The sequence below is a fragment of the Legionella cincinnatiensis genome (assembly GCF_900452415.1).
In the GTDB taxonomy this organism is placed as follows: domain Bacteria; phylum Pseudomonadota; class Gammaproteobacteria; order Legionellales; family Legionellaceae; genus Legionella; species Legionella cincinnatiensis.
On the sequence record NZ_UGNX01000001.1, the window covers coordinates 1036917 to 1267602 of the forward strand.

Genomic DNA, 230686 nt, shown 5'->3' on the forward strand with positions numbered 1-230686 from the left:
CTTTAATCCGTTTGACACAATAATCATAAGCAAAATTAGGACTACCACTAATTGTTGCCTTGTATTTGCTGATATTTTGCAACCATGATAGAGGATTTTGTAAAAAAGAGAATGGAGACATCATTAAAACTGGGAAGCCTCCATAAATAGGCGTCAGAATACAGCCAATTAGTCCCATATCATGATGAGGCGGAAGCCAACTAAAAAATATTGTTTCATCACTCATAGCATAAGCGCGGTATATCTTATGTGAATTATCAAGTAAATTATTATGGCTGACTATCACTCCTTTAGGATGCATGGTAGAGCCTGAAGTATATTGCAGGAAAGCTATGGTATCTCTGCTAACCTTAGGAGCGCGCCATTCAGTACTTAGTGCTAATTTTATTTCATCGATAGTGATGCAGGGTATTTGATCAATATGAGGTACTTCCTCTGGGCCTGAATCACTAAATTTATGCACATGATCTGAGGTCATAATTGCAAATGTTGGTTTTGCATTACTAATAATTCGATGCGCTTTTTCAAGTAGTTTTTTTTGAGCAGGAGGATGAATAGGGACAGCAATACATCCTGCGTAAAGACAGCCAAAAAAAGCTTGAATGAATGGAAGTCCAGGAGAAAATAATAAGAGGATTCTATCCCCTGGTTGAGCACCGCGCGTTTGTAACACGGCAGCAACTGCTCGCGCGTGCTGATCCAAATCAGAATAAGTCATTTTTTCTTCTAAATTTTTATTAATAAAAGTACAACTTACTTGGTTTGGAGTATTTTGGGCTCTGAGTCGGACAACATCTACTAGAGATGGACAATCGATTATTTCTTTATTCATCTCTATCCTTAATTTTTGTGATATTGCAAAATTTGTCCTGCATAAGAGAGTCCTCCACCTACACTCATCAGGAGTATCTTTCCAGATCGGTCAAAAATTTTTTCTTCTACTGCTCTTGCTAAAGAATAGAGGATAGATGCGCCACCGATATTACCAATGGAGTCTGCGTCCCATATAATTGTTTTGTTCATCATGTGGTGTTCTTGAAGAATTTGAGTAATTAATTTGCGATTTACTTGATGAGGAATAACCCAGGTGATGGATTTTCTATCTTCCTCAGTGGGTAACAAATGAGTTAACATGTGCGTGTATTTACTATAGGCGAGTTCTTTCATGAGCGTTTCATCACCGACCAGATGGTAACCAACTGTATCTAACTGTTCTTTTGTAGGTGGAAAAACACCTTGGGTTGTAAACGCTTCAACATATTTTCCATCAGTAGAAAAAAAGGTTTTTTCAACGGAAAATGCACCCATTTCACTTTTTTCCAGAAGCAAGGCTGCAGCACCATCAGCCAATCCAATCCATGTTTTTTCATTTTCAGGATCGATGACCTTGGATAATGTTTCAGCGCAGCTGACCAGAACATTCTCATAACCAAGAGCCATTAAAGCATAAGCAAGATGCAACGTAGATAATGAAGTGGAGCATCCGGTTTTTAAATCGTAAGCTGGGGCATCAATTCCTAGATGTCCTAAAACAGCAGCAGCTTGGGATCCTGTGAAACGCTTATTTGTTGTAGAGCCTAGTAAGAAGGCATGAATTTTGGAAGGAATATCATTCATAAGTAACTTTTGTACGGCTGAAGTAGCTAGAGACTCAGCGGTCAATTTCCTTGACTTATCCATAGCTTCCCATGGTTTATGGCACCAATAACGAGAATAAAAGCCAAATTCCTCGCCGATTTTTTCGGCAAATTTTTCTAAAAAAGACAAAGACTTATCCGAGGTTCTGGGAAAGTTTTGTAAAATTTCTAGATTAGAAATCGGCGCAGAATCAGGTAGAACTCGAGATGTAGCGGTAATATCAAAACGAATATTTGGTCGCAAAATAAGCATAAATTACCCTTATTATTTCATTTTTTAAAACGACTGATGTATATGCGTTTCAATTATAGCCTTTTTTTTTTAAATTGACCTAGATAATTACGAGGTGTATATTTTATATAGTTTTATTTAAAAACAATTAAATATGTCTTCATTGTCTGCTGATAGAACTGCAATGAAATGGATAGAAAGTTTAATCGACGAGCATAGTTTTATTCCATTAATTGCAGAGTATACGCCCGATAATCAAATGCATGTACAATATGGTGCTGAGGTAATTACAGGGTTAGCTAAAGTAAATCAAAGGCCTGTTGCAGTATATGCTCATAATAATTCAGTCAATCGCGGTTATATTACCAGTCAAGGTGCTCGAAAAATTACCCGTTTAATGGATAGGGCTAAAGATTTACGTATCCCTATCGTCGCATTTCTTGCTTCACCAGGGATTTCTTTAGAAGGAAATTTATTAAGTGGTGATGGTTATACTCAAATTATTGCCCGAAATATTAATTTATCAGGGCTTATTCCGCAATTTGCTATTCTTGTTGCGCCAACGCTTGGTGCACCTGCTTATTCTGCAGTATTAATGGATTTGCTTTTTTTTAACAAACACCGCAGTTATTTAATGGTAACTAGCCCTATGGTCGTACAGCAAGCAATTGGTGAAAAAGTAAGTATGAGTGATTTAGGTGGTACGGCCATGCATGCGAGTACCACTGGTTTGGCTGATTTTGTGGATGACAGCTTAGTAGCACAAATTAATCATGTGAAAACGATGCTTCATTTTTTTCCTTCCCATAATTGTGAACATCCACCCATCCATGCGGTTCTTGAACCATTACATTCGATGCCTACTATTCCTGCCGATCCTAGAGTTCCCTTTAATATGCTTGAATTAATTCAAGCCATTGTAGATAACTCTGATGTTTGGCAATATAAAAGTACCTATGGTCAAGCAATGATTTGTGCTTTTGTCCATATTCACGGATATGCAGTGGGGATTGTTGCGAATCAAAGTATTCGTTTTAGTGGTGCAATTGATTCTGATGCAGCACAAAAAGCCTCTAAATTCATTCGTATCTGTGATGCTTATCGTATACCGATTCTTACGTTAATTGATGTGCCAGGATTTATGCCCGGAAAACGGGAGGAGCAAAAAGGGTTACTGCAGCATGGGGCTCGCTTATGTACCGCAATGCAAACTCGAGTACCAAGGATGAGTGTTGTTGTGCGTAAATGTTATGGAGCCGCAGCGTTTTTAATGATGCAAACCGTTTCCCAAAATGGAGATTTAGTTTTAGCTCTGGAAACTGCAAACTTGGGAGTCATGGGTAAGGAAACGACTAAAAAAGTTCAGCATACAGATGGTCAAGTAGCGACTGAGGAGCACACGCCAGAAACTTTAGCTCTTAATCCTTCCTTAATAGATGCTTTTGCTTCCGGTTTAATCGATGAAATTATTACTCCCAATCAAGTGCGTGGACGTTTGGCCCAACATTTAGAATATTTATACCGTAAGATGGATAGTTTGGGAGAGGCAAAACATTCGATTGTGTAGGCTAGGGAAACCAGAAACTGGGATGTTTGTTGGACACTATATGGATAAGAGATCGAGTTATTACTTAGACCCGTTCGGGCTGAGGAGGCGTACCAGCGCCGTCTCGAAGCCTTGGTAGGTGCTTTCGAACCCGATGCCAAGGCTTCGAGACGGCGTAAACGCCTCCTCAGCCTGAACGAGCAGGGGGTAATGATTTGCTTTTCTTATCCCAAACTCACGTTATTTAACGTTACTTATGGATAAGAGATCGAGTTATTACTTAGACCCGTTCGGGCTGAGGAGGCGTACCAGCGCCGTCTCGAAGCCTTGGTAGGTACTTTCGAACCCGATGCCAAGGCTTCAAGACGGCGTAAACGCCTCTCAGCTCGAACGAGCAGGGGGGTAATGATTTGCCTTTCTTATCCCGAACTCACGTTATTTAACGTTACTTATGGATAAGAGATCGAGTTATTACTTAGACCCGTTCGGGCTGAGGAGGCGCACCAGCGCCGTCTCGAAGCCTTGGTAGGTACTTTCGAACCCGATGCCAAGGCTTCAAGACGGCGTAAACGCCTCTCAGCTCGAACGAGCAGGGGGGTAATGATTTGCTTTTCTTATCCCGAACTCACGTTATTTAACGTTACTTATGGATAAGAGATCGAGTTATTACTTAGACCCGTTCGGGCTGAGGAGGCGCACCAGCGCCGTCTCGAAGCCTTGGTAGGTACTTTCGAACCTGATGCCAAGGCTTCGAGACGGCATAAACGCCTCTCAGCTCGAATGAGCAGGGGGGTAATGATTTGCTTTTCTTATCCCGAACTCACGTTATTTAACGTTACTTATGGATAAGAGATCGAGTTATTACTTAGACCCGTTCGGGCTGAGGAGGCGCACCAGCGCCGTCTCGAAGCCTTGGTAGGTACTTTCGAACCCGATGCCAAGGCTTCAAGACGGCGTAAACGCCTCCTCAGCCTGAACGAGCAGAGAGTAATGATTTGCTTTTCTTATCCCAAACTCACGTTATTTAACGTTACTTATGGATAAGAGATCGAGTTATTACTTAGACCCGTTCGGGCTGAGGAGGCGCACCAGCGCCGTCTCGAAGCCTTGGTAGGTACTTTCGAACCCGATGCCAAGGCTTCAAGACGGCGTAAACGCCTCCTCAGCCTGAACGAGCAGGGGGTAATGATTTGCTTTTCTTATCCCAAACTCACGTTATTTAACGTTACTTATGGATAAGAGATCGAGTTATTACTTAGACCCGTTCGGGCTGAGGAGGCGCACCAGCGCCGTCTCGAAGCCTTGGTAGGTACTTTCGAACCCGATGCCAAGGCTTCAAGACGGCGTAAACGCCTCTCAGCTCCAACGGGTCGTGATAGAGACTCGTTATAATTATATCTTTATCCATATTCACGTTATTTAAGGATTAGAATGCCTTCGTACACTAGTTTGATGCAATTAATTCACTCTTTTGAAGCTTATTTAGGTAATCCTGAAACTCAAAATACCCCAGTTAATTTTAAACAAAGCTTAGCTTATGATGAGCAAGAGCTACTTGCTTGGCCGCAAATCAAATTCATTCAGCAATGGAATTTTATGGAGTATTTAATTCCTTCTGAACTGGGAGGAAAGCTGGATTCGCTTGATTCTATTTATGTTTTGATTAAGTCAATTAGTAGGCGAGATTTAACTACCGCGATTGCTGTAGGTTTGTCTTTTTTAGGCGCTTTGCCTCTTTGGTTGTCTGGAACTCTAAAACAACAACAAAAAATAGTTGCGCTTTTGCGACGTGGTGACATTGTGGCCTTTGCTTTGACTGAAGAGGAGCATGGTTCAGATATTATGGCTAATGAGGTAGTGGCCAAAGCTTTTCAGGATGGTTGGCAATTATCTGGAAAAAAATGGTGTGTTAATTTTGCCACACTAGGCCATGCTGTCAGTATTCTTTGCCGTACTCATGATAAAGGCGGCCCATTAGGTTTTTCAGTATTTCTTTTAGATAAATCTGTTGTGGAGTCTGGATTTACTCCTACCTCAAAGTTACCTACTTTCGGCGTCAGAGGGTTAGACATTAGTGGTTTTTCTTTGGATAAAGTGTTTTTACCCCAAGAGGCGCTGGTAGGCAAAGAAAAGCAGGGTTTAGAAATCACCTATAAAATATTACAAGTTTCAAGGACATTATGTGCTTCTTTTTCTACAGGAGCTGCAGACGCAGCATTACGTCTCGCCCTTTCTTTTAGTTTGCAAAGATCTTTATACAATAAAATTGCTTATGAAATTCCTGTAGTGAAACAACGATTAGGAGAACAATTTACTCAATTACTTATTGCGGATTGTATGGGGCTGGTCATCGCACGTGCGGGTTCAGTGATGCCTCAAAAGCTCTCTTTTTGGTCGGCAATCATAAAATTTCTCATTCCTAAAATGGGCGAAGATATTGTCGACGAATGTGGATTAGTTTTAGGTGCTCGTGCTTATTTACGTACCACTGAATGGGCCATGTTTCAGAAAATAAGGCGTGACATTAAAGTAGTGGGACTATTTGATGGCAGTAGTCAGGTTAATTTGTCTTTAATTGCCTCCAGTTTGTTATCTCAGGCACGAATGAGAGGATGTTGTCCGATAAATCAACTCACGCAACTGGAGCAGATTTTTGATCTTAAAAAAAATTGTCCCGTCTTTAACATCACTGATTTGGGGCTTTTTATGCATGAGGAAGATAATATTTTTGCGGGATTAAGTATCTTGAAATCAGAACAACTTGCCCCGCTTATCGTTGCTATTCGTCATGAAATTGATAGACTTGATCAACAGATAATGCATTTGCAAGAACAAAAAGAATTAGAGCCACGTAGTTTGATTGCTTTTCGTTTGGCAGAAGAATATTGTTGGATTTTTGCCGCCAGTTGTTGTTTGCACTTTTGGTATTTTAATCAAGAATTACTTTGTAAAGAATCTCTCGATTTTGATTGGATTCAATTGGCTATTCAGTTAATTCTTAATAAACTCCATGCAAATTCAAAAATAGACACGAGACTGCAAGAATCGATGGCAAAAAAATTATGTGTTTTTTATCAACAGAATAAATTATTCTCAGTGCTTCCTGCACAAATACCCGATTAAATAGATAAATTGGTGGAGTCTTGAGTATGAACTGGAAAAGAATGTTAATCGCGGCAATGACCCAAAAAAAGTATCAAGCTTTTATTGAGGATACCATGCAGCCTGAACATGCTCGGAAACGATTATGGACTCAAGAAACGGTGCCTTTATTGCAACAATCAACTTATTGGCAACCTTTATTACGTCACAAACAGAATGTTCATTTAGATGATTTTCCGATTACAGTTTATGAAGATTATCAAGAAGAGCTGTTAGCAGCACAACAAAGTCTTATTCAGCCTTTTAATGGGGAAAGATTAATATTTTGGTCAGAAACATCAGGTACTTCTGGAGTAAGGAAGTTTTTTCCAATCACGGCTTCTTTTCAAAAACAATTTCAGCGCACGATGGCTCCTTATATCTATTCATTAACACAACGATTTCCTGGTTTTTTTAAAGAAAAAATTCTCTATCTTGTTGCGGTAGATGCTCATAAGAACTCTGCTGCAGGTATTCCTTCAGGTTGGATTAGTAATTTTAATTACCGTCATTTACCTGTCTTCATTAAACGTTTTTATGCAATGCCTGATGAGATATTCGATAACGCTGAAGTTTATGAGCAATGGTCGGCATTATATGCATTAGCTTATGATTTGAGTGCCTTTTTTGCGGTTACACCTATGGTGATTGATGCTCTTTTTGAGCGTTGTGTTAATAATTTTAAGCAATTTTTACCTTACCTATTTGGTGAAAAAGTGGTTCCTGATTTTTTACCACCTATTCGTATCAGTAATAAGCGAAAGCAGTACTTGCGTCAGCTCGCACAAGGCACTCCAAGTACCTTTAAAGAATTTTGGCCTTCAATGAATTTTGCGGGATGTTGGGCTTCAGGACTTTGTGAGTATCCTGCCCAGCAATTACAACAACGGTTAGGGGCTGGAGTGCGCTTGGTTGATGGAACTTTTTCAGCTACTGAAGGATGGCTTACTGTTCCTATAGATAATCAACTTGGCGGAATCTTACATCCCGGCGCGCATGTTGCTGAGTTCATTGAAGAAGGTAAAGAGATTAATCCCAGCAATCTCTTACAATCCTGGGAATTAGAGCAGGGAAAGAATTACGAGGTTTTTTTAACTACGGCGATGGGTTTTGTTCGCTATCAATTAAAAGATGTATTGAAATGCACTGGTTTCTTAAATAGAGCGCCTAGACTTGAATTTTGCTATAAAACGCAGATGCTCAAATTGGAAAGTTGTTCCATTACTGGACAAGAATTACTTAAAGTGCTTGATGATGTTTCTTTTGAAATGGCTCCTCATTGGTATTTTGCGCGTAATCTTTTAGGAAATAGGATCGTTTTAGTGACTGATGATACGGTTGAAATATCCGATTCCCTATTAATTAAATTGCATGAAGGACTAATGCAAGTGAATGAGCCTTATGCACATAGTGTTGTTGTAAAAGAAGTCGTTCCCATGGTTTGGTTGAAATTACCACTTAAGCAATTATTAGCAGATAACCATGCACAAACAAAACCTAGATTAATATCACAACAAGTTATTCGAGAGGTTTGATTTAAGAAGTAATCGATTTAGTGTTGAGATAAAAAGAAGTTTAACCAATCCTATTTTAAAGGTAGATATTATGGTTGAGAAAAAAACTAAAAAAGTTCCTCGCAAAACAGAATTAACGTTATCTCTTTTAATAGTGAGCGATGTCATCTCTATTTTGTTGAGTTTGATGCCTGGTGTTGCTGCATTTAGCATAACTGGGTTATTTATTTATCATGGTTATGCTCATACTTGGATGGTGTTGCCCGTGGCGCCATTTGTTTTTTTTGCTTCATTTATTATTATTGTCGCAGCGATTAGGTTATGTTTACCTACTCTAAAACCAGGACGCTATAAGCGTGAGCTTAGTAAAATGATGCTTGCCTGGTTTTGCCATTTTGCCCTGTCTCGCTCTGCTAAAATTTGGGGGCTCAATCCTTTATTCCAGTCATTACATTGCATTAAGTTTTTTTATTGGCGCGCTTTGGGGGCAAAAGTTTCTTTTCAAATTATGAATTCATTTGATATCGATTTTGTTGATTGTCCATTGATTCGTATTGGGAAAAATGTCACTTTGGCAAGTCAGGTGTCAATCAGTTGTCATTCCGATATTGGTGGTTTACTTCTTTTATCTCCTGTAGTTATTGAGGATAATGCTTTTATTGGTGTGTCTACTGTTGTTGGACCTGGAACCACCATTAAAAAAAATTCATGGGTAGGGTATGGAAATGTATTAATAAATCAACTTATTGAAGAAAATACTCGCATTGAAAGTGTGAACCGTAAAGCAAGTGATCTTGATAATTGATATCATTGGATATTGTATAAAATCCATCTTAATGACATAATTTTTCCCTGTAAGGGATATATCTAATCAACTGGAGCGTTGAGTTAATATGCTAAGTAAAAGGGAACGTTTTCGGCAATGGCGTGACACTAAATCGGATGATGAGCTCCACATTCTGGAGGTAGCGCTACTTATCAGTGAGTATGTGAATTCTGTAGATAAGCTAGAAGTAATCAAGACTGAAGCTGAATCTAAATTTAAAGATTTTGATCAAGATAACTCTCGTTCTTGGGCCACGGCGGTCTTTACCAAATTATTTATAGATGAAGCAATCGCACAATTACCAGAGACCGCTGCTCAAGAAAAAGCATTACTTATTTGTTTAAGTACTACATTGACTCAATTGTATGATAATTGGAAAAAAGATACTGCGCAAAATATTACCGTATTAATTGAAACAATTGAAAAATTAATCGCCATAGACAATGTACCTTTTACGGATAAAAAGCAGTATAAGACTTTTATTTTTTCTTCTTATATGTTGTTTCATATTATAAGACTGTCACTGAATGAACTTGATTGGTCGATGCAAATGGTGGCATCTCTTATTATTAATATTGAACAAATGAAGCTCAAGATTGCTTATTTTTTAGAAAAAATTGAAGAAAAGGAGCATCAATTAGAACAAATAGAGCAAATAGAAATAGGATCAGATAAGACGGAAGATGATCCATTAACAGCGATTAAAACTCTTTTAAATAAGCGCTATTTTAAAGTATTGAGTCAGACGCCTTTGCTTCGTGAACCTCCACCAACAGCTATTCTTTATCCATTAGAAACAAAGCCGAAAAAAAAAGATATTTTGGTAAGTCTTGCTGAATTTGAAGCGGATATAGACAGGGTTTCTTCAGGTATTGAAAATTTAATTGAACTGAGAAATAAAAAGGCTGAAATTGAAGCAAAAATAGAAAACATCAACAAGTTAATTTCAGCAGCACAAGATAATGAGCGGAAAATTACGGGAAGAGAATATTTTCTTGATTTTATAGCGAGCCATGCGCAATTGTATCAAACTCTTTTAGAGAATACTGAAGGAGTCGCAAAATTACAGTTCCTTGAAAAGAAAGAGCAATTAGAGAAAGCGATTGAATCCCCTGATTTGTCTTCTGGAGTCGTTAATGGACTTTCTTGGGTAACTTCACCACTTACTATTGTGTATCGAACGGCTACTCCACTAATGATTCAAGATGTATTCTCATCTACTTTACCTGCTACTTTAGATAGTGATTGTAAAGCCAAATTAAAAGAGCTTGCCCAAATTTGTATGTCTGATTTGAAAAAGCAGTTAGAGAAAAAAGAAAATCAAATTATTGCGATAAATAATCGATTTTTTAATCAGGATGAAAAGATTAAGCGGTTAATTATTCATGAAAGTTCAGAGCAGCTCGCTGTGTTACAAAAAGCAAATGATGCATTAAAAGAAGCTGTACAAGCAAGTAGTAAATTAGTGGCTCATATAAAAGAGAATTTGCATCTTCTTAGTGATCTTAAAAGTAAGCGAGAAACATTAAAGGAGTTTATTCGCTTACATGATACTATTTTGGTCAAGATTTGTAATTTTCTATCGCAATTTTTTTCTTTTTTTAAAACAGAAAAGGTACAAATGATTGATGAGGCATCTACTTTGAAAAAGCAAGTCAATAAACTGGCAGCAGAGTATCAAAACTCAATTGATCAGGAAATCCTCCAAATGGAGCAAAATCCTTTTTTTGATGACAAGATTAAAAATCATATAAAAAGACGTCTTAAGGCTGAAGATCGAGACATTAACCTGGAAAAGAAAAATTGTATTGTGCCTGATAAACAACATGTGCGTTTGCTGATGGACAGTTTGTCAGATTTATTTGCTAAAAAAACCTATCCTGTTAAGGAGCATTTAGAAGAAGCACAAAACACAAAAGAAGTGGTTTTGGTAGTTTAAGAGGCCCAAATATTTCCTATCCAAATCTGACTTTTTCCCATGAGTTTCTAACTTGTGACAGATGCAGGCCGAAGAGATAGGTCTGCATCTTATGTGACTTTTTTACAGAAATGTACAAAAATTATTCGATCAAGAGGCATGAATGATGTATATTTAAGTATTATGAATAAATTTTTAACGCAAAATGTTATCCTCTTCAGACGCTAAGGCTCATATAGAAGATACCCATTCGTCATTTCGGGCGTTATTAAGTTCGTTGATAAATGATGACTCGGTTTCAAGTATTTTAATTGGAGAAACTCATAATATTAGTCCTACTTTAGATGCTATTTTATCCAATTTAGATCTTCTCGCCAACTCACCACGCCGTATCATCATTATTAGCGAGGGATTAAATCAAGCAGAAAACACTGCCTTAAAAAGCGCATTAAAAAGTGCGATTAAAGGGAATGTTAATCCGCTTAAAAAGGCATCCTTTTTAAAGGAAAAATCAATAGATACCTATGAACTGATTTATGCTTCTTTCTCTGAGGGATTAACTGTATTAGGTGCAGAAAATAAAAAATCAAATCCTTTTAGTTCCTATAAAAGCAAAGAGATAACGCAAAAAATTATGCGAAAAATGGAAGCATATCAAAGAAGCCCCGACCGTATTATTGTTACTAACAGTGAGTTTTCTAAACTAATCAATAGGCTTTGCAGTACAGATACTCTGCCTATCTTTATAGGAGGAGGCGCTCATATTGTGTCCTTGAGCTCAAAAAATAAGCTTTATGACCTAGGGTTACAAGGTAGGATAAAAAATAGTGTATCAATCTATTTAAACGAAGATAGCTCTCCCTCTATTACAACTTCTTTTCCTTATTCTGCTCCCGATAGAGAATTAACAGGACAATACGATTATATGGTTGTAACCAATAAAAAAGAACTTTATAAAAATAAATTTGATAGTATCCAAGATTTGAACGCTAAAATTGATTATTTAATTGAAATCCTGGACAAGCTGATTAGCAGTCATATTTTTTTCCCAAAAAATTTAGTATTTACTTTACAAGAGGAATTAGATCCCATTCTTAAAGCTTTTCAGGAAAGTGCTCACTGTGAATGCTCTTTTAAATCTTTGCCAACTATTTTGGAAGATGTTTTGAAAGATAAAAACAGGCCTAAAGAGAAATCTTCATTTTTTAATAAATACCATACCTCAGCATCTTATTATTCTCAAAAAAAATTATCTTATGCCATTCGTGATGATTTGTCTGAATTTTTAAATTCTATTTCAAAAAAGATCTAGGCCGCTAATTTCGGTTTTATAGGATTAATTAAATTGCATTGTAACGTATTAAGAATGATTTATTCTATTTTTAATCCCTTGAATAAAAAGTAATTCTCTTTAATTGTAAAATCACTTGATTTTTATGATCGATATGTTTAAAGTTCGATCAACTTAACGTCATTAAGGAGGATCTAAATGTTAGGTTTTTTTAATCAAAAAAATAGATGGCGCGCTATGATGCAAGTTGCTAATGGTTTTGTTCTTGTACTAGCCGCTTATGAAATGATCAACAACCCAGAGACAATGTGGGAAAATGGTTTTGAAATAGCAATGCATGCATTGAATGTCATTACCTTTCAAGGCAATGATAATGGATTAACAAGTATCGGAAATGCGGCGCTTAATTTTTCAAGTCTAGGCGCAATTTATGGGTGGGTTGCTTCGGGCGGTTCTTCACGGACAGTGATGGTTAATGTAGCAGATGCGCTTTTACATGTAACCAATGCCGCCACCAGTGTTTGCTATAGAACAGAAAATACAACCAAGCAGGAAAATACAACTCCAGCTCATTCTATGTAAATAGAGGAGTACTTCTTTGTTTCCGTTCGAGCAGAGGAAGATGCGCCAGCATCGTCGCTAAGTCTTATCATGAACATTTAGCGACAGCGCTTTGCGCTTCCTCAGCCCGAACGTTCCGAGGGAACGATTTGCTTTCTTACCCATAAATCACGTTAACCTCATTTTATGACATTCAGTTTTTATCTTGAAGTCTGAACGGTTTGATATATCGCTCTTCAATTTTTAGATATTTAATTTTAACGTCAGTTATGGATAAAGATATAATTATAACGAGCCTCTCTCACGACCCGAACGGGTCGAAATAATAACCCGATCTCTTATCCATAATTGACGTTAATTTTAAGGTATTCACTAATCAGTCGTAATTATATTTTTGAGCTATATTAAACGTATGGGATTTGAATAACTATAAGAAGGACAAATCATGGGCTCTATTCTGCTATTCGTTTTAGCAGTAACAACAAATTATTTGCCACAACTGCCTTTGAGGTTTCCTCAAGCACAGTCAATGATCTATGATGTATTTGTCAACGAGGCCGCTCCGTTTCCAGGCCCAATACAAATTAATGAACAGTCCTTAAACGACATCAAATTGATGTTGAAGCATGAGGCACCTAATTTAAATCCATTAGTGATTAATAAAGTACTTACAACTTTAAGGTGTGTGGATCAATATAATGTAGATCATAATAATATTTTGACGATTATTGATTATTCGCTTCCTTCAAATGAAAAGCGTTTATGGGTGTTTGACTTAAAAGCAAAAAAACTGCTGTTTTACACTTATGTATCACATGGTATTAAATCTGGGGCGTTAATGACCAATTATTTTTCCAATAAATATAATAGCAAAGCAAGTAGTATAGGTATTTATCAAACACAGCAGGCCTATTATGGTCGAGATGGGCTTTCATTGCGTTTAGATGGTTTGGATAGGAGCTTTAATGATAATGCCTCTAATCGTGCTGTAGTGATGCATTCCGGATGGTATGTTGAGGAAAGCTTTATTAAAAAATATGGAAGACCAGGACGTAGTTGGGGATGTCCAGCACTTCCTTTGGAAAACTCCCAAGCAATTATCAATACTATAAAAGATAAGTCTTTATTAGTTATTTATTATCCTAGCGACATGTGGTTTGCAAAATCAAAGTTCTTAAATTGCGATAAGTCTTCCTTGCCTCAATATGACAATAATCAAACGGTACAAATTCCTGCTTCTGCTCCTGATGATCATCGAGATGCTATTTTATTTGTGGGTAGGGGGTATAAAGGAAGCAAACATGCAGAAAGCAAACCAGTAGCAGTCATTTCAGCGGATGATTATGCACAAATATTTCATAAAACAGCACCGCTAACACGTATGTTACGTCGCCAAATCGATCATCGGGAATACATTGCATTGAGTACTGCCGAACTCAGTTATTTAGCGAAAAACAGTATGGACGCTTCGGGACAAGATAATGAGCTCAGCCACATTTATTTTGTTATCCCTGTTCTTAAAGTGGTTCGTGGTGGATATTACGAAACGCAAATGCAGATTGTCAATTTAGGCAAAATAAAAGAAGTTAAAGTCAATGGGGATTCTGCGCGCGAGAATGGTTCTGCTAGGAGTTACACCGTTTATTTTGAAGGAAAACCTGCAGTTAGTTTAAATGCAAGTAATGAATTCATCCGCTGGGTGGGATTATAGTCCTACACTATCTTTGCGAGAGGGTATTGGTGTGTGGCTAAAGAGAGGATCAACTGCCTTAAATTTTTAATTCAAGGCAGTTGTTTCGATTTTTTCTACTTTTCAAGCCCCCAAGTGATTCAATTTTAATGTCCATAAAAAATAAATTGTGTTTATGAAATAAACTGATAACATCGAAGATTTTTTAATCTAAAGAAATGATGCTTACGGTTTCTCAACTTAATGAATGGCTCAATATTTGTGAACAACAACCCATTGTTTATTCTCAGGCGCTTTCAAAAGAACAAAAGGCAATCTTACAAATTGAATCTGATATTTTTTTGAGGTGTTTAAAAAATATTGTTGCTCAAAATCTCCTCACACCGGAACAAGAAATTCCTGAATTACGATTGCGTGTTTTATTGCAACAACGCGCTCTAATTATTCACATGCATAGCAACGATTATACCCATCATCCTCATCATCCGGTTAATCGTCTTTACCTTCAGATTGCTCAGGCACTTGCTAAGCCCGAAGAAGCTGTTTGCGCGGTATTAATGCCCTACATAGAATCACTTTGTCGTGAAAGCTATTCACTCAAAGCAGAAACTGAAGATGATAATGGTTTTTTTTATCCTGAACATTATCTTTTGAAAGAAAAAAAGCTCATCCCTGTTGCTGAGATTTATGCACAAGCCTTGCTCAATCCTTCTTATTTGTTTGATGATTTTTTTTCCTATCATTTGAATGATTATGATCGAAAAAACTTGAAATTAATCGCAGAGGAAGCATGCCAGAACTATTTGGTTGCGTTGCATGAAGAGCATTTATTACACCAGCAAAACAATCTGGGGCATCATTTACAAATTCTGGCAAATGCTTTGTATGATGCTTCTGTTGAGGCAAAAGGAACAGAAGAGGATGCCCACGAGGATATTGCAAAAGCAGTGAAGGTATTTTATGAGTTTTGGCGGCGATTACCAAATAATGAAGAAATCAATCAATTAACAGTTCCGGAATGGGGACGAAAAAATGTAACCCTAAAAGATTACTTATTGACCCTTTTTGTTCGCTACCTTGATGTAGATTTACTGAGTGATGATGAGCGTCAACGATTCACCGATACCGCAATCTTTCCCTGTGCTTATCAATTATCCAATGCGCTCAATGAGTTTTTACGTCGTTATTCTCAATTATACAGAATTTCTATTAATGCTATTGAGCCAAATAGTACCTCTAATTATCAAGAATTATCTGAGCTGAAAGTAAAAGCCTTAGAGGCATTAAATTTCCGTGGTCAGATCGTAACTACTACACCCACTTCTTCCGATTTTTTTCGTTTTATACTCGATACGAAAGAATTATCATTTGCAGAGCGAATTCAATTTATCAGTCAATTGATAAACACCGAAAACGATCTCTGGCATTTTTTAGTAAGTGTCAATGACAAAAAACAGCAAGGATTACTCCAGGTTACAGATTATGAAGAGCTGGTAAAAAAAGTGTTGTATGCATTGACCTCTAAATTGACTACAATCACATATCAAACAGTAGAAAAAGTCATTGAACCATTATCGCCGGAAAATCAAATGGTATTGATTGAGCTCATGCCTGACTATTGGTTAAACGTTGCTCATGAAAATTCGTCGAAGCTAAAAAAAATCACTGAAAGCTTTAAATCTCCAGCTCGAGAGCAATATATACTGGCAGTTACAAAGGAAGCTGCTGCGAGAACGTTACTAAGTACTGATATTTCAACTTATTATTCTCTACTGAAAAGCTGTCCAGAAGTATTAAAGGCTTATTTACAGCTAATAAGACAGAAGTTTCCGTATGATGTAGATCTGATTATTAAAACAACCGACGTTTCCTCTCTTCATATGCTTCTTAGAGATTGGTATGAGGAGCTTCGCCACTGGCATAGCGAGCGAGAGGAAAGGAATATGGAGGTTAGAGGATTACCATTTTTTGGACTTTTTAGTAATAATGTTCGTATTTTGCCTCCTCCTTCTAAAGTTAATATTGAACCAATCTTATCCCAAATTGAAACATGGCTTAAAGATCAAACTCTGTCTCAAGAAGAGGTTATTGATTTTTTTGAAAATCAGACTTTGGTGAAGAATTCAGCAACTTTATCTAAATGGATTAATTTTACGGTCCTTGCTCAATTAACACCTGAAAAAAAATTGCTGGAAGAGTTAAACGCAAATTTTTATGAACTTAATGATAAACTTAATGCACAAAGAGCACCTTCAGGATTTCTTTTTTTTAGGGATCAATCTCGCTATGTAGCACAAATGGAGCGTTTACAAGAGATTAGAACTAATTTGTTGCATTTCATAGCTGATACTGATACCTCATTAAATTTACATCAGTTAAAAGATTATTTTTATCAGCAAATAGAGGAAGAAAGAAATGATTTGCAAAGAAGATATCAAGCAGAAGAATCGGTGTTTCTTCGAACGCTTGATTCTGCGATACAGATAGTACAACGATACATAGATAAACAATACCCATCATTAAAGCAACTGATGGAGAAACACTCCCATTCTGGCTTGATCTCGAGCTCCAATTTTTCATTAAAATTGTAAGCACGTGTTCACATAATGGCATCATTATTCAAAAATGAATCCTGACTGGAAGGATTGCCGTGCCTACTTCCCGTGGCTTGTCCACGGGAGCCAAAGATCGAATAAAGAATCTATTTAGATCCATCCTCCCTCGCGAACCGTTCGGGCTGAGGAGGCATTTATGCCGTCTCGAAGCCTTGGTTGAGAACTTGAACATTCGTACTAAGGCTTCGAGACAGCGCTACGCGCTTCCTCAGCCCGAACGGATCGAAGAAAACCCCATTCTCTTATACGAAAGCCCGAACAGCTCAAAGTAAAATCACGTTCTCTTATACGAAACTCGCGTTCAGTTAAGGCCTATGCCTACTTCCTGTAGCTTGTCCACAGGAGCCAAAGAGGCTAATAAAGAATCTATTGAGATCCAGCCTTCATCGCGAACTGTTCGGGCTGAGGAGGCATTCATGCCGTCTCGAAGCCTTGCTCCAGAACTTGAACATTCGTACTAAGGCTTCGAGACAGCGCTACGCGCTTCCTCAGCCCGAACGGATCGAGGAAAACCACATTCTCTTATACGAAAGCCCGAACAGCTCAAAGTAAAATCACGTTCTCTTATACGAAACTCGCGTTCAGTTAAGGCCTATGCCTACTTCCCGTGACTTGTCCCCGGGAGCCAAAGATCGAATAAAGAACCTATTGGAATCAAGCCTTCATCTTAGATCCATCCTTCATCGCGAACCGTTCCTGAGAGATCCTCACAAAATTTAACCATAGTGATGGCTCTCTTGTTGAGCATGAATGGTGCACTGGCAAAGCATGATTAAGAGTTTATCGAATATTTCTTGAGAGATAATAAGAGTTTTTTTCAAAGCTTGCTTTCCGAGGAAAACGAGAGATAAAGCAGAGGTATGTTTAGCAGATTGGGCTTGAAAATCAGAGGCTTTACCGATTGATTTAATATGAAGTCCGGCAAGCCAAGCAGTAAAGAGAGTAATAGCTGCAATGAGAAGAAGGATATTCATTCTTTGAGGACACTTGGTTAGACTGTCTTTAAGTCCTAGGCCATAATAGGTACATTTAGTATCTCTAAAATTTTCTTCAATTCGCATTCGTTGACGGTAAATATTAATGATAAGCTCAGGTTTACTTGATGCCTCGCTTATAGAAGTGACCAGAAACCAAGGCTCTTTATGGGTTTTTGAATAGCGAACCACCATTCCACCCTTTTTTTTCCTTTTTTTATCGAGAGTGAGAGAGGTTCTATTTTTAGCTTTTTGCTTATATAAAATAAAATGAGCAGGTACTTTACCTTGCTCAGTCAATCGTCCGAATCCCAAATAAGAGGGTTTTGCAGTCGCATGTTCCAAGTAGGTTGAACTTAAACACCAGTCAGATGTAGTGTCCATGCAAATTGCATTTTTATTTCGTAAACGTCTTACAAAATCCCAACCTAATTGAAGAATATGAGCAAACCATATCGCGCGAAATCCAGCATCAGTAACAATGACCGGCTTGGCCCTTTGAGGTAATAGAGCTTTTAATTCATTTAAAAATGTTTTATGAGTTGCGTGATTGTTTTCTTGTTTTTTAGGATAACACCTCTCATAAACTACTATAGCGCGTCCAGGCATAGAAACACTGGCGCGTAACACATAAAGATTGGTTACAGGGTTAATACAACTCCAGTCGATGTGGATCCAAGGCCGCATATTATCTTGGATGATTGATGAAATCATCACCTTATAAAAAGAGTTTCGCTCCCCTTGAAGGTGTCCATTTCCTAACAGACGGTCTACTTTTTGAATGTTGCTACACTCTTTATTATTATTCGAAATGGATCTTCCTAGACCTGTTAAATACAACTTATTATGGCCAATGGTACTTTTACAAATAAGCATTAAGCTTTGTAATCGAGTTTTATGAACTTCGGGTAGTTTATTCGCAAAAGTTTTATGTAATAATTCAGTCAAGTGCATGATGGTGAACCTTATAATGTCGAAAATATATTGGATCACATATCTTCATGCACTTCAAAAAAAATTATTCTATTTTTCAAAAAATAATGGTCACTTTTTGTGACCATCTCTCAGGAACCGTTCGGGCTGAGGAGGCATTTATGCCGTCTCGAAGCCTTGCTCCAGAACTTGAAAATTCGTACTAAGGCTTCGAGACAGCGCTACGCGCTTCCTCAGCCCGAACGGATCGAAGAAAACCCCATTCTCTTATACGAAAGCCCGAACAGCTCAAAGTAAAATCACGTTCTCTTATACGAAACTCGCGTTCAGTTAAGGCCTATGCCTACTTCCTGTAGCTTGTCCACAGGAGCCAAAGAGGCTAATAAAGAATCTATTGAGATCCAGCCTTCATCGCGAACTGTTCGGGCTGAGGAGGCATTCATGCCGTCTCGAAGCCTTGCTCCAGAACTTGAACATTCGTACTAAGGCTTCGAGACAGCGCTACGCGCTTCCTCAGCCCGAACGGATCGAAGAAAACCACATTCTCTTATACGAAAGCCCGAACGGCTCAAAGTAAAACCACGTGCTCTTATGCGAAACTCACGTGCGGTTAAATTTCAGTAAATGGGCCCTGCGGTCTGCGCCGCGAGGATTCGGTATCAACCAGATGACGAGGCTTATAGCAAGACATTTGTTGCTCCATGCACCAACGCGCCCCGACTACCTTAGGTTAACATCCGTTATGGATAAGGATGTAATAACTCGATCGGTTATCCATAGCGGATGTTAAGTTACGACTATTGTGTGCACACATCCAAATGATTGGATGCGTGGCCGCAAAATAGGGTAGTCTTGGTTCAATGCAAGTTCATTCTATATTGATTCCTTATTAGAGAATTCTATATTGGAATCATCTAATTCAAGCCACATTGCATTCAAGATGGCGAAGCAGCAGGCTAAACCTGTGCCTAAAATCCAGGAGAAATACCACATAATAAGCCTCCTAATAAGTAGTATCTTTGTTTTTAATAATGGTTTTTTCTGTTATTTTTCCACGCAATACCCGATAAACCCAAGCCGTATAAAGCAATACCAGAGGTAATAAAATAACAGTAGCAACTAACATAATAAATAAAGTTAATTGGCTCGATGAGCTATCCCATACCAGCAAACTTTGTTCTGGGTGAGTCGAAGAGGGAAGTATGAAAGGAAACATACTTATGCCTACTGTAGTAATGATGCCAGCTACAGAAAGGGTGCTGCAAAGAAAAGCGGTTTTAGTATATCGCGAAACAATGAACGCTAACAATGTTGCAATAATTCCTATTCCAGGAGCCAATAAAGTGATAGGAAAAGTACGGTAGTTAGAAAACCAAGCATCTGCTTGTTGAATTACTGCTTTATAATGGGGATTTGATGGGCCATCATGAGCTAAGGCGCCATTTAAGATATAACCGTCAATACCATAATGAATCCAAAAGCCACCACCAATAAAGAGCAAAAGAGTGAATAAAGCACTTATTTTTCCTGCATTAATAGCGCGTTGTTGTAAATGCCCCTCTGTTTTTAAATTCAGAAAAAAAGCGCCGTGCATGGCTAACATCACTACAGACAACAGGCCGCATAATAAGGCAAAAGGATTAAGCAAACTAAAAAAAGTACCTGTATAAAATGGCCGCAAATAATCATCAAAATAAAATGGGACACCTTGTAGAACATTTCCTATTGCAACACCAAAAATAAGTGCCGGTACAATTCCTCCAACAAACAACGAATAATCCCAGAACAAGCGCCAGTGGGGGTTTGTTAATTTTGAACGATATTTAAATCCAACTGGGCGTAAGATTAATGCAAGTAACACAAGAAGCATCGCGAAATAAAAACCAGAGAAGGATAATGCGTATAAAGCTGGCCATGCCGCAAAAATTGCCCCTCCGCCTAGAATAAACCAAACTTGGTTTCCTTCCCAGGTGGGCGCAATACTATTAATCAACACCCGTCTTTCAGTGTCGGTTTTTGCAAGCCAAGGCAACCACATGGCTACACCTAGATCAAAACCATCCATTATTGCAAAACCAATCAATAATATACCAAGTAGTACCCACCATATAATTCGTAATGTTTCATAATCCAAAGGCATCATGAGTCTCTCCTAGTGAGCCATATTATCAGGGCCAAGACGGATGTACTTAACCATTAAGTAGATTTCAACCACGGCAAGTATTGTATAAAAGAGAATAAATCCAGTAATTGAAGTAAGTACTTGAGCGGAGCTTAGACTAGAGGTACCCATTGCAGTGGGTAAAATATCTTGTACTACCCAAGGTTGACGTCCATATTCTGCAACGACCCAACCTAGCTCTGCTGCTACCCAGGGTAGGGGTAGTGCGAAGAATGCAGCACGCAAGTACCAACGAGAGGTATGTAATTTGCGTTTCATCGATAAGTAAAAGCCAGTTGCAAATAGTAAAATGAAGAAAAACCCACAGGCGACCATAATACGAAATGAGAAAAACAGAGGAGTAATACGCGGTTTTAGATCATGTGCGGCTTGATTAATTTGATCGTCAGTTGCATCAACTACTTTTTCTGTATATTTCTTTAATAACAAACCATAGCCTAAATATTTATTATGTGCTGTAAAATCGGCTTTTGCTTGTTCATCGTTTGGATTTTTTTGTAATCTCGTTAATGCTTCATAGGCTTGTATTCCCTCTTTGATGCGCTCCTTTCCTTGCTCAATTAATTCTGAAATGCCTTGCAGGGGTTGGGTGAATGTACGTGTTGCAATTAAGCCTAATACATAAGGAATTTCAATAGCATAATCAGTTTGCATTGTTTCTTCATTGGGAATACCAAAAACTGTAAGTCCTGCAGGGGCCTTTTCCGTATGCCACATAGCTTCAATAGCGGCGAATTTCATTTTTTGGTTTTCATTATCGAGGTGGCCACTTTCATCACCAAGAACTACCACCGCCAAAGCAGAAGCGAGTCCGAAGCTTACAGCTACAGTCATTGATCGTTTCGCAAAATTAATGTTTCTACCACGTAATAAAAAATAAGCACTTACAGATAATACAAAGATAGATCCGGTAACATAGCCTGCACTAATGGTATGGACAAATTTTGCTTGCGCTACTGGGTTAAACATAACAGCCACGAAATCAGTCACTTCCATACGCATGGTGTGGAAATTAAACTCAGCGCCAACAGGATTTTGCATCCAGCCATTGGCAATTAAAATCCATAATGCGGAAAGATTAGTACCTAAAGCTAAGAGCCATGTACAAAACATATGTTGTAACCGACTTAATCTATCCCAGCCGAAGAAAAAAAGACCAACAAAAGTAGCCTCTAAAAAAAAGGCCATAAGCCCTTCAATAGCCAAGGGAGCTCCAAACACATCTCCTACATAATGAGAGTAATAAGCCCAATTGGTACCAAATTGAAACTCCATGGTCAGACCGGTTGCGACACCTAAAACGAAATTAATTCCAAAAAGAACACCCCAGTATTTGACCATCTGTCGCCAGATATCACGGCCAGTCATGACATAAATGGTTTCCATAATTGCTAAAAGCAATGACAGGCCTAAAGTGAGCGGGACAAAAAGAAAATGATAAAGCGCTGTCAGGGCAAATTGTAAACGCGAAAGATCGACTAGTTCACTACCAGGAATCATGGAGCACCTCTTATGTCATGTACTTTGTTGATAAAGCCCTTACTATAATCCCCTATTTAGGGGATGGACTTCCCTAATTCACTTTTCATTAGAATGAAGATATTCTTTTTCTTGCGCTACTCCTAGCAACCATTGTTCATTGCTTAAATGTGATTTTTCCACATTCTTGAAGCATACTATCCATAGAGAAATCAATAAGATAAGTTTAATAATTAAGGTAACTATAATATCACGAGCCAGTGGTTTTAGCATGTTTCTACCTCTTTTTTTTGACTCAGTATTCCAAATTTTAATGATTCGGCAATTAATGAGGCTCGGTGTATGATTTTTTGAGCAGATTCAGTAGGTAAATGATGTAAGGCTTCGTCTCGAAATAAATTAAGCCAACGTATAAAATGTTGTTCTTCAATGGGAGTAAACTGTTTTAGTAAGAGATGTTTTTGATAAGCATTGCCATGATATTCGTTGGTCTTCAACATCACACTATTCCAAAACTGGCAAAGCAGCGGAATATGCTCATTCCAGTCGACCTGAGCTTTATCGAAAATAGGTCCAAGGACTTCATCTTTGCGCACTTTTTGGTAAAAATGAGTCACTAAGTTTTCGATATGTGTTTTATTTAGCTCAGCCATCATGATTTACTGATGTAAATAAATAAGCAAATGATACTTAAGTTTCATTTTAAATACAACTTTAAATGTGCTCTATTTTTCTGATGTTTTTATAATATTTAGTAAGACTACTGCATTGGTATGAATTTTAGATAAGGGTTTATTTGATAACAAAAATTTGACATAGGAGCTATTTTTAAAGCTTATTTAAGCTATAATTTGTGTATCGATATTTGGAAAGGGAAATAATTATGAGCAAAAATATTATGAAGAGAATCATATGTACTGCAGTTTTTGCTCTAGGCTTGTTTTCTGCTGGCACCTGTCTTGCTTGGTATGGTGGCTATCATGGTGGCTATTATCACGGTGGTGGTTGGCATGGTGGGTATCATGGTGGCTATTATGGCTATCATGGTGGTTATTACCATGGTGGTGGTTGGGGTTGGGGCGGTACAGGTGTGGTCATTGGCGTGCCTGGTTATTATTATGCTCCTCCCGCTTGTCAAACCATCCGCGTTTGCAATGCTTATGGCCACTGTTGGTACCAAGATTCCTGTTATTGATCAAGATACCATTGCGTCAAGTAACTCCCAAAAGGTTTTGGGGGTTTCTTTTTACACAGCACTACATCACTAAATGATGGTTTAGATGTTGTTATTCAATCTGTCTATAAGCGAGGTACGTGAAAAGCTTATGGCATCTTTTGGTAAAAATTGATACAATTTCTGTTTGTTTTTTCAATATATTAAATAACCTTATTATGGATAGCATTTTAGAATATTTGAAATATGTTGACTGGGAGCACATTATATTTGCTGTATTGTTGCTCTTTTTGGGCTATTTTTTTGCCAAAAAAATCAGCCATTGGGTTGAAAAATTCATTGAGGGTCGATTTTCAAAGCATCAGGCTATGTTATCAAGTCGTGTGGTTTTTTATGGCTTATTTTTGTTATTTTTAGTTTCTGCATTACATGAAATGGGTTTCAAATTAACTATATTGTTAGGGACTGCAGGTTTGTTTACCGTAGCATTAAGCTTTGCGTCGCAAACGGCAGCATCGAACTTGATTAGCGGCGTATTTTTACTTTTTGAACGACCTTTTAAAGTAGGGGATGTTATTTCAATTAAAGATATTAAAGGAACTGTAGAGACTATTGATTGGTTATCTACAAAAATTAAAACAAATGATAATCGTTTGATTCGCATACCTAATGAGGGTTTAATCAAGTCAGAAATTACTAACTTAAGCACATATCCGCAAAAACGTGATGAAATAGTACTAAGAATCGATGCTGCGCATGATGTTTCTAATATTAAGTTTTTACTCCAAAAAATTTGTGATGAATGCAGCCATATTTTACCTATCCCTGGTGCAAAAATTTTATTTTCGCAAATGATTGACAGAGGAGGGATCGAGCTTAAAGTGTTATACTGGTCAAGTGTTGATTTAGCCACAGTAAGAGATGAGATGCTTACTGCCATTAAAATTACATTTGAACAAGAAGCAATTACTTTTGTTCCCGAACGAGGTTTTGTTTCTCCGCTTGTTTCTTCAGCATCCTCCTTTACTTCATAAAGATAACAAAAAAGTAAAGCCACTTGCGGCTTACGCATACTAGGTGTATGTTGAATAATGAAGGGATTGTAAGTAGGGAGTTGAAATGGAAGCAACGATCGAAATTATTGGTTATTTGGCTTGTTGTTTGGTTTTTGCAACTTTTTATGTCAAAAGAATTTTGACATTACGTTTAATAGCAATCTGTTCCAATGTCGCGTTTATTTTGTATGCAATTGGAAGCACACTCTATCCGATTTTTATTCTACATTCATTTTTATTACCTTTAAACTTATATCGGATTTTTGAAATAAGAAGAAGTAGTGTTCGTACTTAGTTGTGATTTCTGTGCTTTTCATTTTTATAATGACTTGAAACTAAATAGTTAAAAAAATGTAAATAATAACAGCTTGTATCTTAAGCTGGCCTTTATCTTGTTATTATTTACAGCATGTTTGGAAATTGATCGAATAGTAAGCTCATTTTAGAACAGCTCATGCTAGAAAATATGAAAGAAAAAAGCAAAGGGCTGATTAATGATTTTTGGGGGAGAGGGTGCTCGCGATTGTTAGTTCGTAGCGTAGATGCCACGAAATAAGGTACAGGATTGGCGATGGTTTATCCTGTTTCTTCTTCGTTACATTTAGGCTACGTATCTATCAATTTATATCCCATTATTCGCTACGCATGTTATTTATATTTTTTCTCATGTTCAAGTAACCATTGCTTACGTGCAATACCTCCCCCATATCCTCCTAAATTTCCACTAGAGTTAATAATACGATGACAAGGAACTATAATCGCCAGCTGATTTACCCCATTTGCATTTGCAACGGCTCTGTATGCAGTTGGTTTTCCTATGGCTTGAGCTTGTTCGGCGTAACTTCTTGTTTCTCCATATGGAATCAATGTTAACGCATGCCAGGCCATTTTTTGAAAAGGGCTGCCTATCATATTGATTGGGGTATTAAATTTTTTTAAATGCCCGGCAAAATACTCTTGAAGCTCTTTTTCAATAGAGTTGATGGGAGGCGTATTACCAGGGATGATCGCAGCATTCATTTTGTGTCTCAACCGCTCAATTTCACGTTCTAATCCACGTCTATCGACAAACTCCAAAAGATACAATGCGTCTTCATTTGCGACCACAAGAATTGGTCCTAATGGAGAATCAAACCAAGAAGCTTTCAAAACAATAGGATGCTTTGCTAAGTGAGAGGGAGCTGCTCCCATTATTTTAGAAAAAGCATCGCGAAAACCACTGCTGGAGTCGTATCCGACATTAAGTTGTGTTTCAATCACTATTTTACCCTCCCGAATTTGTTTCATAGCAATACCCATTCTGCGTGCACGCGCGTAGGCAACAAAGGTCATTCCAAATCGCTTTTTAAATTGCCTGCGCGCAGTTGATGAATCTATGCCTAAAGCTGCAAAATCGCTATTTTTCCATCTTTTTTCAGGATTTGCTTCTACTGCAGCAATCAAAGTTTGAATTAAATGCGAAACTTGATTGGGATGAGATAATGGCTGACAGCGCATGCAAGGTCTATATGATGCTAGGAGTGCCTCTTGAGCGGTTTGGAAGAATTCGCAGTTTTCACGCTTTGGTTTTTTTGCAGGACAGGTTGGTCGACAAAATATTCCAGTTGATTTCACACCCACATAAAAAACACCTTCGTATCCAGAGTCTTTGCTGAGTAGTGCTTGGTAGTATTCATTTTTTACTGTTTCAGTTAACATAAAATTGCTCATTCATTCAATATTCAATGTGGGTCGTAGAACTGCATTAGGGACTCCTGAGATTTCACGGCCGGTATAAAGCCCCTAAATCTGAATAATAATGCAGCTTCTCTTAAACTCACCTTAATTACTATAGCTTTTTTTTAAAAAAGTGCGACCGAAATTTAGGCATTGAATTTTGAGTTGAACCATGATCCTAGAATTACCTAGTCACACAAGCTGTAACTTCTTTCCACTAAAGCAAGTTGGATAATTGATTTTTCCTTGAGCCGGCAAAGCAATTTGTACCATGCCACAAGTATCTGTTCTGTAAAAGGGAATACTCAATTTTTTCATGTTTGCTAAAGTCTTAGCATGAGGGAAGCGAAAGCGATTATCAAAACCCAACGAGGCTATAGCATAAAGAGGGGCAACCTCTAATAAGAATCGATAGGATGATGAAGTTTTGCTGCCATGATGAGGGACAAGTAACACATCCGATTGAAGCTTATTGCCATAAGTTTGTACTAGATAATCTTCCGCTATTTTTTCAATATCGCCGGTTAAGAGCATACGTCCTGCAGGTGCCTTTATTTGTAGGATACAAGAACGGTTATTCTTTTCTTTAAAAGCGATTTTAATTGGCAAGAAACGAAAAGAGATACCGTCCCATTTCCATGGCGGATAATCATGACATTTTAAACCACGATGATAGAAATGAGGTTCATTGACTAAGAGCTGTTCCACTTGTATTTCTTTCTCTAGAGAATTAAGTCCTCCAAGATGATCTTTATCAGGATGACTCACAACGATAATATCAATTTTTTTGATGCCCAATGTTTTAAGATAAGGCAAAATAACCATTTTTCCTAAATCATTTCCTTGAAAGAAGCGATCTCCTGTATCATAAAGCAAAACATGGTGTTGTGTGCGAATAGCAACAGCCAAGCCTTGTCCTACGTCTAGGACATCAATTTGTGCCTCACCTGATTGAATCATTGCTCGTGGTGGAAAAAATGGGAGCAATAGCCAAAGCAAGGCGATCCAGTGAAAAGGTTTAATGGGTAATAAAACCCACATCAATAAAGCGCCTATTAGAACAAAAGCCAATTCCATCGAGTAAATAGAATAATTAATATTTAGAGCAGCTAAATGTTCTGTCAACGCTAGCCCTTTAAACAATAGGGCAATGAGAAAAGAAAGAGGTTTTATCAATATTTTTGCAATACTTAAGGAGCTCAGGGTCATTGTCACTAATGACAAGGGAACGATGAGTAAACCCACCAAGGGTATTGCGAATAGGTTCGCAACAAATCCATTAATTGAACCATAAGCATACCAATATAAGGTTAAGGGCATTAATCCAATTAAACAGCTTAACTGTAGGGCTAAAGAGGCTTTATATCCTTTTAAACGCCAACGTTGTTGTGTTAAGAGCAAACACGCTACCGCAAGAAAAGAAAAATAGAATCCTTGCATAAACACGGCATGGGGTTCAATCCATAAAACACCCAATAAAGCATATCGCCATACTTGCCAAGCAGTAAAACGCTGTTGCCCCAAACTATAAAGTGTATAAAAAAAACATCCAATAAGGGCTCTTTGAACAGGAGGAGCAAATCCCGCTAAAAGGGCATATCCTAAAGCAGCTAAAAGGCCACCGATACTGGCAAAATAAGGGGCTGGGATGTACAAACAAAGACGAGAATTCCGAGTCCATAACCAGCGAAGTAACCCATAAACGATACCAGAGATTAAAGCGATATGTTCACCTGAAATACCAAATAAATGGGTTGTGCCAGTACGTCTAAATAAATCCCAACTCTCTTGGTCAATATGGGTTGTTATATTTAACGTTAATGCTTCTATAATTCCAACGGTTTTTTGAGTAGGTGCTAATCGGTTAAGCTTACTGCCTAATCGCTCTCTCAATTCTAGCCAACTGAAAGATGAAGATGATTTGGGGAGCAATTGATTGCCTCTAGAATGAATATACCCTCTCCACATGATATGGCGTGCTGCAAGTGAGCGCACATAATCCATACTCCCTGGGTTAAGGTAATTTCTCGGCTTTTTTAATTTCACATTAAATGTCCATCGTTGTCCCGCATGAAGTTTTGGGGCTTTGTTGTACCAGGCTAATTGTATTATCCCTTGTGCTGGATGATGATCGTATTGTTCTAATGCCAATAAAAAAAGGGTTTTAGATGAACCTTGGGTAGGTATTGATGCAATTGTTCCTTGTATCCTCACTTGAGGTATTACAGCCACATCAGGTATTCCTTTAGGTGAGTTTTGTGATTGATGCAGCGATGCGATGAGGATGCCTAAAATAAAAAACAGAATATTTGAATATTTGGGAATAATGAAAAAAATAAAGAAGATAGTGATCGGCAAAAATCCATGCAAGGTATACCGATACAATATGCCTATAAAAAAGCAAAAAATTTCCATTTTATTTTAAGTTGGACTTTCCATTGACGATAGATAGTAGGGAGTTATATTCTCTTTGTAAAGCAAAATGAATGCTATTTTTTCGTAATAGTCACCATTATTCCGAGGTGAAGTTAGCTATCTTCTCTTGGCCAGATTCCTCTTCTTTACTAGACAAGAAAAGAAACAGTAGGGATAATTATGGTTTTTTGTATTTAACGAAGCACATGACCACTCCCCTCATTGAAATCCGACATGTTTATAAATCATATGGTACTACTGCAATTTTGAATGATATTTCTTTAAGCGTTAATCACGGAGAATTTTTGACGTTACTTGGCCCTTCAGGGTGTGGGAAAACGACCTTACTACGCCTTATTTCTGGATTTGAAAGTCCTACTCAGGGTGAGATTTATATTAATGGCCAATGTGTGAATCAACTGCCACCCCAAAAACGAGATGTACATACAGTTTTTCAAAGTTACGCACTTTTTCCACACTTATCAGTCTTTGAAAATGTTGCTTTTGCTTTGCGATGCAAGAAAGTTCCTCATCACGAAATTGAAGAACGAGTTTCTGATGCTTTAAGATTAGTCCAACTTCAGGATTTTTCAGAACGTAACATCAAACAATTAAGCGGTGGTCAACAGCAGCGTGTTGCTATTGCACGAGCAATTATTAATAGACCACAAGTACTTTTATTAGATGAACCATTAAGTTCTCTTGATTATAGACTTAGAAAAGCCATGCAATCGGAATTAAAACAGTTACAGAAAACTTTGAATATGACATTTATTTTTGTGACTCATGATCAAGAAGAGGCTTTATCCATGTCGGATCGGATTGTTGTTTTTAATCATGGTCATATAGAACAAATAGGAACCCCCAAATGTGTCTACGAAACGCCTGCAAATTTATATGTAGCCAAATTTATTGGTGAAGCTAATATATTTGATGTGCAGGTTCATTCTCTAGAAGATGCGAATCTTATTACCTTTATCGAAGGAGTATCCCTACTTTGTAAAAATAGTGGAAATTATAAGCTTGGTGATCGAATTCATTTAATGGTGCGTCCAGAAGATATTCGTGTTTGGAGTTTATCGGAAGTGGATAAAACTGAAGGCATGTTACCTGGACGTATCGCAGATATTATTTATAAAGGTTCCACCGTCGATTTGAAGGTTATACTTCCATCAGGAAAAATGATTTATGCTTCAGAGTTTTTTGATGAGGATGATGATAAATTAGAATATACACTCAATGAAAATGTTTGGGTGCAATGGTTATCGGGTTGGGAGGTTTTATTGCCTTATGAAGACTAGATCTATTGCGCTTTACCTCTTGTATTTTTGGTTAATTCTTTTTGGTGTTATTCCTTTATTGATGATGCTTGTGTCGAGTTTTCTCTCCAAGGACAGCCTTCATCTTGTTGCCTTTCCTTTTACATTTGAAAATTATGCGGATTTATTTACCCCAGTTTTTGCTAAAATTTTTTTTCGTTCTTTAATTATTGCCTTTATTACTACCTTATTATGTCTGCTTATTGCTTATCCTTTTAGTTATTTAATGATTAAATCAAAACATCAATCAATTTTGTTGTTGTTGATTTTTATTCCTTTTTGGACCAGCTCTTTGATAAGGACTTATTCATTAATCGCTATCCTTAAATATAAAGGTGTTTTAAATGCACTCTTATTGAAATTACATTTAATTCATGAACCTTTGTCCTTATTGTATACGAATTTTTCTGTAATTATTGGTTTGGTCTATAATCTGTTTCCTTTTATGGTGCTTCCTATTTTTACCAATATGGAACGCTTTGATTTCAGATTATTTGAAGCAGCTCGAGATTTGGGAGCAAACAAATGGTTCATTTTTACGCGAGTATTTTTGCCTAATACGGCACCTGGAATTTTATCAGGATGTTTATTAGTTCTATTACCTGCGATGACTTTATTTTATATTCCTAATGTATTGGGAGGAGCACGATCTATTTTATTAGGTAATTTAATTCAAAATCAGTTTCTTGTTTTAAGTAATTGGCCTCAAGGTTCTGCCACCAGTGTGGTATTGACATTTTTATTGCTTGTGTTGCTGTTTTTTTTCCGGCGCCAGAAAAATGAGGTGATTCGATGAAAACATTCATGCAGCGCTTTTTTCTTTTTTTTGTATATGCTTCACTTTATATTCCAATTGTAATATTGGTTTTATATTCCATTAATGATGCTAAGTTTTCATTGCAGTGGCATGGTTTTTCTTTAAGATGGTATTACGAACTATTTCATGATCGAGATTTATGGTCGGCTTTTTTAAATTCAGTCATACTTGGCTTGAGCTCGGCCTTAATCGCAACCACCATGGGTCTTTTGGCATCCATTTATTTATTTTTATTTCGTGCAAAACGTCGCCAAATTTTATATACCCTATTATTATTACTCATTATTATTCCTGATTTGGTTCTTGGGGTTGCCTTATTAATTTTCTTTAATCTGACTAAGGTTCCTATAGGTTTTTTAAGTTTATTAATTGCTCATGTTACATTTTCCATCCCCTTTGTGATATTAACTATTAATGCTCGTATCCATACCTTAAATCCCAATATTTATTTTAGCGCCTTAGATTTAGGTGCTAGCCGTTATATTGCACTTACCAGAATTTTATTGCCTTTACTTTGGCCTGCTGTTTTAAGTGTATTTCTTTTAAGTTTTACTTTATCGTTTGATGATGTCATTATCAGTTATTTCGTGGCAGGCCCTGATTTTACGATTTTGCCTTTAACCATTTATTCATTAGTACGTACGGGAGTTACCCCTGAGCTGAATGCTTTGTGTTCGATCATTTTTGTTCTCTCCATGATTTTAGTCATTATTTCTCATCGATTATCAGGAAAATTGGTATGAATTACCTTTTACTCGTGTTGTTCTTTTTTTTTACTTTCAAGGTTTTTTCCAATCCAGTCGTTAATGTATATGTTTGGGGCGGGGAAATTCCTAAAAGTTTAATTCAACAATTTGAACAAGAGTCTGGAGTCAAGGTTAATTTTTCAACCTATGACAGCAATGAAACAATGTATGCTAAGTTAAAAGCAAGCCAACAAACAATGTATGATGTTATTCTTCCCTCAGCCTATTTCGTAGAGCGGATGAAAAGGCAGGACATGCTGGAACCTCTAGATCACCACCAACTGCCAAATCTTGATAACTTGGATAAACGTTTTGTTAATAATGATTATGATAAGGATAATCATTATAGTGCGCCTATCATCTGGGGGGCAACGGGCATTTTTTATAACAGCAATGTGGTACATCAACCACCGAAAGCTTGGAATGGACTGTGGGATAAAAAATGGCGCAATCAGCTTATGCTCTTAGATGATTCGCGGGAGATATTTGCAATTGCCTTAATGAGTTTGAGATTTGATCCAAATGATAATAATCCTGAGCATATTAAAAAAGCTTATGAATATTTATTGCAACTTGTACCTAATATTAAATTGTTTGCAAGTGACAGTATTCAGGCAATTATTATTGATGAGGATGCCCTTATTGGATCGGCATGGAATGGCGATGCGTTTAAAGCTCAGGCTGAAAACAAAGCTATTGAGTTTCTTTATCCTGAGGATGGTTTTGTGATTTGGGTGGATTGTCTCGCAATTCCTAAAAATCCCCCCCATCTCAAAGAGGCGCTCCAATTTATTAATTTTATGCTTAAAGCTGAAGCAAGTGCACAAATGGCCTTAAAGGAAGGGCATGCTATTACTAATGCAAAAGGCCGTACTTTATTGCCTTTATCTATTAGAAATAATCCCATGATTTATCCCCCAGAAGAAATTATGAAAAAAGGTCACTTCCAGCGCGATGTTGGAGAAGATACATTGATGCTTTATAACCGCTATTGGGAACAACTAAAGCTTGCTTTTTAGTGTTGTAGTATTGCTGTATTTTTTGCGTTTATCCTCGATCCTAACTCCAAGCAGTTATCTAATTCTAACCGTGGCCTTGAGAAAATACTCGAGTAAATATTGTTTACTTTATATTAGCGCTTAATAAAACCTTAATGTTTCTATATTAAACTTTGGGCTCAAACTTTAATCAAGTTGTATTTTATAAAATTTAGGAGTTTTATATGCCTAAGGCGTTCACCCATTTATGCAAAAATGTTAATTTAAGCTTGTATGACAATACCCTCACTGTTTATACAAAATCAAAAATGTCTTTTCCACCAATACGCACTGAGTTGGATTTACTTATGGTTTTATTGTTTTCTCAAATGGATTGTGTGAGTGCGCAAATAGATAAAATGTTTGATATGAGAAAAAATGAACTGGGTGTTTATCGTTTTGTACACCGTGATGACAACGATCATAATTTATATCATCAAGATAATTTTAATATGGAAGATAATCATTATCATGCGCAATTTTCGAAAACCATTGATGAAATTAAATTAGAAGATATTTTAGGAATATTAGAGAAGCATACTTTGATTACAGCTGAAGAACATGAAAGTTTCCTCAAGGCTTATCATGAAGCGAATACTCTTCCTCTTGATGTTCCAAGTTCGAAAAAAGAAGTAGTTAAAGAAGAGAGTGAAGTAGTTAAGGGTATTACTCCTTCGGAAAAACTTCCTGTGAAAAAGAAAGATGATGAAGTTACTTTCGGTGGGTTTAAAAGAGGATTTTTCCTTAATCTATCAACAACGAAAACGAATGAAGATCCTAAAAAATCTGTTGGAATGAACCTCAGCAATTAACTTCCGTAGTATTACTCATAACGATTTAACGTGCCTTATTGATGGCGCGTTAAATTTATAAAATAAAGTCTTATTCTTCTCACTTAGAACATTAACTAACGCCAGTTATGGATAAGGATATAATTATAACGAGTCTCTATTACGATCGCTGCTTCCGAAGCCTTGGCAGGTGATTTCGAACTCGATGCCAAGGCTTCGAGACGGCGCTGGTGCGCCTCCTCAGCCCGAACGGGTCGAAGTAATAACCCGATCTCTTATCCATAACTGACGTTAGTTATGGATAAGGATATAATTATAACGAGTCTCTATTACGATCGCTGCTTCCGAAGCCTTGGCAGGTGATTTCGAACTCGATGCCAAGGCTTCGAGACGGCGCTGGTGCGCCTCCTCAGCCCGAACGGGTCGAAGTAATAACCCGATCTCTTATCCATAACTGACGTTAGTTATGGATAAAGATATAATTATAACGAGTTTCTATTACGATCGCTGCTTCCGAAGCCTTGGCAGGTGATTTCGGACTCGATGCCAAGGCTTCGAGAGGGCGCTGGTGCGCCTCCTCAGCCTGAACGGGTCGAAGTAATAACCCGATCTCTTATCCATAACTGACGTTAACTAACGTTAGTTATGGATAAGGATATAATTATAACGAGTCTCTATTACGATCGCTGCTTCCGAAGCCTTGGCAGGTGATTTCGAACTCGATGTCAAGGCTTCGAGACGGCGCTGGTGCGCCTCCTCAGCCCGAACGGGTCGAAGTAATAACTCGCTCTTCTATATAACTGACGTTAATTATTGCTATGTTAGATTCCAACAAATAGTTTGCGCGGTTCCTGAGGAATCTACTGCAGTTTTTACATTGGCTTGATCCACAGTCATACTCGCACACGTAGTATCTTTGGTTTGACTTCCTCGCGGTGTTGCAGTAAGGGTATATGTTGTTGCGCCCAGATTACTTAAGGTGATGCTATAAAATCCTTGTGCCGATGTTTGCGGAAATGGAGGTAAGGATGTACATGTGGTGTAAGAAAAATTCTGAGCATAGCAGCGTTCAAGGAAGATTTGATCTTGGGCCAGTGTGACCAATGCATCAGAGCGTCTTGCTTTTAACAAAAAACGCAGATAAGAGGGATAGGCAATAGTAATCAGTATCGCCATAATCACTAAAGCTATCATTAAATCGATTAAAGTAAATCCCTTTCTTCGAGGTTGCTTCATGGTACAATTCCTTTATTGCAGTTGCCTCCCTTCTGTTTTTCTTTGTGTACTATTTGAATTAAGCACAAGTAAGCAGAACGATATTATTGTCTTGATTAGGGCCAACCAAAGTTGCTGTGTAATCTGAAGAAAAGTGCTAATGTAATACTTCCATAAAACTGTTACTTAATCCCACTCAATAAATGTTTTGATATCTTTATCACCGGCTATTTGCTGCTGGTGTTTTGTTTTGATTCGAGCAAGTACCTGTTGTCTGGCACATTGAGTCGGATATTTAAAGGTTTTTAAAGCATTTTCTAAACTGACAAACTCATAACCCTTTTGTTGATACAGATGAATAATATCGGGCAAAACATAGGCATTCAGTAAATTCGCATGGATCAGTAGAATTTGTGCTTGAGCATTGTTGTGATGAAATTGATTATGTTCTTCAGCACGCAGTGTTTGCTGCCAAATAAAATCAAGATAAAAAGGCTTTAATTCCTCCAGATATGTCCGTCTGTTTATTTCAGAAACTGCGAGTAAGCGTTGATTAAAGACAAAATCTTTGGAATCAATGGTAATTGGAGCAACTTGATAATTTTTTTGTGCAAGGTAGCAAAGAATGTCTTCTCTTTTTTTTCCAGAACTCATTGCTAAATAAGGATAACGAAAATATTTAGGCTCAGTTAAAACAGGTAATAAAATATTGTCTGCTTTTTGAATTTCATGAATGTATTCTTTTGTATCCATTTTATTTAAATTAGCGTGATTGAGGGTATGATTACCCAATCCGAAACCTGCATCACGAAACTTGTGTAGTATTTCCCAATTGTTTTTACGTACTTCGCTGGCAATGATAAATCCTGTGGCAGGAACTTCCTCTTTGGTCATTGTTTCGATCATCATATTCAAATGAAAATTTCTATATTCACCAACAAAAGGTAAATCATCTATAGTAATAGATATCATTTTTTTATGGGCAGGCAACAACTTTTCAGATTCTTCTTTTCTTTCATTTACCGGATCATCCTGCATGACTTGGACATTATTACCCTTGTGCAAAGAATCGTGGTTTTCGTCTAAGGCGATACAAATACTTGGTAGAGCAACTAAAAAAATGATGATGAATAATAATTTTTTAATAATTAATGTAATTTTCATTCGCACAAACTACAAATAGATTAGAGAAAACAGCATTGTAGCAAAAATTAACCGAAATGGCTTATCCGAAGTGATATTGTTTATAAATATAAAGTGATACACATAAAGTAGCTCTTATTTGTACTCTATCGCTACTTTATCTTTAGGTCAAATTTATACTTAAAGCAATGCGAGTTCGGGATAAGCGGACGGGAATTTACTCCGATCCGTTCCGGCTGAGAAAACGCGCAGCGTTGTTTCTAAGCCTTAGTACGAGCTTTCAAGTCTTGTGCAGTACAAGGCCTCGAGACGGCGTAAACGTCTCCTCAGCCGGAACGGATCGTGCTAAAGACGGATTTTAATTACATCCTTATACCAAACTCACGTTAAAGTATAAAAATTAATGGCTTAGTACATCACTACTTTTATGTTCCAGTTCATCATCCTCTTCTTCACTAGATTCATCTTTCTTGCCAGTTAAGAAAGAGAATTTGCTTAGTGCGGAAGCAATGTAACTTTTGGGTGCTTTTTCTGGAATTTTACCTTCTTTGTTAAACTCTTCAACAACATGATGTAATGCTACATTACGACAGTCATGAATCATATCAATGCACAGCGTAAACGTATTTTTTAAATCAAAACCCGCGATTTCAGAAAACACGTGCTTGTTACGGATTAATTTTTTGCCATCGGTTTTGGGCTCTACTGTAAGAAAACGCATGAATTGAGTTGTTGAAAAAATTAGTGCTTCGATATCTTGCGCATCTACCTCGCCTTTTTTACCTAGAATTTTATCTAATCCTTTATGGATAATAGAGTTTTCTGTGCTTGTTAATATGGCAGAAGCATATTCATCATCAATTTGTTTACGTACAAGATGCATTGCCCCAGCAAGGACTGCTAGTTTTTCCGACTCACTAATTCCTGTGGCTTGAACAGCTGCTTTTATTGCATTCAAAAAATGAAGTTGAGCGGCACGATGTACTCCCAGCTTGTTAATTTTTGAAACATTTTTATCTGCAAGTTCATCTTTGATTAAATCAGCAAGTGCAAGAGTTAGTTCATCCCAGGATCCAAAGCGTCCTGTTGCTGATATAGGGGATTTTTTGCTCGCAGCATAGTCGCCTATAAATACTGTTTTTTTCTCTTCTGCAACGGAGGCTTCTTTTTTTTCTTCACCATTTGGGGAGGTTGGTTTTTCAAAAACTACCAGTGTTTGCCCAGTAGCAGCTAAGGAATCAACGATTGCTTTTTCAGCATTTTTTGATAACAGATAACCGGTTTCAACAAGTTCATTTAAATGATTCGTAGGAATTGCACGAAGGATATGGTCTTTTTTAAATCCTTTACGTGAATCATTATTGATGAAGATTTGTTTTAAAAATTCATTAAGAGCGGTATAAAATTTAGAGGTTTGATAGAGGTCAGGTTTATTTTCTGCGCGGACTTCAGAATTGATTCCTATGATATTTGCTAAGCTGTCGCTAAGTAAGCCAGAAGAGTCCAACATTCCACGCTTATTTTCAATGTCTCTCATCACTGTTTGCATTGCACCGTAAAATGCGAGTGCTGCAACTTGGGGTTTGATTGTTTTATCACTGACTTGCTCTTCCAATCTGTTCAGTATGGCAGAGAGATACTGAAGTTCATACTTTCTTGGATTAGAGAGGTCTTCAATTTTTCCTTTCTTATCACGCTTTAATAATACATCCACAGCGTCATTAAATTCTCTTTTTAATGTACTTAATTCCTTTAACTCAAACGTCATGTTTAGTCTCCAAATGTCCAATAGATAAATGTAAGTTCATCTTACAAGGCCTCAGTGTAAACTAAAGTAATCTTCACGTCATGTATTTTCATTATACAATTTTAGTATTTTTAAAAACTTAATAAAATTCATTATGTTATTCCTGTTTATTTGTGTTCAATACAGCTTTTTTTTGAAAAAAAGCATGAAAAAATGTAAAATTATGAGTAATATTTCCCTGTTTTTATTATTTTTATGATGCTGTTTGGGCAAAGAATTATCTTTTAGACCCACGCTATGTAGTGCCACACGCTCATGACCATGACTTTTTCTGTAGAGCAAGGAGCGTTTTTAATGAGGTTTTGTATTGGATATCAAAAACGAGAAGCAGTTGTCACGACTATTTCTTCATAATGCTGTATGCGCATTATTCTTTCTCCTTGTGTGTCGAATTATTTCCATGTGCTTTATTCCACTTAATGATGTTTCTGAAGCACGTTATGCTGAGATTGCTCGAAAGATGTTGGAAACGGGTAATTGGGTGACGCCACAGCATGATTATGGAGTTCCTTTTTGGGCTAAACCCCCTTTGTCGACTTGGCTCTCTGCTTTCTCCATGAAGCTTTTTGGTGTTAATGAATTTGCGGTTCGTCTTCCAGGATTGCTTTTGTCATTAGCAGTTTTATGGCTTGTTTGGAGCTTAGCAAAAAAGCATAGCGGTTCTTTGATTGCTATGATTACTACTTTGGTTTTGGCAGGAACTTTGTATTTTTTCCTTGATGCCGGAACCGTAATGACCGATCCGTCCTTAGTTTTTTGTGTGACCTTGGTGATGGTGTCATTTTGGTATGCCTTGGTTGATGGCAACAAGCTATGGTCTTATGTTTTTTTTATTGCTTTAGGATTAGGTTTGTTAGCAAAGGGGCCAGTTGCTGTTGTTTTACCCGGAATGCCTTTATTTTTTTGGGTTTTGCTACGTAATCAATGGTGCAATTTATGGAAAAGATTGCCTTGGATAAAAGGCATAGTCATTATGTTTGCCATCGCACTTCCCTGGTATATTTGGGCTGAAGTGCGAACCCCTGGATTTTTAAATTATTTTATTATTGGTGAAAACTTCAATCGGTTTTTAAAACCTGGATGGGTGGGCGATAAATATGGGTATGCTCACAGGGAATATTGGGGGATGATTTGGATTTATGCTGCATCAGGAATTTTTCCCTGGTGTCTTCTTGGACTTGCTTGGTTTATCAAATGCAGGCATAACGTTCGTAAAGTATTTCACGATAATGATGGATGGTTAATTTATTTTTTTCTTTGTACCGTAGTTCCGCTCTTCTTTTTTACATTCTCTAGCAATATTATTTATACTTATGTTTTTTGTAGCTTACCTGCTTTCTCCTTGTTTTTTGTTGAATATTGGGATCGGGTAGGTGTAATGATCAGAGCGAAGAACTTAGTTTTAAGATTATCTTTAGTTGTAGGAGTAATTTTTTTAGTAGCTACGCTTGCTTTTAACATCATACCAGAAGTAGTTTCAAAAACTCAAAAGCCTGTGGTTGCTGCATGGTTAAAACAACATCCAGCTGCTGGGGATTCCCTGATCTATTGGGATTATAAAACAGAGTTTTCAGCGCAATTTTATGCAAGAGGAAAAGTAAAATTTGCTTTTAGTGAAAAAGAGCTTTGTCATTTGCTAACCAATCATCGTGAAGATTACTTGGCTATTAATCCATCTGATACAAAAGAAATGTCTCCAATTTTATTGAATAAAATGGAGCTAATTCAACATGTTTATGCAGGCGATAAGCCATTCTTATTGATGCGTATTTCAGTTGCTGCAAGTAAATTATGTGCTCATGCATAAAACTTGGTTCAGGTGATGCCAAGCAGTTTTGTTTTTATATTAATGATTTTTTTCACGGCGAGTGTTTGTTCAATTAAGATACCAATTCATTTAGAGTTTTGATATACTCTGGCGCAATTTTATACCATAAGGAGTAACTGTGTCGCAATCTGTTGCAGTGGATTCGAGAGCTTTTGTCCCTCGTGGTGACTTAATGGCTTGGGTTGTATGTCTTTCGGCTGGATTGTTTTTCTTTTATGAATTTTTTCAACTCAATATTTTTGATGTCATTAATCAACCTTTACGTGATGATTTTCATATTGATGCAACTCAATTAAGCTGGATGTCTAGTGCTTATTTATGGGCCGACATCTTATTTCTTCTTCCGGCTGGAGTCATTTTAGATCGCTTTTCGACGCGTACCGTTATTCTGAGTGCTATGTTTGTTTGTATTTTAGGCACCGTTGGTTTTGCATTAACTGATTCATTTATTTTAGCTTCATTTTGTCATTTTCTCTCTGGAATTGGTAACGCATTTTGTTTTCTATCCTGCGTCGTTTTGGTATCGCATTGGTTTCCGCCGAGAAGACAAGCACTTGTAATCGGCACATTGGTTACTATGGCTTTTGTCGGTGGTATGATGGCCCACACTCCTTTTGCTTATCTTTATGAATTATTTGGATGGCGTAATGCTTTGTTAATTGATGGTGCTGTCGGTGCTGTATTGTTACTTTGGATTTATTGGATTGTAAATGACAAACCTAAAAACTCACCAACAAGAGCTCGTCCTAATCAAGGGCAAGTAATGTCTGGATTTTTCAAGGCGTTGTCCAATCCACAAAATTGGTTGGCAGGTTTTTATACTTCTTTCCTTAATTTACCCATTATGGTTTTATGCGCCCTATGGGGGGCCAGCTACTTACAAGTAGCTCATCATTTGCCTGAAATGGCGTCCAGTAATGTGGTGAGCCTTATTTTTATGGGAAGCGTTATTGGTTGTCCGTTAGCTGGATGGTTGTCTGATTCTCAAGGACGTCGTAAACCGCTAATGATCATTGGCGCGATAGCGACTCTCATCACATTAATTCCTTTATTCTTAGCTACGACATTATCGCAATTGACGCTTAGTGTTATCTTTTTTGCTTTAGGACTTTTTACAAGTACGCAAGTAATTACTTATCCTTTAGTGGCTGAAAGTAATTCTATCGAAAACACTGGGGCAGCTACAGGCGTCGCTTCGGTTATTATTATGGGTGGGGGCGGAGTAGGGCAAGTATTATTTGGTTGGTTAATTGCACATCATGCCGGTCAATCAGTCACAACTTATACAGTCGCTGATTTTCAATTTGCTATGTGGATATTCCCAATAACAACTGTTGCAGCTTTAATTGCTGTATTAATAACCCGAGAAACATATTGCAAACGTTAAAGCTGAGGAGTAAAAATGCACATGGTGGATGAGTTTCAAGAATATAATGAGGTTAATAAATCATCCTTATTACCCTGGATGGTGTGTTTTGCAGCAACCTTATTTTTCTTCTATGAATTTATTCAAGGAAATATGTTTGCATCTATTGCTGCAAATATCATGCAAGATTATCGTATTCAAGCAGATAAAATGGCATGGCTATCCAGTATTTATTACCTTTCTAATGTATTGTTTCTTTTTGTTGCAGGAATGGTTCTTGATCGTTTCTCGATTAAAAATACTTTATTAATTGCGATGTTTTTGTGTGTGGCAAGTACATTTCTGCTCGCTTATTCCCATTCTTTTTATACTGCGTTATTTTGTCGTTTTATTACAGGCATCGGTAGTGCATTCTGTTTTTTAGGTCCTGTTCGTTTAGCATCTCATTGGTTTCCACCACGACGTATGGCTTTAGTAACCGGAGCTATAGTGACTATGGCAATGGCCGGCGGCATGTTGGCACAATATCCTTTGACTAAGTTAGTTCTTGTGGTGGGATGGCGCCAAGCAGTACAAGATGTTGGCATACTTGGTTTTGCTATGCTTATTGTGATGTTTTTTTGGATAAAAGAAAGACCTCAAGTTGCGATAAAACAAAAAGCAAAACCCATTGATGTCAGGTCTGCGGCCAAAAAGGCATATCTTAATACCCAGTATTTACGGGCTGCATTTTATGCCAGTTTAATGAATATGGCGATTGCTGTTTTTGGGGCGATGATGGGAACTTTATATTTAGAACAGCGTTTAGATATTAGTCCTGCACAAGCTTCTATAATAAATGGTATGTTATTTTTAGGAGCAATTATTGGCTCTCCGCTTGTAGGATGGATTTCTGATAAAATTGGTTTACGAATTATTCCTATGAAAGTAGGGGTCATTACGTCACTGCTAACTTTACTTGCAGCACTTTATCTCCCTGTTTCTTATAGTACCATGGCCTTTTTGTTTTTCTTGCTGGGTTTTTTTACTTCAGCTCAAGTCATAAGCTATGCCTTGGTTGCTGAAAGCAGTTCACCTGCAATGACTGCAACAGCGGTAAGCGTTATTTCCATATTGACTCAAGGTGGTTATATTATTTATCAAAACTTATTTAGTTATTTATTAACCAATCATAGCGGTATGCAAATAATAAATGGAACCCCAATTTATTCACTGAGTGCCTATCAATATGCAGCGATTATTTTACCTGTAGGATTATTCATTGCTTTTCTCATGCTTTTGGGTTTAAAAGAAACACGTTGCCAACAATTCGAGGATTAAGATGACAGGGAGAGTGTGTATATTACTGATGGATTCTTTTGGCATAGGCGCCAGCCTTGATGCTTCTCACTATGGTGATACGGGTGCTAATACATTTGTTCATATTCATGAAGTGTGTGAGCGTGGTGAAGGGGATAAAGAAGGGCTTCGTCAAGGTGCACTTACTTTACCAAATTTGGCAAAGTTGGGTCTTTATCATGCGGCTTTAGCGAGTTCTGGATTGCGTTTTGTTGAGTTGTCTTCTTTTGCTGAGCCTATTGGTTATTACGGTTATGCAGTGGAGCAGAGTTTAGGCAAGGATACTCCGAGCGGGCACTGGGAGTTAGCTGGTGTGCCAGTGACTTTTGAATGGGGTTACTTTCCTGTACAACCCTTTTGTTTTCCAAAAAAATTGATTGATACTTTTATCGAGCGTGCTCAGTTACCCGGCGTGTTGGGAGAGAAACATGCATCTGGTACTACAATACTTGATGAACTTGGTGAAGAACATATACGTACTGGCAAGCCTATTGTTTACACTTCTGCAGATAGTGTGTTTCAAATTGCTGCCCATGAAGAAAGTTTTGGTTTACAGCGTTTGTATGATATTTGTGAAATCGCGCGTGACTTAGTTGATGAATATCAGATAGGTCGGGTCATTGCACGTCCATTTGTGGGGCATGCAGGAGCATTTAAACGAACCGCAAATCGTAAAGATTATGCGACTTTACCACCGGCAAAAACACTACTTGATTACTTAAAAGACGCGGGTCGTGAAGTGATTAGTATTGGAAAAATTGCTGATATTTATGCACACCAAGGTATTACTCAAACCATAAAAGCGGATGGAAATATGGCCTTATTTGATGCAACTTTGTTGGCAATGAAGACAGCACCTAAGGGCAGTTTGATATTCACAAATTTTGTAGATTTTGATTCTTCCTACGGTCATAGACGTGATGTTATTGGTTATGCTCATGCGCTTGAGGCGTTTGATGCCCGTCTTCCAGAGCTCGATGCTTTATTGCAACCTGAAGACCTTGTTTTTATTGCAGCGGATCATGGTTGTGACCCTACATTTCCGGGTTCCGATCATACACGTGAACATATTCCAGTGCTTGTATATGGCCCAAGTCTTAAAAGTAAATTTATAGGTCGTCGAGATACTTTCGCAGATGTAGGACAAAGCATCGCCGAATATCTTGGATTGGAGCATTTATCTTATGGGATCTCCTTTTTAAATTGATGATTTAATGCGAACATGGAATAAGAGGCGAATTATTACTGCGCAACATTGGGGCTGAAGAGCTGTTTACGCTGTCTTGAAGCTTCGTATGGGCCTGTTGTTAAAGCTTTGTCTTCTCCAATAAAATGGATTAATTTTTCACTTTACTCTTGTTTTTTTATCAATCATCCCCATGTTGAATATTCCGATTTGATTTGAGGATTTAATTTTGGAACAATTTCGTGGAACAACCATACTTTCAGTACGGCGTGGTAACCAGGTAGTTATTGGAGGTGATGGCCAGGTGACTTTGGGTAATACGGTAATGAAGGGAAATGCCCGTAAAGTACGACGACTCTATAAAGATCAGGTCATTGCTGGTTTTGCTGGAGGAACTGCAGATGCGTTTACTCTTTTTGAACGTTTTGAGAGCAAGTTGGAAATGCATCAGGGCCATTTAGTACGTGCTGCAGTTGAGCTTGCTAAAGATTGGCGAACAGATAGAATGCTACGTCGGCTTGAGGCGGTTCTTGCTGTAGCAGATGTCAAATCTTCCTTAATTATTACAGGTAATGGTGATGTAATAGAGCCTGAGCATAGTTTGATTGCTATTGGTTCAGGAGGTCCTTTTGCACAAGCTGCTGCACGAGCATTGCTGGAAAATACAGATTTATCCGCTATAGAAATAGTGCGTAAGTCGTTAATGATCGCAGGCGATATCTGTATCTATACCAATAACCATTTAACTTTAGAAGAATTAAATAATGTCAACAAATAACAGTATGGTGACTAATCCTCGCGAAGTTCGAGAAGTGATGACGCCTCGAGAGATTGTCCAAGAATTAGATAAATATATTATTGGCCAAGATAATGCGAAAAGAGCTGTGGCTATCGCTTTACGTAATCGTTGGCGTCGGATGAAAATTCAAGATGCTGCTTTACGAAATGAAATTATGCCTAAAAACATCCTTATGATAGGACCAACGGGTGTAGGTAAAACAGAGATTGCGCGCCGTTTAGCGAAACTAGCACGTGCTCCATTTATAAAAGTAGAGGCTACGAAATTTACCGAAGTAGGTTATGTTGGACGGGATGTAGATTCTATTCTTCGTGATCTAGCAGATATTGCGGTGAAGCAGGAACGTGAATTTGCTATGAAAAAAGTCGAACATTTGGCTGAAGATGCGGCTGAAGAGCGAATTCTTGACGTATTACTTCCCCCTCCTCGTGGCAGCTTAACTCCTGGAGAAAAGGACAGTACAGCAAGACAAGTATTTCGTAAGCAATTACGTGAAGGAGCACTTAATGATAATGAAATTGAAATAGAAGTTTCAGCAACGCCAATAGGCATTGAAATTATGGCTCCTCCTGGTATGGAAGAGATGACGAACCAATTACAATCAATGTTCCAACAAGTGGGAAGTCATCGTACAAAAACGCGAAAAATGACTATTGCTAAGGCAATGCAAATATTGCGTGAAGAAGAAGCTGCTAAGCTGATTAATGAAGATGATATTAAGACTCGTGCCATAGAAAATGTAGAACAAAATGGTATTGTGTTTATTGATGAATTGGATAAAGTAGCTAGACGTGCTGAAAATGGAAGCGGTGGAGATGTTTCTCGTGAAGGAGTGCAAAGAGATTTATTACCTTTAGTTGAAGGAACTACAGTTACGACTAAATATGGAATGATTCGCTCAGATCATATTTTATTCATAGCATCTGGAGCGTTTCATGTAGCGAAACCATCTGATTTGATCGCTGAATTACAGGGTCGTCTTCCCATACGCGTGGAGTTGTCCGCTCTTTCCGTTGAGGATTTTGTACGTATTCTTACAGAACCTACGGCATCGTTAACATTGCAATATAGTGCCTTGATGGCAACAGAAGGTTTAACATTAACTTTTGATGAATCAGGCATCAGACGTATTGCTGAAGTAGCATGGCAAGTGAATGAGCGCACAGAAAATATTGGTGCGCGCAGGCTCTATACAGTTATGGAACGACTGTTGGAAGTAGTTTCGTTTGAAGCTACAGACAAATCAGGTGAATCTGTGTATGTTGATAAGGCCTATGTAGATAAAAATCTGGGTCAGCTTGTGGCAGATGAGGATTTGGCTCGTTACATTCTTTAAAATTTAATAGCTCAACAAGGTACTTGTATCCTAGGTCATTACCATTAGCTTAAGAAACTCTTCTCAATCGACGTCCCGCGGTTTGTCTGCGGGATCCAATGCTGGTGAGTGGTTTTTGGAGCCTGCGAAAGTCGTGGGAGGTAGGAATAAAGATAGGTTCCTTAAGTTAACGTCAGTTATGGTTATGGATAAAGATATAACTATAACGAGTCTCTATCGCGCTCCGTTCGAGCTGAGGAGGCGTTTACGCCGTCTCGAAGCCTTGATCGGGTTCGAAAGTACCTGCCAAGACTTCGAGACGGCGCTGGTGCGCCTCCTCAGCCCGAACAGGTCGAAGTAATAGCTCGATCTCTTATCCATAATTGACGTTAAGTTAACGTCAGTTATGGTTATGGATAAAGATATAACTATAACGAGTCTCTATCGCGCTCCGTTCGAGCTGAGGAGGCGTTTACGCCGTCTCGAAGCCTTGGCATCGGGTTCGAAAGTACCTGCCAAGGCTTCGAGACGGCGCTGGTGCGCCTCCTCAGCCCGAACGGGTCGAAGTAATAGCTCGATCTCTTATCCATAATTGACGTTAAGTTAACGTCAGTTATGGTTATGGATAAAGATATAACTATAACGAGTCTCTATCGCGCTCCGTTCGAGCTGAGGAGGCGTTTACGCCGTCTCGAAGCCTGGCATCGGGTTCGAAAGTACCTGCCAAAGCTTCGAGACGGCGCTGGTGCGCCTCCTCAGCCCGAACGGGTCGAAGTAATAACTCGATCTCTTATCCATAATTGACGTTAAGTTGATGGCAATAGGGCTGGGGAGATGCGTGAGCATGGTTGCTAAGCCTTGTATTCTGGATAGTGCATTCTGATGTAATCAGAAATAACCTATCTTTCGGAGCTATTGATAATTCTACTAGGCACGATTGTATGTGCTCTGATACTCTAATTCTAGGTTGCAATTTTCACTCAATTGTGTCAAATAAAAACTATATGTCTTCAAGGAGAGAAAAATGTCACATGGATCGGATTCTATTGCTACAATCAAAAGTGGGGATCTTGAGTTTTTACAAGAGGCTGATGATTCTTCAATAAGTTCTGAACTGTCTTCTCCTTTTTCGTGCATTGGGTTAGCCACAAACTCATTTTTTAAACGTTCAAAATCTAACTTGGCTTTTCCTGACTCTTATTCCAAACTCTGGAGTAAAATTGAAGAAAATTCAAACATACGAAGAATCAAAGCATTGCTCATTGATTACACCAAAGAGAGTTTTTTATTGGGTTCCTCTATCGGCCTTATTATTTCAGGACATTGGAATAGACATCATGTTAGTGCAGTCAGTAAAATCATCGCAAATATTTCTGTGAAAAATTATTATGAATCAGCGGATGATGTTATTGCGGAGTTAAAAGCGCTAAAACCTGAAAAAGGAGGATCTTTGTATCAACGAATTAAATTTATTGAAATGAAATTAGAAGAGCAGCTAAGGTATTATTTTAATTATTAGCATTATGGAGTTGTTTGATGTCTGATCCTTATATTTTGGTTTTGTATTACTCGCGTAGTGGTTCTGTGGCACAATTAGCACAATATATCGCACGTGGTGTGGCACATGTTACGGGTATTGAAGCACGCTTAAGAACAGTTCCTCCTGTTTCTGCTACTTGTGAAGCAGTAGATAAGGCGATTCCAGATACTGGCGCGCCTTACGCTACATTGGATGATTTGCGTTATTGTCATGGGTTGGCTTTGGGAAGTCCAACCCGCTTTGGGAATATGGCTGCTCCTTTAAAATATTTTCTAGATAATACATCTTCCTTGTGGTTGGCAGGTGATTTAGTGGGCAAACCTGCCTGTGTCTTTTCTTCGTCTGCGAGTATGCATGGAGGCCAAGAAACAACTCTCTTAAGTATGATGTTACCTTTATTGCATCAAGGTATGATTTTACTCGGAGTGCCTTATTCTGAACCCTCATTAAATGATACAATGAGTGGCGGTACACCTTATGGTGTGACTCATGTTTCTGGTGTAGCAAATGACCGTCCTTTAAGCCAAGATGAAATTAATTTAGCAAAGCATTTGGGTGAACGGTTAGCTAAAACTGCTTTAAAATTGAGTGAAGAAAAATGAAAGTTATTAGTTTTAATGCCAATGGGATACGCTCGGCGGCACGAAATGGTTTTTATGAATGGCTTGTAACCCAAGATGCTGATTTTGTTTGTATTCAAGAAACTAAAGTACAACCCGATCAATTAATTCCAGAAGAACTTTATTATCCTCGTGATTATTATTGTGATTATTATTCAGCGCAAAAGAAAGGATATAGCGGAGTGGCGATTTATGCGCGTCATAAGCCTATTCGTGTTATTAAAGGGATAGGATTTGATTATTGCGATAATGAAGGACGATATATTCAATTTGATTATCCGAAATTCAGTATTATTTCACTTTACTTACCGTCTGGTACAAGTGGTGAGCAACGTCAGGAAGTGAAGTATCAATTTTTAGAGCAATTTGCTAAGCATTTAATGCAATTAAAAAATGAGGGACGCGAATTAATTATATGTGGGGATTATAACATCGCGCATAAAGAAATTGATTTAAAAAATTGGAAAGGCAACCGAAAGAACTCAGGTTTTTTACCCGAAGAACGAGCTTGGATGGATAAGTTATTTGGGGCCATGGGATTTGTAGATGCATTTCGAGTTCATAATCAAGAAGAAGAACAATACACTTGGTGGTCTTTTAGAGGACGGGCTTGGGAGAAAAATGTAGGATGGAGAATCGATTATCAAGTAGTGACCCCAGGATTTATTGAGGATGTGGTTCATAGCCGTATTTTTCGTGACGTACGTTTGTCGGATCACGCTCCTTTATTAATTGAATATAAAGGAGATTGGTATGCTTAAATTGGCAAGTTGGAATGTTAATTCACTCAAGGTCAGATTAGAACAAGTAGTATCCTGGATGGATTCTTCTCATATCGATATCCTTGCGATACAAGAAACAAAATTAATCGATGAGAATTTTCCTAAGGCTGTATTTGTAGAAAAAGGCTATCATGTTGTCTTTTCTGGACAAAAAACATACAATGGTGTTGCTATCATTAGTCGATATCCTTTTTCAGATATTCTCACTGATATTCCTGATTTGGAGGATCCCCAACGACGAATTTTGATAGTAACTGTTGCAGGAATTCGTTTGATCAATTTATATGTTCCCAATGGTTCTGAACTTACTTCTGATAAATATCAATATAAATTGAATTGGTTACAAAAAGTTACTTATTTTATTCAACAACAAATGAGTATTTATCCTAAAATCGCTGTGGTTGGTGATTTTAATATTGCTCCTGAAGATCAAGATGTGCATGATCCGCTTGAATGGGAAGGGTCTGTATTGGTAAGCCCCGCTGAGCGAAAGGCTTTTGCTCAGCTACTACAACTGGGATTTCATGACAGCTTTAGAAATTTTATTCAGGAGGAGCTCTCGTTTAGCTGGTGGGATTATCGTGCTGCGTCTTTTAGACGTAATCGCGGTTTGCGTATTGATCATATCTTATTAAGTAAAGAACTGAATCATTTATGCAGACAATCAGTGATTGATAAGGAACCTAGAAAAGTAGAAAGACCTTCGGATCATGCACCTGTTTGGGTGGCATTGGAGTTAAATGAGATTTAACTGTATTTAGTATTGACTTAAGGGTTTTCACGAAAGTGGCAATTTATTTCCCTTTTAGCATTGTCACTCCATTAAAATAAGTCCCCGCTTTCGCGAGGACGACAACACTATACGTTCAAAGGGGATGTCATTTTTTGAGCGTGGGCTTCGCTAAGTAAATATTAGCTCTAATAAACTACTTATTCCGAACTTACGTTAACTGAATATCATTGCACCCGCGCATAATTCAATATGCGATGCTTCTGAAGTTAAGAGACGAGCACGGCGTTTCAGGGTATGAGCTGTGAACGTAACTACAGAACAATACTTTCTGTTTTACTTCATTTATTTTGTAGTGTTTCAAATAAAAACCAAATTCTTCTTTCTGTTTCGTCTATATATTCTTCGAGAATACTCGTTGTGGCGCAATCATTTCCTTTATTGCATATTTCATGAGCTTTTCTCATATTTTTTAAAAAAGCTTTATTGTCTTTTAGGAGTTGATGAAGCATTTCTTCAGCAGACAATATTTCATGAGCATCTTTAATTGTCTGTAATTCTTTGATTTGTCCAATCGATTGGATTGTTTTTTCTCCTAATTTTCGGACTCGCTCTGCTAATACATCAACCATTAAAAAAATTTGGTCACTGTGTTCGTCGAGCAAAAGGTGATAATCGCGATAGTGCGGTCCAGTCATGTGCCAATGAAAATTTTTTGTTTTAACAAATAAAGCAAAAGTATCTGCAACAAGCGGATTAATTGCTTCGGCGATTTTCCTCCTATCTTTAATATCAAGATCATTTGGAGTATCCAGTTTATAAACTTCCATTTTTTTCATTTTAAGCTCCTTTCGTTTTAATGAGGTTATCTTAAGAAGTGTAGGACATTATTACGAATAATGAATGAAATAGCGTACGTCTTATGCTGAAGATGCAAAAATTAAAAGGTTGCACCTGTTAGAACAAAGATCATTATCAGAAAAATTGCTTTAAAGAAGATTTTCTGCTATTGTTTTGCGTCATTTGTGTCGAGTATGGTGCCTGGCAGTGGATCAGGTGGCGATACTCATAACTATAGAGAGTAGTATTATGAAGGCATCAATTCATCCTGAATATAAAAAAGTTAAGGTAATGTGTAGTTGTGGTGAGGAATTTGAAACTCGATCAACATTAGGTAAGGACTTGAACATTGAAGTATGTTCAAAATGTCATCCTTTCTATACGGGTAAGCAAAAATTAGTAGATACTGGTGGACGTGTTCAGAAGTTTCGTGATCGTTATAGCCAACGCGCCACATCTAATAAAGAAGAAAATAAATAAGGCGCATTATTTTGCGCCTTATTTATTTATACTTCACTCGAAGTATAACTTATTGACAGATTGCCGCCTTCGATGTAAATTTTTGTTGGTTGTTCAGTCTTGATAATTCAATTCTTGTTTAAGTCCATATTATTCTTTAGCTATATCTCTTTAGAATTAGGAGTGACTCAGATGTTTGTGTCTGAGAGCTTGGGATAAGCGATGAATTGATAATGGTTGTAAGATTCCGAATCTTACTTAAAATTTCATTTTATTTAAGAGAGCAAGTACTTTGGATAACGAAGTTTTGAAACAATGTGCATTGGATTATCACGAATTTCCTACTCCTGGGAAACTCGGTGTTCATGTGACCAAATCAACTGACTCTCAGAGTGATTTATCTTTGGCTTATACACCCGGTGTCGCAGCCCCTGTAATCGCTATAGCAGAAAATCCTGAGCAAGCTTATCGTTATACCAATAAAGGAAATTTAGTAGCGGTAATGACTAATGGCACTGCGGTTCTTGGTTTAGGTGATCTCGGTCCTCTTGCTAGTAAACCCGTTATGGAAGGAAAAGCTGTCTTATTTAAGCGTTTTGCCGGTATTGATGTATTTGATATAGAAATTGATGCCCACGATCCACAAGCTTTTATTGCTACAGCAAAACGTATTTCACCTACATTTGGCGGGATTAATTTAGAAGATCTGAAAGCCCCAGAATGCTTCGAAATTGAACAGGCTTTAATGGAGCAATTAAATATCCCAGTTTTCCATGATGATCAACATGGAACTGCTATCGTAGTTGCTGCAGGTTTGCTCAATGCCCTTGAATTACAACAAAAAAAATTATCTGAAGCACGAATTGTTTGTATAGGAGCCGGTGCTGCGGGAATCGCTTCAATGCGCTTACTTACTGCCTTGGGCGCTCATAAAGAAAACATGTTGCTTTTGGACACTAAAGGGGTTATTCATTCGGGCCGTGCTGATTTAAATGCTTATAAATTTGCTTTTTCACGTACTACTGAATGCAGGACCTTAGCTGATGCATTAGTAGATGCAGATGTATTTATCGGTGTGGCAAAGCCAGATTTGTTAGATGCTAGTTTATTAAAACGAATGGCACCTAGACCCATTATTTTTGCGTTATCAAACCCAGATCCTGAAATTAGACCTGAAATAGCTCATCGAGTGCGCGATGATATAGTCATAGCTACTGGGCGTAGTGACTACCCTAATCAGGTAAACAATGTATTATGTTTTCCATATATTTTTCGTGGTGCATTGGATGTACGCGCTAAATGTATTAATCAATCCATGCAAATTGCGGCAGTTGAATCAATCCGCCAATTAGTGCATGAGCCAGTTTCCCAGGTAGTGAAGGATAATTACCCAGGTGTTACGTATTGGGAGTATGGTCCTAACTATATTCTTCCAAAGCCTATAGATCCTCGTTTGCGAGAGCGAGTTCCAGCTGCTGTAGCCCAAGCTGCAAGAGCAAGTGGCGTAAGTCAATGAGTTGTATGTAATTTAAAATAAAAAGTAGCATCCCATATGCAATAAGGGATCTCTGGGTGTAGAAGTATGCCGTATGAGATGTGCCTGGTTGTGTCTAGGATAAATAGGTGAATTAAATAAAAGAGTATTTACCGTCTCAGAATTAAGACTGTAGATGCTTTTGCTTAACCAATGTTAAGGAGATAACCTTGCTTTCTGAAAACCGTAGAAATTACGCATTAATTGGATGGCTTATTTGTGGTCTTGGAGCCCTATTTTATAGTTACGAGTATTTGCTGCGGATCGCGCCTAGTGTGATGGAAACAGCACTGCGTGAGCATTTTAATTTATCTGCTACAGGATTTGGGAATATTTCATCTGTTTATTATTATGCTTATGTGCCTATGCAATTACCTGTGGGAATCATGATGGACCGCTACGGTCCTAGGCGATTATTAACTTTTGCATGTTTAATTTGTGTTATTGGAACTTTTTTATTCACAGGAACAACAGATTTTTGGGTTGCGGCTTCGGGACGATTTTTGGTGGGGTTGGGTTCTGCATTTGCATTTGTTGGTGTATTGAAGCTTGCAACAATCTGGTTGCCCGAAAATAAGCTCGCTATGGTTTCAGGACTCACTTCGGCATTAGGAACGGTTGGTGCGATGCTAGGTGATAATTTTTTAGAAATATTTGTTCATAGATTAGGATGGATCAAGACTCTAAATATGACCGCTTTTTTTGGTATTGTATTAACCTTTATTTTATGGTTAGGTATCCATGATAAAAAAGGTCGTTACAGACAGAGTGGTACTGTTTCTTCTTTTAAAAAAGGTATGATTGACTTAGGCATTATTGCGCGTAATAAACAAATATGGGTTAATGGATTATTTGGGTGTTTGGTTTATTTACCTACAACAGTTTTTGCTGAGTTGTGGGGAATCCCTTATTTAAGGCATGCTCATGGATTATCTGCGCATGGCGCCGGTTTAGCGAATTCGTTGCTTTTCTTAGGTTTTACTTTAGGAGCCCCATTGATGGGGTACTTTTCTGATCGCATAGCACGCAGAAAATTACCTATGCTTTTAGGTGCTAGTGTTGCGACTGTATTGATGCTGGTTATTCTGTATTTTCCTGGTTTGAACGAGAGTAGCGTACAGATCCTCATGTTTTTATTAGGGTTGTTTTATAGTGCGCAGGCGATTGTATTCGCAGTTGGACGGGAGTTGAGTCCCGGTGAAGCCGCAGGTACGGCGATGGCCTTGACTAACATGATCGTCATGTTAGGCGGTATGTTATTGCAGCCTTTAGTAGGATACTTGTTGGATTTTAGTTACTCCTTACGTAGTGGTGCCTCTCTTTCAACGGCATTAGTAGTTGAAAATGTACATAAACTCTATAACATGACTGACTATCGTATTGCTTTAGCATTTATACCTATTGGTATGTGTATTGCTGCTTTATTAACGTTCTTTTTAAAGGAAACACACGCTCATGCACCTAAATGAAATTGTTTCAAGAAAACAGCTGTTGTTAGGCCTGTTTATCTGCTTTGTTGGGGCAGTGTTTTATTGTTATGAGTTTATCTTACGCATCATTCCAGGTGTGTTACAGACCGAGCTCAGTACCGCTTTAGGGCATATTTCAGCAACTACTTTTGGTCAGATATCTGCCCTTTATTATTTTGCATATTCTCCCATGCAGATGCCTGTTGGAATGTTAATGGATAGATTTGGCCCAAGACGACTGTTAACGTTTGCTTGTCTTTGTTGTACTGTAGGTTCGTGGATGTTTACCCTTACTTCATCTATGTTTTTAGTAGGTTCAGGACGTTTTTTAGTGGGCTTTGGCTCTTCTTTTGCTTTTGTTGGTGTGCTTTCCCTTGCGTTACATTGGTTACCTAGACGTTATTTTTCTTTAGTTGCGGGTTTAATGACCACTCTGGGAATGCTAGGCCTTGTTTATGGTGAAGTAAAAATTACTGAATGGTCTCAAAGTATAGGTTGGGAACAAGTATTAATCTTGATCGCCATTGTTGGTGCTGGACTGAGCGTACTGATGTTGCTGATTGTTCGTGATGGGCCAGAAGGACATCAGTCGAATAAGCATCCTTTACCGGAGTTTTTTCGAAATGTGCTTAAAGTACTCGTGGCTCCTGAAGTTTGGATTATCGGCTTTGTTGGTGCTTGCTTGTATACTTCTTTATCGGTGTTTGGTGAATTATGGGGGAAAACGTATTTGGAACAAGCCCATCATTTAACTAAGGTTGAGGCCGCTAAGACGGTTTCTGCAGTATTTTTGGGTTGGGCAGTAGGGGCTCCGGTAGCGGGGTATTTATCAGATCGTTCAGGAAAGCGTTTATTGCCATTGGTTTTAGGTGCTATTTTTGCTTTAATTTGTATTAGCCTTGTTTTGTATTGTCCAGGATTATCTTATTTTAGTCTCAATGTCTTATTATTTTTATATGGCGTGTTTAGTGCTACAGAAATTATCGTCTTTATTATGGCTAAAGAATGCAGCGGTGCTCAATTATCAGGTACCGTTTTTGCAGCGACTAACATGATAATTTCTCTTGCTGGGGCTGTGTTCCAACCTTTAGTGGGTAAGTTATTGGATACGTTTGGGGATAGTGGTATCGTCAAGGGAGAACATATTTATACTGTCGTGGATTATCAAGTTGCTTTATCCATATTACCTCTCTCCCTGTTATTGGTTACTATTCTTGCTTTTTTTATTAAAGATCATCAGGTCATTTAATTAAAAAGTTATATAACGTGCTGATTCTTGGTAAAACGGCCCCATAGGACCGTTTTTTGCTAGGAGTTGAATGATCAATAGTGTCATAACGAATTAGAAACCCACAACGTCTTTGTATCCATAAGTCCTATTTTTGAGGGACCATATGCCCAAGAAAGCCGTATTAGAAACATTCTTAGCTTTGGCTTGGTGTTATTGATGGAGCAGGGGGCTCTGCGTTTTCCATTGCTGTTGTTTCTTGTTGGGGAGCGTTTGGCATATTTTCCATGGTAGCTGATTTTGTGCTCGAAAGAGTGCCCAAGGGTATGTCCTTAACCGGTGATTTAGATAATGATTCCCCAGAAGAATTAGATAATGAATTCTCAGGAGAATTAGATAATGGTTTCTCAGTGGAATTAGATAATGATCTCTCTGCAGGGGTAGGTTTTTGCAGATCTTTATAATCTTTTCCGGCACGAAGTTGCTCAACAAGGTCTTTATACCCTCCTTCTGGGAATGCCTTGTTAGTTCGGGGATCAATGAGCTCACCATTTTTAGTAAGTGCAATTACATCATTTCCCATGGTAACCTTACCCTCTAACCCTTGTTTTGCTACATCTCTGAGAAAGTCCTCTTCAGCTTGGGCATCCTTAAATGCCAGTGTTATCCGACCTTTCTCTTGGTCTACTTTAAGCTTATTTTCATCTTCATTAAAATCGGGTTTTTGTTTTTTGTATCTTTTAAGCCAGTCATCACAAATTTGGTTAAGATCGTGATTTTTGTTAGGATCTTTTTTAACGTCCATATTTTTTGTATTTTGTTCCATCTTCTGGTTTGGGTTTAACATTCCTTGGTTGTTAGCTGCCATATTTGCTTGATCTTGTTCCATCTTTTTTTGGTTATCTTGTTGTAGTTTCTGTGCCGCTTTTTGGTTTAGTTCTTTTTGTATCTCTTGTTCTGTAGTAGCCATTTATTTCTCCAAATATTTTGCGTTGGTCAATAGAGTGCAATTTGTTGATAGCACTCAATTAATAATCATATTTAATCATTTTGTCTAAAATGAGTCCAATTCATTGAATTTATATATGATATAAAATTATTAAATAGCTATTTAATTTCAATAGATTAGTTATAAAAATGGCTTTATTTAATGGCTCAAAAATATGGTTTTATTCTAAAAAGTTTAAAGTAAGGTGAAAATTGAGGAACGCTTTGCTGGACTAAAGTTGCTTAATTAAATATTGCAATTAATTCCTTAACAGGATGCCGCATAGAGCCCTGACAGTTAATAAAACGAGAGACTGGGAAGCTTTTGATTTCTGCCTTTCTATAGTGATGTCGGGTAAATGCAGTATCATGGTTAGAAAGAATAACGGGAATGCCTTTTGCTGCTGTTTCTTTAGCGAGCTCAGTCAGCTCAATTTGATCTTCATTAGTGAATAATTTTTGATTGTAGGGTAAATGGGGTGTTTTTTCTGAAAGTGGCACATAAGGAGGATCACAATAGATTACATCACCACGCTCTGCATACTCAAAAGTCTTTCTAAAATCGTTATGAATAAATTCAGCACATTGACTTTTCTGATGGAACAGACGCATTTCTTTGTGTGGAAAATAAGGTTTTGTATAAAGGCCAAAAGGAACGTTATAGATTCCTTTAGAGTTATAGCGACACAAGCCATTATAACCATGTCGGTTGAGGTAAAGAAAATAAGCTGATTTTTGTGGGGAATAAGGTGAGGCATTAAAATCAGATCTTATCTGATAGTATTTTTCTTTACGATTGAATTCAGGATTAAAAAAAGATTCACAGTATCGAATAAAGGGATCACCTTGTTGCTGTAATAGGGTAAATAAATGGATTAAATCAAGATTACTTTCAGCAAGGAGATAAGAAGAGTAATGGGTATTCATAAAAACAACACCAGAACCGGTGAAAGGCTCAATTAAGCGTTTACCCGGCGGAAGAAGAGGAACAATCTTTTCCAAACAGTTGTATTTACTACCTGCCCATTTTAGGAAAGGTCTTATTTTAATCATTGATATTACCACGATTGATTCAGAAAGAAGTATTGCTTATTTTTAAGAAAAAAAACAGAATTTTTTTGTATCGGACTGTTTGTATTGGAACGGGCTTCCTTGCACGTTCGGTTAGCGATATAAAAGACATAAAAGATATTTTATGTCTTATCATTAGATGGAGTTTCGTATGTTGTTATTATTTTCCTGAAGAGGCTCGGTCTCTGGATTATGCGGCATATTATTTCTATGGTGGAAGAAGAAACTGGGTGAGGGTCCGACTTTATTTACAATAGAGGGGGCTGATACAGTCGTAATAGACATTGTTTGAATGTCGACGTTCTTTTGAGGTTTGTCTGCTTTTGTATCTCGCTGCTTCAATTTATTTGTAGTCAACAAATAGTTTGAAGATTCACTTACATCTGTATTTTTGGCTCTTGGCGTTTCTATTGTCGAAGACGCATTTGATTTAGTGATCCTTAATCCTAAAGACCCACTAATTAATGCTAGGCCTCCTCCTATTGTCCCAGCAACCGCAACTAGTCCTAAGACGCCAACTCCCAAAGGGGCAAATACTCCTGTGGCAACTAGCGTTATACCGATACCTGCTCCAATCGTTAAACCTGCTGTTGCCAATAAAGCTACAATCAGTAATTCTTGTTGGGAGGCGGATTTGGAGTTTGCTCTCGTTTTCTCCTGGATAATTTCTACAGAGTTCTCTGCGCGAGATTTATTTTTAAGTTCCATCGCTGTAGTGTGTACCATTTGGGGAGTAGGGGGAGCTTGAAAACTTTTTAAAAAGGAAAATTCGAATGTTTGCTCCTTTCTACCTGCTTTTAAGATACTCAGTACCGTACTAGCGCCAGTATGTGTATGCGAATCAGCATCAGAGTTGACTATTTTTCGCATTTGCTCAAACATACAAGCTGCATTAAGTTCCTTTTTCTCTGATCCTATAGAAAGTTCTATTTGATCATCATAGGGTCTACCATAGAATAAATATTCATCCTCATTAAAGGTTTCAGGATTTGGAAGTGGATTGTTTTGATTACGTAACTTTAGTAATTGGTCAGTTAGCTTATGGCGAATATGCTCTACCTTCTCACTTAATTCATTGAATGGCTCTACTGATATTTTTTGTTCTTGAGGTAATTGTAGATTTAATCGTTCAACAAGGTCCAAAATAATTTTATAGTTAGGATGTTTGGGATCAAGATTAGTTTGTTGTTTTAGTAATTTTGTTTTCTTTATTATTATTGTGGTTGCATTTAATAAATCTTCACAATCAGCTAGAGCTTTTTGATTCTGAATGTAGCGGCCTTCAATCGTATTAGGATCCAGAGCACGTCCTTTTTCTGTTAAGGTACAGGTAGTAAATAAGGGATCAGGATGAATGTTGCCTGCATACAGAGCATCTGCTTTATAAGTAGGGTTAAGATGGAAAGGCTCTATAACATTAAGTTCATCAGGTATGAAACTAAAGCGAACTACATATATTTTTTGTTTTGTACCACTCTTATTTTTTTCAGTCTCTATGTGATAGGGAATTTGGGGCATTTGATCACAATATTGTGCTATAAGAATATCATCTTCCGGGGTAACTGGTAATCTTAACTCAATAGATGCGTGTCCCACATCTTCATTAAGATATTTCGTTTGGCTATTTGTTCCCCATGTTTGGATTATGGCAATACCTTTATTCATGATTATTTACTCTAACAGTTATTTTCCTCCATATATTAATCATCTTGATTAAATAATATCCAATCAAATATTTTGAATTCTCATATAAGATTATTAAATAATTGATTGCATTTAATGGGTTATTTGGTTATGGAGAACTTATTAGGTTTGAATAAGAGCCAAATTTCTATGGCTACAGTATGTTCATATAATTCAGATTGTACTAAATCAGCATTCCCAAATAACAGGAAATAAAGCGTGATTCATAGGGGCACCTTTGGGGAGTTGGTTGATTAATCCTGGAAAATGAGGTGAAGTGATCCATTTACGGGGGGCATGAGTGATGTCATCGCCTAAAAAACGCACGGAAAAAACTCTACGTCGTTGTGTTCCGGGAACGCCTTGTGCTGCATGAAGTGTTAACATATGGAAGCATATCACATCGCCCGGAGTTATTTCCCAACCAATAATAGGGTAGGCCTCTCGATTTGCTTCGATATCAGGAAGTTCTGTTAAACTTCCTTCCGGGAACCATTTTGCTTGGTTATCCATAAAAGAACGTGGCATAAGCCATGGTCCTAAATGAGAGCCAGCAACAAATTCTAAGCTGGAAATACGAGATACGGGATCCACTGGTATCCATAAGCTGCAATTTTGAAACCCTGCAATATTATAGTAGGGTTGATCTTGGTGCCATGGTGTATGCTGTTGTGTTCCTGGTTCTTTAACAAGAAGATGGTCATGGTAAAGCCGTGTTTTTTTACTCTCCATAAGTGTTCCTGCAATAACACTGGCAGGTGATCCAAAAATAAATTGTTGATAATGCGGATTGGTTTGCCATGTGCAAAAGTCTTCTATAAACCGCCCCGGATCCTCACTTTTACTTGCAATTTTGGAGCGATGACTAGGTGATTTCAGATTGAGCTCAATGCCTTCCCGAAGTAATGTAATTTCTTCAGGGCTTAGAATTTGACGAAGGCAAACTGCTCCATCCTTTTTATATGCATCAATATGTGTTTGCGTCACTGATTCTTTAACACGTTGCAGGACCTCTTGAGCAATAAAATGAGAGTTCATGGTCTAGGACAAAAAGGTAAAGGGTTATGATGATGTTACTAAAATTTAATAAAAGGAGCTACGCATCTTGGAGCTATTAACTTATATTTTTAGTTAAGTTTTTCACTGATATCTTAAACATGTCTCCACAATCGCAGAGATTCAATACCACGCTTATTGTAAAGTTACTAAAAAATTCATGAGTGTCATTAAAAGTTATGCTATTTTAGCTCTTTCTCATAAAACAAGGACTTAGAGTGTTAAAGTTAAAACCTAGTGAGCGAAAAATTATTTTTCTTGCCTCTTTAGGTGGTGCATTGGAGTTTTATGATTTTGTCATTTACGTTATTTTTGCGCCTATAATGAGTCAAATTTTTTTTCCAGAAACAGATAAGCTCGCTTCATTAATGAGTGTCTATGCTGTTTTTGCGATTGGGTACTTGATTCGTCCTTTAGGTGGGGTTGTTTTTAGTCATTTTGGCGATAAATATGGACGTAAAAAAACATTTATTGTTTCAGTTATTTTAATGGCTGTTCCCACCTTACTTATTGGATTTTTACCGACATATCAACATGTCGGTATTTTTTCCAGCATCATGCTGATTTTTTTACGCTTATTACAAGGATTATCCATCGGGGGAGAAATTCCAGGAGCCTTAACATTTACCTGTGAGCATGTGGATCCGCGTTCAAGAGCATTGGCTTGCGGTGTTATCTTTTCTTTCCTCAATTTTGGTATCTTTCTTGGGGCTGTGATCAGTTTAATTTTAACCAAACAACTTTCAAATGAGCAATTATTGAGCTTTGGTTGGCGTATTCCCTTTATTTTTGGTGGATGTCTTGGGGTGTTTAGTTTTTATATACGTAAGCAATTAGCAGAAAGTCCATTATTTATCGCATTTCAACATACTGCGGAACATAAACGAATTCCTTTTACGGAGGCAATCAGTGGGTATTGGCGAAAAATTTTGCAAGGTATTGGCTTAACATGTTTGGGTTCTGTCATGATTAATCTTGTATTTTTATATATGCCTACCTACCTTTCTTCGATTCTTGCTTATCCTATCCAAGAAGCAACTTTATTAAACACACTTAATTTAGCTTTTTATTCCTTGTTGTTGATTTTTCTTTGTTGGTGTGGTGATCGATATGGACGCAAACTTATTCTTTTGATCGGTACTATTGGTTTTATCTTATTGAGTTATTTTTTATTTGCAACTTTGTCTCTGCAAACGACATCATCACTGATTATTGCTTTATCTATTTTAGGATTTTTAAGCAGTTTTATTATGGTGTATCCCAGTTTATTAGTGGAGTTATTTCCTGTTTCCATTCGCTATACTGGGATAGCTATTTCTTATAATCTCGCTTTTGCTTTTTTCGGCGGCTTAACTCCTTTTATTGTTACTCACCTTATTGAAACATATAACAATAATCTTGCCCCAAGCTTTTATCTTATTTTAAGTGCATTATTTTGTTTGATAGCCGTATTAACCATTAAAAAGCTCTATACAGAATCGGAGGTTCAATCATGAGGTTTGTTGTGAAATCATTTCTAATTATTTGTTTTTCATTGTTATTTTCTATGGTACATGCAACCCGCTCTTTTATTATTGATACTGATGTAGGAACTGATGATGAGTTAGCAATGCTTTATTTATTGGCACAAAAGGATATTGACATTAAAGCCATTACTGTAGTTGGTACAGGAGAATCTCACTGCCCCGCTGGATTAAAAAATGTCGCTGGATTATTAGCGTTAATGCATCAAGAAAAGATTCCTTTGGCCTGTGGACGAGTTACCCCATTAGCTGGGCAGCATCATTTTCCCGATTGGTTACGTAAACAAGCAGATAATTTAGCAGGTGCTGCTGATTTATTGCCTAAAGTTGACGTAAAAACATCGCAAACTGCAGTGCAATTATTGGAATCCACTTTACGCAATGCCAATGAACCTGTTGAGATTTTAGCAATTGGTCCATTAACGAATCTTGGTGCTCTTGTAGATAAAGCCCCAGAGTTAAAAAATAAAATTAAAATGATTTATATTATGGGTGGGGCGGTTGAAAGTACCGGAAATTTGATTGAGGTTGATAACACTATTAAAAATACTACTGCAGAGTGGAATATTTACGTGGATCCCAAAGCTGCAGATAATGTATTTCGTTCTGGAATACCTATTACCATGGTAGGATTAGATGTGACCAATCAAGTTCCTGTAACCCAAGCTTTTTACCAAAAGTTAAAGCAAAATCAAAATAGTTTGGCTAATCAATTTTTTTATGAGCTTTTTCATCGCAATGAAGCGGAAATAATCGATCATAAATGGTATTTTTGGGATGTTCTCTCTGCGGTTGTTGCTTATGATGATTCAATCGTCCAAGCAAGCAATAAAAAATTACGTGTATTATTAAGCCCGGAAGAGCAATCGGGTACTACAGTCGTGGATAAAAAAGGCAATAATATTCGTGTGTGTACTACTGTAGATAAAGAACGATTAGAAAATATTTTAATGAATACATTAAAGGCCACTTCTTGATTAATGAATAGAGCTTGGTTTTTTTAGTAACCTAAAAATAATCTTTTTGAGACCTTGAATTTTAATAAATTGTCTCTATTTTCTTATATATCGCAACCACTAAAAGGAGAATGTGAATATGAGTACCATCAGACGTGAGTATTTTCCTGTATATAATGAAATTGGCTCTTTATTAGACAATTTTTTTAAAGGGCAACAATTAGATGCTTCTTTTGTCGACACGAGTTCATGGGCCCCTCCAGTAGATATAAAAGAGGAAAAAGATCGCTTTTTAGTCCTTGCTGATATTCCTGGAGTAAATAAAGAAGACATACAGATATCTTTAGAACATAATGTATTAACGCTTCGTGGTGAACGCCACTTCGAAAAAACAGAAAAGAAAGAGGGATATACTCGTGTGGAGCGTGCGCAAGGCCAGTTTTATCGTCGTTTTAGTTTGCCTCAAACAGCGGACGATGCAAAAATAAGCGCTAAATACAAACAGGGAGTACTTGAAATATCGATTCCTAAAAAACAAACGGCAGTTCAGAAGAAAATAGATATCACCGTAGAAGAGTAATAAAAATTTATTGGGATAACAGGAGTTTGGTTATCCTCAATGAATTACTTGGTAGCCGTTTTGGAGCCTGTGTTTGTATTTATGAAGGAGCGCAATGGTTATCAATATTGATAGGATTATTGCTATTTAGTGCGACGGCTCTCGCCATCTCCACTTTATCCCAGATTATTATTCCCTTATTTTTATTGAAATAAGGGATTTAATTTTTGCTATTATGCTATTAATAGTATTCCTGCATAAAAGGCATAGAAATGCATTTTAGGTCGTTAAACAAACGTTATCGCCTAAAACACGCAGAATTTATATGGGATCCAGTTCTAAATAAAAAAAGTTCGATATAAAAAATCATTTTATTTTATATATTGAGCTCACGTTCATTAATGTCCCTTTTTATTAGGTGTCTATAATTAAATAAGGACATGCAATATTTAACGTCAGTTATGGATAAAGATATAATTATAACGAGTTTCTCTCACGACCCGATCTCTTATCCATAATTGACGTTATTTAAGAATAGATGAGGAGAGAGCCATGTTTAAACGAATAGCTTTATTTATTGTTACTAATTTGGCCATTATCGTAGTTATTTCTTTTATCCTCAGTTTATTTAATGTTCAGCCATATCTGACCCAATATGGTTTAAATTATCAATCTTTATTTATTTATGCTTTAATTATTGGTTTTACAGGTTCATTTATTTCTCTGTTTATTTCTAAATGGATGGCAATACACGCTTTTAATATTCAATTAATTGAAAAGCCAACTACTGACATAGAATCTTGGTTGTTTAGTGAGATAGGACATTTAGCACGACAAAGAAATATTGGGATGCCAAATGTTGGAATTTATGAAAGTCCAGAACCCAATGCGTTTGCCACAGGGTGGAATAAGAACAATGCTCTTGTTGCCGTTTCAACGGGATTACTCCAATCTATGAATAAAGAAGAAATACAAGGTGTTTTAGGCCATGAAATTTCTCATGTTGCTAATGGTGACATGGTAACCCTCACTTTAATTCAGGGGATTGTGAATACCTTTGTCATCTTTTTTGCCCGTATTGCAGCTTTTTTTGTAACTCAATTTTTTAGAAGAGATAATGAAGAAAGTGTTGGCGGCGGTTTTGTTTATTATGGAGTTGCTCTTATATTTGAATTAATTTTTGGAATTCTTGCCTCAATGATCGTAATGTGGTTCTCTAGGTATCGCGAATATAGAGCAGATAGAGGCTCAGCACAATTTGGTGGTAAAGAAAAAATGATAAAAGCTTTAGAGCGATTGCAACAATTTGTCGATAAAACACCCCGTGATGATCGCGCGCCAGCATTCAATGCAATGAAAATATCAAGTCAAAATGGCTGGTTAACTCTTTTTTCTAGCCATCCTCCCTTAGAAAAACGAATCGCAGCATTACAAAAATTATAGATAATTTGTTATTAGTTATAACTATAAAGAGAAAAAATGATAAAAAACTTAGGGTTATGATCACTTGGGAAGGGGTATGAGAATAAATGATTTTATCAAACTCTAAGGGGGTTTTTGAAAAAACCGGGATTTCAGTTTCTGTTATCCCGGTTTATAATACCAATGATTAAGCAACTACAGGAACAGTTTGATTTACTACTTTTTCCATATCATTCAGCTTCTTACCAGAATCAGTATTAAAGAATAGGAAGTGTTTTGTAAATGCTAAATTAATCAGGCCTGCAGCTACATAACCAATACCAAGTCCAATAATTGCGAGAGCTAGGTTGCCCAATATTTGTTTCCATCCTCGATGGGTTTCCAGTTCGGGACGTGCTTTTTCGATAGCTTGATGGCAAAGGATACTAAATTGTTTATCATTGATTCGGTTGTTGAAATATTGCACAGAACCTTTATAAAGCTGTTCGTGAAGCTTTTCAGCTGTTTCAGCTGCTTTGATATGATTCGCAGCTCGAAGTTCAGCAGCTTTCTTTTCGATCACTTCCAACTGCTCATAAAAGCGTACCATTCGGGGCGTGAATTCAATATCAAAAAGTGATAGCTCTTCTTCTGTTGCTTGGTGAAGAGGTTCAATGGGATTTTGTTGGTTGATGACTGGAGTTTCGATTCTTGGTTCAGGAAGTGGATTACTAATCACTGAAGGTTCTGATTGAGTGAATGCTTTTCGGTGAAGTAACTCGTCTGCTTTTACATGGTGTGCAACAAATATAGGAGCCGTGATACCATCATTATATGTATCTTTTTGTTTGGTGACTTCCGCCATATCTTTAACGGTTTGTTGGTAATTAGCGTCTATGATGTTGCTTGGTTTTCCTTTAATGGGGTCCATTTTGGAAACATCGCCACCAGCATAATGATTGAGACGAAGTGTTACATTGGGAGGTATTAATGCAGGGTTTTTAGTGAAAAACTCATGCAAATCCTCAAGAATGTCTTTGGGAGAGCGTGCTCCGAAACCTCGGTCATCATAAAAATCAAAAATAATTTCTTCAGTTGGGTGGTCCAAAGCAACTTTATGCATCTGTGCATAAATAAGTGATGCTTTTGTATCATCAAATATCCAGTCACTATGGTCGCCACTATAGGTATGATCAAAATGATGCATTGCACGATCATAAGAGGTGCCATTGGGTAGATTGCCGTAAATATCGGCCAAGAGAAATGGATCAAAGGTGCAGCCTAGATGATCAGTTACTTTTTTGATTGCAGGAAAGCAAGAGCCTTTGCCGGGACTATTCGCTATATCTATATTTAAAGACTGTCTGTTAGAGCCAATAAGGGCAATTGCTTTAGTAAAGTTTTGATTTTCTTCCTTAATGGTATCTAAAAAGATTTTATTTGAGGCAATTACATCTTTATTATCAGAGTAAACATAATTGCGATGAAACAGACATCCATCAAAATCAAATGAGGTAACGCGAATTGCCATATTTAAGCCTTAGGTGAGTCAAAAATGGTATTTTAATGTACTAAAATTATAGAAACATTAAGAAGGCAGTCCATTTTGGAATGGGCTATGACTAAATGTCATGAGTTTAAAAATTATTTCTGCTATTCATTATAAAAACTGTTATAAATAAAAGAAACAATTTAGGAAACAATAATGTGGGATCACAATAAAAAAGAGTATTTAAATCGTCTCATTAAGATTAAAGAGTACCTGAAAAGCGATAAGTTTATAGAGGCAAATAATTTAGTAGCTGTGCTTTCAAAACTGATTTGTTCGGGCGATCGGGTATGCATTGAAGGAGATAATCAAAAACAAGCCAGTTTTTTGGCTGCAGCATTGACGCAATTAGATCCCAAACAGGTGAATCATTTGCACATGATTCAATCTGCCATTGCATTACCTGAACACCTTGATATTTTTGAAAAAGGAATCGCAAAACGAATTGATTTTTCCTATTCAGGCCCACAATCAGTGCGTCTGGCCAATATGGTAAAAAATAAAAAAATAGAAATAGGTAATATTCATACTTATAATGAACTTTTCGGTCGATTAGTCGCTGATTTGACGCCCAATGTTTGTTTGCTTATGGCAGAGCAAGCGGACCGACAAGGTAATTTATATACCGGAGCGAATACCGAAGAAACCCCAGCAATTATTGAAGCAACGAATTTTAGAAATGGTATTGTTGTAGTACAGGTCAATGAACTGGTGGATCGTTTACCAAGAGTGGATATTCCTGGTGATTGGGTTGATGTAATTGTTAAAGGTCCAGAACTTTCCTATATAGAGCCTCTTTTTACCCGCGATCCGGCGCAAATTGATGAAATTAAAATATTAATGGCCATGATGGTCATTAAAGGAATATATGCACCTTATCAAGTGAATATCCTCAATCATGGTGTTGGTTTTAATACATGTGCCATTGAGCTGATTTTACCTACCTATGCAGAATCATTAGGATTAAAAGGAAAAATAGCTCAGCACTGGATTGTGAATCCTTTACCTACTTTGATTCCTGCAATAGAGGCTGGATTTGTAAAATCCATTTACCCCTTTGGCGGTGAAGTAGGTATGAATCGCTATGCTGCTGCTCGTCCCGATGTATTTTTTACCGGTAAAGAAGGATGTTTGCGCTCTAATCGCATGTTAGGCCAGCTTGCAGGTCATTATGCTTGCGATGTATTCATTGGTGCCACATTGCAGATGGATCTTGAAGGAAATAGTTCAACTGCTGTTGAAGGTCGAATTGCAGGTTTTGGGGGTGCTCCAAATATGGGTTGTGATGCTCCTGGACGACGCCATTCTTCTTATGCTTGGCTTAAAGCAGGTCAGGAACGTAGTGAAGCATTAAGCACTAAAATGCCTCGAGGAAGAAAACTAGTGATTCAAATGGTTGAAACATTTCAAAGTTCAGCACAACCGACTTTTGTAGAAAAACTGGATGCGTGGGAATTACAAAAATCAATGAATGCTGATTTGCCTGCGGTGATGATTTACGGAGATGATGTAAGTCATATTGTAACTGAAGAAGGCATTGCAAACCTTTTAATGTGTCGAACTATAGTAGAGCGTGAACAGGCAATTCGCGGGATTGCGGGTTATACCGACGTTGGAATGAAAAGAAATAAGGCAAAAGTTGAAGAATTGCGTCAGCGAGGCATCATAAAACGTCCTGAAGATTTAGGCATTAAGGTTTCTGATGCCACAAGGGATCTTTTAGCTGCCAAGTCCATTCGAGATCTGGTTGATTGTTCTCATGGTTTATATGAGCCGCCTGCAAAATTTAGAAATTGGTAGAGGTAATAACTATGGAAAATATGGAGTTTCGTTTTACTCTTTCTGGCAATAGGTTACGGGGTAAAAGAACAGTTTGTGGCGTTGTGGGTTCAGGTAATTTGGAGGTGATTATTGAAGAAAATAATACCGCTGAAACCTTATTTATGATTCAAACAGCAGTGGATCATTATAAGCCAGTTTGGAAAATGGTGATTGCAGATTTTATGAGGCAACATAAACCAATAGGTTTGCAATTTACGCTCAATGATAATGGGGCAATGCCTGCTGTAGTGTTATTACGTTTAACCCAAGCTCTAGAAGAATTCCAGGGTTATTACAAAATAGGTAATAACTACCAAGAATTAAGTGCGCGTGAACGAATTCATGCTCTTTTTGATACGAATTCATTTATCGAGTGGCTTGCGGAAGAAAAACATTATAGTCCTTATTTAGCTGCGTTAAATTTGCCAGGAGAGGCTGATGATGGAGTTGTCATTGGTTCTGCCTTTTTAGGAAAAAATAAAGTGCTCGTCGCTTCTCAGCAAAAAGATTTTATGGGTGGAGCAGTTGGTGAAATTCATGGCGCAAAACTCACAGGTTTATTCAAAGCAGCCATAGCAAGCAAAGTTAAAGCGGTGATTTTACTCATTGATAGTGGTGGGGTACGCTTACATGAAGCAAATGCTGGGGAAATAGCTATTTCAGAAACGATTCGTGCTATTTTCGATGCAAGAAATAACGGAATAATGACTGTGGGGGTAGTTTGCGGTAAAAACGGTGCTTTTGGTGGCATGGGTATTATTTCCTCTTGCTTGGATTATCTGATTATAAATGAAGTGGGGCGTATTGGAGTTTCTGGTCCGGAAGTGATTCAAGCAGTGGCAGGCATAGAAGTTTTTAATGCGTTGGATAGAGCTTTGGTCTGGCGCGTCTATGGAGGAAAAACACGTTATTTGCAAGATGTTGCACAAAGCTACGTAAGTTCAGACATTGCAGCAATTCGTGATAAGCTTATTACCGCCCTTGATAAAAAGATTCCCTTGGATATTAATTCGATCAAACAAAAACATAATCTCTTGAAAAAAAGATTTCAGGATACGATAGGATATCAGGAAGAAGGGACGTATTTAAGCGACGTTGCTCCAAAGTATGCTGCAACTCTTTTTAATATGAAGGATGAAGAGTTTTTAAAGGCAGCAAAAGAGATAAAAACAAACTTATAATGCTTAGAACAGAACGGATTCTGCCGTAGGCTCTATGAATTGCAAGAAGGAAATAGACATGGTTGCATTAAAAGATATTCTACAATTAATTTTTTCTCAGGAAATCGAGTGTAGTGAGAATCAATCTGTGATTTATGGCCAAGCTCGGTTAAATAGCCAGTTGATTCATATTCTCGGGGTTAAAGAATCAACTTTTTTAGGTGCCGAACAAGCACTGATTATGGCGGAACATATAATCGAAATTCTTGAAAGTCAATCTAAAGATCCCATATTGCTTTTAGTGGATGTTGCAGGACAACAATTAACGATGCGTGATGAATGGTTGGGTATGCAACAATATTTTGGGCATTTGCTTGAATGTCTTGAGTGCTTACGTCAACAGGGAAACCCATTGATATCACTTGTTTATAACCAAGCATTGGGTGGAGCTTTTATTGCCTATGGATTGATGGCAGATACAATCTTAGCATTACCGGATGCAGCTTTAGCAGTGATGTGGTTGGAAGGTATTTCTAAAGTGACAAAAATAGAATTGGAGCAGCTTAAAGAGCTTAGCAAAACATTTCCTGTGTTTGCTCCAGGAGTACAAAATTTTTATCAACTTGGAGGGTTACATGAGATTGTAGCTCCATCTGAGCTTGCCGAAAAGATTGGTTTGGCGATTCAAAAGAAAAGTATTGAAGATGATAGGGCGTTTTTAGGAAGTGAACGTGGGGGGCGAAAGTTAGCTTTTTCAATTATTAAGCAAGTCGCTAATCATCCATGATGCTCCAAAGACATCATTTAATCTATCTTGATCCTTGCGCTGATTTTTTTCTGGTGTCCTGTCATGAAGACAAACAGTTAATTAAGGAACAGGTTTCTGTTTGGCTTGCAAAAGGGTTGCCATGTATTTACGCAAAACAAGTACCCGATGACGAGTTCCTCAATTTAGGATTGCCTCTTTGGTATGCCAATAAAAAACATCGTGTTGCTCTTCGCGTTGCATCTTCTGCGGTACAAAAGCAAAATCCTCCGCCGCAACTCCTGGAGATGCAGGATTTCTTTTTACGTTATTACGGAATTGATGATTTAAATAGAGCTATTGGATTACATGGAATATCTGATGTTGCAGTATATGGATCTTTTTTGTCCCAATATTTATCAGGATATGATTTTGTTACGAAAAGTTCCGATCTTGATTTGCTTATCAATTATCACGAATATTCATTAAATCACTTGCAGGATCTTGTTGATACTTTAACGCAACAATTTAAGCGAATTATAGATGGAGAAATACGCTTTCCAGGATTAGGAGATATTCCAATTAAAGAATTACTTAATACATCCACAAAAAAAGTATTGTGTAAGAGTAAAGATAACGTGAGCTTATTATCAAGAACAGAACTTTATGAACACTATCCCTTGCTGTGAACGAACTCTAGCTAGAATGGCGGTTCGATCGCTTTATTTTGAGGTCAAGGCTTATCCAAAACCTGGGTTAGTAAGTTTTATTGATTCAGGAGCACACCATGATATGAACGGTGAAACCTTTTATCGTAGTTTGTTTGCTTTACGTCATTATTTTTATCAAATTTCACAGCACGGTCTAAAAAATGATTCTTTTGAGGTGTTAAAGCAAATAGCCATTAAAGCTGAGCAGCGAATGCTTGAAAGAACCTTCGGTGTCAATACTCATCGTGGGGCTATTTTTGCTTTAGGTCTTATCTGTGTTTCAGTGATTCGATTAGCTCACAAAAAAAAGTCTTTTACGCCTACGGATGTGCATTTGCAGTTATTGGATGATTGGCCAATATACTTAAAAAATCATACTGGAGATCTTGGAAGTCATGGAGCTGAAGTACGCCGAAAATATAAGGTGGTCGATGCAATGCAAATGGCTATTCAAGGTTATGATTTGCTTTTTCAATTACTTCCTGAATTTATCGCGCTTTTTATTGAAACAAAATCATTAGACTCCGTCTGTTTATTTGCTTATGGAGAGCTTTTAGTGTGTATGGATGATACCAATATTCTCTACAAAAAAGGGAAAACTGGACTTGATTATGCGCAGTGCAAAGTAAAAGAATTATTGGCTATCCAATGTTTGCAAACACGCAGGCAAAGGGCTTTGGAAATACACCGACTTTTTTCAGAAATAGGAATTAGTCCTGGTGGCGTGGCCGATTTGATTAGTGTTTTATTATTTCTTGGACAATTGTTTTGTGAGTCTCTTAGGAATTATTAATTCGAAGCTTACCTCCCATTTAATCCAAGTCTAACTCTGGTTTATTTAAAAGATTCATATGAGAAATCAAAATACTCAATTGGATTTAATTTGATCACATTGTTAGTATATTAACTATAACTAGTTGTTACCTGAGATAAATTTTTTATCGAAGGATAAACTTAATCTGCGTGTAGGTTAGAGCTATGCGTTATTGCTGGCTAATAACTCAGTTTTTATATTATGAGGTGTGGAAATGACAGATGCAAAGCAAGAATCGAATGACAGCCCAGAGATGTCTAAAGGACTCATCATGAAGGTGATAGAGCTCTTACTTAAGTTGTTTGGTGTAAACCTTGGAAAAGGAGGTGGGATGCCGCTCGATCAGGCAATAAAGCAACCACAGGCTGAACAAAAAGCGGTAGAGATTTTGGAAGATAAAACGACACAGTGGCTGTGTAAACAAGCGCTTAAAATACCAGGAGTTGAAGATATGGCCAAAGATTATTTAAACGATAATCCTGAGGTTAAAGCGTTTGCTCAAAAAGTTCTTGATAATCCAAAACTTCAAGATTTTAAAAACGACTTACAACAAAGTGGCATGCTTGATAAAATGGAATTAAATGCTAAGAATACAAACTCCCCACAAGCAGAAAAACAAGCTGATCTCTCTCCCCTGGAAATGGGTTCACCGAAAAGTAGTCAAGCAATCTCTAAGGGTCTGGGCGACAGTGATGATTACCCGATGTCTGAACCAAGCTTCGAGAAAAACTCAGCGCCTCAAGAAGAGAGTGCGAATCAAATGCGACCCAGTTAGTAGTTTGGAAATGGTGAGCGTAGATTTTGTGAGGCAACATAAACTATAGGGTTGCAATTTACGCTCAATACTAATGGGGTAATGCCTGCCCTATTATTACGTTTACCCCACAATTATTTTGTGAATCCTTGAGAAGTGATAAGATTGACAATTCACTCTAGATTTTTGATAAAGAAGCCTAGGTAACGCCCCTCAAGTTATCTCAGCAATCGAAGCAAGCTGAAAATTATGCGCATTGATTAAAGCTAAGATACAATTATTCTTGTTTTTGAATAAGGCACCTTCCTAAAATTTAAAAAATACAATCTATACTATAAGTTAAGTACGTCATATTACATTATTTATTTTCATAGGGAGAAGGGTATGGATACGATTAATAGTTTGTCGCAAATAGATAAGATACCCATTCTTTCTCGAGCTCCCATTTTTACAGGTGTTGGCTTTATTGAGCAAAAAATGCTTGCCGATAAATGTACTGTTGTTGCTTATAAACCTGAAGAGACTGTTATAGAGCAAGGAGAAATAGGGGATAGGCTTTATATTATTATTAAAGGTACCGTACAAGTTTCTGTGAAAACAAACTCTATGGGATGGAAGCGTATCAATACCTTGGGCCCAGGAGATGTATTTGGGGAAATTGCTATCTTACGCAATACACGCAGAACAGCGCGGATTGTTACAATTACTGCGTGTCAATTTCTTACGATTAATGCCACAGATTTTTTAAATGTTTATCAATATTTTCCTGCAAGAGCACGTGACAATATTCAGTTAGTTGTTGCCAAACGTCTACAAGAAAGTGGTGTTTATGTGCGTATGTAAAAAAGTGTAGCGGAATTGCATTTGCCTGGAAATAAAAAATGGAAACTCAGTTCATCAATATCATATTAGGATTTATCGAGGGCTTTGGTCTTATTATTTCTCCTTGTATCTTGCCTATTTTACCTATTTTTCTGGCGGGATCTTTGACAGGATCTAAAAAGAGGCCTGTAGGTATCATTATTGGTTTTACTTTATTTTTCTCTCTACTTGTGTTTTTTTCGCATCAATTAGTGCGTTATTTTGATATAGATTTTAATTGGGTTCGCGATTTTGGCTATGCTATTTTGTTAATTTTGGGTGTCATTATGCTCTCGAATTATTTAACAGAACAATTTGGCAAAATGACCCAAGGATTTACCCGCATAGGAAATTTTTTTTCTGCAGCAAATGATTCTGAAGGGGGCTTTTGGAATGGGCTTTTATTTGGATGCATCATTGCAATTATTTGGACCCCTTGTGCAGGACCTATTTTGGCGGCAATAATTGTTCAAACTGCCTTGCAAAAAGCAACATTAGTGAGTTTTTTAACTCTTATAGCTTTTGCTTTAGGCGCTGCAATTCCTATGTTTATTATTTCTCTGTATGGAAAAAAATTAATCGGTACTTTTACTTTTTTTAAAACTCGAGCGATTCTTTTTCGTAAATTTTTAGGTGGATTGATTATTGCAAGTGTGGTGTACATGCTTTATTTTGAAGGACTCGTGGTTTCTACTTCTGTAACTCCTCAAACAGGCATTAAAACATCAACTTCATTGATTGATGGATTGTGGCTTACTTATCCTGCACCACCTATACAAGGTATCGATGCGTGGATAAATTCTCCCCCCTTGCATATCAAAGATTTGAAGGGAAAAGTAGTGTTAGTAGATTTTTGGACTTATTCTTGTATCAATTGCTTACGTACTTTACCCTATGTTAAAGATTGGTATAAACGCTATCACAAGCAAGGATTGGTGATCATTGGTGTACACACGCCCGAGTTTGATTTTGAAAAAAAATTATCTAATGTAGAAGCTGCAGTAAAACTCTATGGAATTTTATATCCTGTAGCGCTTGATAATCAGTATGTTACCTGGAATAACTATGAGAATCATTATTGGCCTGCACATTATTTAATTAATAAAAAGGGCGATGTAGTCTACAAGCATTTTGGTGAAGGCGATTATGATATTACTGAAAATAATATTCGCTTTTTATTAGGTGTGAAGGATTTAACTGCTTTTGAAGCTTCTCAAGATAATGCGGTTTCTTTCACTCAAACTCCTGAAACTTATTTAGGTTATGGGCGGGCTGATACCTCTTACAGCCCAAAACTCATAAAAGATAAAACGGCTCAATATCATTTTTCTCCTCAGTTATCTGCTAATGCTTGGGGTTTAGAGGGCTTATGGCAGGTTCATGAAGAGTATATTAGTGCAGAAGAAGCGAATGCAGCATTAAAAATACATTTCAAAGCACGTAAAGTGTATGCTGTGATGGGAAATAGTACTGCAAAACCGATTAACATTAAGGTGATTTTAAGTGATTCGAATGGCAAAAAGATAAAAGAAAGTAATGTATTAGTTGATAAATACTCTATTTATCAACTCGTTGCACAAAATAAATTTACCAGTGGATATTTACACGTCATTGTTAATGCTCCTGGAGTTCAATTCTATACCTTTACTTTTGGAAATTAGGTTAACTTTATCTAAAATAACGTGAGTTTGGGATAAGAATGTAATTAAAATCTGCCTTAGCATGATCCGTTCAAGCTGAGGAGGCGTTAATGCCGTCTCGAAGCCTTAGCACAGGACTTGAAAGTTCGTACAAAGGCTTCGAGACAACGCTGCGCGTTTCCTCAGCCCGAACGGATCGGAATAACTTCACGTCCGCTTATCCCGAACTCAGGTTAAAATAGTTATTTTGCAGCAATTGATAAAATTTTTTTTACCTCGGCCACTGTATTTCCCTCTTCATTAGTAATAGGTATATGAAATTCTGCTTCAATTTTTTTAGCTTCATCTACTTGAAGTCGAATTTTTTCAACGTGCTCCTGGGATAATTCGAATCGTGCATAAAGAGTACCTTTAGCAGGTATTTTATAACGAATAGAGGCAGATTTATCCCAAACGATGTATCCTTTACCCAATAAATTCAATAACATTAGCATGTAAAATGGGTCAGTCATGGAATATATGGAACCTCCAAAATGAGTACCTACATAATTTTTATTCCAAAAGCGCATTTTCATTTGGACAACAATAGATGTTCCATCACGATTAAAATTTTTTACACTAATTCCTGCACCCAAAAAAGGTGGCCAAAATCTCATCATTTTTAATAGTGTTGAAAATTTCATGCAATGATTCCAGAGGCTTCGTGGACAAATTTAAGTGATTATAATACTTAACTTTTATTTAAGTCTATTTGAGCCTATAGATAAAGAAATTAAGTCATGAACTATACTTTATCATAATGAATTAAAAAGAGTTATTCATAAAAATCCTACAGATAAAACACGAGATGTAGGAGAGCAGAATTACTGTGGTTGGCTTAAGGGTTACGCCATTTTCGCGAAAGCAGGAATCCATTTTGATTTAGAAACATCTAATAAATAGTGCATTGAGAAAATGGCAGTTAATTCATCTTAAAAATTCAATGATTTTTGAATTTTTTGAAATTACGCACTACTCTTAATAAGAGTTAATTTTATTAATATAAACTTAATATAAGGAGATATAAAAATGAATAAGGATATTTTTCAAGGTAAATGGGAAGAAGTTAAAGGCCACATGAAAAAAACCTGGGGTAAACTTACTGACGATGATTTAAAACAAATCGAAGGGAACCAACAAGAGATCTTCGGAAAACTTCAAAAACATTATGGGTATAGTAAAGAACAAGCTGAAAAAGCAATTAAGGATTTTCAAAGTAAAACCCATCATTGATGATTAATCATTAGTTGGAAAGGAGTTCGAATATGGAAAATAGAGGAATTGTAAAATCAGGTGAACTTACCGGTACCAAAGTAATGAATCCCACCCATGAAAATTTAGGTGAAATTGCTGAAGTTGTTATCGATAAATTATCTGGAAAAGTAAATTATCTGGTGCTCGATTTTGGCGGTTTTTTAGGTTTCGGAAATAAATTTTTTGCGGTACCTTGGAATTTATTTTTGTACGACAATAAGGATGATTGTTTTATTCTTAATGTGGATAAAAATAGATTGAAAGATGCCCCTGGATTTGACAAAGATCATTGGCCAAATTTTTCTGCCCCTGAATTTACAACCAGCATTACTGGATTCTATACAGGAGGTAAGTTATAAGTCTTTTAGGGTCAGTTTTATCATCGTTTATTGCGATGTAGAGCAATTGTATTAGCATCTAATTGCCTGCATTTCTTTTGAAATGTGGGCAATTTTATCTAATTTTCAAATAATTAAGATCTTCCCTAATTCACATTAAATAATTTATCAGTTATTTTGTAATTAAATTTGAAGAATTGAATAATTCTTCCTATTCTAAAAAGAGTTTTTAGTTATTCATTTTATGCCAAGGAATGCAAATGAACATTTTAAAAACCCAAGTCTTAAAAGGGCCCAATTATTGGTCAAACTCCAGAAAGGAACTTATTGTTATCAAACTTGATATAGGGAAATACGAGGAGTTACCTACCAATCTTTTAGTGGGGTTTCAGGAGCGGTTAACTCATTATTTACCAAGCCTATTAAGTCATCGCTGCTCCCTAGGAGTTGAAGGTGGATTTTTAAAAAGAATTGAGGAAGGAACTTGGTTAGGCCATGTTATAGAGCATGTTGCATTGGAATTACAATGTCTGGCAGGTATGGATTGTGGATTTGGCAGGACTTATGGAACCCAAGAATATGGAGTTTATGATGTGCTGTTTTCTTATCAAATAGAAGAGGCAGGTTTATCTGCTGGGGTTGCTGCTGTGGAGTTCATTAGCGCAATAGCTGAGGGTAAAGAATATTCTTTAGATAGAGTGATTGCTCATTTAAAAGAAATTTTTAAGGAACAAGGTCTAGGTCCTAGTACTCGAGCAATTATTGCAGAAGCTCAAAACAGAAAAATACCTTATAGGCGTTATGGGCATAATTCTTTAGTTACTTTAGGTTATGGTCGGAATCAAAAAAAGATTTGGGCATCTGTATCTTCTAAAACAAGCTCTATTGGTGTTGATATTGCTGCAGATAAAGAACTGACGAAGCAAATTCTTAAGGCAAACTTTATTCCAATTCCCGATGGTTTGATGATTCAATCTGCAGAGGAACTTGATGAAGCAATTAAACAATTAGGATTTCCTTTAGTGATTAAACCATTTAATGGTAATCATGGAAAAGGAGTTATGACTCATATTACTGATAAGCAAAAAGCGCATATTGGTTTTAGGTTAGCAAAAAAAATTTCAAATCAAATCATAACAGAACGATTTATCTCGGGTGAAGATTATCGGTTTTTGGTAATTAATTATAAAGTAGTTGCGGTTGCAAAACGTACTCCAGCTCACGTAGTGGGGGATGGAAAACTTTCAATAAATCAACTTATTCAGCAGGTCAATCAAGATCCTAATCGAGGCGAATCTCATGAAAATAGTTTAACTTCAATTAAAGTAGATGAAGCAACTCTTTCCATTTTAAAGGAAAATAATTTGAGTTTAGAAAGTATCCTACCCCAAAAGCAAGTTCTCTTTTTAAAAGAGGCTGCAAATTTAAGCACTGGTGGAACAGCTAGAGATGTTACTGATGAAGTGCATCCTTTTAATATATATCTTGCTGAACGTGTAGCACGTCTTATGAATTTAGATATTTGTGGAATAGATATTATTTCAAAGGACATTCGCATTCCTTTGAATGAAAATCAGGGCGCAATTATTGAGGTTAATGCAGGACCAGGGTTACGTATGCACTTATCACCTAATGAAGGTAAACCACGAAATGTTGCTAAGCCTATTCTTGATATGCTCTATCCCCCTCATTTAAGCGCAAGAATTCCAATCGTGGCAGTTACTGGTACCAATGGAAAAACAACGGTTGTTCGCTTGATCGCTCATTTGGCACGTTATACAAATCACCATGTAGGATTTACTACAACCGATGGAGTTTATTTAAATAATAAACTGGTTCATAGTGGGGATTGCAGTGGTCCTAGTAGCGCCCAAGTAGTTTTATATGATCCTGAGGTTGATTTTGCTGTTTTAGAATGCGCTCGAGGCGGAATTTTGCGTTCAGGTTTGGGGTTTGATGAATGTGATATTAGTGTCATTACAAATATTAGTGGCGATCATTTAGGATTAAATGATATTCATACTCTTGAAGATCTCGCTCAAGTCAAAGCAGTTGTTGCTCGTAGTACTAAAAAGTCTGGATATGCCATTTTAAATGCCGATGATAATTTAGCCTATGATTTAAGAAACGATTTAGATTGTAATATTGCTTTGTTTAGTATGTATGAAAGCCCACATATTAGAAAGCATTGTAGGGCGGGAGGATTAGCAGCATATATTGATCAAGGAGGTCTTGTAGTGCAAAGAGGTTCTGACCGAACTTTTTTATCGAATATAAAATCAATACCGCTGAGTTTTCATGGAGCGGCTACTAGTATGATAGCCAATATATTGGCTGCTACTTTGGCTGGAGTGATTAGTCAGTTTTCTTTTGAGAAAATAAAAGAAGCACTGCATGTTTTTTATCCTACATTTGATAATTTACCTGGACGTATGAATCTTTTTAAATTTCCTCATTGTCAAGTCATGGTCGATTATGCACACAATGAAGGTGCTTTCTGTGAGTTAAAGAACTATCTTGAGTCGGTGCATTGTGCTAAAAAAATAGGGATTATCGGTGTTGCTGGTGATCGGCGTGATGAGGATATCGAAAAATTAGGTTTCCATGCTGCCTCTATGTTTGATGAGATTGTGATCCGACATGATAAGGATGGAAGAGGGCGAACGCATAATGAAATTAATCGCCTACTTGTTTCTGGCATTCTTCGCTCTGAATTTAAACCTTCATTAAATATTATTTCAGATGAGCTGATGGCTATTGAGCATGTATTAGCAGTTGCAGATGTTAATTCTTTTATCTTTTGTGCGGTTGAAGATGTTTTTGAAACAGTTCATTTTTTGAAGCAAAAGGAAAAACAATTTAAGGCTGTCAGCGAGGTTTATAATGGTACCCAAGGCTAAGTTATTGATTATTGGGGGTGCTGAGGATAAAGGTAATGGCCCGTCAACGGACAGGGAACAAAAAAAAGAGTTTACTCGCTACGAAATTCTAAGTGAATTATTACCTCCGTCAAATAAGAAAATAGAAATTGTTACGACGGGCTCAGAAATTCAGGATGAAGTGAAAAAAGTGTATCAAAATGTTTTTCAAAATATGGGTTATAACAATATAGGGTTTATTCCCATTAAGAAAAGGGGCGAGGCACGTAATAGTGAGTATTTAAAACGAGCCGAAAATGCAGGAGCCTTTTTTTTTACGGGAGGTGATCAATTTCGTTTATCCACCATATTAGGTGGTACACCCATTGTTGATATTATTAAAGAACGGTACCTACACGATAGTGACTTCATTATCGCAGGAACAAGTGCTGGAGCAATGGTGATGGCTTCGGTAATGATTACAGGAGGGGGATTATCTGAAGCATTAAGGTATCGAAATTTATTAACATCGTCAGGTTTAGGGATTTTACAGTCGTGTATTATTGATACCCATTTTATTAAACGAGGTCGCTTCAGCCGTCTTGCCCATGCAATTATTATGAACCCAGAACAATTAGGAATTGGTTTAGGAGAAGATACTGCCCTAGTGATACGCAATGGAGCAGATGCAGAATGTTATGGTTCAGGTATGGTGGTGATTATCGATGGGAGAAATATAGATCAAACTAATATCACTGATGTTGAAGAAGGAGAGGCGGTGTTTGTTGAAAATTTAATCGTACATCTCTTAGTTAAGGGATGTCAATTTTCAATTGCGGATCGAGCTCTTGCCAATCCAGCAATCCCCTTGCAAAAGTCAAATTTGGAATAACAGTATGAATAAAATTGCAATTGCGGTACATGGTGGGGCGAGTGAAAATTATCCTTTTTTACAAAAATACCAAAAGGATGTTGAAAAAGGTTTGATTGATGCACTTGAAAAAGGTTATGGGATGCTTGCTCAAGGGGGAGTGGCTTTGGATGCGGTTGAAGAGGCCGTGAAAACTCTTGAGGATAATTCATTATTTAATGCTGGCAAAGGTTCTGCCTTAAATTGCCGTGGTGAAGTTGAAATGGATGCATCAATCATGAACGGTAATAATTTGCAGGCCGGTGCGGTTTCTATGGTACGTACTGTGAAAAATCCAATTCATCTTGCTCGTTTAGTGATGGAACATACGAATCACATTTTTCTCTCAGGGTATGGTGCTTTAGAAATTGCAAAAAAATACAATCTTGAACTGGAAAATGAGCCTTATTTTATAACTCCTCATCAATATGAAATGTTTCAAAAGCTCAATAAAATAGAGACTATGGAAGCGATCCAAAATAAGAAAATGACAGGAACTGTGGGGGCCGTAGCTTTGGATTTGCATGGAAACCTTGCTGCCGCGACCTCTACAGGAGGAACCAGTAATTGCCTCCCTGGAAGAATAGGAGATAGTTGTGTTATTGGGGCTGGGTGTTATGCCAATAATAATACATGTGCGGTATCTGGGACAGGTGAAGGAGAATATTTAATTAGAAATGTGGTAGGTCATACTATATCCATGATGGTTGAATTTAATATGCCCTTGCAACAAGCTTGTGATTATGTGATTCATGAACGAAACAAAAAATTAAATGGAGAGATGGGCGTTATTGCTCTTAACCGAAATGGTGATTTTGGTATTTCCTTTAATACAGAAATTATGAAAAGAGCTTGGAAAAGTTCTCTGCAAAAAACTCAGGTTAAAATTTTTGATTAATTGTAATAATTAATCTGTAGATTCATTCATAGCAGTTTGAACGATGCAGGTGAATTCAAATTCTGAATCGTTTAAAGATAATTTTTTGCACTATAAAAATAAGAGAGAATAAGAGGAAAGTTTCTAGAGTTGAGGGTTATTACGTCTGATTGAGCCTAATTTCAGATTAAATGTATCACACTTTACCTCTTAACCCTTTTTTATATCGAATTGTTTTTATTTGGAACTTGATCTTGTATAAATGCTTCACATTTTACGAGATAACGTTCGTTTAGCGACCTAAAGGCATAGAAAATGCCCTTAGGTCAAATTCACGTTATTTAGAAAAAAGAACTTAAAAAGGGCCTCTCAATATATTTAAATCAAAATTTGGATAAAAACTTCTCCTAGACTTAAAACTTTAGTATCTACCAGGACTTGGAGGTTTTGCACCACCGGACTCTTTACCTACAGCAGGCGTTAAACTAATGGTCAATTTACCAGACTCCAGGTCTTTTAATGTATTATCTGGAGCATGTTTGATCTTCTCTGCGAATTGTTGCACCAAAGACTCAATAAGTTTTTCACGATTTATTGCGCGCCTCATTTCTATTTGCATCAAAAATAATTCTTGATGCTGTGTAAATTATCGGTGAGGATACTAAAAATTACCAATCTACTTTATTTATCCAGGCGATACCTCTGAATTTTTGTACCATAAAAAAGAGCTTCAATAAGCTCTTTTCAATAGTAGATAAGAATCGTGATGAGGAAGTTTTTTATAGCGGAGGGGGGGGACGTCGTCCAAGCAAACCCATAACGAGAAATACTACAAAGATAACGAGAAATAGGAAGAATAAAATTTTTGCAATTCCTGCAGCGGCTACGGCTATGCCTCCAAACCCAAATGCAGCTGCAATAATTGCGATGATAAAAAATGTAAGAGCCCAACCTAACATGATAACCTCCTTGTGCATATTGCTGTAAGTTATCCTACTACCTCTTAGTATAGCTTATTAATTAACCATTTTTTAAATTTTTTTTGAAGGATCAAATGGTTGCAGGAGGCCTGCTGCGAGATGCTATTCCTCATCCAGTTTTTCTTAACGCAGTGCCATCCCGCAAAGAGTAGCATGAGCATTGATTAGAAATATTTTTTAGCAATAGGTCCAATGCGGATACCCCTGACAGCCGTTGATTACTTACAACGACTAATACATCATGGCAATAATGAGTAAGCCTATAGCGACAAAACTAATGGCAACGAGGCTGGAATTACCTCCTGGAACCAAATGGCTTTCGGTAGTTATTAGGTATTTTCGTCCTTTCCAAGCCATAATCGCAGGTAGTAGCAGTAATAAAATAACACAACAAACACCAGCATAGCTTAAAGCATGGAGATAAATTCCTGGATTAAATAAAACAATTGCCAGAGGAGGGAGAAACGTTAAAGCCAGAGTATATTTGCCTTGATGGCCTGATTTTTTAAGCTTTAATCCATCTGCTAGAAAATCAAATAAACCTATAGAAACACCTAGAAACGCAGTAAGCATGCAGATAGAAGTAAAAAAGCCAAAAAATCCACTTATCCATTGATTTTGAACGGATTGGCTTAATGCTTCAGTTAAACCACTAGTGGCATGGTCTGAACTCATAAGCGCAATTAATCCATTGTCTCCTTCTCGTGCTACAACACCCATTATGACTGCATCCCAGATAATGTAGCAGAAAAGAGGAATAAGGGAACCGAGGAGAATAACTTTTCTTAAACTACGAATATCATCGCCGAAATAGTCTCTTAAACTGGGTATAATGGTTGCATAACCAAAAGAAGTGATGAGAATCATTAAGGTACCAGCAAAAGCACGTACAGATCCTCCCGTTAATCCCAGAGTTGATGTATGTGGACTGATAATCGCAACTAACAAAATATAAATACCTAACTTACCAAACATTAAACCTCGGTTCACATAATCTACTGAACGGATACCGTTATAAACTATCAAGCTGAATAAAAAGGTAAAGAGTATCGCAGTGACACTATTAGGCAAGTTAATATTTATTTTATGCAATAAACTATTGAAGACATCACTTCCGCCTGAAATATAAGCAGAGAGTAAGGTATACAGCAAGAATAGATAAGTAATCCAAGCTATAATTTGGCCGGGTAAACCTAATGTAGATTTAGCCATGGAAATCATATTACTTCCTGCTGGCAGACGCAGATTAACTTCCAGTATTAATAAGGCCCCTGCAGTCATAACAAACCAGCATAAGAATAGGAAAAAAATTGAATTACTAAAGCCGACTTCTGCTGTGGATACAGGTAATGCCAGCATACCTCCACCTATTGAGGTACCTATTATAAGTAATATTCCACCTATTAGCTTTGAATGGTTCATAAGAAGTAATCCAAAAATAGCTTAAAAATAATTCAATATGATACATTATTATTCATTTTGGATCAATTGTATCATAACCGAGTACCGTGGAGTCTTGTAGGCCGAAAATCCATTGGATAGGGAAGATTGAGATATTTATCTCGATCTTCTAAGTTTTGTTACGTTTAGCCTATTAACTTCCAAAGTTCATGCACCAATAGCCCAATTGAAAGAGCAATTACAACAATTTGAGTCAATTTACCGCCCGGAACAATAAAAGCAGGACTATGGTATTTTCTGCCAAAATAGCACATTAGTGCGGGTAAAAATAGTAGTAGGATGATGCAAAAAATTCCCGCATAACCTAAAGCATGAATGTATGCGCCGGGATAATAAATGACAATAAGTAGGGGTGGTGTAAAAGTGAGTAAAAATAATCCTAAACCATGGCTTCCTTGTTCCCGTAATTTCAAACCATCTGCAAGAAAACTATATAAGCATAGAGATACCCCTAGAAAGGCAGTTAACATGCAAATGGAGGTGAAAAAATTAAATAAAGCACTAATCGTTGTGTTTTGTACTTTATTCGAGAGCATGCTGGCTAAGGCACTCGTAGTATGGGGATTGCTCATTAGGCTTTCTAGGTTTTGGCTGCCTTCAGAGGGAAGAGCGCCCATAATAACGGCATCCCAAGCTAAATAACAGAATAATGGAATTAATGAACCAATAAAAATTACTTTTTTTAGTCGCTTAATATCATCATCGAAATAGTCTCTTAAATTGGGAACAATAATGGCAAATCCAAAAGAGGTAATCAAAATCATGATGGATCCTCCAATGTAACGCATATCACCATGATGAAGATGTTTTATTTCTATATGAGGCGCAATCAACACTATTAATAAAAAATAAACCGCTAACTTGCCAAACATCAGGCCACGGTTCACATAATCTACATAGTAAATACCACCATAGACTACAAGGCCAAAAATGAGTGTAAATAAAAAACTTGCTTGCCAATCTTTTAAGTGTAAGCCTATTTTAAAAAGAAGACTGTTTAATACATCTGCCCCACCAGAAATATAAGCAGACAACAAGGTATAAAGTAAAAACAAATAGCTTATCCAGGCAATGAGCAAACCAAAGTTGCCCAAAGTGGCTTGTGCCATAGAAACCATATGTTTTCCTCGAGGCAAATAAAGATTGGCCTCAAGAATAAAAAAAGCGCCTAAGGTCATAAAAACCCAGCAAAGAAACAAAAAAATGGAGGATTGCCAAAAACCAGTCGCTGCATTGGCAACAGGCAACGCAAGCATTCCTCCACCTATGGAAGTCCCAACAATTAAAAGAATTCCTCCAATAAATCTTGATGTACGCATTAAATCGCCTTACTTGGTTGCATAAATCATAGGTGGGGGTACTGGAGCAGGACAATTTGCGCATCTTTTAGTTCCTAAACTACTGAACCATTGAATTTCAATGCGTCTATTAAATGCACTACCATGAATCAGTTTGTTATCACCTACATCGTTTTTATCAGCATAACCTTCTGCTTTCAGAAGTTGTGCGGGGATATTATTTGCCCATAAAAAGGTAAGCATTGTTTCTGCTTGTGCTTGCGATAATGACCTTTTATGGTATCGAGTACCTACATTGTCTGTAAATCCTGCTACATAGACAGGACTTAGTGGATAAAATTTCAATAGTCTTATGATGTTAATCAAACCCGGATAACAAATTTCATTAAGGCGTGGACTTTCAAACATAAAATATTTATCAACGGGTACAATAAGGGTCATAGTATCGCCGTATTGCACGAACTCAATATTTTCATTATTTAATTCTTTAATGATACTGCGGCTACTGGTTTTGTTAAAGCCTACAATGGCTCCAGCAACCCCTCCGGCTGCAGTACCTACAAGTGCTCCGGCTACGGTACCTGTAGTGGCAGCCCCCACTGCAGTGCCAACAACTGCCCCGGTGACCACTCTTTTAGGCATAGGATGTACCGGTTTAAAATTGTTATAGGGTGGATGAACACAACTACTGAGTAAACATGTAATAAAACCACAATATAAAATTTTTCTTTTAGTTAATTTGAGTGACATCTTCACTCCCTTGTTCTGTGATTTAATCATTATTAAACATCTGATTAAATTTCGCAATTGTAACTTCTTAATCTATAAAGTATATAAATGAGCATAGGTAGAGAGTTAGGGTATATCTATAATGTTCTGGATTAAGAAAGTTTATATTTTGACCCAAATGAAAAATAACTGTCCCTATAGTGAATGGTTACTCGTAACGCATGTCCCTAACGAAAACAAAGATGCGTAGCTCATACGGCAGTCAGTTTTGCGCGATATAAAAAATCACTTTATTTATATCGCGCTCACGTCAATTTAAATAAAACATAAGTTCTCTGGTTCGTTTATTTCTTCATTAATCGGGCTTATTACTTCTCGCTCTAGGGGGGCTGGTTTGAAAAATGAAACCAGGCTTGCTTCGTTAGTATGTTCTGTGTCGTGCCGACTCAACGATTTAAATTCGGTAAAACATGAAAGCGCTTTATATGCAGCCGCAAGCATTGCGCCAACAATGGTTATTGACACTGCAACACCTAGAACAGGTTGGATAACAAGCACCGGTAAAGCAATTCCAAAAATACCCATATACAAAGAAAAAGCAGTGGCGGACCAAAATAATAGTTCACATGCTTTAGTAAGGTTGTTAAATAAGATATTAACTTTTCTGGATTGGCTTGTGTTTATCAATGCATCTATTGCTTCTTTGGGAGGCATTTCCTTATTTTTTACTTTAGTAAGTAAGGCAACAAAAGATTCATAACTCTTCGCAATTGCTTCAACAGTTTTTGCTGAAGTTGCTTTAGTGTAAGAGAGATTATAATAATCTTGGACTGCTTTTATTTGTTGCTTTATTTTGTCGTCTAATTCTTTTTCAGTAGCGAAGAGTGCGGATAATTGGTCGTCACAAGTGATTAAACGTTGTTCTAATATTCTATGATTATAAGGCATGATTCATCTCTTAATTATAATTATTTAGGAAAACATGTAATTAAAACCATCTCAATTGTTTAATAAATTAACGTGAATTTCGTATAAGCGAATGTGGATTTACTTCGAACCGTTCGGGCTGAGGAAGCGCATAGCGCTGTCTCGAAGACTTAGCACAGAACTTGAAAATTTGTGCTAAGACTTCGAGCCGGCCTAAATGCCTCCTCAACCCGAACGGTTCGAGATGGATACTGGAGCTAAATAGATTCTTTATCCGAAACCCGCGTTAGATTAACGTCTTATAACATAATTAACATAGAAAAATCATGATATTTTTATTTATTTAATCATGGAGCTGTTTATAAAAGAAAAGAATTTATTCATTATCTTGAACGCGACATAAATTTTGAAAGTCGCATTGCTGACAAATACTTAAATGAGCTGGTTGTGGCGGACAATGTCCCTGTTGAAATTCCATTGCTAAATGAGTTAATTGTTTTTGCCACGTTTTTCTGCATTCAGACCAAGTTTCGTCTTTTTTTAATGAAGTAATTCCATTAATAGTCTGTTTTTCTTCACTAAGTCCCACACAACATATTTTTCCCGATTTTAATTGCATCAGTAAAAAGGTATTAATTTGATCATCGAGTAGTGCGTAAAGAAGTAACTGGGGTTCTTTCGGTCGTTCTTCATGCCAAGGTTTATTCGCAGGAAGAGTGCTTTTGTAATCAATAACCCATTTTTTATCTGCTACTTGATCCAAACGATCGATGCGCACTTGAATATCAAGCCCAGCCAAATTAATGGAGTATGAGTGTTCTAATGCTGCGATTGTAAATGGAGATCGTTGCCTCTCCCATTCGATATAGGTGTGCAGGAGACGCTTCAGCCGAGTATGTTCAACTTCTTGAAGTGCAGCAAGGAGTAAATCAGAGTCTTGTTGTTTTAGGCGGTTTAAAGCTGTATGAATTGCCTCATCGATGTACTCATCTAAAATATGGGGGGCTAAAAGAAGGAGTTTTTCTTGGCTCTCTAATGCTTGCCATAATAACTCCATCACTTTGTGAATCATCTGTCCTCTTTCTTTATGATTCAAACCATCAGTTGTTTGCAAAGGTGCTTTTGCACGAAGTCGATGTTCAGCAAACGCTTTAAAAGGGCATTTTGCTTGATTCGCCAAAATTGCTGTACCTCCAGTAATATGTTCTTCCGGAAATACCGGGAGAGAAAAATGGTCTTCTACAGTCACGCATTGAGGTTGAGGTATTAAAGAGTGAGGTACAGGTAATAAGGCAAAATGAGGAAATGATGTTATTAATGAGCACGGTAAATTAGGATTATCACCTTGTAACTGGGCAAAACTAAATACTATAGAATCAGTACTTCTTTGTAGTCTTTGGAGGATTTGGCGTGCAAATTGCAGCTCACGTTCGGGCAGACTATGTGGCATACGCAGTTCGCGCTGCAAGTATGAAGGAACAAACGCAGATAAGTGAACTTTTTGTGGCAAACATTGATCGGTTAAACCCATAACCCATAGGCTATCAAATTCACATCCAGATGCTTCCAAAAGACCAGAAATTTGAATTGGCGCGTTGTTTTTTTGGGCCTGAAAAATGGTGTGGTGAGTTAAATCGTGTAATGCTTCAAGTGCTTCAGCCTTAGTGAAACAAGTATTGAGCACAGTCAGTTGTCTCAACTCATCAAAAAGAGTGATGAAACGATTGAGACATTGATAATTTTCTGAGGTAAGCCCATAGTCACCTGGGAATCCTAATGCTTTTAAGCGATCTTGAAACAGACATGCCCATTCTTGGGGGGTAGCCGTTGATGGATAGGGGGTTAGAAGACTTAATAATTTGGAAAGTTGCGGGGTATAAAAATGGAGATCCTCTATAAAATTCTTTAATAGAATCAAATGTTTTTCAAGTAACGTACTCTTTTGCAGATATTCAGCTCGCTCAATGAACTCTTCTTTAGAATGGCCAAGATAAGGAGATTGGAGAAGCAGGCTTGCTTGATGTTGGGTTAAAGTAAAATCATCTAAATTGAGCCAACATAAGGCATGAGCAACTAAGGGAAAATCACTTATAGGTTGGCCTAAGGAAATATTAAAGAGTGTTGGCTCAAAATGATGCGCTAATATTCTCTGTAATAAGTTTGATTCTTGTTCTAAATTAGGTACTACTACTCCTATACGATGATGACCTTCTTGTATTTTTAAATGTAACCACAACATTAATTGCTGATATTCTTCTTTATCGTCTTGGGCTGCCAGCGTTTCAGTCTTAGATAATTTTTCTTTTAAATCATATTGGTATTGGGTAATTCCTTGATTGATTAGTTGTTCTTGTAAGTACAATTGTTGGGGAGTAAAGTCATCAAAACATACCCAAACAACCGAATCAGAAAACAAAGAGCATTGGGCATTGAGTAGGTGAGGGATTAATTGATATTCAGTAATCAAATGTTGTTGCTCTAATTGTTTCTCAAAAATAAGCCACCACTGCTGAAATTGGCGTGTTTGAGCAGTATAGATAAATTTTGGATTTTCGGGGTTAATTTGCCATTGTTGACAATACTCCCAAGCAGTGATTACCGATTTAAGTAAGCCTTCGCTATAGGTGATAGATGGTTCTGATTTAATGATCTTACGCCATAAATATTGGCACTGGGCCTCATTTAATAATAGAGGATAGGAGCCATTGGGATGAATAAAATTAAGTTGCTCGTAGGCTTTGATGAGTGCAGTTCGATAAGGCATGCATTTAGGTTTATCTACAGTTTGACGATTACAATGAGTAAAATATTGTTGGATTATGGATTCATTCAGTCGGTTATTAGGGGTGAGGACAATTGCTCCGTGAGCTAAAAGAAAAAAAAGTTGCTCTTTATTGCTGAAAGTATGAAGGAGCATAAATATCCAAAAATAAGGTAAGAACTCAACCCCATTCGGGAAACGGCCATATTTGGCTCATCTTGCGAGAAAATTTTGTTAACCAATGCTCACATACTGATGTATGCTGCGCTTGTTTATCAAAATTTTCTCGCAACCTGAGCTCAAATATAACCGGTTGTGCCAAATTTAATATAGGTACCTGAGCTATTACAAAATAAGATTATCTAAAAATACATTGGCTGATAATCGATGCAAAATGTTCTTATGAGATCTGAAAATATGAATTTTATATTAGTTGGGTACTCACTTCCTTAACATGATGATAGTTGTCAGGTGTTGGAGTACCCTTTCAAAGATGCCTCATTCTTAGGTTATTTTACTGAAGTTTTTTTCCGTTGCATAGTACGCTTTTTGGGTGCGGATTTTGCTTTGGCTTTATCTAATTTTCCTATATATCGAGGTAAGCGATGACTTCGTCGTTTATCTGTATGCAAGATTTGATAGACAAATAGGCCCCGTAAATACATAGAAGCAAGGCCTGCCGCAATAGCAAGTAAAAATCCGAACAGAATATAGCTGTAGCCTAATACCGTCAAATAAGAAAGAAAAAGATCCTGGAAATTGGTGATTTTTAGGATGGGTTTTTCTGATTCTTCGATAAAGTACATCAAGCCCAGATCAAAAAAAGGCAAGGAAATAAGAACCATGACAAAACCCAACATAAAGGTTTTAAGTTTATAAGGCTTGGGGCAATGGACGATAAGTTCACCAAATATTGCTCCAGTGATTGAAGCAACAATGACTCCTAGGACTATTGATTGGAACAGAGGTACAATCTCCATGATATTCATTGAGGTAAGCAATACGTCTATCAGTATGGTCCCAACAACAGAGAGTAATCCATAGTAAACAGCGGCGAGTAAACGCGGATTCGAAATAGTAAGTGCGGGATCTTCGTTTTTCATTTGAGCACTCCATAGCTACGCTTATATATGTATCATTTTAGTATAATTTTAAACTCTAGAATGCTTTTTTTATTGTTTATCACCTTTTATTTTGAATAACTTAGGTAAATTGTGTTTATGCAAAGTATTTAAGGTGTATCGACATAATAATTTGTATATACTAAGCCGTGTTGACAATTTATTTAAGTGACCTACTGTGTCTCGCTGTTTATGTGCGGGATGAAGATATTTGCATAATAAACATCATTATTATTTTAAATGGTCGAAGCTGGATATAATGCATAAAGGTGAATAAACGACGTAAATGTCAACGATACCTAACGAAAATAATTATAGATTGTGAATATGCAAAGACTTGGTCGTTTTATTTTAAAACTATTTGGTTGGAAAATTGTAGGTGAATTACCTAAGGATCAAAAATATCTGGTTGTTGTTGCTCCCCATACCAGTAATTGGGACTTCGCCGTTGGTTTATTTACACGCTTTGCAATCGGAGTTAAGATTAATTTTTTAGCTAAAGATCAGCTTTTCTTTTTTCCTTTAGGTCTTCTATTGAGGGTACTGGGAGGGGCGCCTGTTGATCGTTCCAAAAAAAATAAGACGGTTGATCAAGTAGTTGAAATATTTCGTTCTCGTGATGCGTTTAAGTTAGCGATTACTCCAGAGGGAACTCGTGGCCCAGTGACTCGTTGGAAAGAGGGGTTTTATCATATTGCGTGTCAAGCACAGTTACCTATAGTTATGGTAGGTCCTGATTATGCAACTAAAGAAGTTCGAATTCATGAAGCATTTCTTCCTTCAGGAGATATTAATAAAGATTTTCCAATGATTCTTGATTTTTTTAGAACGATAAAAGGGCGCTATTCCAAGGAAATCCCTGAGTATCATCCTAAAAAATAAGCAGAAACTATCTGCTTGATGGATTTATTTAACACCTTAACCTAGTATTTTTGAGAGGAGTATCCTCTATATTTGTGTCCATGGTACTTTTAAATTTACTGTCAAATGTCTTCCCAGCTTTTTCTTCAGCTTCCATTCGCACAGCATCAATAAATGGTTCTGAGTTTAATTGACGACAGTGATCTTTAATTTCAGATATTGAATCCAATCTGAATGCATTGCTCATCGCTAATCCTTGCCCAAAATAGGCATTGTGAATTTCTCGTTCAGATGTTGATTCTAACAATTGCGCTAAATGAAGTTGCTCCCAACATAATTTATAACATTCAGTGCGTTCCCTCTTAAAATTTAAGTGCTGATAAAATCCAGCAAGATAAAAATAGCCATTAGCGAGTAACAAACAGCCTGGTGTTTTGTGTTTTTGTATTTGAGAATTGATACGAGTCATAAACTCGTATAAAGTATTTACGTTTTCGATTTTGGGATTATTATTACAATTAATAATGAGAGAAGTCAAAATTTCCTGAGCAGCATAAAAGCAGTTAAATAGTGACAGAGAAAGAATAAGATAATTATTATAATTATTCTTGTCTGGGTTTTTGTTTTCTTGTAAAGATGCTAGATACAATACATACCCACAATAGAAATCAGCTTTTGATTGTGGCTCTGGGTTTCTGAATTGAAAAGCAAAATCTTTTTCTAAGCGCAGTTTATTAAATTTGTTGACCCAGAATGGTTGTAACTCAGGGCTATCAAGTTGCTTTTTGAGTTTGTCGCTACCAGTAGCTTTGAGTATTGCCAGATCAATTGCTTTTAACTTATAAAGTAACAGAGTCGCTTCATCAGTAATACCTTCTTCACGTATTAAATCTTCAATATCTTCAATATCTTTCGCAGAACCAGCCATAAACCTTCCTTTTACCGTATTAAAATACCATGATTGATTTTTTAAGTTTATTATTTTCTTGCCCAATTTCCACTTTATTGTGACGAGAGCCAAAAAAACCAAGCTCAGGACAAGACTTTGATAAAAAGCGCGGTGGCTGAATCTCGGCAAGCTCTCCTAAATTATTTGTTTGTGCTGTGGACAGCTCCTCTATCTCAAATAATTCATCGACTTCCTCTTTAGTTATTAAATCTTGGAGTCCTACATTTTCTAATAAATGATCTACTGCATTTTTGAGTGTAAATCGTTCTGTTAATAACTTTTGTGCTTCGACTACTGTTTTATAGTTATCGGAATTTTTGATATCTTCGCTGCATGCTAACTGATTTTCTTCTCGTGTAATGATTGAGTCTAAAATGTTTTGGGGATCTCTTGATTCTGGTTGCCGTTTATAGGCAGAATCTGGATTTTTGATAAGCCACTTAGGGAGCGGTTCTTTAGCATGTTCCTTGATGAAGTTTTTTTCCTTTTTTAATAAACTGTATTTCCCATAACGATACTTCCCAATATCAACCGCATTTCCATATTTACCCCCTTTAAGAAATATGTCATCAGTAACAGAACCAAATTTGGTATAAACGATGCCAACATCGAGTACACTGATAATAGCGGAGCCATTATTTCTCATACCCATATCATCCATTCGGCACACATATTTACAGTTTTGCTTTAAAGCCAGTAATTCATGCGCCTCACACCAAGGATATATTTCTATATATGGATTATTAAGAATAGCTCCTTCTTTAACTTGTTGATTTAATTCCTTAACCAAATTTTTCCAATAATCCCGGCGTTGATTGTTAGTAAATTTACTGTCATAGGCATATCCTACTTGATAATTTTCAACAGCAATGCTTCCAAAACGTTCAACCACTATTTGTTGCATTAATTCTTTATCTTGTGGATCGCCTGCTAATTTTACAATAGGTATTTGCGGTATCTTTTTTCCAATACTTGATAAGTTTCGTTTTATGAGCTGGGCTAATTTTAGGGCCTCTTCAAATCCTTTGCCAGGACGAATGGTACCAAAAGATAAGATATTAGGTTTTTTAGCCACTACATCTAAAGGATGGTCTGGGGCTGTGCTTAATTTTTGTGATGCAACAGTTAATCCAGATTTTCTTTTTAAATCATATTTTTTAACCGGATATTTATTTAAAATATAATCTTCCCCAACCTCTCTTATTTTTTTTGCAATACCAGTAGATTCGGTTGTGTTTCTCTTATCACAATCACCATACGTAGCAGCAATAATGGCATTATCTCTATCTGTTTCGTTAAAGAATTGCACGCTGTTTGCTTGGCGCATTAAGTCGTGGGTATATTGTTGTAAATAACGTCGCGTGTAATTTTGTTTATACTCATGAATCGTAATATTGACTTTGATCTTTGCTTCTTGAAATCTCTTGATATCTTCTGGAGTAATAAATACACCACAATCGGGTGGGCGTATATGAATATCAAGGTGAGTATTCTCCCCAATTGGCTGCATGCTGGCAATCATATTTTTAATTACTTTAGGTTTAAGCGGATCACGTCGGTTTGCCTGATAAGCTAAATGAAATCCTTCACTTGCGGAAAGGGTTCTTTTGCCATAAAAACCACTCAATTTTTTATTCGCAGAAAGATAAGGTTCTTGTTGATTTAACATTAAGATTTGTAGTTCTGAAATTAACTTATCTCTATAGCTGTCTTTATTTGCAAAAATATCCTCGGTGTTTTCTAGTTTGTTTTTAACGCTTTTATAAGAACGAATCGCTTCGTCAACTGGATTTAATAAGGCCTTAATGAATTTTTGTTGATCATAAACTCCTTTAAACCCATCATTGAAAATCAGATTGATAAAGGCAGATTTATTTTGTAAGTCTTCTTCCTCGTTGATCGCTTTAAAGCTATTGGCATATCGTTCTGATACAGCAAGACGAATGCGATTAAGTTCTTCTAACTCAGAGATGATCTCTTCAAAAGATCCTTTCAATTCATTAAAAGCATAAAAGTTTCTAAATTTTTTATCACGCTCTAAATCATAGGGCAGAGTAGTACTATGGAAGTCATAGTTGTACTCTTTGATTCCAGTAAGTTTATCTGCTAATTTTTCCAACTCTTTTAAATTGACAGGGCCTGTAAAATGTTTTTTAAGTGCTAAAAAATTATCGAGGGCTTTTTTATGGCGAGCTAAAAAGTCTTTTTTGGTTAAATGAGATTCAATATATTCATTTAAGGAGCAATATTCTTTAATATTCTCTTTGTTTTCATTGTATAATTTAATTAACCGCGCTAACTTACTTCTTATTTTTTTAATTTTACTTAACTCATCGCTATTATCTTCTATGGCCTGTTCTAACTTGCTTTTTTTTGTTTTTAAGGAGTTAATTAGTGTATCGACGTTTGCTTCATCAAGTTGAATCGGTTTTTGAGAGTAAATATCCATTATAGTAAGTGACTGTAAGCTGTTATCATGCTTGACAAGAACTTTTGGAGTTCTGGGACTCACGGTTTTACTATTTACTTCTTGTGCTTCTTCCATTAATGAAAGAGCTTCTTTTAGCTTATAACCGCTTATTATTGTATTTTCATTGGCAACTGGCTGTAATACGGTCGCGCTTGGGATGCTTTCTTCTGGAATAGAAGTAGTTCCGGTCGGAAATGGAATGCGGTAATGGCCTTTATCTTTTTTTAACCAGGTGCAGGAGATGTCATCGTAATTTTCTGCGAAACCTGCTTCTAAAGAAGCCGCGTATTGTCCATCACCTGTTTTTGCGTCCTCGTCAAATGGGGCTGTTAGTAAGTATATCTTAGTCATAATTATTATAATACATTGTTACTATGGCAAATATAGTACGCTATTAACCTTAAATGGATATTAAAAGACATGGCTTTAGTCAATAAAAAAGCTCCATGTCTTTATAAAAACTTAGATTATATGTTTTGTCATTTTTAGCATTTTGAATGATTGGTCATTTGGAAGAACGAAATATTTTGGTTCTATCATTTGGTAACCACAAGCCTGGTAGAGTTTTGCGCCTGGTAAGGTAGCCATCATTTCAAATTTGGTAAACCCATGAGCCAAAGCTTGTTGTTCGCAATATTCTAAGAGCTTTCTTCCTAGTCCTTGGCGCGCATAATTAGGATGAACAAAAAATGCTCTAATTTTGGCATAGTCTTTCTGGGGATCTAAAAAACCTTCTTCACGAACTTTGCATTGATCACCGCCAAATAAAGTTTTTCGTTTACTCCATCCTCCGCATGCAATAAGCATCTCGTTTTTTTCGATAACATAATAAGTTTGATCGTTAATCAATTCCTTATCGACACCAAAAATGGCATGAATTGCGCCTTCGATTTCCGAGTTTGTATAGTCGCTATCGCTTAAAATTCTGGCTGAATGTTCAATAAGTTTATTTAATTGCATTATATCATCACTATGTGCTGGTCTTATCATGATTGTTCTCATTTTAATCCAATTGATCGGATGATTAATTTATCATGAAATAAAAATAAATAAATTTCTAATTTATTGTGTTTTTATTTCATTTTATAATTAAATTTTTATTTTTTAGGTAATATATGAAAAAGAACAAAGAGAATGAGTTGTCTGTAAATAAACATGAACCTACTCAAGCGGTATTTTTGGATAAAATAGATCGAAAAATTTTAAATCTTTTACAAAAAGACAATCAGATTACGAATCTTGCTTTAGCCGAAAAAATAGGCATTTCAGCACCTCCTTGTTTTAGGCGCGTAAAGCGATTACGGGATGAAGGCATTATTGTAAAAGATGTTTCTTTAGTGGATCCTTTTAAAGCAGGCCGAGGTCTCATTGTTTTTGCAAATATTACCTTGGAAAAACAAAGAGAGGATTTATTGGCTCATTTTGAGCGTAAAATGGCAGAGCAAGAAGAAGTAAAGCAATGCTACTTTGTTTCTGGGGAGACCGATTATTTATTAATCATTCATGTGGCAGATATGAATCATTATAATGAATTTGCACGTAAGGTATTTGCAAATGAAGCAAATATTAAAATGTTTCGTAGTAGTTTTTGTCTTAATCGCACGAAATACAATACCAATATTCAGTTTCCTGAGGATTAAACAAGAACTTAATCCCCCACTATTCATCTCCATAATTAACGTGAGTTCGCCATAAAAAATAAATTTATTTTTTATGGCGAACTCACGTTAATTAAAGACTTTATTTGGCACCTATTGCGCGAACGCTTACATTAGCTCACAAATGAAATTAAAATTCTATCATAATGATAAAATATTGATCAATTAGTGTATAATATATATATATCATGTGGTAAGAGTTGTAAAATGAAAGAAAAGAAACCTTCTGAAACCCTCAATAATATTTCTACTCCTTCTCATAATTTTCTAAAAAGGTTTCAATCACCGGAAACTACGGCAAAAGAGTTCCTATACATCATAGAACAATGTGAGATTTATAAGAATGACTTGGAAACATTAACAGATCAAAAAAAATTTTTTGTTAATAGTCCAAGCGTTATTCGCAAAAGGGAGTTAATGTCTCAAACAGTAGTTGATAATCTTTTACCAGATACAATGTCGGTTAGTGAATTAAAAAATATCATTCCTACCGTATTAGAAGAGATACAAATTGAAAGAGAAAAATTCAATAAGTTGATAGAAAGGGACAAGGAACTGGCCGACTGTGCGAAGAGAATCAAAATTCTTGAAGAAAAATATGAGCCTAAAGTCATTGAATTAAAGGATGTGGACAAAAAAGTAATAGAAACAGAAGGTACGAATGAGATATTAGAAGAGCTCCAAAAGGAAAAACAAAGATATGTTGAACTGAAAAAACAATATGATAATGATGAGATAGAAAAAAAATTATCTGAAGTTAATCGAAAAATCATTAACATAGAATTCAAATTAAATAGCATAAATCATTGTATTTCAGAAATTTACACCTATTTAATTGTCAATAAAAGAGATAAGTTTTTTGATATGTTAACAACGTATTACAACAGCATGGAGGGAAAAAAAGAGCCTCATAAAAAATTGATTTACACCATGTTGTATACACTACAAGTAGCTGAAAAGCTCGGTGAAAAATTTGGTTTTAACTATCAAGGACCAGCACATTTTAATAAATTATATTATGACTATAACCAAGCTAGAGAAGAATATGAAAATAAAATCGGTACTCCTAAAAAAGAATCTACGGAAAAATTAGTACGCATTCTCGAGTCTTTTATGGATAATTATATAAAAGCAGGTGGTACAATTTCTGAATTAATAGAAAAGCTAAAACCGGTAGAACAATATTATGATATTCAAATAAATAGTAAAGGGGTATTAATAAAGTTAAAAGAAGACAATGCTCTCCTTACAACAAATCCAGTCGAAGTTTTAAACGCCTTATTTAAAAAATTTTACGAAGAAACAAAAATACAGTCTCGTTCAATGAAAGCATTAAAAAATGCCCTTGATGAACATGGGGTCACCTATGAAGTGCCAAATGATTGGTACAATTATATGGGCTGGAGTATTCCTCTTATTACGGATAAAAACTCCGTTATTATTAATTATGATGATAAAGCGTATGTAGAGTATCAAAAACAACAAGGAGAGCGAGAACATGCATTTTTTGATAAGGTGAAGCAGGAGTTAGAAAGTGCTCAAAATATTATTAAAATCTGTACAAATGAAAAAGAAATATTGAGACAGAAAAATATGGCAGATATTGTAACCAAATTATCAACTAATTTGGATGAAATTTGCCATGGAACGAAAAAACTTTTCACAAAAAAAATTAAAAATGATTTGGTTAGAAATGTATTAGACGTATCAATTGAATCCCTGAAAGATTTGAGCAGTAGATTTCCCCAAATAGAGGAACAAGAAATATTAGATGTCATTGCAAATATGAAAATGGGTTTAAAACTTGCAGAACAGAAATTAGCCCCAATAAAGATCAACGATGACAAAAAAATCGTTGAAAAAATCATTCATGAAACTTTAGATAATTTAAAAAAACAAATGGATGTTAACGTAGTAGGTGTCACCACTTACAAAGTTAATCCTAAAATTAAAGAGGCAATTGAATCCTATGGAATATCTACAAATTTAACAGAGAGTTCTAGTGAACGTGTGATAAGGCCAGAAGAACCTAAAATAAATAACGTAGAAGAGCGCTGGAATAATTGTAAAGGAAAGATGAATGTAAACTTAATAAGTCAGATAATGAATAATTTTGTAGAAGAATACTGTAAATATAAAGGATGGGTTAAAGGAGGAGCCAGCGTTGAGGAGCTTCAAAAAAAATTAGGACATTTAGATCAATATTTTGAAATAAAAGCAGTAGAAGGCAAAATACCCGAAATTGTATGTAAGCCACAGCTCAATACGGTTGATCCCAAAATACTCTTTAATGATATGTTTAAAAAGTTTTATAACGAAAGTGGCTATATGGGGTCACGCTCTACCGAATCGTTAAAAAAAGCTTTATCAAATAAAGAAATCACTTTTGTTGAATCTTCTAATTGGCCTTACAGAGCGATACCTGAGGTTACTGATGATAATAAGCGATTCAAATCAGTCGAGCCATATCAAGTTGTTAACGAAAGCCAGCCGTCTATAACGCCTAATTTTGGCAGTCCTAAAAATTAAAAATATAAGGATAATAGTAAGTAAGCGTTCAAGGGAATGTTTATTTCGTCTTTGGAGCAGTAAAATACTTTACTTGGAAAAATAAATATTCTTTTCGTTATTGTTTTGTGAGATAGCTCCGTGATTGTTCAGAAGTTCAGATATTTTTTTCTCACTAAATATCTAACGGAGTACATAGATCATCAATCTCTTTGATCTTGATATCTTGGTTTAAAAGCCATGCTACAAGATTTAGGTTTCCAGATTTAACAGCGTAGTGAAGTACGGTGCATTTTTTATTATCTTTTACAGTAATGTCAGCACCGAACAAATAGTCCTTGTGTTTTGTACTTTATCGCTATCACATATGTGATAGCGATTATTCTTTAGGCAAATTTAATTCGTGAAGTTTGCACTATTAAGCGAACGATTTCTATTTTTTCAATATGGCTTTTCCGGCATAGGGTAATGCCGCAACCTCATTAATACGTAGGAGTTGATTGTATTTGGCAATACGGTCAGTACGACAAAGTGATCCTGTTTTTATTTGACCACAACCCGTGGCTACTGCCAAATCGGCAATAAAGGTGTCTTCTGTTTCTCCTGAACGATGTGACATAACACAACGATATCCATTTTGGTGGGCTAATTGGATCGTTTGTCGCGTTTCGCTTAGGGTCCCTATCTGATTGACTTTAATGAGAATCGCATTGGCTACTTTTTGGGTGATGCCTTCTTGCAGAATTTTAGGGTTAGTTACAAATATATCATCACCGACTAATTGAATTTTATCGCCTAATTGCTCGGTTAAATGCTTCCATCCGGCCCAATCTTTTTCATCCAAACCATCCTCAATACTCACTATAGGGTAATTAGCAACCAGATTTGCATAGTAATCAATAAGTTGTATTGAAGTGAATTTTTGATCTTCTGAAACCATATGATACATTCCTTGTTCATAGAGTTCTGAAGCGGCGACATCTAGAGCAAGTACTATCTCATCTCTTAATTTAAAGCCAGCTTTATCAATTGCTTCACAAAGCAGATCGAGTGCTTGACGATTGGAGCGAATATTAGGGGCAAAACCACCTTCATCGCCTACAGCAGTATTTAAACCTTGTTTTTTTAAAACGGCTTTTAAGCCATGAAAAATTTCCGCCCCCATTTGTAATGCGGTAGGGAAGTCAGGAGCTCCTACAGGCATGATCATAAATTCCTGAATATCCACATTGTTATCGGCATGTGCTCCTCCATTTAAAATATTCATCATAGGGACTGGCATGCACATTTTTTCACCTTGATTTAGGGCTGCATACAAGGGCAAGTTATGTACATTTGCTCGCGCTCTTGCCGCAGCAAGTGAGACCGCAAGAATGGCATTGGCACCTATATGGGATTTATTTTCTGTGCCATCTAATCGACATAATTGATTATCTAAAGCCTCTTGATCTTCAATAGAACAAAGATGTAAAGCTTGATTGATTTCATGATTTACATGCGCTACGGCCTGCTGTACTCCTTTACCATTATAACGTTTCGCGTCCTGATCTCGAAGTTCACAAGCTTCGCGACTTCCGGTTGAAGCACCAGAGGGAACGCTCGCTCTTCCTTGGGTACCATTTTTTAAAATAACATCTGCCTCAACAGTAGGATTCCCACGAGAATCTAAAATTTCGCGTGCTTGAATTTTGGTTATTTGCATGTTGTATCCCATTTGTGATTAAAGTTTTTTAGTATTGTTTTAGGTAAAACGTACTGCCCCAAGCTGTATTAACATTTGGACAAGAGGGCGTAAAGGCAATCCTAAAATGGTATCCTCACTCCCTTGAACCTCTTTAAATAACCATTTACCTTGAGTTTCATAGTGATAAGCACCACAACTATGATAAGGTTTTTCACTTTGCAGATAAGCTTCAATGGTTTGTTTGCTTAAATGGTGCATGGTTAAATAGGCTATTTCATGATGTTGCCAAAGTATTCTATTATTTTTGGCAATGCAAAGACACGCGATTTGTTGATGCGTTTTGCCGCTTAATAAACGTAAATGTTCGGTGGCTGTTTGGTGGTTTAGAGGTTTATTGAGAATTAATTTTCCAAATACGCACAGTTGATCTGCGGCAATAATAAAATCTTTTGGATGATATTGACTCACCTCTAAAGCTTTGTTTGCTGCCAAAGTGTAACCCAAATTAAGATTATTTTCCGAATCAAAGGTTGCTTTAATCGCTTCTTCATCACAATGGGCGGGGATTACCGAGAGTTCAATGCCAAGAGATTGCAGTAATTTTAGACGAATTTCTGAGGCTGATGCGAGAACAATCGATTCTTGTTGTAACAACTTAGACATAAATAGCCACCAACGCCATCAGTGAAAAGCCTATAATTACAAAACTAAAATCTTTAAGATTGCAGCAACGCTCTACTAGCACACATCGCTCCAAACCATGCAGTGTCCCTAAGTAAAGAAATGTCCCTGCAGAGGCAGCAATTAAAATCGGATCAAATAAGGAGTTGGTTTCTACCCCTTGACCAAAATACCAACCTAAATAAATGCCTAGAGGCGTCATAAAGCTGAATAAAAGAAAAAAGAGGAGGCTTGTATTCATGTTCATTGAGCTTTTATTTAATTGTACTGCGATTGCAAAACTTTCTGCCCACTTATGAGTAATTATGGCGAGAAAAATCATAATGATCATCGAATTATGGTGCGCTATCCCTAGTGCAGCTCCAAGCATAATTGAGTGCACGGAGAGCATTCCCCATGCTAAAATCGCGAATGCCGGATGTGTTGCACTATTATGATGATAAAGTTCTTTACCCAGATGTTCAAACCATAGAAAAATGAGAAATACAGTACCGGTGATAATAAAAGCAAAAGGATAGTCATAACCCATTTTAATGAATAAAGCATTTGCGTCAGGAAGCATATGTAATAATCCAGCGCCTAAGAATACTCCTGTAGCTAATGTTTCTCCAATAGGAAAATCAATATGCTTATCATCTTTAATTCGTTTTCTAAAGGGATACCAGCCTGCCATTAAAATAACTATAAAAATGGAAAAGGCAAAAAATATTTTTAAACTGGTAGCTGATACCATTACTTATCCTATTGCTCTATCTAAGAAAAGAAATACAACCTGAACACAAAGTAAAAGCAGTGTCCACTAATCTTCACAGCATTTCAGGCTACATCAAGCCAAACACAATAGTTTAGTTGTGATGCATGATCTCATGCAAGCTAAATAAACGAACTTCTACAATATCCGTTTGTAATTTCAATGCTAATAGGGCTCGTGCATGTAATTCTTGCCATTGAGTAAAGTGTTTCTCACAAATCATATCTATCTCGAGCTTCCCATCGAGGTAGTGCAAATTCCAAAATAATATTTGGGGAAAATCAAGGCGAATTTCATGGAGTAACTGCTCGTATAATACTTTTCTGCTAGGCAGATGCAACGAAGGACAAAAGCGTTCATCGTCTTCTGGATCAACATGCACTATGACATCTTTAACACTTTCAATTTGCTCCATTAATGCATGATGTACATGCTGGGCAATATAATGTCCTTCAGAGACTGATATTTTAGGCGATACTAAAATGTGTACATCAATTAATACATTTTCACCCATAGAGCGGCTGCGTAATTGATGTATCTTTTCAACTCCATCCACATTTTGGATTACTTGCTCAATTTGTGCCAGTAACTCTGCGCTGACGGCTGTATCCACTAATTCTTTAACGCTATTCCAAGCGTAGTCACAACCCATTTTAATAATCATAAGACCAACAATTATGGCAGCTATGGCATCTAGGGAACTAAACCCCCATATACTGCCAATTAATCCTATCAAAACAACAAGAGAAGATGCAGCATCGGAACGATGATGCCAGGCATTGGCAGTAATTAATTTGGAGTTGATACGTTTTCCAATGTATAAAGTGTAATGAAATAAAAGTTCATTACTCATAATCGAAATGCAAATCACTGGAAGTGATAACCAATTAGGTTTGATATAATCCGATTTGAGCAGGTCATATAATGAATCCCAGGCGATTCCAACACCTGCCAAAATAAGCAAAAGAGCCAATAATAAAGTTGCCGCTGTTTCGATACGCTGATGTCCATAAGGATGGCTGGCATCTGCATCAAGACTCCCATATTTAGAGGCAAATAAAACCATTGCATCGGTTATGAGATCAGAAAAGGAATGAACTCCATCAGCTACTAATGCATGGGAGTGGAAGAAATATCCACCAATAAGTTTAACCATGCCAAGAAGGGCATTTGCAATAGCACCTAAAAGGGTTACTTTTTTTGCTTGCTGGTATCTGTCATGTTGAATCATTTTAAATTTAACTAATCTGAGTTTGATGTAAAAATAAGTTAATTGCTTCTGTCAAACTGTTTTTATTTGGAACTGGACCCCGTGTCAATATAGTTCACTATAACTCAGTGTGATGACAATATAATCATATTGCGTTAATTTTGTTTAAATACAGTCATTTTTATCGATATTTAAACATGGTTAGAAATTTTTTTGTATCTCTTGACTGCAAGTTTCGCAAGAGAGCAATTTTTTAGAAACCCGTTGATAAGTTTTAAAGCAGATACAGAGCAAACAGATTCCACAAGATGTTAAACGTTCTGTGCACAGGATTATCCACAGATTTTGTGGATAAATGATTTTGAAAATAGAAGATAAATGATTTATAACCTTTATAAAATAAGAGTTTTTGAATAAAAGAGCGAGTTAATTTTTGTTCAAGCTGTTTGCTCAAAAAAGTTATCCACAGGAAAGGAGGAAGAATTGAAGAAATACGCCTCGGTATATTAACAAAGAAAAAAATAAAAAACAGTCTTGACTGAGACATATTTAAAAATATTTCATCCTTGCAGAAATTGTTCAAAATTACCTAACCAACGTTGAGTGATGTCACGAGCGATTTCTGGAGTATTGTGTACTAGTTTTTGAGCGAAGGGAGGTAAAAGGGGCAGCAAAGAATGATCCCGTTGGATGTCTGCGATTTTAAATTGACGATAACCCGTTTGTTTTGTTCCTAAAATTTCACCTGCCCCTCTTAATTCCAAATCTTTCTCAGCAATAATAAATCCATCATTAGTTGCCCGCATGATTTTTAAACGTTCAGTACTATGCTGTGATAAAGGAGACTGATAAAGTAAAAGACAATGAGATTGAGTGCTTCCTCTTCCTACACGACCGCGTAATTGATGGAGTTGTGATAAACCCAAACGCTCAGCATTTTCGATGATCATTAAGCTTGCATTGGGGACATCAACTCCAACTTCAATGACAGTGGTGGCTACCAGCAAATTGATTTCACCATTTTTAAATGCAGCCATAGTTGCTTCTTTTTCTAATGGTTTCATACGCCCATGGATCAGACCTATTCGGGCGGTAGGAAGTTGTTCTTGTAATGAGCGAGCTGTTTCTGTAGCAGCCATGCATTGCAATTTTTCGGATTCTTCAATAAGAGTGCATACCCAGTAGATTTGTCGGCCACTAGAAAGTGCAACGAGTAATCGTTCAATAACTGCTTCCCGCTTATTTTGGTTTAATACAGCAGTTGTAATAGGTAGACGTCCAGGAGGTAATTCATCGATAATGGAAATATCCAGATGCGCTAAATAGCTCATGGAAAGTGTTCTTGGAATAGGAGTAGCAGTCATCAGTAGTTGATGGGGAATCAACTGCGCGTGTTGTCCTTTTTGCTGTAAAAGTAATCGTTGTTCCACACCAAATCGATGTTGTTCATCAATAATGACTAAGCCTAGGCAAGAAAAATGGACGGCCTCTTGAAATAATGCATGAGTACCAATAATGAGCTGGCAGCTGTTGTCTGCAAGAGCAGTAAATGCTTGGCCTCTTTCGCTCATTTTCATTTTTCCACTCAATCTTAATAGTTTAATGCCCAAAGGTTCAAGCCAACGAATCAGATTGTTGGCATGTTGTTCGCTTAATAAATCAGTAGGCGCCATAAAAGCAACTTGTTGACCATTGGCGATGGCTTGTAATGCTGCAAGCGCCGCAATAATTGTTTTTCCTGCACCAACATCGCCTTGCACTAAACGTAGCATTGGTTTTGTTTGCATTAAATCCAAACTGATTTCTTCGGCTACTCTTTGTTGTGCTTGAGTCAGAGTAAAAGGAAGAGCACTGAGAAATTTATTGTTTAAGTGATGATCTCTAGGTAATGGAGTCGCATGTAAGGTGCTACGTGATTCTCTGGCAAATTGCATGCTTAATCGTTGTGCTAATAATTCATCAAAAGCTAATCGTTTCAATGCCGGATGCTGCCCGCTCTCAAGAGCTTGTAGTGAGATATCAGGGGGAGGGCTATGCAGTAATTGAATCGCCTCTCCGAAAGGATAAAAATTATTTGCTTTTAATTCTGCTTCACTCATCCATTCTAATTGTTGTAACTCATGTTCACAGCTTTTTAAGGCGATGAGGACTAATTGCCTTAACCGAGTTTGGCTTAAGCCTTGAGTACTTGGATAAATAGGAGTTAATGTTTCATGAACACGGCATTCATTTTTATCTTCTAGTAATTGATATTCAGGATGAGTCATCGTCCACGTATTGTTGAATTCACGCACCTCGCCAAAAGCATGAATCATCACACTGTTATTTAAATTTTTAATTTGATTTTTGTTAAAATGAAAAAACTGGAGCTTTATGACACCTGTTTTGTCTTGAACATAGCAATGTAACATAGCTCGTTTGCCTGGTTTAATTTCAGTTTTGCATACTTCACCAGCAATGACACACCAAGTGTTGGGTTGTAAATCTTGAATGGGAGTAATTCGAGTTCTATCCTGGTAGCGATAAGGCAGGTGAAAAAGCAGATCATGTACGGAATGGATACCGCATTTAGCTAGTTTCTCTGCAAGTGTAGGGCCGATACCCGTTAATGATTCACAAGAATTAGATAACACAGGATTACGAATGTTAAAAGTTATATTTAAGTGTACCGCATAGTTTATGAGCTAACAATTTGAAGTTCTTAAGATTTAACTGGTACCTATATGAAGTATATTAAAACCTTTTCATAGAGTACAAAAAAGCGCATAATAACATCATTTTTTTGATGGAAAATTAGGTACCATGAAACATACGGTAGAGCAGCTTTTAAAACACGCTTTAATTTCATTACAAAAATCGGGAGAAATGCCTGGCAATTTGGATGTTGAAATTAAGGTTGATCGTGCAAAAGACTCAGCTCATGGAGATTATGCGAGTAATCTAGCTTTAATTTTAGCAAAGCCTTGCCGCCAATCTCCACGTAAAATAGCAGAGCTTTTAGTCAAAGCGATTCCTGTTGATCCTGTTGTGGAAAAGGTAGAAATCGCTGGAGCAGGATTTATTAATTTTTTTATACACAGTAATTCTCGTTCACAAATTATCGCTGAAGCATTGGAAAAAGGTAATCGTTTCGGTTGCAGTACTATTGGCAAAAATCAAAAAGTATTGGTTGAATTTGTTTCTGCCAATCCTACAGGACCTTTACATGTAGGGCATGGCAGAGGGGCAGCATTTGGCGCTACATTAGGAAATGTTCTCAAAGCAGCAGGCTATGATGTTACTTTAGAATATTATGTCAATGATGCTGGACGGCAAATGAATATCCTTGCTGCTAGTGTGTGGTTACGTTATCTGGAGCTTTCTGGTGAACCCGTAGTGATTCCAGCTAATGCTTATAAAGGTGATTATGTTTCTGAAATCGCACAAGAGCTATGGCTAAAGCATCATAGAGAATATGTTCATCCTTGGGCTATAGTTATCGAGGGGCTACCGCTTGATGAACCGCATGGTGGTGATAAAGAAATTTATATTGATGCTTTAGTAGAGCGCATGAAAATGCTTTTGACCATGCCTGTTTTTTCCTTATTTCATCAACATGCTCTAAATACGGTTTTAAAGGATATCCAAGACGATCTTGCTGAATTTGGGGTGAACTACGACAGCTGGTTTTCAGAGCAATCATTATTTGAAGATGGATCAATTCAAAAAGGTATTCAAGCACTAAAGAATGGTGGCCATACTTTCGAAAAGGAAGGAGCCCTTTGGTTCAGAGCTACTGATTTTGGTGATGAAAAAGACCGTGTTTTGGTTCGTGCTAATGGTCATACTACTTATTTTGCTTCAGATGTAGCTTATCATTGGAATAAATATGATAGAGGTTATGATCGTATCATTGATATTTTTGGTGCCGATCATCATGGTTATATCACGCGTTTACGTGCTGTTGTTAAAGCTTTAGGACACGATGAGCGGACGCTTGATGTGCTCTTAGTTCAATTTGCTATTTTGTATCGTGGGGTTGAACGAGTACAAATGTCGACCCGAAGTGGATCTTTTGTTACTTTAAGGGAATTACGTCAAGAAGTAGGTAATGATGCAGCTCGTTTTTTTTATGTAGCCCGTAAATCAGAACAACATATGGATTTTGATTTAGATTTAGCTAAATCAGAGTCTAGTGATAATCCGGTTTATTATATTCAATATGCACATGCAAGAATATGCTCTGTATTAAGGCAATTGAAGGAAAGAGGGTTATTTTGGGATAAATCAGTGGGACTTAAGCATCTTGACTTATTAGAGCAAGAGCATGAAACTCATTTGATTTCGTTAATAAGTCGTTATCCTGAAGTTGTGGAATTAGCTGCTATGCATTGCGAACCTCACCAAGTAGCTTACTATTTGCGGGAAGTAGCCAATGGATTGCATAGCTATTATAATGCAGTTCCACTTCTGTGTGAGCAAGAACAATTACGATGTGCTCGTCTTTGTTTGCTCGAAGCAGTGCGTCAGGTAATATACAATGGGTTAGGTTTATTGGGCGTCTCCGCTCCTGAGAGTATGTGATGGCAAGAGAATATAATAATAAACGTTCTTCAAGATCGCGCGGTGGTGCATCGCACCATTTTTTATTGATTACGGTTATTTTTTTATTAGGTTATTTGGCCGCTTCTTTTTTTAATTTGGACACCATAATGCATTGGGTAAATACCCAAGTATTGGCTCATCATGATGCCAAAAAAGAATCAGCTAAACCTGAAACACCACAACAGGCAGTGATTCCTCCTAAACCAAAGTTTGAGTTTTATACATTACTTGCTAATGAAAAAACTTCTGGATCACAACCTAATAAGGCAACAACAGTCGTTCAATCTGCCTCTACCGCAAGTATAAATACGACAACAGCTGCTCAAGCTACTGCCGCTGCAAATGCAAATACTGCAGTTACGGCGGTCGTTGCAGCGTCTACAACTGCTCCTGTTTCAAATGCGGTTACAGCAGCATCTACATCGCCACAAGTAAAGCCGAACTCCTCTCAAGCACAACAACCTGCAGCTCCTGCGAGAGCCATTGCAACTAAAACTACTTCTGTTGCTGGTGGAGGAAACTATTTAGTGCAAGTCGCTTCATTCAAAGCTCGGCAAGATGCAGAGCACATGAAAGGGACATTGATTCTCAAAGGGTTTAGTGTGTATATAATTCCAGTGAGTCATCCTACTAAAGGTAATTGGTTTCGAGTGGTAGTTGGCCCCTATTCTAATCGGGGACTTGCGCAACAGGCACAGATCAATTTAGCGAAAAATGAACGTCTGAATGGGATGATTACTACGGGTGGGTAAAAATAAATCTACCAAAGTAAAAGTTATATTTGCCGTATTTTGAACGAAAATCGCTCCGAAGAATACGTCCAGAGCCACCCGTATATTGTGCCTGGGGCAGCACAGCGAAACCCGGGTTCTGCTCCAGGCTACAAAGCATCCAAACAATGTGAAAGACCCTCTCATGACTTGTTACAGCTTATGGATATGATGGACGAGTCCTTCGGAGCAACCTGTGCTCGAGCTGAAATACTGGTGCAATAACGCAACACATGGTTCTTTTAAGGACTTGTAATCGCAATGAGTTGCAACTGTCCATCCTCAAGATGGACATGCCTTCTTTTTTGTTTACCTACCAAAAAGCTTGATTCCTTCCAGGAGTCCTGGATGGAGCATTTGCTCAAAACCTGGTGCCAACTGTTCCAACTTTTCTTTATTCTTGGCCACAAAAAAGGAAGTGGTATAAAACAAGGAGGGGACAGATATCTTAAATCCAAAACGCGCGTACACATTCGCATCCGCTCTACTTACAGTCGGATTTAATTTTCGATTTTTATCATTAACCAAAATAATTTGTCCAGCACAAGGATAGCGCCTTTGAATGGCTTTAAGTTGTTCGGAACTCATTTGATCTAATTCTTCAACTGATAAAGACACGGTCGCAACATTTTTGGGGATTGCTTTAAAAATAAGCGTTAATTCTTCTGCACTCTTTTTCCAAAATCCATTTCTCTTTAAGTCAAGCGAAGTTACTCCGTGTGGAATAGCAGCAAAGGCTTGAGCCAATTCTGCTCCTGATTTTTTGCACAGGTCATTCCAGCTTAAATCAAGTGTACTAACCCCGTGTGGAATAGCAGCAAAGGCTTGAGCCAATTCTGCTCCTGATTTTTTGCACAGGTCATTCCAGTTTAAAACAAGTGTACTCACTCCTTGTGGAATAGTAGCAAAGGCTTGAGCTAATTGTGTTCCTGATTTTTTATAAAGCTCATTCCCACTTAAATCAAGAGTATTCACCCATTGTGGAATGGCTGCAAAGACTTGAGCTAATTCTGCTCCTGATTTTTGATAAAGATGATTGTCTCTTAAATTAAGTGTGGTCACCCCTGGTGGAATGGCTGCAAAAGCTTGAGCTAATTCTACAACTGATTTTTTGGAAAGGTGATTCGCACGTAAGATAAGTGTGGTTACCCATTGTGGAATAGCGGCAAAGGTTTGCGCTAATTCTCCACCTGATTTTTTGTAAAGGTAATTCAGTCTTAAATCCAGTGTGGTCACCCCTGCTGGAATGGCAGCAAAAGCTTCAGCCAATTCTGCACCTGATTTGTGGTAAAGGGAATTCCGTCTTAAATCAAGGGTGGTTACTCCTTGGGAAATAGAAGCAAAGACTTGAGCTAATTCTGCTCCTGATTTTTGGTCAAGGCCATTCCCGCTTAAATCAAGTGTACTCACCCATTTTGGAATGGCTGCAAAGGCTTGAGCTAATTCTGCTTCTGATTTTTTGTAAAGCTCATTTCCACTTAAATCAAGCCAGGTCACTCCTTGTGGAATAGCAGCAAAGGCTTGAGCCAATTCTACTCCTGATTTTTTGTAAAGGTCATTTCTGCCTAAATTAAGCCGGGTTATCCCTTGTGGAATAGCAGCAAAGGCCTGTGTTATTTCATTCTCAGACATGGATCCAAGGGATCTTATGATGAAAATCATTTCTATTCTCCAGTAGAATTTATTCATTAATGTTTTTAATGCTAAAAATTAAGTAGATCTTTAGCTAATTGAGATAAGACATACTGAAAAAATGAATCAAGAAACGGATAGCATCTTTTCGCTGACATAAAGTACATGAAAGCCTTTTCCTGATTTTAGAATCAGTGAACAAGAACCTTCTGTGTATGCTTTATCTCAGCAACCAACCCGTTTACTCATGAAAACTAGGTAGAGTACCAGTCCTCTTCGCTATCCTTAAGGAGAAGATAAGTTGCTGTGATTTAAAGAGATCTGAGTGATCCACTTAAATCTTAGGAGAGTATTATATCATAAATGCTATTGAATTCATTAATTAATCAATTTGTTTTGTTAATGCGCGATAAATGAGGATAATAGATGTATTCAATTTTGGGTTTGTACAAGAAGAGCGAGCTGAACTTGGCTATCAAGCAAAGTCGCTTTTTATACTTTCGTTAGTTTCATTAACGACGTACAATCACTTGAATATTTGCTGCATTTTTTATCGCATGAGGTTTACTTACGCCTATAGTAAGGTGTGTTATTTTAAATTGTTCTTTAATTAGGTTGGCTACTTCATTGGCAACTGTTTCAATTAATTGAAATGATTTTGATTCTACGTAAAGGGTAACTTGCTCACAAAGGGCTGCATAATCTATGGTCTTGGTTAAATCTTCTCCACAATCACTGAAATCGGTATCAATGCTGATATCAATTAATAAGGATTGATTAATACGTTGTTCCCAGTCATAGACGCCTATTTTTGTACTGACGTTGAGGGCTTTTATGTTTAATGTATCCATTTTTTTGTAAAAGTAATTTTTTTATATTTTATCTAAATTAATAGTTCTCTGTATAGAGTTGCTTTGATTTATTCTAGGAATAGATTAACAAGGATCTCAACAAAACGCACTTTATTTAGTGCAGTGCTGGGACTAATTCATCAGTTTCAAGAAGGGATTCGTTTTCATTTTTAGGGACACTGGGATTGGGTGAAAGTTTCACGGCTTTATCATTCAGAGTTTCCAATCACTTTTTTTAATCTTCCTGTATTCTTAGGGTAACCCTTACCACTAGACAACAATGAATTTTGAACTAATCCCATAATAAATTTCTATAATAGATACGAGATTGCGCATTGTGTTCTTAGTTTCATCCATAATCAATTACGATCCATTTCGTAATTTGGAATAGAGCAGAATAAGTATGCTACTATTACGTCATTTTTAGGATATTGAGGCAAATAATGTACGATCTAAATCAATCTTTGTTTCTACGTGCTTTAAGACGTCAGCCGGTAGAGAGAACTCCAGTATGGATAATGCGTCAAGCGGGTCGTTATTTACCTGAATATCGGCAGACAAGAGCTCAAGCGGGTGATTTTTTAAGTCTGTGTAAAAATCCAGAACTTGCCTGTGAAGTGACTTTGCAACCTTTACGTCGTTTTTCTTTAGATGCTGCTATTCTATTTTCTGATATTTTGACTATTCCTGATGCTATGGGCTTGGGTTTGTATTTTGCTGAAGGAGAGGGACCGTGTTTTGAGCGTCCTATTCGAGACATCCAAGCAATTACTCATCTTCCAGTCCCTGATTTAGATTCTTTAGCGTATGTGATGAATGCAGTACGTTTAATTCGTAAAGAAATGCCACAAGAGTTGCCTTTGATTGGTTTTGCAGGTAGTCCTTGGACTTTAGCGTGTTATATGGTTGAAGGCAGGAGCAGTCGGGATTTTAAACGTATTTCGCATTTAATCTATACCAACAGCGAAGCAGCACATCAGCTATTACATAAATTAGCACTATCAGTAGCAGATTATCTTTGTGAACAAATTAAGGCGGGGGTTAATGCGGTGATGCTTTTTGATACCTGGGGAGGAATCTTAACCCCAGAAAATTATCAAAATTTCTCTTTGCATTATATGCAGCACATCGTGCAACAAATAAAAAGTCATTTTCCTGATGTCCCGGTGATTTTGTTTACTAAAGGTGGTGGACAGTGGTTGGAAAAAATGCTTATTACCGGTTGTGATGCTTTAGGTGTCGATTGGACTTGTGAGTTGAGCGAAGCACGACGAAGAGTTGGTGATAAAGTAGCGTTACAAGGAAATTTAGAGCCCTCAGTATTGCTCACTTCAAAGCAATGTATCCATGAGCAAGTCAAAAAAGTATTAGCTTCTTTTGGACATGGGAGCGGGCATGTATTTAATCTTGGGCATGGCATTACTCCTGATGTGCCACCAGAACATGTTGCGGCGATGATTGAGGCGGTTCATGAGTACAGTCCTCATTATCATCGTTAAGTAGACTGGAAATGTAAATGCCTGGATGACGCTCTCCCAAATGCTACTCCGCGCGGCATGGTTACAGATCCATCCTCCATCGCGAACCGTTCGGGCTGAGGAGGCGTTTATGCCGTCTCGAAGCTTTGGTCCAGAACTTGAAAATTCGTACTAAGGCTTCGAGACAGCGCTATGCGCTTCCTCAGCCCGAACGGCTCAAAGTAAAACCACGTTCTCTTATACGAAACTCACGTTCAGTTAAGGCCCGTGCCTACTTCCCGTGGCTTGTCCACGGGAGCCAAAGATCGAATAAAGAATCTATTTAGAGCCAGTCCCCATCTCAGCCTGAACGGGCCGAAGTAACCCACGTTGGCTTATACAAACTATGAGTATTAATCAATAGGATTCTAAATTTTGGGTGAGGGGGCTAGAGTTAATTGAATGTGATTTACGGATAAAGAATCTATTTAGAGTCACTCTCCATCTCGACTCGTTCGGGCTGAGGAAGCGCGTAGCGCTGTCTCGAAGCCATAGCACGAATTTTCAAGTTCTGTGTTAAGGCTTCGAGAGGGCATAAATGCCTCCTCAGCCCGAACGGGCCGAAGTAAACCCACCTTGGCTTATACAAAACTCACGTTAATTTAAGTCCACGCATTTAACTTTTTCTAAATTGTCGACTCAATTGAATTGCCATTTCTATTGATTGTTCGTAGTTTAAACGAGGATCAACCAGGCTATGGTATGCTGTTTTCAGATCGTCAGCGGCTAATCCACGAGCCCCGCCAATACATTCGGTAACATTATCACCAGTAAGCTCAAAATGAACACCGCCTAAGTAACTACCCATACTACGATGGATTTCCCACGCTTGTTTTAATTCCAAAAGAATATTATCAAAATGGCGCGTTTTAATACCATCAGAAGTAGTTTCTGTATTGCCATGCATTGGATCACAAGACCATGTTACGGGAATCTTTGTTTTCTGCACTGCATCTATAAGAGGAGGAAGTAGTTTTTCTATATGTCGAGCTCCCAAGCGGGTAAACAACAAAAGTCGTCCTTCTTCTCGTTGCGGATTAGCTCTATCTAACACTTCTTCCAACCATTCTGGAGTAGCTCCTGGACCAATTTTGATGCCAATAGGATTTTCAACACCTCGCAAAAACTCTAAATGAGCACTATCGATTTGTGCAGTGCGCATGCCTATCCAAGGCAAATGAGTGGAAAGGTTATACCATAGACCATCATCCATTTTTCGTGTTAGCGCTTGTTCATAATGCAAATGCAAGGCTTCATGAGAAGTATAAAAATCTACCTTAGATAAATTACTGGATTGTATTCCATCTATAGTATCTAAAAAATCCAAAGCATCACCTATAGATTTTACTATAGTTTGATATTCTTCTTTCTGTTTTGAATGTTCTACAAAACTTAAATCCCATTGTTGGGGATGATTAAGGCTCGCAAATCCACTATCAAGCAAACTACGAATATAATTTAAAGTAACTGCTGAGCAGTTGTAGGCCTGCAATAACAGTTTGGGATTGGGTTCTCTTGCTTCAGGAGTAAATTCAGGGGAATTGACAAGATCGCCACGATAGCTTGGTAAAGTAATACCATTAATCGTTTCGTAATCAGAAGAACGAGGCTTTGCATACTGTCCAGCAATTCGTCCAACGCGGATAATTGGTTTACGCAACCCATGTAATAAAATTAAACTCATTTGCAATATAATTTTTAACTTATTACTGATGATCTCTGCACGACAATCGTTAAATGACTCAGCACAATCACCACCTTGAAGAATAAATGCATCGCCACGCCCAGCACGAGCAATTTCTTTTTTTAAATTTTTAATTTCGCTACTCGTTACTAACGGGGGTAATAAGCTTAACTGCTCCACAACTTTATTTAATTTTTTTTCATCAGCATATGTTGCAGCCTGTAGGTATGAATATTGAAGCCAAGATATAGGCGACCACTTTTGCATAAATAAACCTGGTGATTTTTTTAAGTCTAAGTATGGAATAAATGAACATATACTGCAAGCAAACATTTTTAAGAAGTAAGGGCTTGAAATTTTATAATGCTGACCCCATTTCCATGATTCGCCTTAGTTAAAGTAGGTTCGTTATAAAGACAACGATATTTTGTATACCGCACTGCTTTTATTTAGAATTGGCATCCGTATCAATGCGACGCCCAGTTTTGCTAGGGAAGAGCGTTACGGGATAACGTGAATACATCAAAGATGACTTCTCTGTTTTTGATGTTGAATTACGTTAGTTAGGTCCGTTAAAACCTAACATTAATTTTCGAATACCAGAGAGATACAATGAATATGGAGTTTTATAATCCATTGACATTAATTCTGGTAAATCAGGAGTATTTACATGAGTAAGAAAGAAAAAAAAGATTGGCACAAATTTAAAGAAACACATTTAAATGAAGCACAGCACTCCCAAGATTCAGAAGAAGAGAGTCTTGAGGTAACTTTGGACTCACTTGAACCTCAAGAAGCGTCTTTAGAGCATCCAAATTATGCTGAATTGAGTGAAAAACTCACTCTTACAGAACAGCAAGCTCACGAGAATTGGGAAAAGGCAGTACGTGCTCAAGCTGAATTGGATAATTTTCGCCGTCGGGCGGAACGAGAAATTGCTAATGCCCATCGTTATGGCGTTGAGAAATTGATTTCTTCTTTATTGCCTGTAATTGACAGTTTAGAACAAGCCTTGCAATTGGCTATAAAGGCGGAAGATACATCAATGCGCGAAGGCTTGGAATTAACATTGAAACTTTTTGTTGATGCATTGCAAAAATTCGAAGTGCAACAAATTGATCCTATTGGTACTCCATTTGATCCTCAATTGCATGAGGCGATGTCGATGCAGAGTGCCCCTGATGCTGAACCAAATACAGTATTAGCTGTATTCCAAAAGGGTTACAAATTAAGCGATCGGGTGATTAGACCGGCACGCGTTGTTGTATCGAAAAAATAAATTGTGAGGTTAGTGGGTTGAAATTTGGCATGTGATACCCATATAAGAATTATTGCATAAAAAATTACTAATTGGAGCAAGAAATAGAATGGCAAAGATTATAGGAATAGACTTGGGTACCACCAACTCATGTGTTGCTGTAATGGAAGGTGATAAACCTAAGGTAATTGAAAACAGTGAAGGTCACCGTACTACTCCTTCCATTGTTGCTTTTACAGATGATGGTGAAGTATTGGTTGGACAATCTGCAAAACGTCAAGCAGTGACTAATCCAGATAGCACCTTGTTTGCAATTAAACGATTAATTGGTCGTCGATTTGATGATACGATTGTTCAAAAAGATATCAAAATGGTGCCTTACAAGATTATCAAAGCGGATAATGGTGATGCTTGGGTGCGGGTGAAAAATCAGGATAAAGCACCACCACAAATTTCTGCTGAAGTATTGCGTAAGATGAAAAAGACGGCAGAAGATTATCTCGGTGAAGAAGTAAAAGAAGCAGTGATTACAGTACCTGCTTACTTTAATGATTCACAACGACAAGCAACTAAAGATGCGGGTCGTATCGCTGGCCTTGAAGTAAAACGTATTATTAACGAACCTACTGCTGCGGCTCTTGCTTATGGTATGGACAAAAAACGCGGTGATTCAGTCATTGCAGTATATGACCTTGGCGGTGGTACTTTTGATATTTCTATCATTGAAATTGCTGAAGTTGATGGGGAACACCAATTTGAAGTATTAGCTACTAATGGTGATACTTTCTTAGGAGGTGAGGATTTTGATTTGGCATTGATTGATTACCTTGCTTCTGAATTCAAAAAAGATTCAGGTATTGATTTACATAATGACCCATTAGCATTGCAACGACTCAAAGATGCTGCTGAAAAAGCTAAAATTGAACTTTCTTCGGCACAACAAACAGATGTGAATTTGCCTTATATTACAGCAGATGCTTCTGGACCTAAACATTTAAACATCAAGTTGACTCGCGCTAAATTGGAATCTTTAGTTGAGAAATTGGTTGAGCGTACAATAGAGCCTTGCAAAACAGCACTAAAAGATGCAGGTTTAACTGTATCACAAATTAATGAAGTCATTTTAGTTGGTGGTCAAACACGTATGCCTTTAGTGCAAAAAACAGTAGAGGAGTTTTTTGGCAAAGAACCACGCAAAGATGTGAATCCTGATGAAGCAGTTGCTGTAGGTGCTGCGATTCAAGCTGCAGTATTATCTGGAGAAGTGAAAGATATTCTATTGCTTGACGTTACTCCTTTATCTTTAGGTATTGAAACAATGGGTGGTGTGATGACGAAACTCATTGAAAAAAATACGACTATTCCCACCAAAACAGCACAAGTATTCTCTACTGCAGATGACAATCAGACAGCAGTTACTGTGCACGTGTTGCAAGGGGAAAGGGAGCAAGCATCAGCGAATAAATCCTTGGGACGATTTGATTTAAGTGATATTCCTTCTGCGCCACGTGGGGTTCCACAAATCGAAGTTACTTTTGATATCGATGCGAATGGTATTCTTAATGTTTCTGCGAAAGATAAAGCTACAGGTAAGGCTCAATCAATTGTTATTAAGGCATCCAGTGGTTTGAGTGATGAAGAAGTCGAAGCTATGGTTAAGGATGCTAAATCACATGCAGAAGAAGATAAGAAGTTTAAGGAAATGGCGGATCTTCGAAACCAGGCAGATAGCTTAATTCACAGTTGTGAAAAATCGATGAAAGATCTAGCAACTGAGCTTACCGATGATGAGAAAAAAGGTATAGAAACTGCTATTGCTGAATTAAAAGAAGCAATTCAAGGCAGTGATAAAGCACAAATTGAAGACAAATTGAAAGTACTAAGTGATGCATCTGCAAAAATGGCTGAGCGAGTTTATGCTAAAAAAGCATCTGAAGGACAGGCAGGGCAGGGACAAGCACATCAGGAGCAAGCACAAACACAAGCACATGAATCAGCCAAGGCGGATGAAAGTGTTGTTGATGCTGAGTTTGAGGAAGTAAAAGACGATAAGAAGTAATTTGGTTCTATCGTAATATGATAGCCTGGGTATTCTAGCCTAGGTGAAGCAAAGCGTAACTTGAGAAATGAATGCTCATTTCTTGGGTTACGTTATTGTTGTGGTCATTATGTTTAAGAGCAATAATTTTTCTGTGCAGACAGAGGTCCACTGCTATTGGCTTAAGAGGCACACTCTCAGCCGACGTCCCGTGGCTTGTCCGCGGGACGTCGGAATAAAGATAGATTCTTTAAGTCAATGGTAGTGAGATGGAGGCCCCATTTTCTATGGTACATTGTGCTAACATTTATAAATGGGTTCCCGTTTTTTGTGTGGGAATGACTTTGACATAATGATAGAGACTTTATTGTTTCATGCTGTTAGAAAATCTAGACTATGAAGCCTATTAATTTTAAAATTTTGTGAGTGGTTATGGAAAAGCGGGATTATTATGAACTTTTAGAAGTAAGTCGAACTGCCAGTGATGCTGAAATTAAAAAAGCATATCGCAAGTTGGCAATGAAGTATCACCCAGATCGTAATCCTGGCGATTCTGAAGCAGAAGAAAAATTTAAAGAAATCCAGAGTGCTTACAACATCTTATCCGATTCACAAAAACGGGCTGCTTATGACCAATTCGGTCATGCGGGTGTTGATCCTTCTATGCGCGGTGGTCCTAGTGGATTTGGTGGTTTTGGTGACGTCTTTGAAGATATTTTTGAAAATATTTTTTCAGGTGGGCGCGCTTCTAGTCGACAATCACGTGGTCAACGTGGGGCTGATTTGCAATTTAATGTGCAATTAACTCTTGAGGAAGCTGCTTTAGGTAAAGAGGTACAAATTACTGTTCCGAGACATGGTACTTGTACTGTGTGTCATGGCTCTGGAGCAAAAGCAGGAACTCAGCCAAAGACATGCGAAACATGTAATGGAATAGGACAAGTAAGAATCCAGCAAGGTTTTTTTTCCATTCAACAAACTTGTCCTCATTGCCATGGAGAAGGAAAAATTATTTCTGACCCATGTTCAAGTTGCCATGGTCAAGGTCGGGTACGTGAAAGTAAAAAACTTACAGTCAAAATTCCGCCAGGTGTTGATAATGGTGATAGAGTACGCTTAAGTGGTGAAGGTGAGGCTGGAATGCATGGAGGTGGTCCAGGCGATCTTTATGTGCAGGTCAGTATAAAAAAACATGCCATATTTGAGCGATATGAAAATGATTTACATTGTGAAGTACCCATAAGTTTTATCACTGCAGCTTTGGGGGGCTCTATAGAAGTTCCTACTCTTGAAGGACGAGTCACGCTAAAGATTCCTGAAGAAACTCAAACAAGTAAAGTATTTCGTTTAAGGGGTAAAGGAATGAAATCCGTGCGTGGGCATGGTCAAGGCGATTTACTATGTAAAGTAGTTGTAGAAACCCCTGTTAATTTATCACGTGAGCAAAAAGAATTGTTAACAAAATTCCATGAATCACTTGAAAATGCTAAAGGAAATCATTCTCCACGCTCTAATTCTTGGTTTGCTGGTGTGAAAAAGTTCTTTGAAGACATGAAATTTTAAAATAAGTAAGTTACAATTGCTGGCATTTATCTTTATGTGCATTTTTTGAGCTTGGGTGATTAGCATCGTTTAGATGATGTGATGTTTCACTCAGGCTGAAATTAAAAATCATTATAAACAACTTAGAGTAGATCCATGATGAACCAACCAGCAATTTTAGCATTAGCCGACGGCACTATTTATCAAGGTATTTCAATAGGAGCGTTAGGTGATTGTGTTGGCGAGTTGGTTTTTAATACGTCGCTAACTGGTTATCAAGAAATGCTTACTGATCCTTCGTATGCACGACAAATCATTACTTTAACTACGGCACATGTCGGAAATACAGGATGCAATCATGAAGATATGGAATCTAATAAAGTTTGGGCTTCAGGCTTAGTCATTCGTAATGCTGCCATCACTCACAGCAATTATCGTGCGGAACAATCCCTACAAGAATGGCTCAAAAAAAATGGAGTGGTTGCAATTGCAGATATTGACACTCGTGATTTGACTTTGCGTTTGCGTGAAAAAGGTGCATTAGGAGCTTGTATAAGTACTGATGTTGGAAATCCTGAATCGGTTTTAGCAAAAGCAAAATCCTTTTCTGGTTTACAAGGTGTGGACTTGGCATTGGAAGTTTCCAGAAAAACAATAGAACGTTGGCATGTTGGTTTGGGAGAATGGGGAAAAAATTCTCAACCACAACAATTTCATGTAGTTGCTTATGATTTTGGTGTCAAGCACAATATCTTACGTATTTTATATGACAAGGGCTGTCATTTAACTTTAGTGCCTGCTAGAACCTCAGCAGCTGAAGTTTTGGCAATGAACCCTAATGGAATATTCTTATCCAATGGTCCTGGGGATCCACAAGCTTGTGATTATGCTATTCGTGCAACTCAGGAATTTTTGGCACATAACATACCTGTATTTGGTATTTGTTTGGGTTTTCAAATTTTAGCTTTAGCATGTGGTGGTGTGACTAAAAAAATGAAATTTGGCCATCACGGGGCGAACCATCCTGTTATTGAAACTGAAGGTAAAAAGCGTGTTTTTATAACCAGCCAAAATCATGGTTTTGCAGTGGATGAAGAGAGTTTGCCGGATTGTCTTGCTATTACGCATCGTTCTTTATTTGATAATACCTTACAAGGTATTAAGCATAAAGAGAAGCCTGCTTTAGGTTTCCAAGGGCATCCAGAAGCTAGTCCTGGCCCGCATGATATAGAAATAATATTTAATGAGTTTATACAGTTGATGAAATAAAAGTGGTTGTCCATTTTTTTTGCCAAGATTCTGAAGATAATTTGTGGAATGTGGGTAGGGATCTGGAAGACTACGGCTTGATATACAAATACATATTTAAAGAGGATTAACAATGAATGAAAGTCATGTCTTTACTTCAGAATCTGTTTCCGAAGGACATCCGGACAAGATAGCTGATCAAATTTCTGATGCAATTTTAGATGCTATTTTAATGCAAGATCCAACTGCACGGGTGGCATGCGAGGTTTTTGTTAAAACAGGTATGGTATTGGTTGGTGGTGAAATTACTACCAAAGCATGGGTAGATGTAGAGGCAGTTACACGGCAGGTCGTTAAAGATATAGGTTATAACAGCTCACAAATGGGGTTTGACTGGGAATCATGTGCGGTACTGTCTGCAATAGGGAAACAATCTCCAGACATTGCCCAAGGGGTAGATAATCAAGAAACTAAAATTCTTGGTGCCGGGGATCAAGGTTTAATGTTTGGTTATGCGAGTCGTGAGACAGACGTTTATATGCCAGCCCCTATTGCTTATGCGCATCGATTGATGGAAAAACAATCTTATTTACGTAAATCAGGTGCTTTACCTTGGTTGCGGCCAGATGCTAAGTGTCAATTAACTTTAAAATACGAGCACGGAATACCTGTTGAAGTGGATACAGTAGTTTTCTCAACCCAACATGCAGCTGAAATTAGTCATAATGATTTAATTGAAGCAGTACGTGAAGAAGTGATTAAAACGACATTACCTGCCGAGTGGCTGACCCGAAAAACTCGTTATTTCATCAATCCAACAGGCCGTTTTGTTATTGGTGGTCCTTTAGGGGATTGTGGATTAACTGGGCGTAAAATTATTGTGGATACTTATGGTGGGATGGCCAGACATGGGGGGGGATGTTTCTCCGGTAAAGATCCTTCAAAAGTTGATCGTTCAGCTGCTTATGCAGCACGACATGTTGCTAAGAATATAGTAGCTGCAGGCTTAGCCGATAAGTGTGAATTACAAGTTTCTTACGCTATTGGCGTTGCTGAACCAACATCAATTTTTGTGGAAACCTTTGGTACAGGACGATTAAAAGACAGTGAAATCATTGAGTTAATTCATACTCATTTTGATTTAACACCACAAGGTATTATTGAATACCATAATTTACTTCGTCCAATCTATAGACAAACAGCAACTTATGGTCATTATGGGCGTGAAACTTTTCCTTGGGAACGTTTAGATAAAGTGGCTGAATTACGTAAAGCATTATGAGGATACTGGGATGGAGTTAGTCGATAAAGTAGGAGCAAGAGACAATATGATTCATGATTATAAAGTTGCAGATATGGCGCTGGCGTCTTGGGGACGCAAAGAAATTGCTATAGCAGAGACGGAAATGCCAGGTTTGATGGCTTTGCGCGAAGAGTTTGGTTCAACAAAACCCTTAAAAGGTGCTCGTATTGCAGGTTGTTTGCACATGACCATTCAAACAGCAGTACTTATTGAAACTTTGATTGCTTTGGGGGCTGAAGTTCGTTGGTCTTCCTGTAATATATTCTCTACTCAAGACCATGCTGCAGCTGCTATTGCAGCTCAAGGTATTCCTGTATTTGCTTGGAAAGGTGAAACAGAGGAGGAGTATTGGTGGTGTGTGGAACAAACACTGAATGGACCCAACAATTGGGCACCGAATTTATTGTTAGATGATGGGGGTGATTTAACACAAATCATTCATCAAAAATATCCTCAATTATTACCTGACATTAAAGGAGTTTCGGAAGAAACGACTACGGGTGTTGCTCGCTTGTATGAAATGGCGAAACAGGGTGAGTTAAGTATTCCTGCAATTAATGTGAATGATTCGGTAACTAAATCTAAGTTTGATAATCTATACGGTTGCCGTGAATCTTTATTGGACGGCTTAAAACGAGCTACTGACGTGATGGTTGCAGGAAAAGTTGCGCTTATTTTAGGTTATGGAGATGTAGGTAAAGGCTGTGCTCAAGCTTTACGAGGTCAAGGTGCTATTGTTTTAATTGCTGAAATTGATCCTATTTGTGCTCTTCAAGCGGCTATGGAAGGGTACCGTGTTGTTACTTTAGATGAGGTTGCAGAGCAAGTAGATATTGTGGTTACTGCTACAGGTAATTATCACGTAGTCACGCATGATCATATGAAAAGAATGCGGAATCAAGCCATTTTATGTAATATTGGTCATTTTGACTCCGAAATCGATGTACAAAGCTTGAAGAAATATCAATGGGAAAATATTAAGCCCCAAGTGGATCATATTATTTTTCCTGATGGTAAACGCATTATACTTTTAGCTGAAGGACGGTTGGTGAATTTAGGTTGTGCAACAGGGCATCCTAGTTTTGTAATGTCCGCCTCTTTTTCCAATCAGGTTTTAGCTCAAATTGAATTATTCAAAAATGCTACTCAGTATGAAAAGCAAGTTTATGTTCTTCCTAAACTATTGGATGAAAAAGTAGCGCGCTTGCATTTAGAGCGAATTGGGGTGAAGTTAACTCAATTAACAAAAGAGCAAGCAGAGTATCTAGGAGTTGCGATTAACGGCCCTTATAAGCCAGAACATTATCGTTATTAATTAAGGTAAGTGTTTCTGCCCCGCTGCCATTAAATTAACATGAGTTATGGATAAGGATATAATTATAACGAGTCTCTATCACGAGCCGTTCGGGCTGAGGAGGCGTTTACGCCTCCTCAGCCCGAACGGGTCGAAGTAATAACCCGATCTTCTTATCCATAATTGACGTTAATTTAAGCCCCTCAAGCAACGTCCCGCGGCTTGCTAGCGGGATCCAATGTTGGAGAGTTGTTTCTGGATCCCGCGAATAAGTCCTGAGAGTTCTCCAGAAAATTTAAACTAAAAAATATTTTTTTATAATCTATTCTACACTGAGATCGTTCGGGCTGAGGAAGCGCATAGCGCTGTCACTAAGCTTCTAGCACAAATTTCAAGTTCTGTGCTAAGGCTTCGAGACGGCATAAATGCCTCCTCAGCCCAAACGGGTCCTGAGAGATAGCCACAAAAAATAAAGTTAATTTATTGATTTAAGTTTCTAATCAATATTAATTATTTTTAATAATTTATTTTTATCAATAAGTTGTATTTATTTTTGTGCTTTCTTTGCCGTATAGAGTAATAGCATTTTGGGATAATTTTGATCTTGTTTTGCGATTTATCTTATTGCATACTGGTTTGCCTATGCATTTTTATAAGGAGATTTTGCATGTTGAAATTAGGGATATTGGGCTTAAGTCTTTTGTCTGTAGCTCAGAGTGTTTTTGCAACTCCCACACCACCAGAGACCGTTCGTATTATTATCAAATACAAAGAACAAATAACGAGTATTTCTTCTTTAAAATCACAGATAAAACAAATTACCCAATTATCGGTAGCGCAATTAAATCCTATGGCGAATGGTGCCTATTTATTAATTTTAGATGCTGCAAATAGTTCTCTATCTAAAGAAACAGATGATGAGGATATGATTTCCTTAGCTTTGGAGCGGCTGCGTAAAAATCCACAAGTTTTATATGCAGTAAAAGATCGAATCAGTTACTTCAAACCTGTCCCCGATCCTGAAATTTTGGATGCTGGTAATTTATTATCCCATGAAATTCAATGGGATGAATTTTCGCGTCCTGCTGGAATTATGCTCGAATCCAAACCTGGTTCTCGAGATGGTGCTTGGCTTTATACGACTGGCTTGGCTAAAGAACCTGTAGTAGTTGCCGTATTGGATACGGGGATTGCCTTAAATGAAAGTTTAACGAATAACCTTGTGAAAGATGATGCCGGTAACATATGGGGTTGGAATTTTGCAGGAAATAATAATAATTTAATGGATGAGACCAAATCTTATCATGGTACTCATGTAGCTGGAACAATAGCAGGTTATGGTCATGTTATGAGTGGCATGGGTGAAGATTTAAAAATTCTTCCGCTAAAAATCCCTGCTAGTAATGGAATGTTTTATGAAAGCTCCGTCATCAATGCTATTTATTGGGCTGTAGGTGGCGATGTTCCTGGAGTTCCAAAAAATATTCATCCGGCAAAAATATTAAATATGAGTTTTGGTGTGGATAAAGGACCGAATGAAGAGATTGATTATTGCGATCAGGCATTACAAGAAGCGGTCTTTTTCGCACGTGAGAATGGTGCGGTTCTTGCTGTGGCGGCTGGAAATGATAATGTATGGGAGCATTTTAATGCCCCAGCAATTTGTAATGGAACTATTAAAGTCGCCTCTACTGGACCCGAAGGACTCCGATCTTATTTTTCTAACTACGGTCCTAGTGTGACTTTAGCGGCTCCAGGAGGTGACAAACGTTATGGACTTTGGGGTGGTATATTATCCACAGTGAATCCAGGAGGCGGCTATGGAGGATCTGGATTTGATTTTTATCAAGGAACCAGTATGGCAACCCCTCATGTTGCAGGTGTTGCGGGATTAATTCTTGCTGCAAGTAATAAAACACTTAGCGCTGAGCAAATTGAGCAGTTACTTTATGTGACAACACATGATTTTGGAGTAAGTTCTGACTCAAATAAATCTTGTGTTGGAAAAAAACCTTGCGGCCATGGAATCTTGGATGCTGAAAATGCCGTTAAGGCTGCAGCAGCAGGTTATGATTTACTCTTTTCATCCCCCAAAACCGAAAGTTTAGCGATGCAGAATTGTGGAAAAAATTCATTAACGCCAGGTAAGTCGCGTGTTGTTATGGATGGTGTGACGTGGGTACTAAATAAGGCTGCTTGTGAAACCCTAGATAGTTTTCAAAAACCTCATATAGAGCAAACTAAAAATGGCTCTATTATTGCTTACTATGGTTCGGTAAGTTATCGCCTTGATCAAGGTATTTACAAAGAATGTCATGTTATTGGTTATGATGGAGTAGGGTGTTATCTATAATTATAATTCACCTCTCCTGAAAGCCACTGCTGTTACTTAAGGAACTTGTAGTCGTCCTCGCGAAAGCGGGGACCCATGTTGATAGAGCTCAATGCTTCTGTAAAAATGGATTTCCGCTTTCGCGAAAATGACGAAACCCTTAAGTCAATGGCAATGCTTCTGAGCGCTTATGTTCCCAAGATTTATAACTTGGGAGTAAGATTGTAGCGAATATAGGAGGGATAGCAGAAACTTAGTCCTCAGTAAATATTAAAAAAATGGACGTAAGCGTTTTGCCGTCGCGCGTTGTTCTAATTGTTCTGAAGACATTTTGGGAGCTGGGTATAAAGTATATTGAGGACGTGGTTTATATATTGAAGGCATGATTTGAAGTACTTCTTCGGCTTGTCTTAAAAGCAGATCAACTTTGTTATTTATTGGTTGATTCAAATTAATTTTTTCATAGATTTCCTTTGCTTCACCTATGCCATTTAATATTGCTTGATAAAATTGAGAAATAGGGCCTCTAAGGGCGGCTATATGATCAAAAATTGGTCCAATAGATTGGTGCTCTAAAAGCAGTGTCACGTTATTTTGAAGTTTTTGAATTAAGCTTATAAAATGATTGTTTAGTGAAATAAGTTTCTGCATTCCTTTAATAATTGAGTTTTGTTTTACAGGTTTATTTAATTTTAGTCCAAATTGGGCGTGCTCTTTTTGATAATGGTTCGTAATTTTTAATAAAGCACTTACAAGTAGAGAGAGTGCATGAAGCATTTGTTTTAAATCATCATTGCCTAAAGCATACGCTAATCGATCAAAATTCATTTTAGCTGAGTGTTGTGGTTGCACTCCTAAGAGATAAAGAAGATTTTGATCCAGTTGAAAAAGTATTGCCAGTGCATCTTGGCAACTGAATCGATATTGGAGTACTAATTGAATGGAATACACGGTATCTTCCATAAAAGATACTTCTGCTGGTTTTGAATCATCACCGAGTTCATCTAGAATTTCTTTGGAAGACTCAATGTTTTTTCTAGCCTCATCTACTAGGCTTTGTAATTGTTCTATCTTGATATCATTCATAGTACTTCTTAGAAATTTTAATCGCAAAAGCTATTCATTATATTATAAAACATAGGCATGAGTTTCGACAAAAAATCTTTTAATCATTAAAATGTCAATCTGAAGCATAAAAGCAATAAATAACTTCATAAATATCCGTGAGTTCTCTTTTTTAGATCTATAATTTCAAGCATAGTGCAGTGGTTTTCATTTTATAACATTAAAGAAAAAACACAGGGAAGGACTTAAAAAGAGTTACTTGAATAATGCGAGTTGGATAATTAATCTCCTTTGAGATACAAGTGCCTTTTCGCTCAAGAAAAAAAGATTAACTTTAAAACCAGGAGAAAAAATGTTTATTAAACCTTTAATTGTTGTACTTGGTATAGGCTTGTATTTTAGTCCTATTTTGGCGGTTGCAGATGAAACGAAAACGTGTAATGCAACTCAGCAAGGAAATTGTGAGCGTTTTTGTCAAGGGCACCAGGGAGCTAAATCGTGCATCATCGATATCACGCAAAGAAGCGGTACTTGTACTTGTGTGGATGGAACGTCACACACTAAATAATAAATTAAGAACACTAAACGAGAATAGAGAAAACTATTCTCGTATTCTATGTGTTGTTGACATGTCCCGCATTTAATACCGTTTAACAAATCATAATCGAGCGATGTTTAAATCACAACATGATTCAGTTATTTCATTTAAATGCGATACCCCTGTCGTGAGGCAACGAGTTATCAAGTAAAGAGGATTAAAGGCCAGGGAAACAACCGCTGCACAAGTGGCAATAATACCCATAGTTGCATCCACTACGGTATTTGCCAGAGATTGTTTAAATGCAGAACTTATATGGGAACTGAGTTCTGAATCAAAGGTAAAAACTGCTAATAGCAAAGCAGGAACAACTAATAATAAAGTGGCGATTAAATGAATCAAACTTTTTAAGAAAAATAACGTTGCATTGATACCTAACCAAAGAGGGCTATAAATGGGACATGCCAGCAAACTGGTAAATTTATCTAAAGTATTAATTGGTTTGAAATAGGACTGTTGAGGAATAGGAATCAATTGCGAATATTTATTTCTTAATGACTTATATTGATTCCAACTGTAGCTGATATTTGAAAAAAAACTATCGTGATAAGGCATAATACATCTCTTTTTATTTTTATCTAATTTACAGAATGATATTAAATATCATTGTGGGATTATAAAGAAATTTTTCCACAGGCAATACGGGTACCTCCACCACCTAGCGGAGGATTATCACTATAATTATCTCCACCTTCATGAACCATAATAGAATGTCCTTGAATGTCTTTAGTTTTTAAACGAGGTGCTAATATGGGCGTTATTGCGGTTCCTTTATTATCAACCACCAATACTGGCAGATCACCCAGGTGGCCTTGGCCATACGGACCTTGATGACTGTTTGTATTTGCAGGGTCTAAATGCCCTCCTGCATTCATAGCATGGTCACCACAATCTGGATGTTGGTGAATATGAAAACCATGAACACCTGCAGGGAGTCCCGTTAGTTGAGGTTTAATCAGTAAACCGTATTGGCTGTCTTCAAAAACAACTTTTCCTGCTGAAGTTCCATTTGTTGTATAAACATCACTAGTTACAGTACCTGCATTCGAGATGGTTGCAATCAATATAGCAAACACACTGAATATAATTTGTTCCGAGTGGTTTATTTTGGCCATTTTTAAATCCTTTTTAGTGACAATTTTTCCATTCTAACATAGCATATCGAGTATAGGTCATTTAAACATTAAATTTCAAAATAAATTAAAGAAGTAAATACTTCTCTAAGGTTTTTATTATGACTCAATACGTAACAACGTCAAAAATTAGAACAGCTGCTTTAGAAGATGCTGCGGCTATAGCTCAAATTCATATTCATTCTTGGCAAAAGATGTACAAAGATTTTATTCCGGAAACGATATTACAAAACTTATCCCTGCAAGAGCGCACTCAGCAGTGGCATGATTTAATAATGCAAGATGTAAAAGTATTAATAATAGAAATCAATCAGCAAATTGTTGGTTTTGCGAGTATAGGTGCTTTTCATAATTTTGGTACTGATGGTTCAATGGGAGAGATTAAAGCAATTTATTTACATCCTGATTATTGGCGCAAGGGATTAGGAACCCAATTATGCACAGCTGCTATTTCTGAATTAGCGAAATCGGGATATAAAAAAGTACTTTTATGGGTATTTGAGGACAATATTCAAGCGCGAAAATTCTATGATGCTTTGGGATTTGAAGTAACCAACGAAACAAAACTAGAAGAGTTTTATGAAGGTGGTGCTTTATTAAAAGAAGTTCTTTATCAAAAAGTAATTTAATTTATTACGCGAAAAATTGATTATTGGTTAGTCATGATGATCTTATTTTGATTTTAAATTTCATTTATTATACAATATTGTCGCTATTTGTTTAAGAGGTTCATTGAAACCCTCTTAAATTCCTGCAACTTATCTTCTCCTTAAGGACGGTGAGGAGGACTGGTATTTTACCTAGTTTTCATGAATAAACGGGTTGGTTGCTGAGATAAAGCATATACTGAACATCATTGTTCATTGAGTCTGAAATCAGAAAAAAATTTCAGATTCGTACTTTATATCAGCGAAGAGATGATATCCGTTTACCGATCTTGGTTCATTTTTTCAGTATGTTTTATCTCAATGAGTTAAAAACCCACTTAATTTTTAGCATTAAGCATTAATGCGTAAATTCTACTGGAGAATAGAGATGATTTACATCATGCGAGCTCTTGGATCTATGTCTGAAGATGAAATAACACAAGCCTTTGCTGTTATTCCACCAGGTGTAACTATACTTGATTTAAGTAGGAATGAGCTTTACAAAAAATCAGGAGCAGAATTGACACAAGTTTTTGCAGCCATTCCACCAGGGGTAACCACACTTAATTTAAACTGGAATTATCTTGGCTACAAGTCAGGAGCAGAATTGTCTCAAGTCTTTGCGGTCATTCCACAAGGGGTAAGCACACTCAATTTAAGCACGAATTACCTTTACCAAAAATCAGGAGCAGAATTGTCTCAAGTCTTTGCAGCCATTCCGAAAGGAGTGAATATACTTAATTTAAGTGATAATTCACTTTATCAAAAATCAGGTTTAGAATTGGCTCAAGCCTTTGCTGTTATTCCCAATGAGGTGACCACACTTATATTGCATGGGAATGATCTTTACCAAAAGTCAGGAGCAGAATTGTCTCAAGCCTTTGCTGCTATTCCAAAAGGGGTAACCACACTTGATTTAAGTATGAATGATCTTTACCAAAAATCAGGTGTAGAATTGGCACAAGCCTTTACTGCTATTCCAAAAGGGGTAACTACACTTGATTTAAGTGGGAATTCCCTTGTCGATAAATCAGGAGATGAATTATCCCAAGCCTTTGCAGCCATTCCGCAAGGGGTGAGTATACTTGATTTAAGCTGGAACTATTTTGGCGAGAAGATAGGAGCAGAATTAGCTCAAGCTTTTGCTGTTATTCCCCAAGGAGTGACCACACTTGATTTATGCGGGAATAGCTTTTGGAAAAATAGTGCAGAGGAGTTGACGCTTATTTTTAAGGCAATCCCCCAGAATGTTGCATGCGTGTCTTTATCACTTGACGACTTAAATCAAATGAGCCCCGAACAACGTAAAGCCATTCAAACGCGTTATCCCTGCGCTGAGCAAATTATATTGGTTGATACTGAAAATAAAAATCGGAAATTAAATCCTACATTAAGTAGGGCGGATGCTAATGTGTATGTGCGCTTTGGGTTTAAGGTATCGGCCCCATCCTTGTTTCATACTACATCCTTTTTTGTGGCTAGGAATAAAGAAAAGTTGGAGCCGGGTTTTGAGCAAATGCTCCATCCAAAATTCATAGAAGGAATCAAGCAATTTAGAGGATAAACAAAAAAGAAGGTGTATCAATCTTATTAAAATCGAATTTATCATATAATATTGCTTTACGGTTTAAGTGGTTCACTGAAATCCTTTAAATCCCTGCAACTTATCTTCTCCTTAAGGACAGCAAGGAGGACTGGTACTTTACCTAGTTTTATGAGTAAACGGGTTCGTTGCTGAGATAAATCATACACAGAAAGTCATTGTTCACTGATTCTAAAATCAGGACAAGGCATTTCTATTGGTACTTTATATCAGTGAAGAGATGGCATTTGTTTACAAGCCTTAGTTCATTTTTTCAGTATGTTTTATCTCAAATGACTAAAAAATACTTAATTTTTAGTATTAAAAGTATTAATTCTACTGGAGAATAGAAATGATTTACATCATGAAAGAGCTTGGCCTTGGAACTATGTCTGAGGAGGAAATAATGAAAGCTTTTACTGTCATTCCCCAAGGTGTAACCATACTTGATTTAAGCGTAAATAGGCTTGGCAAAAAATCAGGAGCCGAATTGGCTCAGGTTTTTGTCATCATTCCAAAAGACGTAACTACACTTAATTTAAGCTGGAATTATCTTGGCGGCAAAACAGGGGCCGAATTGGCACAAGCCTTTGCAGCCATTACTCAAAGAGTAGTCACACTTGATTTAAGTATGAATGCCTTTTACTTAAAATCAGGAGCAGAATTGGCTCAAGCTTTTGCTGCTATTCCAAATGGAGTGACTTCACTTGATTTAAGCCTGAATGACTTTTGGGAAAAGAGCGCAGAAGAATTGACGCTTATTTTTGAAGCAATACCCAAAAATGTTATGAGTGTGTCTTTATCGCTTCAAGAATTAAATAAAATGAGTCCGGAACAACTTAAAGCCATTCGAACACGTTATCCCTGCGCTGAGCAAATTATTTTGGTGGATACATATCGGAAATTAAATCCGAGTTTGAGTAGAGTGGATGCAAATGTGTATGCGCGCTTTGGCTTTAAGGTATCGGCTCCATCCTTGTTTCATACCGCTTCCTTTTTTGTGGCCAAGAATAAAGAAAAGTTAGAGCAGTTGGTACCAGGTTTTGAGCACATGCTTCATCCAGGCCTCATAAACGGAATCAAGCAGTTTGGAGGGTAAACAAAAAAGAAAGCAGGCCAATCTTGAGCGTATTTGAAAAATTCATTGCAAAAAGAGCACTGCGCTAACAGGTTTTTATTAAGTGCCACAAAAAGTTTGGCATACACGCTCATGTGCTAAGGGTAAACATTGTAAATGCTCTGTGTTTTTTTGTTGTTGGAAAGGATTTTTTAATACGGTCAGAAGAGAATCCATTAAAGTACTGTCTTTATTTTCAATAAAATCTTTAATTGCATTTTCTACTAAATGATTTCTAGGAATATAAGCGGGGTTTGCCTGATTCATCCTGTTTTTTATTTTTTGGAGGCCAACTTCTTGCTGTTTGAGGTGATTTAACCAATCAGAGACCCATTGCTTACTCTTTGGTTGGTTTCCTAGTGCTTTTATTAGATTCATTTGTTCGTTATGAGAATCAATTGCATTGCTCATAAGACGAAAAGTATTGGTAAAATCAGGCTTGTATTGTTGCATTAAACTAAAAAAAGTATTAACTAATTCTGCAATCTGGCTATTTTCACCAACTAAGCCTAATTTTTCTCTTACTTTGACACCCCAGTAATAATAAAAACGTTCTTTAAATGAATCCAATGTTTCATGTAATTGAGTTAATATTTGTTTCTCTTTAGGATCGAATAAAGGCAATAATGCATACTGAAATTGAGCTAAATTCCATTTGGCAATGGACGCTTGATTGCCAAATGCATATCGACCAGAAACATCAATTGAGCTAAATACAGTATCAAAATCAAATTCATCCATAAACGCACAAGGACCATAATCAATGGTTTCGCCAGAGATGGTCATGTTGTCTGTATTCATAACCCCATGAATGAACCCCACTCCCATCCATTCAGCAATGAGGCGGGCTTGGCGCTCAACAACAGCTTTAAATAATTTAAGATAAGGATTTTCACTTTGTAAAAGCTCGGGATAATGTCGGTTGAGTGCGTAGTTTGCTAAAGATTTTAATAAATGATGTTCTTTGAGTGACGAAGCATATTCAAATGAACCTACGCGTAAACTGCTCGAAGCTATTCGTGTTAATACACCTAGGGGTACAGGACCGTTTTGGCGATAGATTTGTTCTTCACTTGCAATGGCAGCCAGACAACGAGTGGTTGGAATTTTTAAACCATGCATTGCTTCACTAATGAGATATTCTCTTAAAACCGAAGCCAATGATGCTCTACCATCACCCATTCGCGAAAACTTTGTTCTGCCGGATCCTTTTAATTGAATATCCCATCGTTTTTCATCTTCGCTACATGCTTCACCAAGCAAAACCGCGCGACCATCGCCTAAAAGGGGAACATAGTAACCAAACTGATGTCCTGCATATGCCAATGCAATGCTCTTAAGATGTGCTGGAACCCAATTCCCTGCATAAAAATTGAGACATTTTTTTTCCTTGGAAGCGGATATATGAGGTACTCTAAGAAAAGAGGCTAATTCATGATTGAATTTAACTAAATAGGGATTTGCAATGGGGGTAGGGTTAATTACCTCATAAAAATCAGCGGGTAATTTTAAATAAGAACTACTGTAAATGTTAGAAACCAAAGCAAACCTCATAAATGTTTTATTTTAAATGTTTCATCAATATCCTTCAATTTAATCTATAAATGTATAAAACCATCATCGTTGAGATGGAATGTACTGAATAAATTAACGTCAGGTGCCTACCTACAGTATGGTTTTCAATAGACCCTCTGCTGTTGCAGAGAGTGACGGCTTTGCTAAATATCACTTTAAAAGCGATAGTCAATTTTTTTCTTAAGTGACGTCTATGTGCTTGCGTGAGGATGACTACAAGTTCCTCAAGTCAATGGCAGTGATCTGCGATCCGAACGAATAAGGGTAAATGTTCTGTATTTCTTATCCCGAGTTTACGTTAATTAAAGGATGTTTTTTATATTATAGCTCTTAAATTAGTTGTTATGTATAGCCTCCTCTAAGTTCTGTACATAAGTTGCAAGCTCGCTATGCCCAGTCATAGAAGTAAGTACACTCCTTCACCTTACTTTACTTGCGCCTCGTCCAGAACTTAGTGGATAACTCTATTTTCTTATGCGTGAGTTAATTTTTTCTGCTCTTAATTTTCTGATATATTCCCCACTGATAGAGATGTATATTTAATGATTATTTTTTTGTAAGCATGATTGGACAAAAAGTTGGGTTTGCTCACATGGGAGATAACCTTGATTTAAAATTTTTATAAAAATTTGATCACAACATTCTATGAGTTTTATGAAGTCATGAGTTTTATTGCCTTGGCTTAAAAGAAACGCAGCGGTTTCTCGAAATAAAGTTAAGCTGGACGTGAGTTTTTGAGCATCAACTGTCCCCCCCATTAATGTGGCGATAGGAATTTTTTCAAGTTGTTGTAAGACTAAGTGAGCTATTTCATAATAATTTTTAAAAAGTTCGTTATCTTTTAAAAACTCACAAGCTTCATGTAGATCTACTATGCCAAAATATTTAGCAGTAGCACTATATCCAAGCGTGGCTAGTTGAGGAAAAATATACCAGATCCAATGGTTCTGTTTTTTGCCTGTTTTGATTTCAGCATAAGCGCTTTTGTAGGAAGGATAAAAATCTTTACCTTGTTGTGCTTCGATGAAGCGTTGCATAGAGTGCATCAGAATTATCCTTAAGGTTCTGAATGTTTCTTCTACCATTATTAATAGTAAAGGCGGGATTATAGAGCAAGTGAAATAAATTTTTTAGATAAAGCAAAAATTGATTTTATTCCCCAAGACCTTGTAGGCCTTGGGGGAAGAAAAAATTAGTCGATTAAAATTCGTCGCAGTTCTGCTTCTTGTAAACGGGTAGCAAATGATTGATCAGATTCTTTTGGTGCAGCTCTTGCATTATCAATTGAATTAACATTGATTTTACTCTTAATTGGAGTGTTAAAGAAACGCTGATTTTTCGTTGCATCGAAGAGGTTATCTAGATGTTTTTTATAGTTTTCCTCTGGGGTTTCAATAACTCGTTTTATTTTTAAGGGAGGAGTCCCTGTTTCATGATCGGTTTTTTGGTGTTTTCTATGTGTGACTAATTCTGTTTGCTCAGCAACTCGCTTGACAGCAAGCTCTCTGGGTTTATGTTCGAATAACTGCTCGACAGTGGTAGTCCAATGTGTATTGCCTTCATTATTTAAGGTAATGGTGGGATAACCAGGGGTAGGGGTACCATTCACTTGACCCTCAACATGGAGATTGACTTTTAGTCTATCTGCAATTTCATTTAAATCACTATGCGTGGCCCATCTTCCTCTTTGTTTAATTTGTTCAATTCCGTTTAAAATAACAGAATGAGGATTTCTACCATTAATAGACAGTACGTCAATTAATAGTGCTTCTTTAACATAAGCATTTTCAATTTTTTGTGCTTTATCAAAGGGTTGCCCTCTAAGGATGGGTCGAAGTGAACGAGCGGTATTTTGCGCTAATTGCAACACTTCAGGAGATAATGCTAATTCATTATACTGACTTATCTGCTCTAACCCACTATGTCTCCTTAAGTAAAATTGTACTAACTCCATAAATTTGCCATAGACAATTGAACCTTCAATTTTAGTTTGTGCCTCATTTGACGTTAATTCTATATATATTCGATTGAGCAGATCTTCTTTGTTAACATTAACCGTAATGTTTCTTAAAGACATTTGTAGTGCAATTAATTGATCTTTTTTGTAATTGTAAGGTAAGCAAGCTAACCAATCTAAATCAATCGCTAGGATATCTTGCAGATTCATGCCAAGCCCCTCTTTTTTCCAGCGATTAAAAGTTTTACTATGCCCATGAGAGTAATATTCTTGTTGAATTACATGGATTAAACCTATTGCGAAAGCATAAAATCCACAATCACCACCGCCAGGATTATTTATTCTGAAGGACATATTTATACTCACTCTGTAGTTATATGGACCCAATTATAAGGTAAAAACATTAAGTAATTATTATGTTTGGGTGCATAGGTTGTTGAAACAACAAAGTGAAATTCTAATGTTTTCTCTCTTTTATCCAGGTGCTAATTTCAATCTGACTTTCCTCAATAACTTGAAGAACTTGTTGATATAATTTCTCTAATAATTCATGTTGGCCATTTTTCCAACAACGCTCAAGATATTGACACGCTATTTTCATACGTATGGCTCCAACATATATAGCACCTCCTTTAATTTTATGAACAAATTTTTGAACTTCTTCCCAATCACCTTGAGCATGTGCTTTTTTTAGCATAGAACTGTCTTCAGTTAATGAATATTCAAGCATTAGTTGAAGCATCTCATAAAGTGTTTTTTCTGTACCAGTAGTCTTAATTCCTTCTTTAATGTCGAATATTGGAAATGCGGAAAGTTCAAAAAGCTGAGCTTCTGAGTTAGGTAAATCAGCGACGTCGATCTTATTCGCTTGTATTGCAGGAATAAAAGTATTCAAAATATCACGACAATTTTTAGGGGTTAATGGTTTATTGATGACAGCGTTCATGCCTGCTTCAATGCATCGTTGTTTGTTTTCATCGCCTACATGAGCGGTTAGGGCGATGATTGGTGTATGAAGATTTTTCACAATTTCTTGTACCCGAATATGATGAGTTACCTGGTAACCATCCATGTCGGGCAAACCTATATCCATAAATATCAAATCATATTTATTTTGTCGCCAATAGGTTAAAGCAGATTGTCCATCAATAGCTATATCTACATGGCAGTTGCACTGATTTAGAAATGTTTTGGCTACAATTTGTGCAATTGGATTGTCCTCAACTACTAAGATACGATATTGAAACAATGGTGCTATAGCATCTGATTGATTGGTATTGTTTTCCGTTTTTCGCTTTAGATTTGTTTTTTTTAAAGCAGAAAGATCTGGGTCAACGCCAGTATCATCTTCTAAAAGAGCTACTTTTAATGGGATGATACAGGTGAATATTGTTCCTTTTGAAACGGTACTGGTCACATAAATTTCTCCTTCTAATTCATCAACAAACTGTTTGATAACTGCGAGGCCAAGACCAGCGCCTTTATAGATTCCTTTGTAAGAAGGAGTAAGTCTTTTGAATTGAAGAAAGATTTCTTGTTGTTGGTCTTGTGGAATACCTATGCCGGTATCTTCTACTATAAACTTCAGAATGGCTTCACGGCCTTCTTGTTTTGCAAGTATCGCTGTTAATTTTACAAAACCTGAATCAGTAAAATTTAACGAGTTAGTAAGTAGCTCAAGTATAATTCGATGGATGCGAATGTTATCACCAATGAGATATTTAGGAATATTTTTATCAAAATCAAGTGATAAATTAAGATGCTTAGAAAATGCCTTAGCCTTATTTAAATCAATCACATGGTGTAAAATGTTTTTTAATTCAAATTTTTTCTTCACTCTAGGTATTTCACCTGAGCTTACATGAATTGCTTCGAGGACTTCATCCATAAAATCAAGTAAAGCATGGCTAGAGGCTACTAGATTATCAGCATATTCTTTAAGGCGAGGATTTTGAGCTTCTTCCTTAATAATATTGGAGAATCCAACGATGCCAGTTAGTGGGGTACGTATATCATGGCGCATATTTTCAAGAAACTCTGTTTTGGCTCGATTTGCTGTTTCAGCTTTTTCTTTAGCAATATTAAGCTCCGCTTCGATTTTTTTTCGCTCAGTAATATCAACAGACATCCCCAATACACCTATGATTTCACCATTTTTATTGCGTATTGGTGACTTATGACTTAAAAAAATGGCATCTTTATCCTTTACCTTAATGATTTCTTCAATCACTTCTGTTTCTCCAGTTTCCATAATTTGGCGATCATTTTTGCGAATCAATTCAGCTTGTTCTTTTCCCCAAGGTAAATCGAAGTCAGTTTTTCCAATCACTTCATAGCCGAATTGCAATCCAGCGCTTTGTGCTTGGCGATTATTACATCCTTGATAAACCCCATTGTTATCTTTCCAATAAACATGGCCAGGCATGTGCGCAATAATGTTTTCTAATGTGGATTGAGTATTTTCTTGGCTTGAAAGAAGATGTTCTTCTCGTTTTTTTCGGTGAGTAATATTTAAAGAGACGCCAATAATACCTATGACATTTCCTTGATCATCTCTTAGCGGAGTTTTTTTAGTTAATACAGTAACTTGCTGCCCATCAGCTAATGTTGCGGTTTCTTCCAGTTCTAAAGAAGAGTTCAGCGCCATTACTCTTAAGTCATTATTGCGTATTGTTTCAGCGGAATCTACCCATGGCATATCGAAATCTGTTTTACCTATTACTGATTCCATTCCGACCATTTCAAGCATAGTATCATTGCATCCTAAATATCTTCCTTCTTTATCCTTCCAATAAACACTACCGGGAAGTGATTTGATAATATTGGTGAGAATTAATGCATTTGCATCAACAGATAGAAACCCTGTAGGCATTTGATGATAAACAGTTTTGTCTTTAGTTTTTTCTGCCATATGTAATTCTCAGTGTCATTTTTAAAGTTATAGACCTATTATTGGTCATCTACAACATGGAATATTTATTTATCAAAGTGAATTGATATGATTCATTTTGATAAATAAATATGTTGCTTTGGATGTTTCTTTATCTAGGTTTTTAAGAGAAGAAATAAGTTGATGCGGCAAATAAAGGCTAATCCCTCTTAGAACGCGAACTCTTCATAAATAATGAGCTCTATTTCTGTTTATTGACTCACATTAATTTTAATGTACAAACCGTTTAATATCTCTTGGTCATGCCTTGGGAGCTTAATCTCATTTATATATCCAATATCCACGTTTGCGGTTTTCGAAAGTTCTTTGCCTATGCCAAAAAAGAAACGATTTTCGGCAAAAAATTTATCGCTTACCCACGATGGATGATTCAAATTGAAGAATCCCTCCTCGAAGGTTACAAGAGAGTATTTTGTATTTTTCACTGGGATTTTAAGAGTAATTTGCTCTCTTAAGCGAGCTGACCATTCAGAATAAAGGGTATTTTTTCGCTCTTCCAAACGAGAGCGATTCGATATTTTTAAAAAATCAGTTTTAGAAATATCCCATAAAAATTGTTGCCAGATCACATTTTCATGAGAAATAACACCTTCTGTGTTTTCAGATAAAAAGTAAGCTCCACCCACATAGGGAGTAAAATTAGGAGCAAGTTGATATCCTGTACCGTAATAAAAATGGAGTTCGCCAAAGCCATACCGATCATTAAGCACTATTAATCGTGGCTCGAAATAATATTTCCATTTCTCATCGTTATGAGTTATAGGACCTATGAAGACCCCGGTTGGCCAAAGGCTGGCGTAATTTTTTGTCTCTGCGTGTGTTTTTTGACAAACTAAAAGCACTAATAATAAACCCCAAGTCCGTTTAATGTGTAATCTCATAACATGTTCATTTTGTAATGAATTAACCTAACAAGGCGCGAATCAATCTTAATTTAAATTGATTATAGGGCTTATATTTAATTGGGGGTTCAAACCAAAAAGGTTTTTTCACAATGCTCTTAAAGTGGCTAAAGGCTTTAAAGCCTGCCTCACCATGGTAACTTCCCATACCGCTTTCTCCAACTCCACCAAAAGGAAGATTAGAATCACAAATATGCATCAGCACATCATTAATACAACCACCACCAAAAGAAACTTCATGGATGACTTGTGTCGGTAGTTGCTGATTTTTTCCAAAGACATACAGTGCTAAAGGGCGTGGACGTGTTTTTAGTTCTTGAAGAATGGATTTTAGGTCAGAAAAAGGAATCACCGGTAAAATAGGGCCAAAAATCTCTTCTTTCATAATTTCGTCTGTGAAACTTACATCTTTAAGGATAGTGGGTTCAATGTAATTTTCTGCTTCGATAACTTGACCACCGGCATATAATTTTTGTGGATCTATAAGTTTTTTCAAGCGTTGTACGTGTTTTTGATCAATAATTCGTACATAACTTTCACTTTCCATAGGATTAGGGCCAATAATTTTATTGAGTTGGGTTTTTAGCTCCGCCAACATAGAAGGATAGATTGAATCTTCAACCAAGAGATAATCAGGAGCAATACATGTTTGACCGGCATTTAAAAATTTGCCCCAGACAATGCGTTGCGCCGATATTTTTAGATCGGCGTCACTAAAAACGATGCATGGACTTTTTCCACCTAACTCAAGCGTTATAGGAGTGAGGTGTTCGGCGGCGGCTTTAGCAACGATTTTGCCCACAGCAGTGCTTCCCGTAAAAAATAGTTTATCAAAACGATGACTGAGGAGTTCTTGAGTGATTTCAACACCACCTTCTACTACATGAAGATAAGCAGGATCAAAATTTTGATTAATCATTTGCGCGATTATAGAAGAAGTGTTTTTTGTTAATTCACTAGGTTTAATAATACTGGTATTTCCTGCAGCTATTGCTGCGACTAAGGGACTTAAAGTAAGTTGATAAGGGTAATTCCACGCTCCAATGATTAATGTAGTTCCATAAGGTTCAGGAAGGATAAAACTTTTTCCGGGTTGATTTACTAATCCTGTCCTTATTTTTTTTGGTTTTGACCATTTGGCGACATATTTAATGGCTTTATCAATTTCATGATAAATCAATGCCAGCTCGGTCAAATAGGTTTCAAATTGAGATTTTTTGATATCTTCATAAAGAGCTTGATAAAGCTCTTGTTCCCTGTGCTTGAGAATATCTTTTAACTTTTGCAGTTGTTGCTCTCGGAAAAGAATTTTTTTAGCTTGCCCAGCCATAGCGAATTTTCTCTGCGCTTCAACAACCGTATGAATATTCATAAATAACCGCCAGGGTGATTATAGTTAACGTGAGTTTAGCGACCTAAAGGCATAGAAAATACCCTTAGGTCGAACTCGCGTTAGTTACAGTAAAAATATGATTTTATGCAAATAAAAAATGTTTCGCCATAGGTAATATCCTTTGCCTCTATTTATTGAGAGGGGAAATTGGAAGATCTCTTGCATCACTGCATCTTTTATTTGATTACGGCGATACAAGAGATCTATCTTTAATCGAGTTTCATTAAAATCTGACTGCTGTTCGACTGTAAAATTTCATCTTGTATTTCCGTTATTTTTTTTAAGTATATTTTTTCTTTATTCCCTTTTTTGTCACATAATTTTTTCTCATCTGGTTTCATTCTCAGTAAAAGTTGAATGTATTCATCGGTAACGGTCTGTGTTTCATCAGAAAATGTGTCCGACAATGTTCCAGTTGTGACAAGATCAATTAAGGCAGGATTTATTGATTTTTGTTTTAGAAAAGAGTGCGGTAAACAAACGGACGAACTTTTAGACTCACTTTTTTCTTTAAGATCTGTTAAAACATCATGCATCATCTTAAGGAAAATAGTTAATCCTTCAATGGGATTAATTTCTCCGATAGAAGTACGACGTATAATTTCAATGCATTGAGGTCTGCAGGTATTTTCTAAAACATCATCAAGATCATTAACAAATGGAGGTAATTCAACAGTTGAGTTCAAGTTGTCCATAAGGTGGGTTTTAGACAACAAACTTTTAAGTTTTTCTCCAGTGTCCTTGTTTTGATAAATGATATTATCAAGCAATGAAGGAGTGAAGCTGCTATGACATGCTTCAGTGATGCATTCATCATCGACTGTTCGACCTGTGCCATGTTGTAATATAGTTTGTGCATATGTTGGGAAAAAAGAAGTTTTATAATAAGCAATTAATGTATAAAAAAATAAGTCAACTCGTCGATTAGAATGCTCAATTATTGATGCTTTTGACAGTGCAAGAAGTTCCTGGGGGTCGTTTTGTTTCGTAACCAATTGATCACTTGAATAAGGTAATGAAAGCGCGGCACTTCGATTGTCGTTATAACTAAATCTACTGCGTTTTTTATGAGGAAATTGCCTGTGTTCTTCTTTTTTTAATTGTGCAAAAAAATTTGAATTGGGTATTTTCGTAGCAGGACTCAGAGGTATTTTTTTAGCTCTGCTATGAATCGGTAACAAAGTATTTTCGCCTGCTGATGTGATTGGTTTGGAAAAAGTGCGAGAGGATAAAAATGTTTGCATGTTCTTTTTTGTTGCAAGTTCTTTTGTAAAAAATCGCTTCATCTTAAGCCCCTCCTAAAATTATCATTGTGTCATAATCATTATCCAAGTGTTTCAATAATAATCATTGCATAAAGTACTATAATTTGACAAGAGTTCTATTCCTTAAGAAAAATAGGTGAAATGCATATATGGAAAAAGAAATGAGAGGCGCGACGGTAAACTCCATTTCAAGGGGCCTAAAAGAGGAAAAGATGAGAAATAAATTCTGATTTCTCATCGAATCTGAAATTATTCTCGATAGGAGATACCCAGCATATTTAACCCTCGTTCAATATCATCTGCCACTGATGGTCTTGATAATAAATATTCACCGGTGCGTTTTGTGAATTCATCCTGTGCAAAATTAAAAGCCTCTTCCCATTCATCTTGGCTATAATCGCCACGGCCTAAATACATTAATGCGACCAAAGTTGCTTGCTGATCGGGGCGTAAACCATCAATGTATTCGACTGTTTCTTGATATACGGGATCATCTTGATAGTCAGCCAAAATATAAAGTGAGTCCATTTCTGCTGTTTCTTCAGGAAAACATACTTCTTCTTTCGCTTGAAATTGCCGTGCTTTATCAAGAAGATCACAAATGGTTTCTGTATCAAGATTCAACATATTTATCTCCCTATTCTATATGTTTTAGAATCACAAAGTATGTCTCCATAAAAAACAGCTATAAAGAGAAGGCAATGCAGCTGTTTACTCTTATGACGATATGTCCTAGGATAAATAAAATATAGTTGATCTAAATCATTTTTGTTATTTTTAGATGATGTTTTCGTCAATAGTTAAAGACAACAAAATAATTTTTGATACCCTAAAAATATTCGGCTCGTGATTCACAAAAGTGTCAATTAAATATGTTTAAAAAAAATTTAGTACTTCTGTTTTGCTTGACCATCTTTTTTCCTTTTAAGTGTACTAATGCAACTCCAGAAGCAATAAAACAAAAGATTGATCATGCAGTGACTGCCTTTATGCAGAATAATAATGTTCCTGGATTATCATTAGCCGTACTCAAAGATGGCAAGCCTTTCCTCATTAAAGGATATGGTTACGCCAATATTGCAACAAAATCTCTTGTGGATACACAAACTCTTTTTGGTATTGGTTCGGTTTCTAAAGTGATTACTGCTTTTGCGCTTATGACTTTGGTACAAGAAGGAAAAATTCATTTGAATGATTCTATATTGGACTATGTGCCTAAAGCACCTCAGCAATGGCGAAATGTGACTATTAGACAATTACTCTCACATTCCAGTGGTATTCCTCAACATCACGGACCTCATTTACCTTGGAGAAAAGTATGGAACCAACTGGCTAAAAAAAAGATGCAATTTCAACCTGGGACCGCAATTGCTTACAATAATTTTGGTTTTACGGTGCTGGGACGTGCTATTGAAAATGTAAGCCATCAATCATTGATTGCTTATTTGTCACAAACTATTTTTATTCCTTTAGGAATGAATCATACAGGGTTACCTAGCTCGCTCTTTCCGCCAAATTTGGCAACAGGATATCAAGTGAAAGCGGGAAGGATTATTCCTAATCCTAATCAAAAGCCATGGCAGCAGATGGGAGGTTCAGGTGGAATTGTATCCAATATCAGTGATATGGCAAACTGGGATAATGCCATGTCGGCTGGGAAAATATTAACACCTACCGCTTATCGTCAAATGTGGACTCCAGTCTTTTTAAAAAACGGAAAACCTGCGGGTAACCAAAACTGGGTTTGGTCGTTAGGATGGCAAGTGTCCTCTATTGATGGCAAGCGTCTTGCTTTCAAAAATGGGGCTATAAGAGGTTACAGCAGTTGGATAGAGCGGCATCTTGATGATCAGGTGAGCATTATCATTCTCACAAATACGAATCATGTACCCTTAAAGCGACTGGCACAGCGTATTTTCCATCAAGTGGTGAATACAAAATAACATACTCTTTATGTTATTTTGCGGGGTTCATTACAGTCTTCTGTTAATATTTAACGAAAATGATGCAAAAATTGATTTTAAAAAAGCATGAAAGAGAGTCTCGAATTAAAGGATGGGATCTTATTAAAGATAAAAGGGTCAGAAATCATTTGAAATAAATTTTATTGATTTATCTATTCTAATAACTATAGTTAATATGATACTTATTATTTTGAATCAATGGATGTACGCTAAGGAGGGTATTAACATGAAAAGCTCTAGTGAAAATCAAGTATATACACCAAAAGAGCACATAGAAGCAGCTGCTAGTCAATTATTAAAGGAAGGAAAAAAGAAGGTTAATAATCTTTATGAAGAAGGGGTTCATAAGGCAAATGATGTGGAAGAGAGTATTAAAGAGTACTCCGATCAATTATTAAAGAAGATACAAGAAAATCCATTAACTTCTGTGTTAATTGCTGGTGGAATAGGATTTTTATTGTCCAAGCTTATGAAAAAATAATGGAAGCTTTCAAACAATTAGAAGCTCTTATTGCAGCAAAAATCTCTATTATTAGAACAGTATTGTCTGTATTTCGTCTTGAAGCCAGATTGGCCGGGCTGAGTGTTTTTCCTTTATTGTTAAATATATGCATGCTGTTAGTAATATTCATTACAGTGTGGTTAACTGCTATGTTTTTACTAGGGTATTTTGTTGCATTGACTTCTAATAGCCTTTTTTTAGCTCTTGTTCTAATTTTACTGCTGAATATAGGGTTATTACTAGGACTGACTAAATACTTATCTTATAATTTAAGTAATATGAGTTTTCAAAAAACCAGAGAATATTTTTCACAACAGAGTGCTGAGCATGAAAAACTCAAGAAAACAGATCATTGCACAAATTGCTCAGATGGATAAAATGTTGCAAGGTCAGAAAAAAGAGCTGACAGAGCATAAAGAGTATTTTGTTCAAAGTAAAATGACTCATTATCATTTGGGAATCGTGGTTCTTATTACTTTTGCGTTTTTTATAGGATGGAAAACCGAACGAAAGCAATGGGGTAATAAAGTGATACAACTAATAGAAGAAGTTGGGACATTGGCCTTTCTTAACTATTTCAAAAAAATGTTATTCATTCTTTTAAATAATAATCAGGATGATGAATTTAGGTAATCTTGCAAAAAAAAGGGAATACGTTCTTCTAACCAATATCGAATGTTTTGTGCAATAAACCCTACATGTCCTCCATGTTGGCTTAACTCTAAGAGAATATCTGGTGATAATTCATGAAGTTTTGGGATTGCATCAGGCGTCATAAAAGGATCGTCTACAGCATGAATAATTAATGTAGGAGTTGTTATATTCCACAAGTATTGCCTTGAACTTGATTTCTGATAATACTCGTTAACACTCGAAAAACCATTTAATGGTGCAGTGATTTGTTTATCGAACTCATACAGAGTTTTTATGGATATTAATGCTTGTTTAGAAAGAACTATTTGACGATTGATGATATTTAATTTTTGTAAAAAAAGATTCTGTAATCTCTCCAATAAGTGGGTTTGATAGACACGAGAAAATCCTTTATTTATCTTTTGAACGACAGTATGTAGTTGAAAAGGTACAGAAACTGCAACAGCCGCATCAATTAAAGATTGATGACCTGTTTCTCCTAGCCATTTGAGGAGTATATTCCCGCCTAATGAAATTCCCACCACGGCTTTTTTTGTTGAAGGTTCCCGTAATTTCAATTGACTTAAAACATATGCAAAATCGGTTGTATCACCTCCATGATAGGAACGTGGCAAACGATTAGGGCCATTTGCGCCGCGAAGATTCATTAAAACTGCTCGGTAGCCAGATTTATTGAATGCATTAAATAAACTGGCAACGTAAGCTGAATTTATATTGCCACCTAATCCATGAAGTAGAATAATTAAAGGAGCATGATTATTTAAACTGCTTGTACTCCAGGCTAAATCAATAAAATCACCATCAGGTAACTCCACACGTTCATAAAAATTGATGGGAACTTGGAGTCTATTTGTGAAGGTTCGATACAGAGTTTGCCCATGCTGATTTTTAAGCCACTTAGCAGGCTTAAATTCACTATTAATGATCATACTCTGCTTTTCCGAAAAATTGATATTACTTATTCATATAGTTAAGTATAAAAGAGTACTCAAAAGAAATAAATAAAGAGGATAAGTGGCAAGAGTTTTAGTGATAATGTCAATACCAAAATTTCTTTTTAAATTTCAATATTTTATTTTCAAATTTATAATTTTTTTCAATATAATTATTATGTTACGATTATCTAGCTATTTTTTTGATGATCCTATTCAAGTGAATATAGAGAGGAGTTTTGATGCAAGTAAAAGCAGCAGTGGCATTTGAGATGGGGAAGCCATTAGCAATCGAAATGGTTGAATTAGAAGGACCCAAACAAGGTGAAGTTCTTATTGAAATTAAGGCAACAGGTGTTTGTCATACAGATGCGTTCACTTTATCCGGCGCTGATCCAGAGGGAATTTTTCCGACAATTTTAGGGCATGAAGGTGCTGGTGTTATTGTTGATGTTGGTCCTGGTGTTACTTCTCTAAAACCAGGGGATCACGTCATTCCTCTCTATACGCCTGAATGTCGCCAATGTGACTATTGTCTTTCACAGAAAACGAATCTTTGCCAGGCTATTCGGTCAACACAAGGTCAGGGACTTATGCCCGATGGAACAAGTCGTTTTAGTCTTAATGGTAAAAAATTATTTCATTATATGGGGACTTCAACTTTTGCAAATTACACCGTTTTACCTGAAATTGCAGTGGCAAAAATCCGCAAAGATGCACCCTTTGAAAAAGTGTGTTACATCGGCTGTGGTGTGACCACAGGCATAGGAGCTGTACTATATACCGCGAAAGTGACCCCAGGAGCCCGAGTTGTTGTTTTTGGCTTAGGAGGCATTGGACTTAATGTAATTCAAGGTGCTCGTATGGTTGGGGCAGAGCAAATTGTTGGTGTTGATATTAACCCTAAACGCCAGGCTTTAGCTCAAAAGATGGGAATGACTGATTTTGTTAATGCCCATGAATTTGGTGATGATTTAGTGGCTCACCTTGTTGATCTCACTAAAGGAGGGGCTGATTATAGCTTTGAGTGTGTTGGTGATGTCAAACTGATGCGCCAAGCTCTTGAATGTTGTCATAAAGGTTGGGGGATCTGCACGATTATCGGAGTTGCTGGGGCAGGACAGGAGATTTCAACTCGACCATTTCAGTTAGTTACAGGAAGAGTATGGAAGGGCTCGGCATTTGGAGGAGCACGAGGTCGTACTGATGTTCCTAGAATTGTTGATTGGTATATGGATGGAAAGATTAATATCGACGATTTAATTACTTATGTTTTACCTATAGAACAAATTAATAACGCTTTTGATTTAATGCATCAAGGTGAATCTATTCGTACAGTTCTTACTTTTTAACCTTTTTTGAGTTGAATAAATGACTATTGATCTTATTGAAGAGCACTATTGTTTTGGAGGTATTCAACGTGTTTACACACACCTATCTTCAGTAACTCATTGTGTGATGCGTTTTGGTATTTTTTTGCCACCACAAGTACACACACAATGTGTTCCTGTATTGTATTGGCTGTCTGGATTAACGTGTACAGAACAAAATTTTATTACTAAAGCAGGTGCACAACGCATGGCTGCTCAATTGGGTCTTGCATTGGTTACCCCTGATACCAGTCCTCGAGGAGTTCATTTGCCGGGGGATCAAGACAATTATGATTTTGGTATCGGTGCTAGCTTTTATGTGGATGCCACGCGAAATCCATGGTCAAAATACTATCAAATGTCCACTTATGTGTGTGATGAACTTCCTAATTTACTTCAGCAACATTTCCCTCTTAACGAACAAGCTTGTGGTATTTTTGGACATTCAATGGGTGGACATGGAGCATTGACCTTGGCTTTAAAAAATCCCAAACAATACCGTTCGGTTTCTGCTTTTTCCCCTATTTGTGCTCCTACTCAATGCGCATGGGGGCAAAAAGCGTTTACCGGTTATTTGGGTAAAGATCAGGAAAAATGGAAGGATTATGATGCGTGTAATCTCATTGTAGAAAGGGGGTGGCCGCATAAGAAGATATTAATTGATCAGGGGACTCAGGATCCTTATTTGCAAGAACAATTAAAACCCGAATTATTTCAGGATGCTTGCGTGAATGCTTCTGTAGATCTTAGTTTACGAATGCAAGAAGGTTACGATCATAGCTACTATTTTATTGCGAGCTTTATTGAAGAACATTTAACTTTTCATGCTTCAATGTTACAAGGCAATTAGTTTTCTGTCCCTCCTGCTATAATGTAGGTATAAATCATGGAGGGACTAAAATGAGTAAAAGAATACCTTTAGTTGTTGCCGGAGTTATTTTTTCTTTAGTTGCATTATTGCATCTTTTACGGATTTTTTTTCATTGGAAAATCATAATTGCAGAGTACAATGTTTCAATGTTAGCCAGTGTCGTTGCATTTATTATTATAACATTTATAGCGTTATGGATGTTTATTGCAGCGGCAAAAAAATAAGGCTAATAGTTCTTTCTCAGCATTTTTTACTAAAACTCAGGCATTACGATTTTTACAAAAGCAATCGACCAAATGATCGTCTACCATTCCAACTGCTTGCATATAAGCATACATAATTGTGGATCCCACAAAACTCATTCCTCTTTTTTGCAAATCTTTGGATAAAGCATCTGACTCCGGTGTAGTTGCGGGAATTTCTTGAAGGCTATGCGGAACATTTATTTTCGGACTTCCGTTCACAAATTGCCACACATAATTATCAAATGAGGTAAATTCTTGTACAATTTTTAGAAATACACTGGCATTTTTTCGTGTTGAAAAAACTTTAAGTCGATTGCGGATAATGCCAGGATCTGTAAGTAAATTTTCTAATTCTTCATCCGTCATGTGAGCCACGGCTTGAGGATCAAATTGCTTAAATGCCTTACGGTATGTTTCGCGGCGCTTGAGTATTGTTTCCCAACTTAAACCTGCTTGTGCTCCTTCGAGGATAAGCATTTCGAAATGTTTGTGATCCTCATGAACAGGGATACCCCATTCTGTATCATGATAATGCTCATAATAAGGTTTGTTGATTCCAACCCAAGGACAACGTTTCATAGTGGACATTAATTTTTATACTAAGTTGATAATATAGTACAGATTTTTAGGACCAATAACTATTTTTATATTCTCTTTATATGGATTATTGGGGTGATAATTAATTGTTTCGTCTTGAATTTGTTCAAGAATGGCTTAAAATTCACATACGAAAACAATATATTTATTTTAGAGAATTTCATGTCCGATTTTTATCAGGATTTTAATACAAGACGAACCTTTGCCATTATTTCTCACCCTGATGCAGGTAAAACTACCGTAACAGAGAAGTTGCTTTTATTTGGTGGTGCAATTCAATTGGCGGGAACTGTTAAAGGACGAAAGGCGGATAGACATGCAACCTCAGACTGGATGGAAATGGAAAAAGAGCGCGGTATTTCTATTACTACGTCCGTAATGCAGTTCATACATAATCAGCATGTCATGAACTTACTCGATACCCCAGGCCATGAGGATTTTTCTGAAGATACTTATCGAACTTTAACTGCCGTAGATTCAGCACTCATGGTTATTGATGTGGCCAAAGGTGTAGAGGAAAGAACAGTAAAGTTGATGGAGGTATGTCGTCTACGTGATACTCCAATTATGACTTTCATTAATAAGCTGGACCGTGAAGGTCGCGATCCTATTGATTTGCTCGATGAGGTTGAGTCTGTTTTGGGGATTCAATGTGCTCCAGTGACTTGGCCTGTAGGTATGGGAAAACGTTTTAAAGGCATTTACCATCGTTATGACGATGTAGTTTATCTTTATCAAGCGGGGAAAAATGCACAAAAACAAGATGCAATGCAAATTAAAGGAATAGACAATCCTCAATTGGATGAGATATTAGGAGAAAGTGCACAAGAATTGCGTGAGGAAATTGAACTGGTGAAAGGAGCTTCGCATGAATTTAATTTGCAGGATTATTTAGCAGGAAAAATGACCCCTGTTTATTTTGGTTCAGCAATTAATAATTTTGGCATCAAAGAGTTGCTGGATGATTATGTACGCTATGCTCCAAGTCCTCAACCAAGAAACACTCAAGAACGGGTTGTATCTCCAAATGAAGAGGCTTTTTCTGGGTTTGTATTTAAAATACAAGCAAATATGGATCCCAAGCACAGGGATCGAATTGCTTTTTTACGGATATGCTCTGGAGCTTATAAAAAGGGGATGAAATTAAGTCATTTGCGGATTGGTAAAGAAATACAAATTTCCAATGCGTTGACTTTTATGGCTGGTGATCGATCCCATACGGAAGTGGCTTTGCCAGGAGATATTATCGGGTTACACAATCATGGTACGATTCGAATTGGTGATACTTTTACTCAAGGTGAACAATTAAAATTTACTGGTATTCCTAATTTTGCCCCAGAGCTTTTCCGTTTGGTTCGCTTAAAGGATCCTTTAAAGAGCAAGGCTTTACTAAAAGGCTTAATTGAGCTCTCTGAGGAAGGAGCAACCCAAGTATTTCGACCATTAAATAGCAACCAGTTAATCTTAGGTGCTGTAGGAATATTGCAATTCGATGTTGTTGCTCATCGTTTGAGACATGAATATAAAGTAGATTGCATTTATGAATCGGTTAATGTGACTTGTGCTCGTTGGGTGTACTCAGAAGATGATAAAGCGATGAGTGAGTTTCGCACTAAGGCACATGATTATTTAGCATTAGATGGAAGCGATGCATTAATGTATCTTGCTCCAACTCGCGTTAACTTAACTATGGCTGAAGAGCGATACCCGAAAATTAAGTTTCATGCAACTCGAGAGCATTAACTCTATAGTGATAACCTTTATTTTTGATGCTATTAATCTGAAATTACAGTGGATTCTTTATGTTTTTTAAAAATAATGATGAGATTATAGTTCAGCTTCTTGATGCAATTAGCAAAATTGATAAAACCGAAGTGCACGCGATTCTTCAAGAAGCGTTCATGAAAAAAATAGACTTAAATATATATACAAATAAATTTGTTACTCCGTTACATTGGGCAATTCTTAAGTGTCGTGTGGACACGCAGGATGACATGCTTGAAATAATAGAACAGCTCTATCAAACAGAAATCGATCTTAATAAACCTTCAAATGACAGTAAACAATATTCCCCTCTCCATACAGCGGCTCGTCGTGGTTTACCATTAGTTGTTGATTGGCTTTTAGAACATGGGGCTGATCCCATGGTCAAGGATACCGCTAACAAAATACCAATCCATTATGTATGGAGTGCGCTTAATACAAAAATTTCAAATAAAAACGATCTGCATGTAGAAAAAAACCAAGAGCTGATTGATCGATTAATAAAAGTAAATGAGCTCTTAAATAATTGTAATACTACTACTGCATGCTTCATATTATAGGGAGCCACTAAAAAAGTGGTGAGAAGATAAAGTTTGTTAGTAAAAGGTCGGGACTAACACTCAGTTCCTAAAGGAGCGTCGACCTCCGCGAACTGATGTATCCCCACAAAATTTAAATTAAAAAATGAGTTTGATCTATTCTCCACTTGGAGCGTTCGGGCTGAGGAAGCGCAAAGCGCTGTCGCTAAGCTTATAGCAGGCTTTCGAGACGGACATTTTGCCTCTCCTCAGGCCGAGCTATTACAATTAAGTAGTACAACTCGCTTTTACTGTATGTTGACCTAAATTAGTAATTCTCACTTTTGCTCCTGAATCGGCGTTGAGTTTCAAGATCTGATTTGATTGGACTGTAATTTGCAAAAACTCTCCTGCAGACAAAGAAAAGTCATTAACTTTTCCTTTTTTAGCTAATGCTTCTACTAAAAGATCATCATTGTCATCTTCTGTGATGATTTTGCATTTTGCTTCTATTGACCAGAACATATAATTAACAAATTCTTGGGGATCATTGCTGGGTAGTTCATATTCAATAGTGACTCCTTGTTGGAGTGTATGACTTTCCATAGCATAGGTATTAGTCGTTAAAGAAGTCATAATACACAATACCCCAAATCCAAGTTTTTGTAACATTAGTTCACTCCATAATGAAAATTAATGGGCTAAGATACCTTTATTTTGCTTGCATGGCAAATTAATATTCATTAAAAATATATTGAAAAGTATCGGTTAATATTTTGCGGTAATTCCAGAGAACTGTTACAAAATATAATTATAAAACACCCTTTTTGCTGTGTGTTTTGGTTGAGATCGAATAGCATTCGTTTATTTATAAGATTGTTGGCGACAAAACTAAATCACAGGCCAAAGTCATACAGTCTTTGGCCTGCAGTTATCTGATAGTATTTATTCTATATACATTCCAGCTAAACCAATCGGTGCGTTATTTGGAGTATTTTCTTGAAGAGTTAAGTTTTGGAAAGTACAAAAGCTGTTATTGGGTACAAAGTAAACTTTATAAGTACCAATATTTGGTGGAGCAGTAGATGTGAAGGTTACAAAGACATATTCATTTTGGGTGCTGTTGAAACTCATTGCGGAAAAAAATTCCTGATTTAACGTAAACTCACATACCTTATCTTTATTCCCTGTATTACTGTAAATAGTAAATAAAGTTGAATTTGGATTCATAGTTATAGCTGCATAAGTTGAATTATCTGTAGCAGGTATACCAAATCGAGTGTCGTCGTATAAAGAGGGCTGCGGCATTACTGGAGAAATAGTATTGGGTAAGTTATTTAAATCATTAATAACATCTAACGTCGTTACGTTACCTCCGCCGTTATCAAATAAAATATATGCCATATTTTGTCCAAATGAGATACTTGTTAAGTTATCTTGCCCCCCACTATTGGAGATGATGTCAGTTGACATATTATTTGTAGTATCAAAGATTTCAATCTCAGAAGGAGCATCATTATACCCAACCCAAAGTTGAGTACCATCTGGTCTCATTGCTGTACCAATAGTTCTGCGGTTACTGGTGCCTGCTAAGGCAGGACCCACACTTAAATTAGAAAAAAGAATTGGATATACGCCATTCATTGTGCCAAAAACAGTATTTGCGTATAAGTAATTATTATTTTGATGAGCGAATAAGCCCAAAATAAAAGAATCATTGGGAATAGGCAATGGATCTGATTCTCCAAGTTGGTCTAGAGATGAGTTATATTCAAAGATCACATTATTAGTTTGAAGATCAGAAATATAAAAATTACCTGCAGGTCCTTTGCGAGTAATCGCGAATGGTTGTGAATTATTTGAAGGAAGCGTTTTTGTGCAATTATTGGCGTTAAAAGTATGGGTGGTTCCATTAACTATATAAATTTTACCTTCTCCGGAGTTTGTAATATAAATATTGCCACAATCCGTGGGTGGAGGTGTATTTGTTAGAGTAATATGTAACGCATTATTTGTAGGTTGATAACATTGGTTAATATTGGGTGTTCCATCAGGATTTTGCTGACAAAGATAGGGACCTCCCGAAACACCTTTTTCGGGTAAAGCACTACCTGTAACATTCAGCACCAATGTGCAGCTATTCTTGCCTGAGGCAGAGCAAGGAGCAACTTGGGTCACGCCCTGCATAGGCTTGATGACCAATTGATGAGCACGGTGAGAGTTATTTTGTACCAGATATTTCACAGTGGCAGTGCCTGTGGGACTTACCGATACCGTGGGTGGAAAATTGGGATCTGGTGTAAATGTCCATACAGGAATTCCCGCATGTGCTGTAATCATGTAAAAAGCACTTATACTTAGACCTAATCGAGGCATTAAAAGAGGTAATTTCATCGGCTATCCTTGGCTATCCTTATTTTTATTTATAATGTTTCTAATGCCTTAGCAATAGACTCAGTCATTGCTTTAGCATCGCCAAAAAGCATATATGTATTGTCATGATAGAACAACGCATTTTCTACACCGGCATAACCAGGTGCCATACTTCGTTTCACGAACAACACAGTTTTTGCTTTTTCAACTTCTAAAACAGGCATTCCATAAATAGGTGAGCTTGGATCTGTTTTTGCTGCAGGATTGGTTATGTCATTTGCTCCGATAATATAGGCTACATCACAACTTGCAAAATCGCGATTAATTTCACTTTGTTCAAAAACTCTATCATAAGGAATATTGGCTTCCGCAAGCAATACGTTCATATGTCCGGGCATACGACCAGCCACGGGATGGATTGCAAAGCGAACCTTAATATTGCGCTGCTCTAATGCATCTACTAATTCTTTGACTGCGTGTTGTGCATGGGCCACTGCCATCCCATATCCAGGGATAATGATGACATCTTTTGCATTACTTAAAAGAAATGCTGCATCTTCACCATTTCCTTGTCGCACTGCGCGGGATTCAGTTGTGGCATTGGCTTGTAACTGTGCTTCAGATGTCTGAATACCACCGAAAATTACATTGAAAATGGAGCGATTCATTCCTACACACATGATATAACTCAGAATTGCTCCACTTGCACCAACTAGAGCTCCAGTAATCACAAGTAAATGATTACTTAAGGTAAACCCAATACCAGCGGCTGCCCATCCAGAGTATGAATTAAGCATGGAAATTACTACAGGCATATCAGCACCACCAATAGGAATAATAAGCAATACACCAAGTAAAAAGGCTAAGGCAGCCAAAACGCAAAAAAGAGTAAGTGTTTGGTTTATCAGAAATAAAACAAACAGAATAAGGATTCCCAACGCGGTCAATAGGTTGATAGTATTATGATTTGGTAGTTTGATAGGGACCCCAGACATAATTCCTTGTAGTTTCAGAAAGGCAATTACAGAGCCAGAAAAGGTGATAGCTCCAATAATTAAACCCAGGCTCATTTCCACGAGGCTTGCTTTGGCGATTGCGCCAGGGATGCCTATATGAAACGAATGAGGAGATAAGAAAGCGCAGAATGCGACAAGTACTGCTGCCATCCCAACTAATGAGTGGAAAGCTGCAACTAATTGTGGGATAGCGGTCATATTAATTTTAAGAGCAATATAGGTGCCGATTATTCCACCTGCAATTATTAAACCAATCAGTAGGAATTGATGGTAAGTTGAGGGCATCATTAAGGTTGAGCCTACTGCGAGAATCATACCCGTAATCCCCAATAGATTTCCTCTTCTCGCCGAGGCCGGGCTGGCTAGGCCTTTAAGTGCCAATATAAAACATACTGCTGCTAATAGATAAAATAAAGGAACCAAAGTCGTCATGAGAAAATCATCCTTAATTTACTGCACGGTTTCAAATAAAAATAGTATCATTATTCTATTTTTTATACATGCGTAGCATGCGCTGTGTTACCACAAAACCACCAAAGATGTTAATTGAGGTAATAAATATTGCTAAACCACCTATCCAGGTTATTTTTCCCACGAATTGGCTTCCAGCAGCAATGAGGGCACCTAAAACAATAATACTGGATATTGCATTGGTTACCGACATTAAAGGGGTATGGAGTGCTGGGGTAACTTTCCAAACTACGTAATATCCGACAAAACAGGCTAATACAAAAATAGTGAGTATCGCAATATAAGGGTTTCCTAAGGTATTCATCTCATGCATTTTGGGTCTCCTTTATAACCTGGAATGGTAGGTATTGATTTTGATGACAAAGTACTGCCTGTTGGATAATTTCATCATTGGGGTTTAATGTGATTTCAGGAGGGGTAGAGGCTAGGAGATGAATCAGGTGCACTAAATTATTTGCATAGAGTTCACTTGCTGTTGCTGGAACTAGTCCTGCTAGGTTGCTGAAGCCGATGATGGTTATTTCCCCATGTTTGATGGTTTTATCAACAACACTTACTTCACAATTCCCACCTCGAGAGGTTGCGAGATCAACAACAACTGATCCAGGTTTCATTTGTTCTATAGTATGTTTATACAATAAAACGGGTGCTTGACGACCAGGAATTAATGCTGTTGAAATAACAATATCAGATAATTTAGCGTATTGGTCAATAAGCTCTGCTTGTAACTTTTTATATTCTTCACTTACTTCAGAAGCATATCCACCTTTTGTTTCACCGTCTTGCTCTTGACTGACTTCTATAAATTCAGCACCTAAACTTTCCACTTGTTCCTTTGCAGCACGTCGTACATCAAATGCATAAACTACTGCACCTAAACGTTTGGCTGTTGCTATGGCTTGTAAGCCTGCCACACCCGCACCAAGAACAAGTACTTTAGCAGGTTGAATCATTCCTGCTGCGGTCATCATCATAGGGAGAGCTCGATGAAATTGAGTACTTGCTTCCAGAACAGCTCGATATCCCGCCAAATTTGCTTGAGATGATAGACTGTCCATGCTTTGAGCACGGCTGATACGAGGGATAAGATTCATTGATAATAAAGTAATCTGCTTTTCTTGGCACCAGGAGATTAATCGGCTTTGCGGATCATTATCAATATGGCCTATGACTATAGTGCCCTGTGATAAACCTTCTAGATCTTGAGGATGAGGTTCATTAATGCAAAGAAGAATGTTCACTTTTGTCAGAATATTTTTCTTACTGTCGCTAATAGATACTCCAACTTGTTCATAATCTTGATCTCTAAAACCTGCCGCTAGACCAGCATTTTTCTCTATGTTGACTTCAAATCCAGATTTTATAAGCTGTTTCGCTGAGTTAGGAGTAATCGCTACTCGAGTTTCATTTCCTGTTGCATGTAAGGTTGCAATGATCATGAGTAAATCCTTTTTACCTAGATAACCATTATCGTATTGCAATTTAAAACTATTTTCCAGACTACGCAATACAGTAATGCGTGAAGTTAAGGTTGGTATCTATAGAATCCATATGTTATGTTTATAACTTTATTTAACATAACGGAGCAGGAGCGAACATTATGACAAGCCAACCCACCAGAGATCCAGTGAATGATATTTTACTTACCCCCAAAAATGCTGCCTTACTTATCATTGATTATCAACCCGTCCAAGTTAATTCCATTGCATCAATGGACAAGCAGAAATTAGTAAATAATATCGTTGGCGTTGCTAAAACGGGTGTGGCATACAACCTGCCAATCATTCTTACAACAGTTAATGTGAATTCGGGTTTGAATAAACCGACAATTCCTGAACTCACTCAAGTTCTGGAAGGGGTAAACACATATGACAGAACTTCCATTAATTCGTGGGAAGATACTGAGTTTGTAAATGCAGTTAAAGGGACTGCGCGTAAAAAATTAATTATGACTGCTCTGTGGACTGAGGTATGTTTGACTTTTCCTGCCCTTGATGCGTTAAATGAAGGTTATGAAGTATATGTAGTTGCTGATGCAGTAGGTGGAACTTCGGTTACAGCTCATGAGTTAGGACTACGTCGTATTCAACAAGCAGGGGGTGTACTTATAACCTTGCCACAATTATTATGTGAATTACAACGCGATTGGAGTCGAACAGCAACAGTTCCAAGTTTTGTTGAGATACTTGGTAGTAGTGTAGGTCTTTCTCACTAAAAGAATACATGAAGCAAGTGCATCAGAATATCCCAAAAAGGGTATTCTGATAAACTAAATAATGGGAATGTAAGAGTGTAATCTGTGCTCGAATCAGTCTTTTACAAAAATTACAATTTGCCTTTTGCAACCAGAAATCTATATATGATGCTATTGTATATACGCCTACAGTTTTATGCATTGCTTTTATGGGATTCTTCCTGCAAGCTATCTACTTCAATAGCTAGGGCCATTTGATTAGCACAAGACTCCAAAAGCTGTATTTTTTCCGGTGTTGCCCAATCGTCACTTTTTAAAGGTTGAATTCTTAAAACACCCATTGTACCTCGGGCGCCGAGCAATGGGATAAATATGGCATTAGAAAAAGAAAGCGTATCAGTTCCTAATCCTGCTTTTTGCCCTAATTCATATACCCATTGAGCGATACTGTATTCTTTATCATCCAATTCTTGATGCGATTTTGAGCGCGCGCGAATGACTAAGCGTGCATCTTTAGGCAGTAACGCAATAATTTCACAATGAAAAACTTCCGAAATATAATTAATTCCAGTTCTAAGTAATCTGACTATTCCACGTGTTCTTGATAATCTTCGACTTAAAGTATATAAAGTAGACGTTTGATATTCGGCAAGGCGTGCAATCTCTGATTGACGACGAGTAACTAAGGTGAGTTGGCAAATAATAAATGCTATCACGAGCATCATCACGAGATTGAAAATATAATCTGCATCATTGGTTAAAAAACTGTAGTAAGGAGGGACAAAGAAAAAATCGTAAGATAAAAGACTGAGAAAAATTCCTGAAATGGTAGGGCCGGTACGTCCTAGTGAGGCAATAGCAATCATGCCTATTAAATAAACCATGATTAAATTAGCATCTGGTACTAAGGAATAAAGCAAAAAATTAAATAATGTGGTGACAGAAACAATACTAATCGATAAGAAATAGGGAAACCAGGACGTAAGAGGTTTATTAAGTGTTTTCTTTTGTGGTTTCTTTACCATTTCAGTTATGGTATACACATCAATATCACCGCTATAACGCAAAACCTCATCAGCTAAGCTACGAAAGAAAAAATTCCTCCATCGCGTTTGAATTCTTTTATTTATCATAATTAAAGTAACATTTTGCGCACGAGCAAAATTAAGAATTTCTTTAACAAAATCATATCCCATTAATATATGGGTTTCAGCACCTAATTGTTCCGCAAAAAATAGATTTTTTATCGCTTGATTACGTTGTGTTCTAGACAATTGAGTTCGAGGAGAATCTACATAAACAGCCATCCAGTCTGCTTGAAAACTCGTTGCTATTCTTTTGGCAGAGCGAATTAATTTATGAGCCTCTGGGCCTGGTCCCACGCAAACGAGAATTTTTTCCATGATGTGCCAGATACTCTTTATCCCTTGTCCTTGTCTATAGAGAAGTACTTGAGTATTAACTTGCTTTGCTAATGTGCGTAATGCAAGTTCACGTAATGCCATTAAGTTACCTTTACGAAAATAAAATTCCGCAGCTAGCCGTGCTTGTTTGGGGACATAAACCTTTCCCTCTGCCAAACGTTTTAATAAATCTTCTGGTGCCAAATCAACAAGTTCAATAGTATTTGCACTTTCAATCATGAAATCAGGAACAGTCTCTTGGACAGGCGCATGAATAATTTGAGAAACATCGTTATTTAAGCTTTCTATATGCTGCACATTTAAAGTAGTATATACATCAATTCCCCGATCCAGCAGTTCTTTAATGTCTTGCCATCGTTTCTTATGTCGTACCCCGGTAACATTTGTATGTGCCATTTCATCCATAAGTATTAATCCAGGATTTCTTTTTAGCGCAGCATCCAAATCAAATTCTTGTAGTTTTTTGCCGTGATAATCAATAGTTACTTTCGGTAGAATCACGAAGTTTTTCAGTATTTCTAAAATTTCTGAGCGGTCATGTGATTCGACAATGCCTACAATAATATCTAATCCTTTTGCTTGCTCTTCTAATGCTTCATGAAGCATGGAATGGGTTTTTCCCACACCAGGGGCAGCACCCAGATAGATTTTGAGTTTGCCACGCTGTTGCTGCTTTTCTTCTTCGAGTACTTGTTGCAATAACACGTTAGGATTGGGACGTGAATCATTCATGAGTGATCCTCACATGATCTAGGGCCAAGTTAAGCTCTAGTACGTTAATACGTGGTTCTCCTAAAAGATATAGAGTTCTTTTTTTGAGGAGTTGATTTACCAATGTTTCTATTTCTTGCTCAGAAATATTACGTGCTTTAGCAATTCGAGGAATCTGATAAAAAGCTGCTTGTGGGCTTATTTCCGGATCAAGGCCGCTTGCAGAAGCGGTCACTAAGTCAACAGGAATTAAGGGAATTTTATTTTCATATTGATGAAGCGTCGCCACTCTTTTTTTGACTATGGTCAAAAACTCAGGGTTTAAAGGCCCCATGTTTGAACCCAAAGAACTCGCTGAGTTATAAGGAAATGGAGTGGTCGCAGAGGGTCGTCCCCAAAAATAATTAGGTGCATCGATGTATTGTCCAATTAATGCAGAACCAATAAGTTTATCCTGATATCGGAGTATGCTGCCGTTTGCTTGGTAGGGGAATAATACTTGGGCAATAAGGGTAGTTACAACAGGGTAAATAATGCCTGTGAGTAGCGAAAAAATGAGTACAAAGAATAAAGATGTTTTTATTTGTTTGAAAATTTCTATCATCATTTTTATCCTGTTAACCCTACTAAAGTTAAGAGCAGATCTATTATTTTGATACCGATGAAGGGAACAATTAATCCACCAAAGCCATAAATGATCACATTGTTTCGTAAGAGTTGTGCGGCAGGAAGACGCTTATATTTCACTCCATGTAACGCTAAAGGAATGAGAAAAATAATAATAATCGCATTAAAAATGACTGCAGACAGAATAGCACTTTGAGGGGTTGTCAAATGCATGATATTTAAAATATTAAGTTCCGGATAAGTACTTGAAAACGCCGCAGGTAGAATGGCAAAATATTTAGCAATATCATTGGCTATGCTAAAAGTAGTGAGTGAACCACGAGTCATCAGTAGTTGTTTACCAATTTCAACCACTTCAATTAATTTAGTGGGATTTGAATCTAAATCTACTAAGTTACCTGCTTCCTTTGCTGCTTGTGTTCCTGAATTCATTGCGACTGCAACATCTGCTTGAGCAAGAGCAGGAGCATCATTGGTTCCATCTCCTGTCATTGCTACTAGATGACCTTGGGCTTGTAACTCCCGAATCAATTTAAGTTTGTCTTCAGGTTTTGCATTGGCCAGAAAATCATCTACGCCTGCTTCGCCTGCAATTGAAGCAGCGGTAAGAGGATTATCTCCAGTAACCATAATTGTTTTAATGCCCATTTGTCTTAATTGAGCGAATCGTTCGCGAATACCACCTTTAATAATATCTTTAAGACGAATAATACCGAGTACTTTTTGATTTTCTACCACAACCAATGCTGTATTTCCTTGTCGTGAAATAATTTCGACATTTTTTTTCACATTTTCAGGAATAATGCTACCTAACTGATTGAGGTATTCTTTGATTGCCTCAAACGAACCTTTACGAATTTGTCTGTTTCCAACATTTGCGCCACTCATGCGTGTTTGCGCTGTAAAAGGAATAAAAGTGGCATTGAGTTTTCCAAGCTCTCTACCGCGTAACTTATATTTTCTTTTGGCTAAAATAACAATACTACGGCCTTCGGGGGTTTCATCTGCGAGTGATGCTAATTGTGCTGCATTAGCTAATTCATTGATGCTAACCTCTTCAGCAGGAATAAATTCTGTAGCTTGACGGTTTCCTAAAGTAATGGTTCCTGTTTTATCAAGTAATAAAACATCAATATCTCCTGCAGCTTCAACGGCACGTCCAGATAAAGCAATAACATTCGCTTGAATCATTCTATCCATGCCTGAAATACCAATCGCGGAAAGTAACCCTCCAATTGTAGTTGGAGCTAAACAGACAAAAAGGGCAATAAGCACTGTTATGGAAATTACCTGACCTGATTTGGTTACAAATACACTAAAAATGGAGAAAGAGAGCAGGGTGCTACAAACTACTAGGAAGACAATGGTTAATGCAGCGAGTAAGATAGTCAAGGCTAGCTCACTAGGTGTTTTTTGACGTTTTGAACCCTCTACCAAGGCAATCATGCGATCTAAAAATGTTTCTCCTGGATTAGAAGTAATGCGAATGATCAACCAATCAGAGATGACTTGAGTACCTCCCGTTACCGCGCTACGATCACCTCCACTTTCACGTATCACTGGTGCGCTTTCGCCAGTGATAGCGCTTTCATTAACAGAAGCAATACCTTCAATAACCTCTCCGTCACTAGGAATGAAATCTCCTGCTTCGACTAATACCAGATCATCCATACGTAATTGTCCTGAAGTGACTAGGGTAAATTTTGCACTTTTAGACGCTTTTGCTAATTTTTTGGCTTGAATATCATGTCGTGCTCGGCGCAATTCTTGTGCCTGGGCTTTACCTCGACCTTCTGCCATCGCCTCAGCAAAGTTAGCAAACAGGAGTGTAAACCAGAGGCATAATGTAATTGCTAAAATAAAAAGAGTAGGTGCTTCTCCTTTTCCCAAAAGTGATTGTAAAAAAAGTACGGTGGTTATGATTGAGCCTACATATACGGTAAACATCACCGGATTTTTAATTTGAGTGAGTGGCCTGAGTTTTAGAAAAGCATCGACTAAGGCCACTTTAATGATGTTAAGATCCCATATTGAATGTATTTTAGTAGCCATATTTACCCCAAAGTATCAACTGTTCCACCACAGGCCCTAATGCAAGGGCGGGGACAAAAGATAGAGCGCCAATGATAATGGTGATACAAACTAACAAAACAATAAAAAGGGGTGTATGAGTTGCTAGAGTGCCGGGGTTACTGGGAATATGTTTTTTCTTAACCAGTGAACCTGCAATTGCAAGAGTGGGAATGGCAATCCAATATCGGCTAATCAACATGAGTAAGCCTCCCAGGATATTATAAAAAGGGGTATTCACATTTAGACCTGCAAAAGAACTGCCGTTATTATTTCCCATCGACGTAAATGCATAAAGAATTTCTGTGAAACCATGTGAACCTGGATTGGCTATTGAGCTAATGCCTGAAGAGGTCACCGAAGCATAAGCAGTTGCGATAAGGACCACTAAAGGCATAATCAAAACGGCAATTGAGGCCATTTTCATTTCATAAGGTTCAATTTTTTTACCAAGATATTCAGGAGATCTGCCTACCATAAGACCTGCAACAAATACAGTGATAATAATCATCATGAGCATGCCATATAATCCTGAACCTACTCCACCAAAACAAACTTCACCTAAATGCATCATCCAAAGGGGAACAAGCCCTCCTAATGGGATAAACGAATCAAGCATGGAATTAACTGAACCATTCGACGCAGCGGTAGTTGCTGTGGCCCAAATGGTTGAGCTGACAATACCGAAACGTGTTTCTTTGCCTTCCATATTCCCTGCAGGGTAAAGGCCAGCTATAGGCTGCATATCAATTCCTATGGATTGAAATGCTGGATTGCCTTTTTGTTCCATTACGGTTTCAAGAATTAAAGGTGGAATAAATAAAATGAACATGGCAATTAACACTGCCCATCCTTGTCGTTTATCCTGAACCATCATCCCAAAAGTAAAACAAAAAGCTGCTGGAATAAGTAAAAGGGCTACCATTTCAAGAAAATTAGTTAATGGAGTAGGATTTTCGAAGGGATGGGCAGAGTTTACATTAAAAAAACCGCCTCCATTAGTGCCTAATTGTTTAATGGCAATTTGTGAGGCAGCAGGTCCCATAGGAATGGTCTGTTCGGTTATTTTCTTAGAGGTTACTTGGGGATTACCTAGGCCATCTAATAGGGGTTGACCTCTTGTATCTGTCATTGGTTGTTGATAAGTAAATGGATGGAGAAGACTAATTTTTTGATAGGGTTTAAAATTTTGTATTACTCCTTGTGAGCATAAGATAAGGGAGAAAATGAATGACAAGGGAAGTAAGATGTAGAGTATACCTCGTATGGTATCCACCCAAAAATTACCTAAACCTACGCTTTCACGTTTTGTTAAACCTCGTATCAAAGCGATTAATAACGACATTCCTGTTGCTGCTGAAATAAAATTTTGTACAGTAAGCGCAAGCATTTGTGTCAAATAACTCAAGGTTGTTTCACCATTATAGGCTTGCCAATTGGTATTCGTTGTAAAGCTAATTGCCGTATTAAAAGCAAGATCAGATGAGGGAGCCGCAAAATTTTGTGGGTTTAGAGGAAGATAGTATTGAATTCTTTGCAAAAGAAAAACTGCCAATAATCCTACTAAATTAACAAAAAGCATCGTTGATAGGTAAGTTTTCCATTCCATTTCTTCTTCAGGATCAATTCCGCATAGCTTATAAATGAACGATTCAAAAGGTCTAACTAAAGAGTCTAATAAACAAGATTGGCCTTGGTATACTCGGGCCATATACCAACCAAGGGGTTTGACAAGCAGCAGTAAGAAGAGCAAATAAAATGAGATTTGAAGAAAACCAAATTTTGTCATGGAGATCCATTCCTGTTTTTATTATTAAAATAATTCAGGTTTAAATAATACGAATAATAAATAAATTAACAAGCAGAAAGCGATGAGTCCACAGATGAAATAGAAGCTCATGATTCACTCCTTGACAAATAATCAAAAAAATTAATGAGCAAAAAGCACGTGCAAAAAAATAAGACAATAAGAAAAATTAATAAAATATCCATAGAGTGTTTCTTATCATTGATATCTCTCTTTTAACTATAATCTTAGCCCAGATTTTTGGGGTTTGTTGACGATTTATTCTGTTCTTCTGATTGTTACATAAGAGTTAGATTTTATTTTAGTGGAAAGCATTAATGTATTAAGTAAAAAAATAAGAATGATGAAATCCATTATTACAAACGCACTTATTGGGGAGGGGATTAAAAATAAAAAAGGCGTATTTTTATCAAATACGCCTTTTTATTAAATTTGCAATAGACAGTAAGATTGCTTACAGTCCTAGTTACTATTATGGACTCCTCTGGAGTGTTTTAGGCTTCTTAGTTTACACTAGGCATGCACACCGCACTCTCAATCTGGCTCCCAAGTAATGAATGTTGGCTGAACAATATGTACTGTCTATGATTATATAATAGGCTAATCTTCACGGTAATGCTACTTGATTCAAATTGTTTTTTGCAAAGATTGTGTTAAAAAATAGAGTATATAATGGATATATGGAAACCAAGGATCAGTGATGCTTGCTGTAAGGAAAGGCTCTATGCATAAAAAAATCGATTTTATATCTTCCATGCTATCTGGAATAATCATCAGTTTTTTAATGGTCATGGTTACAGTAAGTTTTACCCAATTTATTTTTCACGGTAAGTTATCCAGCTATTTTCCAGTAGCAACTTATCTGATTTTAATAACTACGGTAATTATCACTCTGGTCACGGCATTGTTTAGTTCATTACCCATTTCTATTGGACATCCTCAAGATGAGCCATTACCCATTATTGCATTGGCCATTTCATCAATTGTTGCGGGCATACAAAACCCTGACAATCTTTTCTCTACTACCATGGTTGTAATTGCTTGCTCTACCAGCATGACGGGTATTTGTTTTTATATGATTGGAAAATTTAAACTGGGTAATTTCATACGTTTTATTCCTTTCCCTGTTGTTGTGGGTTTTCTAGTCAGCGTTGGATGCTTACTGATAATAGGTACTACCAAGAATATAATGTCTATATTACCTAATCCTCTTATTTATGATAGTGCTAACTTTTTTAAATCTGATTTTTTCATGATATGGAGTATTACTATTGGTTATACCTTATTATTTTTCTATGTCATGTATCGTTTTACCCATAGGCTCACATTCCCCGGATTTTTATTATTCAGTATAGTGATGTTTTATATAATTGTTTTTGTATTTCATATTTCAATTCCCATGCTAAGAGAGCATGGATTATTATTTCAACCATTTCCACCGCCCAATACTCTCATGAGTGCTCTTTCACAGTTTTCTTTTAGTAAAGTGGAATGGGACACTATATATCCACAAATAGGTAATTTAATAACTATTATACCCATTAGTACTATATCCTTTTTATTAATATTAGGTGCTCTGGATTTTAATTTAAAAAAAGAAATCGATTTAAACAGAGAGTTGTGTCTCACAGGCATCAATAATACTTTCATAGGGTTTGCCGGAGGCTTAGTTGGATATACCGGTTTTATGATGACTATCATTAATAACCACTTGAAGTCTACAACCCGTGCGCCTGGTATTTTATCTGCTATTTTCACTTTAGCTATTTTGTTAGTTGGCATGAATTTGATTGCATATATACCCAAAATAATTGTATTTGGTATGTTGTTGTTTATTGGTATTAGTATTTTAAAAACATGGGGTTACGATATTAAACATGAGTTTTACAGTTCAGATTATTTAACGGTATTTATAATTCTAATAATGGTCTTAAGTTTTGGATTACTTGCAGGGGTTATCGTAGGAATATTGGTTTCTTTTGTTTTAATTGTTATTAATTACAGCCAAATTAGCCCAATAAAATATCGTATTGAAGGTACAAATGTACGTAGCGGAACTCGACGAGATAATAGAGCGAAAAATATTTTAAAAAAGGAAAAGGGGGCTATACTTTTTTTAAAATTACAAAATTATTTATTTTTTGGCATCACAAATAAACTAATTGATGATATTAAAATCACTATTAATAACCAACCTAATCAATTACGATATATTATTTATGATTATGAACTGGTTATTGGCATCGATTCTTCTGCTCTTTATTGTTTCTCCAGAATCAAAGCTTTTATTAAAGAGCATAATATAACTGCTGTTATTACTGAAGTGGAAGACACAGTACTTAAAAAATTGATGGATATTGGTTTTATAGATCCTAATGATCCATCCATTATCGTGGTTCCTCAACATGAACAAGCGATTGAGTGGTGTGAAAAACAAATATTACATAAAAATAATTATGTAAAAAATGAGGCGTTACCCCTCGAAGCCCAACTGACCAACCTTTTTCAGAACGAAACTACTGCACGCTGTATTAAAAAATATTTTAACAAAATAGCAATTAATGAGCAGGAATTTCTTTTTAAACAAGGGGAGCTTGCATCGAGTTTATATTATTTGGAATCAGGTGAGCTTTCTGTATATATGGCAACCCAAAATAAAAAGCAATTATACATTTCAACTATCCAAACGGGAAATATCATTGGTGAAATGGGGTTTTATTTAATGGGTAATCGTTTTGCAACAATAATAGCAAATGAAAACAGTATAGTAGAAGAATTATCGGCAGAAAACTTTGCAAAAATGTGCACAGAAGAACCTGCGATTGCAGAGCAATTTAACAGAGTGATCGTGCGTATTTTGGCAGAAAGACTGAATTATCGTAATCTTCAAATATAAAAATTGGCTTCTTAAATTTCTGAATGAAAAAGAAATTATTTGAAAGCAGCTGGATTTTTAGAATTCATCAGGCACTCTAGATAAATAGAGTGCTTGATACCACCATTTAATTTTTCAATATAAGCTGAAATATATAGAGCAAGAGCCCGCTGCACTGGAGCTAATCCGCAAGCAAAAAACTTTTAACTCTTTCTTATAATGTGAATTTCGTATAAGCGAATGTGGATTTACTTCGAACCGTTCGGGCTGAGGAAGCGCGTAGCGCTGTCTCGAAGCTTAGCACAAATGTTCAAGTTGCGTGCTAAGGCTTCGAGACGGCATAAATGCCTCCTCAGCCTGAACGGGTTGAGACAGAAGCTGGATCCCAATAGATTCTTTATCCGCAACTCACGTTCACTTAATGGGAGTTGCGTATAAGCGAACATGGATTTACTTCCTCCCGTTCGGGCTGAGGAAGCGCGTAGCGCTGTCTCGAAGCCTAGCACAAATGTTCAAGTTGCGTGCTAAGGCTTGGAGATGGCATAAATGCCTCCTCAGCCTGAACGGGTTGAGACAGAAGCTGGATCCCAATAGATTCTTTATCCGCAACTCACGTTCACTTAATGGGAGTTGCGTATAAGCGAACATGGATTTACTTCCTCCCGTTCGGGCTGAGGAAGCGCGTAGCGCTGTCTCGAAGCCTAGCACAAATGTTCAAGTTGCGTGCTAAGGCTTGGAGATGGCATAAATGCCTCCTCAGCCTGAACGGGTTGAGACAGAAGCTGGATCCCAATAGATTCTTTATCCGCAACTCACGTTCACTTAATGGGAGTTGCGTATAAGCGAACATGGATTTACTTCCTCCCGTTCGGGCTGAGGAAGCGCGTAGCGCTGTCTCGAAGCCTAGCACAAATGTTCAAGTTGCGTGCTAAGGCTTGGAGATGGCATAAATGCCTCCTCAGCCTGAACGGGTTGAGACAGAAGCTGGATCCCAATAGATTCTTTATCCGCAACTCACGTTCACTTAATGGGAGTTGCGTATAAGCGAACATGGATTTACTTCCTCCCGTTCGGGCTGAGGAAGCGCGTAGCGCTGTCTCGAAGCCTAGCACAAATGTTCAAGTTGCGTGCTAAGGCTTGGAGATGGCATAAATGCCTCCTCAGCCTGAACGGGTTGAGACAGAAGCTGGATCCCAATAGATTCTTTATCCGCAACTCACGTTCACTTAATGGGAGTTGCGGATAAGCGAACATGGATTTATTTCCTCTCGTTCAGGCTGAGGAAGCGCGTAAGCGCTGTCTCGAAGCCTAGCACAAATGTTCAAGTTGCGTGCTAAGGCTTGGAGACGGCATAAATGCCTCCTCAGCCTGAACGGGTTGAGACAGAAGCTGGATCCCAATAGATTCTTTATCCGCAACTCACGTTCACTTAATGGGAGTTGCGGATAAGCGAACATGGATTTACTTCCTCCCGTTCGGGCTGAGGAAGCGCGTAGCGCTGTCTCGAAGCCTAGCACAAATGTTCAAGTTGCGTGCTAAGGCTTGGAGACGGCATAAATGCCTCCTCAGCCTGAACGGGTTGAGACAGAAGCTGGATCCCAATAGATTCTTTATCCGCAACTCACGTTCACTTAATGGGAGTTGCGGATAAGCGAACATGGATTTACTTCCTCCCGTTCGGGCTGAGGAAGCGCGTAAGCGCTGTCTCGAAGCCTAGCACAAATGTTCAAGTTGCGTGCTAAGGCTTGGAGATGGCATAAATGCCTCCTCAGCCTGAACGGGTTGAGACAGAAGCTGGATCCCAATAGATTCTTTATCCGCAACTCACGTTCACTTAATGGGAGTTGCGGATAAGCGAACATGGATTTATTTCCTCTCGTTTGGGCTGAGGAAGCGCATAAGCGCTGTCTCGAAGCCTAGCACAAATGTTCAAGTTGCGTGCTAAGGCTTGGAGACGGCATAAATGCCTCCTCAGCCTGAACGGGTTGAGACAGAAGCTGGATCCCAATAGATTCTTTATCCGCAACTCACGTTCACTTAATGGGAGTTGCGGATAAGCGAACATGGATTTATTTCCTCTCGTTTGGGCTGAGGAAGCGCGTAAGCGCTGTCTCGAAGCCTAGCACAAATGTTCAAGTTGCGTGCTAAGGCTTGGAGACGGCATAAATGCCTCCTCAGCCTGAACGGGTTGAGACAGAAGCTGGATCCCAATAGAATTCTTTATCCGCAACTCACGTTCACTTAATGGGAGTTGCGTATAAGCGAACATGGATTTACTTCCTCCCGTTCGGGCTGAGGAAGCGCGTAGCGCTGTCTCGAAGCCTAGCACAAATGTTCAAGTTGCGTGCTAAGGCTTGGAGATGGCATAAATGCCTCCTCAGCCTGAACGGGTTGAGACAGAAGCTGGATCCCAATAGATTCTTTATCCGCAACTCACGTTCACTTAATGGGAGTTGCGTATAAGCGAACATGGATTTATTTCCTCCCGTTTGGGCTGAGGAAGCGCGTAAGCGCTGTCTCGAAGCCTAGCACAAATGTTCAAGTTGCGTGCTAAGCTTGGAGACGGCATAAATGCCTCCTCAGCCTGAACGGGTTGAGACAGAAGCTGGATCTCAATGGATTCTTTATCCGAAACTTCCGTTTCTTATGATGCCGAAAAAAGGCACACTAAGAGTGGGTCTTTTAAATGTTGCATAACTTTTACTGTTTTTGCCAGTTTGAATAAAAATTTGGGTATAATAAAGTTTCCCCTGCTTGTCACGAGCCACACCAATACCCGTCAAATTATAATAACCAACAATATTTTTTTTATGCCCCGGGCTTCGTAACCATTGTCTTACCACTTCTTGAGCACTTTTGTAGTTATAAGCAACATTCTCAGCACCTCCGCCTGTGTTTTTAATTTGTGTGCGTAGGGTGGTAATCCGTTTTCCAAAGTCTTTATGGCCAAAAGGCATGCGATGGTTGGCCATATCCAATGAATGTTGTTTGGCTTGAATTACAATACGATTATCCATAGTAAGTTTAGATAATCCATGTTGTTGCCTGTATTCATTAATGTAGAATAAAACAGAATTTTGGATGGCTGTATCACTTTCACCGTTTTTTGATACAGGTTTCGCATAAATACAAGACAAGAAACTAAAAAAAATAGAACTCAAGATAATGATTTTAGTTTTTAAAGACATAATATTTTCTCTTTAACGGGATTATGGATAAGGGTTTTATTAGAACCAGAGTCTACCTAGGTTGAAATAATGACTAAAATACAGTCAATTGTCTAGAGCTAGCAAGATAGAAATAAAACCAAGTAGATCTTTATTGATCCATTGTGTTTCATAATATTGTTTTAATTTAAGGCGTTAAGTTGGTAATAGCATCATGCAGATCTTCGACTTCGCCTGAATAATGAAAGTAAATTCGTTTTTTTGTACAATCTATGAGACATAAGGCTTCTTGAGGTTGATCACCAAATTGTTTAAATACCCAAAATAGGCCATCATGATGTTGGCTTTCTATTTCTTTTAATAAATCCACCATTCTATCTCCTTCTAACGCAGAATGAGGACAATTTAAACCTGATGTACCGTGAGTTATTTTATAGGCATAATGTTTTTCTTTCATGATCGTACTCCCTAATTCGATAGAGAAAATTGAGTCCATTTTGATTAAATTATAGTCCAGGGTAAGGAGAAGCCGTAATCTAAAAGGAGATTTATTATTGCAGGGTTAGATCTTATTTTTTATAGATTAACGGATAGTCCAACTAATATGGCGTGTAATGTAGGTATATTTGATAATTGTTCTTTTTTATTGTGAGTATCTAAATGAAGATTAGGACCATTGCCGCTAAATATTCCCTGATACAATAAGCTTAAACTAGCCAGAGCCGTAATTGGATAACCAACACCTGCTTGTATTTCACCTGCGAGTTGTGAAATGTCATTTAATGGAACACGAGAATCTCGCCAGTGACGGTAAGCAAGCCCTCCTTTTAATTGAGCAAAAAAGTCACTATTGCCCAAAGGATCGCTTTTGGTTGTGATTAATAAATCTAAGGTAGGAGAAAGAGTGGTTTGCATCGGAATCCATTTTCGTAATGCTTGAAATGTTTCTCTTTGCATGTCCAATTTTATTCGAGTACCGGTTTGTAGCCCTAATTCCAAGCCTAAGGCAATATTGCCTGCGAGCATCAGTTCGTTAGCGAGTGCTAGCCTTCCTATAGCAGTACTTTTATCGCTAGAATTTACTTGGTAATTGCCAGCACCTGCACTTGCAGAAACAGACCATGGCTGATCTTGAGATGTTTCTTTAGGGAAATAATTGCCAGCGATTACATTAAATGATAATAAAATTCCTATTATAATTAATTTCATTTGCCATATCCCTAAATGAACTGTTCATAATCATACTTTGCAGGTTACAAATTAAAGTGTGTTACTTCTATCACTGCAAAGTACCTGGGAATGTTAGACATAAAGGCAGTAGATTCTCGCCATAATATCAACTACTTTATTCAGTAAGAGTTCAGCTCCTCAGGAAACGACCCTATTGAGTACATCTTACGAGAAAATATCTCTAAAAACTACCCACCACATTGATTTTTAGAGAGATTTTTTTACAATATGTACTTATCTCTGGCCATCAGTGCACTATCAAGCATGAGTCTGACTTATTACCTTTTTAATCTGGCGGAGAGAGAGGGATTCGAACCCTCGATACGTTGCCGTATACACACTTTCCAGGCGTGCGCCTTCGACCGCTCGGCCATCTCTCCCAATCGGGCAAGCTTATACAGGTCAGATGATAAAATCAACCCTTGTTTTATTTAAACACATAACTTTTAGATGATATTGTATATACTATTAGGTAAGGGGTTCCAAAGATGATTACCATTTTCTAGTATGAATCTTAAATTTTTTTGAGAAAAAAATGATTAATCGCTCTCCACATAAAGGATTTTAACATGTCAGTACGAATTTTTCTTGTCGTCTTAAGCCTTATTTCAGCCAATTCACTATGGGCTATTACCTGTTACTTTACTCTAGCCAAAGATAATTGTTGGAATAAATATACGGTAACAGTAGATGTTATGGATGCAGTAACGGCTAAAGTTTTAACTACTGTAATAATACCTCCTGGGAAGCTTTGGATGCGTCAAACTTTTCCCTGTCAACCGAAAGAGAAATTAATGTATCGGGCTCAGTTTTCACCTACGATATGGGAAAGCGGAAAAGGTGAAATTTATTATGCTAAAAATTATTGGTCTTTGCCCAATGAAATTAATCCCGGTGATTCAGCGTGGAATGTTTCTGTATGTTATCCTTCTGATTTTTCACAAATCCCACTTCCTCCTGAAGCCACTGGATCATGTAAGTGTGATTTTGATAGTATTCCGGTAATACCACCCAAAAAGATATAAATCACATTAATCTAAAAATGGACTAACTTTTTAGGATTCTTTTTCCTTTATAAGTTGTGAGGGATAAATTTATGATTACTTTAAGAAATAAAATTGGTCAAATGTTAATTATGGGATTTGATGGATGTGTTCTTCATGATCAAAGCCCCATGGCTGAATGGCTTTCTTCTGATGGATTGGGTGGTGTTTTATTATTTGATCAAGAAGCATCTACAGCATTGTATGGAAAGAATTTAAAAAATTTAACCCAAATAAAACAGCTGACTCATTCACTTAATGGCTATTATTCCGAAATAAGCTACAAAAATAATGGATTACCTCTATTAATTGCCATAGATTATGAAGGGGGAGCTGTCGATCGTTTGTCCAGAATCGAGGAATGTCCGCCCACCATAAGTGCCTATGATATGGCACATTTGTCTCCCGAAGCATTGCAGGCGGAATTGATTCAAATGGCATTAACTTTAAAATCTTTGGGTTTTAATCTTAATTTTGCTCCGGTTGTAGATTTAAATTTACAGGAAGAACAAGGTATTATTGGTGCCTTACATCGTAGTTTTTCGGCTATTCCTGAACGAGTAATTGGCTTTGCGAAACAATTTGTTGATGTTTTTTCTCATCACGGTATTGCATGTTGTTATAAGCATTTCCCAGGTCATGGAAGTGCGCTTGGTGATACTCATAAGGGATTTGTTGATGTTACGAATACATTTCAAAGAGAAGAGTTAGAGCCTTATTACGCATTGGTAGGTGATGCGCACCAACCTACAATGATTATGACAGCACATGTGGTCAATAAGCATTTGAACAGTCAGGGATTACCCGCTACTTTATCTTACGAGATCTTAACAGGCCTATTGCGTCAGTCTATGTGTTATAATGGGGTAGTTGTTGCTGATGATTTACAAATGCAGGCAATCACTGATCATTATTCGCTTGAGGATGCTTTATGCCTGACAATCAATGCAGGTGCTGATATGATCATTTTTGCAAATCAATTAGCTAAGATAACAGCGCCTGAAATAATTGAAGTCATAGAACATTTAGTTCTTGAGCAAAAAATAGAATATCAACGTATTGAAGATGCATACCGACGGATTATCCGTTTAAAACAACAAATTAATTGTATCGAATTAGTTGACTAATTACTTAAAACATGTAAGCTCTTGACGAATAATTAAGGCATGTTAGAATATAGTTCTTATTGTATATATTTTGGACCTTTATAAGGGTTTCTATGTTAATTCCGTCTTATCATATGGCTCATCATTCGACCCTCTCTCATTTTAAACTTATTTGTTGTTGTTGCTGATCTCATTTTCTTTTGTTCCTTTTATTTTTTTCGTTTAGTTTTTAAGGATTTTAAATATGTGTGCAGCACATCAGCAACAGAAAAAATTCATTTTTAGTACTCCTTTAATTTATGCTTTGATGATTGGTTTGGGCATTGCTAGTGGGATGTCAGATATCAGCATTTTAAAAGAGACTGGATTATTGGTTTCCGATTTGTTTATTAAACTCTTTAAATGCATCAGTTTACCGATTATTTCTTTATCGATAATTGTTACTTTGGCAAATTATAAGACCGATGGGTTTATGAAAAAAATTTGGAAGCGAACAATTACGTATACTTTTTCGACAACTCTGGTGGCGGCAATGATCAGTTGCTTGCTCTATATTGTCATTCATCCTAGCTCTGTTCAGGTCAATTTGGACCCTCATGAGGTGAAATCGGCAAGCAGCCTAGGATATGTGGGGTACTTAGCAAATATCATCCCCACTAACTTATTAGCTCCATTTTTAGAACAGCAAGTCATGGGGGTATTATTCTTAAGTATTATTATTGGCATTGCAGTGCGTCAAATACCTGATGAAGACTCTCGCGACATAATGGCACGGTTTTTTCGAGGGGCGCATGGAATGTTTTTGGTGATGACCCGTTGGATTATTGCCGTTATTCCTTTAGGACTGTTTGGTTTTATTACTTCTACAGTGGTTCAATTACGTTCTGGTATGGATATTAAAGGCATAGGTGAATACTTATTGATTGTTGTTTTTGCTAATTTAATTCAAGGTTTTATCATATTGCCTTTATGGTTGAAGAAGAACAAAATCCAGCCTTTTACAGCAATGCGTTCTATGCTACCTGCATTATCAGTTGCTTTTTTCTCTAAGTCTTCAGTGGGTACGTTACCCGTGACTATGAGTACCATAGAAAAGAATCTGCAGGTTAAGCCATCAATCAGTCGTTTCGTGTTACCGTTATGCACCAGTATCAATATGAATGGTTGTGCGGCTTTTATTTTTGCTACCGTGATTTATTTAATGCAAAACCATGGTATGCCAATTTCTTATAGTACAATGGGATTATGGGTTATCATTGCTACTGTTGCGGCCATTGGTAATGCCGGTGTGCCTATGGGATGTTTTTTCCTAAGCGTTAGCTTGTTATCGAGTATGAATGTTCCAATTGTACTTATGGGGGTTATTTTACCTTTCTACGGTTTAATTGATATGCTAGAGACCTCTTTAAATGTTTGGTCTGATGCCTGTGTCACTAAGATTGTCAATGATAAAGCAATTGTAGATGCGCAAGATGAATTAAAGCCCAGAAAAGTATCTGCATATGAGCCAGAGCTGGGTTAAAAAGAATATTTTTGAGGGACGTGAGAAAGGAAAGATGCATATACCTACGTCTCTCAAGATTTAAGGTGTCGTTTAATTTAAAATTTTAAGGAATAAAATGAAAAAGTTATACGCAATTGTAAGTCCTGCATATACTGCAGTTGGCGATAGTCTTAAAGATTTATCCTCTTTTGTAATTAACCCCTTTCATCAAATTTTGTATGAGCAAGTTTGTGGCTATTCATTAGGCCATGAAGTTATATTTTTTGATAATCTAGAAGATGCTCAAAAAAATATGGATGTTGGTATTCGAGGTTCAAAAACGGATTCTAAAGCCACAGCTCAAAAGGCGATTATTGAGCTAGAGGCTGATGATGAAGAAAAAATAACAGGAGTTTGCAAGCTGCATACTGCTAAGGTTCGTAAGCTCTATGAGCAAGCAGAGCAAGAGCGCTTTTTCACAGCAGTTCGTATTCCTGTTTGGGAAGAACAAGCAGTTGATGCTGCGAAAGACCTCACTGAAGGAGCACTAGAAGAGTTAAACAAACAGTACCAAGAGAGTAAAAAAACCGCAACAAACTCAAGTATCGTAAAAAACGAAGTCTGAAAATAATAAAGCAAGTCGAGACTCTTAGGAAGAATCATTTGGTTTGCTTTTATCGTGTAGATGATGGATTTCACTAGCTCCTGTAAATGATTCAACTCATATAATGACGTTGGATCATTTAATATGAGCAAGAAATTTCATTGTTGAAGGTTCCCCACACAACAAGTAAATTTACTATTTAATTTGTAATAAATTTGTTTTACTATAGGGCTGATGTACTTTTTTTAAAATTAAGGAGTAAATTTATTATGAAAAGAACAAGCTTTTTTAATAAAGAATTACCAAAAAAGTTATCTCCAGAGAGTTTGAGACGTGCTGAGGAGTTTGATAGGCGTGAAAGTGGCGTTGATTATGAGAGAAATAAAGTAGATCATAAAAAACTAACTGCATCCATGGAGCAGCGCAGCAAAGAACAAGAATGTAACCAAGAGTGTTACGAAGAAAGACAGCTTAGTTGTAAGTAATATTTAGCTGTTAGGGTGTGAAGGTTGTATTTGATGTATCTTTCGCTTCCTAATCGCGTTTTACTTACTGATAAAACATAAGTGTCTACGCCTCATGTATCGAAAGGATGCATTTGGCGCATTTTTCGATACATGAGATGTGCTCTATTTTTCTTCGGTAGTATTGATGATATTCAATAATTATTGGACATGCTTCACTTCAAAATTCGAGACTTTTGAAAGAACGCTACTCTTTGTGAAAACAGGAGGATCCCCCAATAACTCGTCAAACGATAAGATGTAGTTTTTGAACATTGCATAGGCTCGGTATTTTTATTTTAATTGAAGTGAAGATGCCGATGATTCTTTATTTAGATCGAGTGATTTTTGGTCGATATTAGGATAATTATCTGCTAATTGAAGCAATGTCTTTTTCCCAAAACACTTTACCAAGTCTAATGTGAGCGCTGTTAAGTTAGATCCTCGAGTAAAACGATGACCATTTACAGAGACTTCTTTATTTTGTTGTTGCAGCACTGTAACAATTTCATTTGGAATACTCTCAATGAAGTTGGAATTAGAGTCAATATACTGATCAATAAATTTTTTCAAGCAGGTTACTGAATTTGTATCATCAAGCATATCGGTTTGCGCTATATTTTTTTCTTTTAATAGTTGTATTGTCACAATTGTGGTAGCAAGCAATAACCCATTTAACTCAATATCCAATTCTAAAGTTCTTAATGCATTTCGATTTAAAATGTTGATACTGTCACTTTCAATGTCAGAGCCATAAAAAATTTGCTTTTTGCCTTCAAGAATTTGCGTAAGAAGGCTCTTATGAAAACTATAAAACTCATGAAATGTATTTGCTAAATCGTGTAGATTATATTGGTTTGTCAAAATCAAGGGATTTCGCTCGAACATCATCCCCCATGTTTTGATATTAAAGTCATTGAGTGTATCCGATCCATATGCCCATTTATCACGATTAGCTACACCAACAGCCACATTATAAATAGTCTCCCTTTCTTGATCGGTAATCTTTAAACTATGTGTGCTAATAATTCGCGTCATTATTTTATCAAATTCTTCTTTATCGCTGTAATTGCTGAAAGGAATTGTACAATATATTGCCATAAGTATTGGTAGGATCAATTTTTTATCGACTCCTAACTTCAATAGCTCAATCTCAGCAGCCAAACAACTTACTTCCTCAACAACTTTAGTGCTGGTCTTTTTAATAAGTGTTGCGCTTAATGGAGCAGCGATAGGGTTAACCTGATAAGAACCAGCTTCTTGGGTAGCATAGGGTAATAACGCCTCATGATAACGGCCTTTGCGATGAATCACATCGTGATAAAATGCTCCAATAATTCCTTGGGCCACAGCCAGCTTCTCATTCTCAGGAATGAGGGAGGCAAATTGATTTGTTAATTGTTCAAATTCTTCTTTATTTTTTGAAAAGGGCTCACCGCGGCTAATAAGTTTGCAATAAGCCTGTTCGGCTGATTTAGGAATCAACTGGCGTGGATGCCCTAAGCCTCGATGAAAAAAACGAGCTTCATCATCATAACATGATTTCATTTGGGTAAAACATAAAGCTGCGTCAGATTGCTTGATTTCTGGTTGTAATGCATTTAATGCCCACACGAAAATAACTTCATCAATCAAGGAATTCCCTGTTTCCGAAATAGGTTGATCAGAGAAAAGTGAAAATTTACTTATAAATTGTGTAATTAGCATAACTACCTTAGAAATAGAACATTTATTGTGCAAATAAAATATTATACATGATCTTTTAATAATCACAATGAGTATTTGTTAAATTATTTGCACATTAAATAATATTATAATTCTCGCTTCACCTTACCCACTAGTACTTTTATAAGGCTGTACAAAATAGTCTACTCGGACTAATTTCGTGGTCTCATAGTAGTAGGAGAATTTGTTTCTTCTTGCTTTTTTTCTCCATTTTTCAGCTGTTTTGACAGCTTTAGATGGTTTATTTTATTTTCTTCAGCAACATACCCATCATCATGACGATCATATTCTTTTTCAATTTTTTCAAATTGTTCTTTTTTATCGTCACTTAATTTATTTTTTGACTTTGGGTTTATCTTGTCGAATAAAGTTCTCATTATTATCTCCTTCTAATTCAGTTATGTTACTTATGATGAGTGCCTCTATGGCCACGTCGTCTGTGTTCGTGTTCTTCTCCGTGTTCCTCATCCTCTCCTAGATGAGGTTCATGACGCTTGTCTTTTTGTTTACCACTCTCTTTAAATATTGTAAATTGAGTTCCTTTTTTAATGGATGGTTTGTCTTCTTCATAGCGAATCTTGAGAAAACCCATTTCTTCGAGTTTTTCATGGTACGACTCATCTAGTTTATCTTGGGGTAGCATATACAGATCACGTGAGCAAGTTGCGGTAACATCTATATTACCCTTGGCTAAAAACTCACTAAATAGTTTTTTATCATAAATAGTAATTGATCTGCTTCCTAAATCTGCAGTCATTATTCGTTTAGGGGTAACTCCTCTAGGTACATTAGTATCAAAAAGAATAATTTCTGCATTTTTACCCATAGCTCCTTGTAAGTCTTTAAAGAAATTTTTACTGACTTGTCTATGTTTTGATAAATTATAAGACGTTGGCACAAATCGTCCATCTCCTTGACCGCGACTAAATGCACGTTCGACAGAGATTTCAGGGGGAACAGTCACCACTGTGAGCAATAATTTACCGGAGTTGGCCATGCCAAGATCCATGCGTTCCTTAGACATGTTAACGCCGTCGATAAGAATATGGGGTCCAACACCTTCATTTACTTTCTTTTGCAAACGGCTGTAGGCCAAATCAGTTAATAGTCCAGCCTCATGATTATTTAAGGTACCAGAAAACTCTCTACGCTCACCAGTGATATGAGGATGGCTTATCATGAGTCTATGGGTATCGGTATTCACTTTTACTGTATTATCCCATTCTATCTCCAAATTTTCTTCAGCCATTGTGGCAACTGTTGCTACTGCGGAACCTTTACCACAAGCAGGTGCTCCAGCCATCATAAATGTAACACGCTCATCAGGTTCAGGTATGTCTAAACGTTCGAATTCACATTCATCAACCGCCTCAGAGATGAGTGGTTCAACCTCATGCTCAAAAAATCTATTGCTCATTTCTTGATAAGCGCGATCTGCGATTATTCTCTTGGCAACTTCAGCGATTGCCTCTTCTGGATCTTTCAGGATGATTTCTTTAGGATTTGTTGAATTAGGAAGTAGATTTTCTTTTCCATAAAGAGCTACAAGATCCTTTTCTAATTCATCGTGTGGTATTGGCTTTGATATATAACGTATATGATTACCAAGAATATATTCACCACTTTTATAACGCTGCTGAATTGTGCTAAGAACTTCTGCATACTGCTCCGCATATTCCGCTTCTCCTTGGGAAGCGAGTTCTGCTAAATTTCTAGAGTCACGAATGAATTCTTCCTGGTTTTGATTTAGCCATGTGTTAAATTTTGTACCATGAACTTTAGATCCTTTTAATGTTCGATATACATCACGCACTTTTTCTACAATATCTTCATCAGTATCTGTTTTTAGTTCTGTTTCAGCATAAACTATAGTGTGAAATAAATTCAGTCGCGTCAGAGGATAGGTGATTAATTTTTGAACATCAGGGGCTCCAATAGCACTAGCCAACTCAGCTACTTCATATCCACCTCGTAAACAATGGTGTAAGTTAGTAAAATTAGCATCTTCTGGGATAACATATTTATCTTCATCTTTACTTTTTGACCCCATTGTTTCCAAATGTTGGCCTAATGTTACTGAAGGAACACTCCAGGCATTATCACACGTGATTTCGCGATAATCTTGCGGAAAGAATGAGGATTTATAATGACGTAACCAACGCTCCCATTCTTTCACTTTTCTTGTTGTAAGTTCTTTTGTTTCAAAAGCAGAATGTTCTTTTTTGTTTATAACAATATTCGTTGTTGGAACTACATCAAAGTTAAAATAATTTCTTCGATCCATCATAGGCATTGATTTAGGGGGAATTCCTGCGGCCATAAACACAAAATTAGCCATTAAGGCAGAAGTTTTACCGCAGCCATCAGCAAGAAAGTGATCTGTTAAATTCACACGGTATTCACACCAGGCAGCTAACTCAATTGCGGCCTGTTCTCTTTTTTTAGGATCTTTAATTCTTTTTATGTCCTGTAATTTATTGAAAAATTGTCTAGAAAAATCATCTAGTTGAGATTCTAAATCTTTAACGCGAGTATAAACCTTAAATTTTTCGCTATCATGAGTTCGTTTCCAATCACCGTCCACAATGCCATCACTCATAATAGTGGCAATGTCACCTAAGAATTGCTTTACATCTTCATGTGATTTGAGTAAATTTTCATCAGCCACCTTAAATGCAAGATTCATTGCTTCGTTATAATTGCCTTCAATCATCTGGACAATTTCTGCTTTTGTCTTAGTAATCAAATTAGTAACATCTAGACGAGCCATTTTTTCGTTGTCTTTTAAGATGTTGATTTCATCAGTTGTTAATTCCAAAGCTTCATAAACATCCTTACACAGAGGTGGCACTACCTTTGGATCTAAGCCGTTCTCCTTTAATTTTTTTTGGAGAGATAGTGGAATAACACTTTCAGCTGCAGATACATCTATGGTTCCAGTAATTACAGTACGACTTAACGCCCGCATATTATCAAGACCTATTCGCTTATAGGCTCCAAGCTCTCGAGTTTTATCTATTAAAGGTAAAGTTTCATCAGCGCTAAGTTTTGTTGCCAGTAAGGCAAAGTTAGTAAGTAATACAGATAATTCAGTTTGTTTATCGTTAACTACTATATCATGACCATGAATAATTTTATGTTCAATGTATTTGGCTAACTCTAAGGCTTTTTCTATTTTTTTTTCTTTTTCCCCTGTATTATTAATCTCATATATATCTATCAATAATTGGGTAGAAAAATCAGAGACTGCTTCTGACTCCATTGACAAATCAATATCAATATTTGATGCAATTTCTGCAATTAATTGATGCATCGTTTCAGGATCATATATGATCCCCTCTCCTATTGCTTCGGCTGCTTCATCGAGTTTATCCATTGCCTTATTAAATGTTTCTTGGTCAGTTAATGTATAACTCTGTCTACTATTCTCAAGAACACTGTTCCAGCCAGCAGATTTAAATCTTTCAATTTCTAAGCGAGTACGCATTATAGTCTCTCCTGTTGAGATTTAGGCAAAATATATACACACAGTATAGCAAATACTCGCAAATTAAAAATTAACGCAATATTAAGAAGCAAATTTTATGCGATTGGTCATTAATCATGCTTCATTGATGGGAAATCAAAAACGGTTAATGCATTTAGGAACTCTTTTTACCGTCGCATCAGTAGTTTGGAAAAGTCTTTTAAAATTCAATTATCTATATGAGGAATCAGCTCTTTACAGTGTCTCATCATTCTTTGATCTTCTGGCGGCAATGTCCAATAATCTCCATATTGTTGAATGAGAAATGTTTCGGCATTTTTAGGAATATTAAATTCTTTTGTTTCAAATGTAATGCGTTGTAGGGGATATATTTCGTCATGTTTTATCAAATTACTTCCGACACAATTATAACCACGCCCTATATAAGGGCTTTTACTTGTGTTGGCTTGGCAGATAATTTTATTTAAGAAAAATTCAAGTAAAGATTTAGGTAACAGAGAGGCTATAATTTTATAAAGGATTGGATAATGTCCTATTTTCACTCGGCTGTATTTAGTGCTTAACAAACGTGAAATTTTTTTTGCATAAAATTTATAACGCTTTCGTTGTCTGGGATCTACAGGCATGTTGTCATAGACAAAAACATCAATAAAAATCCCTTGCACGTAAGGTTCATTACCCTTTTCATGTTTTTCAATAAAACGACTGCACCGATCTCTTATTTTCAGTGGCGTGGCCATATTAAAATAGCCAGGATCGCTGTGTATTGTTTGGAGCCACATAAAGTCTGGAATTTCTGTGGGAGCAATACGTAAAAATTTTTCGTAGCTTGCACGAGGCATGGCAATATCTACGTCATCATCCCATGGGATAAAACCTTGATGTCGCACAGCTCCTAGAAGGGTACCTGCATCAAGCCAATAGTCCAAATTATGCTTAAGACAAATAGAATCAATGACCTCGAGCATTGCGAGCATTTTTAATTGTGCTTGCCTTAATCGACCATCACGAAATGCAGTATCTGCAGAATATGGGTTTATTTGCTGTGCAAATGTCATAAATTATTTTCTTCATTACCAATGACAATAGGGAATATATTAGCAAAATAATTTAAAATCATTAACAGAGAGTATTAATAAATCTCTGTACATGACAAAAAAAACTGTCATGCCCGCGCAGGCGGGCAACCATTTTAGATTTGGCACTGAAGTAAATTAAGATACCCCTCTGACATCCAATGAAAATCATATAATCTCGAGCGCCCAAAGAAGGTTATATGGAGTGTATCAGCGAGTTGAAAGATAGTTTGAACGTGCATTTTGGCTGGAACAAGGCAAGAATGACCTGTTTTGTAAATATGTTGCTTGCATTGCTTGCTACCCGTACAGTAAATTTAAGTAAATTAGCCTGTATTGTGTTTGGTGAAGCACTTCCATCTTCACGGTATCGCAGAATTCAACGATTTTTTTCTAAATTTCCTCTGGATTACCAACAAATAGCTGGTTTTATTTTTAAATTGTTTTTTGTGAGTGGTGGCCAATGGTATTTAAGCATGGATAGAACCAATTGGCGTTGGGGAAAATCAGACATTAATATTTTAATGCTCGGCATTGTTTTTAAAGGAACGGCCATCCCCATTTACTGGATGCTTCTAGATAAGAGGGGTAATTCTGATACCCCGGAGAGAATAACGCTGCTCCAGATGTTCATTTTAAAAAGCTGGTTATGCTTCTGGCTATAGCATTTCCATGGGCTCATCGTACTGGGGAGTGGCAGAATGAGCAAAAACCAATAAAGATAAAAAAACATGGCAGACCTGCCGTTAGTCTATTTCGTTATGGTCTGGATTTTCTTTGTGATTCCATCGTTCGATTAGCCTACAAAACGACTAACTTGCAAAAGGCTCTAAAAATTCTAAACACCATGCCATCGCCCATTTGAGCCTGAGCGCTTATAATATTTTTGCTGATAATAGTTGGATCTCTTATGGAAAATAACAGAGTTCCGGAAGAAATTAAGTTTTTAGCAACCAACCAGAGATGAAAAATAATATTATGTTTACATATTAGCCAGTAAAAAATATGGAACTCTTTATACCGGTGTAACAAGCAACTTCGTACAACGTATTTGGCAACACAAAGAAGGCTTAGCTGAAGGATTCACCAAGAAATATCATGTTCATCACTTGGTTTATTATGAAATTCACACGGATGTTTATGAAGCAATAACCAGAGAAAAACGCATCAAAAAATGGAACCGACAATGGAAAATAAACCTGATTGAGCAAAACAATCCTCACTGGCTTGACCTTGACATCAAATTATTTTGAAGGATGGTTGCCCGCCTGCGCGGGCATGACAGTTTTTTTGTCATGTACAGAGTTAATAAATTTTATAACTTAGGGTACGACGAAGAGTAATCATTGATTTATCGAAAATTAAATACGAAAATGCACTCAACCTTGCTGGCAATTTGTGCTCCTCGCCTACGTCTGGTGTTTTATGCGCGGGTTCCAAACGGTGTGAATCTATTGAACCAATATTAGGTTCTTGCAAAACTGGATGTTGCGCGTAAAACACGACACGTGGAATCAATTGCCAACAGATTCTAATGTAAATTTTTTGAATTTTTTATTTAAAATGAGTCGCTTATGCCAGATGAATTAAATCGTTATTATCTGCAAACTATGGGTATCGATCTGTGGACACTGCGTCAATCTAATTCTTGTCAAAAAGACCTATCCTCATTAGCAAAAGAAGTGGCATCATGCACCCGATGTCCGCTGCATAAAACACGTACCCAAACAGTGTTTTATCGTGGTCATGAGACAGCTAAGTTAATGATTATTGGCGAAGCTCCAGGTTTTTATGAAGATCAGCAAGGTTTACCTTTTGTAGGGAAGGCAGGAGGTTTATTAAATCAAATGCTGCAAAGTATTGAGATGGCGGAAAAAGATGTCTATATTGCTAATGTTTTAAAATGCAGACCCCCTAATAATCGTGATCCCCATTTGGATGAAATCGCTCAATGCAGTTCTTTTTTGGTTCGCCAAATTGAACTTATTAAACCCCATCTGATTTTGGCTTTAGGGCGATTTGCGGGGCAATTTTTACTCAACAAGCCTCTTTCCTTGAAACAACTACGTAATACAATACATCGTTATCATAATGTTCCCTTTATCGTGAGTTACCATCCTGCTTATCTTTTGCGTAATCCAGCCGATAAGAAAAAGACATATATTGATCTACTGGCTGTAAAAAGATTTCTTTCAGGACAATGACCTGAAAAAAGCGAGTATTTTTGAATATTCACTGCCTTATTTGTTACGTATTTTTACGCATTGATTCATATTTTTCCTAATTTTATAATGGAAGTCAATAAAGCTAATGAGCTTGGTACATAACCAAGAGAGCCTATAAAGGAGAGAGATGATGAGTCAACATACACGTATTTTTATTATCGGTCTTCCAGGTGCGGGTAAAGGTTTATTTGGAAAACTACTGGCCGAAAAACTAGGATGGCAATTTATCGATGCTGATCTGGGTATGGAATATTATGTTGGGCGTCCCTTAGATGAGGTTTTAGGTAAAAAAGGACAAGAAGATTTTTATCAATGCCAATTAGAGATATTAACGGCACTTCAATCTAAAGAGCATATTGTAGTAGCAACAGATGCAAGTATCGTTTGTTCTGAGAATATTCGTCAACTTTTGTCTACAGAATTCGTGGTATTTTTACAAGTGAGTACTACAGTGCAATTGATGCGTATTTCACGTAATCCTGCACCATTATTGCCTCATACTGATCTTAACGCTTTTTTTGATAAACTTCATGTTCAACGTGATAACTTATTTGCAAACTTAGCCACTGTAACGTTAGATACTGATGATAATGCATTGGAGCACCATTTATTAAAGATTTTCAACCTGATTGCTGAATCTAAAAAGCCAGAGTCTCAAACGATTAAATTAAATGAGAAAGATTTAGTGCTTTTTCATAAGCTAACGCATCTTCCTGTGTATTTAACAGAACAACAAGCGGTGTGTCTTAGACTACTCGCTCAAGGTAAAAGCTCAAAGGAAATTGCCCGTGATATCAGTATTTCTTATCGTACTGTGGAAGGGATGTTATCTAAAACAATGGAATTATTGGGTTGTACTTCAAGTAAAGAACTAATTGTATTATATCATGACAAGCCTTAAGCATATTAAGTAATAGTTTTTGGTTATAATACGAACAAATGGTTTTTAAAAATAATTTTTTGATATAAAATTGGCTAATTTGTTTCACCTACCAGTCTCATATACCTCATTGTAAATCTATTTTACGCTTTTAAACGAAAGGTATTTAGCAGGAGAAGTTATAATGTACAGTAAACACAGCCAATTTTTCCAAAATCGAAAAGAGAAATTACCTCCAGACATTCAATTTTTTAATGTAATAAAAACACCAGCAGCTATCCATGAATTGTATCGAGGTTTTGATAATCTTGCTTCTGTTATTTTTAGTTTGCCTACTTTACTTACGGGTATTTTTGGTAAAACCTATCCTGAAATGATTACTATGGAACAGATTAAACTGCATAAATTGACTAATTTATCCAATGATTTTCATATGGTTAGTATGTCTGAAGATTTTGAAGTTGCATTTGATTGGGGAAATAAGTGTTTTATTACAATTGATCCCACGCTTTTTCGAAGTTTTGCTGTAGATATTCATGAAACATATCGCAAAAATGATCTCAATCTTCCTGGGCGGATGGAACGTGAAAAAGAGCATGTTGCTTTAGCGGTTCTTTCTTGCAGTATCAAAAAAATAACGATTCACAATAAGGAAATTGATAATCCTTTTTACTTAGCAATTTCTGAGGATAATCAAGAAGCAATAAAAGCATTCCATGACATTTACGGTCCGTTTGTGTCACTTTTAAGAAATAAATACACGAAAGAACTGGATGTTGACGAGGAGAAATTAGCACTTCGAGAACATGTGGCAGCGTATCTTCAGTTTTATGATAAATACAGCGGGGGTAATAATCCTTTTAACAAAACGTACCAAGAATTGGTGGAACTTTATCCTGATTTTATGGAATATTTTTTCCAATTAAATCCCCACCAGCCTAAATCCGATTTAATAAAAAATCAGGCGATGGCTTCTTCTGACAACCTATTTAAAGAACATTATTATACGAAATCAATTGATGCGTCCTTTATCTCTAGAGCTAAAGAAGCTACAACATGTTATGACGATGAATGGGCGCGACCCTTTTATGAGTAAGTAAATTTGGGTTATTTCTTGAACGAGAATTAATTCACGCGAATTAATTCTCGTTCAAGAAATAACTCTGTCTCAGTTTTTCGATGATTTCATTTTTTAATTGAATCGTTAGCGTTGTAATTTAGAGGAAATATTTTGTTTTTTCGATAATTTTTGTTAATTTTTATGAAGTTCGTGTTAGATGTTTCATGAGTTTATTCCGGAAAGTGGGTTTTATAAGAATGAGTGACTTCTTTTTCTTCAATTTCAGGGCCAACAAATTTTTTTAATGATCGAAAAAAAGCGAAATGGCTGTTAGAGGCAATTAACCTGTGCACTTTATGCGTTAATTGAGAATCTGTATTCATAATACTGCCTCTATCTTCAACAGGAATAGTGCATATTTCTAGTTCAATTTTGTGCGCTTTATTTTTCAACTTGCTCATACAACTCGTTTTTATCCGAACGTTATGAAGAATAGACTTTATAGATTCTACTGCTTGTTGATCCTTTAAAATAGTTTCTAAATGTATTTTTAACTTCTCAAGTTCTTCTGAATTAATACTAGTATGTATCAATTCTATTTTCTCATTTACAAAATTTTCCATATATTCATCATTATCTCCGAAGCTACATCTCTCGATTTGGTTTAAAAGATAAATATTTTCTGTTTTAAGCCTATTTATGAGACTTAATACTTCTTCTTTTTGGTGTATTAAAGACTCGATATGACTCAATTGAACTTCAGCTTCTTTAAGCGAAGGCCGTGCTTCAGGCTCATCTTGAACCAAGCTTTCGATTAATTTCTGTAGTTCTATACCCTCATTGGTCTGAAAAATAGGATAAATGAAATCATATTGTGACGCGTCAGTGATTTCATATAATTTCTCTTCCCTACATCCTGTGACATATTGATATAGATTTTTTCCCAGCATGAACGCATACATTTTATCTACTGAAATGAAGTTTTTTTGGGGTTGTATCAGTAGAGTTAAGATTTCTGGAGGACTTAAATAAGAGGTTCGTAAGAGGGAGTTCGCCATATTTTTAGTAATTTTACCGTCGCTACATGGAGCAAAGGACTTATTATCGGAAATTACTAATTCACCATTTTCACTAACCAACCAATTAGTATTCTTCATATCTGGAAATATATAGCCTTCTTGGCTAAACCTAATTAAAATGCTTAGCATTTGTTGATACATACGAAGCGCTGATTTAATACGTATCTTATCGTCAGAGTCATGTTTTTTGCTATGAGTAATAAGGTTCCCATGTGGGTAAAAGGGAATCACTGAAAGAGTCCTTGTCTCCCGGTATCTCGATATACTTAAGGTACCTGTTCGTGTTACTTCTTCCTGTATGAGTGTATCTTTCACGGACGAGTTCCTCATAAGATTGATAATGAGTTGTTTGGGGGTGCCCATCTGATTCTCAATTTTTAGAACATAGGGGGGATTACCGTTTTTGGGAGATAATTTGAAGTTTTTTGAATTTGCTCCTCCTAAAAAGGAAATGTCGGTATTTTTTATAAAATGATCAAACTTAGGGTTTTCCAATGGAGCATATAATGTTATTAATTTGTTAATATCAAAAAATTCTCCTCTTGATAACACATCAATTAAACGATTAACTTTTTCGGGTTCCATATCCACTAAAATTTCCGCAAACTCATTTTTTGTTGGAGAAGAGGGCTCAAGCATTCCGTATAAACTAAAAATATTGTATTTTGCAAATTCGGTTTTTAGTTTGAAAAATAGTTTTGTATGTATTTCAGTTGAAAACTCTGGACACATACTCACAAACTTATCACTGTATTTATTTTCAACGAATTGTTTATACTGCAGGATATGTTTCAGGATATCAATGGACACTTCGTCACTCTGAGTTTCATTATAAACCTGAATTAGCTGATTAATGTTTCTTATGTCTTCGTTAACATGATTAATAAAATCTATCAACTGTCTATTTGAGCTACTGATTGGGTTGAGAGAGGAAACAAAAGACAAGTTATGCATCATAAGGTAACCATAAAACTAAAAAATGAATATATTTTATTCTGGTTGGGCTGTATATTAACAAGTTATTATATTCATATGACATATAAATATTTTAAATATTAGGGGGCCTAATTATTTTTCAAAGGTTAATTATTATTTTGGTAACTATTGAATGGTATTCGGATTATGTGAATGATAAAAAGAACTAAATAGAAAAATAACTAAAAATTAAGGGGAGATGAGATTAAAATGTGTTTGCGCGTTTTATTAAATATAAAACGCGCCTGCATGCTTAAATACTAAAGCGAATTCCTGCAGCTCCTATATTATAGTATTGGGAACCTAATTCTACTAACCATGGACTTGTTGGGACGTGAGTTGGATATACAGTGGAGCCAAATGTAAAATCGCTATTGGAGACATATAGCCATCGATATTCAGCAAAAATATTTACATTTGGAGTTACATCAAAATTTAAACCAGCCTTCACTTGAGCAGCAAAAGTAGCGTCTTTATCGCCAGTATTTCCATTGTAATGATTGACACCTCCTTCTGGGGGAGCAACTTGGGTCGAATCAGCACCTGAGATGGATAAAACTGCGGCACCGATACCAGCACCGACATAAGGGTGTACTCTATTTACATTGGAAAGATCAAAGTTTGCTACGGCATTAGCAAGAAAAACTGCTGTATTCAAAGGATAAGAGACTAAAAAATCATGCTCAGGAAGACTTGCTGTCTCATTATTTATATCATGTCCAGTAAACGTGCTTTTTCCAACATAGTATCCTTCTAATTCAACTGCAGGAGTTATGCCTGATAGTGAATTAAATAAGTTTAATGATATTGATGACCATTGATAACCCACTTGTCCCCCAACAATCCCTACTCCACGGGTATCGGTATGACCAAATCCATTGATTGCCAAAGGTCCTATTCCAGCTTCTGGAAAAAAAGCGGTTCCATACTGCGCGATACTGACATTTGTAGATGCTCCTCCACCACCAAAAACACCCACATAGATTTTTCCTGGTGTGCTTAACGCAGTTACTGGCCCCATTGCACCAGCATGTGATTGAGAGGTCAATCCACAGAATAAACTCAGTAGTGACATTGAGTAACTTATACTCTTGCTTACTCCTTTTATTTTCATACAAAGCTCCATTTGATCTTTTATTAAGTGATTGTGTCTATAGGAATAATAGGTTCGATTAATCAATAATCAGCCTACTGTTCTTTTGAATTATTGTCAATTTGAAATATTTAGAAGTATCTTTTATAAAGATACAGAGTTGATCTAATAATTTCAATTGTATTTTTCTTTGGAAATCCATTAGTCAGAGAAGAAAATACCCAGACTCATTGATTGCATCAGTTATCACCTACAAGAAAATACATGGTCTGAAAGTTTTTGGTATTATTTGAGCGTTGTGTTCTATATTTAAATATATGGGAACAATATGCAGATCAATGTTGAGCTATTTATAAGAATGATGTTTATTCACGGAGAAAAGGTATGAATCGGATTCTGTTGTTAATCATTTTTATAGGATTCTTGTTAGCATGTACTCATCATGATGAATCAATTCATCCCGCGCACAAGGTAGCTAAGGGGTTTGGGGGAGGAGCTGGAGGTGGCTACGGAGGGCAAGGTGGTGGTCCTTGAGTTGGAATTTTAACTCTTAGTATAGGCATCAGATTTGTCTAAATGGTCTTTAACGTACAATGCCTCCTTGGGAATTCCAAGGGGACTAGTTTAAGTTCTCGCCAAATTACATTCCTTTGCTACTCAAAAAGGTCTTTATTATTCCTATTTATTCCGCAAGTTATTGCCATTTTTTGTCAAGATGTCTTGTTGCAATGGCACGTCGTTCCCAGAGGCATCTTCAACTTTTGGTTGTTGTTTAAAGAAACCTACTCGAGTCCGAGATTGCTCTGTAATATCTTGATTAGTTAATTGATAGAGTCCGGTAAATTCATCGAGCTTTGTGGCATGGCAACGATTTGAAAAATCGCTTTCATCCGGATTTAAACTTAATTTATCGTGAACCAGTTTGTGAAATGGGGAGTCTTGAGAATATTGAGGGCCATATTTATTAGAAAGATACTGCTCAAATTCTTGTATCTTTTCTTTAGGGATATTCAATGATAATAAAAGATCCTTAGTTTTAGCACTCAGTTCTTTATTATTAGTATGATAATAATCTTCAAAAGCAGCTTTTATTGATGGTTGGTTTTCTTTAGTGATTAGTGATTGGAAATGATCTCGTGCAAATTCTTTTATTTCCCCTAAAAGTATATGTTCAGTTAGAGTAGTATGAGTCATTAATGCTTCTTTAAATCGTATTGTTTTCTCTATATTCTTTATTGATTGCTCCATGAGTTTTTGACGATAAATAGAGACTAAATTACCCCCTGTTTTTATCGCCTCTACAACGCTTGAAGTAATTATTACCAAAAATTGTTTGAATTTTTTCAAAAAAGAGATGCCATGATCTGCTGATCTTAATTTTTTAATGAAGTTAGCATCATTAGGAAGAGATTTAGCCGTTAAAGCACGTTTCTCTATTGGAATGTCTTTATTAATTAATATTTGGTTGATTCTTCCGATGTAATCTTTTAAATCTTTATTTTTTTCAGGAAGTTTTAAACTAAATTTATGAAGTCGGTCATATGCTTCATAAACCAGTAAATAATCAGCAATATTATCTTTTTGAAACTGTTGAAGTGATTTAACCACCTCAGCAGGACATTCTTCCACAGACAAAAATTGAGCCTTATTTTTAGTGTAATGTTCTCGAACTAATTTCTCATATTCTTGAATGATAGGTTCTTTAATTGTTGTTTTAAAAAGATGATCTCGTAAAATGATTTCAAATTGTACATCCAACAAAGCACTTTTTGTTTTCTCAGCATCATTATCTTTAAGTAATTGAATTTGTTGTTTTAGAAAAGTGACTTTATCTTTTTTAACCCTAATGTTTAATAATATTTCGGGATTTGATGGGTCTTTCCTTAATTTGTCATCTAATTCTTTTATTTCATTTTGAGTTGTATTAAGAATAATATTTATATATCGTTCTTCATCAATAAGCGCTAATTTTTTACTGAAGGGCATATCCAATTCTAAAGCAACTGATAAGAAAAATTGATTCAAAGCAGCCATAGCTGGATTAACAAGGGTTCCTGGTTTTAAACATAAGTAATCTTCTTCTTGTGATAATTTGACAATTAATTCCTTATAACTATCTTCTTTTATTTGAGGAAAATCATTTTTAACCAAGACATTAACCATACTTGCGATTTCAGCCGTTTGAGCGCCAACTCGTTGAATCTGTTTTAACAAACCAAGTAAGGCTCGTCCCGTAGCGATATTCAAACCATAATAATTATCTAATATCTCCTTCATCCGAATCACTTCATTTTGCATTAACTTTTTATTGGCGAGTTCTTTTCTTGTATAAGCTCTAACAACTTCTGGTTGTTCTCCAAATACCTTTTTATATCGGGAGTTTAAATAAGCTCTTGCACGCTCTAATTCAGGCGATGCTAAATGAGCATACTTAATGCCAAGTTTTGCAGCTTTTTTCCCTGCAGGCTCATTAAGATCGACATTTACTGTATCTTCAGTAACTCCAGCATCACGAAATGCTTTTTGAATGTATTCTTTTCTTGGTGTATTTCTTTTTAATAAAACGTCATGTGCGTTCCACAGAACAAGTTTAAGATCAGCCCAATCTTCTTTATTGTAATCAAATGATTGAATTTTTTTACCAAAATCTACGACAGTGGAGACTAATGGACCATAACGCTCTACGAGTTCTGGAGTCAGGCTTTCCATTGCGACTTTTAATTGCCGCGCATTATCAACAATCTCTAGCAGAGCCTTTACTTGTGATACAAGCGAATCGCTCTTTTTCATTTGTTCAAAGTGGTGAAATGCCATTTCCAAAGAATATAATCCATTTTCGATTGCTTTAATTTGTCGCACCATAAGAGGATCATTTTCGTGGATTACGTGTACTTGTTCATTAGGTGCTTTTTTTAAATATTCTTGGAGTTGGGCAGAGAAGTAGTCTTTAGTAATAGTAGAGAAGTCCTCTCTTAAATTAGCAATTTCGGATGATACATTTAACTCTTGAATATAAGCGATATTACCACGCACTGAATAAAGAGATGACGCTGAAACTTCTTTTAGTTCACCAGGACCTACAATAGGTTTCTTGCTTTCATCTTCTATAAATTGTTTTCGTAATTGAAGAATATTTATATCTTGTGATGTATCGGTCTGAAGATCAAATGATTGAGATTTCACATGCTCCAGTGCATTATTGATAACATCAATTTTTAATTCATATGATTTTCTAGATTTTTTTAAATAAGCATCTACCAATGGTTCTAACTTCATTAAAGAATCTATGGTAATTTTAGGTTCTTTTTTCTCAAGTTTCGAAGTTTCAAGCAGATTTAAAAGGGCAGTAAACTCATTAGTTAAATCCAAATTAGTACTTGCCATAGTCGATTGGATATTCACAAAAGCAAGGCGTAATTGAGCAAGTTCTTCAGTAGGAATCTCTGAGATTGCTTTACCCATATGTTTTTTAAGTATTCCAAAAAAATCAATCGCGGCTTGTTGTTGCATTTCAATTTGGAACAACCCTAAAATATGTTCTGTTTGCATGGCCACTAACCCTTTCTTTCTGATTTTTCCCATATCAAAAGAAAGAGGAATTGGTTTTAATTTACTGTTTTGTTTTGCTTCAATGATTTCATTTATTTTGTCATTGATTTTATTCAACTCAAGAGCAATTGGTTTTGATAAAAGACCTGGAGTCAAATAGTGGCGAGTTTCAATTTTATCAAGCAGTATCATTAAAGCAGGATATCTCTCTTGCATCCACTCTTGGTAAAACTGTATCGTAGTTTCCTGTAAGTTAACTCCTTCTTTTTGAATTTTTCTTATTAAATCGATTATTCCAACAATTGAATTCAGTCCTTTAAATACATTGCCGAAAGAAACATTTTCTTCGATTACCAGTGAGTATAATGCATTAATATTATTGATACTTCTTTCACTAATTCTCAGTCGATCGACTGACTTTTCTACATTAAGATCCATTAAACTCGAAAGATTATTCATTAATGTTGGCAATTCTGTCATTAATTGAATAATTGAGGATGTCTGTTCCTTTTCAGTTTGAACAGAGTTAGTCCATTGACCAATAATACTGCCAATTTTTTTAGTCACCTCAAATGCATTAAATTGACTGTCCCAGCCATATTGCTTAATCAAGTTGTTCGCTTCTACAAAAATTGGTTTTATTAAATCATCATTCTCACGAACTAAATTCTGAACTTCTGATGAAGACTCAGCAATTAACGCGATTGATTTGTATACTTGGGATAAAGCAGCCACTCCTTGATGAGCCGCAGCAATTTTACCCAGTTGCGTACTCGTATCAATGCCATCCCAAGTTTTTAGAGCATTTTCAGCATGATACATACTATTAATTAATTTTTTTAGTGCAGCAATTTGAGGTGGCTCGTTTTCTATATTAATAAAAGGTTCACCACTTAGCTGAGGATTCAAATGTGATGCTAAAGGTGCAGATAAAGTTGTTTTGAGTCGTTGTAATAAACTCATCCGTGCTTCTGCGATTTTATTAGCGTAATTCAAGAGATCCTGAGACTTTTCTTTTTTGGGGCGTGTAACCACTTTTTCAAAGTCTTTAGGTTCTTCAGGGTTTTGTATCATTGTTACTTTAGGCTGCTCCGACAGAGTTGGGATTTCGCCTCCTTTTTTTAATTGTTCTAGCGAATTTAGATTAGAATCCATAGAACTCATGGCTGAAAATGACCTGCTATAGGCTAATAGCTGTTGTAATATTGGAGCAAGTGTTTTTTGGGTATTTGGTGAGAGTTCTTCAATACTACTTTTCAATTGAGCAGCAGCAGAGCCTATCGCAATAAAATAGGTTAATCGAATCATGACACCATAACTGAGATCCAATCCTTCAAAATCTCGGAGCGCATTTTCCAGCGCAGATAAACTCATTTCAACTTTCTTAATTTGTTTCACCAAGTCTGGATCATGCTCATTAATTCGATAAGGTAATTCTGTAAAAAAGGCTTGATATTCTGATGTAAGATGACGGTGGATCAGGGTATCTAGGCTAATTCTTGTGTCTCTAACCGTTCCTGACAGTTTCATATCTTGAATCGTAGTAAGTGTTCCACGTAAATTAACTAAATTCTTGGGTTGTACTGGTACAATTTCTCGGGGCACAACCTCTGGTGGAATAGGTTGTTTCATTAACTCATCCTTAATGAGAATGATACGTTGAGATACTTTTTTCTCAAGAGAAGGTTGTTCTTCTTTAACCTTTTTAGAAATCAGGTTGTCACGAGATTTTTCTGCAATCATGATCTTAAATTCTTCTGCAACAATTTGTCTTGACATGAATTGGGCAGTCGCTTTTTCTGTTCCTAATACATTATCAACCTCAGCACTTACAATATAATTCGCTACGTATCCTACAGCTTTTTTCCACCATGCTTTGGATTTTGGCTCGTACTTTTCTGGGCCAATTTTGTTTAGAGCTGTTGCTAATTGATTTTCAAGACTCAAGTCGGTATGTGCTAACGCCATTTGTATTTTGGGATACAGTTTTCGTAACAACACACGATCAGATTCTGGTATGATTTCCAGTGATTCCCCTTTATAGGTTTGTAAAATACGATAAAACTCGGTTGCGGCCGCTTGTTGCTTTTCAACAGCTACAAGAGATTGCACACTTTTAACTTGGATGCTATTAAATTGTTGTTCTCTAAGAGCTTGCAATGATTCAATGGATATAACTCGTTCGCTAATGCCAAAGGTGCTTGGTTCAGATAATAGTTGATTCGCTTGTTTGCTTAGACGCTCTACTTGAGAACATAACTCTACTGATAGGATGCCTGATTTTAGGTAGTTTTGTTGCTCTAGTTGATCAGTAAATAAAATTAATGAGGGTAAATAATGATTGGCCCAAGAAATATAGTTCTTCAAAGAGTTCTTAGTAAAATTAAAGCCATCCTCTTCAATGTTTTTAAACCAACTAAATAAATCTTGTATTGCTTTTGAATTTTCTAAATCAGTGAGATTTAACTTATTAATAAATGGGTTCTTGTCTAAATCATTTAACATCGAACGAATAAGTTCTATAGCTTTCTCCCTATCCTGTTCTGCCATTTCTTTGTCTTGAAGTGAAGAAACCAATTCGACTAATTTCGATATTTTCGTAAAAGCAGATATAAGAGGGTGTTCATTGTTCCATTGAGTGACATCTGGACCTAATAAATCCATGCCTTGCATGATCACTTTGGAGGCCTTGTTAGTCACATCCATTTCAATAAAATCTGGGGCCCAACCTGATTCTTTAATAATTTTATAAGACCGGGTATATAGGGGCTCAAGTAGATAATAGTTATCTGCAATTACTCTTCTTATTTCTGGAGATGCATCATCAAGCATCCCAATTGATTTATAAATTTGAATCAATGCCTGGATATACTTTTTTGCACCTAAGGCTTTTCCTAATACAGAACTTTTATCAATGCTTTCATAATGCTTAAACCCTTCTTCAGCATGGTAGAGACAGTTGATTACTTTTTTAATAGTGACTACTTGCGGAGGATCATCCCCAAAATCAACAAAGGGGATTCCTTTTTCTTGCTCAATAAGTTTTGTGACCAAAAGATCATCTAATTGATCTTTAAGCGTTTGTAGTAACAACTTCCTTACTTTATTAATTTGTTGTGATAATGGAACTTCCGCCAATTTATCGCCATTAGGCATAGTGATACTCCAATAGGTATACTATATAGTATAATTTATTTATGAGCATACATATTGAATATTAAATCAACATTAAGAATATAATATTTTCTACTTTCTATGATGAATATTTAATGGTATTGGATTTCAATGAGGAACCCATGAAAAAACTGCATACTTATCAGAATCTTTGTACTGAAGTATATGATTTAAGTAAACCTAACGCACCACAAGATGTATACTCATTCTACCGAAGCTATGTTGTAGAAGCTACAGGTCCCATTTTAGAACCTATGTGCGGGACGGGTCGATTTTTATTGCCTTTGGCTGAAGAAGGATTTGATGTTCATGGATTTGATGCAAGTCAGCCGATGTTAGAACGACTGCATGCAAAGGTACGTAGCAAAAATCTTAATCTTAAAGTCTGGCATGGTTTTATTGAAGATTTAAAGCAATCCGATAAATATTCTTTGATTTTTATACCCAGTGGTTCATTTGGTCTTATCACTGAAAAGGCAGATATCCAAAAAGCCTTAAAAACTATTTATGAGCACTTGGAAGATAAAGGGCTTTTTGTATTTGAAGTAGAAACACTGCATGCAGTTCCTAAAGAATTAGGTATTTGGAGAGGCACAAGATGGCCAAAAGAAGAGGGTACAATCATCCTGCTTAGCCAATTAGCGGTCCTCGATGAAGAGGTTTGTTACTCTATAGGTAAATATGAACTTGTGGAGAACAACCGTATAACTCAAACAGAGGTTGAAGAATATAAAATTCGTATTTATCAAGACCCTTCTTTTTTGTTCAATTTGCTTATGGGGGTTGGTTTTAGCAATGTCCGAATGGTTAAAGCCTTTGACCGCCTGACATCGCCTCATGAAACCGATGAAAGTATTGTTTTTGAATGCAGAAAATAATTGAATGAAAGCACAAGAAATATCGAAAGTTTTAATAATAACACACATGAATGTGGGGAGCCTTTAGAAAGCAAGAGGGAATCCCAAATCCTCTTTGTTAATGAACTTGATGAGGCAACAGAATTAAAACCTTAAACCAGGTACTCGAATCAATATCACTGAGCCTGGTGAAAGATAGATTTTGTAAATTATAACAGTAGAAAGGCAACACTCATTTTTAGTTGCATCATGTGCTAATGTTTAGAAAATCTTCCTGTTTGATAATAGCATATGTGAAAATGACGTCATTTATATAATAGAAGAGGGAATTTATACTTTATTAGGATTGATAGAGAATCGATGATTATTTAAACTAACAGCGTAAAATTTTACTCCTATGGAATTAAGTAATGAAGCAAAACTACTCAATCATTAAACAAATGACTAACCTTTCAGAACGTATTATTCCTATTTGTGATCCTCTTAATGCTCTGGGAATTCATACCTTTACCGTATTAATTAATTATATTGATGGAACTCAAGTTAATCTTTCTAATAAACCTACCTGGATTGATGATTATTACACGTTAGAACTTTATAATAGTAGTTTCTACGATAACAAACCCGATTTATTCCATTCTGGCTATAATTTATGGTCAGCAAGATCAAATTTGCCTGTTTTTCACTATGGTTTACAACGTTATGATAGTGGACAAGGAATAACAATTATTCATCGTCACCCCCACAATACCTCATTTTATTTTTTCTCTGGATCAAACCAAAATACACAACTATATAATTTTATTATTAATAATCTTATGTTTTTTGAACGTTTTATTCAGTATTTTTTACAACAAAGCAGCAATACCCTAAAAAAAGCGTACTCATTAAATTTGCAAAGACAGATTAGTGAAAAGAAATTAGTGGATATAAAAACGGTTACACATTCATTAAATGAATATCAAAATCTCTGCCAAATAAAACATAGTATCGAAGAAAAATTCGATTTTATCTCTAAATCAAATCTATCTCCCGAACTGTCCTTAAGTCCTCGCCAGAAACAAGTATTGTATTGGAGCATGCACGGAAAGAGTGCTAAAGAAACAGCCAAAATATTAGGAATATCTCCTAGAACTGTAGAGAGGCATTTTGAAATTTTAAGAGAAAAAACGAGTACTTCGAATAAACAAGAACTAACTTTTAAAACCGTTATAAAAACCACAGAAGAAGATTGGTTATTACAATAAATGCTTTTATTTGGTTCAAGATGAATTTATAATGCGCTAAACTATTGGTGTTGGAATAAAAATGGCTAAACTTGAACAACTTCTAGCTAAAACAGAAATAAATCTTGAGCAGTTGGACTCTTTAATACAACCATTCAAAACTTCCAATTCTGATTCACAATACCTACTTGAGGTGGTTGAAAGTCTCATCAGAAATCATAAAAGACTTGTAAAACAAAGCTCCTCAACTACAAATATTAAATTAATGGTTCGTGATGTTGAGTTTTCTTTACGTCAAGGTGCTTTATTACATAACTATCTTTCAGATAGCAACCAACATTTTTTGGAGAACATGCGTTCTTGTGATCAAGCCATTACCTTGCTCACGGACCTAGAAAAAAAATATAATAAAATATTACACCTATTAAAGCGGGATAAGGGTAAGGAGGAATCTAATTCATTACAACCAAAACCATCAACCGCCTGGACAACTCAAGGCATTCTTAGTGATGAACTTTTATATCCTTTGTTTCAGCAAACTTTATACAATGTACGAAATATAGCTTTAAAGACAGAATGTTTACCTCCTAAAGTATTTATTAGTTACGCATGGCCTTTGCCAGAGCATAAAAATGAAAATTGGGTTAAATACTATATCAAGCAGTTGGTAGAGGATTTAAAATCTGCCGGGGTTATGGTTTATCTTGATGAAGCCGATAGTAGATATGGTTATCCTCTTCAAGACCACATTAATCGTATTAAAGAAAGTGATACGGTGATTCTCATTGGCACACCCTCTTTAAAAGCAAAATATGAAACTCCTGCAAATTTTCATATGGTAAATGATGAGTTCACCGAAATAATTCACCAATCCAAACGATTAAAAATTATTCCGCTACTCTTAGAAGGCACTTATGAAAGCTCTTTTCCTCGAGCTATTACACGTAATCGCTCTATTGAAGATTGGAGCAATGGTGACTATATTAATCACTTTATGTTACTTCTCCAGCATCTTTACAGGCTACCGAATCATCTCTATGAACCGATATGGAGGCCCGTGCTAAAAGCTTATATAAAAAATAATGAGGAGTATTTATTACTCCAAACACAATCGACAGTTATTAATAGCACAACGCTTAAACAATCAAACAACTTACCTCGTTGGGGCTTATTTAATTTCTTGGCAAGTACTCCAGTAACGGAGGAGCAAGCACCGTATTTAAATTATACAGGTTAGAACTTTATCTTGCCCTTCATGAGAAGGGCAAAAAAACTACCTCTGTAGTGAGGCAACTTTTCTTCTATATCAATATCTATTGCATTCGCGACCATAGACGGCTAAAACAAATTTACATACTGAAACTTGGTTTGGATTCCCGTTCCTCAATAAATTCATTAAAACCTGCTCTTATTAAATTTTCGAGACTTAATTTATAATGCTCCATCGTCTTGGCAAAATTAACAAATTCGATAAATTCTTTATGTTGTAGTAAGAATTGTACTGCACGTCTTTCTTTGTCATTTTGGCAATATTTATCATATTTATCCATTTCAATCTCGCCCTTATAGAGACGATAAGTATCCGTAGCGATGGCAAAATGCTTAACGATTGAAAAAATGGTTTCGTATAACTCATGGTCTTTAGGTATCGATTTAAATAATAAATAAGCTTTTTTTCTATATTCACTTTCTTTGGGAGTCCGTGGTGTAAAAAAAGAAGACCTTTTAGCATAGTAATCCAAAGCTCTTTCATATTGTGTTGGACAATTGTCAAAGATTTCTAATTCTCCGTTTGATTTGGTGTTGATGATTTTATTTTTCAGGGTAGACTCTTCTTTTATAGATTTGATTGAAAATTGATTCGGTTTATATTTATCAATAAGATGACATTTAATTTTACTGATCATATCTGTTAATTTTTCAGCTGCGGTAATATTAAACTCACTATCATCATAGAAATGAATTTCATGATTTTGATAGTTAATACTGTGGTTCTTTTTTAGATAATCCAGAATATGTCTAATTTGAGTATTTTTACCCTCCGACGTTAGTATTTCAACTGAGGAATTATAATTTTCAGGTTGAACTGTTGAAATCAATAACGGAATTGTTTCCTTGTCAACGGTATAAACAGATAACCTATCATTTTCATAATCAATAGTGTTTTGTAATGTTAATTTTTTGTTTAATATCTTTTCGATATAAGATTTCACATACTCCTGGTTATCATGGTAAGTAGCAATTGCAGATACATTCTCTTTATCATGCAAAAAAAACTCATCAATACCTATTTTTATGTTGTTGTCTGAATGAAACAAACTTGGTGTTTGAAAAGTATGATGTTTCGTTATTGTTTGGTCGAAATCAAAAACTCTAATATACATTAATAAGGCTCTCTCTATTAAACTGAAATATCCCATCAAAACATTCTTCTTTTGCTAGTCTCAAAATAGAATGTTTCCTTTTTTATGATTGATACAATATCAAGCATAGTGTGCCAATAATGAATAAATTCCACCTTTAAAACAATTCAGTAAAATTACCCAGTTATGCCAAAGAGAAGATGAGGAACAAGGATTTACTCATTTAAATTATTAGATTTATGAACCTCGTGAAAAGAATCCCTAACAAGCAGTTTTTCTCTTAATTGACTTTAGAGGCACAGGCCGATTAGTTATCGATAAAACCAAGGAACTTCGAGCCTATTAGATAATCATGATTTGGGAAAGATTAGGTAGTTTTTTAGTACCTTACTCATTCTAAATACTTTTTATGAGCATTGATAGAATAGTTTTTATTCAGGCGTCAAAAGCGACAGGAAAAATCCAGCATCTTCAAGTCTGATGGGTATATACTAAAGAGTACTGGTTAAGCTCTTTTGGAAAAAGAAATGCTAAACATTATTTTAGGATTTTTACCTTGGGTTTTATATTTTATTTTATTAGGCTATAACCAATATATTTTAGCGATTAGTACGGCATTAGTAGTTACTGTTCTTTTAAGTTTTAATGAATTAAAAAAAGGTTTTATATTAACTTGGGGTACCTTTCTATTTTTTCTATTGTTGTTGGGAGTAACACTTTTTACTTCCTTGGACTGGCTAACTCTGCATGCTGATTTAATAGCTAGTTATGCTTTGGCAAGTATTGCTGGGTTTTCTTTATTGATTAATAAACCATTTACATTGCAATACGCACGAGAACAAGTACCTAAAGAGTTTTGGGAAAGCAAAATTTTTATTCGAATCAATCAATGGATTACTGGCGTTTGGACTGCTAGTTTTTTGATAAACGCTTGTATTGATAGTTTACAACTCTATACAGCATTTAATCCCTGGTTTTATCAAACTATTTCCTATCTGCCGGTCGTGTTTGCTGTTTGGTTTACTCAAAAGTTTCCTGATTGGTATAAAGAGAAAAAAAGTCGTCAACTCATTGAACAATCCGAATTAGCTCAAAAAAACAATCCCTTTTTACAACACAATTTTGCTCCAGTTACTCAGGAATTAGAGGTAAGCCATTTGTCTGTTACTGGCCTCTTGCCCAAAGACTTACTGGGAATTTATGTACGTAACGGGCCTAATCCTCTTTTTCCTCCTTTCAGCTATACCTATCCTTTCGATGGAGATGGAATGTTGCATGCTCTTTATTTTAAAGAGGGTCAAGTGACTTATAAAAATCGCTTCGTTAATACGACACAATTACAAGTAGAACGCCGCTTCGGAAAAGCAATATATGGTGGCGTGGAGTTGCCCTTTATTCGTGATGCAAAATTGTTAAAACCGACAGATCCTTCAATACCTGTTAAAATTGGCCGTTTTATTCATGTTATTCGTCATGCTGATCGTTATTTAGCGTTACATGAAGCGACGTCCGCTTATGAAATTGATGCGCAATTAAATACCCTTGGGGAGTGGAATCCCAGCAACGCTGCTGAAGCCATTGCATTAAATGCCCACACGCGCTTGGATCCACAAACCGGTGAATTATTTACTATAGCCTATGGTAGCGAATCTATCATTACTTACCATGTATTTAATAAAAAAGGTAAATTGACGAAACAAGGTATCATTAATGTACAACACAATTATATGGTTCATGACTTTGTCATTACTCATCATTATGTTGTTATTTTTCTATGCCCGGTTATGGTTGATTTTATGGCTAAAATGAAGGGAAAACATTTTGCTACCTGGGAACCTCAATTTCCAACGCGAATCGCAGTTTTATCTCGTGCTCATTTGGATCAGGAGATCATTTGGATCAATTCGGAAGCTTTTTTTTGCTTCCACTTTGCCAATGCTTACGAAGATAAACAAGAAATAATCGTCGACTATGTTCGTTATCCTGATTTTATGATGGCCACCGCTGATTTAAAACCCGCTTTTTTATACCGAACGACGCTTAATTTCCTGCAAAAAACCGCTCATCATCAACAACTTGATGATCGAAATGTTGAGTTTCCGCGCATTAATGATCATTATACAGGAAATCAACATCGCTATATTTATACTCCTGCTTGTTTCCATTCAGCTGCCGCTAGCAGTGATATTTATCATGCGTTGATAAAATATGATTTAAACACTAATAGTTCAATTGTTCATGATTTTGGCCAGGATATTGAAATTGGTGAGGCAGTTTATGTTCCCGCCAATCAAGCCAAACAAGAAGATGAGGGTTACTTAATGTTATTTACCTATCACAAAACAACTAAGGAGAGCCTATTTGTTATTTTAGATGCGCAAAATTTTGCCGCCAGCCCGCTTGCGATAATTAAATTACCTCAACGAGTCCCCCATGGGTTACACGGTTCATGGTTTCCGGGTGCTTGGTAAAGACGTATATAAATGATGAATAATTAAGATGTTTTCTACAAAAATGGTGATAATGAGGTCCTTTTTCTTTTTAAATTCCAAGGTGGTTGATTCATGAATAAGACCTTCTAAATTTAGTATTGAATACAATAATCACTCAATAATCTTTCCAACGACAAATTCGCATATTCAAGAAAAAATTATACTCTAGGTCCGTTCTGGCTGAGGAGATGCTTAAGGCATCGTCTCGAAGCCTTAGCACGAAATTAAAATCCATACAAGGCTTCGAGACAGCATAAATGCCTCCTAAGCCCGAACGGAACTAGGTATACTCTGGATCTCATAAAATCCTTATCCATAACTTACCGTTAATGTCCAACGTTGGTTATTTAATACCTATGTAGACTGCACTTTCTTGAGGAGTTTTATAGAGCTCAAAATCAGCGAGATAGGTTCGTTGGTATTTTGGTTTTTTATTAAAATAGTCCCAAATAGTTTCCCAGGCATTAATGATTGCCGAAGGATGCGACTCTTCTGATTATTTTTTTGAAAAAAAGCGGATTCGATGACCATCTGGATCAGAGGTTACAAAGGTGTAACCAAAATCCATGTGAGTGGGTGGTTGTATCATCAGAAAGTCCTTATTTTTATAATTTCCCCAAATTTCATCAATGGCTTGCTCATCAGCTACCTGAAGGGCAATCTCGCTACCTCCGCCAGACGTAGTTGGGTTGGGTTTTGCCGAGTGTTGAGACCACAAACCCAATCGTAAGCCAGCTTTTAATAAAAACATGACATAATTAGGTTCAGTATGGATGGGTTGGACATTGAGCAGCTCTGAGTAAAAATGAGCACTGTTTTCTATATTACTCACATAAAATAGAACTAAATTGGGATCGAATGTCATGATTTCTCCTGTTTTATATTTCTTTAATCTGTTGACGAATATAAAACAGACTTATGACAGTTTTTGTCAGTATTTTATAAAACCCTGTCAAAAACCACTAGTTTGTGGCGCATACGTTTGCCTGGATGAATTGGCGAAGACGATTTTCAAAAAAATATAAGAGAAAAACTCTCCGCATTCTGAAGTAAAGTTAGATATTGTTTGGGATATCGTGCGATTATGTACCTATATTATACAGAAATCGGCCCCTGGTCGCATTTGGCCGTTTCTGTAACTTAACCGCATAAGGCGCAGTACGTGGCAATGGGAGTCAAGGATCAACAACTCCTTATTTTATATGGAAGGACCCTTATTTTGTATTTTTATCCATTGTGCATCTGCTTTTTTGATGTTACCAGGAATATCTTTTACCCAAATGCCTTGGATTTGTTGATTCAAATTAAGATAGAGTTTGTTATTTACTATTTTCCATGCTAGCGGATCACTAATCACTTTATGGCCGACAGAGACTCCATATGCACAATATCCTCCATAGGCAGGTAGATATTTTTCAGGATTTGCTGCAAAAGTTTTTTGGTTTTCTGCAGTTGCAAAGATGTAAGCAACACCTTGATAAAACGCAACATGATTGCCATTTCCTCGTACGGGCCCACTTTTTTGTTGATAGGATACGAGATCATAACCTTGATTACCCACCAAACTAATTGAATTGCTCGCTGCAGATATGGAGGATTGAAGTAATAGAAAAAGGGTTATAAAGAATAAAGAGTAAAGACGTGAAGGTAAGATGTTCATGTTGATAGCTCCATGTTATACATATTTTTATTTTCCCGCTTTAAAAATCATTATAATCCATAGCAAGAATTAATGATTTTTTCCTGTGGGCTTCTGAGAATAGGGATGGTTCAGATAGATTTTTCTCACACCACCGGATAGCAGTAGTGAGCGTTATAGAGTCTTTGCTTTTATAAAAAGCCCATTGCGCATGTTCCAGCAATAAGCTTGCAGCAAAGGTTTGTGTTAAAGAATAAGCAAGCTGACGCGCACCTGTTTGTTGTTCCTCATTGTTTATCTGCGGCGAGTGGATGTAATTTTGTAGCTTTTGTGCAACATTTTGGACTTTTACTTTAGACTGAATGAGATCTTGGAGCTTGATTTGGTGCAATCGTTGTTGTACATCCTCAAGAAATGCTACTGCTGCATTTTCTTTATGAATCGCTCGTAAGGCATCTAAACTTAGAATATTTGTTGTACCTTCCCATATAGATAATACTTGAGCATTTCGTAGTAATTGTGGCAATCCTGTATCTTCAATATATCCAGCTCCACCAAAGGATTCTAATGCTTCACTAACTAGTGCGATTGCTTGTTTTGCTGAATAGAGTTTTACAAGAGGTGTTAATAATCTTAATACGGCTCGTTCCGCCGGTGTTGCTTCACCTGATTCATCTTTTCCTAAAAGTTCAATGGCATGAAAAACAAGATGAAAGGCTGCGGTAAATTCTATTTGCATATTTGCTAAAGTTTCTAGGTGTAGCCCATGCTTTGATAAGGTATGTCCAAATGCGACGCGTTTTGTGGCATAATCACGGGCAAGTGCAATGGCGCGGCGCATATAGCCTACAGCGCAACATGCATTATAGATCCGCGTGATATTAAATAAAGAAGAGATTTTCTTTACTCCATCACCAGCGCCTCCGATCAATAATGCGGGCGTATTTTTTAATGTAAGTTCCGCTGTAGGTAGGGCGCGTGTACCTAATTTATCCTTTAAGCGATTAATACGTATGCCATTGAGTTTACCCATTTGATCGCGAAGTTCGAGATAAAAAAGACTTAGTCCTTTACTGCCTTCAGGAGCACCTTCGATGCGTGCAAGAGTCATAGCGATTTGTGATGTTGTTGCCGAAGTGAACCATTTGTCGCCATTAAGAAGAAAGTAAGTACCATCAGGTTTAGCAATAGTTGAAGTACCACTGACATCCGAACCTCCTGTGCGTTCCGTCATCCATTGTCCAGAAGTCCAAAATTGATTCGGGTCAGAAGTAATCAGATGAGGAAGTACGCGCTGTTTTAGTGATTCATCGGCATAAAGTTCCAATGCTCGAGCGGCGCCATCCGTCATTGCAAGAGGGCATGTATAAATGGCTGAAGAGGGGTGAAATAAATATAATTTTGCAAATTGATGAATGCGAGAGAAGGCACCATTCCGACGCTCATAGCCAATAGCAATTAATTTTTCTTCAGCCGAAATTTTGTCGAGCTCTTTCCATGCTCGAGATACTTCAATATGGTCGATACGCTTACCCCATGGATCATAGGGTATATGTTTTGGTGGAAATGCTTCTGCTTCTTGGCCCAATTGATAGATATCTTCAATGACCCGTTGACCTAAATGATGCAATTCAGGTTGAATCTCAGTAAGCATGCACGATGGAAGTTTCCACTCAAGATAAGCCTTTAATATTCGATCGTCATCGTATTGATTGCCAAGACAAGGCGGAGTTTGAAAAAAATCACTCATGGATCGCTTCCTTATGATTTTTAGTGGCTTCCTATCTTAGCTGGATTAGAAATAGTGGGCAACTAAGAAAATTTCACTTATTTTCAACAATAAAGAAAATACCTAGGGTGAGATTGATTGACAATTAAGAGAAGACTAACGTTATAATAACGCATTTTTTGGACCTCAAAATTAATATAATTGCAGCTTTGTTGAGAATAAGTAGTCAAGTTACACTATAGAATTATCTAATTAAGGTTTTTTTAGGATGAAGCAAAGATCACATAACCTTTTAACTTGGGTGCCCCATCTTTTTTTGTTTTATAAAGAAAAAGTATTTCGAAAATTATTGCCGATCTCAATCATTATTATTCTCTATGCTGTATTCATTGCTTATTTTTTTGAAAGTGCAACTCGCTATAATTTAGGTCAGTTTCATCTTATTTTTAGCTTTATTCTAACTATTATTATTAGTTTTAGAGTCAATACCAGTTATGCACGTTGGTGGGAAGGGCGAGTTTTATGGGGATCTATTGTAAATAATTGCCGTAATTTGGGTTTAAAGTTTGATGCATTTGTGGGGTTGAATCAATATCCGGATTTTTATTTATTACTCCAGAAGCTTCCTGTGGTTATTAAATCACATTTACGAAAAGAAAATAGTGGCATTCAAACAGAATTACTTTCTTTATGTATTCATGAGTTTGAAGGCAAACATCCTGTTCTTTTGATCACAAAACGCATGTATCGTATTCTTAATGAGTTGCGTCAAGAAAATAAGCTGCATCTGGAACAATATCTGGCTTTAGATGTTCATCTTGCGAACCTTATGGATATGGTAGGGGGCTGTGAGCGTATTGCTAATACTCATGTGCCTCCCGCTTTTGCTTTTTTTGTGAAACAAGCGTTGCTTTTTTACGCGCTTATGTTTCCTTTTGGTTGGATTGACACTTTTGGCTTTTTTATTATTCCAATGATGGTTATGATTGTTTACATTTTACTGGGCCTAGAAATCTTATCTGAAGAATTAGAAGATCCTTTTGGCAAAGATGATAATGATTTACCGCTTAATGCGATTGCTAAAAATATTGTGCGGAATGTAGAACAAATTGCTGAGATCGACGCGCATTGAGCACTTATGCTCTGTATCGAGTATAGGTTAAGGTAAGTTATTGAATTTTTGCTTGAAAAGCAAAGATACATGGGGTAATTTTTATGGAAATGATTGTCCCTAAATGAACCCAACTTAATACCTGAAGATTTTCCCTGGAGCTAGTATGTTTATCCGCAGGAGCAGGCTTCATCTATTATCTGGGAGATATCAGCACATCCATCATTGAGATAAGGAGGGTTAAATGATAAGTAATAACACGTTAGAGCATGAGCATTGCCATATACATCCTAACAAATGTATCTCTTGGACCGCTATTTTTGTAGGTGCATTAATAGCCCTTGGGCTTGGTCTATTGTTTGGTCTTTTAGGTGCAGTTATAGGATTAAATTCTTTGAAGACTGTAAATAGTGGTTCAATTGTATTCTCGCTTGGTGGAATGCTAGGAGTAATCGTTTGTGTTATTGTGGCTACAGCTATAAGTGGTTACATAACAGGTTATCTAGGCCGTTTGCATTGTTCCAAACACCATCATTTAGGTATTGTGTATGGCTTTATTACATGGGTTTCTTCTTTGATCTTAGGCGCTATATTACTAGGGATTTTAAGTCAAAACGTAGTAGCTTATTCAAATATTGCTCGTACTGTGGTGGCAATTCCAGTGCCCATTACACAAATTACGACCCCAGTTGGCTCGACTAAGATTTCTTCTTCAACAGAAAATGGGGAAAAAGTCACTGTTGTGGAGGTTAATGTGACTCCTGCGGATCTTGCTTCAGGTGCTTTTTTAGCCTTCTTGTTATTTTTTCTTGGAGCAATGTTTAGTTGTCTTGGTGCTCATTGGGGAATGCGTTGTCATAGAAATAAGGATAAGTAAACGATTATGCCTACATCAGAAACGATGTAGGCATAATTTGCTGCAGCTTAGTCTTTGTTTCTAATTTGCTAAAGATGAGACAAGTCCCTTGATTTCCTGGTAACGACGCAGCAGCATGTAAGGCTTCTGAAATGTCATTTTCGCGCAAAATGCGCCTTTCGGGGCATGAGGCGTGAACGCTTATCACGGAAAATCAAGGTATGAATGACTAAGAGGGCCGAATTATAAGCTGGCTCTAATAATTGCAATTAAAATCATAAGGAAATACTACAGAAACACTATTTTCTGGGCCATTTAAAACAACGGGACCTGCTTTTAAAACACATTGGCCAATAACAGGAGCTTGCAACCAGCTATTTACTGGAGTTGTATATAGCGTAGCGCTTATAGTTAAGGGCTCTGAAATGCAAGGTAGTTTTTCAATATATTGTGGGGCACTTCCGCCGCTTAGTGTAATTGATTTACTCAACCCTAATTGATTTGTTACATTAAATGCAACATTTTGGTCAAAAGTTACTGGCGGTGTTGAAACGGCCACTTGAACCTTACAGCTTATATCTGTGCTAGCATATGCAGGAAGAAAGGCCGAAAAACTCATTATGGAAAAAGTAGTAAAAATCACCTTTTTTAACATAAAAAACTCCTAGATTAGTGGTTCAATTTTTTGTTAACGGAATTCATTGTAAAAGGATAAATAGAGTATCTTGTAATAGGAAAAAAATCCATCAACTATGTCAAAAAAAAGATTTATATACTCGCCTTGGAATGTTTTTTGAAGCTGCTATATTAGATAAAATTAGAAAGGTTCTTTTTAATAAAGGGATATTAATGGTCAAGGTTAAAACCATTCACAAATTAAGGCGATATATTCAACTCATGTTGGTAATGAGTGGATTGATGAGCGTGGTTCCAGTTCATGCATTCTTTCCTCAGACTAAGCATGAGCTTAGTGCCCATAAAATGCAGCTCAAACCACAACACCCTCGGGAAGTAATTGTCTTAATTCATGGTTTAATGCGTACTTCTTTAAGTATGTGGCCCCTAAAAAATTTTTTAAAAAGGAATGGATATGAAGTTTACACTTATAGCTATCCTTCGCATAAATACAGTATTCAAGAACATGGGACTTATTTAAATCAGTATATTAAAAATTTATTGGCAAAAAATCCCGGAGTAAAAATTAACTTTATTACTCACAGTCTGGGAGGAATTATTACTCGAGAAGCGCTCTCTAAACTTTCCAAAGAACAATTAAAAGATATTGGTTCTCTTATTATGCTGGCTCCTCCCAACCAAGGTTCAAAATTAGCAAAAATCTCGACGAAAGTGTTTCCTATGCTTACTTTTCCGATAAAACCATTAGCTGAGCTTAGCTCTGATCAAACCTCATACGTACATCATGTGCCTGTGCCTAACATTAAAATAGGGATAATAGCGGGTCGGTATGATGCGAAAGTACCACCTGAATATGCACGTTTAGAAGGACAAAATGATCCTGTCATTGTTAATGCCAATCATACATTTATTATGAATAATGCAAAAACTCGTGAATTAATCATGAATTTTTTAGAAACAGGAACATTCGGGCCGGTGGCGGGTAAAATCTCTTCGTACAAAGAAATAAAATCGGCAGCCGAACAAAATTATCAGAAAAAGCAAAACAAAATGCGCGCTAACATTTGAAAGATAGATTAGTATAGAAATTTATCGCTAATAAAATTTACCAAATTTGTTTCGAGAGTACTATCTGGATGGCGTTATTTGGTATGTATGAGCTGCATTTGTTGTTTCAATGATCATTTTAGAAATTGTTTCACTAAGCAATTCGCGCGCTGAGTGTTTTGCTCTGGTTGAAGGGAGAGTTATGGTAGTGAATAAATCTTGATAGACCTCGTGTTCATCACTCAAGGAGCATTTGCAAAAACCATTAATTTCGCGCAATTGTCGGCACATATAATTGATTGTATTATCAGTTTCGTATTGAGGGAGTGATCTTTGAAATTCTTTTTCGAGTTCTTCGGAATCAGCATAAGTGGCTAAAAGTAACAAAGTATCAAATACTTCGAGTCTGTTTTCTTTTTCAATTGCATCTGGAGTGGTTGAAAGTATTTTTCGCATTTGATTAATAAATTGTTCTATTTTATTTTTCTGGAATGCAATTTTTACCTGCAACTCAGTATTCATTATATAACCTCCTGACCTAAAAGATGCGCTAATCATATTATATTTAGTTTGAAATGGTTTTAAGCAAAGAATTTCCATTATTATCTTGCGTAGAGTATGTATCAATTAATTGATCAACAACAAAATCAATATCATCATGCAATAAACACTCTTTTTGAACGGACTTTAGATTACCAAGTTTTGCGTATAATAAAAACATTTGTAATAAAGATTTTTCAGTCTTATTTTCTTTGATCTTCATTTTAATTTGTTCAGGATCGATTATTTCCATAATCATTTGACCATTACTTTCCTTTTTAACAGTGAAGCATGGTTTATTATGCTCTCCATTCAATACAATTTTAAATCCATAATCTGTTACTGCAAATAATGAGTCAATTTGGAATTCAGGTTGTTTTAATCGTTTCAAAAAAAGATGTTTGTCACTTTTGGCTCCAGTATTTACTCGCGCTTTATTAAAAAAGGATGCTAAACACATCAAAGAGCCTTTATCATGGCTAATTGTTAGGGTTTTTTCTCCATGTGTGTCCACAGTAGCAATTAAAGGCGGGATCGTGTTGCGAGGGACATTAGTGTTGTAAAACGCAATTGTTGTATTGGGATCACAATGAATTAATAAGTTAAGACTTGCTGTTTTATGCATATGAATCAGGCTTGTGGTGTTTACATAACGACCTTTATCAGCTGAGCTGCTTTCTTCTTGTCTTGCTCTTTCATAAGAACGTTTGACAACTTCTGACATGTCATTCAGACAAGCACAAATGACTAAAGAATTATTATTTTTTGCAACTAAGGCTTTTTGTGAAGGTTTATAAGTCACTCCATCAATAATGATATTGGGCCGTTTTTCCTTTTTTGCTTGCAGGTGCTCTTCAATAAGCTCACTAATTAAATAGGCACTATCTTGAGTACGAATAAAAACTTGTTCTGTTTCCTGTTTTTCAAATTCATCAGTGAACGGCATAAATATGCCCCGATAATCATCCGTTGCAAGTGATACGTAGTCTTTTCTTTCTTCTTTTTTTATGTATCTGTTAGAAATAGTACTTTTACCGCTCGCTGCTGGTCCTAAAAAAACAAAATCATGATTATCGGTTAATGAATATACTGTTTTTTTCTCAAGCTTTATTTCTTCAGTAAAGTCATCTAAGTTTTTATCTAAAAACGCGGACATAGTTTGATTAACCAGCTTTTTTTGTATCTTATTCATTTCCATGATGAAGCACGAATTAAATCTGGATTGGTATGCGATACTCCCTTGATTTAGTGAAGGATATAGTTTTTCCATTCGTTCGTGGGCTTTTTTAGTACAGATTTGTTCGGTATTTGGCTCTTTGAGTGATATATAAATTTTTGACCAAGCATCTAAAAGTTTCTCGAATTTTGTACTGGATTTTAGAATACTATGAAATAATTGTTGTGCTAATTTATTGACTTCTTCCACATCTACTCGATAATCAGTGATGAGTCTCGTAGCAAGATGAAGCATTAATGTTGTTTGCATTTTGGGAACTAAGACATCAGTCAGCCATTCTTCATGAGCTATATTCGCATGAATTAATTGATCTTGTAGATCACCTTCCATAAAATTAGGTTGGAGTATGCGATTATAAGTTTCGTGTAATTTTTTTTCTTGAGTATTCCATCGACTCAAACCCTTTAGAGTTAAGATATGCCTCATATTAAAATGAGCAACTGCTGCTTCCCTAACCTCGCTTAATCGGTTTAGTGGTTTTGAGAATGATTGTTCGGGAAGGGTCAATTCTTCACTTAATGGGCGAACTTCTTTTACTTCCGGCCTCAATATGTCCATAGATAAAATTTTATTGCCATTACGAGCGCTACGACTAATTCTTACACTACCTAGAGAGTTTGTGGAGGGCATTTTTTTGACTAAGGAATTCGATTCCATTTGATGCATATGTAAGAGAGCAAGTAAAGGTTTCTTTTTAGGTAATGGATTTGTTGCTTTCTGTTTTTGTGCTTGAAAATGAGGCAACCTCACTGAAGGTTTGGAAAGCAAAGAGTGATCATGCTGTTTATTATAAAAATCAATACCTGCTGCAAGAATCTCTTTGGCCTGATCGCTAACTCCTTGAATCTCACCGTTTAGGTTGCCAGGAATGACATCAAGTATTTCATGATTATGATCATAGATAATAGTCATCACATAATCTTGAGGCTTAAGATGCGTATAAGCAATTTCAGACAGTTTGGTTTTTCCCATCATTTCTGCAAAAGGTTGTGAATGAAATGCTTCTTTTCCGCGAACAATGTAGAGAATCTTAATATCATTCATGCCCCCAAATTTAAGGGTGATATCAAATTTATCAGTCACAGTATGGGTGCCAACTCCAGTAGCTGCTAATGGAGTAGCGGTTCCTGAGCGAATTTCATGTTTTTTTAGGTTATTTTCTTGCCCGGATAATAAATGACTATCAGTAGGATACTCCCCGATACGAGTCACTTTTTTAGCAAAAAACTCTGTTTCAGCTAAGGAGTCAGTTAAATGCTCTCCTTTAAAAACTACGGGAGCTTGAGTGAGATTTAATTTATCATTTTCATAACTACGTACAGTATGATAGTGATGTATGTCATTTTTTAAATAGGATGTTAGTTTATCTTTAAGCTGCTCTCGAAATACAATAGATGGCGGTATTACTAAGCTTGATTCATCTGTTAAAAAAGAATGCTCTTTTTTATTTTTAACATCACGTACGGAAACAAAATTTGTATTGTTCACTAAGCCAATAACCAAATCTACTAAATTAAGTTTCCAGATTTTTTCTTTCTCTTTACTGTCTGGCACATATTGGGTGATTTTGTCATTAGTAGAGTTAAAGATGATTTTTTTGATAAAATTTTCAAAATTTCCTGTCGTGGATGGAAACGTTTCGTTTTGTTTCAAAAGCGGAGTATTTTTATAGAATTCGTCAATAGTTTTTAAAAGCTTAATCAGCTGTATTATCTTATTATCCAATTCTTTATCTTTGGCATGGGGATCCTCTTCTAATGCAGCGACTAAAGTAACTATTTCCTTCATTAAGAGGCCTATTGTTTCGATTTCATTTTGTAATACTTCATTGATACCAACGGTTTCTTTGATTTGTTTTATCTGAATATCGAGTTCTTGGTTATAATGTTGGCATGCTCCTGCTGCTAATAGATCTTTAAATCGAGCTAGGTTACCTTGGCTTAGCCACTGATAAAGGCTAAACTTCATTTCTTCATCTTTCACTAAATCAACCGCAGGTAAATGAGCTAGAAATAAGCTTGCACCAAGATCGCTATCTAAAAAGGCAATTCCTTTATCTTTCAATGATGAGGTATTATAAAGAGAAATATCTCCAGTATGTCCTCGTTGTGATGTAATTCGCAAAATAGCTGGTAAATGTTTTTTTAAGTCTTCCTCAGAAACAGTTTTATCCAAAGCAAAATCAAGTTCACAGAAGTTAATTATTGCATTGATTTCTTTTCCAGAGGGATCAATGACAGTATATTTTAGCTGGTTATCGAATAACTCTATATATAAAGTGTTTTTTTTCAGCAAATCTTTGTTGGGCATTGTAAGACATAAGTCATAGCTAATTACGTGGAGAAACTTAAGTAATGCTTTGCTATCAATTTCTTTAGGTGTTTCTACCTGCTCGCTTTGTGTTCTTCTTTGATTAAATTCAGAAGCTAAATATTGTGTAAATGAGAGCAGAAATGATTCGTATAATGGTTCATTTGTCATAAAAGCAATGAACTGCTCATAATCATCCTCTTCTCTAATCTTGTGGAAATTAGGAAAACTCTTAGCTAATTTGCTTTGCATTGACAAAAAGTGGATAAAGATTTTATTAAATTGATCAATGGTATTAATCCCTAATGATTTTAAATGCTCGACGCTTAATTCTTGGGACTTTCTATGGGTAATATGTAATGCCAGTTTTTGTAGAAATAAGGAGTAATGAGGGTTATTTTGTAATTTTTCTAGAGCTGCTTTTAGACATTCTTGGTGAAATGTTTCAGTACCTATTACTTGCAGTACTTCTTCTTGAATATCAATGCCTATTTTTTTTGCATCTTGCAAGACAACAAGAGCAATTTCTGGAGCAATGTTATCCCATTGATACATAATGCTGTTTTTTGATTGTTTTGAATAGCTTGTAGCAGATAATTCTATGGCATCACGTAGCGTACGATGATATTCATATCGTGGAAGTTCATTCTTATTTACGAGATCGAAGTTAACGCATTTTTTTGAATATACTTTTGTCATTATGTATCAAAGTTATTTTTATTGGGTAAAACTTATAGCATATTTTGCTTAAGGATATATGATGTAACACGAATGTTGTTAATTCGAAGTGTAAAAATAAGTGTCTGATCAGGGTGTAAAAACAACATACTCCATTTTTCTCTTGCCATGCGTGCATGCTTGTTTGCCAATATAAGAGAGCTAATTTGTTTTAGGAATATTAACATAGGCAAGATCACCTAAAAACATAGGTTTTATTTTTTTACTAACAATACAGGGATTTTGGAGATGCGAATGACTTCTTCAGCGACACTTCCAGTCAGTATATGCTGAATTCCACGTCGACCATGAGTGCCAATAATGATTAAGTCAGCAGACCATGCTGATGCCTCATCAACAAGTTTTTCAGCAATTTGTGATTTAGAGGGAGTAAGTTCCGCGAGTTTCATTTCAAACTCAATTTTTACGCGGCTTAGTTTTTTCTTTATTGAATTTAAAACTTCTTGTCCTTGTTTTCTTATTAATTCAACGAAAGCCTCACGATCTACATCACCCTCATATAAGGTATCTACGATGTGAATCACACAAAGCTTAGAATTTTGGTTTTTAGCAAGTTGAATGGCCTCTTTTAATGCTAAAGAGGAAGCTTTACTCCCATCCACAGCAATCATAATCTGTTTATACATAAGACTTCCTTGCCGATAAAATTAAATAATACATTAGCTTTACGCACTTGCAATATATTTGCAATAAACATTAGTAGTTATGATAATGAATGCTGTGTTTTAAACAATCACTCCTTGATTAAAATGTCAATTTTAAAAATCGAACTCCGCACGTTAGCTTAATCCGGTCGTTTTATCCAATTGATAGGACTAAGATAAAAGTTCATTTTGGCTACCTTCCCTGGTTTTGATTTCTAAAAATATGGACCTATTGATCGATGATTGTTTGTTTATGACATTTATATATTATTAAACCAGAAGCAAGTTCAATAATTTCTCCTTCTACTCCTGAGTGTTCCTGATCACATTTTTCACTTAAACATATTTTCAAATTATCAAGGTCTTTTCCAGTAGTTGTAAAGATAATTTTATTTTCTATCAAAATTCTGGCTTCATAGGTATTCTTTTCATTCGATGAGTCCATGACTATCTCCAATTTCTCATCATATATACATTATAGTGCAAACTCTTTTTAAAAGTTCATATCGTGAACTAAGTTAATGAAGCTCTTACCTTAATCTCGTCCTATGTTATTTATAAGCGTGTAATATTTTTGTTTCTTTATAAACAAACTGATTGACAAAAATTAAGCTAATTGCATGAGAAAGAATTTTCATATCTTTTGCGCTTGAATCAAAGCAATGCCATAGATGATCTGATAATGCTATTATTCATTTTCATTATTTTCCTCAATCCAACAATCGCTAGGACCTCCTGGTGGTCTTGGTCGCTTTGGTAATGGCGTGGGATGAAACTTTGCTCCTTTTTCATTGTCGTTGGAGCGATCAGATTCAATTTTCCGATGAGTACAGATGATTTTATTTAAAGTATCAATCAGGTTTTGTTCTTTAAAAATGAAAAAAAGATCATTTTCGTTAAGCTGATCATCACTGTCGCATTTGCTAATTACGAACAAATTGGCATTAATTTTATGAATAAAGTTTGCAATGCATTTTTTATCTGTAGCATGCTGTGCTTTTATCATGACGTGATAAGGAAATTTAATAATATTGAGATCTCCATTACCATCAGCATATTTTGCATAAGCAACAGAACTATTATTTTCATTGAATTCATGTAATAAATCAGAGTCATCGTAAAGTCTAAAAATAATTTTTTGCTTCTCAATTCTTGTATTTTCTTGTTTTTGGGCAATAAAAATTTTTGCATCACTTAATTCTCTAAATTCAGCAATTGCTTTTTCTTCGCCACGAGCAAACTGTTCTGAAACTTTATAGCGCATGCATGGAATATCCTAAATTCATCCTTAAAATAAGAATAGCATAATGTATGTTTTAATTATGTCTCTTTGAATACTGATAATTGGAAAACTAAATGAAGTTGTAGAAAAATTTTATGATTCAAATCATGATACAGAATGAATTAATTGGGTAAATGTAGTGAGCGTTTTTTGGTTTTATAAGATGAAAGAAAGAGCTACGGCAGTAAGTCATTACTGCCGTATTTAGAAAGCTTTTACCTATTCGTTATCATTTAAAAGTATGATAAATTTCACCAGTCTCATTTGCTATGAATGTGGATTCGCCTTTCTTGAGGCCTGCTCCAGTATCAATATACGCATAATTATCTAGCTCATTGCGTCCATTAAATTTAAATTCTACAATTACACCGCTATTATCGCGAACAGCTGTTTTAATTCCATGCCGATGGTTATTTTGATAAATAACTTTAATAACATCTCGATGCAAAAAACCCATAACCTCAGGACTTACATATATTTGTATTTCGCCACCGCAGCCAATATCAACTTCTTTGTCAGTACCATTGGTAAGTGTCATTTTGCGCTTGGAGTTTGCTTTGACCTCAGAAACGGCTAATGGAATTTCATCTAACCAATTTGGAATTCTAAAGATCCCAGCAGTTTCTCTTAGATTTCGTTGAATGTCCCCTGTATGTTGACAAAAAGTAGGGGATACTTGAGTAAAATGCCCCATATGCTTCCACTCTTTATTAGATATATATTGTGGATGAATTAGACCGGTTTTAAGAGCATTGGGTGATGTAAAGTATAAACTTGTTCCTTTAGGGAGTTGACCATTCATATATAAAACGCTGAGATAGCGTAAATCGTCAATGGTGATCTCATTTAGTGGCTTATTTAGTGTCTGGATTAAGCTCTCCGCACCATTTACTAAAGATTGAACAACAATAGGAGCTCCATGTTTCTTAAAAATTTGTCCAAAGGTAGCCATGCCCCAATCATCAGCCTGATATCCGCTGTCTTTTTGTTTTTGAGTTACTTGCTTATCTAAATCTTTTGTTGTGGTATGAAGATAATCAATAACCTCTCGCTCTGGCCTTTGCGATTTATGAGTTGTATGATATTGACGGGTTCCTGCACTATTTTTTGATTTTTTCTCTTCACCCTTTACATAGCATTTATTGAAAAATTTGTTAGGGTTAGGCATATCATTCTTAGGTATTTCTACAGTCTCAATTGTTGTTGCCTTTTCTTTTATTATATTATTTGTTGTATTTTTTTCATGAAATATTGATTGATCTTTCATAGTACCATTGTTTTTTAAATCAATCTTATTTTTAGGTATTTTTATTTTATTAAATAGTTTTTTATCTAATTTTAATTTCATTTACAACTCCTTCATTTTCTATACAACAATTGCAGGGTAATTATATCAATTGATTATTAAGTAATCATTATGTGCATTAAAATTGAATGAAAATCCTAATTTATTCAAACTTTCTATGCCAAAAAAGAAGAACGGAAATGGGGGGCAAAATGAAATTAACTTGGAATGGTAAGAATATAAAGGCTAATTACTAGTAAGGCCTCCCATGTCTTTGCAAGAAAGCTAGAAGATACGGATAGTACAGTTACTGGATGGGTTGTGCTTGGAAAAATATAGGAATGCAATATCATAAAACTTACTGTAGCTTAACTTGAGAAAATGATATATTTTTTCAGAATTAATAGAATATTCAGGAATATTATGCCCCGTATTAAAGTGAATGATATCTCCATGTATTATGAAAGGCATGGTCAGGGAGAGCCTATTGTTTTTATTGCTGGATTCAGTGCCGATCATACAGCATGGGCTGCAATCGTTGAGCACTTTAAAGAAAAATACCAAGTGATTCTTTTAGATAATCGTGGTGTTGGTCAGACTGATATTCCGGATGATGTTTATAATATTGATCAAATGGCAAATGATGTAGCTGATCTATGCACCGCGCTTAATATCCCACAAGCTCATTTCGTGAGTAATTCAATGGGAGGGTTTATACTGCAATCCTTAGCGTATCGCTATCCTAGCCTTGTCAAATCCGCCGTAATTGGTAATTCTGGCGCGAAAATCCAAACAGCTTTTAATATTTATCTTCAGGCACAACTTGAGTTCATGAAAGCCAATGCTCCCTTTAAATCACTCATTAAAGCTTCATGCAGTTGGTGTTTTTCATATCAATTTCTTTCTCAACCTGGAGTACTTGATCAACTCATACAGATTGGCTTGAATAATCCTTTTCCGTTTACGATTAAAGGACATGAAGGACAATATGGAGCTCTTCAACAATTTGATTCACAAAATTGGATAGGACAAATCAAGGTGCCTGTTTTAGTATTGACAGCTGATCAAGATATCATTATTAGTGAACGGGACTCTAAGTATCTTGCCAATAATATTCCTGGAGCGCGTTATTATTGTTTTACTGAGTGTGGCCATTTACCTCAATTAGAAAATCCAGAAAAATTTTTTCAAATTGTTCGAGAATTTATTGAAGCGTTAAAATGACGCCTCGAAAATAATTTATTCTAGCTTAGAAATCCAGATGAAGTGTCTACAAGTCTGCAGACACTTCACTATAATGAATTAAACTATAAGGCTCTAAGAGAGTTTATCGGAGGCTCGTGTTCAGTACATGTACCTGTTTCCAGTGACCATCCAAGTTTTTTCAAGTCCGCATTGACTTCCATTTGTTTGAGTATATTGATCAATTCCTCAATGCTTGGAAGCTCATCAGGTTCTCCAATAATTTTTAATAATTTTTCAATTTGATCAAGATCAAGCAATTGCATTCGATTTTTTACTTCATTCTGCTGAAGTGCTTGCAGTAAATAATTAATCGTTAATTGATCTGCTTTTAATAAAGTGAAGATATCCTTCCAATCTCGTTGGATATTTGGCACCGTTTTTACGCAAACACCTTCTATATTTTCACCAATTGGATATTCTGAACAGTAAATAGTTCCACGGCTAAGAATCATATCAGTGACTGAGCCACCATTTTCTAAGGTGGTGATAATTTCATTGAGTCCGAAGCTTTTAGCATCTTCGAGGCCATGATCGGCTTGGTTTACTCGAATATGGACATGGAGTGTTGTAGTCGCTTCCAGGTAAGGCATATGGAGATATATTTTTATTTTATCCTCCTGGGTAACACCATATACTGCTGCAAGATTTGCTAAAATATTGTCTCTAAGTGATTTTAAATAAATCAGTGATTGTTTTTTATCTTGATCTAAATCAAATAAGCAGGCCAAATAAACACTGTCACTTTTTGATTCTAACGTGGTAATTGATTCTTGACTCAAAGTCCGTGGTAATCTTGAAAAACTTCCGTGCAACTGCAAGGGTGTCATTTCTTGCCCATATCGATAATAGTCAAACGGTTGTTTCTCCTTTTTACTTTTACAAGCTAATTCTGCTTCCTGCATTAATTGATTTCTATAACATTCAAGAATCTCGTTTGCTGGAAGTATAGATTTAAATTTAGTCGGTAAAGCTTCAGGATGAATATACCAGGTAACCAAAGCTAAACCATTTTCAGAGTTTTTTAATTGTTTCAATGCATAACTAGTGGATACTTTTTGACAATCAGATAAAAATTTCTTGGTGTCAAGGTATGCAGGGTTAGTCATTAATATGGTTTTTGAGTTATCATAAGGTGTATCAAAAATTGGATACATTTCTGGCGCTTGTACAAATAAAGCTCTTTCCAAAGAAGGTCTACCTTGTAAAAAACGATGAACAAATCCAGGTAAACCATGGATCTCATGATAGGCATCGGTTAAGCACTTTGCACCTAAACCATTAATATTTACTGCAGTGCAAGTTGCTACATTGTATTTAAGTCGTGTTTTTTCACTTAAAATCAGTTCTTTTTTATCCCAGGTATTAGTAGTTCCTGGTCCAATAGGAGCCAAGTGTTCAGGCGAAAGTACTTGGTCATCTGCTGACTGCAAAGAAGTCTCAGATGGAGGAGTTTCTTCATTTTTAGTTAAAATTGGTTTGAATAAAGTTTTAATTAAAGCATTTTCAGATACGTATTTAGATAACATGTAATTGTAAAAATAGTTCGCGGTGGGCAAATATTACACCATAAGTCTTAAAAAAATCTTAAGTGGTATAAAAATAGATAAACAGAAGCTATTCTGAAAACTTGTATAAGAATTTAGTGAATTATAAAACTAGGGTAGGTTTCAAATTAACGTTTTTCCTCACTAAAATGTTACTTACCCTGGAAGAGTGAGGGTACTTTAAGGGTTTTATCATTTTCGCGAAAACGAAATCCATTTCTAATGGATAAGGATATAATTATAACGAGTCTCTATCACAAATCGTTCAGGCTGAGGAAGCGCTGATGCGCCTCCTCAGCCTGAACGGTTCGAAGTAATTACTCGATCTCTTATCCATAGCTGACATTAATCTAAGTGTCCATTCAATAATTATGAATTAACATACGATTGAGTAAATTGGTGAATTTCTGGAATAATAATATTGCGGAATTTTTTGCCATTGAATAATCCATAATGCCCAACTTCTTCAGCAAGAAAATATTTCTTCATGGAGTCAGGTAAGTTTTTACATAAACTGATTACTGATTTTGTTTGTCCAACTCCTGTTATATCATCTCGCTCACCTTCAATAGCTAAGATGGCTGTTTTTTGTATGTCTTGTAAGCGCACATTATGACCTCTGGATTTATAGCGGCCTGTTGTTAATAATTTTTCTTGAAAGACGGTGTTAATGGTTTGCATGTAAAATTCAGCCGTCAAGTCCATGGTTGAAAAATACTCAAGATAAAATTTGATTATTTTGAATGCGGCTTCTTTTTGATTTTCCGCATATCTGTCGACTGCTCTTTGTAAGGACTCCATATGTCGTTGCAAATTCATACTCATAAAGCCAGCAAGTTGCATAAATCCAGGGTATACAAGGCGCATTGCTCCTGGAAAACGAGAGGGAACGATGGAAATCACATTTTGCTGAAACCAATCATCTCCTCGTGATGCAGCGAGATCATTTACTGTAGTAGGGGATTGGCTTGTATCAATTGGCCCACCTAGCAATATTGCTGTTCGTGGTAAGTTAGCTGAATGATTCGTAGACATTAATGCAACCGCAGCTAAAACGGGGACGGTGGGTTGACAAACTGCCATTACATTTAAATTAGGTCCTAACAAATTAAAATAGGCAATCATATATTCAATATAATCATCTAAATCAAATGATCCTTCAGTTAAGGGAACATCGCGAGCATTTTTCCAATCGGTAATATATACATCATATAAAGGTAATAGGTTTATTACTGTATCACGGAGTAAAGTAGCATAATGTCCTGACATAGGGGCGACTACGAGCATTTTAGGTAAATTCAAATGCTCCGCATAAGCCTTTTTAAAACGAATCAGATTACAAAAGCTTTGCTTATCAATAAGTTCTTCTTGAATGTCATAATATTCATCGTCAATTTTAACTTGATTAATATCAAATTTAGGCTTGTCATAAACGTTAGTAATCATATGAAAAATATAAGCATAACCTGATACTCTACGGTAATGACTGGATGTCGCTTCTAATATTTTACGAAAAGAGTCCTGTGTATCATCAGCGAGGTAAGGAATTTTATAAGGTAAGTTAATATTATCAGAAACTCTACGAAAACGTCTTGCCAGATTTTCACAATAATCGGAATAAGGCTGCAGTAAACGCATATTAAAATCATAAATATTATAAAGATACCGATTATCAAGAGGATTAACAAACATGACCTATCTCGCAAGCATCAGGATATTAAATTAATATACTTAAAACGAAAAAATAGCAATATTCCCCTCTAAATATTGTGTTTGATGACCATAGAGAGAGCTATAGATTTGAAAAATACCAAGGTGTTCTTAGCATATTCTGGATTCAAGATTTTATTTGCATAAAATAAAATGATAGTATTCTTTTTTTAATTAAAAAGGTTGTGATAATGTCAAGATTTCCAAATAAAACTCACCATGAACTTTGCCAATATTTTAAAAAATTGAGTTTAGATCAATTGAAAAAAGAAAATCACGCCTATGGCGCGCATTTTGAGAATTTAGAAAACAAGATTGATGAATGCAATCGGGCTTTAGTAGTCGAATGTCAACATCGGCACTCATTACAAGAACAAAAAAGTAATTATGAACTCACTTATGATTCTGTGGTATTGAGCGAACAGGAGTATAGGCTTAGTCTAGAGTCGTTAAATGACATCACTGATCATTCGGAACGATTTCTGGCAAGAAAATCGATTGGTATATCTCCAATGGAAGTTTATAATCAAAAGTTATCATACCTTATAACCTCTGTGCAGCAATCCCATTTAAGGATTGAACATTTGACAAAGAGGTGCGAAGATTTAACAAAAAAGAAATCAGGAGCTATTTCTGAATTAAAAATTCTTAATAGTATTATTCAAGAGAAAGAACAGTTAATCAGTGCACCTCAAATAGTCCGAGGATACTCAAAATAACGGACAAGATTATTTGATTTAGGTATAAATAAAATTACCTTTTGCCTTATTCATTAAGGTATTAAATCGCTGTAAATGTTTCTGAGTCGTTGCTGGAGAATGCAACACAAACTCAGAAACACATAATGCAAAAAGCACTCTACGTATTTCCCAAATTGTCTCTTGAAAGGTATCGATTCGCTTTATAGTTTGCGGAGTTACTTTCGCTTCTAATTTTAAATTTTGCGAACTAACGGCTATAGGTGAGCAGGTTTTTATAACTTGAGTCCTTAATTTTGCGACAAAAATAGAAGAGTTAGTTCTTTGGGAACCGGTTTGAGTGATTTGTTGCACCACATCATTAAAAAAATTGTAAACCATCATCTGATGAAATAAATAAAGTTTTTGCGAATAATGATAGGTCTGAAATAAAAAGTAATCGCCAATTAAAACTATAGCAACACCAAGTAAGGTACATATTCCTCGATTTAGCATCATCACAAATGGGCCCTCAGGAGAGTTCATTTCAGTAGTTTGAGCTAATAAAAAGAATACGATGAGGGTAATAAAAAAAACACTAATATCATAACGATTCGTGTTAATTGAGGATACAGAAAATCCAATGACTGCCACGATGAATATAACGGGGATTAATCGATAGTTAAATTGGGTTAAATAAAGTAATGGAATTAAAATCAACAAAGCAGCAAAAGTGCCACCAATGCGAAAAATGGCTCTTTTAACAATTAAACCTGGCTCAATTCCGGCGCTGATGACAATGACAGTGAGTAAAACCCACCATTTATGAGGAATGTTCGAAAATAAGTAAATCAACATGGCAACCATAAACATAATTGCCAAATGAACAAATCGCGCGTAATCAAGCTTTCTTTTTAATGCATTTTGAGTAAGCATAATTTATTCCAGCTGCTAAATGATTGTTCTAGGCAAAGGGCAACATGATGCTGTAATTTTGTTTTAGGCTCTATAGGAAGTTTAGGTAAGCCGCATTGGGAATAAACGTGCATGTGAAGCCTAAGCCAGAGTAAGTTATTTTTTATCCCATACCAAAATGCTTCATTCATGGTCTCATAATAAAGATTATCTAAAGAATGTTGAATATTGCGAATGTTTACTGAGATACGATAGGCAGGGATCATATATTTCTTTGGGAGCATTTTTGTATAATTTCTAACTATTCCCAAATGCATAATCTCTTCCCAGGTTGGCTTCTTATCATTTTTATTGATGGTGTAATCAATATCCTTTTCAAGGTATTGGATGAATTTTTGCAGCGCTCTGTTCCAGACGATTAAATACATATTCGGAAAAACCCTTAAACAAATGAAAATAAAAGTCATTGATAAGGTAATGGATGAAATAAAGCCATATGCAACTTCAAGATTCGCAGGAGGGTCGATACTTAAAACAAGGGCGCCTGAGGAAATAAGTAACATCGTTAAATTTTTTAGAGTGTAAAAATACTTTAATACACAAAAGTAAGTGATTGAAAGAACAAAAACGGAAAAAAAGAAAAAAATCACTCGAAAAGGATAAACGAGATAGAATGTGACACTGATGAGGATTACGCCTATGGTAATAAAAATCAGTAATTGTTCTTTTTCTTTAAAAGTTGGAAGTACCGGTGCTTCATAAAGTGATGCTAAAAGAAAGGGTATAAAAAAAGCAATAAAGCTCACCGGTTGAAATAACCAATAGACATATACTTCTACAGTTGCAATAAAGAGACATTTATAAAGCGTAATGCGTTGAAGAGCATAAGGATCAACTTCATCAAGCCATTGTTTAAACTTTGATATAGACATAAGCGCTGGTTCCAACACGAAGTGGATAATGAGGATCAGGATCGGTGATTCGAATAATGACGGGGAGTCGTTGCGGTAACAAAATCCATTGATTTTCATTAATAACATTTTGTAATTGCGTTCGATTATCTACTAATTGTCGATTAGCAGACCAATAATCGGACTCCACTACTCCATGAAACATTTTCCTACTTAGATACATCCTGGGAAATATTAAAACTTTTGATCCTCTACGTACATCGCGTAAATCTGTTTCATTAAAATTTGCCTGTATGTAAACATTATCGGAATCTACTAAAGAAAAAAGAGGTTGATTGATATTCACTGGGGTTCCAATAGTGAAGAATAAATTTTGGATAATTCCATTTCCTTGGGCGTAGACATTTGTCAACTCTAAATTGACTTTTGCATTTTTTAATCGTGCATTAATGGACTTAATTTCATTTGCTTGCGCTTCTATTTGGTTTTTATCAATTTCTAATTGCTTTAAAGCAGCTTGCCATTTGTCTTTTGCTGCTTGTGTTTCTTGTTGGGAGTTTTGGAGAGTCATTAAGGAGACTGATTTTATTCTGTATCCTTTGCGATATTTTTGATCATCTTGGTCGAGTTTAATGTAATTTCTGTGTTCGTTTTCACTGAGTTTGAGATCACGATCATAAGTTGTTTTTAGTACTGCTAATTGTGCTTGGGCACTGGCTAAATCAGCGGTGAGTTGCTCCACTGCATAGATATAAGGTTTTTGAAATACGGTAAAAAGTTTTTGTCCTTTTTTAACAACATCACCATTTTGGACATAAAGATCAGTAATATAACCATTAGTCAGAGCGGCAACGGGGCGTACATTATTAACAACAAATGCATTATCGGTGAAAGGAAATAAATAAGAAAAAATATAAATAATGGTCGTTAAAATACCTATAAAAATAATTGTATTAACTAAGGTAATCGAACGCTTTAAGCGAGTATAGTTTTTTTTAATTTTTGTACGAAATTGAATAAAATTTTTCATAAAAACAAATTAGTTTAAATTTTTCATCTCCTCAAAGAGGAGTCCTGATTCTCACGATCATTATTCTGCTTGCAATTTTTGGGGTTGCAAATGATATGCATAACCTCCAGCCAAATCCTGGTATAAAGCAACTAAAGACATTGCAAGTTCTAATTTGGCTTGATTGGTTAACAGCGCCAAGTTATCCAAATATATCTTACTTTGTAATAAATCTTTATAAGAAATCAATCCTGTTTTTAATAAACCTTGTTGTAATTTATATTTGCGATGATAATCTTCTTCTGCATGTAAATAAGCAGTAAACTGTTCATTCATTCGTTTATTTGCAGAATAATCAGTATCTACTTCTTTTAAAATGCGTTTTACTGTTTTCTCAAATTCAGCAACTTTTGCATGATAGGCGCCTTTACTTGCGGCGATATTGCCTAAAACACTGGGTGTTATTGTCCAATTTACATAAGTATCTACTGATTGTGCAAAAGAACTGTCCGGTAAGCTTACTTCACCTAGGAAATCATCTAATTGTAAGATTGGAAAAAAATTACTGTAGGCAACGGAGATTTTTATGCGCGATGCTTTTAGCGCATATTCTGCCATTTTCATATCAGGTCGATTATTTAATACAGTGGCAGGTAAGCTACCTGGTTTAAAATGAGTAAAATCTAATGATGCAAAATTATTTTTATTTTTTATTCTTCCGGGAATTTCGTTGATTAAAAAGCGAAGCGCATTTTCACTAAATACAATATTATACAAAATGGGTTTCATTTGTGCCGCAATGATTTGTTCATCAGATTGCAGCTGGGCTAAATCAATTTCATTAACTAAACCAATCTTGATATCCTGTTCACTCAATGCAATCAAAGATTTTAAATCTTTATCAAGTTGCTGCAGTAATCTTAGTTGCTCCATTTGGGCGATTAAAGTGAAGTATGCGGAGGTAATTTGACCAATTAAGGCTAAGCGGACCCCATCAACAGCAGCTTGATACATTTGTACATTATAAGTAGCTTGCTTTTGCTGGGTGTAAAGTTGCATGATATTTAAAACATAGTACGGCCATGCTCCATAAAATGCTCCTGGAACACCTAAGGCAGGGTTAGTAGAATAACCGGCAAATAATTTTAAGGTTGGAATCCAGCTGAGCTTGACTTGCTGTAATTCTCCTTGAGCTTGTTGTACATTTCCTATGGCGATATGAATATCCATATTATTTTTTAAGCCAGTTTCAATTAATTGATTTAATTCTAAATCATGAAATTGCTGCCACCAAGCGGTATAAGGCAAGTTATTTATTGGTTTATATGCTTTTGTACTGGAAGGAAACTTTTTAAGTGGTGTAGAGACTTGTTGCTCAACATTTCTATGGCAGCCTGCTACTATTTCAATCAATAATAGGAAGATGAAAATCCTTTTGGGCATGAATAATTCATTATTTGTACATTATTTTTGATATTGTAAATTATTACAGGTGGTGAAACTATATTTATTCCTATTTATTGAAAGACTTGTCTATCCTGGTTGTTGGTTTTATAGAAACTTTTTAATCAAGATGATTCAGGGGTAGGGACGTTGTTTCGCAAATAGTTCTTAATATAAAACTTGATTGAACGCTTGATACACCATTGATACGAGTTAGTTTATCTAATAAAAATGTTTGGTAAGCGTTCAGATCTGGCACAATGACTTTTAATAAATAATCAGCGGATTGTCCAGTAATCATATAACATTGAATCACCTCAGGAAGAAAGCGAATCTCTTCTTCGAAATGACTCATCACTGTAGGTTGATGATTGTCTAATCCAACTAAAACAATCACTGATAACTTTAATCCTATTTTTTCTGGATCAAGAAGAGCTACTTCTTTTTTAATATAGCCATGATCCTCAAGTAACTTGACTCTGCGAAGACAAGGTGAAGGAGATAATGCGACTATGTCTGCCAATTCTTGATTATTAATTTTGCAATTTGATTGAAGAGTATCAAGTATTTTTTTGTCAATACGATCCATAGTTAATAAAAAATAATATAAATAATTAACATTATAAAATATTATTTCAATAAAAAATATTTATTTGAAATAAAATATCAAAAATAACAATTTTAAAACATAATTTTGCAATTTAATTTCAAAGGATTTGAATTAAAATATGTTGATGATGGTTAATTGTACATCATGAGCATAAAGTATGGTTTCTTGTTTGAGGATATTATGTCTGCTTCACGTGTTGTTGCTTGGTTTGTTTGGGTTGTTGCCTCGATTTTTTATGCGTATCAATATGTATTAAGAGTTATGCCTAATATTATGATGGATGATATTACCTCTCAATTTCATATTGATGCGACGGTATTTGGGCAATTTTCTGGCATCTATTATTTAGGCTACTCTTTAATGCATTTACCTATTGGTATTATGCTCGATAGATTTGGCCCCAGAAAAGTGATGACTGTATGTATTTTGCTTCCTGTTATTGGTTTGTTACCGCTTATTTTTGCGGACAATTGGATCTATCCTCTTATAGGGAGGGCTTTGATCGGTATAGGATCTTCTGCTGCGATTTTGGGCACATTTAAAATAATAAGAATGTCGTTTAAAGAACAATATTTCTCACGGATGCTTAGCTTTTCAGTCATGATTGGCCTAATCGGCGCTGTCTATGGAGGCGGACCGGTAAGCTATCTCTGTGATACATGGGGATATAAAGTAGTTGTTGAAATTTTTATTGGTCTAGGGTTAATACTTGCATGTATTACTTATTTAATTGTGCCAGAAGAAAAACCAACCTACCATTCCTCTGTCTTTACTAATGTGAAAACCGTTTTTTCCAATAAAAAAGTTATGCTGCTTTGTTTTTTCTCGGGTTTAATGCTTGGACCTTTAGAGGGATTTTCGGATGTATGGGGCTCAGGTTTTTTAAAACATGTATATGGTTTAGAACCTTCGGTAGCTAATTACTTGCCTTCAATGATTTTTATAGGCATGTGCTTTGGTTCGCCGGTGTTAAGTTTGATTGCAGAAAAAACGGGATATTATCTGGGTACAATCATTACTGCAGGAATAACCATGTGTTTGGTTTTTGTTGCGCTCGTTACAGGTATGTTAACTGTATCAAGTATCACGGTATGCTTTATATTAGTCGGTATGTGCTGTGCTTATCAGATTTTGGCTATTTATAAAGTGTCTACTTATGTCCCTGATAATCTTGCTGGTTTGACTACTGCCATTGCTAATATGATCATCATGATTTTTGGCTATGGTTTCCATACAGTTATTGGTGTTGTCATTAATGCCCAGGGTGGGATTCGTGATGCAAATGCTTTTATTTACGGAATAGGCGTTATTCCAATAACTTTGGCTCTAGGTTTTACAGGTATACTTTTCTTGGCATATCAGGACAAATTAGGAGCAAGAACATCAGCGATAAAAGAGCGACTAAGTGAAGCTTAATTTGATTTTTAATACTAAAATACTATAAAAGCGCCCCCCTCTGTGCAAGCAGAGGTTTTTAGCAAGATTTGTTTTTAGACCTTCCGCTTTCACCTGTCTCTTAGTTATAATAACATTTTTCTTTAAAACAAAGTTTTCCATGCCAATTATTTACATAAAGAACTTAGTTCATAATGAAGTGGAAGTTTGTCGGGCATTATTTGATGCTGCTGCTAAAACTGAAGAAGGAATGAAAGCAAAAAAATATGGAATCCAAATGACTGCTGATATGCCTGGTCTATGGTCTCCTCTTCTTGATTATGAAATTGAAGCCGATCTTCAAACCGCAAAAAAGCAACGAAACGGAAGAATGAGAGAAGTTGGGTATTTAACCGTTAATCTTATATTTCAATTAAATACTGAAAATGCCTTAGATGTAACAGAGTATGAAAAAACATATGGTATTTCAGCCAAAGAAGTTTTAGCAAAAGTTGGATTTACATGTAGCAATGATCCAATAAGTACGGTGAAATCTACTTCAATGTATTCAAGCTTTTTGGTGCAAGAGACTAAATCAGAAAAACCGACTCGAGCAAGTGTTGTGAATCATTCATTTTTTTCTCTAAAGAATATTGATACGGATAAAAGATTTATTAAGTCTACAAAACCAGGAATACTATATGAAGCTTCATCCTATGGCAGAATAGATGACGAGACTTTAAAAAGCTATGGTTTCGTAGAGGGACAATGGGAAAGACATACCCAAGGCATTGATCATATAGTTATTATTAAAAAACTTAATGATAATATTGCTCCAGCATTATCTAATATTCAATCAGGCATGTGATTTTTTAGATATGGATTTGATTTAGCAAGATTTTTTAAGTGGAAAGATGACAAAGCTTGCCTTAATCAGTTATTATTAATCAGTTATTATTAAATCTTTATCGACAAGTTGTTTACGCAAATATGGGCCGTTAGCTCAGCTGGTAGAGCAGGAGACTCTTAATCTCTTGGTCATAGGTTCGATCCCTATACGGCCTAATCAATAAAATCAATAAGTTATAGAATCCCCCCTTTTCCATATACCAAGTCCAATTCCCCATACTAATTCAATTTGTGTATCGGTTATTGCTCCTTCAAGTTGTTGTTTCAGTGTAAAAAGCTCAGAATATAATTTGATTGGCTCATCCCCATTTCCGCTGAATCTTCTACACATCTTGTTTATTAGTCAAAACCATGATCAAATTCCCTCTTTTGAGGTTAGATATGGATTTATCAGTTGAAGATGCTACAGCATGGTCGGAAGCTATTTTTGGTTCAGTTGACTTAGTACGCGTAGCCTGGTTGCTTGCAACCAGGATTTATCAGAGGCGGCAAAGATTATCAGGCTTTTGTAATAATAAAGAGGCTATTTTATGTGGTGCAAGTTCACAAGGAAGACCAAAAACCTCAGGGTCAATTACAGATGAGACAAAACTCGGGGTGGTACGTATTTTTTTATGCTGGCATTAAGGATCGACAATCAGGTGAAATCCTGGTTGCAAGCAACCAGGCTACGCGTGCTGAACGCCCCTCAACCACATCAAATATTTTATGCTTGGCCAAGTCACAAAAGGTGGTCGCATACCCCACCTTTCTATTGAACGAATGCTCATCAAGGCCTAATACTCGGGGACAGGAACGAGTCGCTATCTTTTTATAACGTAGCTCATAACCGTAATGATACCAGCGCTCTACAGTCGATTTACCCAGCTTTAAATCACGAGCCAAATCCTTTTGACTCACTCCTTTGCTATGGTAGTGAAACACCTGTTTCCGTAAACTCTCACTCGCCCTTTGATACTTACCTATCCCCGGAAAACGCTGATTAAAATAGCGACCACAAGCAGGACAATAATACTTATGAGCCTTGATACACAAATAACTACGACGCAATCCAATTGACTCATGGCGGATTCGCCTCATGAAACTATCCTTTTTACGTAGCTTCTTATTCCCACAATGAATGCATCGTACAACACATCGATAAGTGACTTCGATATAAACCGGGTTCTCTCCACTTACTTTTTTAATAGAATATTCAGGCAAATTTAGGATACAATCTTTCTTAGGCATTTTAATCTTCCTT

General features: G+C 36.5%; 189 protein-coding genes, 2 tRNA genes and 2 pseudogenes (1 of these 193 running past the window's edge). 100 read left to right on the plus strand and 93 right to left on the minus strand.

Annotated features, from left to right (window positions below; translation table 11 throughout):
- Together DYH34_RS04670 and DYH34_RS04675 are read right to left on the minus strand one after the other, a co-directional pair.
- Positions 1-832 carry the start of a fatty acyl-AMP ligase gene (locus DYH34_RS04670; RefSeq protein WP_058465019.1) on the minus strand. 914 nt of this gene lie to the left of the window's left edge, so only the first 832 of its 1746 coding nucleotides appear in the window; it begins with the start codon at positions 830-832; its stop codon lies beyond the left edge, outside the window.
- Between the two features lie 8 nt (positions 833-840).
- Positions 841-1890 (minus strand): 3-oxoacyl-[acyl-carrier-protein] synthase III C-terminal domain-containing protein, encoded by a 1050-nt coding sequence (locus tag DYH34_RS04675; protein ID WP_058465020.1) that lies wholly within the window; start codon positions 1888-1890, stop codon positions 841-843.
- Positions 1891-2023: 133 nt separating this feature from the next.
- Between DYH34_RS04675 and DYH34_RS04680 the strand changes: the two genes are divergently transcribed.
- The 9 genes from DYH34_RS04680 (at position 2024) to DYH34_RS04720 (ending at position 16947) form a co-directional block, all read left to right on the plus strand.
- Entirely contained in the window at positions 2024-3436 is a 1413-nt protein-coding gene (locus DYH34_RS04680) for an acyl-CoA carboxylase subunit beta (protein ID WP_058465021.1), read from the plus strand.
- Between the two features lie 1410 nt (positions 3437-4846).
- A complete protein-coding gene (locus DYH34_RS04685; protein WP_058465089.1) occupies positions 4847-6538 on the plus strand; it encodes an acyl-CoA dehydrogenase family protein in 1692 nt (563 codons plus the stop codon).
- 26 nt (positions 6539-6564) lie between these two features.
- On the plus strand, positions 6565-8091 hold the full coding sequence (locus DYH34_RS04690) for a GH3 family acyl-acid amido synthetase (RefSeq protein ID WP_058465090.1): 1527 nt from the start codon (positions 6565-6567) through the stop codon (positions 8089-8091).
- A 70-nt stretch (positions 8092-8161) separates the two neighbouring features.
- The gene (locus DYH34_RS04695) at positions 8162-8875 is read left to right on the plus strand and encodes a hypothetical protein (RefSeq protein WP_058465091.1); all 714 of its coding nucleotides are present in this window, start codon (positions 8162-8164) and stop codon (positions 8873-8875) included.
- Between the two features lie 88 nt (positions 8876-8963).
- A complete protein-coding gene (locus DYH34_RS04700) occupies positions 8964-10835 on the plus strand; it encodes a hypothetical protein (protein ID WP_058465092.1) in 1872 nt (623 codons plus the stop codon).
- Between the two features lie 184 nt (positions 10836-11019).
- On the plus strand, positions 11020-12126 hold the full coding sequence (locus tag DYH34_RS04705) for a hypothetical protein (protein ID WP_058465093.1): 1107 nt from the start codon (positions 11020-11022) through the stop codon (positions 12124-12126).
- A 177-nt stretch (positions 12127-12303) separates the two neighbouring features.
- The gene (locus DYH34_RS04710) at positions 12304-12687 is read left to right on the plus strand and encodes a hypothetical protein (protein WP_058465094.1); all 384 of its coding nucleotides are present in this window, start codon (positions 12304-12306) and stop codon (positions 12685-12687) included.
- A gap of 424 nt (positions 12688-13111) precedes the next feature.
- Positions 13112-14377, plus strand: coding sequence for a murein L,D-transpeptidase catalytic domain family protein (locus DYH34_RS04715; RefSeq protein WP_058465095.1), 1266 nt, complete (start codon positions 13112-13114; stop codon positions 14375-14377).
- 197 nt (positions 14378-14574) lie between these two features.
- On the plus strand, positions 14575-16947 hold the full coding sequence (locus DYH34_RS04720) for a hypothetical protein (protein ID WP_131775228.1): 2373 nt from the start codon (positions 14575-14577) through the stop codon (positions 16945-16947).
- 740 nt (positions 16948-17687) lie between these two features.
- Here DYH34_RS04720 and DYH34_RS04725 read toward each other — a convergent pair.
- From DYH34_RS04725 to DYH34_RS04745, 6 genes are all read right to left on the minus strand, one after another.
- On the minus strand, positions 17688-18899 hold the full coding sequence (locus DYH34_RS04725; RefSeq protein WP_058465097.1) for an IS4 family transposase: 1212 nt from the start codon (positions 18897-18899) through the stop codon (positions 17688-17690).
- Positions 18900-19751: 852 nt separating this feature from the next.
- Positions 19752-19874 (minus strand): cytochrome bd-I oxidase subunit CydX, encoded by a 123-nt coding sequence (gene cydX / locus DYH34_RS04730; protein ID WP_202972247.1) that lies wholly within the window; start codon positions 19872-19874, stop codon positions 19752-19754.
- Between the two features lie 7 nt (positions 19875-19881).
- Positions 19882-21018 (minus strand): cytochrome d ubiquinol oxidase subunit II, encoded by a 1137-nt coding sequence (gene cydB, locus DYH34_RS04735; protein WP_058465235.1) that lies wholly within the window; start codon positions 21016-21018, stop codon positions 19882-19884.
- Positions 21019-21030: 12 nt separating this feature from the next.
- Positions 21031-22560 (minus strand): cytochrome ubiquinol oxidase subunit I, encoded by a 1530-nt coding sequence (locus DYH34_RS04740; protein ID WP_058465216.1) that lies wholly within the window; start codon positions 22558-22560, stop codon positions 21031-21033.
- 78 nt (positions 22561-22638) lie between these two features.
- Positions 22639-22812: a cytochrome oxidase putative small subunit CydP gene (cydP, locus tag DYH34_RS17955; protein ID WP_165481811.1), complete on the minus strand. Its 174-nt coding sequence runs from the start codon at positions 22810-22812 to the stop codon at positions 22639-22641.
- Positions 22806-23195, minus strand: coding sequence for a group III truncated hemoglobin (locus DYH34_RS04745; RefSeq protein WP_238589505.1), 390 nt, complete (start codon positions 23193-23195; stop codon positions 22806-22808). Before DYH34_RS04745 ends, cydP begins: the two co-directional genes overlap by 7 nt.
- A 227-nt stretch (positions 23196-23422) precedes the next feature.
- On the opposite strand from DYH34_RS04745, the gene DYH34_RS04750 reads away from it, so the two are divergent.
- The 3 genes from DYH34_RS04750 (at position 23423) to DYH34_RS04760 (ending at position 25063) form a co-directional block, all read left to right on the plus strand.
- Positions 23423-23734 (plus strand): hypothetical protein, encoded by a 312-nt coding sequence (locus DYH34_RS04750; RefSeq protein ID WP_058465218.1) that lies wholly within the window; start codon positions 23423-23425, stop codon positions 23732-23734.
- Between the two features lie 197 nt (positions 23735-23931).
- Positions 23932-24747: a mechanosensitive ion channel family protein gene (locus DYH34_RS04755; protein ID WP_058465236.1), complete on the plus strand. Its 816-nt coding sequence runs from the start codon at positions 23932-23934 to the stop codon at positions 24745-24747.
- 85 nt (positions 24748-24832) lie between these two features.
- Positions 24833-25063, plus strand: a complete 231-nt coding sequence (locus DYH34_RS04760) for a hypothetical protein (protein ID WP_058465219.1) — start codon at positions 24833-24835, stop codon at positions 25061-25063.
- Positions 25064-25416: 353 nt separating this feature from the next.
- On the opposite strand, the gene DYH34_RS04765 is transcribed toward DYH34_RS04760, so the two are convergent.
- Complete coding sequence (locus tag DYH34_RS04765; protein WP_058465220.1) at positions 25417-26466, minus strand: bifunctional transcriptional activator/DNA repair enzyme AdaA; 1050 nt, start codon at positions 26464-26466, stop codon at positions 25417-25419.
- Between the two features lie 210 nt (positions 26467-26676).
- Positions 26677-28899: a DNA internalization-related competence protein ComEC/Rec2 gene (locus tag DYH34_RS04770; protein ID WP_058465221.1), complete on the minus strand. Its 2223-nt coding sequence runs from the start codon at positions 28897-28899 to the stop codon at positions 26677-26679.
- Positions 28900-29105: 206 nt separating this feature from the next.
- Here DYH34_RS04770 and potA point away from each other — a divergent pair, with 206 nt between their 5' ends.
- From potA to DYH34_RS04795, 5 genes are all read left to right on the plus strand, one after another.
- Entirely contained in the window at positions 29106-30200 is a 1095-nt protein-coding gene (potA, locus tag DYH34_RS04775; RefSeq protein WP_058465222.1) for a spermidine/putrescine ABC transporter ATP-binding protein PotA, read from the plus strand.
- Positions 30190-31014, plus strand: coding sequence for an ABC transporter permease (locus DYH34_RS04780; protein ID WP_058465223.1), 825 nt, complete (start codon positions 30190-30192; stop codon positions 31012-31014). The genes potA and DYH34_RS04780 overlap by 11 nt, the downstream gene beginning before the upstream one ends.
- Positions 31011-31778 (plus strand): ABC transporter permease subunit, encoded by a 768-nt coding sequence (locus DYH34_RS04785; RefSeq protein WP_058465224.1) that lies wholly within the window; start codon positions 31011-31013, stop codon positions 31776-31778. Before DYH34_RS04780 ends, DYH34_RS04785 begins: the two co-directional genes overlap by 4 nt.
- On the plus strand, positions 31775-32800 hold the full coding sequence (locus DYH34_RS04790; RefSeq protein WP_058465225.1) for an ABC transporter substrate-binding protein: 1026 nt from the start codon (positions 31775-31777) through the stop codon (positions 32798-32800). The genes DYH34_RS04785 and DYH34_RS04790 overlap by 4 nt, the downstream gene beginning before the upstream one ends.
- Positions 32801-33003: 203 nt before the next feature.
- Positions 33004-33630 carry a hypothetical protein gene (locus tag DYH34_RS04795; RefSeq protein WP_058465226.1) on the plus strand — a complete coding sequence of 209 codons (627 nt, stop codon included), beginning with the start codon at positions 33004-33006 and terminating at the stop codon, positions 33628-33630.
- Positions 33631-34425: 795 nt separating this feature from the next.
- Here DYH34_RS04795 and DYH34_RS04800 read toward each other — a convergent pair.
- The 3 genes from DYH34_RS04800 to DYH34_RS04810 all read right to left on the minus strand — a co-directional run bounded on the left by DYH34_RS04800 (position 34426) and on the right by DYH34_RS04810 (position 37735).
- The gene (locus tag DYH34_RS04800; protein ID WP_058465227.1) at positions 34426-34845 is read right to left on the minus strand and encodes a type IV pilin protein; all 420 of its coding nucleotides are present in this window, start codon (positions 34843-34845) and stop codon (positions 34426-34428) included.
- Between the two features lie 165 nt (positions 34846-35010).
- Positions 35011-35862 carry a polysaccharide deacetylase family protein gene (locus DYH34_RS04805; protein ID WP_238589507.1) on the minus strand — a complete coding sequence of 284 codons (852 nt, stop codon included), beginning with the start codon at positions 35860-35862 and terminating at the stop codon, positions 35011-35013.
- A 505-nt stretch (positions 35863-36367) separates the two neighbouring features.
- Positions 36368-37735, minus strand: coding sequence for a hypothetical protein (locus DYH34_RS04810; protein ID WP_058465229.1), 1368 nt, complete (start codon positions 37733-37735; stop codon positions 36368-36370).
- 346 nt (positions 37736-38081) lie between these two features.
- Here DYH34_RS04810 and DYH34_RS04820 point away from each other — a divergent pair, with 346 nt between their 5' ends.
- The 10 genes from DYH34_RS04820 (at position 38082) to xth (ending at position 49299) form a co-directional block, all read left to right on the plus strand.
- The gene (locus DYH34_RS04820) at positions 38082-39581 is read left to right on the plus strand and encodes an ArnT family glycosyltransferase (RefSeq protein WP_058465230.1); all 1500 of its coding nucleotides are present in this window, start codon (positions 38082-38084) and stop codon (positions 39579-39581) included.
- Positions 39582-39720: 139 nt separating this feature from the next.
- Positions 39721-40989: an MFS transporter gene (locus tag DYH34_RS04825; protein ID WP_058465231.1), complete on the plus strand. Its 1269-nt coding sequence runs from the start codon at positions 39721-39723 to the stop codon at positions 40987-40989.
- 15 nt (positions 40990-41004) lie between these two features.
- A complete protein-coding gene (locus DYH34_RS04830) occupies positions 41005-42288 on the plus strand; it encodes an MFS transporter (protein WP_058465232.1) in 1284 nt (427 codons plus the stop codon).
- 1 nt (position 42289) lies between these two features.
- Positions 42290-43513 (plus strand): phosphopentomutase, encoded by a 1224-nt coding sequence (locus tag DYH34_RS04835; protein ID WP_058465233.1) that lies wholly within the window; start codon positions 42290-42292, stop codon positions 43511-43513.
- Positions 43514-43721: 208 nt separating this feature from the next.
- A complete protein-coding gene (gene hslV / locus DYH34_RS04840; RefSeq protein WP_058465234.1) occupies positions 43722-44270 on the plus strand; it encodes an ATP-dependent protease subunit HslV in 549 nt (182 codons plus the stop codon).
- Complete coding sequence (gene hslU, locus DYH34_RS04845; RefSeq protein ID WP_172465401.1) at positions 44257-45627, plus strand: ATP-dependent protease ATPase subunit HslU; 1371 nt, start codon at positions 44257-44259, stop codon at positions 45625-45627. The genes hslV and hslU overlap by 14 nt, the downstream gene beginning before the upstream one ends.
- Before the next feature lie 1003 nt (positions 45628-46630).
- A complete protein-coding gene (locus DYH34_RS04850; protein WP_058465497.1) occupies positions 46631-47125 on the plus strand; it encodes a DUF5617 domain-containing protein in 495 nt (164 codons plus the stop codon).
- A 17-nt stretch (positions 47126-47142) separates the two neighbouring features.
- Positions 47143-47748, plus strand: a complete 606-nt coding sequence (gene wrbA / locus DYH34_RS04855) for an NAD(P)H:quinone oxidoreductase (protein WP_058465496.1) — start codon at positions 47143-47145, stop codon at positions 47746-47748.
- A complete protein-coding gene (locus tag DYH34_RS04860) occupies positions 47745-48527 on the plus strand; it encodes an exodeoxyribonuclease III (protein ID WP_058465495.1) in 783 nt (260 codons plus the stop codon). The genes wrbA and DYH34_RS04860 overlap by 4 nt, the downstream gene beginning before the upstream one ends.
- On the plus strand, positions 48520-49299 hold the full coding sequence (gene xth, locus DYH34_RS04865; protein WP_058465494.1) for an exodeoxyribonuclease III: 780 nt from the start codon (positions 48520-48522) through the stop codon (positions 49297-49299). Before DYH34_RS04860 ends, xth begins: the two co-directional genes overlap by 8 nt.
- A gap of 320 nt (positions 49300-49619) precedes the next feature.
- Here the strand turns inward: xth and DYH34_RS04870 are convergent, their stop codons facing one another.
- Complete coding sequence (locus tag DYH34_RS04870; RefSeq protein WP_058465493.1) at positions 49620-50117, minus strand: Dps family protein; 498 nt, start codon at positions 50115-50117, stop codon at positions 49620-49622.
- Between the two features lie 250 nt (positions 50118-50367).
- Here DYH34_RS04870 and rpmE point away from each other — a divergent pair, with 250 nt between their 5' ends.
- The 4 genes from rpmE to DYH34_RS04890 all read left to right on the plus strand — a co-directional run bounded on the left by rpmE (position 50368) and on the right by DYH34_RS04890 (position 54829).
- Positions 50368-50598, plus strand: a complete 231-nt coding sequence (gene rpmE, locus DYH34_RS04875) for a 50S ribosomal protein L31 (protein WP_058465492.1) — start codon at positions 50368-50370, stop codon at positions 50596-50598.
- A 271-nt stretch (positions 50599-50869) separates the two neighbouring features.
- Complete coding sequence (locus DYH34_RS04880) at positions 50870-52093, plus strand: malic enzyme-like NAD(P)-binding protein (protein WP_058465491.1); 1224 nt, start codon at positions 50870-50872, stop codon at positions 52091-52093.
- Positions 52094-52281: 188 nt separating this feature from the next.
- Positions 52282-53580 carry an MFS transporter gene (locus tag DYH34_RS04885; protein ID WP_058465490.1) on the plus strand — a complete coding sequence of 433 codons (1299 nt, stop codon included), beginning with the start codon at positions 52282-52284 and terminating at the stop codon, positions 53578-53580.
- Positions 53567-54829 (plus strand): MFS transporter, encoded by a 1263-nt coding sequence (locus DYH34_RS04890; RefSeq protein WP_058465489.1) that lies wholly within the window; start codon positions 53567-53569, stop codon positions 54827-54829. Before DYH34_RS04885 ends, DYH34_RS04890 begins: the two co-directional genes overlap by 14 nt.
- 175 nt (positions 54830-55004) lie before the next feature.
- Here DYH34_RS04890 and DYH34_RS04895 read toward each other — a convergent pair whose 3' ends face one another.
- From DYH34_RS04895 to DYH34_RS04910, 4 genes are all read right to left on the minus strand, one after another.
- Positions 55005-55778 (minus strand): hypothetical protein, encoded by a 774-nt coding sequence (locus DYH34_RS04895; RefSeq protein WP_058465488.1) that lies wholly within the window; start codon positions 55776-55778, stop codon positions 55005-55007.
- A 260-nt stretch (positions 55779-56038) separates the two neighbouring features.
- Entirely contained in the window at positions 56039-56848 is an 810-nt protein-coding gene (locus tag DYH34_RS04900) for a Dam family site-specific DNA-(adenine-N6)-methyltransferase (protein ID WP_058465487.1), read from the minus strand.
- A 153-nt stretch (positions 56849-57001) separates the two neighbouring features.
- On the minus strand, positions 57002-58531 hold the full coding sequence (locus tag DYH34_RS18165; protein WP_065240110.1) for a hypothetical protein: 1530 nt from the start codon (positions 58529-58531) through the stop codon (positions 57002-57004).
- 207 nt (positions 58532-58738) lie between these two features.
- Positions 58739-59587 carry a phytanoyl-CoA dioxygenase family protein gene (locus DYH34_RS04910; protein ID WP_058465486.1) on the minus strand — a complete coding sequence of 283 codons (849 nt, stop codon included), beginning with the start codon at positions 59585-59587 and terminating at the stop codon, positions 58739-58741.
- 236 nt (positions 59588-59823) lie between these two features.
- Here DYH34_RS04910 and DYH34_RS04915 point away from each other — a divergent pair, with 236 nt between their 5' ends.
- The 4 genes from DYH34_RS04915 (at position 59824) to htpX (ending at position 64086) form a co-directional block, all read left to right on the plus strand.
- Positions 59824-61101 carry an MFS transporter gene (locus DYH34_RS04915; RefSeq protein ID WP_065240109.1) on the plus strand — a complete coding sequence of 426 codons (1278 nt, stop codon included), beginning with the start codon at positions 59824-59826 and terminating at the stop codon, positions 61099-61101.
- A gap of 8 nt (positions 61102-61109) precedes the next feature.
- Positions 61110-62105 (plus strand): nucleoside hydrolase, encoded by a 996-nt coding sequence (locus DYH34_RS04920; RefSeq protein ID WP_238589526.1) that lies wholly within the window; start codon positions 61110-61112, stop codon positions 62103-62105.
- Between the two features lie 118 nt (positions 62106-62223).
- The gene (locus DYH34_RS04925) at positions 62224-62664 is read left to right on the plus strand and encodes an Hsp20/alpha crystallin family protein (protein ID WP_058465483.1); all 441 of its coding nucleotides are present in this window, start codon (positions 62224-62226) and stop codon (positions 62662-62664) included.
- 531 nt (positions 62665-63195) lie between these two features.
- Positions 63196-64086, plus strand: coding sequence for a protease HtpX (gene htpX / locus DYH34_RS04930; RefSeq protein ID WP_058465482.1), 891 nt, complete (start codon positions 63196-63198; stop codon positions 64084-64086).
- 166 nt (positions 64087-64252) lie between these two features.
- On the opposite strand, the gene DYH34_RS04935 is transcribed toward htpX, so the two are convergent.
- Positions 64253-65575, minus strand: coding sequence for a hypothetical protein (locus DYH34_RS04935; RefSeq protein ID WP_058465481.1), 1323 nt, complete (start codon positions 65573-65575; stop codon positions 64253-64255).
- 174 nt (positions 65576-65749) lie between these two features.
- On the opposite strand from DYH34_RS04935, the gene mdcA reads away from it, so the two are divergent.
- The 8 genes from mdcA (at position 65750) to DYH34_RS04975 (ending at position 74119) form a co-directional block, all read left to right on the plus strand.
- On the plus strand, positions 65750-67393 hold the full coding sequence (gene mdcA, locus DYH34_RS04940; protein WP_058465480.1) for a malonate decarboxylase subunit alpha: 1644 nt from the start codon (positions 65750-65752) through the stop codon (positions 67391-67393).
- Positions 67394-67404: 11 nt separating this feature from the next.
- The gene (locus DYH34_RS04945; protein WP_058465479.1) at positions 67405-68595 is read left to right on the plus strand and encodes a biotin-independent malonate decarboxylase subunit beta; all 1191 of its coding nucleotides are present in this window, start codon (positions 67405-67407) and stop codon (positions 68593-68595) included.
- Positions 68596-68653: 58 nt separating this feature from the next.
- Positions 68654-69361, plus strand: coding sequence for a biotin-independent malonate decarboxylase subunit gamma (locus DYH34_RS04950; RefSeq protein ID WP_058465478.1), 708 nt, complete (start codon positions 68654-68656; stop codon positions 69359-69361).
- The gene (gene mdcG, locus DYH34_RS04955) at positions 69358-70008 is read left to right on the plus strand and encodes a malonate decarboxylase holo-[acyl-carrier-protein] synthase (protein WP_238589525.1); all 651 of its coding nucleotides are present in this window, start codon (positions 69358-69360) and stop codon (positions 70006-70008) included. Before DYH34_RS04950 ends, mdcG begins: the two co-directional genes overlap by 4 nt.
- On the plus strand, positions 69986-70822 hold the full coding sequence (locus DYH34_RS04960; RefSeq protein WP_058465477.1) for a triphosphoribosyl-dephospho-CoA synthase: 837 nt from the start codon (positions 69986-69988) through the stop codon (positions 70820-70822). Before mdcG ends, DYH34_RS04960 begins: the two co-directional genes overlap by 23 nt.
- A 235-nt stretch (positions 70823-71057) precedes the next feature.
- Positions 71058-71618, plus strand: coding sequence for a hypothetical protein (locus tag DYH34_RS04965; RefSeq protein ID WP_058465476.1), 561 nt, complete (start codon positions 71058-71060; stop codon positions 71616-71618).
- Between the two features lie 363 nt (positions 71619-71981).
- Positions 71982-72440: a cyclic nucleotide-binding domain-containing protein gene (locus DYH34_RS04970; protein ID WP_058465475.1), complete on the plus strand. Its 459-nt coding sequence runs from the start codon at positions 71982-71984 to the stop codon at positions 72438-72440.
- Positions 72441-72478: 38 nt separating this feature from the next.
- Positions 72479-74119: a cytochrome c biogenesis protein DipZ gene (locus DYH34_RS04975; RefSeq protein WP_058465474.1), complete on the plus strand. Its 1641-nt coding sequence runs from the start codon at positions 72479-72481 to the stop codon at positions 74117-74119.
- A gap of 221 nt (positions 74120-74340) precedes the next feature.
- Here the strand turns inward: DYH34_RS04975 and DYH34_RS04980 are convergent, their stop codons facing one another.
- Positions 74341-74781, minus strand: coding sequence for a DUF4442 domain-containing protein (locus DYH34_RS04980; protein WP_058465473.1), 441 nt, complete (start codon positions 74779-74781; stop codon positions 74341-74343).
- A gap of 385 nt (positions 74782-75166) precedes the next feature.
- Between DYH34_RS04980 and DYH34_RS04985 the strand changes: the two genes are divergently transcribed.
- From DYH34_RS04985 to DYH34_RS05005, 5 genes are all read left to right on the plus strand, one after another.
- Entirely contained in the window at positions 75167-75370 is a 204-nt protein-coding gene (locus tag DYH34_RS04985; RefSeq protein WP_058465472.1) for a CsbD family protein, read from the plus strand.
- A 32-nt stretch (positions 75371-75402) separates the two neighbouring features.
- Positions 75403-75750, plus strand: coding sequence for a PRC-barrel domain-containing protein (locus DYH34_RS04990; RefSeq protein ID WP_058465471.1), 348 nt, complete (start codon positions 75403-75405; stop codon positions 75748-75750).
- Positions 75751-75989: 239 nt separating this feature from the next.
- Positions 75990-78629: a cyanophycin synthetase gene (cphA, locus tag DYH34_RS04995; protein WP_058465470.1), complete on the plus strand. Its 2640-nt coding sequence runs from the start codon at positions 75990-75992 to the stop codon at positions 78627-78629.
- Complete coding sequence (locus DYH34_RS05000) at positions 78613-79479, plus strand: cyanophycinase (protein WP_058465469.1); 867 nt, start codon at positions 78613-78615, stop codon at positions 79477-79479. Before cphA ends, DYH34_RS05000 begins: the two co-directional genes overlap by 17 nt.
- A 4-nt stretch (positions 79480-79483) precedes the next feature.
- On the plus strand, positions 79484-80395 hold the full coding sequence (locus DYH34_RS05005) for an isoaspartyl peptidase/L-asparaginase family protein (protein WP_058465468.1): 912 nt from the start codon (positions 79484-79486) through the stop codon (positions 80393-80395).
- Positions 80396-80795: 400 nt separating this feature from the next.
- Here the strand turns inward: DYH34_RS05005 and DYH34_RS05010 are convergent, their stop codons facing one another.
- The 8 genes from DYH34_RS05010 to DYH34_RS05045 all read right to left on the minus strand — a co-directional run bounded on the left by DYH34_RS05010 (position 80796) and on the right by DYH34_RS05045 (position 89633).
- The gene (locus tag DYH34_RS05010; RefSeq protein WP_058465467.1) at positions 80796-80993 is read right to left on the minus strand and encodes a hypothetical protein; all 198 of its coding nucleotides are present in this window, start codon (positions 80991-80993) and stop codon (positions 80796-80798) included.
- Positions 80994-81153: 160 nt separating this feature from the next.
- Positions 81154-81333: a DUF1328 family protein gene (locus DYH34_RS05015; protein ID WP_027271642.1), complete on the minus strand. Its 180-nt coding sequence runs from the start codon at positions 81331-81333 to the stop codon at positions 81154-81156.
- A gap of 252 nt (positions 81334-81585) precedes the next feature.
- The gene (locus DYH34_RS05020; protein WP_058465466.1) at positions 81586-82776 is read right to left on the minus strand and encodes an amino acid permease; all 1191 of its coding nucleotides are present in this window, start codon (positions 82774-82776) and stop codon (positions 81586-81588) included.
- 164 nt (positions 82777-82940) lie between these two features.
- On the minus strand, positions 82941-84134 hold the full coding sequence (locus DYH34_RS05025; RefSeq protein WP_058465465.1) for an amino acid permease: 1194 nt from the start codon (positions 84132-84134) through the stop codon (positions 82941-82943).
- A 9-nt stretch (positions 84135-84143) separates the two neighbouring features.
- Complete coding sequence (cmpA, locus tag DYH34_RS05030) at positions 84144-84863, minus strand: C-OmpA-like family protein CmpA (RefSeq protein ID WP_058465464.1); 720 nt, start codon at positions 84861-84863, stop codon at positions 84144-84146.
- Between the two features lie 294 nt (positions 84864-85157).
- Positions 85158-85790, minus strand: coding sequence for a DUF5638 domain-containing protein (locus tag DYH34_RS05035; RefSeq protein ID WP_058465463.1), 633 nt, complete (start codon positions 85788-85790; stop codon positions 85158-85160).
- Positions 85791-86145: 355 nt separating this feature from the next.
- Positions 86146-88686, minus strand: a complete 2541-nt coding sequence (locus DYH34_RS05040) for a PD-(D/E)XK nuclease family protein (RefSeq protein ID WP_058465462.1) — start codon at positions 88684-88686, stop codon at positions 86146-86148.
- 353 nt (positions 88687-89039) lie between these two features.
- Positions 89040-89633, minus strand: a complete 594-nt coding sequence (locus tag DYH34_RS05045) for a hypothetical protein (RefSeq protein WP_058465461.1) — start codon at positions 89631-89633, stop codon at positions 89040-89042.
- Between the two features lie 345 nt (positions 89634-89978).
- On the opposite strand from DYH34_RS05045, the gene DYH34_RS05050 reads away from it, so the two are divergent.
- The gene (locus tag DYH34_RS05050) at positions 89979-90533 is read left to right on the plus strand and encodes a 1-acyl-sn-glycerol-3-phosphate acyltransferase (RefSeq protein WP_058465460.1); all 555 of its coding nucleotides are present in this window, start codon (positions 89979-89981) and stop codon (positions 90531-90533) included.
- Between the two features lie 28 nt (positions 90534-90561).
- Here DYH34_RS05050 and mesI read toward each other — a convergent pair whose 3' ends face one another.
- The 3 genes from mesI to DYH34_RS05065 form a co-directional block, all read right to left on the minus strand.
- Positions 90562-91440 (minus strand): Dot/Icm T4SS effector metaeffector MesI, encoded by an 879-nt coding sequence (gene mesI / locus DYH34_RS05055; RefSeq protein WP_058465459.1) that lies wholly within the window; start codon positions 91438-91440, stop codon positions 90562-90564.
- Positions 91441-91459: 19 nt separating this feature from the next.
- The gene (gene sidI, locus DYH34_RS05060) at positions 91460-94282 is read right to left on the minus strand and encodes a Dot/Icm T4SS effector Ceg32/SidI (protein ID WP_058465458.1); all 2823 of its coding nucleotides are present in this window, start codon (positions 94280-94282) and stop codon (positions 91460-91462) included.
- Positions 94283-94393: 111 nt separating this feature from the next.
- A complete protein-coding gene (locus DYH34_RS05065) occupies positions 94394-94921 on the minus strand; it encodes a GNAT family N-acetyltransferase (RefSeq protein ID WP_058465457.1) in 528 nt (175 codons plus the stop codon).
- Positions 94922-95046: 125 nt separating this feature from the next.
- Here DYH34_RS05065 and DYH34_RS05070 point away from each other — a divergent pair, with 125 nt between their 5' ends.
- Together DYH34_RS05070 and DYH34_RS05075 are read left to right on the plus strand one after the other, a co-directional pair.
- Positions 95047-95571 (plus strand): Lrp/AsnC family transcriptional regulator, encoded by a 525-nt coding sequence (locus DYH34_RS05070; RefSeq protein ID WP_058465456.1) that lies wholly within the window; start codon positions 95047-95049, stop codon positions 95569-95571.
- 225 nt (positions 95572-95796) lie between these two features.
- Complete coding sequence (locus DYH34_RS05075; protein ID WP_058465455.1) at positions 95797-98118, plus strand: hypothetical protein; 2322 nt, start codon at positions 95797-95799, stop codon at positions 98116-98118.
- A gap of 154 nt (positions 98119-98272) precedes the next feature.
- On the opposite strand, the gene DYH34_RS18680 is transcribed toward DYH34_RS05075, so the two are convergent.
- The 6 genes from DYH34_RS18680 to recG all read right to left on the minus strand — a co-directional run bounded on the left by DYH34_RS18680 (position 98273) and on the right by recG (position 105056).
- On the minus strand, positions 98273-98428 hold the full coding sequence (locus DYH34_RS18680; protein WP_083502777.1) for an ankyrin repeat domain-containing protein: 156 nt from the start codon (positions 98426-98428) through the stop codon (positions 98273-98275).
- Between the two features lie 102 nt (positions 98429-98530).
- Positions 98531-99799 carry a phosphopyruvate hydratase gene (eno, locus tag DYH34_RS05085; protein ID WP_058465454.1) on the minus strand — a complete coding sequence of 423 codons (1269 nt, stop codon included), beginning with the start codon at positions 99797-99799 and terminating at the stop codon, positions 98531-98533.
- A gap of 39 nt (positions 99800-99838) precedes the next feature.
- Positions 99839-100444, minus strand: a complete 606-nt coding sequence (locus DYH34_RS05090; protein ID WP_058465453.1) for a Maf family protein — start codon at positions 100442-100444, stop codon at positions 99839-99841.
- Entirely contained in the window at positions 100437-101195 is a 759-nt protein-coding gene (locus tag DYH34_RS05095; protein ID WP_058465452.1) for a ZIP family metal transporter, read from the minus strand. The genes DYH34_RS05090 and DYH34_RS05095 overlap by 8 nt, the downstream gene beginning before the upstream one ends.
- 112 nt (positions 101196-101307) lie before the next feature.
- Entirely contained in the window at positions 101308-102444 is a 1137-nt protein-coding gene (locus DYH34_RS05100) for a cation diffusion facilitator family transporter (protein ID WP_058465451.1), read from the minus strand.
- A 539-nt stretch (positions 102445-102983) separates the two neighbouring features.
- The gene (recG, locus tag DYH34_RS05105; RefSeq protein ID WP_058465450.1) at positions 102984-105056 is read right to left on the minus strand and encodes an ATP-dependent DNA helicase RecG; all 2073 of its coding nucleotides are present in this window, start codon (positions 105054-105056) and stop codon (positions 102984-102986) included.
- 169 nt (positions 105057-105225) lie between these two features.
- Between recG and argS the strand changes: the two genes are divergently transcribed.
- Together argS and DYH34_RS05115 are read left to right on the plus strand one after the other, a co-directional pair.
- Positions 105226-106986: an arginine--tRNA ligase gene (gene argS / locus DYH34_RS05110; protein ID WP_058465449.1), complete on the plus strand. Its 1761-nt coding sequence runs from the start codon at positions 105226-105228 to the stop codon at positions 106984-106986.
- Entirely contained in the window at positions 106986-107759 is a 774-nt protein-coding gene (locus DYH34_RS05115) for an SPOR domain-containing protein (protein WP_058465448.1), read from the plus strand. Before argS ends, DYH34_RS05115 begins: the two co-directional genes overlap by 1 nt.
- 327 nt (positions 107760-108086) lie before the next feature.
- Here DYH34_RS05115 and DYH34_RS18170 read toward each other — a convergent pair whose 3' ends face one another.
- Together DYH34_RS18170 and folB are read right to left on the minus strand one after the other, a co-directional pair.
- Positions 108087-109409, minus strand: coding sequence for a leucine-rich repeat domain-containing protein (locus tag DYH34_RS18170; protein ID WP_174905302.1), 1323 nt, complete (start codon positions 109407-109409; stop codon positions 108087-108089).
- A 512-nt stretch (positions 109410-109921) separates the two neighbouring features.
- Positions 109922-110260, minus strand: coding sequence for a dihydroneopterin aldolase (folB, locus tag DYH34_RS05125; RefSeq protein WP_058465446.1), 339 nt, complete (start codon positions 110258-110260; stop codon positions 109922-109924).
- Positions 110261-110703: 443 nt separating this feature from the next.
- Here folB and hemE point away from each other — a divergent pair, with 443 nt between their 5' ends.
- Positions 110704-111759, plus strand: coding sequence for a uroporphyrinogen decarboxylase (gene hemE / locus DYH34_RS05130; protein WP_058465445.1), 1056 nt, complete (start codon positions 110704-110706; stop codon positions 111757-111759).
- Between the two features lie 634 nt (positions 111760-112393).
- Here hemE and DYH34_RS05135 read toward each other — a convergent pair.
- Positions 112394-113728, minus strand: a complete 1335-nt coding sequence (locus DYH34_RS05135; RefSeq protein ID WP_058465444.1) for a 3-deoxy-7-phosphoheptulonate synthase class II — start codon at positions 113726-113728, stop codon at positions 112394-112396.
- 403 nt (positions 113729-114131) lie between these two features.
- On the opposite strand from DYH34_RS05135, the gene grpE reads away from it, so the two are divergent.
- The 7 genes from grpE to DYH34_RS05170 all read left to right on the plus strand — a co-directional run bounded on the left by grpE (position 114132) and on the right by DYH34_RS05170 (position 124497).
- Complete coding sequence (gene grpE, locus DYH34_RS05140; protein WP_058465443.1) at positions 114132-114740, plus strand: nucleotide exchange factor GrpE; 609 nt, start codon at positions 114132-114134, stop codon at positions 114738-114740.
- 88 nt (positions 114741-114828) lie between these two features.
- Entirely contained in the window at positions 114829-116778 is a 1950-nt protein-coding gene (gene dnaK / locus DYH34_RS05145; RefSeq protein WP_058465442.1) for a molecular chaperone DnaK, read from the plus strand.
- 411 nt (positions 116779-117189) lie between these two features.
- Positions 117190-118320, plus strand: a complete 1131-nt coding sequence (gene dnaJ, locus DYH34_RS05150) for a molecular chaperone DnaJ (protein WP_058465441.1) — start codon at positions 117190-117192, stop codon at positions 118318-118320.
- A gap of 135 nt (positions 118321-118455) precedes the next feature.
- Entirely contained in the window at positions 118456-119568 is a 1113-nt protein-coding gene (carA, locus tag DYH34_RS05155) for a glutamine-hydrolyzing carbamoyl-phosphate synthase small subunit (RefSeq protein ID WP_058465440.1), read from the plus strand.
- A gap of 112 nt (positions 119569-119680) precedes the next feature.
- Entirely contained in the window at positions 119681-120829 is a 1149-nt protein-coding gene (metK, locus tag DYH34_RS05160) for a methionine adenosyltransferase (protein WP_058465439.1), read from the plus strand.
- Positions 120830-120839: 10 nt separating this feature from the next.
- The gene (gene ahcY, locus DYH34_RS05165; RefSeq protein ID WP_058465438.1) at positions 120840-122165 is read left to right on the plus strand and encodes an adenosylhomocysteinase; all 1326 of its coding nucleotides are present in this window, start codon (positions 120840-120842) and stop codon (positions 122163-122165) included.
- Positions 122166-122811: 646 nt separating this feature from the next.
- The gene (locus tag DYH34_RS05170) at positions 122812-124497 is read left to right on the plus strand and encodes a S8 family serine peptidase (RefSeq protein WP_058465437.1); all 1686 of its coding nucleotides are present in this window, start codon (positions 122812-122814) and stop codon (positions 124495-124497) included.
- 249 nt (positions 124498-124746) lie between these two features.
- Here the strand turns inward: DYH34_RS05170 and DYH34_RS05175 are convergent, their stop codons facing one another.
- A complete protein-coding gene (locus DYH34_RS05175) occupies positions 124747-125562 on the minus strand; it encodes a hypothetical protein (protein ID WP_058465436.1) in 816 nt (271 codons plus the stop codon).
- Between the two features lie 331 nt (positions 125563-125893).
- Here DYH34_RS05175 and DYH34_RS05180 point away from each other — a divergent pair, with 331 nt between their 5' ends.
- Positions 125894-126109: a hypothetical protein gene (locus tag DYH34_RS05180; RefSeq protein WP_058465435.1), complete on the plus strand. Its 216-nt coding sequence runs from the start codon at positions 125894-125896 to the stop codon at positions 126107-126109.
- Positions 126110-126199: 90 nt separating this feature from the next.
- Here DYH34_RS05180 and DYH34_RS05185 read toward each other — a convergent pair whose 3' ends face one another.
- Entirely contained in the window at positions 126200-126694 is a 495-nt protein-coding gene (locus DYH34_RS05185) for a hypothetical protein (RefSeq protein WP_058465434.1), read from the minus strand.
- A gap of 59 nt (positions 126695-126753) precedes the next feature.
- Positions 126754-127254, minus strand: coding sequence for a superoxide dismutase family protein (locus DYH34_RS05190; protein ID WP_058465433.1), 501 nt, complete (start codon positions 127252-127254; stop codon positions 126754-126756).
- Positions 127255-127373: 119 nt separating this feature from the next.
- Here DYH34_RS05190 and DYH34_RS05195 point away from each other — a divergent pair, with 119 nt between their 5' ends.
- From DYH34_RS05195 to DYH34_RS18175, 3 genes are all read left to right on the plus strand, one after another.
- Complete coding sequence (locus DYH34_RS05195) at positions 127374-127901, plus strand: GNAT family N-acetyltransferase (protein ID WP_058465432.1); 528 nt, start codon at positions 127374-127376, stop codon at positions 127899-127901.
- Positions 127902-128307: 406 nt separating this feature from the next.
- A complete protein-coding gene (locus DYH34_RS18310; RefSeq protein WP_238589524.1) occupies positions 128308-129483 on the plus strand; it encodes a leucine-rich repeat domain-containing protein in 1176 nt (391 codons plus the stop codon).
- 424 nt (positions 129484-129907) lie between these two features.
- Positions 129908-130600 (plus strand): leucine-rich repeat domain-containing protein, encoded by a 693-nt coding sequence (locus DYH34_RS18175; protein WP_131775213.1) that lies wholly within the window; start codon positions 129908-129910, stop codon positions 130598-130600.
- Positions 130601-130678: 78 nt separating this feature from the next.
- On the opposite strand, the gene DYH34_RS05210 is transcribed toward DYH34_RS18175, so the two are convergent.
- The 8 genes from DYH34_RS05210 to DYH34_RS05245 form a co-directional block, all read right to left on the minus strand.
- Positions 130679-132160: a protein adenylyltransferase SelO gene (locus tag DYH34_RS05210; protein ID WP_238589523.1), complete on the minus strand. Its 1482-nt coding sequence runs from the start codon at positions 132158-132160 to the stop codon at positions 130679-130681.
- A 572-nt stretch (positions 132161-132732) separates the two neighbouring features.
- A complete protein-coding gene (locus DYH34_RS05215) occupies positions 132733-133239 on the minus strand; it encodes a DUF1810 family protein (protein ID WP_058465430.1) in 507 nt (168 codons plus the stop codon).
- Positions 133240-133385: 146 nt separating this feature from the next.
- The gene (locus DYH34_RS05220) at positions 133386-134504 is read right to left on the minus strand and encodes a hypothetical protein (RefSeq protein ID WP_058465429.1); all 1119 of its coding nucleotides are present in this window, start codon (positions 134502-134504) and stop codon (positions 133386-133388) included.
- 103 nt (positions 134505-134607) lie between these two features.
- Positions 134608-137061: a PAS domain-containing sensor histidine kinase gene (locus tag DYH34_RS05225; RefSeq protein WP_238589522.1), complete on the minus strand. Its 2454-nt coding sequence runs from the start codon at positions 137059-137061 to the stop codon at positions 134608-134610.
- Positions 137062-137291: 230 nt separating this feature from the next.
- On the minus strand, positions 137292-137981 hold the full coding sequence (locus DYH34_RS05230) for a DUF2490 domain-containing protein (RefSeq protein WP_058465428.1): 690 nt from the start codon (positions 137979-137981) through the stop codon (positions 137292-137294).
- A gap of 22 nt (positions 137982-138003) precedes the next feature.
- Complete coding sequence (locus DYH34_RS05235) at positions 138004-139374, minus strand: aldehyde dehydrogenase (RefSeq protein WP_058465427.1); 1371 nt, start codon at positions 139372-139374, stop codon at positions 138004-138006.
- Between the two features lie 230 nt (positions 139375-139604).
- A complete protein-coding gene (locus DYH34_RS05240) occupies positions 139605-140681 on the minus strand; it encodes a hypothetical protein (protein ID WP_058465426.1) in 1077 nt (358 codons plus the stop codon).
- A gap of 228 nt (positions 140682-140909) precedes the next feature.
- Positions 140910-141287 carry a DUF3775 domain-containing protein gene (locus DYH34_RS05245; protein ID WP_058465425.1) on the minus strand — a complete coding sequence of 126 codons (378 nt, stop codon included), beginning with the start codon at positions 141285-141287 and terminating at the stop codon, positions 140910-140912.
- A gap of 245 nt (positions 141288-141532) precedes the next feature.
- On the opposite strand from DYH34_RS05245, the gene DYH34_RS05250 reads away from it, so the two are divergent.
- From DYH34_RS05250 to DYH34_RS05265, 4 genes are all read left to right on the plus strand, one after another.
- A complete protein-coding gene (locus tag DYH34_RS05250; protein WP_058465424.1) occupies positions 141533-142603 on the plus strand; it encodes a serine hydrolase domain-containing protein in 1071 nt (356 codons plus the stop codon).
- A 247-nt stretch (positions 142604-142850) separates the two neighbouring features.
- Positions 142851-143105, plus strand: a complete 255-nt coding sequence (locus DYH34_RS05255) for an ElaB/YgaM/YqjD family protein (RefSeq protein WP_058465423.1) — start codon at positions 142851-142853, stop codon at positions 143103-143105.
- Positions 143105-143503 carry a hypothetical protein gene (locus DYH34_RS05260; RefSeq protein WP_058465422.1) on the plus strand — a complete coding sequence of 133 codons (399 nt, stop codon included), beginning with the start codon at positions 143105-143107 and terminating at the stop codon, positions 143501-143503. The genes DYH34_RS05255 and DYH34_RS05260 overlap by 1 nt, the downstream gene beginning before the upstream one ends.
- Positions 143454-143759, plus strand: a complete 306-nt coding sequence (locus DYH34_RS05265; RefSeq protein WP_058465421.1) for a hypothetical protein — start codon at positions 143454-143456, stop codon at positions 143757-143759. The genes DYH34_RS05260 and DYH34_RS05265 overlap by 50 nt, the downstream gene beginning before the upstream one ends.
- Here the strand turns inward: DYH34_RS05265 and DYH34_RS05270 are convergent.
- On the minus strand, positions 143738-144709 hold the full coding sequence (locus DYH34_RS05270) for a hydrolase (protein ID WP_058465420.1): 972 nt from the start codon (positions 144707-144709) through the stop codon (positions 143738-143740). The genes DYH34_RS05265 and DYH34_RS05270 overlap by 22 nt on opposite strands.
- A gap of 245 nt (positions 144710-144954) precedes the next feature.
- On the opposite strand from DYH34_RS05270, the gene DYH34_RS05275 reads away from it, so the two are divergent.
- The 3 genes from DYH34_RS05275 to DYH34_RS05285 are packed head-to-tail and all read left to right on the plus strand — an operon-like array spanning position 144955 to position 147177.
- Positions 144955-146064 carry an S-(hydroxymethyl)glutathione dehydrogenase/class III alcohol dehydrogenase gene (locus DYH34_RS05275; protein ID WP_058465419.1) on the plus strand — a complete coding sequence of 370 codons (1110 nt, stop codon included), beginning with the start codon at positions 144955-144957 and terminating at the stop codon, positions 146062-146064.
- Positions 146065-146083: 19 nt separating this feature from the next.
- Positions 146084-146932: an S-formylglutathione hydrolase gene (gene fghA / locus DYH34_RS05280; RefSeq protein WP_058465418.1), complete on the plus strand. Its 849-nt coding sequence runs from the start codon at positions 146084-146086 to the stop codon at positions 146930-146932.
- Between the two features lie 50 nt (positions 146933-146982).
- Positions 146983-147177 (plus strand): hypothetical protein, encoded by a 195-nt coding sequence (locus tag DYH34_RS05285; protein WP_058465417.1) that lies wholly within the window; start codon positions 146983-146985, stop codon positions 147175-147177.
- A 36-nt stretch (positions 147178-147213) separates the two neighbouring features.
- Here the strand turns inward: DYH34_RS05285 and DYH34_RS05290 are convergent, their stop codons facing one another.
- On the minus strand, positions 147214-147777 hold the full coding sequence (locus DYH34_RS05290) for a DNA-3-methyladenine glycosylase I (protein WP_058465510.1): 564 nt from the start codon (positions 147775-147777) through the stop codon (positions 147214-147216).
- A gap of 180 nt (positions 147778-147957) precedes the next feature.
- On the opposite strand from DYH34_RS05290, the gene DYH34_RS05295 reads away from it, so the two are divergent.
- Entirely contained in the window at positions 147958-149538 is a 1581-nt protein-coding gene (locus DYH34_RS05295; protein WP_058465416.1) for a peptide chain release factor 3, read from the plus strand.
- Positions 149539-149597: 59 nt separating this feature from the next.
- Positions 149598-150119 carry an ankyrin repeat domain-containing protein gene (locus DYH34_RS05300; protein WP_238589521.1) on the plus strand — a complete coding sequence of 174 codons (522 nt, stop codon included), beginning with the start codon at positions 149598-149600 and terminating at the stop codon, positions 150117-150119.
- A 246-nt stretch (positions 150120-150365) separates the two neighbouring features.
- Here DYH34_RS05300 and DYH34_RS05305 read toward each other — a convergent pair whose 3' ends face one another.
- The 5 genes from DYH34_RS05305 to DYH34_RS05325 all read right to left on the minus strand — a co-directional run bounded on the left by DYH34_RS05305 (position 150366) and on the right by DYH34_RS05325 (position 155376).
- Positions 150366-150749, minus strand: coding sequence for a hypothetical protein (locus tag DYH34_RS05305; RefSeq protein WP_058465415.1), 384 nt, complete (start codon positions 150747-150749; stop codon positions 150366-150368).
- Between the two features lie 273 nt (positions 150750-151022).
- Positions 151023-152471, minus strand: coding sequence for an NHL repeat-containing protein (locus DYH34_RS05310; protein ID WP_058465414.1), 1449 nt, complete (start codon positions 152469-152471; stop codon positions 151023-151025).
- Positions 152472-152500: 29 nt separating this feature from the next.
- Entirely contained in the window at positions 152501-153898 is a 1398-nt protein-coding gene (locus DYH34_RS05315) for an NAD(P)(+) transhydrogenase (Re/Si-specific) subunit beta (protein ID WP_058465413.1), read from the minus strand.
- Positions 153899-153953: 55 nt separating this feature from the next.
- On the minus strand, positions 153954-154250 hold the full coding sequence (locus DYH34_RS05320; protein WP_058465412.1) for a proton-translocating transhydrogenase family protein: 297 nt from the start codon (positions 154248-154250) through the stop codon (positions 153954-153956).
- A complete protein-coding gene (locus DYH34_RS05325; RefSeq protein ID WP_058465411.1) occupies positions 154243-155376 on the minus strand; it encodes a Re/Si-specific NAD(P)(+) transhydrogenase subunit alpha in 1134 nt (377 codons plus the stop codon). Before DYH34_RS05325 ends, DYH34_RS05320 begins: the two co-directional genes overlap by 8 nt.
- Before the next feature lie 161 nt (positions 155377-155537).
- Here DYH34_RS05325 and DYH34_RS05330 point away from each other — a divergent pair, with 161 nt between their 5' ends.
- Entirely contained in the window at positions 155538-156152 is a 615-nt protein-coding gene (locus tag DYH34_RS05330) for a hydrolase (RefSeq protein WP_058465410.1), read from the plus strand.
- Between the two features lie 173 nt (positions 156153-156325).
- Here DYH34_RS05330 and DYH34_RS05335 read toward each other — a convergent pair whose 3' ends face one another.
- From DYH34_RS05335 to DYH34_RS18685, 5 genes are read right to left on the minus strand one after another with little or no spacing between them, the layout of a single operon-like run.
- Positions 156326-158287 carry a DUF4118 domain-containing protein gene (locus DYH34_RS05335; protein WP_058465409.1) on the minus strand — a complete coding sequence of 654 codons (1962 nt, stop codon included), beginning with the start codon at positions 158285-158287 and terminating at the stop codon, positions 156326-156328.
- Complete coding sequence (gene kdpC / locus DYH34_RS05340; protein ID WP_238589520.1) at positions 158280-158873, minus strand: potassium-transporting ATPase subunit KdpC; 594 nt, start codon at positions 158871-158873, stop codon at positions 158280-158282. The genes DYH34_RS05335 and kdpC overlap by 8 nt, the downstream gene beginning before the upstream one ends.
- A 2-nt stretch (positions 158874-158875) precedes the next feature.
- A complete protein-coding gene (gene kdpB, locus DYH34_RS05345; RefSeq protein ID WP_058465408.1) occupies positions 158876-160945 on the minus strand; it encodes a potassium-transporting ATPase subunit KdpB in 2070 nt (689 codons plus the stop codon).
- Positions 160935-162752: a potassium-transporting ATPase subunit KdpA gene (kdpA, locus tag DYH34_RS05350; protein WP_058465407.1), complete on the minus strand. Its 1818-nt coding sequence runs from the start codon at positions 162750-162752 to the stop codon at positions 160935-160937. The genes kdpB and kdpA overlap by 11 nt, the downstream gene beginning before the upstream one ends.
- Before the next feature lie 24 nt (positions 162753-162776).
- Entirely contained in the window at positions 162777-162863 is an 87-nt protein-coding gene (locus DYH34_RS18685; protein WP_083502776.1) for a potassium-transporting ATPase subunit F, read from the minus strand.
- A 631-nt stretch (positions 162864-163494) separates the two neighbouring features.
- Between DYH34_RS18685 and DYH34_RS05360 the strand changes: the two genes are divergently transcribed.
- Positions 163495-165666, plus strand: coding sequence for an SLC26A/SulP transporter family protein (locus DYH34_RS05360; RefSeq protein ID WP_238589519.1), 2172 nt, complete (start codon positions 163495-163497; stop codon positions 165664-165666).
- A 2603-nt stretch (positions 165667-168269) separates the two neighbouring features.
- Here the strand turns inward: DYH34_RS05360 and DYH34_RS05365 are convergent.
- The 4 genes from DYH34_RS05365 to DYH34_RS05380 all read right to left on the minus strand — a co-directional run bounded on the left by DYH34_RS05365 (position 168270) and on the right by DYH34_RS05380 (position 170422).
- Positions 168270-168833 carry a CAP domain-containing protein gene (locus DYH34_RS05365; RefSeq protein ID WP_058465405.1) on the minus strand — a complete coding sequence of 188 codons (564 nt, stop codon included), beginning with the start codon at positions 168831-168833 and terminating at the stop codon, positions 168270-168272.
- A gap of 166 nt (positions 168834-168999) precedes the next feature.
- Positions 169000-169269 (minus strand): hypothetical protein, encoded by a 270-nt coding sequence (locus DYH34_RS05370; protein ID WP_058465404.1) that lies wholly within the window; start codon positions 169267-169269, stop codon positions 169000-169002.
- Between the two features lie 119 nt (positions 169270-169388).
- The gene (locus tag DYH34_RS05375) at positions 169389-170021 is read right to left on the minus strand and encodes a hypothetical protein (RefSeq protein ID WP_058465403.1); all 633 of its coding nucleotides are present in this window, start codon (positions 170019-170021) and stop codon (positions 169389-169391) included.
- A 313-nt stretch (positions 170022-170334) separates the two neighbouring features.
- Positions 170335-170422, minus strand: a tRNA-Ser gene (locus DYH34_RS05380).
- Between the two features lie 189 nt (positions 170423-170611).
- On the opposite strand from DYH34_RS05380, the gene DYH34_RS05385 reads away from it, so the two are divergent.
- The 5 genes from DYH34_RS05385 (at position 170612) to DYH34_RS05405 (ending at position 174763) form a co-directional block, all read left to right on the plus strand.
- On the plus strand, positions 170612-171067 hold the full coding sequence (locus DYH34_RS05385) for a hypothetical protein (protein WP_058465402.1): 456 nt from the start codon (positions 170612-170614) through the stop codon (positions 171065-171067).
- Between the two features lie 71 nt (positions 171068-171138).
- Positions 171139-172212 carry a glycoside hydrolase family 3 N-terminal domain-containing protein gene (locus DYH34_RS05390; protein WP_058465401.1) on the plus strand — a complete coding sequence of 358 codons (1074 nt, stop codon included), beginning with the start codon at positions 171139-171141 and terminating at the stop codon, positions 172210-172212.
- A gap of 223 nt (positions 172213-172435) precedes the next feature.
- The gene (locus tag DYH34_RS05395; RefSeq protein ID WP_058465400.1) at positions 172436-173713 is read left to right on the plus strand and encodes a dicarboxylate/amino acid:cation symporter; all 1278 of its coding nucleotides are present in this window, start codon (positions 172436-172438) and stop codon (positions 173711-173713) included.
- A gap of 97 nt (positions 173714-173810) precedes the next feature.
- Positions 173811-174299, plus strand: coding sequence for a hypothetical protein (locus tag DYH34_RS05400; RefSeq protein WP_058465399.1), 489 nt, complete (start codon positions 173811-173813; stop codon positions 174297-174299).
- Between the two features lie 248 nt (positions 174300-174547).
- Positions 174548-174763, plus strand: coding sequence for a hypothetical protein (locus DYH34_RS05405; protein WP_058465398.1), 216 nt, complete (start codon positions 174548-174550; stop codon positions 174761-174763).
- Positions 174764-175075: 312 nt separating this feature from the next.
- On the opposite strand, the gene DYH34_RS05410 is transcribed toward DYH34_RS05405, so the two are convergent.
- From DYH34_RS05410 to DYH34_RS05425, 4 genes are all read right to left on the minus strand, one after another.
- Complete coding sequence (locus DYH34_RS05410; protein ID WP_058465397.1) at positions 175076-176488, minus strand: hypothetical protein; 1413 nt, start codon at positions 176486-176488, stop codon at positions 175076-175078.
- 170 nt (positions 176489-176658) lie between these two features.
- On the minus strand, positions 176659-176883 hold the full coding sequence (locus tag DYH34_RS05415; protein WP_058465396.1) for a hypothetical protein: 225 nt from the start codon (positions 176881-176883) through the stop codon (positions 176659-176661).
- 26 nt (positions 176884-176909) lie between these two features.
- Entirely contained in the window at positions 176910-179993 is a 3084-nt protein-coding gene (locus tag DYH34_RS05420) for a zeta toxin family protein (protein ID WP_058465395.1), read from the minus strand.
- Positions 179994-180199: 206 nt separating this feature from the next.
- A complete protein-coding gene (locus DYH34_RS05425; RefSeq protein ID WP_058465394.1) occupies positions 180200-181051 on the minus strand; it encodes a LicD family protein in 852 nt (283 codons plus the stop codon).
- A gap of 218 nt (positions 181052-181269) precedes the next feature.
- On the opposite strand from DYH34_RS05425, the pseudogene DYH34_RS05430 reads away from it, so the two are divergent.
- The 5 genes and pseudogenes from DYH34_RS05430 (at position 181270) to lart1 (ending at position 185270) form a co-directional block, all read left to right on the plus strand.
- Positions 181270-181934 (plus strand): annotated as a pseudogene (locus DYH34_RS05430) (hypothetical protein).
- Positions 181935-182055: 121 nt separating this feature from the next.
- Positions 182056-182322, plus strand: a complete 267-nt coding sequence (locus tag DYH34_RS05440; protein WP_083502775.1) for a GIY-YIG nuclease family protein — start codon at positions 182056-182058, stop codon at positions 182320-182322.
- A 321-nt stretch (positions 182323-182643) separates the two neighbouring features.
- Entirely contained in the window at positions 182644-183273 is a 630-nt protein-coding gene (locus DYH34_RS05445; RefSeq protein WP_058465391.1) for a uracil-DNA glycosylase, read from the plus strand.
- A 151-nt stretch (positions 183274-183424) separates the two neighbouring features.
- Positions 183425-184195 carry a shikimate kinase gene (locus tag DYH34_RS05450; RefSeq protein WP_058465390.1) on the plus strand — a complete coding sequence of 257 codons (771 nt, stop codon included), beginning with the start codon at positions 183425-183427 and terminating at the stop codon, positions 184193-184195.
- A 163-nt stretch (positions 184196-184358) separates the two neighbouring features.
- A complete protein-coding gene (gene lart1, locus DYH34_RS05455; RefSeq protein ID WP_058465389.1) occupies positions 184359-185270 on the plus strand; it encodes an NAD(+)--arginine ADP-ribosyltransferase Lart1 in 912 nt (303 codons plus the stop codon).
- Positions 185271-185464: 194 nt separating this feature from the next.
- Here the strand turns inward: lart1 and DYH34_RS05460 are convergent, their stop codons facing one another.
- A complete protein-coding gene (locus tag DYH34_RS05460) occupies positions 185465-187270 on the minus strand; it encodes a protein kinase family protein (protein WP_238589518.1) in 1806 nt (601 codons plus the stop codon).
- Between the two features lie 271 nt (positions 187271-187541).
- Positions 187542-188402, minus strand: a complete 861-nt coding sequence (locus DYH34_RS05465; RefSeq protein WP_058465388.1) for an outer membrane protein — start codon at positions 188400-188402, stop codon at positions 187542-187544.
- A gap of 363 nt (positions 188403-188765) precedes the next feature.
- Here DYH34_RS05465 and DYH34_RS17970 point away from each other — a divergent pair, with 363 nt between their 5' ends.
- Complete coding sequence (locus DYH34_RS17970; RefSeq protein WP_157061460.1) at positions 188766-188915, plus strand: hypothetical protein; 150 nt, start codon at positions 188766-188768, stop codon at positions 188913-188915.
- A gap of 144 nt (positions 188916-189059) precedes the next feature.
- On the opposite strand, the gene DYH34_RS05470 is transcribed toward DYH34_RS17970, so the two are convergent.
- Positions 189060-195086 (minus strand): hypothetical protein, encoded by a 6027-nt coding sequence (locus DYH34_RS05470; RefSeq protein WP_058465387.1) that lies wholly within the window; start codon positions 195084-195086, stop codon positions 189060-189062.
- A gap of 140 nt (positions 195087-195226) precedes the next feature.
- On the opposite strand from DYH34_RS05470, the gene DYH34_RS05475 reads away from it, so the two are divergent.
- The 3 genes from DYH34_RS05475 (at position 195227) to DYH34_RS05485 (ending at position 198424) form a co-directional block, all read left to right on the plus strand.
- Positions 195227-195982 (plus strand): class I SAM-dependent DNA methyltransferase, encoded by a 756-nt coding sequence (locus tag DYH34_RS05475; protein WP_058465507.1) that lies wholly within the window; start codon positions 195227-195229, stop codon positions 195980-195982.
- Positions 195983-196371: 389 nt separating this feature from the next.
- A complete protein-coding gene (locus tag DYH34_RS05480; RefSeq protein ID WP_058465386.1) occupies positions 196372-197208 on the plus strand; it encodes a helix-turn-helix transcriptional regulator in 837 nt (278 codons plus the stop codon).
- Between the two features lie 61 nt (positions 197209-197269).
- On the plus strand, positions 197270-198424 hold the full coding sequence (locus DYH34_RS05485; RefSeq protein WP_058465385.1) for a toll/interleukin-1 receptor domain-containing protein: 1155 nt from the start codon (positions 197270-197272) through the stop codon (positions 198422-198424).
- Positions 198425-198536: 112 nt separating this feature from the next.
- On the opposite strand, the gene DYH34_RS05490 is transcribed toward DYH34_RS05485, so the two are convergent.
- A complete protein-coding gene (locus tag DYH34_RS05490) occupies positions 198537-199607 on the minus strand; it encodes a hypothetical protein (protein WP_058465384.1) in 1071 nt (356 codons plus the stop codon).
- A gap of 470 nt (positions 199608-200077) precedes the next feature.
- Here DYH34_RS05490 and DYH34_RS05495 point away from each other — a divergent pair, with 470 nt between their 5' ends.
- Complete coding sequence (locus DYH34_RS05495; RefSeq protein WP_058465383.1) at positions 200078-202021, plus strand: carotenoid oxygenase family protein; 1944 nt, start codon at positions 200078-200080, stop codon at positions 202019-202021.
- A gap of 517 nt (positions 202022-202538) precedes the next feature.
- Here DYH34_RS05495 and DYH34_RS05505 read toward each other — a convergent pair.
- The 3 genes from DYH34_RS05505 to DYH34_RS05515 all read right to left on the minus strand — a co-directional run bounded on the left by DYH34_RS05505 (position 202539) and on the right by DYH34_RS05515 (position 205431).
- Positions 202539-202907 carry a VOC family protein gene (locus DYH34_RS05505; RefSeq protein ID WP_058465382.1) on the minus strand — a complete coding sequence of 123 codons (369 nt, stop codon included), beginning with the start codon at positions 202905-202907 and terminating at the stop codon, positions 202539-202541.
- Between the two features lie 333 nt (positions 202908-203240).
- A complete protein-coding gene (locus tag DYH34_RS05510; protein ID WP_058465381.1) occupies positions 203241-203702 on the minus strand; it encodes a YHS domain-containing (seleno)protein in 462 nt (153 codons plus the stop codon).
- Between the two features lie 40 nt (positions 203703-203742).
- Positions 203743-205431 carry an acyl-CoA dehydrogenase family protein gene (locus tag DYH34_RS05515; protein WP_058465380.1) on the minus strand — a complete coding sequence of 563 codons (1689 nt, stop codon included), beginning with the start codon at positions 205429-205431 and terminating at the stop codon, positions 203743-203745.
- A 247-nt stretch (positions 205432-205678) separates the two neighbouring features.
- On the opposite strand from DYH34_RS05515, the gene DYH34_RS05520 reads away from it, so the two are divergent.
- Both DYH34_RS05520 and DYH34_RS05525 read left to right on the plus strand, forming a co-directional pair.
- Positions 205679-206542, plus strand: coding sequence for a bestrophin family protein (locus tag DYH34_RS05520; RefSeq protein WP_058465379.1), 864 nt, complete (start codon positions 205679-205681; stop codon positions 206540-206542).
- A gap of 223 nt (positions 206543-206765) precedes the next feature.
- The gene (locus tag DYH34_RS05525; protein WP_058465378.1) at positions 206766-207398 is read left to right on the plus strand and encodes a hypothetical protein; all 633 of its coding nucleotides are present in this window, start codon (positions 206766-206768) and stop codon (positions 207396-207398) included.
- Between the two features lie 235 nt (positions 207399-207633).
- Here DYH34_RS05525 and DYH34_RS05530 read toward each other — a convergent pair whose 3' ends face one another.
- The gene (locus tag DYH34_RS05530) at positions 207634-208032 is read right to left on the minus strand and encodes a hypothetical protein (protein WP_058465377.1); all 399 of its coding nucleotides are present in this window, start codon (positions 208030-208032) and stop codon (positions 207634-207636) included.
- 194 nt (positions 208033-208226) lie between these two features.
- Here DYH34_RS05530 and DYH34_RS05535 point away from each other — a divergent pair, with 194 nt between their 5' ends.
- Complete coding sequence (locus DYH34_RS05535; RefSeq protein ID WP_083502779.1) at positions 208227-209081, plus strand: esterase/lipase family protein; 855 nt, start codon at positions 208227-208229, stop codon at positions 209079-209081.
- A gap of 60 nt (positions 209082-209141) precedes the next feature.
- On the opposite strand, the gene DYH34_RS05540 is transcribed toward DYH34_RS05535, so the two are convergent.
- The 6 genes from DYH34_RS05540 to DYH34_RS05565 all read right to left on the minus strand — a co-directional run bounded on the left by DYH34_RS05540 (position 209142) and on the right by DYH34_RS05565 (position 217159).
- Entirely contained in the window at positions 209142-209582 is a 441-nt protein-coding gene (locus tag DYH34_RS05540) for a hypothetical protein (RefSeq protein WP_058465506.1), read from the minus strand.
- A 43-nt stretch (positions 209583-209625) separates the two neighbouring features.
- Entirely contained in the window at positions 209626-213846 is a 4221-nt protein-coding gene (locus DYH34_RS05545; protein WP_058465376.1) for a zeta toxin family protein, read from the minus strand.
- A gap of 233 nt (positions 213847-214079) precedes the next feature.
- Positions 214080-214511: a universal stress protein gene (locus DYH34_RS05550; protein ID WP_058465375.1), complete on the minus strand. Its 432-nt coding sequence runs from the start codon at positions 214509-214511 to the stop codon at positions 214080-214082.
- Between the two features lie 247 nt (positions 214512-214758).
- Positions 214759-214974 (minus strand): hypothetical protein, encoded by a 216-nt coding sequence (locus DYH34_RS05555; protein ID WP_058465374.1) that lies wholly within the window; start codon positions 214972-214974, stop codon positions 214759-214761.
- Positions 214975-215217: 243 nt separating this feature from the next.
- Positions 215218-215793, minus strand: coding sequence for a hypothetical protein (locus DYH34_RS05560; protein WP_058465373.1), 576 nt, complete (start codon positions 215791-215793; stop codon positions 215218-215220).
- Positions 215794-216040: 247 nt separating this feature from the next.
- On the minus strand, positions 216041-217159 hold the full coding sequence (locus tag DYH34_RS05565; RefSeq protein ID WP_238589517.1) for a hypothetical protein: 1119 nt from the start codon (positions 217157-217159) through the stop codon (positions 216041-216043).
- A gap of 360 nt (positions 217160-217519) precedes the next feature.
- On the opposite strand from DYH34_RS05565, the gene DYH34_RS05570 reads away from it, so the two are divergent.
- Complete coding sequence (locus DYH34_RS05570; RefSeq protein ID WP_058465372.1) at positions 217520-218320, plus strand: alpha/beta fold hydrolase; 801 nt, start codon at positions 217520-217522, stop codon at positions 218318-218320.
- Between the two features lie 83 nt (positions 218321-218403).
- Here DYH34_RS05570 and DYH34_RS05575 read toward each other — a convergent pair whose 3' ends face one another.
- Positions 218404-219897, minus strand: a complete 1494-nt coding sequence (locus tag DYH34_RS05575) for a hypothetical protein (protein WP_238589516.1) — start codon at positions 219895-219897, stop codon at positions 218404-218406.
- Between the two features lie 357 nt (positions 219898-220254).
- Positions 220255-221577, minus strand: a complete 1323-nt coding sequence (phaZ, locus tag DYH34_RS05580) for a polyhydroxyalkanoate depolymerase (RefSeq protein WP_058465371.1) — start codon at positions 221575-221577, stop codon at positions 220255-220257.
- Between the two features lie 209 nt (positions 221578-221786).
- On the opposite strand from phaZ, the gene DYH34_RS05585 reads away from it, so the two are divergent.
- On the plus strand, positions 221787-222314 hold the full coding sequence (locus DYH34_RS05585; RefSeq protein ID WP_058465370.1) for a hypothetical protein: 528 nt from the start codon (positions 221787-221789) through the stop codon (positions 222312-222314).
- A gap of 18 nt (positions 222315-222332) precedes the next feature.
- On the opposite strand, the gene DYH34_RS05590 is transcribed toward DYH34_RS05585, so the two are convergent.
- From DYH34_RS05590 to DYH34_RS05610, 5 genes are all read right to left on the minus strand, one after another.
- Complete coding sequence (locus DYH34_RS05590) at positions 222333-223208, minus strand: FUSC family protein (protein WP_058465369.1); 876 nt, start codon at positions 223206-223208, stop codon at positions 222333-222335.
- Positions 223187-224119: a hypothetical protein gene (locus DYH34_RS05595; protein WP_058465368.1), complete on the minus strand. Its 933-nt coding sequence runs from the start codon at positions 224117-224119 to the stop codon at positions 223187-223189. The genes DYH34_RS05590 and DYH34_RS05595 overlap by 22 nt, the downstream gene beginning before the upstream one ends.
- Positions 224100-225128 carry an HlyD family secretion protein gene (locus DYH34_RS05600; RefSeq protein ID WP_058465367.1) on the minus strand — a complete coding sequence of 343 codons (1029 nt, stop codon included), beginning with the start codon at positions 225126-225128 and terminating at the stop codon, positions 224100-224102. Before DYH34_RS05600 ends, DYH34_RS05595 begins: the two co-directional genes overlap by 20 nt.
- A 60-nt stretch (positions 225129-225188) precedes the next feature.
- Positions 225189-226550, minus strand: coding sequence for a TolC family protein (locus tag DYH34_RS05605; protein ID WP_058465366.1), 1362 nt, complete (start codon positions 226548-226550; stop codon positions 225189-225191).
- A gap of 121 nt (positions 226551-226671) precedes the next feature.
- Positions 226672-227139 carry an Lrp/AsnC family transcriptional regulator gene (locus DYH34_RS05610; protein WP_058465365.1) on the minus strand — a complete coding sequence of 156 codons (468 nt, stop codon included), beginning with the start codon at positions 227137-227139 and terminating at the stop codon, positions 226672-226674.
- Between the two features lie 201 nt (positions 227140-227340).
- Here DYH34_RS05610 and DYH34_RS05615 point away from each other — a divergent pair, with 201 nt between their 5' ends.
- The 4 genes from DYH34_RS05615 to DYH34_RS05630 all read left to right on the plus strand — a co-directional run bounded on the left by DYH34_RS05615 (position 227341) and on the right by DYH34_RS05630 (position 230070).
- Positions 227341-228576 (plus strand): MFS transporter, encoded by a 1236-nt coding sequence (locus DYH34_RS05615; protein ID WP_058465364.1) that lies wholly within the window; start codon positions 227341-227343, stop codon positions 228574-228576.
- Positions 228577-228715: 139 nt separating this feature from the next.
- Complete coding sequence (locus DYH34_RS05620; protein WP_058465363.1) at positions 228716-229402, plus strand: hypothetical protein; 687 nt, start codon at positions 228716-228718, stop codon at positions 229400-229402.
- Between the two features lie 124 nt (positions 229403-229526).
- Positions 229527-229599: transfer RNA gene (locus DYH34_RS05625), tRNA-Lys, on the plus strand.
- Between the two features lie 225 nt (positions 229600-229824).
- Complete coding sequence (locus DYH34_RS05630) at positions 229825-230070, plus strand: hypothetical protein (RefSeq protein ID WP_115342563.1); 246 nt, start codon at positions 229825-229827, stop codon at positions 230068-230070.
- 45 nt (positions 230071-230115) lie between these two features.
- Here DYH34_RS05630 and DYH34_RS05635 read toward each other — a convergent pair.
- Positions 230116-230673: pseudogene (locus DYH34_RS05635) on the minus strand (helix-turn-helix domain-containing protein); the annotation flags it as partial.
- Positions 230674-230686 lie beyond the last annotated feature (13 nt).

Excerpts from the sequence above, each read along its gene's own strand:
- DYH34_RS05555 (WP_058465374.1), bottom strand. The coding sequence starts at position 214,974 with ATGGACTCATCGAATGAAAAGAATACCTATGAAGCCAGAATTTTGATA.
- DYH34_RS04800 (WP_058465227.1), bottom strand. The coding sequence starts at position 34,845 with ATGAAGCAACCTCGAAGAAAGGGATTTACTTTAATCGATTTAATGATA.
- DYH34_RS05605 (WP_058465366.1), bottom strand. The coding sequence starts at position 226,550 with ATGCCCAAAAGGATTTTCATCTTCCTATTATTGATTGAAATAGTAGCA.
- hslU (WP_172465401.1), top strand. The coding sequence starts at position 44,257 with ATGTCAACAAATAACAGTATGGTGACTAATCCTCGCGAAGTTCGAGAA.
- DYH34_RS17970 (WP_157061460.1), top strand. The coding sequence starts at position 188,766 with ATGAATCGGATTCTGTTGTTAATCATTTTTATAGGATTCTTGTTAGCA.
- DYH34_RS04870 (WP_058465493.1), bottom strand. The coding sequence starts at position 50,117 with ATGAAAAAAATGGAAGTTTATAAACTGGATACTCCAAATGATCTTGAT.
- DYH34_RS05405 (WP_058465398.1), top strand. The coding sequence starts at position 174,548 with ATGAAAAGAACAAGCTTTTTTAATAAAGAATTACCAAAAAAGTTATCT.
- DYH34_RS05305 (WP_058465415.1), bottom strand. The coding sequence starts at position 150,749 with ATGTTACAAAAACTTGGATTTGGGGTATTGTGTATTATGACTTCTTTA.
- DYH34_RS05285 (WP_058465417.1), top strand. The coding sequence starts at position 146,983 with ATGAGTAAAAGAATACCTTTAGTTGTTGCCGGAGTTATTTTTTCTTTA.
- DYH34_RS05450 (WP_058465390.1), top strand. The coding sequence starts at position 183,425 with ATGAGTCAACATACACGTATTTTTATTATCGGTCTTCCAGGTGCGGGT.
- kdpA (WP_058465407.1), bottom strand. The coding sequence starts at position 162,752 with ATGACAAAATTTGGTTTTCTTCAAATCTCATTTTATTTGCTCTTCTTA.
- DYH34_RS05615 (WP_058465364.1), top strand. The coding sequence starts at position 227,341 with ATGTCTGCTTCACGTGTTGTTGCTTGGTTTGTTTGGGTTGTTGCCTCG.
- DYH34_RS04850 (WP_058465497.1), top strand. The coding sequence starts at position 46,631 with ATGTCACATGGATCGGATTCTATTGCTACAATCAAAAGTGGGGATCTT.
- DYH34_RS05010 (WP_058465467.1), bottom strand. The coding sequence starts at position 80,993 with ATGCAAATAGAAATGAGGCGCGCAATAAATCGTGAAAAACTTATTGAG.
- grpE (WP_058465443.1), top strand. The coding sequence starts at position 114,132 with ATGAGTAAGAAAGAAAAAAAAGATTGGCACAAATTTAAAGAAACACAT.
- DYH34_RS05515 (WP_058465380.1), bottom strand. The coding sequence starts at position 205,431 with ATGAGTGATTTTTTTCAAACTCCGCCTTGTCTTGGCAATCAATACGAT.
- DYH34_RS04720 (WP_131775228.1), top strand. The coding sequence starts at position 14,575 with ATGATGCTTACGGTTTCTCAACTTAATGAATGGCTCAATATTTGTGAA.
- DYH34_RS05545 (WP_058465376.1), bottom strand. The coding sequence starts at position 213,846 with ATGACAAAAGTATATTCAAAAAAATGCGTTAACTTCGATCTCGTAAAT.
- DYH34_RS18685 (WP_083502776.1), bottom strand. The coding sequence starts at position 162,863 with ATGAGCTTCTATTTCATCTGTGGACTCATCGCTTTCTGCTTGTTAATT.
- DYH34_RS05475 (WP_058465507.1), top strand. The coding sequence starts at position 195,227 with ATGAAAAAACTGCATACTTATCAGAATCTTTGTACTGAAGTATATGAT.
- phaZ (WP_058465371.1), bottom strand. The coding sequence starts at position 221,577 with ATGTTTGTTAATCCTCTTGATAATCGGTATCTTTATAATATTTATGAT.
- DYH34_RS05040 (WP_058465462.1), bottom strand. The coding sequence starts at position 88,686 with ATGCTCCTTCATACTTTCAGCAATAAAGAGCAACTTTTTTTTCTTTTA.
- DYH34_RS05020 (WP_058465466.1), bottom strand. The coding sequence starts at position 82,776 with ATGAACCATTCAAAGCTAATAGGTGGAATATTACTTATAATAGGTACC.
- DYH34_RS05015 (WP_027271642.1), bottom strand. The coding sequence starts at position 81,333 with ATGTTAGGTTGGGCTCTTACATTTTTTATCATCGCAATTATTGCAGCT.
- DYH34_RS05610 (WP_058465365.1), bottom strand. The coding sequence starts at position 227,139 with ATGGATCGTATTGACAAAAAAATACTTGATACTCTTCAATCAAATTGC.
- DYH34_RS05620 (WP_058465363.1), top strand. The coding sequence starts at position 228,716 with ATGCCAATTATTTACATAAAGAACTTAGTTCATAATGAAGTGGAAGTT.
- dnaJ (WP_058465441.1), top strand. The coding sequence starts at position 117,190 with ATGGAAAAGCGGGATTATTATGAACTTTTAGAAGTAAGTCGAACTGCC.
- DYH34_RS04985 (WP_058465472.1), top strand. The coding sequence starts at position 75,167 with ATGAATAAGGATATTTTTCAAGGTAAATGGGAAGAAGTTAAAGGCCAC.
- DYH34_RS05070 (WP_058465456.1), top strand. The coding sequence starts at position 95,047 with ATGAAAAAGAACAAAGAGAATGAGTTGTCTGTAAATAAACATGAACCT.
- cydB (WP_058465235.1), bottom strand. The coding sequence starts at position 21,018 with ATGCCTTTGGATTATGAAACATTACGAATTATATGGTGGGTACTACTT.
- DYH34_RS05410 (WP_058465397.1), bottom strand. The coding sequence starts at position 176,488 with ATGCTAATTACACAATTTATAAGTAAATTTTCACTTTTCTCTGATCAA.
- DYH34_RS05175 (WP_058465436.1), bottom strand. The coding sequence starts at position 125,562 with ATGAATGATATCAAGATAGAACAATTACAAAGCCTAGTAGATGAGGCT.
- DYH34_RS05195 (WP_058465432.1), top strand. The coding sequence starts at position 127,374 with ATGACTCAATACGTAACAACGTCAAAAATTAGAACAGCTGCTTTAGAA.
- cphA (WP_058465470.1), top strand. The coding sequence starts at position 75,990 with ATGAACATTTTAAAAACCCAAGTCTTAAAAGGGCCCAATTATTGGTCA.
- DYH34_RS05250 (WP_058465424.1), top strand. The coding sequence starts at position 141,533 with ATGTTTAAAAAAAATTTAGTACTTCTGTTTTGCTTGACCATCTTTTTT.
- DYH34_RS04680 (WP_058465021.1), top strand. The coding sequence starts at position 2,024 with ATGTCTTCATTGTCTGCTGATAGAACTGCAATGAAATGGATAGAAAGT.
- wrbA (WP_058465496.1), top strand. The coding sequence starts at position 47,143 with ATGTCTGATCCTTATATTTTGGTTTTGTATTACTCGCGTAGTGGTTCT.
- DYH34_RS05050 (WP_058465460.1), top strand. The coding sequence starts at position 89,979 with ATGCAAAGACTTGGTCGTTTTATTTTAAAACTATTTGGTTGGAAAATT.
- DYH34_RS04965 (WP_058465476.1), top strand. The coding sequence starts at position 71,058 with ATGACAGATGCAAAGCAAGAATCGAATGACAGCCCAGAGATGTCTAAA.
- DYH34_RS05570 (WP_058465372.1), top strand. The coding sequence starts at position 217,520 with ATGCCCCGTATTAAAGTGAATGATATCTCCATGTATTATGAAAGGCAT.
- DYH34_RS05215 (WP_058465430.1), bottom strand. The coding sequence starts at position 133,239 with ATGCACTCTATGCAACGCTTCATCGAAGCACAACAAGGTAAAGATTTT.
- DYH34_RS05225 (WP_238589522.1), bottom strand. The coding sequence starts at position 137,061 with ATGGCAGAAAAAACTAAAGACAAAACTGTTTATCATCAAATGCCTACA.
- DYH34_RS05170 (WP_058465437.1), top strand. The coding sequence starts at position 122,812 with ATGTTGAAATTAGGGATATTGGGCTTAAGTCTTTTGTCTGTAGCTCAG.
- DYH34_RS04780 (WP_058465223.1), top strand. The coding sequence starts at position 30,190 with ATGAAGACTAGATCTATTGCGCTTTACCTCTTGTATTTTTGGTTAATT.
- DYH34_RS05310 (WP_058465414.1), bottom strand. The coding sequence starts at position 152,471 with ATGAAATTACCTCTTTTAATGCCTCGATTAGGTCTAAGTATAAGTGCT.
- DYH34_RS05240 (WP_058465426.1), bottom strand. The coding sequence starts at position 140,681 with ATGAAGCGATTTTTTACAAAAGAACTTGCAACAAAAAAGAACATGCAA.
- DYH34_RS04740 (WP_058465216.1), bottom strand. The coding sequence starts at position 22,560 with ATGATTCCTGGTAGTGAACTAGTCGATCTTTCGCGTTTACAATTTGCC.
- DYH34_RS04685 (WP_058465089.1), top strand. The coding sequence starts at position 4,847 with ATGCCTTCGTACACTAGTTTGATGCAATTAATTCACTCTTTTGAAGCT.
- DYH34_RS05425 (WP_058465394.1), bottom strand. The coding sequence starts at position 181,051 with ATGACATTTGCACAGCAAATAAACCCATATTCTGCAGATACTGCATTT.
- carA (WP_058465440.1), top strand. The coding sequence starts at position 118,456 with ATGATGAACCAACCAGCAATTTTAGCATTAGCCGACGGCACTATTTAT.
- DYH34_RS04760 (WP_058465219.1), top strand. The coding sequence starts at position 24,833 with ATGGAAGCAACGATCGAAATTATTGGTTATTTGGCTTGTTGTTTGGTT.
- DYH34_RS04690 (WP_058465090.1), top strand. The coding sequence starts at position 6,565 with ATGAACTGGAAAAGAATGTTAATCGCGGCAATGACCCAAAAAAAGTAT.
- DYH34_RS05235 (WP_058465427.1), bottom strand. The coding sequence starts at position 139,374 with ATGAATATTCATACGGTTGTTGAAGCGCAGAGAAAATTCGCTATGGCT.
- DYH34_RS04755 (WP_058465236.1), top strand. The coding sequence starts at position 23,932 with ATGGATAGCATTTTAGAATATTTGAAATATGTTGACTGGGAGCACATT.
- DYH34_RS05480 (WP_058465386.1), top strand. The coding sequence starts at position 196,372 with ATGAAGCAAAACTACTCAATCATTAAACAAATGACTAACCTTTCAGAA.
- DYH34_RS05300 (WP_238589521.1), top strand. The coding sequence starts at position 149,598 with ATGTTTTTTAAAAATAATGATGAGATTATAGTTCAGCTTCTTGATGCA.
- DYH34_RS04990 (WP_058465471.1), top strand. The coding sequence starts at position 75,403 with ATGGAAAATAGAGGAATTGTAAAATCAGGTGAACTTACCGGTACCAAA.
- DYH34_RS18175 (WP_131775213.1), top strand. The coding sequence starts at position 129,908 with ATGAAAGCTTTTACTGTCATTCCCCAAGGTGTAACCATACTTGATTTA.
- DYH34_RS04765 (WP_058465220.1), bottom strand. The coding sequence starts at position 26,466 with ATGTTAACTGAAACAGTAAAAAATGAATACTACCAAGCACTACTCAGC.
- DYH34_RS05325 (WP_058465411.1), bottom strand. The coding sequence starts at position 155,376 with ATGATCATTGCAACCTTACATGCAACAGGAAATGAAACTCGAGTAGCG.
- DYH34_RS05630 (WP_115342563.1), top strand. The coding sequence starts at position 229,825 with ATGGATTTATCAGTTGAAGATGCTACAGCATGGTCGGAAGCTATTTTT.
- DYH34_RS05490 (WP_058465384.1), bottom strand. The coding sequence starts at position 199,607 with ATGGGATATTTCAGTTTAATAGAGAGAGCCTTATTAATGTATATTAGA.
- DYH34_RS05365 (WP_058465405.1), bottom strand. The coding sequence starts at position 168,833 with ATGTCTTTAAAAACTAAAATCATTATCTTGAGTTCTATTTTTTTTAGT.
- rpmE (WP_058465492.1), top strand. The coding sequence starts at position 50,368 with ATGAAGGCATCAATTCATCCTGAATATAAAAAAGTTAAGGTAATGTGT.
- DYH34_RS04950 (WP_058465478.1), top strand. The coding sequence starts at position 68,654 with ATGGTTGCATTAAAAGATATTCTACAATTAATTTTTTCTCAGGAAATC.
- DYH34_RS05230 (WP_058465428.1), bottom strand. The coding sequence starts at position 137,981 with ATGAGATTACACATTAAACGGACTTGGGGTTTATTATTAGTGCTTTTA.
- DYH34_RS04960 (WP_058465477.1), top strand. The coding sequence starts at position 69,986 with ATGAACACTATCCCTTGCTGTGAACGAACTCTAGCTAGAATGGCGGTT.
- DYH34_RS05400 (WP_058465399.1), top strand. The coding sequence starts at position 173,811 with ATGAAAAAGTTATACGCAATTGTAAGTCCTGCATATACTGCAGTTGGC.
- DYH34_RS05135 (WP_058465444.1), bottom strand. The coding sequence starts at position 113,728 with ATGCAAAAGTGGTCGCCTATATCTTGGCTTCAATATTCATACCTACAG.
- DYH34_RS05595 (WP_058465368.1), bottom strand. The coding sequence starts at position 224,119 with ATGTCTATATCAAAGTTTAAACAATGGCTTGATGAAGTTGATCCTTAT.
- DYH34_RS05185 (WP_058465434.1), bottom strand. The coding sequence starts at position 126,694 with ATGCCTTATCACGATAGTTTTTTTTCAAATATCAGCTACAGTTGGAAT.
- DYH34_RS05245 (WP_058465425.1), bottom strand. The coding sequence starts at position 141,287 with ATGTTGAATCTTGATACAGAAACCATTTGTGATCTTCTTGATAAAGCA.
- cmpA (WP_058465464.1), bottom strand. The coding sequence starts at position 84,863 with ATGTCACTCAAATTAACTAAAAGAAAAATTTTATATTGTGGTTTTATT.
- DYH34_RS04705 (WP_058465093.1), top strand. The coding sequence starts at position 11,020 with ATGTTATCCTCTTCAGACGCTAAGGCTCATATAGAAGATACCCATTCG.
- DYH34_RS05505 (WP_058465382.1), bottom strand. The coding sequence starts at position 202,907 with ATGACATTCGATCCCAATTTAGTTCTATTTTATGTGAGTAATATAGAA.
- mesI (WP_058465459.1), bottom strand. The coding sequence starts at position 91,440 with ATGGCTGGTTCTGCGAAAGATATTGAAGATATTGAAGATTTAATACGT.
- DYH34_RS05530 (WP_058465377.1), bottom strand. The coding sequence starts at position 208,032 with ATGTTAAAAAAGGTGATTTTTACTACTTTTTCCATAATGAGTTTTTCG.
- mdcA (WP_058465480.1), top strand. The coding sequence starts at position 65,750 with ATGTGGGATCACAATAAAAAAGAGTATTTAAATCGTCTCATTAAGATT.
- DYH34_RS05005 (WP_058465468.1), top strand. The coding sequence starts at position 79,484 with ATGAATAAAATTGCAATTGCGGTACATGGTGGGGCGAGTGAAAATTAT.
- DYH34_RS05485 (WP_058465385.1), top strand. The coding sequence starts at position 197,270 with ATGGCTAAACTTGAACAACTTCTAGCTAAAACAGAAATAAATCTTGAG.
- DYH34_RS05535 (WP_083502779.1), top strand. The coding sequence starts at position 208,227 with ATGGTCAAGGTTAAAACCATTCACAAATTAAGGCGATATATTCAACTC.
- DYH34_RS04675 (WP_058465020.1), bottom strand. The coding sequence starts at position 1,890 with ATGCTTATTTTGCGACCAAATATTCGTTTTGATATTACCGCTACATCT.
- lart1 (WP_058465389.1), top strand. The coding sequence starts at position 184,359 with ATGTACAGTAAACACAGCCAATTTTTCCAAAATCGAAAAGAGAAATTA.
- DYH34_RS05375 (WP_058465403.1), bottom strand. The coding sequence starts at position 170,021 with ATGAAATTAATTATAATAGGAATTTTATTATCATTTAATGTAATCGCT.
- DYH34_RS05180 (WP_058465435.1), top strand. The coding sequence starts at position 125,894 with ATGTTTATTAAACCTTTAATTGTTGTACTTGGTATAGGCTTGTATTTT.
- DYH34_RS05385 (WP_058465402.1), top strand. The coding sequence starts at position 170,612 with ATGTCAGTACGAATTTTTCTTGTCGTCTTAAGCCTTATTTCAGCCAAT.
- DYH34_RS05520 (WP_058465379.1), top strand. The coding sequence starts at position 205,679 with ATGAAGCAAAGATCACATAACCTTTTAACTTGGGTGCCCCATCTTTTT.
- DYH34_RS05565 (WP_238589517.1), bottom strand. The coding sequence starts at position 217,159 with ATGAAATTAAAATTAGATAAAAAACTATTTAATAAAATAAAAATACCT.
- eno (WP_058465454.1), bottom strand. The coding sequence starts at position 99,799 with ATGCAAATAACCAAAATTCAAGCACGCGAAATTTTAGATTCTCGTGGG.
- ahcY (WP_058465438.1), top strand. The coding sequence starts at position 120,840 with ATGGAGTTAGTCGATAAAGTAGGAGCAAGAGACAATATGATTCATGAT.
- DYH34_RS05255 (WP_058465423.1), top strand. The coding sequence starts at position 142,851 with ATGAAAAGCTCTAGTGAAAATCAAGTATATACACCAAAAGAGCACATA.
- DYH34_RS04810 (WP_058465229.1), bottom strand. The coding sequence starts at position 37,735 with ATGACGTTTGAGTTAAAGGAATTAAGTACATTAAAAAGAGAATTTAAT.
- potA (WP_058465222.1), top strand. The coding sequence starts at position 29,106 with ATGACCACTCCCCTCATTGAAATCCGACATGTTTATAAATCATATGGT.
- DYH34_RS04890 (WP_058465489.1), top strand. The coding sequence starts at position 53,567 with ATGCACCTAAATGAAATTGTTTCAAGAAAACAGCTGTTGTTAGGCCTG.
- DYH34_RS04835 (WP_058465233.1), top strand. The coding sequence starts at position 42,290 with ATGACAGGGAGAGTGTGTATATTACTGATGGATTCTTTTGGCATAGGC.
- DYH34_RS04935 (WP_058465481.1), bottom strand. The coding sequence starts at position 65,575 with ATGGCAATTCGCGTTACCTCATTTGATTTTGATGGATGTCTGTTTCAT.
- DYH34_RS18310 (WP_238589524.1), top strand. The coding sequence starts at position 128,308 with ATGATTTACATCATGCGAGCTCTTGGATCTATGTCTGAAGATGAAATA.
- DYH34_RS05560 (WP_058465373.1), bottom strand. The coding sequence starts at position 215,793 with ATGCGCTATAAAGTTTCAGAACAGTTTGCTCGTGGCGAAGAAAAAGCA.
- fghA (WP_058465418.1), top strand. The coding sequence starts at position 146,084 with ATGACTATTGATCTTATTGAAGAGCACTATTGTTTTGGAGGTATTCAA.
- DYH34_RS04980 (WP_058465473.1), bottom strand. The coding sequence starts at position 74,781 with ATGAAATTTTCAACACTATTAAAAATGATGAGATTTTGGCCACCTTTT.
- DYH34_RS05290 (WP_058465510.1), bottom strand. The coding sequence starts at position 147,777 with ATGAAACGTTGTCCTTGGGTTGGAATCAACAAACCTTATTATGAGCAT.
- DYH34_RS04745 (WP_238589505.1), bottom strand. The coding sequence starts at position 23,195 with ATGATGGCTGAGCTAAATAAAACACATATCGAAAACTTAGTGACTCAT.
- DYH34_RS05600 (WP_058465367.1), bottom strand. The coding sequence starts at position 225,128 with ATGAAAAATTTTATTCAATTTCGTACAAAAATTAAAAAAAACTATACT.
- DYH34_RS04805 (WP_238589507.1), bottom strand. The coding sequence starts at position 35,862 with ATGCAGGATGATCCGGTAAATGAAAGAAAAGAAGAATCTGAAAAGTTG.
- DYH34_RS05045 (WP_058465461.1), bottom strand. The coding sequence starts at position 89,633 with ATGAAAAACGAAGATCCCGCACTTACTATTTCGAATCCGCGTTTACTC.
- DYH34_RS05265 (WP_058465421.1), top strand. The coding sequence starts at position 143,454 with ATGAAAAACTCAAGAAAACAGATCATTGCACAAATTGCTCAGATGGAT.
- dnaK (WP_058465442.1), top strand. The coding sequence starts at position 114,829 with ATGGCAAAGATTATAGGAATAGACTTGGGTACCACCAACTCATGTGTT.
- DYH34_RS05220 (WP_058465429.1), bottom strand. The coding sequence starts at position 134,504 with ATGTCCTTCAGAATAAATAATCCTGGCGGTGGTGATTGTGGATTTTAT.
- DYH34_RS04910 (WP_058465486.1), bottom strand. The coding sequence starts at position 59,587 with ATGAACTCTCATTTTATTGCTCAAGAGGTCCTGCAACGTGTTAAAGAA.
- DYH34_RS05585 (WP_058465370.1), top strand. The coding sequence starts at position 221,787 with ATGTCAAGATTTCCAAATAAAACTCACCATGAACTTTGCCAATATTTT.
- DYH34_RS04860 (WP_058465495.1), top strand. The coding sequence starts at position 47,745 with ATGAAAGTTATTAGTTTTAATGCCAATGGGATACGCTCGGCGGCACGA.
- DYH34_RS05420 (WP_058465395.1), bottom strand. The coding sequence starts at position 179,993 with ATGCGTACTCGCTTAGAAATTGAAAGATTTAAATCTGCTGGCTGGAAC.
- DYH34_RS05115 (WP_058465448.1), top strand. The coding sequence starts at position 106,986 with ATGGCAAGAGAATATAATAATAAACGTTCTTCAAGATCGCGCGGTGGT.
- DYH34_RS05315 (WP_058465413.1), bottom strand. The coding sequence starts at position 153,898 with ATGACGACTTTGGTTCCTTTATTTTATCTATTAGCAGCAGTATGTTTT.
- DYH34_RS04770 (WP_058465221.1), bottom strand. The coding sequence starts at position 28,899 with ATGGAAATTTTTTGCTTTTTTATAGGCATATTGTATCGGTATACCTTG.
- DYH34_RS05275 (WP_058465419.1), top strand. The coding sequence starts at position 144,955 with ATGCAAGTAAAAGCAGCAGTGGCATTTGAGATGGGGAAGCCATTAGCA.
- DYH34_RS05460 (WP_238589518.1), bottom strand. The coding sequence starts at position 187,270 with ATGATGCATAACTTGTCTTTTGTTTCCTCTCTCAACCCAATCAGTAGC.
- DYH34_RS04750 (WP_058465218.1), top strand. The coding sequence starts at position 23,423 with ATGAGCAAAAATATTATGAAGAGAATCATATGTACTGCAGTTTTTGCT.
- DYH34_RS04710 (WP_058465094.1), top strand. The coding sequence starts at position 12,304 with ATGTTAGGTTTTTTTAATCAAAAAAATAGATGGCGCGCTATGATGCAA.
- metK (WP_058465439.1), top strand. The coding sequence starts at position 119,681 with ATGAATGAAAGTCATGTCTTTACTTCAGAATCTGTTTCCGAAGGACAT.
- DYH34_RS05360 (WP_238589519.1), top strand. The coding sequence starts at position 163,495 with ATGCATAAAAAAATCGATTTTATATCTTCCATGCTATCTGGAATAATC.
- DYH34_RS05495 (WP_058465383.1), top strand. The coding sequence starts at position 200,078 with ATGCTAAACATTATTTTAGGATTTTTACCTTGGGTTTTATATTTTATT.
- DYH34_RS05540 (WP_058465506.1), bottom strand. The coding sequence starts at position 209,582 with ATGAATACTGAGTTGCAGGTAAAAATTGCATTCCAGAAAAATAAAATA.
- DYH34_RS05065 (WP_058465457.1), bottom strand. The coding sequence starts at position 94,921 with ATGATAAGACCAGCACATAGTGATGATATAATGCAATTAAATAAACTT.
- DYH34_RS04925 (WP_058465483.1), top strand. The coding sequence starts at position 62,224 with ATGAGTACCATCAGACGTGAGTATTTTCCTGTATATAATGAAATTGGC.
- DYH34_RS05320 (WP_058465412.1), bottom strand. The coding sequence starts at position 154,250 with ATGCATGAGATGAATACCTTAGGAAACCCTTATATTGCGATACTCACT.
- DYH34_RS05465 (WP_058465388.1), bottom strand. The coding sequence starts at position 188,402 with ATGAAAATAAAAGGAGTAAGCAAGAGTATAAGTTACTCAATGTCACTA.
- DYH34_RS05510 (WP_058465381.1), bottom strand. The coding sequence starts at position 203,702 with ATGAACATCTTACCTTCACGTCTTTACTCTTTATTCTTTATAACCCTT.
- DYH34_RS05390 (WP_058465401.1), top strand. The coding sequence starts at position 171,139 with ATGATTACTTTAAGAAATAAAATTGGTCAAATGTTAATTATGGGATTT.
- kdpB (WP_058465408.1), bottom strand. The coding sequence starts at position 160,945 with ATGGCTACTAAAATACATTCAATATGGGATCTTAACATCATTAAAGTG.
- mdcG (WP_238589525.1), top strand. The coding sequence starts at position 69,358 with ATGATGCTCCAAAGACATCATTTAATCTATCTTGATCCTTGCGCTGAT.
- DYH34_RS05095 (WP_058465452.1), bottom strand. The coding sequence starts at position 101,195 with ATGGTATCAGCTACCAGTTTAAAAATATTTTTTGCCTTTTCCATTTTT.
- DYH34_RS05445 (WP_058465391.1), top strand. The coding sequence starts at position 182,644 with ATGCCAGATGAATTAAATCGTTATTATCTGCAAACTATGGGTATCGAT.
- DYH34_RS18170 (WP_174905302.1), bottom strand. The coding sequence starts at position 109,409 with ATGTCTGAGAATGAAATAACACAGGCCTTTGCTGCTATTCCACAAGGG.
- DYH34_RS05075 (WP_058465455.1), top strand. The coding sequence starts at position 95,797 with ATGAAAGAAAAGAAACCTTCTGAAACCCTCAATAATATTTCTACTCCT.
- DYH34_RS05370 (WP_058465404.1), bottom strand. The coding sequence starts at position 169,269 with ATGAAAGAAAAACATTATGCCTATAAAATAACTCACGGTACATCAGGT.
- DYH34_RS04895 (WP_058465488.1), bottom strand. The coding sequence starts at position 55,778 with ATGGCTACTACAGAACAAGAGATACAAAAAGAACTAAACCAAAAAGCG.
- DYH34_RS04725 (WP_058465097.1), bottom strand. The coding sequence starts at position 18,899 with ATGCACTTGACTGAATTATTACATAAAACTTTTGCGAATAAACTACCC.
- DYH34_RS04970 (WP_058465475.1), top strand. The coding sequence starts at position 71,982 with ATGGATACGATTAATAGTTTGTCGCAAATAGATAAGATACCCATTCTT.
- cydP (WP_165481811.1), bottom strand. The coding sequence starts at position 22,812 with ATGCTAAAACCACTGGCTCGTGATATTATAGTTACCTTAATTATTAAA.
- DYH34_RS05395 (WP_058465400.1), top strand. The coding sequence starts at position 172,436 with ATGTGTGCAGCACATCAGCAACAGAAAAAATTCATTTTTAGTACTCCT.
- DYH34_RS05025 (WP_058465465.1), bottom strand. The coding sequence starts at position 84,134 with ATGCGTACATCAAGATTTATTGGAGGAATTCTTTTAATTGTTGGGACT.
- kdpC (WP_238589520.1), bottom strand. The coding sequence starts at position 158,873 with ATGATGATAGAAATTTTCAAACAAATAAAAACATCTTTATTCTTTGTA.
- DYH34_RS04700 (WP_058465092.1), top strand. The coding sequence starts at position 8,964 with ATGCTAAGTAAAAGGGAACGTTTTCGGCAATGGCGTGACACTAAATCG.
- DYH34_RS05330 (WP_058465410.1), top strand. The coding sequence starts at position 155,538 with ATGACAAGCCAACCCACCAGAGATCCAGTGAATGATATTTTACTTACC.
- DYH34_RS05000 (WP_058465469.1), top strand. The coding sequence starts at position 78,613 with ATGGTACCCAAGGCTAAGTTATTGATTATTGGGGGTGCTGAGGATAAA.
- DYH34_RS05470 (WP_058465387.1), bottom strand. The coding sequence starts at position 195,086 with ATGCCTAATGGCGATAAATTGGCGGAAGTTCCATTATCACAACAAATT.
- DYH34_RS04695 (WP_058465091.1), top strand. The coding sequence starts at position 8,162 with ATGGTTGAGAAAAAAACTAAAAAAGTTCCTCGCAAAACAGAATTAACG.
- DYH34_RS04795 (WP_058465226.1), top strand. The coding sequence starts at position 33,004 with ATGCCTAAGGCGTTCACCCATTTATGCAAAAATGTTAATTTAAGCTTG.
- DYH34_RS05525 (WP_058465378.1), top strand. The coding sequence starts at position 206,766 with ATGATAAGTAATAACACGTTAGAGCATGAGCATTGCCATATACATCCT.
- DYH34_RS04785 (WP_058465224.1), top strand. The coding sequence starts at position 31,011 with ATGAAAACATTCATGCAGCGCTTTTTTCTTTTTTTTGTATATGCTTCA.
- DYH34_RS05335 (WP_058465409.1), bottom strand. The coding sequence starts at position 158,287 with ATGAATGATTCACGTCCCAATCCTAACGTGTTATTGCAACAAGTACTC.
- sidI (WP_058465458.1), bottom strand. The coding sequence starts at position 94,282 with ATGACTAAGATATACTTACTAACAGCCCCATTTGACGAGGACGCAAAA.
- folB (WP_058465446.1), bottom strand. The coding sequence starts at position 110,260 with ATGGATACATTAAACATAAAAGCCCTCAACGTCAGTACAAAAATAGGC.
- DYH34_RS05415 (WP_058465396.1), bottom strand. The coding sequence starts at position 176,883 with ATGAGAACTTTATTCGACAAGATAAACCCAAAGTCAAAAAATAAATTA.
- argS (WP_058465449.1), top strand. The coding sequence starts at position 105,226 with ATGAAACATACGGTAGAGCAGCTTTTAAAACACGCTTTAATTTCATTA.
- hemE (WP_058465445.1), top strand. The coding sequence starts at position 110,704 with ATGTACGATCTAAATCAATCTTTGTTTCTACGTGCTTTAAGACGTCAG.
- DYH34_RS05270 (WP_058465420.1), bottom strand. The coding sequence starts at position 144,709 with ATGATCATTAATAGTGAATTTAAGCCTGCTAAGTGGCTTAAAAATCAG.
- DYH34_RS05100 (WP_058465451.1), bottom strand. The coding sequence starts at position 102,444 with ATGATTCAACATGACAGATACCAGCAAGCAAAAAAAGTAACCCTTTTA.
- DYH34_RS05260 (WP_058465422.1), top strand. The coding sequence starts at position 143,105 with ATGGAAGCTTTCAAACAATTAGAAGCTCTTATTGCAGCAAAAATCTCT.
- DYH34_RS04900 (WP_058465487.1), bottom strand. The coding sequence starts at position 56,848 with ATGATTAAAATAAGACCTTTCCTAAAATGGGCAGGTAGTAAATACAAC.
- DYH34_RS18165 (WP_065240110.1), bottom strand. The coding sequence starts at position 58,531 with ATGAATAAAGGTATTGCCATAATCCAAACATGGGGAACAAATAGCCAA.
- DYH34_RS05035 (WP_058465463.1), bottom strand. The coding sequence starts at position 85,790 with ATGCCTTATAATCATAGAATATTAGAACAACGTTTAATCACTTGTGAC.
- DYH34_RS05190 (WP_058465433.1), bottom strand. The coding sequence starts at position 127,254 with ATGGCCAAAATAAACCACTCGGAACAAATTATATTCAGTGTGTTTGCT.
- DYH34_RS04945 (WP_058465479.1), top strand. The coding sequence starts at position 67,405 with ATGGAAAATATGGAGTTTCGTTTTACTCTTTCTGGCAATAGGTTACGG.
- DYH34_RS05295 (WP_058465416.1), top strand. The coding sequence starts at position 147,958 with ATGTCCGATTTTTATCAGGATTTTAATACAAGACGAACCTTTGCCATT.
- htpX (WP_058465482.1), top strand. The coding sequence starts at position 63,196 with ATGTTTAAACGAATAGCTTTATTTATTGTTACTAATTTGGCCATTATC.
- DYH34_RS05090 (WP_058465453.1), bottom strand. The coding sequence starts at position 100,444 with ATGTCTAAGTTGTTACAACAAGAATCGATTGTTCTCGCATCAGCCTCA.
- DYH34_RS05590 (WP_058465369.1), bottom strand. The coding sequence starts at position 223,208 with ATGCTTACTCAAAATGCATTAAAAAGAAAGCTTGATTACGCGCGATTT.
- DYH34_RS04975 (WP_058465474.1), top strand. The coding sequence starts at position 72,479 with ATGGAAACTCAGTTCATCAATATCATATTAGGATTTATCGAGGGCTTT.
- DYH34_RS04830 (WP_058465232.1), top strand. The coding sequence starts at position 41,005 with ATGCACATGGTGGATGAGTTTCAAGAATATAATGAGGTTAATAAATCA.
- DYH34_RS04790 (WP_058465225.1), top strand. The coding sequence starts at position 31,775 with ATGAATTACCTTTTACTCGTGTTGTTCTTTTTTTTTACTTTCAAGGTT.
- DYH34_RS05550 (WP_058465375.1), bottom strand. The coding sequence starts at position 214,511 with ATGTATAAACAGATTATGATTGCTGTGGATGGGAGTAAAGCTTCCTCT.
- DYH34_RS04715 (WP_058465095.1), top strand. The coding sequence starts at position 13,112 with ATGGGCTCTATTCTGCTATTCGTTTTAGCAGTAACAACAAATTATTTG.
- xth (WP_058465494.1), top strand. The coding sequence starts at position 48,520 with ATGCTTAAATTGGCAAGTTGGAATGTTAATTCACTCAAGGTCAGATTA.